We start from the raw sequence: 226666 nt of genomic DNA, 5'->3' as shown, positions 1-226666 counted from the left end.
TGCGCCTTCAACAGCTTGCCACGAAGCATGCTGCGAAGTCTGCGCGCGCGCATTGGTTCTGGGGCGAGTTCCCCAAGTATAAGCGTCAACTAATTGAGGTTGGCGTGGGCTCTTTTGTGGCAAATATCTTGGCCGTGTCAGTCGCGCTGTTTTCGCTTCAGGTGTATGACCGCGTCATTCCCCATCAGTCTACGGCAACGCTTTGGGTGCTTTTTGTTGGCGCTGGCTTGGCTCTTTTGATGGAAGCATTTCTAAAGATTGCACGGGCGCGACTGCTTGATTCAGCGGGCCGTCAGATTGAGCTTTCAGTTCAAAATGTGCTGATGCAGCGCGTTTTAGGTATGAAAGCCGGTAAGGGCGCCTCCCCTTCATCTCTTTACAATGCCATGCGCGAGTTCGGTTCTGTTCGCGAGTTTTTTACGGCCTCAACCATTGGCAGCCTGACGGATATTCCGTTTGTGTTTGTCTTTCTTGCGCTGGTTTGGTCGATCGCAGGTGACTTGGTTTGGGTCCTTGTTGCCGGTGGCGCGTTGATGGTGATCCCTGGGTTCTTCTTTCAGAAACGCATGATTAAGCTGACGCAAGAGACACAAGGCGCCAGCGCCAAGGCAAGCCGGTTATTGCACGAAGCGATTTACGAAGCGGACACCGTAAAAGCACAGCGCGGCGAAGAGCGTTTTCGCCGCGTCTGGACCGAGTTGATGACGCTTTCTAGCTTGAAATCGTCAGAGCAGCGCAAGCTGGCAAGTACGCTCACATTTTGGAGCCAAGGTGTACAACAAGCGACTTATGTAGCGGCGGTCGTGGTCGGCACGTATATGGTTTTTGCCGGACAGTTCACAGTTGGGTCCATCATCGCTGTTGGCATTCTCACAAGCCGTACACTTGCCCCCCTTACTCAATTTGCCGGTACTATGGCGCGTTGGACAAACGTCAAAGCCGCTCTGGATGGTCTTGATGACGTAGCTGATGCAGAGCAGGAACTTAACGAGGATAGAACATACCTTCGCCGTGAAATGATGGAGGGTACGTTTGAGTTGCGCGACCTAAAATTCCAGTACGATGTAGACGGCGCGCCAACACTTGATGTGGCTGCAGTGAAAATCCTGCCGGGACAGACTGTGGCGGTGTTAGGAAGCAACGGTTCTGGGAAGTCGACTTTGCTTAAGTTGATGTCAGGGCTCTATGCGCCCACTGACGGTCGGGTTCTTTTGGACGGTGTGGATATGAACCAAGTGCACCCCAAGGATATCCGTCGCAACGTGGGTTACCTGTCTCAGGATGTGCGGCTTTTCACAGGGACACTGCGTGATAACCTGAACTTGAACATGCTTGAGCGTGACGATGACCGCTTAATGCAGGCGCTTGAGTTTGCGGGACTTGGTGAACATGTCAAAAACCACCCCAAGGGTTTGGATCTGGTGATCCACGATGGGGGTGAGGGCCTTTCGATTGGCCAGCGTCAGTCCATCGGATGGGCGCGGATTTGGCTGCAGGATCCCAAGATTGTGCTGCTCGACGAGCCGACAGCCGCGCTTGATCAAGGACTTGAGGGTGCACTTGTTGAACGGCTGAAGGGCTGGCTTACTGGGCGCACCGCGATCATTGCCACACACAGGGTTCCGATCCTTGCGCTTACAGAGCGGACTTTGATTTTGCAGCACGGTCGCCTCACGGTTGATGGGCCGCGCGAAAAAGTTCTTAACCACCTTGCCCAAACCAAAAAGAAGGTAAGCTGATGGCAACTATTGACGCAGAGTTGAACGAAACAATGCGTGGGCCAAGCATTATCATCTGGCTCGTTGCCGCGACATTGGCGGTGTTCATTGGCTGGGCCGCGTTTGCATGGATTGATGAGATTGTGCGCGCCGATGGTGAGGTCGTCAGCAGTTCGCGCCCTCAGATCATTCAGAACCTTGAAGGCGGCATCCTGTCAGAGATGCTGGTTAGCCAAGGCGATACGGTTCAGCCGGGGCAAGTGCTTGCCACACTTTATGCTACGCGGTTTCAAACGGCGGTCGATGATCTGCAAGAACAGATTGACGCGCTTGAGGTTCGCCGTCTGCGCCTTGAGGCAGAAGTTGCTGGCGCGTTTGATTTTGATGTTGCTGCTGATCTTGCTGCGCGGCAGCCTGAGATGGTCGCCTCCGAGCAAGCGCTCTTGAACGCCAGGCAAAGTGATTACGTCAGCCGAACCCAAGGCGCGCGGAACGTGTTAGCGCAGGCCGCTAAGGAACGTGAGCTACTTGAAAATTTGCTTGAACGTAAAATCGTCTCTTTGATTGAAGTTACCCGCGCCCGCAAAGCCCACGGTGACGCCGAGATCAAATACAATGAAATCGTAACGCAAGCTGAGCTGGAGCGCGCTGGGCAGTATTCAGATACATTGAAAGAAATTGCGACGTTGCGGCAAAACTTGAAAGTTGCCCAAGATCAACTCGAACGAACGATTATTAAGTCCCCAATGCGTGGCGTGGTGAATAACCTCAGCATTACGACGATCGATGGCGTTGTGCGGCCTGGCGAGGAGATATTTCAGATCATCCCACTTGATGAAGAGTAGTTCGTTGAGGCGCGCGTGCGGCCCGAGGACATCGCCAACATCAAGCGGGGGCAAGACGCGACCATAAAGCTTTCTGCCTATGATTACACGATCTATGGAAGTCTGAAGGGGCAGGTTCAGTTTATCTCGGCGGACACGTTTAAGGATGACAGAAAGCCAGACGGTGATCCGCATTACAAAGTGACGCTTCAGGTTGATCTTGCTAATCTGAACGACCGGCAAGCATACATTGAGATCCGGCCCGGGATGCAGGCGCAAGTAGAGCTTCATACGGGCGAAAAGACTGTGCTGCGGTATCTCATGAAGCCTTTGTATAAATCGCGGGAGGCGTTTCGCGAGCCATAGGCCGTATTCAGTAATGTCTTTGTGATAGTAGCGTTTTGCAGTAAATGTGCCGAAAGACAGTGAAAAACTGAGGGCAGGTATTGATGCAGCGGCGAACACTTCTCCTTGGACTTATGGGCCTTGGGCTTGCGGGATGCGGTCTTATGGGCGCGCCTAAAGCCTACCGCGGTCCTAAGGTTACGCAGATTACGGTGTCAAAATCACGCCGCAAAATGTGGCTGATGCATAATAAGCGCGTTCTGCGCCGCTATAATATTGGTCTTGGGTTTGCGCCTGAAGGCCATAAAAAGGCCGAAGGTGATGGCCGGACACCTGAGGGGACGTACAGCATCGACCGCCGCAATCCCAATAGCGCGTATCATCTGTCTCTGGGTATTTCATATCCGAATGCAAACGACGTGGCTGTCGCCAAGGCAGCAGGCGTTGAACCGGGTGGGGATATTTTCATCCATGGTCGCGGCCCACGCTTTCAACGGGCGCGAGGGGATTGGACGTGGGGATGCATAGCCGTAACAGATCGTGAGATGACGGAAATCTACTCAATGGTCCAAACTGGAACGCCAATTGTGATTTTACCCTAAGGGCAGCGGCTCTTGGGGTGTTGCGGTAGCCTCACCTAAAACCAACGTCCACCAGATTTTGCCATTTGGTTCCTGAAACCACGCAAAACCCATTTCAGTTGCATCGGTGTTCAGAATAACACGGCGTGTGCCTTCTTCTTCCATCCATGCGGCCAATGTCTCTAGCTCGGTCTCATAAGTTTCCGAGATTGCCTCACCTATGAATGCACCAGAGTATCCAGCGCGTGCGACGCGGTCTAATGGGGACGACCCGTCAGAGCCAAAGTGCCATGGTCGGTTTTGCACCGACATATCGCGCGCATGCGTGGCTGCTGCCGCCGTCAACTCAGCGCTCAGCTCAATTGGTCCTGCCCCGGACGCTTGGCGCAGTGCATTTACTGAATCCAGCGTGCGGAATTGGATTTTGGCAGTATCGCGTTCGCGGATTTGATATAGCTTTGGCCGAGGCTTTCCATCGATTGCCAGCTGTCCTGACGTAATCGGGGTACAAGCCGCTAATGAAAGCGCAACTGTCAGCGAAAGAAGAATGGGACGGATCATATCAATTAAACCTCAAACCTTTCCCAACCTGTAAACCAACACCGTTGTAGATCAAACCCAGATTGGAAAAATCGTGGCGATCTAACGCTTGTTTGATTTGCTAGTGCGGCTTTCAGGCAATAATTACGTCTCAAATGGTTTTACCAGGAGCGATATTGATGAGCGACACTTTTAAATTGAGCCGCCGCGCGTTTGTCGGCGCCGCCGCCACGTCATTGGCCAGCCCAGCACTTGCCTTGGATGAGGAAATTGAGGTTGAGCGCGACATCTCCGAAGTTGTTCGTCGCAATATCTCAAGTTTTCGTGCGCTTGAGTGGCAGCCTTACTTTAGCAATCTCAAGAATGGCGCCGTGCTTGTAGATGTGACGTCTCGTGCACTGCATTATTGGTCCGAGGACGAGAGTGTTTATAAACTCTACCCTACCAGTGTGCCGCTTTCAGATGATTTGACCCGTCTAGGGCGTACGCGGATCACGCAAAAAGTAGATGGCCCAAGCTGGCGTCCGACCCCTTCGATGAAAGAGCGTAACCCCGAATGGCCCGACTTCATTGGTCCCGGTCCGGACAATCCGCTCGGGACCCATGCGCTGTACCTGAGTTGGACATATTACCGTATCCACGGCACCCATGACACGCGCAAGATTGGGCGCCGGTCATCAAACGGTTGCATTGGTCTTTATAATGAACACGTCCAAGAACTGTTTGATTTGACCAAAGTGGGTACTCAGGTTTTGCTCATTTGAAGATAAGTTTTTATAAAGTCTTAAATAATGGCGGTCTGCAGGCCGCCGTTTTTTATTGTCCAATTTCCGCCACAAACTGATCACTCAATTGCCTAGTTGCGCTGAAGCTGCGTTAACCCTGTGCGGTTAGCTTCCCGCTAGGGTAATAGGTGGGTGAGTTTTATGTTGAACTTGAGTTTTCAGGTTCGCCACGTTTGGGGCGAGCCAAATGAAGATATGCGGCCGCGTGATTTGGCAGTCTTTGCCAATCAGGCAGGTACATATCTGGGCGTTTTTGGCTTTCAAAATGATTGGTACGAGACTGTCTCGCTTGATGGCGGTGGCTTTGACATTGATGCGGCGCCCATTGCAGCCCTTGCGCCGGACATCACGTTAAATTTTGGTACACGATCATTTACCGCAAGCGGTGCGCCAATCAGTTGGGCTTTTAGCGGCCTGAACAGCGCCGACCTGTCTCATGCAAATTACGCGGTCAATTATACTGTCAGCCAAAACGGAAGCGGCCTATCGCTGCTTGCTGGGGGGTATGGGGTCAGCGGTCTGCATCAGTTTTCTGTGGGCGATGATACCACAACTGCTACGAGCGACGATAATGTTGCCAGCGATCATGCATATGGCAGCAATATCTCAAGCATTGTTGAATTTACCCTTGATGGTCGTGATTTTATCCTCACGGGGTCTGCGTCTGGCGGTGTGATCTTACTGGAAAGAACCGTGTCTGGGGACATTGGCGTTATCGATAGCCTCGGCGCGGTTGAGGGGCTTGGATTTGGCGCCATTGTTGATGTTCAGGTGATTGAATTAGGCGAACAGCATATTGCACTTGTCACAACGGATCACGGCGCGCTGGCGACCCTTGGTGTTTCGACTAATACGCTGAACTTGCTCGATTTTGTGATTGATACGAGTGAGACACGCTTGAATAACGCCGCTGCTGTAGAGACTTTCTACCACGAAGGTCAGGCCTTCATTCTGGTGGGCGGCGCTGATGCGGGGATTTCATTGCTAAGCGTTATGAGTGACGGGCGGTTGCTGTCACTGGGTAAATTCGCGGATACGGTTGAGGCATCTCTTGGTACGATCAATGACATTGAAGTGATGAAAACGTCTAGCACGCTTCGTGTGTTTGTAAGTAGTGACACAATTAATGGCGTTGCGGAGCTTACGTTGCCCCTTTCTTTGCTACCGAATGCTACGCCGGTTATTGAGGGCACTATACAAGGAACTCCACAGAGTGACCTTCTTATCGCGGGTGATGAGCCGTCTGTCATTTACGGCAACGGTGGTGGTGATCTTTTTGTTGATGGTGCCTACAATGACGTTCTTTACGGCGGTGACGGTGCGGATCGGTTCATCCTAACATCTGACGGCCGCACAGATACGATCCGTAATTTCGATCTGATTGAGGATCGGCTTGATTTATCTGCTTGGGGGTCGATCTATTCGTTTGACCAGATGGAAGTGAAAGGCCGGTCAGACGGGTTTCGCCTTACCTACGGTTCAGAGGTTTTGGTTGTCGTTACTGGTGCGCGCGCGGGCGCCAATGACATTGTTCACATTCTGGATACAACTCTGTCTCGGCCCACGGTTAATCTGATCGAAGGCGGGTCTGGGGGCGGAAATCTGATCTTCTCCTCATCGACTGAAACGACAATCTTCGAGGCAAGCCAATCAAATGCAAGCTTTATTGGCGGCACGGGGTTGGATGTGATTAGTTTTGCTGGGCTTACGCAAGTGACCGTATCGCTCGACGATCCATCGCTTAACTCAGTCAACATTACAGGTCAGTCGTATCAAAGCATTGAAGGTGTGTTGGGGTCAGCAGGCGATGATATGATTTTGGGTGATAGCACCGCCAACAGCCTGTCGGGCGGTGATGGTCATGACATACTTTCTGGCGGTGGTGGTCGCGATATCCTCGAGGGCAATACGGGAAATGACAGCATTTTTGATACAAACGGTGGGGCGCAAATGCAGGGCGGTATCGGGAATGATTTTCTGCTCGCTTTAAGTGGTGCCAATCAGTTGATTGATGGTGACGTGGCAAGTCTTTCTGATAACGCGGATACGCTGCTTGGTGGTTACGGCAACGACACCCTTGAGGGCGGCGCGGGTGACGACATTCTGGTGGGTGATTTTGGTGCGTTTTTGTACTGGGGTGACGACACATTGGAAGGTGGCCGTGGCGATGACATTCTGAATGGTGGTTACGGTGCTGACGTATTTGTGTTCCGCCCAATGCATGGCAATGATGTGATTGGGCGTACTTCTCTCACGGATCAGGCCGTGGTGATTGGCGCAGATTTTGATGTGGGAATTGATCGCTTGGAATTGACTGGGTTTGACGGCATTTCGTCCCGCCAGTCAGCGCTTGATCAGTTCTATACCAACTCAAATGGTCATGCGGAATTCTCGCTTGAGGGCACTATGATTGAATTGTGGGGGGTTGGCCTTGATGCTTTGTCTGTTGGTGATTTGTGGGTGTGATTAGGCGTTTATTAAACCTGCTGTGATCTATGGCACCTATGTTTTTTAAGTTTGTGTGCAGGGCGGTAGTTGCCGCATTATTTATTGTGACATTAATTGCAAGCGGCGGTGGTGGTGGTGCAACGACGGGCGGTGGACCGGTTGTGGTTAATCCTCCTGTTGATCCACCGGACCCGCCTGACCCTACGCCCAATCCAGATGTGATTGTTTCTGTCGCAACCTTGGGTCTTGATAGCCTGTCTCTTGAAACTGCTCTGGGTCAAACGGAAGCGAATTTGACTAACAGAAGTCTGATCATTGATCAGATCAGCGTCGGCTTGATTGAAAACGCGTTGGGTTTGGGTCTGCAGCACGTTTTCCCCGTTTCGCCGGTTGGAGGGAATGTGAAGCTTGCTGTGCGGGCCTCTGCTAATTCTGCGGTTCTAATAGTTCCGACTGTTTATGAGGGCACTGCGATTGCTTAGGTCACAGACGGTACCGCAACTTACGCTGTCACAATGGACGCACGTACGACCTTACGTTTTATCGGTGGTGCTGGCCGCGCTGATGTCCTTGCCGATAGTGTCCGTACAGGTGGCGCTACAATCGGCCAATGGGGGGCGGCGAATTATAATCCTACGGGCGCAGAGATGATCGAAATCACAGATATTGAATTCAGCGGCCCCACTTTGGTGAACGGTACGCAAACAGATGCCTCGGCACTTGGATTTGGCACGTCGGGAGCCGGCAACATTCTTGCAGGCAGCACCCAAATTTCAGTCACTGCCGTTCTAGCGGGGCCTTTAGCTGACGAAATCGCGGGGGTAGGCGGTGCATCAGGCCCTCTGGGAGAGGTCCTGATCACTTGGTCAGGTGCGCAGCTAGACTAATCGCTGGCAGGCATGGCGTTCATACCCAGCCTTTCAGGTTGTCGTCGATTGTGTTGCAGAGCGCAGCAATGTGAGCATCATCATCATTAAGACACGGTATATAGAGGAAGTCGTGGCCACCGGCCTCTTCAAAACTCTCAAAAATTTCCTCGTTGATCTCTTCAAGAGTTTCAATGCAATCAGCTGAGAATGCAGGCGCACAAACCGCAATATTTGTTTTGCCCTTTTCCGCAAGCCGCGCGACTTCCTCGACGGTGTAAGGTTGAAGCCACTCTTCGGGTCCAAATTTAGACTGGAACGTTGTGATGATCTGCGTGTCATCCCAGCCCAAACGCTCTTTCAAAAGGCGCGTCGTTTTCTGACATTGGCAGTGATACGGATCACCCTCCATCAGGTACCGCTGAGGCACACCATGATAGCTACACACCAATATTTCGGGGCGCTTTTCGGCCTTGGCGTAGGCAGTCTCAATCGACTGGGCTAGCGCTTCAATATAATCCGGACGCTCATAATATGCGGGTACTGTGCGTACGGTTGGCTGCCATTTTTCTTTCATCAAAACGCGGAAGAATTCGTCATTTGCGGTGGCTGATGTTGCTCCGGCGTAGTGTGGATACAGCGGGAAAAACAAAATTTTCTGACATCCGGCTTCGATCATTGCGCGGACCTTGGATTTTGTAGACGGATTTCCGTAGCGCATACAAAAATCGACCATGACATCATCGCCATAGGTCTCTTGCATCTGCGCTTTTATCTTGGCGGTTTGTTTTTTTGTGATCGTCATCAAAGGGCTCTCGCCCTCGTCGTGGTTCCAGATCGATTTATACGCTTCGCCGCTAGAAAATGGACGCTTTGTTAAAATGATCAGTTGCAAAAGCGGCTGCCAAAGCCACGGGCTGTAATCAATGACGCGCCGATCGGACAGAAACTCGTTCAAATACCGGCGCATCGACCAGTAGTCGTAATTGTCCGGTGTGCCCAGATTGGCGACCAAAACTCCAATCTTAGCAGGCTTCACCTTTGGGTGATCGCTTGGTGCGTGAACGGGGCAGACAGCCTCGTCGCTCGTATTCGTTTTCGCGTCAAACATCATCTAAAGTCCGTGGGTATAAGTGCGTTAGATTGCCAGATAACTGGAAATCGCTTCAGGTCAATCTTTTGGGCCATCAGGAATACGCAGAGCATCTGTTAATTTCATCTTTGCCGATCCCGGTTTGAGGGGTTTTTGTTGGCTTGCATCGGGCACCCAACCGGCCAAGAAAATGATTTCGAATGTAGCGATCAGCCTTTCACCATCAGAGAAATTCTGGCGATAAACAGTCTCTAACGCGTCGAAAACGGATTTTGGCGTGGGCTTTTTGGTACGTGCGGTAAGCGCGTTACTTTCCCCCATTTTTCGCAGATCGATCATCAGGGCAGTCGTGTCGCTGTAACTCACAGGCAGCGTCAAAGTGTCCGCAACCGGAAGCGCCAAGCCCGCTCTTTGAAGCAGCGCACCGTAGTCGCGCACTTCACCCATAGGCACAACGCGTGGTGACAGCCCGCCCATTACTCTGCTTTCAGCCTCGGCGATAGCACTTCGTAACTCGTTTAGGGTCTGGCCACCAAAACAAGCGGCCAAAAATAATCCATCAGGCTTGAGCGCATTTCGACACTGCACAATTTGCCCGACAGGATCATTCGCCCAATGTAGATCCATTGCGTGAACGATCAGATCGTAGCCGTTGTCCGCAAATCGCAGTGTATCATCAGGGTGGATGACGTCCGCCCCCTCCACAATATGCGCCCATAGGTCTGGCCACGATGTAACCACAGCTGTTTTCGTAAACGACTTCTTAACCCCAAGCAGTCTTTCTGAAATTTCATCGAATGCTTCTTGTTGCAAAAACATTCCATCGGGGGTCCGACGGTTTTTGTGATGCAGGTGCAGGGTGTGCGTATCTGTAAGGGGCGGTTGTTGTGTCATGTTGCTCATGTAGTCAGGAAAGTTGTAATGCAAAACCCACTTCGGCTGATCTATCCTCATCATTGCCTAACTTGCGACACCTTGACCGGCGGGCCTGACGCGCTTTGTGGGGATTGTTGGGGTGAGGTTTCTTTTTTGAATGGCAGTGTTTGTGGAAAATGTGGCGCCCAAGTGATGAGCGAAGTCGATGGTATGCAGTGCGACGATTGCTTGCACGCACCAAGACCGTGGAGTGCTGGCCGGTCCGTGTTTCATTACAGCGGTTTTGGTCGCCGGATGGTGCTTGGCCTTAAACACGGTGATCGTCTTGATCTTGTTCGACCTGCTGCAAAATGGATGGCGCAGCATGCCAGGCCGCTTAGGCGTGATAATATGCTGGTCGTGCCAATACCGCTTCATTGGTCGCGTCTTTTTGGTCGGCGCTACAATCAGTCTGCTGAGCTGGCCCGCGGCCTATCGCAACAGTTGGGGTTGCAATACGGCCCAGATGTTTTGCAGCGGCCTCAACGGACACCGATGCTGGAGGGTAAAACCCGCGATGATCGACTAAACATTTTAAGCGGCGCGATAACGGTCAATCCAAAACGCGCCTTAAAGATCGCTCAGCGACCAATTTTGTTAGTAGATGACGTAATGACCACAGGCGCCACGCTCGCGGAGGCGGCAAACGCGCTGGCATCTTCACGTGCTGGCGAGGTGTTCGTCATCACACTGGCGCGCGCGGGAAAAGATACTTAACTATCTAGCAACTAAAAATTGGAGCGCCCTAAAATGAAAACTGTTGAACTTTATACGTCACCCCTGTGTGGCTTTTGCCATTCTGCCAAGCGGCTTCTCAGCCAGAAGGGCGTAAGCTTTTCAGAGATTAATATTTTGGCTCAGCCTGACCGCAAGGGTGAAATGATCAAGCGCGCCAATGGCGGGCGTACTGTACCGCAGATCTTCATTGGCGATATCCATGTGGGTGGATGTGACGACCTGTTTGCATTGGATCGTGCAGGCAAGTTGGATAAATTGCTGGCGTGAAGGCAGCCCTTCTACAACTCAACTCCGGTGATTGTCCTGCAGAAAATCTTGTACGGACAACGGCGCTTATCGAAGAAGCGGCGGCATCCGGTGCGGAGTTTATTGCAACACCTGAGGTGACGAATTGTGTTTCCGTAAGTCGTGCGCGGCAAATGGAAGTTCTGCACGTTGAAGCAGACGATATTACGCTGACAAAGCTTCGTGATTTGGCTGCAACCCTTGGGGTTAATTTGTTGATTGGGTCTTTGGCCCTCAAAACAAAGGATGCTGATGGTCGGTTTGCCAACAGGTCTTTTTTGATTGATCGCTCGGGGAATATTACTGCGCGGTATGACAAAATTCATATGTTTGACGTCACGTTGTCAGAGGCTGAATACTATCAGGAATCGCGCGGTTACAGACCTGGTTCTTCTGCGGTCTTAGGGCGTATAGACGGTCTGAATATTGGCATGACAATTTGTTATGACGTTCGGTTTCCGCATCTTTATCGCGCTTTGGCACAGGGTGGTGCGGAGGTGCTTATGGTGCCGTCTGCGTTTGCCGTCGCCACAGGCAAGGCGCATTGGGAGACGTTGCTTCGCGCCCGTGCAATTGAGACAGGTTGTTATGTTCTGGCGCCTGCGCAGTGGGGCGCGCACGAGGGCCGCGAAACATACGGGCACTCTTTGGCACTTGATCCTTGGGGAAACGTGCTTAGCGACTTTGGCGAGGGCGTTGGTGTCAGCTATATTGAAATTGACAAAAATCAGGTATTAAAAGCCCGTAAGCGTGTTCCTGCATGGGGGCACAACCAACCTTTCGAAGGGCCCTAATGCCGGTTACTACGTCTGATACCCTTGGCGCGGCGCTTGTCGTTGAGCTTCTGGCGATTGATCAGTTGTTGCGTAGTCGTGTCACCAAGGCGCTGCCCCATGGGATGGAAATTTCTCATTTAACAGTGCTGAATTATCTTGCTGCAAGCACGGGGGAGCGCACGCCAGCACAGCTCGCCGCCCGTTTTCGACTTACCCGCGGGGCTATGACCAACACGATTAACAAACTTGATCTGATGGGTTTTGTCCACGTCCGCCCCGATTGGGACGATGCGCGGCGTAAGCTGGTTTCCATTAGCGGCGCTGGGCGGGCGGCGCGTGATGAAGCGGTGCGTAAAATTACGCCGCTGGTAAACCAGATGGTCGAAGATATCGGGCATGACAAGATAAGCCGTACCCTGCCAATTCTACGCGAGATGCGCCAAAAGCTGGCGGACGATTAGGTCGGTTTTGTGGATGCTGTCACGTAGTTCACGCTAAGGTCTTTTTCAGAAATCGACCAACTCCACGAGATTGGGTTGAAGACAAAGCCCTTACGGTCGACGGGTGTCATTCCTGAGGTGGTCAGCAATTCGAACAACTCGTCAGGCGTGATGAATTTTGACCACTCATGAGTACCCTTTGGCAGCCAGCGCATGATGTGCTCTGCGCCGATGATCGCCATTAAATAGCTTTTGGGATTGCGATTGAGCGTTGAGCAAATTTGCAACCCGCCGGGTTTTAGCAACTGTTGGCATGCTGTTAGATATGCTAGTGGGTCTGCTACGTGCTCGACCACTTCCATATTGAGAACCACGTCAAACTGCTCGCCTGCTTCGGCCATGGCTTCTGCGGTTGTGAAGCGGTAATCGATATCCAGTCCAGATTGTTCTGCATGGACTTTTGCTACGGGAATGTTTCTCTCGGCAGCATCTGCCCCAACAATGGTGGCGCCAAGGCGCGCCATCGGCTCGCACAGCAAACCGCCGCCACAGCCGATATCAAGAATGCGGAGCCCTTCAAAAGGCGCGTCTTTGGCAAGATCACGGCCAAACTCAGCAGCAATTTGTCTTGTGATGTAATCAAGACGGCACGGATTAAGCATATGAAGGGGCTTGAATTTACCGTTTACGTCCCACCATTCTGCCGCCATTGCCTCGAATTTTGCGATTTCTGCGGGATCGACGGTTGTTTGTGCGTTGGTCATGATGTGTCCCTATGACAAAAAAACATGGCGCACCGGATGTTTCGGCGCTCTTTTGGGTTATATAGGTCATTCATGGACAGAAACGCATCCCCCCGCCGCGCCTTGTCGCACCTTTATCCGGCGCTTGCACCGTTCGATCAACGGATGCTGGACGTTGGCGACGGCCATTCTGTCTATATGGAGCAGTGCGGAAACCCCGATGGCATACCTGTCGTTGTGTTGCACGGCGGTCCGGGTGGTGGATGTAGTCCGACGATGCGGCGGTACTTTGATCCCGCACAATACCGAATTATTTTATTCGATCAGCGAGGGTGTGGGCGATCAAGACCTCACGCCAGCGTCGACGATAATACAACGTGGCACTTGGTGCGCGATATTGAGCTTATTCGTGAAACTTTGGGTATTGAGCGTTGGGTGGTGTTCGGCGGTAGCTGGGGTGCGACGCTGTCATTGATTTACGCGCAAGCACATCCTGATCGCGCAAAGGCACTTATTTTGCGCGGTGTGTTTTTGATGACCCGCGCTGAACTTGATTGGTTTTACGGTGGCGGCGCTGCGATGTTCTTCCCTGATCTGTGGGCCCCCTTTGAGAACCTTGTTCCGGAAGAAGAGCGGGCAGACATGATTGGTGCGTATCACAAGCGCCTCTTTTCGGGCAATCACGCCACCGAGGTGCGCTATGCGCGCGCTTGGGCTGCTTGGGAAAATGCATTGGCCAGCATCATGAACGAGGGTGCCGGTGGTGACGCACCAGCTGAATATGCCCGTGCTTTCTCACGGCTCGAAAATCACTACTTCATGAACGCGGGTTTTTTGGGCGAGAACCATCAAATTCTTGATAACATGGACAAGCTGCGCGGTATTCCGGCGATAATCGTACAAGGTAGATATGATATGATTTGCCCGCCGACGTCGGCCTATAAGTTGGCCCAAAACTGGCCTGAGGCAGAGCTTAAGCTGATTGCGCGCGCAGGACACGCACTTTCAGAGGCGGGCATCAGCGAAGAATTGGTGCGCACGATGGACCGTTTGGCGACCAGACTGGCCTAGGCGCGGGCGTTAAGCCTTTACACGATTTCTATTTTCCTTAACTTGGTCACTCGGGGGCGTGTACGCTCGTCATTGTTGGAGACCAGTTTGGGAAGCGTTTCAAAGATTATATTACAGCGACTTGGCCTTGGTCTTGTGACGCTGTTCGTTGTCTCAATTGTCATTTTTACCGCAGTTAACTTACTCCCTGGCGATTTTGCTCAAAGCATTTTGGGTCAGGGTGCGACCAAAGACGCCGTTGAGGCGATCCGCAAAGACTTAGGTTTGGATCAGCCGTTTTTTGCCCGTTATCTTGATTGGCTGTCCGGTGCAGTACGCGGTGATCTGGGCACAAGCTTTGCCGCCGCTAATTTCAGCAGCTTTGTTGGTAGCGACGCAGGATCAGGCCTTGGTACAGTCGCTCAAACTATTGCTCCGCGTTTCGAAAACACGATGTTTTTGGCAGGTGTGACAGCGATGATTGCTGTGCCGCTGGCGGTTTTTCTGGGCGTTCTTGCCGCGCTCTACCGCGAGACTATTTTTGATCGGGCGGCCAACATTTTCACGCTGTCCAGCATCTCTAGCCCCGAGTTTTTCTTGGCATATGTGTTGATCTTGGTTCTTGCAGTGTTGAACCCGATCCTTCCGTCCCTTTCGAACATCTTTGATGGGATGAGCTTTTCTGAGCGTCTTGAGCGCACGTTGTTGCCCGCGCTTACGCTTACTCTGATTGTTACGGCCCATATGATGCGGATGACGCGCGCCGCCATTATCAATTTGCTGGCCTCGCCTTACATCGAGATGGCGCGCCTTAAGGGCATCAGCCCGATGCGTGTAATCGTCAAGCACGCGCTTCCCAATGCACTTGCGCCGATTATCAATGTGATCGCGCTTAACCTTGCCTATCTCATTACTGGCGTCGTCGTCGTCGAGACTGTTTTTGTCTATCCGGGTATTGGCCAGCTGTTCGTCGATAGTGTGAAGTTGCGTGACATACCTGTTGTGCAGGCGTGCTGTCTGATTTTCGCAGGGGCATATATTCTGCTTAACCTCGCGGCTGACATTATGTCGATCTTATCCAACCCACGTCTGAGGCATCCAAAATGAGCGGTTTCGTGACTGTGGTTCTGTTTTTTGTTGGCATGGCGGTTTTCGCATGGGCTTTCCGTTCGGTTGCGCGTGCGTTGAAGCCAGATGAGCCTGTGTTTCGCGATATGCCCTATGCAACCGCGTTCGGCTATATTTTTGGTTTGGTTGCTATCATGGGCGCGATTTGGCTTTATGCGTTGTCGCGTGATGCTGATCCGTTGGTTGCCAATAAGTACTTCTTTGCTGGCAAAGCGATGGAGGCCTTTGTGCTATTTACCATTGCCGCGTGGCTATTCCGCGTCGTTGGGCGCAGCATCGGCACCAATGGATCGCGTAAGTTGTTCCGTCAGATGCCATTGACCGCGTCTTTCGGCATCTTGATGATCATCCTTTATTCAATAGCTGCAATTTTTGCGGGGGTCATTGCGCCATACGGTCAGGACGAAATCATTCAGGGTGTCGCGGCTAATATTGTACCGGGCGGCAACCCTGCCATTGGAGGTAACCCAGAATTTCCCCTTGGTACGGATCAGTTGGGTCGCGATTTGTTGAGCCGTTTGATCTATGGTGCGCAGAACACAGTTGGCATCGCATTCGTCACCACGCTTCTGGCGTTTTTCCTTGGAGGCTCGCTTGGTTTTCTGGCAGCTGTTCTTGGCGGATGGTTTGATCAAATCATGTCCCGTGCGGTTGACGTTTTGATGGCAATTCCATCGCTTATTTTTGCGCTGCTCTTGATGACCATCGCGGCCGTTTGGGCGCCGCGTTTGGGTATACCGCTGACATTGTTCATGGTTGTAATCATCGCCGTCATCGATAGCACGCGGGTGTACCGCTTGGCGCGCGCGGTTGGCTATAACATCGTCGTTATGGATTACATCGAGGCCGCAAAATTGCGCGGTGAGGGCATGGGCTACCTGATCTTCAAAGAGATTTTGCCTAACGCCACTGCGCCTCTTTTGGCCGAATTTGGTCTGCGGTTTTGTTTCGTGTTTCTTACCATTGCATCGCTGTCGTTTCTTGGCGTCGGAATTCAGCCACCCCTTGCTGACTGGGGCACGATGGTTCGTGATTTGGCGCAGTTCATTAACTTTGCCGCCTTTGCGCCACAGGTAGCAGCAGCACCCCTCTTGGCGGCTGGTGCAATTGCGTTGCTAACGGTTGCTGTGAATTTTGTGGTGGACTGGATGCTTCACAGATCGTCGGGACTGAAGTCATGAGTAATCTTTTAACGATCAACGATATTTACATCGAAGGCCGCAGTGATGAGGTGTGGTCGCCCATTATCAATGGTGTGAACCTAAGCCTTAAGCGTGGCGAAGTTCTTGGTTTAATTGGTGAAAGTGGGGCGGGTAAATCCACGCTTGGACTTGCTGCAATGGGGTATACTCGTGATGGGTGCCGCATTTCGTCTGGTTCTGTTAATTTTGATGGTATCGATCTGGTCTCAGCATCCGCCGATGTAAAACGTGGGTTACTCGGTAAGCGCATCGCCTATGTTGCACAGTCTGCTGCCGCCAGCTTTAACCCTGCGCATAAGATCATTGATCAGCACACTGAGGCACCTACCCAGCATGGCGTGATGGTGCGTGCAGAAAGTTCAGAAGATGCGATGCAGCTTTACGAGCGTTTGCGCCTTCCCAACCCTCATGAAATTGGTTTTCGCTATCCGCATCAGGTTTCAGGCGGTCAGTTGCAGCGGGCAATGACAGCCATGGCCATGGCCTGCCGCCCTGATTTGATCATTTTTGACGAGCCAACAACTGCGCTTGATGTAACTACGCAGATTGAGGTCTTGGCGGCCATTCGCAAGATCGTTGAGGATTTTGACACCGCCGCGATTTATATCACGCACGACTTGGCAGTCGTCGCGCAGATGGCAGATCGGGTTAAGGTTTTGCTGCGCGGCGATGAGATTGAAACCGCAGATACGCGCCAAATGCTGGCCAATCCACAAGAAGACTACACGAAATCGCTTTGGGCCGTCCGCAGTTTTGAGCGCCCCGCAAAGCCCGCTGTTCATACCGGCGCAACGCCTGTTGTCTCGGTCCGTGGCGTCACGGCGGCGTACGGCAAGGTTGATGTTTTGAGCGACGTTAGTTTCGACATGCACGCTGGTCGGACAGTGGCCGTGGTGGGCGAATCTGGCTCGGGTAAATCAACAGCGGCGCGATGTATTACCGGCCTGCTGGCTCCACGACAGGGTCATGTTGAGTTTGATGGTGCGCAACTGCCCGCTTCATATAAGCAGCGTGATAAGATGCAGCTGCGCCAAGCTCAGATGATTTATCAAATGGCTGATACGGCGCTTAATCCGCGCAAAACGATCGCAGAAATCATTGGTCGTCCTGTGCAGTTTTACATGGGCCTGACTGGCCGTGCAAAAACCAAACGTGTGGATGAGTTGCTGACGCAGATCGAATTGGAGCCATCACAGTATCGTGACCGCTTACCGTCCGAGCTGTCTGGCGGTCAAAAACAGCGCGTCGGAATTGCCCGTGCGCTTGCGGCTGAGCCAAAATTCATCATCTGTGATGAGGTCACAAGTGCGCTGGATCAATTGGTTGCCGAGGGTATTTTGCGATTACTTGCTGATCTGCAAGATACGCTTGGCTTGACTTACATGTTCATTACGCATGATCTTGCTACTGTGAAATCTATTGCTGATGAAGTTGTTGTTATGAAGGATGGCCGTGTTGTGGAGCAGGGGCCCAAGGCAGAGATGTTCCAGCCGCCGCATCACCCATACACGGATTTGCTGCTGTCATCTGTGCCCGAAATGGACCCTGATTGGCTGACCAATCTGCTTGAGGAACGCGGCATGGAAAACATTGGTGATGCAGCCGTCGGTAAAATGTAGGCGATCTAATGAAGCTAAGTGAGAGCGGGCCGAACCCGCCTATGAAAACTCGATAAACTGTTCAACGAAGGGAAAAGAATATGTCAGGACTAAGTAGACGCGGACTTCTAAAGACGGGTGTTGCCGCAAGTATGCTGGCCGCCACAGGTGTGCCCGCGCGTGCCGAAGCGAAAAAGGGTGGCACGCTGCGCCTTGGGATTGCGGGTGCCAACACATCTGACAGTTGGGACGCGCGTACGCATTCTGACAGCTTTATGATCATGCTGGCGTACGGCGCTGTATTCGATTGCCTTACCGAGATAGGTGCGGACGGCCAGTTGAAAGGTGAGCTTGCCGAGAGCTGGGACGCGTCAGCAGATGCCAAGGTTTGGAACTTCAAGCTGCGCAAAGGTGTGACGTTTCACAACGGCAAAGCGTTTGGCGCCGATGATGTGATCGAATCGTTGAACATGCACGTGGCTGAGGGCGCGAAATCTGCGGCTCAGCCGATTGTTTCTGCGATCACGAACATGGAAAAGATCAACGATCACGAGATCGTCTTTACCCTGGAAGCTGGTAACGCGGACTTCCCGTTCCTGCTGTCTGACTATCACATCGTGATGTATCCAGCCGGTCAGGTCGAAGAAGCGATCGCCAAGGGTATCGGGACCGGTATGTACAAAGTCGAGAGCTTTGACCCCGGTGTTCGCGCATTGTTGAGCCGTGTTGATAGCCACTACAAAGATGGCAGCGCAGGTTGGTTTGACAGCGTCGAAGCGGTTGCGATTAACGATGCCTCTGCACGTATGAATGCGTTGATGACGGGTCAGGTGGATGCGGTGAACCGCGTTGATTTCAAGACAGAGCCACTTTTGCGCGCCAATCCAACGGTCAATATTTTTGAGGTGACCGGTAACCAGCACTATACGTTCCCGATGCTGACCAACCTGTCACCCTTTGATAACGTGAAGGTCCGTCAGGCGCTTAAGCATTCGATCAACCGTCAAGAGATGGTCGATAAGATTTTGCTTGGCCACGGCCGTGTTGCAAATGACCACCCGATTGGGCCTGCCAACCAATACTTTAACGATGACATCGCGCAAAACACATACGATCCTGACAAAGCGAAAAGCCTTATTAAAGAGGCTGGCCTTGATGGTTTAACTGTTCAGCTTTCTGCCGCAAACGCAGCGTTTGCCGGCGCGGTTGATGCGGCACAGCTCTATCAAGCTTCTGCTAAAGCGGCGGGTATCAACATTGATGTGATCCAAGAGCCTGATGATGGATATTGGTCAAACGTCTGGATGAAAAAGGCATGGTGTGCCTGCTACTGGTCCGGTCGCTCAACCGAGGACTGGATGTTCTCAACTGCATACGAAGCTGGCGTGCCTTGGTGGGACAGCAAGTGGGACAACAGCCGCTTCCAAGAGTTGCTCCTGACGGCGCGTGCCGAGCTTGATAGCGATAAGCGTCGCGATATGTACGGCGAAATGCAGCAGATTATGTCTGTTGATGGTGCGACTGTTATCCCGATGTATGCAAACTACGTCGATGCGCACAGCACTAAACTGACCAACTCTGGCACCATTGGTAACGTTTTCCAGATGGATAGCTCGCGTCTGGTCGAGCGTTGGTGGTTTGCGTAGCGCGCGTATCCCTAAACTAACAATTGCGCCCCGCCGTTTGGTGGGGCGTTTTTGTTTGGGGTATCGCTAAATTAGGCACCACACCATTTCGCTTGCAGTTTAGTGCCTTTGTGCCTATACGCGTTTCAACAGCGGCGTGTTGGGGTCCAAACCTAGCACCCACCGAAGCGATACAACGGGCCGTGCGCCCGTTTTTTTGTGCCCACAGTTAGGGCGATGAAAGTATACGAACCAATGAACGACCTGATTGCAAAAGCAGCGATTGATCGCCGACTTGCCGAGATCATTACACCTGTCATCGAAGACTTGGGGTATGAGCTGGTGCGCGTGCGATTGATGAGCGGCAAGCAGACAACGTTGCAGATCATGGCGCAAAAGCCTGATGGCACCATTGAGGTGGATGACTGCGCCAAGATCAGCACCGAAGTAAGCGCGACCCTTGATGTTGAGGATCCTATTCTGGACGCCTACGCGCTTGAAGTTTCCAGCCCTGGTATTGACCGCCCACTGACGCGTTTGAAAGATTTTGCGCTTTGGGAGGGCTACGAGGTCCGGATCGAAACTGATGAACTGATTGACGGACGCCGCCGCTTTAAGGGTGAGCTTGCGGGCGTTGAAGGTGATGAGGTTTTGATCACCATTGAAGAAGGCACGATCGGGCTCAAGTTCGACTGGCTGTCTGATGCAAAACTTATTTTGACTGACGATCTTATCCGCGAGGTCCTGAAGGGCCGCAAAGACGCGGGTCACATTGATGAGACACAATTCGATGAGGTTGAAACCATCATCGACGGTGAAGAAGAAGGAAACGTATAAATGGCTATTACCTCAGCGAACCAGCTTGAGCTTTTGCAAACCGCAGAGGCTGTTGCCCGCGAGAAAATGATTGATCCTGCGCTCGTCATCGAAGCCATGGAAGAGTCCCTCGCACGTGCGGCAAAGTCACGTTACGGCGCCGAAATGGACATTCGTGTCAGCATCGACCGCAAGACAGGCCGTGCGACATTCACTCGTGTCCGCACAGTTGTTGAGGAAGCAGAGCTTGAGAACTATCAAGCTGAGTTCACAGTTGAGCAAGCCAAGCAGTACATGGAAAACCCTGAGGTCGGCCAACAGCTGATCGAAGAAGTACCCCCTGTTGAAATGGGCCGTATCGCGGCACAATCCGCCAAGCAGGTTATTTTGCAGAAGGTTCGCGAAGCTGAGCGTGACCGCCAGTACGAAGAATTCAAAGACCGCGCAGGTACAATCATCAACGCGCTTGTTAAGCGTGAGGAGTACGGCAACGTCATCGTTGATGTGGGCAGTGGCGAAGCGGTTCTGCGCCGCAATGAGAAGATTGGCCGTGAAAGCTATCGCCCGAACGACCGCATTCGTTGCTACATCAAGGACGTTCGTCGCGAACAGCGTGGCCCGCAGATTTTCCTTAGCCGTACTGCGCCCGAGTTCATGGCAGAGCTGTTCAAGATGGAAGTCCCTGAAATCTACGACGGCATCATTGAGATCAAGGCAGTTGCCCGTGATCCCGGTTCGCGTGCCAAGATTGCAGTGATTTCATATGATGGCTCAATTGATCCGGTTGGTGCCTGTGTCGGTATGCGTGGCAGCCGTGTCCAAGCAGTTGTGAACGAGCTTCAGGGCGAGAAAATCGACATCATCCCATGGAACGACGATCAGCCAACGTTCCTCGTGAACGCGCTTCAGCCCGCTGAGGTGACTAAAGTGGTTCTTGACGAGGAAGCCGAGCGTATCGAGGTTGTTGTGCCGGATGAGCAGCTTTCACTGGCAATTGGCCGCCGTGGTCAAAACGTCCGCCTCGCGTCACAACTGACACACCTGGATATTGATATTCTGACCGAAGCACAGGAATCCGAGCGTCGTCAGGCGGAATTTGCTGAGCGCACTGCGCTGTTCATGGAAACACTGGACGTCGACGAATTTTTCGCACAATTGCTTGTCTCTGAGGGCTTCACATCACTTGAAGAAGTTGCCTACGTCGAAGTTGATGAACTTCTGGTTATTGACGGTGTGGACGAAGCAACCGCGTCCGAGCTTCAGGCACGTGCACGTGACAACATCGAAGCGGCCAATAAAAAGGCGCTTGAGAATGCAATCGCTTTGGGTGCTGAAGATAGCTTGATCTCGTTTGATGGTCTGACGCCACAAATGGTTGAAGCGCTTGCAAATGATGACGTTAAAACTCTTGAGGATTTCGCAACTTGCGCCGATTGGGAACTTGCTGGCGGCTGGACAACTGTGAACGGTGAGCGCTCAAAAGATGACGGTACGCTTGAGCCGTTTGATGTGAGCTTGCAGGAAGCCCAAGACATGATCATGACAGCACGCGTGATGTTGGGTTGGGTTGATCCGACCGAGCTTGAAACTGATGAAGTTGAGGGCGAAGGCGACGCAGCTGAAATGGAGGCCGAGGTCTGATCGCAGGCCTCGGGAACCCTTGAACATGACGCGCGGTGGTGCTGATAAAGACCGGTCTAACGGCCCTGAACGTAAGTGCATTGCGACAGGTGACGTGCAGCCAAAAGGCGGTTTGATCCGTTTTGTGGTAGGGCCGGATAATCACATTTACCCTGATGTGATGGAAAAATTGCCAGGACGCGGTATATACGTGTCAGCAGCCAAAGAAGCTTTGGAGCTTGCCCAGAAGAAGGGTTTGTTCAGCAAAGCCGCCAAAGCAAAGGTGGTTGCGCCTGATGATCTGATCGCTGTTGTGGATCATGCGTTGGTTGCGCGTTTTGGGAACTTGATGGCGCTTTCTCGCAAAGCAGGCCACGCAGTTGTCGGATTTGAGAAAGTAAAAGACTGGCTCGTGAAGGAGTATGCAGAGGTTCTGTTACAAGCAAGCGATGGTTCCGAGCGGGGCAAGTCAAAGTTGAGTACGCCACACTATGGTCGATTTATCGGCTGTTTGACGGCAAATGAATTGGGTTTGGCATTTGGGCGAGAAAGTGTGATACACGGCGCACTCGCATCTGGTGGGCTCACCGATGGTATCGTTGAGACCGCAGCCAAACTGGAAGCGATACGTGAATGGAACGGCGTGAAGGCACGTCGGAAAGGAAAAGCACTCGATGAGTGAAGACGACGGTAAAAAGACATTGGGCGTTCGCCGCGGCGGACCTGGTAACGTAAAGCAGAGCTTTAGTCACGGACGTACGAAGAACGTCGTGGTGGAGACTAAGCGCAAGCGCGTAATGGTGCCCAAGCCGGGTGGTGGCTCACAGCCTAAACCTGGTGCAGGTCTTGTTGCGGGCGATCCATCGAAGCGTCCGGCAGGTATTTCCGACGCGGAAATGGAACGCCGTATGAAGGCTTTGCAGCAGGCGAAAGCCCGCGAAGCCGAAGATGCTGCGAAGCGAGAAGCTGAAGAGAAGGCCCGCGCGGAAAGCCGTGCCCGCCGCCGCGAAGAAGCCGAAGCCAAAGATCGCGAAGAGCGTGCTCGTGAAGAAGCGCTGAAAGCGAAAAAAGATGAGGATGCACGCAAGGTTCGTGAAGCTGAAGAAGCTGCAAAACGAGCGGCTGCGCCTGCTGAAGCACCTGCTGCACCGGCTGCGCCACGCGGTCCCGGCAAGCTGACTGCTGCTCCTCGTCGTGAAGCGGATAACGACCGTGACAACAAACGCAATAAAAACCGCGGTAACGACGATGGTCGCCGCAGCGGCAAGCTTACCCTGAACCAAGCCCTTTCGGGTGGTGAAGGTGGGCGTCAGCGTTCAATGGCGGCGATGAAGCGTAAGCAAGAACGCCAACGTCAGAAAGCTATGGGCGGCGCAGTTGAGCGCGAAAAGGTTGTACGTGACGTACAGCTCCCCGAAGTTATCGTGGTGTCTGAACTCGCAAACCGTATGGCCGAGCGCGTTGCAGATGTTGTGAAGTCTTTGATGACGAATGGCATCATGGCGACGCAAACCCAGACGATTGATGCGGATACTGCCGAACTCATCATCGAGGAATTTGGCCACAAAGTGGTTCGGGTTTCCGATTCTGATGTGGAAGATGTCATAACTGAGATCGAAGATGCGCCTGAAAACCTTGAGGCACGTCCACCGGTCATTACTGTGATGGGACACGTTGACCACGGTAAAACTTCGTTGCTTGATGCAATCCGGAATGCGCGCGTTGTTGCGGGCGAGGCCGGTGGCATCACCCAGCACATCGGTGCGTATCAGGTCGAGCAAAATGGCAAGCAATTGACCTTCCTCGACACACCCGGTCACGCGGCGTTTACGTCAATGCGTGCACGTGGTGCGCAGGTAACAGATATCGTTATCTTGGTGGTCGCTGCGGATGACGCGGTTATGCCGCAAACGATCGAAGCTATTAACCACGCGAAAGCCGCCAATGTTCCGATGATTGTGGCGATCAACAAGATCGACCGCCCTGCTGCAAACGCTGACAAAGTTCGGACTGATTTGCTTCAGCACGAAGTGATCGTCGAAAAAATGTCTGGCGAAGTGCAAGATGTTGAAGTGTCTGCCATCAACGGCACTGGTCTTGATCAGTTGCTTGAGGCGATTAGCCTTCAGTCTGAGCTTCTTGAGCTGAAAGCCAACCCCAACCGTGCTGCGCGCGGTGCTGTGATCGAGGCTCAGCTTGATGTTGGTCGCGGTCCCGTTGCGACGGTTCTGGTTGAGACTGGTACCCTTAAGCAAGGCGACATTTTTGTTGTTGGCGAGCAATGGGGTAAAGTCCGGGCGTTGGTTAACGACCAAGGTGAGCGGGTTAAAGAAGCAGGACCATCAGTTCCTGTTGAGGTTCTGGGTCTTAACGGCACACCCGAAGCTGGTGACGTGCTGAACGTGACTGAAACCGAAGCGCAGGCCCGTGAAATTGCGGAATATCGTGCTCAGGCGGCGAAAGACAAACGTGCGGCCGCTGGTGCTGCAACGACGCTTGAGCAGTTGATGGCAAATGCCAAAGCAGACGAGTCCATGACTGAGCTGCCAATTGTTGTAAAAGCTGACGTTCAGGGTTCTGCCGAAGCGATCAGCCAAGCGATGGACAAAATCGGCAACGAAGAAGTTCGTGTTCGTGTGCTTCACTCTGGCGTTGGTGCGATCACTGAATCTGACATCGGCCTTGCCGAAGCGTCTGGCGCGCCTGTATTTGGTTTTAACGTCCGTGCAAATGCTACCGCACGTAACGTGGCGAACCAAAAGGGTGTTGAGATCCGTTATTACTCGGTCATCTATGATCTGGTAGATGACGTCAAAGCAGCCGCAAGTGGTCTGCTGTCTGCGGAAATCAAAGAGAACTTCATTGGCTATGCGAACATCAAGGACGTCTTCAAGGTGTCTAACGTGGGTAAAGTGGCCGGGTGTCTGGTGACCGAGGGCGTTGCCCGTCGTTCTGCTGGCGTACGTTTGCTGCGTGACAACGTGGTGATCCATGAAGGCACATTGAAGACATTGAAGCGCTTCAAGGACGAGGTTCCCGAAGTTCAATCAGGTCAAGAGTGTGGTATGGCGTTCGAGAACTACGACGACATCCGTGCCAACGATGTGATCGAAATCTTTGAGCGCGAAGAAGTTGAGCGCACGCTTTCTTGATTGGAAGTAGCATCGGTTCCGACCGGTAATTTGAAATAACAGAGGGCGCCCTATTGGCGCCCTTTTTTCATTTCAGCGGTTTGTAGGGGGCAGCACATACTGATTAAACCGGAAAACCCTCAAAGGTTTTGTCACCAACTCTGATGAGTAGCTTACCGTTTTCAAGAGCCTTAATCAGGATCCCTTGTACAGACACGCCACTTCCAATCTGAACTGTTCTAAGCATTTTCGGGTTCCACATACGACCAACTCCAGCATCTTAACCAAATGGTAACCAAGAAATCTTGCTATCTTGAGGCCGAAGATCGGTGTCGAAAGTACGAACCTAAAGCCAATCACGCAAAATGGGGATGAGCGGAATATCTGCGGCAGGCATTGGATAATTGCTTAGTTCGTTCGCTTTCACCCATTTTAGGGCTTGGTTTTCGCGTGACTGGGGCGTGCCGTTCCATTTTCGACAAGCAAACAGCGGCATCAAAAGATGGAATTTTTCGTATGAGTGCGACGCGAAGGTAAGTGGGGCAAGGCAGCTCTCCCATGTATCAATGCCAAGCTCTTCGTTTAACTCCCGCACCAAAGCCGCCTCTGGTGTTTCGCCCGTTTCGACTTTCCCGCCCGGAAATTCCCACAGGCCTGCCATGGATTTACCTTCTGGGCGCTGGCCAAGCAAAACGCGACCATCGACGTCAATCAAGGCTACAGCAGAGACAAGTACCGTCTTCATGAGCGATAATCTGCATTGATTGTGATGTACCCGTGGGTCAAATCACATGTCCACACGGTTGCATCGGATGTTCCCACGCCAAGGTCCACGTTTATTACAATGTCTTGCTTTTTCATCACTGCTGCACCTTGTTCTTCCGCGTAGCTTGGGCTGACCCAACCATTCTCGGCTACACGGATGTCACCAAAGCTGATTGAAAGGGTGTCTCGGTCTGCCTTTGCACCAGATTTACCCACAGCTGCAACAATACGGCCCCAGTTTGGATCTTCACCCGCGATCGCCGTTTTGACGAGGGGCGAATTCGCGATTGAGAGCGCACAACGCTTTGCATCCGGCTCACTGTCGGCGCCGGTCACGTTCACTGTCACAAATTTGGTGGCGCCTTCGCCATCACGTACGACTTGATGAGCGAGGTCCAGCATTAATGTCTCAAGTGCCTGCGCAAAGTCGGCGTTACCAGTCACGTCAACGTTCGATGCGCCCGTCGCGGCCATTATGAGTGTGTCGGAAGTAGATGTGTCGCTGTCTACAGTGATGCAGTTGAAGGTCCTGTCGTTAATTGCGGACACCATCTGTTGTAGGTCTGGCTGTGCGATCTTTGCATCGGTGAAGATATAAACCAGCATCGTGGCCATATCGGGCGCAATCATGCCGGACCCTTTGGCGATGCCGGTGATCGATACTGTTTTCCCGTCAATATCAATCTGTGCGCCTGCCGCTTTGGGGAACGTGTCCGTCGTCATTATCGCTTCGGCGGCACCCTTCAGCTTGCCCGGTGAGAGCCCTTCTTTCAGCTCAGAAAGCTTGGCTGTAATCTTCTCAAATGGCAGGGCTTCACCGATCACGCCAGTTGACGATGAGAACACCCGTTGAGGGGCAATCCCGAGTGTATCGGCGACCGCTGTGCAAATATTCGTCACCGCTTCAGCACCGTCTGATCCTGTAAACGCGTTGGCGTTTCCGGAGTTTACGATAATTGCTGCCTCGCCTGAGGGGTCGCCACCCAGTTTAGCCTGACAGTCCAGCACCGGTGCTGCGCGGGTTGCGGACGTTGTGAAAACCCCTGCGATTGATGTGCCGGCTTGAAGATGTGTAAGCATCACATCTTTACGGCCTGAATAGCGCACGCCAGCTTCGACAGTCGCAAAGCGGACGCCCGAGATCATCGGAACAACGGGAAAACTAGCTGGGGCGAGGGGCGATATAGTCATTTATTCAGACAACAGTTCGTAGTTAGAAATGATTGATGGGTCGATTGCAGAAAGGTCTGCCGGAGTGATGTCAGCGCCCTCAAGAAGATCGGCGACATAGCTATCAACGGCTTCACGTTGCAGTCGTTGTGACAGGTCTGCACGCACTTCATCAAGGCTGGGGGCGGATGCGATGCGGTCTTGTTTTAACAAAATCACGTGCCAGCCAAATTGGGTTTCGACCGGTTGTGAAACTTCGCCGACAGACAGCGCAACGACCGCCTCCTCAAACGGGGCAACCATAGCGCCGGTTCCAAACCAGCCCAAATCCCCACCATTCGGACCAGACGGGCCAGTTGATTTTTCTTTGGCTAGTTCTGCAAAGTCAGCACCATTTGATAGCTGCTCAACCAATGCGGTTGCTTCGTCTTGGGTCTCCACCAAAATATGCGCGGCGTTGTACTCTTTGCCCAAATCAGCATCAGCGTATTGCGCTTCATACGCCGCCTTAAGCGCGTCTTCTGCGACAGCATCGGATGACAGGACGTCAATCACTTCACCTGCCAGCAGCGAGCGTCGTTCGTTTTGCAAAGTAGTCGTAACGCGTGCGGGTGTGTCTTCAAGAGATTGGGCGAGAAGCTCTTGTTGTGTTAGTTGATCGATGATGCCCTGAAACAGGACCTCTGGCGGTAAATCACGATATTGTTGCGGCAAGCGCGCGTGCGATGCGATGACGTGGCCAAGTGTAATGTCGGTGCCATTGACCGAGGTAATCACTGTTGAGGCATCTTGGGCCTGCAAGGACGCGGCGGCAAAAGTACTCAACAAAGCTGCGCCAATAAAATTAAGGGATTTTACCATTTCGTGATCCTTTTGTGGCCCCATGGGTGGTGCCGTTGACACTAACATAGGCGGCCCTTACATCCTTTACAGCACTTACGCCTTCGAGGTTTGAGACTGCCTGTTAAGCTCTTATGTATGGCTGCAGGTCGGGACGGGCAACCACCCGTCTTATGACATTTTTATTGGGGCCATCGGCCAAGGAAGACACATGTTGGGTTTAGGCACCATCGCCAAGAAGGTTTTTGGCACTCCGAACGATCGTAAAGTTAAATCGACGCGTCCACTTGTTGAGAAAATCAATGCGCTCGAGCCTGATTTCCAAGCGCTTACCGATGAGCAACTAATTGAAAAGACGAATGAGTTTCGCGAGCGTATTGCTGGCGGCGAAAGTCTCGATAGTCTTCTGCCTGAAGCCTTTGCCAACTGTCGTGAGGGCGCGCGCCGTGCGCTTGGATTGCGGGCGTTTGATACGCAATTGATGGGCGGTATTTTCCTGCATCAAGGCAACATCGCTGAAATGAAGACCGGTGAGGGCAAAACCCTCGTTGCGACTTTCCCCGCTTATCTGAACGGGCTTAGCGGCAAGGGCGTGCACATCGTGACGGTCAACGATTATCTGGCCAAACGTGATGCGGAATGGATGTCTAAGGTTTATGGCGCGTTGGGTTTGAGCACGGGTGTTGTCTATCCACAGCAGCCAGAGGCCGAGAAGAAGCAAGCCTACGCCGCCGACATCACATATGCGACCAACAATGAGCTTGGGTTTGATTACCTTCGTGACAATATGCGTTCTGAGCTGGACCAGATGGGACAGCGAGGCCACAATTTTGCGATCGTCGATGAGGTCGACTCAATCTTGATTGATGAGGCGCGCACGCCGCTGATTATCTCTGGCCCTGCGCAGGATCGGTCTGAACTGTATAAAGTCGTGAACACGATCATCCCCGAGCTAAGCGAGGAACACTTCACGATTGATGAGAAAACCCGCAACGTTACGTATTCTGAAGAAGGTAACGAGTGGCTTGAGCAACGCCTGCGTGAAGGTGGTCTGCTTGATGCTGAGCAAACTCTGTATGATCCCGAAAGCGTAACGTTGGTGCATCATGTGAACCAAGCGCTTTCAGCACATAAACTCTTTACCAAAGACAAAGACTACATTGTGCGCGACGGCGAAGTTATCCTCATTGATGAACACACGGGCCGTATGATGCCGGGTCGCCGTATGTCAGATGGTTTGCACCAAGCGATTGAGGCGAAAGAAGGCGTGGCTATTCAGCCTGAAAACGTCACACTCGCGTCTGTCACGTTCCAAAACTATTTCCGTCTGTATTCCAAGTTGGGCGGTATGACTGGTACTGCTAAAACTGAAGAAGAAGAGTTTGGTGAAATTTACAAGCTGGGCGTTGTCGAAGTGCCGACAAACCGTCCCATCCAGCGTGTGGACGAGCATGATCAAGTTTTCCGCACATCTGACGAGAAATACAAAGCTGTTGTTGATGCGCTGAAGGCTGCAAACGCAAACGGTCAGCCTGTATTGGTCGGGACAACCTCAATCGAAAAATCAGAATATATCAGTCAAGTACTGACTGCCGAAGGTATTGAGCACAACGTACTAAATGCGCTCCAGCACGAGCAAGAAGCGCAGATCATCGCAAAGGCTGGTCGCCTTCGCGCGGTAACACTTGCTACAAACATGGCGGGTCGCGGAACAGATATTCAGCTTGGCGGCAACGTCGATATGCAGGTCATGGAAGCGCTGGCTGAGAAACCTGACGCTGATCCAGAAGCGTTACGCGCGGAAATCGAAGCTTCGGTGGCGGATGAAAAGGCGAAGGTTCTTGCGGCCGGTGGTCTTTATGTTCTGGCAACCGAACGTCACGAAAGCCGTCGGATTGATAACCAGTTGCGTGGGCGTTCCGGACGTCAGGGGGATCCGGGTCGCTCGTCGTTTTTCCTGTCGCTTGAAGATGACCTGATGCGCATCTTTGGTTCTGAGCGTCTTGAGGCAGTTCTGTCTCGCCTTGGTATGGCTGAAGGTGAGGCGATTGTGCACCCTTGGGTCAATAAATCACTCGAGAAAGCGCAGGCGAAAGTTGAAGGTCGCAACTTTGATATTCGTAAGCAGCTGCTTAAGTTCGATGACGTAATGAACGATCAGCGTAAGGTGATCTTCAACCAGCGTCTTGAAATCATGCAAAGCCGTGACGTGTCTGAAATTACAAAAGACATGCGCGATCAGGTGATTGAAGATTTGGTCGATGAGTTCATGCCGCCAAAAACCTATGCAGACCAATGGGATACGCAAACCATGCAGGCACAGGCGATTGAGCGTCTTGGGCTTGATTTGCCGATCGTGGATTGGGCAGACGAAGAAGGTGTCGACGACGAGGTTATCCTTGAGCGTATTGAGGAAGCCGCCGATGCAATGATGGCCGAAAAGTCGGAGCAGTTCGGTGAAGACAGCATGCGGAGCATTGAAAAGCAGCTTCTCTTGAATACCATCGATACAAAATGGCGTGAGCACCTGATCGCTCTTGAGCATTTGCGCTCTGTTGTGGGGTTCCGTGGATACGCGCAGCGTGATCCGTTGAACGAATATAAGACCGACAGTTTTCAGTTATTTGAGGCTTTGCTCGATGGTCTTCGTGGCGATGTAACCCAGAAGCTGGCTCAAATCCGCCCTCTAACTGAGGAAGAGCAGCAAGCGATGATGGCGCAGATGGCCGCACAGCAGGCACAGCTACAAGCGCCGGCTGATGCTGTCCCTGCGTCCGATAATGGAAACGCGGTTGATGGCTTTGTAGAAAGTGACCCTACGACTTGGGGTAATCCATCACGCAACGATAGTTGTCCTTGTGGTTCTGGTAAGAAGTTCAAGCACTGTCACGGGCGCGTTTAATGGCTGGTCTGTATAGTGCCTGAGTTTTGCGGTCAGAGGTAGCCGTCTGAGCGCATGCTCACCTCGCGCGATTTGCCGATGATTAAGTGATCATGAAGTGTCAGCCCAAGTGATTGGGCAGCGCTTTCCATGGTGAGTGTCATTGATATGTCAGATTTTGACGGCGTTGGATCGCCTGACGGATGATTATGCACAAGAATAAGGGCGCTCGCGTTCAATTCGAGAGCTCGCCGCATAACTTCTCTGGGGTAGACAGGCACATGGTCGACGGTGCCGCGGCCAAGTTCCTCATCGGCAATCAGTACATTTTTACGGTCCAAGAAAAGACAGCGGAACACTTCAGTATCACCATGTGACATGGCGGTGTGACAGTAGTTTATCAGCGCGTCCCAACTGGACAGCACATCTTTTTGCATCACTCGGGCGCGCGCCATTCGGTGTGACGTGGCTTCCAGAATTTTCAGATCGGTAATGACCAAATCACCCACACCGCGGACTTTGGCTAAATGCTCAGGGCGGGCAGAAATCACGCCATTGATATCCGAGAATGTATCAATTAACCGCCGCGCAACTGGTTTCACATCACATTTTGGAAGTGACCGAAACAAAACTAACTCGAGTAATTCGTAGTCGGGCATTCCGCGCGCGCCACCTTCGGCGAAACGGTGATGAAGACGTTGCCGATGATCTTTGACGTAACTTAGCTCCCCGCCTTTTGGGCCGGTAAAGAGAAGTTCTTGGCCCTCGAACAAAGGCATTTGGTTTTCAGAAAACTGATCTGGCGCACTCATGACACTTCATGAATGCGCCGATTCTCTAAAAAATCAGTTAACCCTTCATCGTTTCCCAAAAGCTTTTGACGCTTGAGAAGAAACTTGATGATTGTGGGTTGTTGTCTTCGCTAAGTTTTTCGAACTCGCGCAGAAGCTCTTTCTGCTTAGATGTAAGGTTCACAGGCGTTTCAACGGCCATTTCGATGAACATATCGCCCGCTCCGCCACCGCGAAGCCCGGGCATACCTTTGCCGCGCAAACGCATTTGGCGCCCCGATTGGCTGCCGCCCGGGATTTTCACTCGTGACCGTCCGCCATCAATCGTAGGCACCTCAATGTCGCCACCAAGAGCGGCAGACGTCATTGAAACAGGCACGCGGCAGAACAGGCTTTGCCCGTCACGCTCAAATATTTCATGCTCTGCGACTTCGATGAAAATATAAAGATCACCTGTCGGTCCACCGCGCATTCCGGCTTCGCCTTCGCCAGCAAGGCGGATACGGGTGCCGGTTTCAACACCAGCAGGAATGTTTACAGAAAGGGAACGTTCTTTTTCGGTCCGGCCGGCCCCGCCACATGCTTTGCACGGATTCTTGATGATCTGGCCAATACCGGAGCAGGTAGGACAGGTGCGTTCTACGGTAAAGAAGCCCTGTTGCGCACGGACTTTACCCATACCCGAACACGTTGGACAGGTCGCGGGTTCGGCCCCACCGTCTGCGCCAGTGCCAGTACATGTATCACAGTTAACAGATGTTGGGACGTTGATGGTTTTCTGGCTGCCGGCAAATGCTTCTTCAAGGGTGACGCGCAAGTTATAGCGCAAATCCGAGCCGCGGCTGGCGCGTGTACGACCGCCACCACCGCGCTGTCCGCCCATGAAGTCACCAAACAGATCATCAAACACATCGGAAAAGGCGCTTGAGAAGTCACCGTTCCCTCCACCAAAACCGCCACCTTGTCGGCCGCCACCCATGCCGCCTTCAAAAGCTGCGTGGCCGTAACGGTCGTAAGCAGCTTTTTTCTCTGCGTCTTTCAGCACTTCGTAGGCTTCGTTCGCTTCTTTGAACATTGCCTCGGCGTTTGGATTATCAGCATTACGGTCTGGGTGTAGTTCTTTCGCTTTGGTGCGATAGCCCTTTTTAATCTCATCAGCGGATGCGCCTTTTGAGACCCCTAGAATTTCATAATAGTCACGTTTTGCCATGGGTGGTCTCCCCCTTTGGAACGTAAAAGCCAGCCCACCCGTCTTACAGGGATGCGGGCTGGCTTCATTGGTTCCTTAGCGCGGATTAGGCGCGTTTGTCGTCGTCCAGATCTTCGAAGTCAGCGTCTACGATGTCATCATCAACACCGGCGTTGCCATCTTCTGGTGCGGCTTCCTCACCAGCGGCTTCTTCTTGCGCTGATTTATAGATTGCTTCACCAAGTTTCATCGCAGCTTCAGTTACGTTCTGGATGCCGCCTTTGATCTTACCGGCGTCTTCTGTTTCCAGATCATCTTTGAGTGCGGCAATTGCCAACTCAATCGCTTCGATCGTTGTTGGGTCCACTTTGTCCGCGTGCTCTTCCATGGACTTTTCAGTCGAGTGGACGAGGCTCTCGGCTTGGTTCTTGGCTTCCACCAATTCTTTACGATCTTTATCTGCTTCGGCGTTATCCTCAGCATCTTTGACCATTTTTTCGATATCTTCATCAGACAAGCCACCAGAAGCCTGGATCGTGATCTTCTGCTCTTTACCAGTGCCTTTGTCAGCCGCGCCTACAGACACGATGCCGTTGGCGTCGATGTCGAAGGTCACTTCGATTTGTGGCATGCCGCGTGGTGCGGGTGGAATATCCTCGAGGTTGAACTGACCGAGGATTTTGTTGTCCGCAGCCATCTCACGCTCACCTTGGAATACGCGGATTGTCACGGCATTCTGGTTGTCTTCAGCGGTCGAGAAGGTTTGTGACTTTTTAGTTGGGATCGTTGTGTTGCGGTCGATAAGACGTGTGAACACACCACCAAGGGTCTCAATACCAAGCGAAAGCGGCGTTACGTCAAGCAGAACGACGTCTTTCACGTCACCTTGCAGAACACCGGCTTGAATTGCTGCACCCATGGCAACAACTTCATCTGGGTTCACGCCTTTGTTTGGCTCTTTACCGAAGAATTTTGTCACTTCTTCGATGACCTTTGGCATACGTGTCATACCACCAACAAGGACGACTTCGTCGATGTCACCAACAGACAAACCTGCGTCTTTCAGGGCCGCTTGGCATGGCTTGATTGACGCTTTGATCAGGTCACCAACAAGGCTTTCCAGCTTCGCGCGTGTCAGTTTAACAACCAAGTGAAGCGGCTGGCCTGTTTTGCTGTCCATTGAGATGAAGGGCTGGTTGATTTCAGTCTGGCTTGCAGAAGAAAGCTCAATCTTTGCTTTCTCAGCGGCTTCTTTCAAACGCTGAAGCGCCATCTTGTCTTGGGTCAGGTCGACGCCATTCGCTTTTTTGAACTCATCCGCGAGGTGGTTCACGATGCGCATGTCAAAGTCTTCACCACCAAGGAACGTATCACCGTTGGTTGATTTCACTTCGAACAAACCGTCATCAATCTCAAGGATCGTTACGTCGAATGTACCGCCACCGAGGTCATAAACCGCAATGGTTTGTGTCTCTTTTTTATCCAAGCCATAGGCCAAGGCTGCTGCTGTTGGCTCGTTGATGATACGTAGAACTTCGAGACCAGCGATTTTGCCGGCGTCTTTTGTTGCCTGACGTTGTGCATCGTTGAAGTACGCAGGAACGGTAATGACCGCCTGTGTTACATCTTCGCCGAGGTACGATTCAGCGGTTTCTTTCATCTTTTGCAGAATGAACGCTGAAATCTGTGAAGGGCTGTATTTTTCGTCTTGGGCTTGGACCCAAGCGTCGCCGTTGCCGCCATTGATAACAGCGAAGGGCATGTTCTTTTTGTCTTTTGCCAGATGCTCATCATCGGCGCGACGGCCGATAAGACGCTTAACACCGAAAACAGTGTTCTCTGGGTTTGTGACTGCTTGGCGTTTTGCAGGCTGGCCTACAAGACGCTCGTCGTCTGTAAATGCAACGATTGATGGGGTCGTGCGCGCGCCTTCCGCATTCTCAATAACACGGGGCTGCGAACCATCCATGATGGCGACGCAGGAGTTTGTTGTCCCAAGGTCAATACCAATAACTTTAGCCATGAATTGTCATCCTCTTTTTCCGGCGATGTCGTGAGGCGCGGACCCTATGTCCGGCATCCAAGCCTCAATCCCAAGGTGAAGGGCGTCCACAGAGGGACAACCCAGTTCGCAGCGTATATAGGGAGGGGTGTAGGGCGCTGCAAGCGGCGCGCATTGGATAAATGCACCGAAATTTGAAGGAAAGTGATAATGCGACCCAATTTAAGCATTCGGGGCTTTCATATCTATAAAACTGCATTGGATATTGGCGCACAGCGGCAGTTGGTCGATGCAGTCCGGGACATTGTTAAGGCGGCACCACTGATGAGGCCACAAACACCATCCGGTCGCCAGATGTCTGTCAGAATGACTTCGGCGGGACGTGTTGGGTGGACAGCAACTGCTTCGGGTTATCAGTATGCAACGCGTCATCCTTCTGGCGTGGCTTGGCCCGCCATTCCGCGCAAAATCCTTGATGTGTGGAGCAGCGTCACGTGCGACGCGCCGTTGCCTGACAGTTGCTTGATCAATTTTTATGATGAAGCAGCCCGCATGGGGTTGCACCGCGATCATGATGAGGCTGATTTTCAGTGGCCCGTTGTTTCCATCTCGCTCGGGGATGAGGGCTTGCTGCGTGTAGGCGGCCTTGAGCGTGGCGGCACTACGGAAAGCATTTGGCTGCAATCAGGGGATGTTGTTGTGATGGGCGGACAGGCCCGTCTTGCCTATCACGGTATTGACCGCATCAAAGGTGGTTCATCACGACTTTTGCCCAACGGCGGCCGGCTTAACCTGACGCTCCGTGTTGCAACTTAGGCCTACTTATTGTCGCGCGCTCCAACTGACGGAGGCGTGTTTGCGGGTATAGAACTCGCCCATCAGACCAATCATTAGGAATATGACCGTGATAAGGGTCGCATATTCCCAATCTGTGTAGCGCGGGTTGTAGTTCACAAACACAAAGCCACGGGCTTGGTCGATTGTGTGAAAGAGTGGGTTCCAATCGAACATCGCCAACATAAAGCTTGGCAACGTATTGGCTACGAACATCTTGCCTGAGGCGATCATGTTGGCACGGCTGTACACTTGGGTGAAGATGCCAACAACAGCCGGCATCCATGGTTTGAGCGCCAATAGAACCATTCCAATTGCAACGCCGCTGGCCCAAGACAAAAGCAGCATGCCAAGCGCGCTCATTGGGTCTTCGATGACGACTGGTGTGAAGATAACGTGATAGCCAAACAAAACCAAAAATAGCGATAGCAACTGAATATAAAGAGAGCCTAGCGCAGAGGAGCATATGGCGATTGCTGTGGTCATGGGGGCATGCTTCATCATTGCTGATGCCGGACCTTCTGAACTGACAACTGCGCTAAGGGCTTTGGTATGGCACAGGAACAAAAAGATACCCGACATGATGTACAGCAAGAAATCACCGCGCAATGTTGCGCCGCGCAGGCCTAGTACGGAAAACATAACGTAGAATGCCGCGACAAAGATGATTGTCTGCAGCATGTTGGTAAGCAACGCCAAGAAGGCATTGCCATGACTTTTACGGACGTCACGGACGATCCCATGGTAGATTAACTCAAGTAGACCAACGGCTTTTCGGCGCCCGGTAGGCCGTGCTTCAAAACTAAACATTTACTATCCTGCTCAACGCGCGACCCATTGGTTTCACAGAAATCTTGCTGTTTCATTACCAGAGTCGCATAAGCCTTACGCAAGACCATACGCTTTTTCGCTAATTTATCAACGATTTCGACATCGGGAGTAACAGTTTTGGATTTCACAAAGATGGAAGCGGTGTTCCGCGAGTTGGCTTTGCGCGCTGGTGACGTGATTATGGAAATCTATGAAGCGGATGATTTTGATGTCAAAACCAAGTCAGACGATAGCCCTGTAACGGCTGCTGATGAGGCCGCGGATGCGCTTATATCTGCGGGTTTGCGAGCCGCTTTTCCTGATGTGCTTTTGGTGACAGAGGAGCAGTCTGCCTCCCATACGCAAACGGCGGATACGTTTATCATTGTTGACCCCCTTGATGGCACGAAAGAGTTCATCAACCGGCGTGGTGATTTTACAGTGAACATAGCGTTTGTTGAAAACGGCGTGCCGACACGTGGCGTTGTTTACGCGCCTGCCCGTGAGCGGTTGTTTTACACAAATGCATCGGGTGAAAGTGTTGAAGAGGCGGGACCTTTTGCAAAAGATAAAGTGGGTCCGCAGGCGAAGATCGCTGTGTCATCCCCCGATAATGCAGCCCTGCTTGTTGTTGCCTCAAAGTCTCACCGCGATCAGGCGACAGATGATTACATCAATAAATATTCGGTTAGCGATATGAAAAGCGCAGGATCGTCGCTGAAGTTTTGTCTGATTGCGACGGGTGAGGCTGATATCTACCCGCGCTTGGGTCGCACGATGGAGTGGGATACGGCAGCGGGTCATGCGGTACTGAACGGTGCAGGTGGTGCGGTTATTCGCTTTGACGATCATACGCCGCTCAAATACGGCAAAAGTGAGTATGCAAACCCGTTCTTTATTGCCCACGCACCGGGCGTTGATCTTAAGCGAGGCTAGATATGTCTGTTCTCATCATAATTCCTGCTCGGTTCGCCAGCACACGCTACCCTGGCAAGCCACTTGTTGAACTGACCGGCGCTGACGGCACAAAGCGCAGTTTGATTGAGCGGTCTTGGCGGGCAGCGATGGCCGTGAAGGGTGCGGATAAAGTTGTTGTCGCTACGGATGACGACCGTATTCGACGAGCGGCAGAGAGTTTCGGTGCCGAGGTCGTGATGACGTCAGAGAGCTGCGCCAATGGTACAGAGCGTTGCGCACAAGCCTATGCGAACCTTCGTGCGGACCACGATATCGTGGTGAATCTACAAGGTGACGCGCCGCTCACGCCGCCTTGGTTTGTTGAGGCATTGATCGATGGGCTGAAAAATACGCCAGCCGCAGATGTGGCCACGCCGGTTTTGCGGTGTGATGGCGAGACGCTGAACAGCCTTTTGAACGACCGTAAGCATGGTCGCGTTGGCGGGACAACGGCTGTGTTCGGCGCGGATAATAATGCGCTTTATTTCAGCAAAGAAGTCATCCCGTTCGTCGCACAAAACTTTGACGCACAGGATCCCACGCCTGTGTTTCATCACGTTGGTGTCTATGCGTATCGGCCCGCGGCGTTGATGGCCTATCCTACATGGGATGCTGGTCCGCTGGAAGGGCTTGAGGGTCTTGAGCAGCTTCGGTTCTTGGAGCGTGCACGCCCCATGATGTGTGTTGAGGTTGAGGCCCGTGGCGCAAAGTTCTGGGAGCTAAATAATCCTGAAGACGTACCTTTGATTGAGAAGATGCTGCGCGATATAGGCCAAGCTTGATTACAATGGCATAGCTGTGTTTAGTCTCCCTACTGCCGTGGAAATGTATTTTGGTCCATATATTTGCCTTACTGGTGACATATTCGGGCAAGAAGCCTGTGCCTAAATACTGCGTAAGGTTCGACAAATGCGAAAAAAGGTAACAAAAGCTATTTTCCCCGTGGCAGGTTTGGGTACGCGGTTTTTGCCTGCAACCAAATCAGTGCCAAAAGAGATTATGACACTGGTTGACCGCCCGCTGATCCAATACGCCATCGATGAAGCACGTGCGGCAGGCATTAAAGAATTCATCTTTGTCACGTCTCGCGGCAAAGGGGCGCTTGAGGATTACTTTGATCATGCCCCAACCCTTGAACAAGAACTTCGCAAAAAGGGCAAAGACGAGCTTCTAGAGGTCTTGAAAAATACCAACATGGACAGTGGGGCAATCGCCTACATTCGCCAACATAAGGCTCTTGGTTTGGGGCATGCGGTGTGGTGCGCGCGTAGACTTATCGCGAATGAGCCTTTTGCGGTTATTTTACCTGATGATGTTATTGCGGCCGATAAGCCCTGTCTTCAACAGATGGTAGAGGCGTACGAGGAAACAGGCGGCTCGATGGTGGCTGCGATGGAGGTCCCCAAAGAGAAATCAAGCAGCTACGGCATGCTTGATATCCAAGGAGATCTTGGGGCGATGGTGTCGGTCAAAGGTATGGTTGAGAAGCCTTCCGTTGAGGACGCGCCGTCGAACTTAGCTGTGATCGGTCGTTACATCCTTTCGCCAAAAGTACTGCAAAACCTCAGCCAGCTCAAATCTGGCGCGGGCGGTGAAATACAGCTGACTGATGCGATCGCGAAAGAGATTGAAAACGAGCGGGGCGTTTATGGATACCGCTTCCAAGGCCAGCGGTTTGATTGCGGATCAAAAGCGGGCTTTCTGCAGGCGACTGTCTCGTTTGGTTTGGGTCGCGATGAGCTTTTGGACTATCTTCAGCAGATGGTTGGCCACCAACAAGCCGCACAGTGATTTGGTGTAGCTGACGTTTCGGGTCTTGGCATGCTAGCGCGTCTCATTGATTCTTATAAATTGCGGTGGAAACGCCGCCGGTATTTGTTGCGCGCATTGCGCAAGCGGAATCAACTCTCGCTGGCAAGCGACAAGACTGCTAATATCATTCCGAGCAGTGTTTTGTGCTTTGTGTGTGTGCGCAATGAAGGCACGCGCCTGCCATACTTTTTTGAACACTACCGCAGATTAGGCGTGCAGCACTTTTTGGTGGTAGATAACGGCTCAACGGACGGCACCTCTGAACTGCTTCACGGCGCACCTGATGTGTCTGTTTGGCGTACCAATCACAGCTATCGGCTGTCGCGGTTTGGGATGGATTGGCTGACGTGGTTGATGATTGTTTACGGACATGATCGGTGGTGCCTGACGGTAGATGCTGATGAGTTGCTCGTATACGATCAGAGTACTACTCTAGATCTCAGGGCGCTGTCTAAAGTGCTTGATGCGGCGGGTGAGACGTCTTTTGGGGCACTCATGTTGGACATGTATCCTAAAGGGCCACTTGGGCGGCAGACATATAAAGCGGGTGATTATCCGATCGATGTTTTAGGCTGGTTTGACCCTGATGGGTACGACTTCAAAACACAAAAACGGATGAACAATCTTTGGGTGCAGGGCGGGCCACGGGCACGTCAGTTTTTCGCCCAAGAATTCCGCCGCGCGCCGACGCTTAACAAGATCCCTTTTGTGAAGTGGAGCCGACGTTTTGTGTATGTCAACTCAACGCATTCGCTGCTGCCAAAGCGCTTGAACGATGTGCAGAACTATCAGGGAAGTGAAAGGCCATCTGGCGTTCTACTTCATACGAAATTTCTGCCCGAAATTGTTGATAAATCTTCCGAGGAAAAGCAGCGTGACGAGCACTTCAATAATTCCGCTCTCTATGATGAGTATTATGACGCCCTAAGTGCGAACCCTGACTTGTGGCACGAAGGTGCTGCCCGCTATGAGGGTCCGCAGCAGTTGATTGATTTGGGACTTATGTATCCGATCAAATGGGGCGCGTAGGCGGCGAATTTATTTACGAAAACGCAATTTTTGGCCTATAGTTGCGATGTACGAAAACCGGCGGTGATCGGTTGGGGATTTATGAGGTTTGGCTTTGGGTATTTGGAGCTCATACAGGATGAGGCTGCAGAGGAAGCGCTTGCGCATCCGTGCGCGGCGCAAATCCCGTGAGTTGCGAATGGTTGCCAATAATACTGCTCAAATCCCTCGTGATGGCATCGTTCTGTTCTCTACCCTTCGCAACGAAAAGCGCCGTTTGCCATATTTTTTGGAGTACTACCGTGCCCAGGGTGTCGATCACTTTGTGATTGTTGATAACGACAGCGATGATGGTGGCCGTGAGTATCTTGCGCAGCAGCTCGATGTCTCGGTTTGGACGACACAACATAGCTATAAATCGGCACGCTTTGGGATGGATTGGCTGAACTATCTACTCTCGAAATATGGTGCGGGTAAGTGGTGTTTGACCGTTGATTGTGATGAATTCTTTGTCTTTCCGTTCAGCGACACGCGCCCCATTCGGGCGCTGACTGATTGGCTTGATACATCTTCGATACGGTCATTCAGCGCATTGCTTTTGGATATGTATCCAAAGGGGCCAATAGGTCAGTCCTGCTATGTAGAGGGTCAGGACCCCCTTGAGGTGCTCAATTGGTTTGACGCGGGCAATTACACGATTTCGCGCAATAACCGATACGGCAATTTATGGATTCAAGGTGGGCCGCGCATGCGGATGTTCTTCGCCGATGACCCAATTCGTGCGCCGGCGCTCAACAAAACCCCGCTCGTCAAGTGGCGTAAAGGCTACACCTATGTCAGTTCAACACACATGCTGTTGCCCCGCGGTTTGAACCTCACCTACGATGCAAATGGCGGTGAGAAGGCTACGGGTATTCTACTGCACGCCAAGTTTCTTGATACGTTTGGTGCCAAAGCGGCTGAAGAACTGAACCGCAAACAGCATTACGCGGCCAGTCATGAGTATAAATCCTACGCTGCGCAGCTGAAGGATGACCCCGATCTTTGGTGCAGGTGGTCAGAGAGTTACATTAACTGGCGGCAGCTCGAAATTTTGGGCCTCATGTCTAAAGGAAATTGGGCATGAGCGTTGGGGTCATCATGCTCGTTCATGCGGCACTGGACCGTGCTGAACAGGTTGTGCGTCATTGGGTGGCCGGTGGTTGTCCAGTGGTTGTCCATGTTGACAAAGCCGTGTCGCAGGCGGAATTCACTGCGTTTCGCGGGCGGCTTTCAGATTTGCCTGAGGTGAGCTTTTCTGCACGACGTAAATGTCATTGGGGCACATGGTCATTGGTTGGCGCAACACAAACGGCAGCAGAGCAAATCCTACGTGAGCATCCACAGGTCGAGCATATTTTTCTGGCATCTGGGTCATGTTTGCCCCTGCGGCCTGTGCGCGATTTATGCGCCTATTTAAAAGCGCGCCCCAAAATAGATTTCATCGAAAGCGCCACGACCCAAGACGTTCCTTGGACAATTGGTGGGCTGGATGCTGAGCGCTTTACGTTGCGGTTCCCATTTTCTTGGAAGCACCAACGAAAGTTATTTGATGGGTATGTCCGACTGCAGCGTCGCATCAGATTTAAACGTAAAATACCCACGGGGTTACAGCCGCATATGGGGTCGCAGTGGTGGTGCCTGACCCGCAGCACGCTGTCGGCCATTTTGAATGATCCCATGCGCCAAACGTATGATCGATATTTCAAGCGTGTTTGGATACCGGACGAGAGTTACTTTCAAACGCTTGCGAGGATCCATTCCGAACGAATTGAGAGCCGCTCGCTCACGTTGTCCAAGTTCGATTTTCAGGGTAAGCCCCATATCTTTTACGACGATCATTTACAGCTTTTGCGCCGTTCTGATTGCTTTGTAGCGCGTAAAATTTGGCCCCAAGCGAATATACTTTACGACACGTTTCTTCAAAAGAATGAGGGTACTGTTCCACAAACCGAGCCTGCTCCAGCCAAGATTGACCGGATATTTGCCAAGGCGGTTGAGCGTCGGGTACGCGGCCGCAATGGGTTGTATATGCAAGGGCGATTCCCCCATGCAGGTGTCGAAGGCGCAATGACTGCGGCGCCCTATTCTGTCTTTTGTGGTTTTAATGACGTTTTTGAAGGCTTTTTGGATTGGCTCCCAAGGGCAACGCCAGTTCGTGTCCATGGGCATTTATTCGCTCGGGACAAAGTGCATTTTGCGGGCGGTGAGCCAAGTTTTACTGGGGCTTTGTCGGACAGCGCCGCAGTTCGCGACTATGCTCCACGTGATTTTCTGACTTCACTTATCTGGAACACGCGCGGCGAACGGCAGTGTTTTCAGTTTGGACCTGCAGACGTGCAAGACCTCAACTGGAAATTGGCGCTTGATCCGAATGCACAGATTTCTGTGATTTCTGGCGCGTGGGCTGTGCCGCTCTTTCACTCAACGCGCCCTTTCGCGGAGGTCCGTGTTGAGGCTGCACGCCTACAGCGCGTTGAAAATAAGTTCTTAGAGATTTTGAAAACGCCTTACGTAAAAGCAAAGGTCCGGGCGTGGGCATTGGCTGACTTCATTGAGGCGCCCATGGATGCGTTACAAGATATTGTTGATGAAATGGGGCAAAAGCCACCTCGGCGCCTGACAGAAGTGCCCAAGATGGTTGATCTTACTGGTTTTGGGCAGTTTCTGCAGAGCCTGAAAAACGAAGTGATGCATCCGTATTTGATGGGTGATTTTCCCCTTTCAAGCGTTGAGGCAGCACCCGTGCCAGAGCCCCGCCGACCTTATTTGGTGAGATAGATGACAGGCCGTTTTGATAGCTTTGTAATGTTTGCCGAGATGCGCACGGGGTCCAATCTTTTGGAAACCCACCTAAACGCGATGGAAGGCGTTACATGTCATGGCGAGGCGTTTAATCCTGCATTTATCGGTTATCCCAACCGAGATGATATTTTGGGGATCAGCAAAAAACAGCGCGAACAAAAACCGGATCTTCTTGTTCAGGCGATCCGAAACGCCGATGGCCTCAATGGATTTCGGTATTTTCATGAACACGATCCGCGCATCTTAGCTGATATCATCGCGGATGAACGGTGCGCCAAGATCATTTTGACGCGCAATCCGCTTGATAGCTTTGTGTCCCTTCAAATCGCGCGTGCGACCAATCAATGGAAACTAACCCACGAGACGCGGCGCAAAACCAGCCAGATCGAATTTCAGCCGCGCAAATACGCTAAATTCTTGGCTGATCTTCAGGCATTTCAGCAAGACCTGCGGGGGGCACTTCAGCGGGCGGGCCAAACATCATTCTTTGTGGACTATGATGATCTTAACTCACTTGATGTGCTGAATGGGATCGCGGCTTATCTTGGTGCGCCCACACTTAGCGCGTTGTCGAGCGAGTTGAAGCGGCAAAACCCTGCGCCGCTGTCCTCAAAGGTTTCAAACTATGCAGAGATGCGAGCAGCGCTTGGGAAGGTGGAGCAGATTGATGAGCAAGACATTGCATCAACTGAACCTGCCCGAAACGCGGCAGTTCCAAGTTACATTGCTGCCGCTGAAACGGGGCTTCTATATCATCCTATTCCTGGTGGCCCGATGGCTAAAGTTGCGCACTGGCTTGCTCAGGTAGACGGCGTAGCGACCGCTGATTTGTTGACGGATTTTTCGCAAAAGACTGTCCGGCGGTGGAAGCGGAACCGGACCCCTAACAGGACTTTTACCGTTGTTTGCCATCCTGTTGAGCGGGCCCATAGAGTGTTCTGTGAAAGAATCCTCAACGTGGATGAGGCCAGTTTTCCTGTGATTAGGCAAAATCTGATCGAAAACTACGACATTACTCTACCCAAAGATGGACGCCGCTCTTCTGGATATGGTCCTAATGAGCACCGAGTAGGTTTCTTAAAGTTTTTGGAGTTCATTAAGGCAAACCTTGAAGGCAAAACGAGTATCCGCGTTGATCCAAACTGGGCAAGTCAATCAAGTATTCTTCACGGATTTAGCACGTTTATGAGCCCTGATATGGTTATCCGAGAGGCTGAACTTTCTGACGGGCTTGCTTATCTTTCGGCGCAGGTCAAAAGCACGTGTCCGGCCTTAACGCAGCCTGACACGAGTGCTGAGTTTGAATTGGCAGAAATCTACGATGCTGAAGTCGAACGCGCGTGCCGCGAAGCGTACCAGCGCGATTACATGGCGTTCGGTTTCTCAGCTTGGAAAAACTAGGCTGCTTTTGAGATATTCTGAGCAGTCAAAACTGCATACAGCGTTGATGGGTCGCTATTTGCGCGAAGTTTCTCGCAGACCGCTTCATCGCGCAATGTCCGCGATACCAGAGCCAGCGCTTTGAGGTGCGAAACACCGCTGTCGCGGGGTGCAAACAACGCAAACACAAGATCAACAGGCTGGCGATCGACTGCCCCAAAATCTACGGGGCGCTCAAGGCGCAGAAATACACCTTTTACGGTGTCGATATCATCAAGCCGCGCGTGAGGTAGGGCAACACCGTGCCCTACTCCCGTTGGCCCAAGCGCTTCGCGCTCCATAAGGGCCTCAATCAATCGCGCACCTTGAAGGTCGTAGCACGCATTCGCGATGTCACCCACATCGTGCAGCAGTCGTTTTTTACTGCTGACGTTGCCCAAGACGCGGACGGCGTTTGGTGTAAGGATATCACTTAGGTTCATTGTACTACTCTTTTCGGCTGATGCGCCGATGCCCTGTTACGTTTTGGGCTCGATCCACCCAATGTTACCATCGTCGCGCTTGTAGACGACCCCAAACGCACTGTTACTCTCGTTCCGGAAAATCACCACCGGCGCTCCGGAAATCTCCATCTGCATAACCGCTTCACCGACTGACATTGTTGAAACTTTAGTTTCAACCTCGGCAATAATCATAGGCTGCAACGTTTCCGGTTCACTGTCGTCAACGCCCTCACTTGCCGCGAGGATATAAGAGGAAGCCCCCAATTGTTCAACCGGTTCTTTCCGCTTGCTATGGTGGTCCTTTAGGCGCCGTTTGTAGCGCCGCAACTGCTTTTCCATTTTCTCGGCACATTCATCGAATGCCGCATAGATTTCGGTCGCATGAGCCTTTGCTTGCGCGGTCAGCCCGGTTGAAAGATGGATGGTCGCTTCACAGACGTGTTCATGACCGCTTTTTGAAAAAACCACATTGGCGTCCGTCGGTCGTTCTGCGTATTTCTCAACGATGTCATTAAGTTCGTTTTTGACATGTGTTTGAAGTGCGTCGCCGATGTCGATTTGCTTGCCAGTGATTTGATAGCGCATGAAGTCTCCAGTGTTATTTGAACCGTTTCCGCCCAACATGGCCTGACGCATGAATGTAAAGAAATGGTAACTTTTGGCTGAATGAAAGGGCGCGGTGACAACCGAGTATCAGGCTAAAAAAGATGGGTCTGGCCACTTTCATTAGCTTCATTTGGCGCTGGATCAGTGCGATCTGTCAAGTGAGATTGCGCGCTGGTTATGAAATGCGAAAATTTTGGCCGAGGTAAACTTGCTTCACTTTCTCATCCGCTACGACCTCTGCTGCGGTGCCACTCATCAAGATTGTTCCGCTGTGCATGATGTAAGCACGATCAACAATTTCGAGAGTTTCCCGCACGTTGTGATCCGTGATTAAAACGCCAAGACCGCGTGTTTTGAGATCTGAAACGAGGGTGCGAATTTCGCCCACCGCAATAGGATCTACGCCAGCAAATGGCTCATCCAGCAGCACATATTTGGGATCAGCGGCAAGGCAGCGGGCAATTTCAACGCGGCGCCGCTCGCCACCCGAAAGTGCAAGTGCCGAGGCGCGGCGTAAATGTTCAATCGAGAATTCGGATAATAATTCATCAAGCCGTTTGCGTCGAATAGCGCGATCCGGCTCAGAAATTTCGAGGATTGCTCCGATGTTGTCTTCAACGCTCATTCCACGAAAAATGGACATTTCTTGTGGAAGGTAGCCGATACCCAGTTTGGCGCGGCGATACATTGGCAGGGTCGTTACGTCGCGGCCATCAATCGTCACTTGGCCACCTTCGGGCGTGACGAGGCCTGCAATTGAGTAAAAGCAGGTTGATTTGCCGCACCCGTTTGACCCCAGCAGAGCCACAACTTCACCACGCGCCAGTGTCATGGATAGGTCTCGAATGACGGTCCGCTTACGGTAGCTTTTACGTAGGTTGCTGACCCGTAGTCCCGCGGACCCTTCGGTTACTTTGAGATCTGGCATCAGTCCTGCCCAGTGTTGAGGATTGTTTTCACGCGACCGTTCATACGTGCCGTACCAGTTGCAAGGTCAAGTGTCATACTTTCAGACGTCAACGCATTTGGACCTTGGGTTACAAGGACGTTTCCACTCATTACGACTTCGTTATTTGCAATTGAATAGTCGGCGCGCTCTGCTTCTGCTGCGTCCTCACCATTCACTAGCGTTACACCGCCGGTCGCTTCTAGCCGCTCAATTTTTTGGTCACCCTCCGCATAGACAACCAAAACACGGCCTGCGGCAAGGCGCATCACACCTTGGCCAATCACGACATTACCATCAAAAACGGCTGTGCCGTTTTCTTGATTAACGCTGAGCTGGTCGGCAGTAATCTCAAGTGCCGCATCTGGGTTGTTAGCAATTTTGCCAAACGCAACTTGTTGCGCTGTCGCTGAAACGCAGAAGGAAACAGAAAGAAAAGCGGCAATGATAAAGCGCAAAAACATAGGGTGCTCTCCAAAAGTCATGGCTGGTATATCACTCGGACGCCGTTTTGGAAAACCAGAACATGGACGCCGCGGTTTTGCTGTATCAAGGTCATCTGACCGGCTGTGATCTGGCCAAGCGATGAGGTGGCTTCCACAGGCCCATCGGTTACCAGCGTAGCTGTCTCAAGCGATGTTGTTACGGCGTCAGTTCGTACCATCACACCAGTTGAAGTATTTACCTCAACACCTCCTGAAAGCCGCGCGGTTTGGGTTGGTCCGTCCACGCTTGCTTGCGGCGCCGTCAGAGAGATGGTCGTACCACCTTTGAGATCAATCCGCGCTGAAATACCTTCAGACGTGATGCTGTCGGGCTTGTCTGGACTTGGTGCGGCAAGTTTAGCTTTAAATTCAATAGCATCACCGTCAGCAGTGACCCCTGAATGTGTGGGTGCCGAAATGCGTTGATCCGCGACAATCTCATCTATCTCGACTTTGGCATAGGGGATGGTGCTTTGGACATCCGTGGCGGGTCGTGCGACCAAAAACAGCAGCGACAGCAAAACAAGGCCGACAATTGGCAGGATGATTTTCAGCCAAACAACCAGTCGCGAATATCTGTTGTCTGCCCGAAGCATCCTACCCCAGTCCGGCGCGTAAACAGTCATGGATGTGCAGAATACCACAAGGTTGTGCTAGTCCTTTTGGGTCAACAACGAACAGACATGTGATCTTGCGTTCATTCATTTGCCCAACCGCTTCTTCGGCAAGTGCATCTGGTGAGATGGTTTTTGGTCCGGCAGTCATCACGTCACCTGCGGTCAGGTCAAGAAGCCCATCCATGTGTCTGCGTAGGTCACCGTCCGTAATGATGCCCTTAAGCGTGCCGCTGTCATCGGTCACACCCACCACGCCAAAGCCTTTTTGACTTATCGTAATGAGTACGTCCTGCATTGAGGTATTTGCCGTAGTCAGCGGCACCGCATCGCCCGAGTGCATCAGGTCGCCGACTTTTGAAAGCAGTGCGCCGAGTTTCCCGCCGGGGTGAAAATCGCGGAAGTTGGCAGGCGTAAATTGACGGTGCTTCATCAGAACGACCGCAAGCGCATCACCAAGCGCTAGGGTCATGGTTGTGGAAATAGTGGGAACAACGCCGGTACCGCAGGCCTCGCCGAGTTGAGGTAAGACCAAAGCAACATCCGACTGTGTCAGTAGGGTGCTGTCAGCGCGGCTCGCCATGCCGATTAGCGGAATATTGAAGCGCCTTGTGTGTGCAATCACATCGGCCAGTTCAGGAGTCTCACCCGAGTTTGACAAAAGCAACACAACATCACCCTTCGCCATCATACCTAGGTCACCGTGGCTGGCCTCGGCGGGGTGTACGAACTGTGCGGGGGTGCCGGTACTTGCCAGCGTGGCCGCTATCTTGCGCGCAATATGACCAGATTTCCCCATCCCGCACAAAATGACCCGACCTGTCGCGGCAAGCATCAACTTTGCTGCAGCCTCAAAACTATCCCCAAGCTGATTGGCGAGTGTCTCAAGGGCCTCGGCTTCGGCACGGATGACATCTTGGCCAAGGCTTTTGAAATCAGTCATATTTAGGATCCGCTCAAATCAGGAGTGCGCGAAAATATCGCTGTCAGGCCAACCAGCCAAATCAAGTTGCGCACGGGTCGGCAGGAAGTCAAAGCACCGTTGTGCAAGCTCCATGCGGCCTTCGCGCTCAAGGCGGATGTTTAGCTCATCACGCAAGCGGTGCAGGTAAAGCACGTCACTTGCAGCATATTCCAGCTGTGCGTCAGTAAGTTTTTCGGCACCCCAGTCACTGGATTGTTGCTGCTTGCTAATGTCCACGCTCAACAGTTCTTGCAGCAGGTTCTTCAGGCCGTGCCGGTCGGTGTATGTGCGAATGAGGCGACTAGCGATTTTTGTGCAGTAAACCGGCGCAGTTAGGGCGCCAAAGGCATTATCCATAGCTGCGATGTCAAACCGGCCATAGTGAAACAGCTTGAGCACGTTTGGATCGGTCAGCATGCGGCACAAATTTGGTGCCTCGGTTTGGCCCTTTGCTACCTGTACTAAATGTGCGTTTCCATCGCCGCCTGACATCTGGATAACACACAGACGATCGCGGTGCGGATGTAGGCCCATCGTTTCACAGTCAATCGCGACGACTGGACCCAAATCCAAGTCATCAGGGAGGTCATTTTGGTAGAGTGTGTTTGTCATATCCGGCCCTGCAATAGTGTTGCCCGTTGGCATATGCGCTTTGAGCGCTCAAGGAAAGAGCAGAGGCATCTGAGGTGTCTATGTGCGTGGATTACCGCGTGGCTTACCTTTTCGTTTAGACGTGCCAAGCAGTTCATGTAGGCGCGCCTCAAATCGAGTAAGTATTGAGTTCTTTTCCCAACGCGTGAGCGCAATTAAACGCGCCTTTTTGCCCATCTCGGCGCGTAATTCTTTGTCGTTCAAAAACTGTTCGATTGCGCGGGCAAATTTCGGCGGGTCACCAGGCGGCGTGGCAATGCCTACGCCCTTGATCTCATCCGCGAGGCCGGTGCCACGTGCCGCAGTGGCGACAATAGGGCGTTCTGACGCAAACATGTTAGTCAGTTTTGATGGTAGCAACAGGTCAGCTGCATCTGCGATTTGGGGCATCAGATGAATATTTGCGATGCTCAGCAGGTCGGACAGACGCTCGTGCGGTTGTAGGTCAATAAACCTGACGTTCGGCAGCCCTAACGCTTTGCGCTTGAGATCTGTCAGTGCAGGACCATTCCCGCAGATCAAGAACGTAAGGTCAGTGCGATGCGACAGCAGTTTCGCAGCCTCAACTATGATCCCGATACCTTGTTTGTTGCCTATATTACCCGAGTAGAGCGCGACGTATTCTGTGCTGATCCGAATTTCCTTTTTGAATGACTGCGACGGCTCTTGTGGCTTTATTCGGCTGGTATCGGCCCAGTTTCTCAACTCATATGTTTTGTCGGGTGTAACCCCCTTTTGGTGGAGCTTCAGGAGCATTTTCGGTGAAATCGTAGTAACCAAGTTAAAGCGCTTCAGGCAGCACTTTTCAAAACGAAGTGCTGCGCGTCCGAGTAGCGTCTCCGGATCGATGAGTTTGGTCGCAAAGGCCGCCTCGACCTCAAAGTCCTGAACATGCAAGTGTGATCGCGCCCCTGAAACCTTCGCGAAGGCCAAAGCGAATGGTGCGCTCATCAGCGAGGGCGCGACGACTGTAACCAAATCGAACCGCTTCGTTAGACTGTACCAAATCAAGATCGGCAAAATTGCAAAGGCAAAGGACGTATGATGAATGATGCGCCTGATGCCCGTCGGGTTCCGCGGCACGTAATGAGGACAGTGGGTCACATCAATTTTGCCATGATCGCGTTTTGTGTAGCGAAATTTGCTCCACCCACGGTGAACTGCCCAATTGGGAAAGTAAGGCTGTCCGCAAAGAACGGTGACCTCATGATCTAGCTCGGCCAAATACTCACACATTTGCGTTGTATATAGGCCCGTAGACATCGCCTCAGGAGCAAAGTTTATGCCTATAACAAGGTGTCTCACGCTGGATATCGATGAAAACTGGCAAACATAATTAACTCACAATTAGAGGATGTGAGTTAGCCTCTGAATTGGTTAATTATTGGTTACTCTATCTGAGAGGAAAACTGGTGCCCAGGAGAGGACTCGAACCTCCACGTCCATACGGACACTAGCACCTGAAGCTAGCGCGTCTACCATTCCGCCACCTGGGCAGGTGTCGTGGAGTGGCGTTTAGGCGGTGGGGGGGGCGCTGTCAATAACACAACCGCTTGGCCGCGGCGAAATGCGGCTTGTCTGAATTGGCGTTGGGCGTTACATCGCTAGGCAGCCAAAGAATACAGGATTATTATTATGTCTAAGCTGGTCACAATCTACGGCGGCTCTGGTTTTGTTGGGCGCTATGTTGCTCGGCGGATGGCCAAAGAGGGATGGCGCGTGCGGGTCGCTGTGCGTAATCCGAACGAGGCGATTTTTGTAAAGCCGTATGGTGTGGTTGGTCAGGTTGAGCCTGTGTTGTGCAACATCCGCGATGATGCGTCAGTTGCATTGGTGATGCAGGGCGCTGATGCTGTTGTGAATTGCGTGGGCATTTTGGCCGAGAGCGGCAAGAACAAGTTTGACGCAGTGCAGCACGAAGGCGCCGAGCGTATTGCGCGTCTGGCAGCTAAAGCTGGTATTGAGCGCATGGTTTTGGTTTCCGCAATCGGTGCGGATGAGAAAAGCGATAGCCAGTATGCAGTGAGCAAAGCATTGGGTGAGCAGGGCGTTTTGGCGCATATGCCAAATGCGATGATCGTGCGTCCATCAATTGTCTTTGGTCCAGAAGATGAGTTCTTTAATCGGTTCGCGGCGATGTCGCGCATGGGTCCCATTCTTCCAGTCGTCGGTGCGGCCACAAAGTTCCAACCAGTTTACGTCGATGACGTTGCTCAGGCTGTTGTTCTGGGTGTTTTGGGTAAAGCGAGTGGCGGCGTGTATGAATTGGGTGGACCAGAGGTACATACATTCAAAGACTTGATGGGTGAGATGCTTAGTGTGATCCGCCGTCGCAAGCTTGTCGTGAACATCCCATTTCCTGTTGCAAATGTAATGGCATTTGGTTTTTCTGTCGCGAAGGTGCTGTCCTTGGGTCTTGTTGCTCCGGCAATTACTGCGGATCAGGTGCGTAACTTGCGTCGTGATAACGTTGTATCAGCTGATGCAAAGACTTTTGCGGATCTGGGTATTGCGCCCACAGCTTTGGAGTCAGTTCTGCCAGAATACCTGTGGCGTTTCCGTCCGTCCGGGCAGTATGACGCAATCAAGGAAAGCGCAAAGAACCTCAAGGCTTAGGTGTACGCAATCACCAGAAGTACTGCGCCAAGTGCGATTCTGTAGATAACATAAGGGGTGAAGCTGACAGATTTCAGCAGCTTCATCATCAAACTTAGCGCAACTAATGCTGCGCCAAACGACAGAGCTACGACTATCAATATGTCGCGCCAAAGGGTTGCGCTCGACTGTGCATTCAAACTCAAGACTAACAGCGTTGCAGACGCAATGATTGTCGGGATCGACATGAGCATTGCAAGTTTTGCCGCGTCTGAGCGTGTGTAGCCAAGGGCGCGTGCGCCGCTTATCGTCGCGCCAGACCGTGACACGCCGGGGATCAACGCGATTGCTTGCCAGAGACCCATGATAACAGCGTCTTTTCTTGTCCAATCTGGTGTATTTTTGATGCTTGGACATTTAGTGTCAAAATACCAAAGCACGATTCCGAAAATAATCATCGTCCAGCCGATGACGGTAATATTGCGTAGTGCATCATTGTAGCCTGACATTTTGAGCGCAAATCCCGCAATGACTACAGGAATGGTCGCAATGATCAGTAACTGGGCGAGGCGCTCGCCTTGAGTCGTGCCATGGCCGGTCAGCGCTTTGGGTAGCCCAATTGCTGCACTGCGAACATCTGCCCAAAAAAATGCGATTACGGCAAAGAGAGTGCCAAAATGCGCTGCAACATCAATAACTTGCCCCTGATCTTCTGCACCAGTTAAGCTTGGCAATAAGATAAGATGGCCGCTTGATGATACAGGTAGAAATTCTGTGATGCCCTGTATGAGTGCAATAATGACGAGATAATATAGCGGCATTGATGCCCTCTCTGACTTAGCGATGCTAAAGCTTAACTCATTGTAATTACTGGGCAACATACTTATTTATGTCCGATTCGGACTTATATATATTGATAAATTAGCGAAAATAAGTCCAAAACACCTAAATAATGATAAGTAGGTAAGTATTACTGCCTTTTATATTCATGCGCCCTAGAGTAAAGCAGCATTCTGGATTGATTTAGGGAGAGTTCTCATGGCTGGTCAAAAGATGCTAAAGTTCACGAAAGTAGAGCGTGATATGCCAGAGAAACGCGGCGCGTCTGAGCGTCGTGAAGATTTCAACGAGATCTACGCAGAATTCGCAACGCGCAAAGCTGAAGAGCAGGCCTCACGATGCTCGCAGTGTGGTGTTCCGTATTGCCAGTCGCATTGCCCTTTGCACAACAACATTCCTGACTGGTTGCGCCTAACCGCTGAAGGCCGCCTGCAAGAAGCATATGAAGTCAGCCAAGCTACGAATACATTCCCAGAAATCTGTGGCCGCATTTGCCCCCAAGACCGCTTGTGTGAAGGCAACTGCGTCATTGAACAGTCTGGCCACGGTACCGTGACCATCGGCGCGGTCGAAAAATACATCACGGACACTGCTTGGGAGAATGGATGGGTCAAACCTATCCAGCCCCGCCAAGAACGCACAGAATCAGTCGGCATTATCGGTGCCGGCCCTGGTGGTTTGGCCGCAGCAGACGTGCTCCGCCGTCAGGGCATTCAGGTCACGATCTATGATCGCTATGACCGCGCAGGTGGTCTGCTGACCTACGGTATCCCCGGCTTTAAGCTTGAAAAAGACATTGTAACGCGCCGCAACGAGCAGCTTGAGGCCGCAGGTGTTGAGTTTGTACTTAACTGTAACGTTGGTGAGGACATCACCTTTGATGCAATCCGTGGCAAGCACGATGCAGTTTTGATCGCTACTGGTGTTTACAAGACCCGTGACCTCAAAGCGCCAGGCGTTGGGGTTGATGGTATTGTGAATGCGATTGATTTCCTTACGGCGTCTAACCGTAAGTCGTTCGGCGATGACGTTCCAGAATTTGACGATGGTACGTTGAATGCAGACGGCAAAAAGATCGTGGTTATTGGTGGTGGTGACACGGCTATGGACTGCGTCCGTACGTCTATTCGCCAAGGCGCCGAAAGCGTGAAGCTGCTGTATCGCCGTGACCGTGCGAATATGCCGGGCTCACAGCGTGAGGTTCAAAACGCTGAAGAAGAAGGTGTCGAGTTTGTTTGGCTGTCTGCGCCTAAAGCGTTTGTGGGTGACGACCACGTTGAAGGCGTGAAGGTTAGCAAAATGCGTCTTGGTGCACCTGATGCGTCTGGCCGTCAAAGCCCCGAAGAAATTGAGGGGGCAGATTATGTTGAGGAAGCGGACCTTGTTATTAAGGCGCTTGGGTTTGAACCTGAAGAGCTTCCTAAGCTTTGGAACACAGACGGTCTTGAAGTGACCCGCTGGGGAACAATCAAAGCAGACTTTACTACGGGCAAAACCAGCCTCGATGGTGTGTTTGCGGTCGGCGATATTGTTCGTGGGGCCAGCCTTGTTGTTTGGGCAATCAAGGATGGTCGCGATGCAGCCGAGGCGATGCTGAGCTATCTCGATAGCAACCTTACCGTGGCCGCCGAGTAAGCCAGTCATCTGCCTTAAATGGCATCACAGATTTAAACGGGTAGACGGACCAAATTAATCGGTCGCACCCGAATTCAGATTTAGGGCCCCGTGCCTTTCAAGGAGAAACGCAATGACCAATTTTGATCAAGCTTGGGTAAAGGCAGAAGAAGAAAAGCGCGCGTGGATGGAGCAGAATGGCCTCTATTCCGCTGAGGATGAGCATTCCTCATGTGGCGTTGGCCTTGTGGTTTCTGTTGACGGCACACGCTCGCGGGCAGTGGTCGAAGCGGGTATTACTGCGTTGAAGGCGATCTGGCACCGTGGTGCTGTAGATGCGGACGGCAAAACTGGCGATGGCGCCGGTATCCACGTCCAAATTCCAGTGCCCTTCTTTTATGATCAGATTGAACGCACGGGCCATGAGCCGCGCCGCAATGAGTTGGTCGCTGTCGGTCAGGTGTTTCTGCCGCGTACTGACTTTGGCGCCCAAGAAACCTGCCGGACAATTGTCGAAGCAGAAGTGCTTCGTATGGGTTACTATATCTACGGCTGGCGCCACGTACCCGTGGATGTGTCCTGCTTGGGTGAGAAAGCTAACGCGACGCGCCCTGAGATTGAGCAGATTATCATTTCAAATTCCAAAGGTGTGGATGAAGAAACATTTGAGCGTGAGCTTTATGTGATCCGTCGCCGTATCGAAAAAGCTTCCGTCGCGGCGGGCGTGAAAGACCTCTATCTGGCATCTCTGTCGTGTCGTTCGATCATCTATAAAGGCATGATGTTGGCTGAGCAGGTCGCTGAGTTCTATCCAGATTTGATGGATGAGCGTTTTGAAAGTGCCTTTGCGATTTATCACCAGCGGTACTCGACTAACACGTTCCCACAGTGGTGGCTGGCCCAACCGTTCCGCATGTTGGCCCACAACGGCGAGATCAACACGCTGAAGGGTAACCTTAACTGGATGAAGTCCCACGAAATTCGTATGGCCTCTGGCGCGTTTGGTGACATGGCAGAAGACATCAAGCCAATCGTCGCAAGCGGATCGTCTGACTCTGCGGCGTTGGATGCGGTTTTCGAAGTGCTTGTGCGTGCGGGCCGTTCTGCGCCGATGGCGAAGACGATGTTGGTGCCCGAAAGCTGGTCCAAGCAGGCGATTGAGTTGCCACAATCTTGGCGCGATATGTACTCATACTGCAACTCTGTGATGGAGCCATGGGATGGTCCTGCAGCGCTTGCGATGACGGATGGCCGTTGGGTCTGTGCTGGCCTTGACCGTAATGGCCTTCGCCCAATGCGCTATGTTGTAACGGGTGATGGACTGCTGATTGCGGGCTCTGAAGCAGGCATGGTTCCTGTGAACGAAGCAAATGTCGTTGAAAAAGGCGCGCTTGGTCCTGGCCAAATGATTGCGGTGGATATGCAAGATGGCCGTCTTTTCCACGATCAAGAGATGAAAGATGCGCTGGCCTCCGAGTTGCCGTTTGGCGAGTGGGTTGGAAAGATCAACGACCTTGAACCGAAGCTTGCGGGTGTAACAGAAGCACCCATGTTTGAAGGTGCTGAACTGCGCCAGCGTCAGATCGCGGCTGGCTACACAGTTGAAGAACTTGAGCAAATTCTGGCGCCAATGGCCGAGGACGGTAAAGAGGCAATTGCTTCGATGGGTGATGACACCCCATCTGCAGTTCTTAGTGAGAAATACCGCCCGCTTAGCCACTTCTTCCGCCAAGCGTTTAGCCAAGTTACCAACCCACCAATTGACAGCCTTCGCGAATACCGCGTGATGAGCCTGAAAACACGGTTCGGTAATCTAAAGAATGTGCTGGACCAAGACAGTAGCCAGACCGAGATTTTGGTACTGGATAGCCCGTTTGTCGGAAACGCTCAGTGGGAAGAGTTGAAGCAAAACTTCAACGCTAATTTGGTTGAGATTGACTGTACCTTTGAAAAAGGTGGCCGCAATCTGACCGACGGTTTGGCCCGCATACGTGCAGAAGCCGAAGACGCAGTGCGGTCTGGCGCAGGGCACCTTGTTCTGACTGACGAAAATGTATCTGGCGACCGTGTTGCCATGCCAATGATTTTGGCGACAAGTGCAATCCATTCGTGGCTGACGCGCAAAGGACTGCGCACGTTCACGTCGCTCAACGTTCGGTCTGCGGAATGCATTGATCCGCATTACTTCGCTGTTTTGATTGGATGTGGCGCAACGACCGTCAACGCCTATCTGGCAGAAGACAGCCTGAATGACCGTATCCAAAAAGGCCTGCTGGAATGCACTTTGACCGAGGCTGTTGCGCGCTATCGTAGCGCGATTGATCAGGGTTTGTTGAAGATCATGGCCAAGATGGGGATCTCTGTGATTTCCAGCTACCGTGGTGGGCTTAACTTTGAAGCAGTTGGCTTGTCGCGTGCTATGGTCGCCGAGTATTTCCCCGGCATGCAGAGCCGTATTTCGGGCATCGGTCTAATCGGCATTCAACGCAAAGCCGAAGCAGTCCACGGTCAGGCTTTCCAAGCGGATAACGTAATGCCGATTGGTGGCTTTTATAAGTCGCGCCGTTCTGGTGAAACGCATGCGTGGGAAGCGCAGAGCATGCATATGATGCAGGCTGCATGTAACCGCAGCAGCTATGAATTGTGGCGCCAGTATTCCGCAAAGATGCGAAGCAACCCGCCAATTCACCTTCGTGATTTGCTCGACATCAAGCCGATGGGTAAAGCAATTCCGATCGAAGAGGTCGAAAGTATTACGTCGATCCGCAAACGCTTTGTAACACCGGGCATGTCTTTGGGCGCGCTTAGCCCCGAGGCGCACAAGACGCTGAACGTTGCGATGAACCGCATTGGTGCAAAGTCTGACAGCGGCGAGGGTGGCGAAGATCCAGCACACTTCGTGCCTGAGGCAAATGGCGACAACCCATCTGCTAAAATTAAGCAGGTCGCGTCTGGTCGTTTTGGTGTGACAGCTGAGTATCTCAACCACTGTGAAGAGCTTGAGATCAAAGTCGCACAAGGCGCAAAGCCAGGCGAAGGTGGCCAGCTTCCTGGTATGAAGGTTACGGATTTGATTGCGCGGTTGCGGCATTCAACCAAGGGCGTAACCCTTATTTCACCTCCGCCACACCACGATATTTACTCGATCGAGGATTTGGCGCAGTTGATCTACGATCTGAAACAAATCAACCCGCGCTGTAAGGTGACCGTGAAGCTGGTTGCATCCAGTGGGGTTGGTACAATCGCGGCTGGTGTTGCGAAGGCAAAAGCGGACGTGATCTTGATCTCGGGTCATAATGGCGGCACCGGCGCGTCACCCGCGACATCCATCAAATATGCAGGCCTACCATGGGAGATGGGCCTGACCGAAGCGCATCAGGTTCTCTCTATGAACAACTTGCGTGAACGCGTTACGCTGCGGACTGATGGTGGTTTGCGTACAGGTCGTGACATTGTGATGGCGGCGATGTTGGGTGCCGAAGAATATGGCATCGGCACCGCTGCATTGATCGCGATGGGCTGCATCATGGTGCGCCAATGTCAGTCAAACACCTGTCCCGTTGGTGTGTGTACCCAAGACGAAGCACTGCGTGACAAGTTCACGGGTAATGCTGACAAGGTGGTAAACCTTATCACGTTCTACGCCACAGAAGTGCGTGAGTTGCTGGCAAGCATTGGTGCCCGCAGCATGGATGACATCATTGGCCGCGCTGACCTGCTCGCTCAGGTGAGCCGTGGCTCTGCGCATCTTGATGACCTCGATCTGAACCCACTTTTGATCACGGTCGATGGGGCGGAGAAGGTTGTTTACGATCGCTCCAAGCCACGTAACGCTGTGCCAGAAACGCTTGATGCGCAAATCGTTCAAGACGCAGCACGCTTCCTGAATGATGGTGAGAAGATGCAGCTTCAATACGCGGTACAGAACACGCTACGTACAATTGGCACGCGGACATCAAGCCACATTGTAAAGAATTTCGGTATGCGCAATTCCCTGCAACCCGATCACCTGACTGTCAAATTGACAGGTTCCGCAGGGCAATCTTTGGGGGCGTTTGCGGCCCCAGGGCTTAAGATTGAAGTTTCTGGCGATGCAAACGACTACGTTGGAAAAGGCCTGTCTGGCGGCACGATTGTGGTCCGTCCTCCAATGGCAAGCCCGTTGAAAGCGGATCAGAATACAATCATTGGGAACACTGTTTTGTACGGTGCGACGGATGGGTATCTCTTTGCTGCAGGTCGTGCGGGTGAGCGTTTTGGCGTTCGTAACTCTGGCGCGAAAGTGGTTATTGAGGGGTGTGGTGCCTGCGGTTGTGAATACATGACTGGAGGCGTTGCTGTAATCCTTGGGAATATTGGCGCTAACTTTGGCGCGGGTATGACTGGCGGCATGGCGTACATCTACGATCCAGAGCAAACGGCCCAAAGCATGATGAACATGGAAACTCTGGTCACGTGCCCTGTCACGATGGAGCATTGGGAAGTACAGCTTAAGGGTCTCATCGAGCGCCACTTGGAAGAAACAGGCAGCCGTAAAGCGGCTGAGATCTTGCAAAACTGGGATATGGAGCGGTCAAACTTCTTACAGGTATGCTCAACAGAAATGTTGGCTCATTTGCCTGTTCCGCTTGGTATCGAAGAAGCGTCCGTCCCAGCAGAATAAGCCGTTGCAGAGGCATGAGTGCGCTGGCATGATTGCAGCATGGTGAAAAAAACCAAGAATAAGAAAACGGCATCCGCTGAAAGGGTGCCGTTTTTTATGCGGCCCATGTTGTTCATTCGGCGCTGGTTGCTGCGAATAGTTCTGGCAGTTGCCGCGCTCCTTGTGTTGTGGATCGCGGCCTATTCTTTGATCAATCCACCGACGACACCCTATATTATGTCCGAAGGTTTACGCTTGGGCGGCGTAACGCGTGAGTGGAAGCCTATTGAAAAAATTGCGCCAGTGATGGCACGCGCTGTGGTAGCAGCTGAGGATGCTGATTTTTGTTTGCATTGGGGGCTTGATTTGGACGCAATTGTTGAAGCTGCCGAAGATGGCAACCGCGGTGGATCAACCATCAGTCAACAGGTCGTCAAGAACGCGTTTCTTTGGCATGGGCGTTCTTATCCCCGCAAAGGGCTTGAGGCCCTTATGACGCCGGTGATGGAGTTGTTCTGGTCAAAGCGCCGCATCTTAGAAGTTTATATGAACATTGCTGAATTTGATGAAGGCGTCTTTGGCGTTGAAGCTGCGGCTTTGCACTATTTTCAAGTCTCATCATCGGAGTTAACGCGCCTCCAAGCTTCACGCCTTGCAGCGATATTGCCAGCCCCCAAAAGCCGGTCTGCTAGCCGTCCGACTGATTTTGTACGTGCGCGCACGCGGTCTATTTTGTCAGGCGAGGCTACAATTAAGGCGGATGGCCGCGCAGCGTGCTTCGAGAGTTGAACGCAACAGCGGCTTAGGGCATGACAGTATAAACAATTAATCGAGCCAATTATGAACCGTCTTTATCATGTTCCGCTTTCACCTTTTTGCCGCAAAGTTCGCCTGAGCCTTGCTGAAAAAAAGATCGAAGTTGAGTTGGTTGAAGAGCGCTATTGGGAAGGCGATTCCGAGTTTTTGCGCCGTAATCCTGCTGCTAAAGTTCCAATCCTGAAATTAGATGGTCGTCTGATGAGCGAAAGCGCAGCGATTTGTGAGTACCTCGAAGAAAAGCATCCCACGCCGCCGCTTTTGCCTGCATCGCCGGAGTTGCGTTTTGAAGTGCGCCGGCTTGTTTCTTGGTTTGATGACAAGTTTCATCACGAAGTTACGACCAAACTTTTGTATGAGCGCGTGAACAAAAAAGTGCAGAAGACCGGCTACCCAGACAGCGCCAACATCAAATCGGGTGCGCGTGCGATTAAGTATCACCTCGACTATATGACATGGCTTTTGGATCAGCGTCGCTGGCTCGCTGGTGACCAAATGACTTTAGCTGATTTTGCCGCTGCCGCGCACCTGTCATCCCTTGATTACATCAGTGATGTGGACTGGAACCGATCGGCGAACGTGAAAGACTGGTACGCAAAAATTAAGTCTCGCCCTGCGTTTCGTTCAATTCTGGCCGATCAGGTTTCTGGCTTTCCGCAGCCTGCGCATTATTCCAATTTGGATTTTTAAATGTCCTTGAAAGCCCGCCTTTGGGACGTGGCGCAGGACGCCGGTTTTGCCAAAATGGGGGTGTGCAAACCTGACGCCGCGCCGGAAACGGCGCAACGGTTATCCGCTTTTGTGGAGGCGGGATATCACGGTCAGATGAGTTGGATGGCAGAGCGTATGAACTGGCGCGGCAGCCCGCAAGACCTGTGGCCCGAATGCAGATCTGTTATTATGTTGGCGGAAATGTACACGCCTGAACACGATCCACGCACAGTTTTGAGCAGGCCAGAGCTGGGCGCAATTAGTGTCTATGCGCAGAATAAAGACTATCATGATGTTGCTAAAAAGCGGCTTAAGAAGGTGGGGCGCTGGCTGGTAGAGCAGGGCGACATTCAGATTAAAGTCTTCGTTGATACGGCACCAGTTATGGAAAAGCCGCTGGCGCAAGCGGCGGGCTTAGGTTGGCAGGGTAAGCATACAAATCTGTTGGCGCGCGATCTTGGAAACTGGTTTTTTCTGGGGGCGATTTTCACGACGGCAGAGCTTGAGCCGGACGAAGCGCAAACTGATAATTGCGGATCGTGTACAGCATGCCTTGATGCATGCCCCACAGATGCGTTCCCCGCGCCGTTTCAATTGGATGCGCGGCGCTGCATTTCATACCTTACAATTGAGCACAAAGGCCCTGTTGCGCCTGAACTGCGTGAGAAGATGGGTAACCATATTTACGGTTGTGATGATTGTCTGGCTGCGTGCCCATGGAATAAATTTGCTGTCGCTGCGACCGAAATGAAATACGCGGCCCGCGAGGAGTTAAAAGCCCCCAAACTGGCTGCGTTAGTGTCTTTTGATGATGCGTCGTTTCGCGCACGTTTTTCTGGCTCACCAATCAAGCGGATTGGCCGAGATCGGTTCACCCGCAATGTCCTTTACGCGATTGGAAATTCAGGAAAGCCTGAGTTGAAGTCTCATGCGCAAGCTTTGCTCAATGACAATGATCCGGTTGTTCGGGACGCTGCAGAATGGGCAGTTGGGCGGCTATCATGACCGACACCATCAAAGGCATTTCACTGAAAATTTTGGCCGTGTCGCTGTTTACTGTGCTGATGAGCATCATCAAAGCGACCGCAGATGAGGTCCCAACCGGCGAGGCCGTTTTCTTCCGGTCCGTTTTCACCCTTCCTGTGCTGTTTGCTTTTTTGTGGTGGAGCGGCAATTTATCTACAGGGCTGAAAACAGAGCGTCCGATTGGTCATGTTCTGCGTGGTTTGGCCGGCAGTACTTCAATGGGGCTAAGGTTTTTCTGTCTCGGTATTCTGGCATTTCCAGACGTCACAGCGCTTAGCTTTACCACACCTCTTGTTCTAACTGTTTTTGCGGCCCTCTTTTTAGGGGAGACCGTAGGCAAGTTCCGTATCTCTATGGTTTGTCTTGGTTTTGCGGGTGTGCTGATCATTTTGTGGGACCAGCTTAGTTTTGACACCAGTGAAAGGATGAAGACCATCGCCGTTGGTTTGATGCTGGTCAGCGCTTCGATGGCGGCATTGGCGCAGATGTTTGTGCGCAAGATGGTAGCTACAGAAAGTTCAACAGCGATTGTGTTCTACTTCATGTTGACCACCTCGGTTCTGTCGTTGTTAACGCTGCCTTTTGGTTGGGTTGTGCCCCCACTTGAAACGACGTTGTTGCTTATTTTGGGCGGTATCATCGGTGGGGTGGGGCAATTGTGTCTGACGCAGTCTTACCGGTTCGCGCCAGCGTCTGTGGTGGCGCCCTTTGATTATACTGCGATGCTGCTTGCCATTGGCATTGGGTATGCTTGGTTCAACGAAGTGCCGACTTTGGGTGTTATTTCGGGTGCTGCGTTGATCGTGCTTGCTGGTGTTGTGATCGTGCTTCGCGAGCGTCATTTGGGGATCAAGCTGGCCGCAGAACGGCAGGTTCGCTTCAAATAGCTGATACGAAAAAAGGCCACCGCGTTTCAGCGATGACCTTATTGTTTTAGTACCTAAAGGGCAGTTTAGCGACTGTTTAGGCGCGTACCAGCTTTTCATAATCGCTGGCGATTTCTTTGACCAAAGCACCCACTTCAAAGTTGTAGTCACCGATTGTGCCGACTGGTGTGACTTCTGCAGCTGTGCCGGTCAGCCAGCATTGCTCAAAGCCTTCAAGCTCTTCTGGCATGATGATCCGCTCGTTCACGGTAATGCCTTTTTCTTTCAGCATCTGGATCACTGTTTGGCGGGTGATCCCGTTTAGGAACGCATCAGCGATTGGTGTGTGAACCTCGCCGTCTTTTACGAAGAAAATGTTGGCGCCGGTCGCTTCGGCCACGTACCCGCGGTAATCAAACATCATCGCGTCCGAGCAGCCTTTTGCTTCGGCGGCATGCTTGGACATGGTTGCAATCATGTAAAGACCCGCAGCCTTGGCTTGGGACGGTGCTGTTTCAGGGCTTGGGCGCTTCCATTTTGCGATGTCCAGTTTTGCGCCTTTATTTTTGGCGTCGCCGTAGTAGTTGCCCCATTCCCAAACCGCGACAGCCAGGTGCACAGGGTTGCGCGCAGCTGCGACGCCCATATCTTCACCGGATCCGCGCCACGCAACAGGACGCACATACGCATCTGTTAGGCCGTTTGCATCAAGTGCGGCTTGTTTGGCAGCTTCGATTTCTTCAACAGTATAGGGGATTTCGAAGTCGATAAGCTGACCAGAACGGATCAGTCGCTCGGAGTGTTCTTTAGACTTGAAGATTTTACCCGAGTAGCAGCGCTCGCCCTCAAACACAGAGGAGGCGTAGTGCATGGCATGGGTCAAAATGTGGACATTTGCGTCCCGCCATTCGACCAATTTGCCGTCCATCCAGATTTTTCCATCACGGTCATCATAGCCAGCCATTTTCAGCCTCCATTTGCTAATGTTGCTCAAATTAAGACCGAAACGGTCATAAAGTTGCGTAAATTATAGGCTTGGCTAGCAATCGATTCTTGGAATGTCAACAACACTGACGTATTGTCGCAACTAAGGAGGACAGAAATATGCGAGATAACCGGAACGAAATGCGTGGCCCGAACCTGCTGTTTTTGACGGATGAACAGCTTCGCAAAGGCATTGAGGCAATGTTCTTTGCCTATCGTGGGTTTACCGCAGATCCGGATCGTGTGTTGTCTGAAAAAGGATATGGCCGCGCGCATCACCGCGCAGTTCACTTTATCCACCGCTCGCCCGGGACGACTGTTAACAACCTGTTGGGGATTTTGGGCGTAACAAAACAATCGCTGAACCGTGTCTTGCGTAGTTTGATCGATGATGGTCTTGTCGAAAGTAAGGTTGGAACCCAAGATAAACGTGAGCGTCATTTGTATCTGACGCCTGCTGGTCACGCCTTGGAGGCAGAGCTGTCGGAGGTGCAAACGGCGCGGGTGCGCAGTGCGTACCGCGCGGCCGGTCCAGAGGCAGTGCAAGGGTTTCGAATGGTGTTAGAGGCGATGATGGACACAGAAATGCGCCGGTGTTTTGATAAGTTGAAAGAGACTGAGTAATGGAAAACGAAGCCCACCTGCTGATTGTTGATGATGACGAGCGTATTCGTGGGCTGCTCCAAAAGTTTCTGATGAAGAACGGCTTTTTGGTCAGTGCGGCCCGTGATGCCGCACACGCGCGCCGTGTGTTGGCGGGGCTTGAGTTTGATCTGATCGTGCTGGACATCATGATGCCGGGGGAAGATGGCATTAGTCTCACACGGAATTTGCGCGAGACGCTGCAGACGCCAATTCTATTGCTGACAGCCAAAGGCGAAACGGACGACCGCATCGCGGGTCTTGAAGCTGGCGCGGATGACTACTTGGCAAAGCCGTTTGAGCCTAAAGAACTATTGCTGCGGATAAACGCGATCTTACGTCGGATGCCCTCGGATACGATGTCGGATAGCTTGCCAAAAGTGTTGCACCTTGGACCTTGCCGTTATGACATTGACCGCACCGAGTTGCGCCGTGGCGATGAGGTGGTTCGCTTAACCGCAACCGAGGTTCAGTTGATGAAAATCTTTAGCGCCCAGCCTTCTGAGCCGATCAGCCGTATCAAACTGGTCGAAGATCTTGGTCGTGACAGTGGCAAAGACGGGGGCAAGGCCCAAGAGCGCGCGGTTGACGTGCAAATCACGCGTTTGCGTCGCAAGATTGAGGCCGATCCAAAACAGCCGCGGTATCTACAAACTGTGCGCGGTGCCGGTTACATGTTGGCACCAGACTAACATACGCCCATTCGAAACACCAAAAAATGGAGGAGCGATCATGGCCACAGCATTGATCACCCACCCCGAATGCCTTGAGCATGTCACGCCTCCGGGCCACCCCGAACAAGTTGCGCGGCTTGATGCGGTGCTGAGTGCGCTGGATGGTCTTGATTTGGTGCGGGTGCCTGCTCCGTTTGCGGCCGATGACGATTTGTTGCGCGCACATCCCAAATCGCATGTCACTGCCATTCGACAATCTGCACCTGATAGCGGCTGGACCTCTCTTGATGCGGACACGCATATGTCGGTCGGCTCGCTTGGCGCGGCGCTGCGGGCTGCGGGTGCAAATGTTAAGGCTGTTGATATGGTCTTGGGGGGCGATGTGCAAAATGTATTCGCCGCGGTCCGCCCACCTGGTCACCATGCTGAACGCGAAACACCAATGGGGTTTTGTCTGTTTGGTTCGGTCGCCATTGCTGCGAAACATGCGCTTGACCATCACGGCCTAAGTCGTGTGGCAATTGTTGATTTTGATGTGCATCACGGCAACGGCACACAGGACTTGGTCGAGAGTGATCCGCGCATTCTATTCTGCTCAACCCACCAAATGCCGCTTTACCCAGGTACGGGTCATGCCCATGAAACGGGCGCCTACAATAACGTCTTGAACGTCCCACTTCCGGGCGGCGCCGGCTCTGCCATTTTCAAGCAGGCCATCACGGAACAAGTCCTGCCGATGCTAAAGCGCTTTAATCCCGAGTTGTTGTTAATTTCAGCGGGTTTTGACGCACACAGTGCTGATCCGCTTGCTGGTATGGATCTATCTGAGGATGATTTTGCATGGGTGACGCATCAGCTGTGCGATATCGCAGATGAATATTGTGGTGGGCGGGTGGTCTCGACCCTCGAGGGCGGTTATGATCTTGATGCCTTGGCCACGTCGGCGAAGGCACATGTTGAAGTCTTAATGGAGCGCGGACAATGAGCGAGACACCAGTAGCAGAGATGAGCTTCGAGCAGGCAATTGCCGAATTGGAGCGTGTGGTGACCCAATTGGACAGCGGCTCGGTTGAGCTTGAGGCATCCATCGCGCTGTATGAGCGCGGAGCAAAACTAAAAGAACATTGTGAAGCGAAGCTGAATGCCGCTGAAGAAAAAGTGGCCAAGCTTACGTTAAGTGCAGATGGCGCTGCTGTTGGCACAACTCCTCTGGACGCTGAATAAATGAGCTTTCAGGCTGCGCTAGGCGATGCGGCAAAAGTATCCGAGGCTTGTATCGCCGATGTGTTAAAGGGCTGCGCAAGCGCTATCGCGGAGCCGATGATCTATGCGACACGTGGTGGCAAAGCATTGCGCGCCTTTTTGGTCTTGGAAAGCGCGCGCCTTCATGGAATTGGTCCTAATGAGGCGAGAAACGCTGCAGCAGCGATTGAATGTTTGCATGCGTATTCTTTGGTGCATGATGATTTACCCTGCATGGATGATGATGATTTACGCCGAGGGAACCCGACCGTTCATGTGAAGTGGGATGAGGCGACAGCTGTTTTGACTGGTGACGCTTTGCAGACTTTGGCGTTTGAGTTGATTGCCCAGACTGAGTGCAGCTTACAAGCGCGATTGGATTTGTCCCTAAGCCTCGCACGTGCCAGTGGAATTAAAGGGATGGTCGGTGGGCAGGCTGCAGACATTGCCGCCGAGACGGCACAAATTCCGCTGACCTTGGATCAGATCATTGCATTGCAAAAAGGCAAAACTGGCGCGCTGATTGAATGGTCTGCGATGGCTGGTGCGGTCATGTCAGAGGCCCCAACAGATGCCTTGCAAACCTACGGGGATCGACTTGGCCTCGCGTTTCAGATCGCTGATGATGTGTTGGATGTCACAGGTGATGCGGCGACGGTTGGTAAGGCTGTTGGCAAAGATCAAAGCGCAGGCAAAGCGACATTCGTCTCATTGCTGGGCCTTGAGGGGGCAAAAGCCCGCGCATCTAATCTGGTTGATGAAGCCTGCGACGCCCTTGCGGGTTTCGGCGATGATGCCGATACGCTAAAGCAAGCGGCACGTTTTGTGATTACTCGCGGCCATTAAGGATAACGATCATGTCTGACAGACCACACACACCGGTTTTGGACCGCGTTAGCACACCTGCAGATATGAAAAGCCTTAGCGATGCAGAACTGCACCAGCTTGCTGATGATGTCCGGTCTGAGGTGATTAGCGCAGTATCGGTCACGGGTGGTCACCTTGGTGCCGGCCTTGGTGTTGTTGAGTTGACGGTGGCGCTTCACGCTGTTTTTGACACCCCGAAAGATAAGATCATCTGGGATGTTGGTCATCAATGCTACCCCCACAAAGTTTTGACTGGACGTCGTGACCGTATCCGTACGTTGCGCCAAAAAGACGGGCTGAGCGGTTTCACAAAGCGCAGTGAATCCCCGTTTGACCCATTCGGTGCGGCCCACAGTTCCACGTCTATTTCTGCTGCACTTGGCTTTGCGGTCGCTCGTGATTTAGGGGGCGCCCCGCCCGAAGGAAATGGCGATGCAATTGCTGTCATTGGTGACGGATCCATGTCAGCGGGCATGGCATTTGAAGCGATGAACAATGCGGGCCATCTGAAGAAACGCATGATCGTTGTATTGAACGACAACGAGATGTCGATTGCGCCGCCTGTTGGCGCACTATCTTCGTACCTAAGCCAGCTTTATGCCGGCGCGCCGTTTCAAGAATTTAAGTCCGCCGCAAAAGGTGCAGTAAGTTTGCTGCCGGAACCTTTCCGCGAAGGGGCGAAGCGCGCGAAAGATATGCTGAAACACATGACTGTGGGCGGCACATTGTTTGAACAGTTGGGCTTTTCCTATGTTGGCCCGATTGATGGTCACGACCTTGATCAGCTTTTGCCAGTGTTGCGCACTGTCCATGACCGCGCGACTGGCCCAATCTTGATCCACTGCATTACGAAAAAAGGTAAAGGCTATGCTCCTGCTGAGCAGGCGCGTGACAAAGGACACGGTGTCTCCAAGTTCAACGTTGTGACAGGCGAGCAGAAAAAGGCACCCAGCAATGCGCCAAGCTATACCAAGGTTTTCGCACAAACCCTTCTCGATGAAGCCAGCCGTGACGATAAAGTTTGCGCCATAACCGCCGCGATGCCCGATGGGACTGGGTTGAACTTATTTGCAGAACGCTACCCAAGCCGGTGCTTTGATGTGGGCATTGCCGAGCAACACGGGGTTACGTTTTCAGCGGCTCTCGCGGCGGGCGGCATGAAGCCGTTTTGCGCGATGTATTCAACGTTCCTACAGCGCGGTTATGATCAGGTCGTTCATGATGTGGCCATTCAGCGCCTACCTGTTCGTTTTGCGATTGATCGCGCAGGGCTTGTGGGCGCGGATGGGGCGACGCACGCGGGCGCGTTTGATGTTGCTTACCTCAGCAATCTGCCTGACTTTGTCGTTATGGCGGCTGCTGATGAGGCAGAGTTGGTGCATATGGTTGCCACAGCTGCGGCTTATGATGACGGCCCTATCGCTTTCCGTTTTCCGCGGGGCGAGGGTGTTGGGGTTGAGCTTCCTGAACGCGGCGAAGCGCTTGAAATTGGTAAGGGTCGCATGATCCGTGAGGGCGCACGCGTTGCCATTTTGTCTTTCGGGACCCGCTTGGCGGAAGTAGAGGCTGCCTGTGAAGCGCTGGCGGCGCGTGGCATAACCCCAACCGTCGCCGACGCCCGTTTTGCAAAGCCACTTGATCGCACCTTGATCTTGGATTTGGCGGAACAGCACGAGGCTTTGCTTACCATCGAAGAAGGTGCTGTTGGTGGTTTCGGATCACACGTTGCGCAGCTTTTGGCGGATGAGGCTGTTTTTGACACTGGTCTGAAGTTCCGTTCCATGGTGTTGCCCGATACGTTTATCGATCAGTCCAGCCCCGAGGATATGTACGCGATGGCGGGTCTTAATGCAGCAGACATTGAGGCAAAAGTTCTCGATGTTCTTGGGATTACAAAGCTTGATAGCAAACGCGCTTAGCGTTTGCTTAATTGCTCTTCGATTGACTTTAACCGCTCAAGAACTTCATCGCGGTAGGCGTCTGTGACAGCGTTCGTTTCTTCTGCGTGCGCTTCTTGCATCGAGTTCACAACTAGACCTACGATTAAGTTTACCACGGCGAATGTGGTGACCATGATGAATGGCACGAAAAAGAGCCACGCATAGGGGTAGACCTCCATCACGGGGCGCACGATGCCCATGGACCAGCTTTCCAGCGTCATGATTTGAAACAGTGAATATAGCGACAGCCATAAGCTGCCGAACCATTCCGGAAACGCAGAGGCGAATAGCTTGGTCGCCATAACTGCGCTGATGTAGAAGATCAGCGCCATCAACAAAAAGACACTGCCCATGCCGGGTAGTGCGTTCACAAAACCTTCGACGACCCGTCGCAACGATGGAGCCACTGTGATGACGCGCAGCACTCGCAAGATCCGCATGGCCCGCAAAACGCTAAGCCCTTGCGCGGCTGGGACAAGGGAAATGCTTACAATAATGAAGTCGAACCAGTTCCAGCCCGACCGAAAAAATCGGCCGCGATAGGCTACTAGCTTTGCCAGCAACTCAATTACGAATACGGCTAAACACGCGCTATCGAGCGTTGTGATCAGCGTCCCATAGTTTTGCATCAGCCCGTTTGACGTTTCCATTCCCAACAAGATTGCGTTGAAAATGATAATGCCCATGATGATGTTGCGTGTCAGTGGGCGCTCAAGAAATACAGTCAACTGGTGCATGATTATGGTCCTTTGGTTGGACGTGATATGTGTGCTTATGCGGCGCTTACAATGGTTGCGCAGCACTGTCCTGCTCTAACTTTAACAGCGCCCGTAGGCCGGTTTTGTAATCTGGGTATTTCAGTTTAACGCCCAACTCCGTTTTGATCCGCTCGTTTGAGACCTTCTTAGACTCTGCGTAAAAGCTGCGCGCCATCGGAGTCATTTCTGCTGTCTCGTAGTCGATTGCGGGTGGAACTGGTGCGCCAAGCAATTGCGCTGCGTATTCAATAACGTCTTCGGGGGGTGCAGGATCATTGTCGCAAAGGTTGTACACCGCACCAATGTTCGGACGCGTGATTGATGCCCATAACACCTGCGCAATATCCTCTACGTGAATTCTGCTGAACACCTGACCTTGTTTGATGATCCGCCGCGCGGTTCCGTTGCGGACCTTGGCAAAAGGGCCACGACCGGGCCCATAAATGCCGGCCAGCCTAAAGATATGAAGCGGTAGGCTAGGGATGCTTTGCCACTCTGCCTCGGCACTCACACGCAGTTGCCCGCGTTTTGTGGCGGGCGTCAGTGCCGTAGTTTCATCCACCCAATCCCCTTGATGGTCGCCATAAACCCCTGTGGTCGATAAGTAACCTGCCCACTCAAGGCGTGGTGCCAGCGCCTTAATCTCGTCTTTAAGGGTGTTCAAAACCGGATCGCCCTGCGCAGATGGGCCCGCACTGATCAGCAGGTGTGTCGCCTCTTTCAAAGCGGTATCAAGTGCCTCGCCGGGCCATATGATTGGCTTGATCCCCGCAGCCCGCAAAACTTCTGCTTTTTCTTCGGTGCGGGTGGTGCCGTAAACGGTCCAGTCATTGGGCAAAATTCGACTTAGGGCGCGCGCGGAAAATCCATGGCCAAATGAAAGTAGGGTCGGCATGTGAAAACTCCTTGATCCACCGCAATGGTCCGAAAGTGAGCAGGACAGGGCACGTTAAGCGACGCGCGAAAATCTGGTTGATGTTGCTAAGTTCGGGTGCAACGATTTGCACGGTATAACAAATGAGAACAGGCGGACCAGTGATGATTGACCCTACCAGAATGCTACCGGTATGTTCGCCCGAACAAGGTGCGCCGCAGCACTTTACAAATGCGGCTGAGGCGGTGGTCCGACTTAGGGCGCTTTATGATGAAGCAGTGGAGTTTCTGTGCGCCCATTTCGAAGCCAGTCTGACTGGTGAAAGCCCCACCCAACGGTTCCGCGCCTTCTACCCAGAAATCAGACTGCATTCGACAAGCTTCGCGCAGGCGGACAGTCGCCTGTCGTTTGGTCACGTACCAAGTCCAGGTATCTACGCTACGACAGTGACGCGGCCTGATTTGTTTGCTAGCTACCTTGAACAGCAGATCGATCTTTTGCTGACCAATCACGGCGGCGAGGTTGAAATTGGAACGTCCCAAACGCCGATGCCCGTCCATTTTGCTGTCGCTAACAAAGGTGGGCTGAATGTCCCCCAAGACGGGGCGGTCAAGTTTACTCTGCGCGATGTTTTTGATGTTCCAGATTTGTCGACAACCAACGATGACATCGTAAACGGCCTTGGCTTTACTTATGAAGATGGGGCAATGCCCCTTGCGCCGTTCACTGCGCAACGGGTGGATTATTCGCTGGCTCGGCTTTCCCATTACACGGCTACGGACCCCGGTCATTTTCAGAACCATGTCCTGTTTACGAACTATCAGTTTTACGTCGAGGAGTTTGAAGCCTACGCCCGCGAAATGCTGCGCGATCCTGCAAGTGGCTATACCGCATTTGTTGGTCCCGGTAATGACGTGATTACGGACCCCGATACGGCCTGCACACCGCCTGCGAAGCTGCCGCAGATGCCAACGTACCATCTTAAGCGTGCCGGTGGCGGTGGGATTACTTTGGTCAATATTGGGGTGGGTCCGTCCAATGCAAAGACTGCCACGGATCATATCGCAGTGCTGCGCCCGCATGCGTGGCTAATGGTTGGTCACTGTGCGGGTTTGCGAAATTCCCAAGCCTTGGGCGACTTTGTGCTGGCCCATGCGTATCTGCGCGAAGACAAAGTGCTGGATGATGATTTGCCTGTTTGGGTGCCCATTCCACCGCTGGCCGAAATTCAGATCGCGCTGGAAAAAGCAGTAGCGCAGGTCACGAAGCTTGAAGGCTATGACCTAAAACAAATCATGCGCACAGGAACGGTTGCCAGCCTTGATAACCGTAACTGGGAACTGCGCGATCAAGAAGGTCCCGTTCAGCGCCTTTCGCAGTCGCGGGCAGTCGCGCTTGATATGGAAAGTGCAACAATTGCCGCCAACGGTTTCCGCTTCCGTGTGCCGTATGGGACGCTGCTGTGCGTTTCGGATAAACCGCTGCACGGGGAGTTGAAATTGCCGGGAATGGCCTCTGATTTCTACACAACTCAGGTTGCACGGCACCTCATGATTGGTATTCGCGCGATGGAATACTTGCGCGATATGCCTCTTGAACGCATCCATTCACGCAAGCTCCGGAGCTTTGAAGAGACCGCATTCTTGTAAAATAGGCGAAAAAAGGCGGTTTTTTGCGGTTTTTCCAATCACAAAGAGTTGTGTGGGGACACTATATACCGTTAGATTACGCCCATGAGGCCCAAAATCGGGCGGAATGAGGAGACCTGTAAAATGGCGAAACCAATGACAAAGACCCAACTCGTAGCAGCACTTGCTGAGGAAATGGGCGTAGACAAGAAATCTGCTGGCGGCGCGCTTGAAGCGGTTGTTTCGCTTATTACACGCGAAGTAAGTGCTGGTGGCGCTGTGACACTTCCAGGCGTTGGCAAAATCTATTGCCGCGAGCGTCCAGAGCGTATGGTGCGCAACCCTGCCACTGGCGAAATGCTGAAAAAAGATGCGGATAAAGTTGTCAAAATGACAATCGCTAAAGCGCTGAAAGACAGCGTTAACGGCTAAGTCGACCACAGACTTTATCGTGAATAGAGGGGTCGCCATGATGCGGCCCCTTTTTAGTTTCGGCCCTATTGCATCAGGAGTGTAGTAGCGTGGATCTACGTTCGGTTTTTCTGGGGCTGTCTTTTGCTCTGATGTGGTCGTCGGCGTTTGCATCTGCACGCATCATCGTTCTTGAGGCGCCGCCCCTCATGACGCTGTCGTTGCGTTTCTTCATTTCCGGAACGGTTGCTGTTGGCATTGCATTGCTACTCAAACAAAGCTGGCGGCTGACTAAGGCGCAGTGGCGCGCGATTGTTGTTTTTGGATTATGCCAAAATGCCCTGTATTTGGGTCTGAATTTTATCGCAATGCAAACGGTTCAAGCGTCTATTGCCGCGATCATCGCGTCTACCATGCCTCTTTTGGTCGCTTTGGTTGGGTGGGTATTTTTGCGCCAGCGTCTGCCTATTGTTGCGCTGCTTGGCTTGGTCACGGGCCTGGTCGGTGTTCTGGTCATCATGGTGCCACGGCTGCACGGCGGGCTTGATCCGTGGGGTGTTTTGCTGTGTGTGCTGGGTGTGGCGTCCCTGACGGTTGCAACACTATCGGTCCGTAACGCGGTTTCCAGTGGGCAGGTCCTGATGATTGTGGGGCTTCAGATGCTTGTAGGCTCTGCCGCGCTTACGGTGCCTGCGCTACTTTTTGAAACGTGGAATGTCACGATCACCCCGCTTCTTGCCAGCGCATTTGTTTACACGACCCTTGTGCCCGGTTTGGCGGCGACGGTAATTTGGTTCGTCTTGGTCAGCCGGATTGGTGCTGTGCGCGCCGCGACTTTCCATTTTCTTAACCCGTTTTTTGGTGTCGCATTGGCAGCAGTTTTGCTGGGAGAACAGATAGGGTTGATCGACGTTCTTGGCGTTGCCATTATCGCTGCAGGAATTTTTGCTGTGCAGGTGTCAAAGCAAACTAAGTAGAGGGTTACGAGTATGAAAGTTTCGTGGGTGGCGTTGGGTTTGTGTTTGGCCGCATCCGTGGTGCAGGCGCGGGGTCTTGAATATCAGCCTCGCCTGGACCGAGATAAGCTGTCGCAAGGCGCAACGGTGTTACTCGATTTTCGGACCGATTGGTGTATCGCTTGTGCGCGGCATGCGTCCATCATTGATATGCTCAAAGAGAAAAATCCAGCTTTACGCGCGGCGATCACCTACATTGTTGTGGACTACGATACTTACGGTGAATCGGGCATGGCTGAGAAACGGCAGGTAACACAAAACGGCACACTTTTGCTGTTGCGTGGAAGCCGCGAGCTTGGCCGCGTTGAGGGCGCAGTTATGAACGACAGCGCCATTAAGGAACTGCTGGAACTGTCTCTTGATTAGCTTGCCTTAACCGATTGTGCCGCGATTGCCGCCGGTTTGGCCACGGTGCAGCAGCATATGATCCAGCATCACACATGCCATCATGGCTTCGCCGACAGGAACCGCACGGATGCCAACACATGGGTCGTGACGGCCCTTGGTGATGATCTCGGTTTCTTCACCGGCTTTTGTAATTGTTTTGCGCGGTGACAAGATGGAGGAAGTCGGCTTAACGGCGAAACGTACCACGACATCTTGACCCGTGCTGATACCACCAAGGATACCACCGGCGTGATTGCTTGAATACTCTGGGCCGTTCAGGCCCATGAAAATCTCGTCTGCATTGTCGCGTCCGGTAAGCGCGGCGGCAGCCATCCCCTCACCAATTTCAACGCCTTTGACTGCGTTGATCGACATCATTGCAGCGGCCAAATCTGTATCAAGTTTGCCGTAAACAGGCGCACCAACGCCAGCGGGAACATTGCGTGCAACCACTTCAATGATTGCTCCGACGCTGTTGTGATCGTCTTTACGCAACCATGTTAGATAGTCTTCCCACTCTTTTGCTGCATCCGCATCAGGGCACCAAAAGTCGTTTTGCCCAATCGCATCCCAGTCAAACTTTGCGCGATCGATTTTCTTCTCGCCCATCTGAACCATGTAGCCCGTCACAGACATATCAGGGGCCATCGCCTTAATCGCCTCACGCGCGACACCACCCGCAGCAACTCGTGACGCGGTCTCACGCGCACTTGATCGGCCACCCCCACGGTAATCGCGGATGCCGTATTTTTGCCAATAGGTAATATCTGCATGGCCGGGGCGGAACTTTTCAACGATATCGCCATAATCGCGCGACCGTTGATCCGTGTTGCGGATCATCAGCTGGATTGGCGTACCGGTTGTTTGGCCCTCGAAAACGCCAGATAGAATTTCTACTGCGTCCGGTTCTTGGCGTTGTGTGGTGTTTTTGTTTTGGCCGGGTTTGCGCTTGTCCAACCAATGTTGAAGCATTTCCGGCGTTACGGGCACTTGGGGTGGGCAGCCGTCAACAGTAGCACCCAAGGCAGGGCCGTGGCTCTCGCCCCAAGTTGTCACGCGGAACAAATGTCCAAAGCTGTTCATGCTCATCGGTGGTGCACTCCCCTTTTGAGATTGCATAAAGCGCGGGCGGCTCGGCCTCAAGTGTCGCCCAAAGAAAAACGCCCCATCACGGTGGACGGGGCGTTAAATTCGTAAAACCTAATTGATAGGCTTATGCAGATTTTTTGCCCTTTGCTGCCGCCCACAAACGCTTGTTTGTGAGGTAAAGCAGGACTGAAAGCACAGACAAGAAGATCAAGCCGGTAAGACCTGCTTGCTTGCGCGCCATCATTTTAGGCTCAGCTGTCCACATCAAGAACGCAGACACGTCCTGAGCGATGTCTTCCAACTCGGTTGATGCATCTTCGTCCGCGAATTCAACATCATCACCGTAAAGAGGGGGCGCCATTGAAATCCAGCCACCTGGGAAGGCAGTGTTTTCATAAAGGATGGTACCCGCTTCTTCTTTTTCTTCGCCGGTGTAGCCAGCCAAGAGAGACGCAATGTACTCTGGTCCACCCATGCCATTGATAAGCTGGCTGATGCCTGTACCCGCAGGGCCATGGAAGCCAGCGCGCGCTTTTGCCATCAAGGACAAGTCAGGTGCGTTAGCCAGTGCGGATGCTGGGAATTTGTCGGCAGGCGTCGCAGAACGGAAATCATCGATAGCGGCATCAAAGACTTCATATTCGTCGGCGTACGCAAACACCTGATCTTCAGGAAGCGCAGGACCACCGTCGTCAGACAAGTTACGGAAAGAGACGTATTTCAAACCGTGACAAGCTGCGCAGATTTCAGTGTAAACCTGAAGGCCACGCTGAAGTTGGTTCTGGTCAAACGAGCCTGTCAGACCTTCAAATGAAAACGCATAGTTTTCAATTTTTGCGTCTGATCCACCAGCAGCAAGCGCGCCGCCGGCCGAAAGGCCGAGGGCAACTGCTGTGGTAAGGGCGAGTTTCTTCAACATTGGGTAGTCCTTTCTCACTCGGCTGGTGTGGCTACTGCATCTGCAGCGCCATCTTTTTTGCCGTAGTGGGCATTGAAGTCGTCTTCGATTGTCGTTGGCGGTGTCATCGGTTTCTCGATGATGCCAAGCAACGGCAGAATGACGAGGAAGTAAGCGAACCAGTAGGTCGACGCGATAAGCGAGATGACATCATATGGGAATTCAGCAGGGCGTGCGCCCACCCACATCAGCACGAAGAAGTCGACAACCAGAAGGCCAAACCACCATTTGAACATTGGGCGGTAGCGGCCAGAGCGGACTGATGATGTGTCCAACCATGGTGCCAATGCCATCACAGCGATCGCACCAAACATGGCCAGAACACCGAAGAACTTCGCATCAACAATGCCAAATGTTACGAAATCAGCCAACTGCACAACCCATACTTCCGCTGTGAAGGCGCGTAGGATTGCGTAGAATGGCAAGAAGTACCACTCGGGAACGATGTGCGCAGGTGTGACCAGCGCGTTCGCTTCAATGTAGTTGTCTGGGTGGCCAAGGTAGTTGGGCATGAAGCCAACGACTGCCATGAATACAACCAGCACGATTGCCAGTGCGAACAAGTCTTTGATCACAAAGTATGGCCAGAAGGGGAGTGTGTCCCGCTCTGCTTCTTCTTTGGATGTGCGACGTACTTCAACACCAGTTGGGTTGTTGTTGCCAGTTGTGTGGAACGCCCAAATGTGAACGATCACCAGACCGGCAATGATAAACGGCATGAGGTAGTGCAGGCTGAAGAAGCGGTTCAGCGCAGGCTGACCAACAGCGGATGCACCAAGCAACCATGTTTGGATGCTTTCACCAACGAACGGGATCGCACCGAACAGGCCAGTGATAACCGCCGTACCGTGGAACGACATTTGGCCCCAAGGAAGAACGTAACCCATGAATGCTGTACCCATCATCAACAGGTAGATCAGCATGCCGATGATCCATGTAACCTCACGTGGCGCTTTGTACGAGCCATAGTATAGGCCACGGAAAATGTGGGCATATACAGCGACAAAAAACAGCGATGCACCGTTCATGTGGAAATAGCGGATCATGTGGCCGCCGTTCACGTCACGCATGATGTGCTCAACAGAGGCAAACGCCATATCAACGTGCGGTACATAGTGCATAACCAGCACGATGCCGGTGATGATTTGAAGTGCCAGAGTAAACGTCAGAACGATACCCCAGATCCACATCCAGTTAAGGTTCTTTGGTGTGGGAAGCATCAGCGTGTCATAAAGCAGGCCTACAACGGGAAGGCGCTTGTGCAGCCATTTCTGGCCGTCTGACTTTGGTTCATAGTGGTCGTGTGGAATTCCAGACATATGGTATCTCCCTTAACCGAGTTGGATTGTTGTTTCGTCGACAAACGATGCCGTTGGAACAGGCAAGTTGCGTGGCGCTGGACCCTTACGGATACGGCCTGCGGTGTCATAGTGTGAACCGTGGCATGGGCAGAACCAGCCGTTGAACTCACCAGCACCGTCGCCAAGAGGCACACAACCAAGGTGGGTACAAACGCCCATCATGACCAACCACTCGCCGTTTTCATCAAGAGCACGGTTTTCATCGGACGCATCCGCATCTGCAGCGAGGTTTGCGTTGTCAGCGTTCGCATCCGGCAGGGCACCAAGATCAACCGCGCGTGCTTCGGCGATTTCTTCTGGGTTGCGGCGGCGGATAAACACAGGCTTACCTTGCCAAAGAACTGTGATTTGCGTGCCAGGCTCAACATCGGCCACATCCACGCGGATGGATGCCAATGCCAAAACGTCAGCACTTGGGTTCATCTGGTTGACCAATGGCCAAACGGCAGCGCCGGTAACCACAGCACCTGCGCCAGCGGTGGCGTAGTAGATGAAGTCGCGGCGGGTGCCTTGCGTATTTTCTGCGTGAGACACGATCGTGTTCTCCCCTTGTTTCCGTTAGGCGGATCGGCCGAATGGGTCGATCAAATATGAACAGGCCACAGGGAATCCTGCAGCCGCTATCGACACGCTATTTAGAACGCAGATTGCAATCCGTCCAGCACACATTGAAGTCTGCCCGCCAAACTGCTCCAGTATGTCGCACAAACATACCTGTTTTTTGCATGTGTTTACGGATTTGAAGGGAAATAGACGGGCTCTGAAGGGCTTAGCTCGTCCCACCGCTCGTATTTGTTCATGATCGATTGAAACAGGGGCGACGCCAAAAAATCACCAAGCCATTTTTGAACGCGTGGGTAGGGCTGCTCGGCGAACCATGTCGCGTCAGTGTTCGCAAATTGCCGGATGAACGGCAGAATAGCGTAATCCACCAGCGATGCTGTATCACCGCCAAGCCAGGGTCCTGACAGGCGCGCCTCAAGCGTTGCAATAAATGCGCAGCCTTTCTCGCGCTCGGCGTTTGGGTCGGTACCCGGAAAGCGTGTTGCGTATTTCGTGCGATCAAGGGCCGATTTGAATGGCCCGTCATTGAGCGCGATTAACTCGGCATCCTTGTCTGACAGTGCACCAAGCGGATGATCCGCCAAGGCCCACTTCATTATATCAAGGCTTTCCTCAATCACCTCATCGCCAATCACCAAAACGGGAACTGTGCCTTTGGGGGATGCAGCAAGCATTGCCGCCGGCTTATCGCGTAAAATGATTTCGCGCAGCTCAACGCGGGTTTGCGACAGTGTAATCGCCAAGCGTGCGCGCATCGCGTAGGGGCAGCGCCTGAATGAATAAAGTATAGGTGTCATGCGACCAGATGTGTTGCCGTGTGCCCTGCGATCACTGCCTTCACGACCTGGCTTTCTGGCTGATCTGTCTCAAAATGCACTTCGGTGAATTGCTCCGTGCGTCCCATCCGTGGGTTTTCCATCAGCACGTTGTGGGTCTGGCCCACTTGCCGAGCCAAATGCGCGTTGACCTGCGCATCGCCAGCGGCCCGCAGCCGCGCCGCACGGTCTTTGATTGCGCCACCTTGCACCGCAGGCATGCGCGCAGCAGGCGTGCCGGGGCGTGGTGAATAGGGAAAGACGTGCAGCCACGTCAAATCACATTCCTCAACCAGCTTCAAAGAATTCTCAAACATCTCTTCGGTCTCGGTCGGAAAGCCTGCAATGATGTCGGCGCCAAAAGTCATATCGGGGCGTAGCTTGCGCGCTTCTTGGCAGAACGCAATCGCGTCACCACGCAGGTGCCGCCGCTTCATCCGCTTGAGGATCAGATCATCCCCCGCCTGCAGCGAAAGATGCAGATGTGGCATCAGACGCGGCTGTGTTGCGATGGCTTCCATCAAGGCCTCGTCGACCTCAATACTATCGATGCTTGAAATACGTAAACGGGGCAGGTCAGGCACCAATTTCAAAATGCGCATCACCAAGTCACCCAGTTTGGGTGCCATCGGTAAATCTGCACCCCATGAGGTCAGATCAACTCCAGTCAGAACGACCTCGTTATATCCGCGCCCCACAAGCCGCTTGATCTGCTCAACCACCACGCCTGCGGCAACGGATCGTGAATTGCCGCGACCGTAAGGGATGATGCAAAATGTGCAGCGGTGATCGCATCCGTTCTGGACCTGCACATAGGCGCGGCTGCGTGTTCCAAAACCATCAATCAAATGACCAGCGGTTTCCGTAACAGACATAATGTCGTCAACTTGAACGGGCTCAACCTTACCGACAAAGTCCGCCGCAAGCCCTGACCATGTGCCAGCGTCCATTTTCTCGGTGTTGCCGATAACTGCGTCGACTTCATCCATTTGGGCGAAACTGTCGGGGTCAATTTGTGCGGCACAACCGGTCACGATAACCTTGGCGTCGGGGTTTTCACGACGCAGCTTACGAATGTCTTTGCGCGCTTTGCGCACAGCCTCGGCGGTCACAGCACAGGTGTTGATGATGACTGCATCATTTAGGCCAGCACCTTGGGCCAGCTCTTTCATCGCCTCGGTCTCATAGGCGTTCAGGCGGCATCCGTGGTTTGAGAAAACAGGTGCGCTCATAAGCCCGCCAACCAACCGGCTGTCAGAACACCGTCAAAAACATGGGCGGTCGGGCCTGTCATCCACACGCCATCATCACGCCAGTCAATCACTAACGTGCCACCATCTAGATCAATTCGCACTTTGCGTCCGGTCAATCCGCGGCGATGCGCAGCAACAGCCGTGGCGCAGGAAGACGAACCAGAGGCAAGCGTGATACCTGCGCCGCGTTCCCATACGCGCATCCGCAGATGGTCAGGACCCACAACATGGGCGACTTGGACGTTGGTGCGTTCGGGGTAAAGCGGATTGTGCTCGTGCTTGTGACCGAAAGAAGCCAGATCAATTGCCTCGGCATCATCCACAAAGAAAGTGCAATGCGGGTTGCCCATGCCAGTTGCCGCAGGGCTGCCATCAATCGGAAGCGACAAGGTATCGAGTGGCTCGGCAAGCGGCACGTCGTGCCATTCAAGTTGCGGCTGGCCCATGTTGATCCATGTTTCACCGTCAACCATCACCGCCCGAAGTGCGCCGCGGTCCGTTTGAAGCGCAAGCTCTGTCACCCCCGTCATTGCCATTTCGCGCGCAGCGATGCAGCGGGTAGCATTTCCACACGCCCCCGATGTAGATCCGTCCGAGTTGTAAAATGTCAGACGCAGCCCGTCCTCGATGACGGCCAGTTGGTCGAATCCCACGCCGCGATTCCTGTCAGCGATGGCCGCAACCAGCTTTGCAGACACCACAGGACCACCATTACGACTGTCGATTACGACAAAATCGTTTCCGGCACCGTGCATTTTCATAAAATTGACGGGCATATGATCAGTATTTTTGGTCATTTGAGCGGATATAGGGATTTCATAATAAAAGGGAAAGAGATTCTGAAAAAACGGGGTTGACCCCATCGGAGTGTCTTTCTAGATAAGCGCCTTGTGTGGGCCCTTAGCTCAGCTGGTAGAGCGGCTGACTTTTAATCAGTAGGTCACAGGTTCGAACCCTGTAGGGCTCACCATTTTCTCTCTTTTCTACCATGAGAGTGATGCGTGAACACGCGAGGCACCGGACACCGCCGCAAGGCATTCCACTTCTTCACATAATGCTGCTACCACTGTTTCAAACAACCTTTGGATCACAGCTTTATGACCGTTCGCTTCTTCTCTGACAAAACGCGTCCCATTCATATGGGGCCATACCCTTCAGAGCTTTTGGCGCGGGGCGAGCAGCCGATGTTGCGTGGTGTTCCAAAGCAAACCCAACTGACGTTCACGTCTGATAAGCCGCATTCTGTCATCAATGCCATGCGCGAACATCAAGCAATGCTAGATGCCATCCGGGACGGGCTGATCAACCGCGGGCAAAGCGATATCCCATCGGATATTCAAGAGCGTGCGGATCACCTTAAGGCTTTTGGCTTTTTCAACGATGCAGCCGCTGTCGGTATTTGCCGCATCACGGATACGGACCGCCTTGTGGCGCCGTTCCGCAACCCTGACATCGACCGCTTGGCCCATGACCTGCAAACGCGGCAAACCAAATCGCTGGCATCGGGCATTGATATGATCATGGCCGATCTGAAAGACTCGGTCCAAGCGCCTGTAACCTCAATCGATGATCACACCCACGCCATTGTCTTTTTGTACGAAAATCCGCGGGATATTTTGCCGGATGAAATTGGCACAGAATGGATCGAGGGCGCCTATGCCCACCGCGCGGCTTTGCTGGCGGCTGAGTCTGCGACTGTCATTGCCAATTACTTACGCGTTTTGGGGCAGTCGGCGCGCGCGCATACGGCCAGCACAAGTGATGTGGACCTTGGCCGTCTTTCGGTCAGCGCGGGCCTGACAACTGTCGAAAATGGTGCGCTGACACATCCTTACGTTGGCACGCGATTTGGTCTGGCTGTTGTGACAACCTCGCTTGATCTTGCGGTTGATCGCCCGCTTGTCCCTTTGGCCGAGCAACCCAAAAGTGCGTTTGGCATCCGTTGGAAGCTTGGCACAAAATCAGCGAAAAATGCGTTGAACGCGGCGCCTTTTGCCAAGCGGCGCTTTGTAGATGGGGCACATCCGTTCGAGACACTGAAGCGTGTAGATGATCCTACAACTTACATTGACGAAGCGCGGGTGGCACGCGTTCCAAAGCGCACAGATATGTTTGCGCGTGCGCAGTTCGGCGATATGGGTAAGCCGCTGCAAAAGGCCTCTACGGGTGGCTTGTATGTGCGAAAATCGGCTCCGTCGTCGGCGCAGCGCCGTGCGCTTGGGGCGTTTGTTCTGTTGCAAGACGGTGTGCCAGCGGCTGAAAAAGCGCAGCTAAGCCCGACTGAGGCCGCCAATTTGGTAAAAGCCACCAGCTACTTTTTGGGCGTCGACGCTGTTGGCATTTCGCGCTGCCCTGATTGGACGTGGTATTCGCACGATGCAACGGGTGCACCGATCACGCCTACCCACGATCAGGCAATTTCGACGATTGTTGATCAGGGCTATCCGTCGATGGAGGGGTCGTCGGGGGATGATTGGATTGCGGTCGCGCAATCCATGCGCGCATATTTGCGGTTCTCTTTGCTGGGCGGTGTGTTGGCCAAACAAATCCGTAATCTTGGGTATTCCGCCAAGGCCCACACGGTGATGGACGGTGAGGTATTGCAGCCGCCGCTGTTGCTTTTGGCAGGGTTGGGCGAGGTCAGCCGCATTGGTGAAGTCATCCTTAACCCCTTTTTGGGGCCGCGGCTGAAATCTGGTGTGGTGACCACGGACCTGCCGCTTAGTCACGACAAGCCGATTGATTTCGGGCTGCAGAACTTTTGTAACGCGTGCAACAAATGTGCGCGCGAGTGTCCAAGCGGGGCGATCACCGCGGGACCAAAACTGATGTTCAACGGCTATGAGATTTGGAAATCTGATAGCCAGAAATGCACAACATACCGCGTTACAACACCGGGTGGCGCGATGTGTGGTCGCTGTATGAAAACTTGCCCGTGGAACCTTGAGGGGGTCTTCAAGGAAAAGCCCTTTCGGTGGGCTGCGATGAATGTGCCAAAAGCAGCACCGTTACTAGCAAAGCTTGATGATGCGGTTGGTAATGGCGGTTTGAACAGCGTCAAAAAGTGGTGGTGGGATCTCGAAATTACTGAGGACGGCGGCTACCGCCCGACAGATAAACCTGTCAATGCGCGCGATCTGCAAAAGGATCTTGATCTGAAATACGAAGACCAAACCCTTGCGGTTTATCCGGCCAACCTTGCGCCGCACCCCTATCCGTATCCTTTTGAGATGGACCGAGAAGCCGGGATTAAAGCCTACCGCGATATGATCACCGCAGACGCCTATAAGGCCAAGCTGGCGGGCGGCGAAGTGGCCGAGGTTGCGCACACCTACACCGCCGATGGGGACAGCCCTGTGATTGAGATGCGCATCTCAAAAGTCGAAAAGATGACGGCCGATATTGCGAAATATGAATTCACTGCCGCAGACGGCTCGCCCCTTCCTGCGTGGCAGGCGGGTGCGCATTTGGACGTGTTGGTATCCCCAGAATATCTTCGCCAGTATTCCATGTCTGGTAATCCCGCTGACAGGAGCACCTATCAAATTGGTGTGCTGCGCGAGGATGATGGCCGCGGGGGATCTAAGTTGATGCACCGCATTTTTGAGGAAGGCCGAAGGGTCTTTGTATCGCCCCCCATCAACCACTTTGCCCTTGAGCAGACAGAACATACCACGCTTTTGTTTGGTGGCGGGATTGGCATCACGCCGATGATCGCAATGGCCCATGAATTACACGCCGAAGGCCGCCCGTTTGCGTTGCACTATTCTGGCCGCACGCGCGCTTCGATGGCGTATCTGGATGATCTGGTAAATGTGCCATGGGCCAGCCATGTACAACTACACATCACTGACGAAGGTACGCGGGTTAATCTGGATGAAAGCATCCCCGCCTATGAACGAGGTATGCACATCTATACCTGCGGCAGTGAGGCTTACATGAAGTCTGTCATTCAATCTGCTGCGGCGCTGGGCTTTCCGGAAGAAGCGCGACATTTGGAGTATTTCAGTGTGCCAGAGCAGCCTGATTACGTGAATGAGCCGTTTGCCATTAAGCTAAATGACGGCCGCACGCTTGCGGTGCCCAAAGATAAAACGGCGGCGGATGTTCTTAATGAAAACGGTATCCGTGTGGATGTGAAATGCTTGGATGGGATTTGTGGCGTGTGTAAATGCGGTGTGAAAAGCGGTCATGTTGAGCACCGTGATTTTGTGCTGTCAAAAGCACAGCGCGCAGACACAATTATTTTGTGCCAGTCGCGCGCTGCTGAAAAAGATGGGGTGCTAGAGATTGACCTTTAGATCAATCCTGCGCGGCCATGCCCGCTTCGGCCTCAATTTGCTTGCGTGATTTACGCTCGCGCTCGGTTGCGGACTTTAGCTGACCACATGCTGCCATGATGTCTTCGCCCCGCGGTTTGCGCACTGGGCTTGAGTAGCCTGCGTTGTAAACAATATCTGCGAACGCACGAATGCGGTTGTTCGACGAGCGTTCATAAGGTGCGCCTGGCCATTCGTTGAACGGGATCAAGTTGATCTTGGCGGGGATGCCCCCGATCAATTTTACCAAGCGATGCGCATCTTCGTCACTGTCGTTCACACCCTTGAGCATCACATATTCAAACGTAATCCGCTCAGAGTTGCTTGCCTTTGGATAGGCGCGCAACGCATCCAAAAGCGCTTCGATGTTCCACCGCTTGTTGATCGGTACAAGGGTATCACGGATGGGGTCTGTGGTGGCGTGGAAAGACACCGCCAGCTGACAGCCGATTTCTTGGGCGGTGCGGGCAATCTCTGGGACCACGCCGCTGGTCGACAAAGTGATGCGGCGGCGTGACAGCTGGATGCCCTCTGGGTCCATCGCAATCTTCATCGCGTCGCGGACGTTCTCAAAGTTATAAAGCGGCTCACCCATGCCCATCAGCACGATGTTCGACAGCAATCGCCCTTCAACGTGCTTTTCACCCGGTGTTGGCCATTCTTCCAGATCGTCCCGCGCCATCATAACTTGGCCGATAATTTCGCCAGCGGTCAGGTTGCGGACAAGCTTTTGCGTACCCGTGTGACAGAATGAACACGTCAGCGTGCAGCCAACCTGCGAGCTGATGCACAAGGTGCCGCGATCGGTTTCGGGGATATAAACTACCTCAACTTCGTGGCCGCCTGCGATACGTACCAACCACTTGCGGGTGCCGTCGCTGCTTACTTGTTTTGATACAACTTCGGGGATCTCAATTATGAAATTCTCTGCAAGTTCGGCACGGTATGCTTTGGACAGGTTTGTCATCGCATCAAAGTCGCGCACCCCCCATTGATAGAGCCACTGCCAAATCTGGCCTGCTCGCATTTTGGCCTGCTTCTCGGGCGCACCCGCTGCGATTAGCGCTTCGCGCAACGCAGGGCGTGTCAGTCCGATCAGGTTAACCGGCCCGTCCACTTGCTTGCGCGGGATCGTCAATACATCTTGCGTAACGGGTGCATTGGCCATGCTGGGGAATCTCCGAATTGGAATATGACGCATCTCATACGTCACTGCCTGTCAAAACGCAAAAGGACCAGTGCGCGCACCAGTCCTTTGTTTCAAAGCCCACATGGGCGATTATGGGATCAGCCTGCGCAGCGCTTTGCGGCGTCATCAACTGCGGCGGTGTAGCCAGACAGGCTGAAGGTGTCTTTGGTGATCGTGCCGCGTGATGAGCGGGCCGTAAGCGTTGCAGTTGCGCCGCGCTTCATGGCTGTCACGATCTTAGCGTCATCCTCGGGTGTTGCGGGCCACGCCCACTCGCCGTCAGTGAACAGATCAAATGAAGCAGAACCGATCTCCATGGAAACAGTCGATCCGTTTGCGAAAGGATAACCGCCCGTGAAGGTCAGCTGGTTTTTTACAGACGCGCCGGGGCGGAAGAATGTGAACAACAAGATGTCACCGCGGCGCACCGCAACGACGCGGCCATCTTTGGTGTTTACTGTTTCTTTAGGGGCCGAGACTGCCCAACATTCAGTCGGGTTGCTTTCAACAAAGACGCTCCAGTCCGTTTTGGCCGCCACTTGGTTACTCGATTCCTGCGCAAAACTCGCTGTAACCGAAAGGGCCAGTACCGCGCATGCAGTCGTCAATTTCGAAATCATGTTCACAGCCTCCAAGCTGTTCTGCCTGTGGATCCACCGCTGCGGCCCAGATTTTTCTTGGGTCATCGCAATTGGCGGGTTTTCAACTCGATGGTGCAACATTAGCCTGAAACCAGCCAATGGGAAAACCCCTTGCGCCCAGCATTTACGCGGAAAACCGCCCCAAAAAGGTCTTAACTGATGGCTCCTCACCCCATGATCGCGCTTTGGCGCAACGATTTGCTCGAAAGCCTGCACACGGGGCATGCGGTGGTTTGCGACGAAAAAGGCGATATCGTGCAGGCATGGGGCGATCCGGATGCGGTGATATTCCCGCGTTCTTCATGCAAAATGATCCAAGCACTTCCGCTTTTGGAAAGCGGTGCAGCGGATCATCTGACCACTGAACAACGCGCACTTTTATGTGCCAGCCACAATGGTGCGGCCATCCATGTGGAGCGTGTTCAGGCATGGCTGTCCGAAATGGATTTGGGCGATGAAGATTTGCGTTGCGGCCAACAACACCCCGCCGACAAACCAGAGGCCGCGCGCCTGATCAAAACAGATGCAAGCCCGTGCCAAGTGCACAACAATTGCTCTGGTAAACACGCGGGGTTCTTGCTGTTGAATAAACATCTGCGCGGGGATGCGGATTACGAGTTGCTTGATCATCCTGTGCAGCAGGCTTGCAAAGGTGCGTTTGAAGAAGTGACGGAAGTTGCCTCCCCTACTTTTGGGATCGATGGGTGCTCTGCGCCTAACTTTGCCACCACGATGCACGGTCTTGCGCGCGGCATGGCGACATTTGCATCTGCGACCGAAGGCAATAGCCGTGGTCGCGCTATAGTCTCGCTGCGCGAGGCGATGGCTCTGCATCCCGAATTAATCGCGGGTAAGGGGCGCGCCTGTACTGAATTGATGCGCGCCATGGGCGGCAAAGTAATGATTAAAACGGGTGCAGAAGGCGTGTTTATTGCCATTATCCCCGAGGCCAAGATGGGCATTGCAGTGAAAGCAACCTGTGGCACAACCCGCGCCGCAGAGGCGATGATAGCGACCTTACTTATCCACCTTGGTCACCTTGATCCCGCACATCCTGCTGCGCTGCGCCGTATCGGGGGTGACATTACGAACTGGCGTGGCACCAAAACAGGTGAGTTGCGCACAGTTGACGGGTTCCCCATTTAATAGTGGCGCTGAAAATTCATCAATGACTGGCAAACTGACCGATGCGCGAAAGCCTCGCCATGTCAGACGCGGTGATAGGGGCTGCCTGCCAAAATTGATGCGGCGCGGTAAAGTTGTTCGCACAGCATCACCCGTGCCAGCATATGGGGCCAAACCATCGCGCCAAAGCTAAGCTTTGTTTCAGCACTTGCGTGCATTTCGGGCAGCAACCCATCGGCACCGCCGATGATAAAGGCAATGTCTTGCGCTCCTTGATCGCGCCAGCCCGATAGCTTTTCGGCAAACTGGGGCGAGCTCATCACTTTGCCGCGCTCATCCAGAACACAGCACATGGCCCCTTTGGGCAACGCACGCGACAGCAACTCATGCTCGGCCTGTTGACCGGCACCTTTTGCATCGACTTCGGTGATGGTGATCGGTCCAAGCCCCATGTTGCGCCCTGTTTTGTCAAAGCGGTCAACATAGTCTTGGATCATGTCGCGTTCAGGGCCAGCACGCAGCCGGCCCACAACGCATAGATGCACGCGCGTCATCGGGCGGTGCTATTCGGCGGATGGATCGTGTGTGGACGGACCTGTTGGCATGCCGCGTTCTGCTTGTTCTTCTGGGCTAAGCCACATCTTTTCAAGCTGGTAGAACTCGCGCACTTCGGGGCGGAACACATGCACAATGATGTCACCAGTGTCGACCAACACCCAATCGCCTGCGCTTTTGCCTTCCAGCTTGGCGTTGCGACGGTGAGCAGCTTTTACGTCGGTCACAAGGTTCTGCGCGATCGCAGCAACCTGACGGCTTGAACGCCCCGAGCAGATGATCATGTAATCACCCATCTCAGACATGCCGCGCAGATCAATTTGCACAACGTCTTCGGCCTTCATGTCATCGAGGGATTTAAGGATAGTCACCAGCAGCGCATCGCTTTTGGCGGTATCGGGTTTAGTGCTCATCGGGGCACCTGCACCTGCGGCACCCGTATGGGCCGCATCTGTAGAAAGAGACAGAACATTGTCCTCCTTTATACGCGTCGCCAAAGCCCCGACGCTGGGCCTGCTATCAGAGTAGCATCGGGCCTGCTAAATCTCAATAATCAGGATGTAAACACAAACGTGACGGTCTGTCGCCTAGTCAAGCGCATTGGTGCTTAACTGTGACCCTTCTATCATCTTTACCTCCCTTTGCGGGAACGGAATAGAGATATCATTGGCTTTGAAGGTGTCCCACAGGGCCAAAAAGACTTGTCTGCGCACGTTTGTCAGCCCGCCTGTGGGGTCTTAGATCCAAAACCGCAGGATATAATCAACGGACGAATCCCCAAAACCAACAATATGACAGACCGGTGCACGCGGGCTGCTAAGGACGCGGTCCACGCTCTTGGCAGCTTCAATCGCAAGGGTGCGGACGTTGTGAGGGTCATCGTGATAGGCGGTGCCAAAATAAATATCGAGACGCACATAATCATTTGAGTAAGACCAGTTCACCACTTGGCCGGTGATCAGATCCTCATTCGGGATGAGGTATTCCTTGCCGTTGCGTGTCATGACGCTGACGTACCGCGCGCCAAGGCTGTTGATCCAGCCAAATGTGTCGCCAAGGCTAATCACATCGCATGGTTTGATGGACTTATCCAGCAAGATGATCACGCCGGACACAAGGTTCGAGACTACTCTTTGAAGCCCAAAGCCAGGCCCCACACCAATGGCACCAGATAGCACTGCGAGCCCGGTCAGATCAATTCCAACTGCCCGCATCCCAATGAAAAACGCCGCACCGTACAGGGCAACCTGCGTGGCCTTTACCACCAACACCCGCATTGAGGGCGACATTTCCTCGTTGCTGTTTACCCGCGTTGTGGTCGTTCGGGTTAGAAAGCGCGCGCCAACAAAAAGCAGCGCCAACAGGGTCAGACCCTGCAAAATCTGCCAGACGCTGATGGTGCTTTCGCCAAGGCCAATGCGCGCGCTTTCCAGCATCTGTTGGATCTCGCTATCCAGCCCGACGATGCGCAAAGTGATCCACGTCCAAGCCGCCCAATTCACCACGCGCCGCAAGAGGTTGTTGTTAATAAGCCGTGTGGCAAACGCCACGATCAGCCAAGCCGTGGCAAGGTTGGCAACAATAACCAACAGGTAATATTTTGATGGAAAGCGGTAGAGATCCTGCATGATCGCCACAGCGCCGTAGGCAAGGGGCACAAACATGATGCCGCGCAGACGGTTCTGGATCACCAAAAACACCTTAATTGCCAATTGGGAATACCCTGCTTGCCGCGCACCCACGCCTGCATTCGGGGCTTAATCAGCCGCCGCAATACTTCGGCAATAATCAGCAGAACAACAACAACTGCGATCTGCACAAGACTTGAGGGGCGCAGCAGCCCTTGGGCGAAAATTTCGGCTTGGCGCAAAATGCCCGTCGCGGTGTCTGTTATGACTTCGATCGTTGCGGGTTGAAACGGGTCAGAGGCGGCAGTTGCCGTCTCGGGGCCTGGACCCCAATCGCTCCGTGTCTCACCAATATGTCCTGCCATGGGGGTGAGTTTGCGCCACGCATACAGATATCTCAAGCCTAACTTCTTGCGAGAAGGGCCGATTCTCTGTATCTGATCGCTATGGAACAACGATACATCATGGAAGATCGAGCCCGCCTGCGCGAACGCTTTTACGGCGCATCCATGACTGTGCTTGCGCGACTACACTAGGCGCCAGCCCTCAATTTTCTATCCACCTTCTATTCTTTACACATTTATTACGGGAGAGGACCAACATGTCCCCCAAAACACTTTACGATAAAATCTGGGATGCCCACGTGGCCCATGAAGCCGAAGACGGCACGTGCCTTTTGTACATCGATCGCCACTTGGTGCACGAAGTAACGTCACCCCAAGCGTTCGAAGGTCTGCGCATGACCGGCCGCACTGTGCGCGCACCGGAAAAGACAATCGCTGTTCCGGATCACAACGTGCCAACAACGCCGGGCCGCGATGATCCCAAAAACATGACCGAAGACAGCGCCATTCAAGTGGCCGCGTTGGACAGCAACGCCAAAGAATTCGGCATCCACTACTATCCCGTGTCTGACGTGCGCCAAGGTATCGTGCATATTGTCGGCCCCGAGCAAGGCTGGACCCTGCCGGGTATGACTGTTGTGTGCGGCGACAGCCACACGGCCACCCACGGCGCATTTGGTGCGCTGGCCCACGGCATCGGTACATCCGAGGTTGAGCACGTTCTGGCGACACAAACGTTGATCCAGAAAAAGTCAAAGAACCTTAAGGTTGAGATCACAGGCAAACTGCGCCCGGGCGTAACTGCAAAAGACATCACCCTGACTGTCATCGGCAAAACCGGTACGGCAGGTGGCACTGGCTACGTGATTGAGTATTGCGGCGAAGCGATCCGCGATCTGTCTATGGAAGGCCGCATGACGGTTTGCAACATGGCCATCGAAGGCGGTGCGCGTGCGGGTATCATAGCCCCTGATGAGAAAACATTCGAGTACTGCAAAGGTCGCCCCAACGCCCCAACAGGCGCTGACTGGGATGCCGCGGTTGCGTGGTGGAAAACGCTTTATTCCGACGATGACGCGCATTGGGACATGGTTGTGACCATCGCAGCAGAAGACATCGCACCGGTTGTCACATGGGGCACATCCCCCGAAGACGTGCTGCCAATCACCGCAGATGTTCCAGCGGCGGCTGATTTCCAAGGCGGCAAAGTTGATGCAGCGCAACGCTCGCTTGATTACATGGGCCTGACCTCAGGAACACCGCTGACTGACGTTGAGATTGACACAGTCTTCATCGGGTCATGCACCAACGGCCGTATCGAAGATTTACGCGCAGCGGCGGAAATCCTCAAAGGCAAAAAGATCAAAGACGGTATGCGCGCAATGGTCGTGCCCGGTTCCGGCCTTGTGCGTGCACAAGCCGAAGAAGAAGGCCTTGCGGACATCTTCAAAGAAGCCGGTTTCGAATGGCGCCTTGCGGGCTGTTCTATGTGCCTTGCGATGAACCCCGACCAACTCGCCCCCGGCGAGCGCTGTGCGGCAACGTCCAACCGTAACTTCGAAGGCCGTCAGGGTCGCGGTGGTCGTACGCACTTGATGTCACCTGCCATGGCGGCGGCGGCTGCTGTAACCGGCAAGCTGACTGACGTTCGGGATTTTAGCTAAGTCTTTCGCCCGCTGCTCGCCGCAAAATGCGCAGCAGCGTGCCACATAAATTTCTGTCTCACGAAGGAGACCATTATGGATAAATTCGAAACCCTTACAGGGATCGCCGCGCCGCTTCCTTTGATCAATATCGACACTGATATGATCATCCCGAAGCAATTTTTGAAAACTATCAAACGTTCGGGCCTTGGTGTGAACCTGTTCGACGAGATGCGTTATGATGACGGTGGCGCGGAAATCCCGACGTTCGTTCTGAACCAAGATGCCTACCGGAACGCCGAGATTTTGGTCGCTGGCGATAACTTTGGCTGCGGCTCTTCGCGCGAGCACGCGCCGTGGGCGCTGAAAGACTTCGGTGTGAAGTCTGTTATCTCAACCAGCTTTGCAGACATCTTCTTCAACAACTGCTTCAAGAACGGCATCCTGCCAATCGTGCTGCCCCAAGAGGCGGTTGATGTGTTGATGAAAGACGCGGAGAAAGGCTCGAACGCGCGCATGATCATCGATCTCGAAGCGCAAACCGTCACGTCGTCCGACGGCGAAGCGTTCTCTTTCGAAGTTGATGCGTTCAAAAAGCACTGCCTGATGAACGGTCTTGATGACATTGGCCTGACCATGGAAAAGGCCGCCTCCATCGACACATTCGAGGCCGAGCTGTCCAAAAGCCGTCCTTGGGTCTAACGCCCTTAGGCTTTCAGATTATGCGCCCATCCAGTGGTTTCTGGGTGGGCGTTTTTCGTTTTGGGCCGCGGGTTTGGGCAAGTTTGCGTAAATAGCTGACCGTTGCTGTTCATCTTGGCTTAACGGACTTGTGCCTCCTTTTTTGCCTCTCGCAACATCTTGTGCCTTGTTTTTACGGATTTCCAAACGTGGTGCAAACCCGCACTACTTCCTTCCTAAAGTAGTATCAAAATCAGACATCACAGATGCAAAACAGTTGTTTGGATTTTTGAATATGGGCATATCTTGATCATTAACTAGATGCCCAAGCGCAGGTTTTCGAGCAAAAGGGCGCGTAAATAAGCGTGTGTATACTTGGTTTATGCATAACGAGTTTGAGGTTTTGGTGATGTTTTCCCGTTTTGCTGGCGCAGCTATTCGCGCCTTTTGTGTCATCCTGCTTATCGCGTTGCCATCAGTGATGTTGCCCGCAACCATCGCTGGTGGGTTGGAAATTGTATCCTTCATCGCCATCGCTGCCGCCATTCTGACGTTCATCGAATATAAATCGGACTATCCCTCGCTTATTGAGTTCCGCTTTGCACCGCCTTTTAATCGGATTCGTTTCGGTTCTCTGTTTTTTACCGTTTTGGTTCTGTCGATTATTTGTAGTGGGAAGTACGACGCCACGCCCGTAACCGAATTTACCGCCGCCATCGGCCAGCGGATTGGCGCATCGATTGATTTTCCGTTCTCGCCCGTGCGTCTGGTGGTGGGCATGCTTCCTGTGGACAGCCCCGCCGAGATTGTCACTGCCGTGCGCACCGCCGCAGGCATCAGCTATCTGACCTCGCTGCTATCGCTGGCGGTATTTTTGGCCGCGCTTCGTTTGTCCCGTTGGCCGAGTAATTCGGGCACGTTCAACGTGTGGATTAACCTGCCTATGTTCGATCCAACCGCCGGTGGTGATGTGGTGCGCCGCCTCAACAAGGATGCGCGTTTTAACATTATGTTAGTGTTTCTGCTGCCATTCATCATCCCTGTGGTGGTTCAGCTTGCGGCTGATTTCTTTGGCCCGATGGCAATGACCAATCCGCAGACCTTGATATGGACGATGGCAGCGTGGGCATTTTTACCGGCATCTTTGTTTATGCGTGGCATCGCGACGAGCCGTGTGGCCGATATGATCGCCGACCAACGCCGCCGCACCTATGCCGCAGAAGTCGCCGAGGCGGACGACTTTCTGGTGGCCTAGGCCTCAGCGGCTTTGCGAAACCAATCCTGACGGCGCTTTGTATCTGGGTAACAGTTTGCGCGAGCTTGGCGATGTCTCAGACCCTGCGCGTTGCAACCTATCAAACAGAACTTCAGGCCCGTGGTCCCGCGCTTTTGCTCCGCGATATCAAACGCGAAACTGATGAAGTCATGGCCCGCGTCGCGCTGATCAAACAGGCAAATCCGGATGTTTTGATCTTGCAGGGCATTGATTGGGATTATGACGCCCGCGCGCTTACCGCGCTGAACGCCCATCTTGGTTTTGATCATATGTTTACCAGCTTGCCTAACGCGGGCATGGCTACGGGGCTTGATATGGACGGCGACAGTAAGCTGTGCCAACCCCGCGACGCCCAAGGGGACGGACGCTTTGCGGGCCACGGCGGTGTTGCAGTGCTTTCAAAACGCCCGATCGCTGGGCCAGTGATCGATCTGTCTGATCTGTTATGGCGCGACTTGCCTGATGCTGATTTGCCAACTTACCCCGATGGCGCCCCTTTTCCGTCTGCGCGCGCCCAAGCGGCGCAACGGCTGTCATCTCAAGTGCATTGGATCGTGCCGTTTGATGGCTTTACCCTAGCTACTTTTGAGGCAACGCCACCCATTTTTGATGGGGACGAAGACCGCAACGGCAAACGCAACGCAGATGAGATCCGCCTTTGGGCGCATCTATTGGATGGTCGCCTTGATACCGCCTTGGCCGAGCGTGGTGCGCCAAGCGGGTCCGCAAGCATGTCTCAGCCCTTCATTCTTGCGGGGCTCTTTAATCTTGATCCGGCGCAGGACCCACTGATGGGGCAAATGTTTGCGCGCGCTGATCTGCAGGATGCAGCACCAACCGGCCACACAGCTGAATTTCGAAACGCCTACCGCCTACGGCTTAGTTATGTTCTGGCCTCGCCCGATATTACACCGCGCAGCAGCGGTGTTTTATGGCCGCCTGCTGGCATGGGGCGGCACGGTTTGGTCTGGGCGGACGTTACCCTGAGGCCCTGATTTCTTGACCATTGGGGGCGAACGGGCTACCCGCTAAGCAACCAATTTTAAGAAGGACTTGTTGCAATGGCGAACCCCTCCCTTTTGATCCTGCCCGGTGACGGCATTGGCCCCGAAGTCATGGCCGAGGTTGAGCGCGTTATCGCGTGGTTCGGCGATAAGCGCGACCTGTCGTTTGACGTTGAAACCGACCTTGTCGGTGGCGCGGCTTATGATGCTCACGGCACGCCTTTGCACGATGACACGATGGCCAAAGCACATGCCGCGGACGCCGTTTTGCTCGGTGCCGTTGGTGGCCCTGCCTATGATGATCTGGACTTCTCCGTGAAGCCCGAGCGCGGCCTGCTGCGCCTGCGCAAAGAGATGGATCTGTTCTCAAACCTGCGCCCGGCACAGTGTTTTGACGCATTGGCTGACTTCTCAAGCCTGAAGCGTGACATCGTATCTGGCCTCGACATCATGATCGTTCGTGAGCTGACATCAGGTTCATACTTCGGCGAGCCACGGGGCATCTTCGAAGAAGACGGCCAACGCGTAGGCATCAACACCCAGCGCTACACCGAAGCCGAGATTGACCGCGTTGCGCGCTCTGCGTTTGAGTTGGCTATGCGCCGTAACAAACGCGTTTGCTCTATGGAAAAAGCGAACGTGATGGAAAGTGGCATTTTGTGGCGTGAAGTCGTGACCAAAGTGCACGCTGAGTACCCCGAAGTTGGGTTAAGCCATATGTACGCAGACAATGGCGCAATGCAGTTGGTCCGCGCGCCTAAGCAGTTTGACGTGATCCTGACAGACAACCTGTTTGGTGATATTTTGTCTGACTGTGCTGCAATGCTGACTGGCTCGCTTGGCATGCTGCCTTCTGCATCTCTTGGGGCAATTGGCGAAAACGGTCGCCCCAAAGCGCTCTATGAGCCGGTACATGGTTCCGCACCTGACATCACAGGCCAAAGCAAAGCGAACCCAATCGCGTGTATTTTGTCCTTCGCGATGGCGCTGCGCTATTCGTTTGACCAAGGCGCTGAGGCTGCTCGCCTTGAAGCAGCGGTTGAAAAAGTGCTGGCCGATGGTGCGCGTACAGGTGATCTGATGGGCCCAGACGGTGGCACCCCAATCAGCACCATCCAGATGGGCGACGTTATCTTAGCCGCTTTGGACGCGTCCCTTTAAGGGCACGCTTCACAACAATTCACAGCGCCCGCCCTGATGCATCTTGTCACAGGGCGGGCGTTTGTTTTAGCCATGACTGAAACCAGTCAGGCCGCTTTTATGTCCAACAATACATCTGCCGCGCTTTATGCCCTTTTGGGTTTTGCTATTTTCTCGACCCATGATGTGATCGTGAAAGTACTGGGCGTAAGCTATCAGCCTTTCCAGATTTTGTTTTTCAGCGGGCTATTCGGCTTTCCGATGGTCATGATGATGCTGATGCGCGATCAGACCGAAGCCAACCTTATTCCGCGTCACCCATGGTGGACCGCCCTGCGCACGCTTGCCGCAGTCGCCACAGGCATCAGCGTGTTCTACGCCTTCTCTGTGCTGCCGTTGACCCAGACCTACGCCATTATTTTCGCAAGTCCGCTGATCATTACCGTGCTGTCTATTCCGATCTTGGGCGAGACTGTCGGCTGGCGGCGCTGGGTTGCGGTTGCGCTGGGCCTAAGCGGTGTTTTGGTGGTGCTGCGCCCGGGGGGGACCGAGCTGGGTCTTGGCCATGCCGCTGCGTTGACGGGTGCGTTTGGCGGGGCGCTGGCCTCCGTGATCGTGCGCAAAATTGGTAAGGACGAACGTACGATTGTTTTGATGTTGTACCCCATGATGGCCAACTTTGTGTTGATGGGCGTGGCCCTGCCGTTTGTCTATGTTCCCATGACCCTTCCTGATTTGGTCGGTACGCTCGCCATGTCTATCCTTGTGAACCTTGCGGGGCTTTGCATGATTGTGGCCTACAAAAAGGGGGACGCGGCAATCGTCGCGCCGATGCAGTATAGCCAAATCATTTGGGCGACCATTTTTGGCGTGCTGCTCTTTTCGGAATTCCCTGACGCGATGACCCTACTTGGTGCAGCGATCATCATTGCCAGTGGTTTGATGATTGTGTTCCGCGAGGGCACAAAAGACGCCTCTGAAACGACGCCGGTTCTGCGCACCCGTTCACGGTTTGAAACAGGTACGGCCGCCCGTCTTAGCCCCACGTTGCGCAAACGTGGGATTATCGATCAGAAGTGATTTCTGTTTGAAAGGCGGGTCGCAACAGGCTCGATGATCTAGCGATAGATCAGTACGGCGCCCACAGTCAAAAAGCCAAGCCCGACAAACTGCGATAGGCCGAGATAGCTGGGGGCGACCCCAAACATGCCGATCCGCGCGATCACAACTGCGCCGATCATCTGTCCGATGATTGCAGAGATCACCACGAAGAACACACCAATTTGCGGCACTGCCCATGTGAAGGCCCACACAAAGCATACCCCCAACAAACCACCGCTTAACAGATAAAGCGGCTGCACTTTGATTGCGGCAAGGCTGCCTTGTGCGCCGCCCGCAAACCACAAGATGATCAGCGCGACTAAGCCAACAGCAAATGAAATGGCTGAGCCAAGAACAAAGCTGCCGATGTTTTGTGAAAGTTTGGCGTTAAGTGGCCCTTGAAGGGCAACCATCACACCGACCACAAGCATTAGGCCGATGATCAAGAAAAAGCTGAGATCTTTGTCCATTTGGATGCCCCTTGTAAAACGTCCGTCAAATTCCGCCGTGATAAATCACCATCGCGTGGCAAATGACAGCCCTTAACGCGGTGTTGCGTTTGGATAGAAAGGCTGGGTGCCCGCAACGGTGAACGCTGCGATGGCGCTCTGTCCTCCATCTTGGGTTAACCAATCAGCAAAGCGTTGGGCCTCGGCCACTTTAACGTGGGGGTGGCGCGCGGGGTTTACCACGATCACGCCGTATTGGTTGAACATCGGGGGATCGCCCTCAACCAGCACGTCGTGGTCTGCTTTGTTGCCGAAGGCCAGCCACGTGGCGCGGTCGCTTAGCACATACGCCCCCATGGCGATGCCGGTGTTCAGGGTCGCGCCCATGCCGCTGCCCGTTTCGCGGTACCACGTGCCCGAGGCATCTGTTGGGTCAAGCGCGCCCCACATCCGCATCTCGGCTTTGTGGGTGCCGCTGTCGTCACCGCGGCTGGCAAAGGGTGCTTTTTGGGCGGCGATACGGGCCAGCGCCTTAGCCGCGCTGCGTGTTCCGCGAATGCCCGCAGGGTCGTCTTTTGGGCCGATCAGCACGAAATCATTATACATCACATCGCGGCGCGGCAGGCCGTAACCCGCATCCACAAAGGCCTGCTCTGCGGCTTTGGCGTGCACCAGCAAAACATCTCCGTCACCGTTTTGGGCATTGCGCAACGCCTGCCCTGTGCCAACGGCCACGACGCGGACTTCAATACCGGTTGCGGCCTCAAATACCGGTAAAATCGCATCAAACAGTCCAGAGTTTTGTGTGGATGTGGTGGATTGTACCACGATGAATTGCTCAGCTTTTGCGCCCGTCGGCATCACCGACACAGACAGTGCCAACGCAAAAATCAGACCTGCGCATTTAGTCCACATAAAGCTCTCCATCCAGCCACGCTTTCATGGGGCGTGATTGTGGTTCAGTCAAAAGGCGCGCTGCGGGACCGGCCTCGGCTAGGCGGCCGCTTTGCAGGAACGCCACATCTTGGGCAAGGCGTTTCGCCTGTCCTTGGTCGTGGGTGACCATCACCACCGTGGTGCCTTGGGTCTGCACATCTTGCACCAATGTTTCGACAGCCCGCGTCGCTGATGGATCAAGATTGGCTGTCGGCTCATCAAGCATCAGCATACGCGGCGCACCAATGGTGGCGCGCACAATCGCCAGCTTTTGTTGCTCACCACCGGACAAAAGCCGTGCGGGGCGTGTTGCCATATCCTGAAGGCCTGCCTTGGTCAGCAGCGCCTCTACTTGGGCGGCGCGCGCGTGGCGGGGCACGCCCTTCACCTTCAATGCAAAACGCAAATTACCCGCAACAGAGCGGCGCATCATCACGGGGCGCTGAAACACCATGGCTTGGGCCGCGCGGGCAGGGGCATCAAGGCTGCGCCCGTTCCAGATGACATCGCCAGATGTGGGCGCGATCAGCCCGTGGATCAACCGCAGCAACAGGCTTTTGCCCGCACCATTGGGCCCCAAAATTGTAGTGATGCGCCCCTCGCGCAGACGAAGCGAGACGTCATCCACAAAGCGCGTGCCATCGGCGCGGTAGGTAAGCCCGCGTGTTTCAAGAAGGGTGCCGCCGAAATCAGCGCGGATGATATTTGCGGGCTCACGCATAAGCAGCCCTCACAGAGGCAGAGCGCAGTGTCATCACGGCTGCATTCACCAGAAGTGCGATCAACAACAGCACAATCCCAAGGGCCAGCGCCAGCTCAAGATTGCCCTTGCTGGTTTCAAGCGCGATCGAGGTGGTCATGACGCGGGTGACGTGGTTGATGTTGCCACCCACAATCATAACTGCGCCCACTTCGGCCACCGCACGGCCAAAACCCGCAAGCGCCACAGGCACCAACGCCAGCCGCGCATCCCACATCAGCGCCCCAATGCGTGCCAGCCGTCCAACACCCATCGAGCGGAACTGCTCGCGGTATTCGCGGTGCATATCCGACGTCACTTGCACCGTTAGGGCCGCAACAATCGGCGTGATCAGAATGGTCTGCGCAATAATCATGGCAGCAGGGGTGTAAAGCAGGCCCAGCACCCCAAGCGGGCCACTTGCTGACAACAGCAGATACACTACCAACCCCACGACCACAGGCGGCAGGCCCATCAGCGCGTTCAGAAAGATGATAACGCCGCCGCGTCCGGCAAACTGTGTGCCGCCCACAACCGCGCCCAATGGCAGGCCAATCGCACAGGCAATGGCGGTCGCACTTAGGGTGACATAAAGCGACAGCCCCACAACACCGCGCAGCACCGGATCCCCTTGGGCGATCAGAGCAAAGGCGCGCAGCAGTATGTCGGCAAATGTTTCCATCCCTTGTCTCTACCAAACCTGCTGGGCTACTCCAAAGCTAAGAAACGCCATAAATCCGATAGGAGCCGACATGCTGCCCACTGCCTTGCCCCCGATCGACACACCAACGTCGCCCATTGGAAACGTGCCGCGTGGGGCGTGTGATGCGCATATTCATATGGTGGGCGATGATATGCCCTTGTGGGATGGCCGTGTTGAGGACCCCGCTGCCGGCAGTCTTGATGAGTATGTCACGCGCTACCGCCACCATATGGATGTGCTGGGCATGGAGCGTTGCGTGATCGTGCACTCCATTCTTTACGGGGCGAACAATGATGTGACCAAGGCTGCTGTTTCGGCGATGGGTGATGCGGCGCGGGGGATTGGGCTTGTCACGGATGCGGCGACTGAGGCGGATCTGGATGATCTGCGCGACGCGGGTATCGTGGGCGTGCGGCTGAACTATGTGCACGGCGGTGTGTTGTCGTGGGACGGCGTGAAGCGGATCGCGCCGATGCTTGCGGCGCGCGGGATGCACGTGCAGATGCTGATGAACACCCACAAACACATGCAAGAACTGGCGGACGATGTGCGCGCCATGCCAGTGCCCGTATGTTTTGACCACATCGGTTGGCCTGATCTAAGCCTTGGCACCCAGCAAGAAGGCTTTGAGACACTGCGCCAATTGGTGTCCGATGGGGCCTGTCACGTGAAGCTAAGCGCCCCTTACAGGTTTTGCGATGCGCCGTATGAAGCGGCTAGCAGCTTTATCGAAACACTGGCGCGCGCCAACCCTGACGCCTGCGTTTGGGGCAGCGATTGGCCCCACATTATGCTGGCGGATGCGAAACTGCCGGATGCGGGCGTCTTGTTGAACCACTTCATGGGGATCGTTACGGATGAGGATACCCGCCGCCGCATTTTGGTCGATACACCTGCACGGCTTTACGGCTTTTGACGCTCGCCCTCTTGGGGGGTCACATCATAGGGCGCGGCAAGGTCCCAGACATGATCGGGGATCATGTTCTTCATCTTTGCAGGCTCTTCGCGGCGCAGGTGCAGCACGGTTTCAACTGCTTTCATCTCAAGCCTCGCGCGGGCAAATTCGATGCCGCGCGGTCCGATACGGGGCATGAGCCAGCCCACAATCGGGCGCAACCAATTGGGCATTTTGCGCAGGGGAAGCCCGCCCGCCGCGCGCGCAGTATTGTCGCGAAAACCGGCCACGGCACCGGCGCGTTTGCCCTTATCGGCGGGGGCTGAAAGTTTGACCTCTGGGCGGATCGCCTCAAGGGCGCGGGCGCCACGATCATTGCGCACGATCACCCATTGCTCACCGGTGCCGCCCATGTAGCCCACGGTGATATCAGCCAGCGTGTTGGTGTAATCCACGCAGGTACGACAGGTCAGCGGAAAGAAGTCGGGCGATAAATCAGACAGCGGCAACTGCAGGAACGGAATGTTTTGCGAGCGGCCATCCTCAAAGCGCAGCTCAACGTGATAATCGGCGCGAAACTCAAGATATGTGATCGTCTCGGGTTTGTCGGACAGACGCGCCAGAAAGTCATGGAAATTGGCGGTGGTGGTGTTGTCGGAACACGGTGTTCCGATCACGGTGATGGCCTCAAAGCCAAGCTGTTCTTCGATGCGGCGCAGGGCATACACCTGACAGGGGATGCCGATCATCGCCAGCCGTTTAAGGCCCATTTCGGCGGCGGGTTCCAGCATCGCCAGCAGCGGCGCGTAGCCCATCCGCATCCCGCGGGCTTGGGCCATATCGGCCGCCTCAGTAATAATCGCGGGCACGGGTTTCCACGGATCATCAGCGTCCGGCACCATACAAATCACGCCGTCCACACTGCCGTCTTCCAGCATCTTTTCAGCCAGCCGCGTGGTCAGCCCTGTCCATTGCGCCCCCTCGCGCGCGGGGGTCAAAGCGGCACGGTACATGGCTTGGAACGGACCAAAGAAAACCTCGTCCCCCGTTGCGCGCCGTGTGCGCCCTTGCACGGCGGTTTCCATCGCGGGGTAGTCCGGTTTGATGAACTGGCACGCGGTGCCGCAGGACTTGGCGATCCCCATGCGCGAGACGCCGCAATCTGTGCAAAGGCCACGGGGTTCAGCAGGGCCGGCGGAGGGGGTCAGGACTGTCATGGTGTGATGTATGGCATAGGCGCGCTGCGCCGCAAAGTTGATTGCAGACTTGCGCGGCTGCCCGTTGCATGGCAGCGGTACGCCCGAGGATAATTTGAACCGGAGCACCCCCATGAAAGCTGGCATCGCCGCATTGATCTTTGCCTATGTGTTGTCGCAATTCTACCGCGCGTTTTTGGCGGTTCTGACAGGTGTTCTGGGCCGCGATATTGGCGCCACGCCTGATGACCTGGCGGCGGCTTCGGGCCTGTGGTTTTTGACATTTGCGGTGATGCAAATTCCCGTGGGCTGGGCGCTTGATACAATCGGGCCGCGCAAAACAGCGCCTGCGTTGTTGATGATCGGTGCGCTTGGGGCGGTGGTTTTTGCGATGGCCACCACGGTGCTGCACATCAAATTGGCGATGGTTTTGATTGGTATCGGGTGTTCAGCGGTGTTGATGGCGGGGTATTTCATCTTTGCTAAAATCTATGCACCGGCCGTGTTTGCCACCCTTGCGGGCGTGATGATCGGGATCGGGAGTTTGGGCAATTTGTTGTCAGCGGCACCAACAGCTTGGGCGGTTGAGGCCTTTGGCTGGCGCGCCACATTGGTGGGGCTTGCGGCACTTACGGCTGCCACGGCTGTGGTGATGTTTGCCCTGATCCGCGACCCTGCGCGTGAGGTGGACGCGCCCAAAGACGGCTCTGTTCTGACGCTTTTGCGGATGCCCGCGCTTTGGCTAATTTTCCCGCTGATGTTTGTGAATTATGCCGCCGCCGCAGGGATCAGGGGGCTTTGGATTGGGCCGTATTTCGATGATCTGCACGGCGCGCTTCCGGCGTTTATTGGTACAGCGGGCCTTGTAATGGGGCTTGCTATGGTGGCAGGCACATTCCTTTACGCACCGGCAGACCGCATTTTTGGCACGCGCAAATGGGTCATTATTATCGGCAACAGCATCGGTGTGCTGTGTCTGGCGTTTCTGGCGATTAATCCGGTGCCACAAATTTGGACTGCGGTGATCTTGCTTGCTGTGATTGGCATGGCCGGATCCGGATTTCCGGTGATTACCGCCCACGCACGCAGCTTTTTCCCGTCCCATCTGACGGGGCGCGGTGTGACGTTGTTGAACTTGTTCGGGATTGGCGGCGTTGGCATTTTTCAGATGCTCACAGGGCGCATCTACGACAGTTTTGGCGCGCAGGGTGCGTATCCGGTGATCTTTGGTTTGTTCGCTGTGACCATTACCATCGGGTTGGTGATTTACGCTTTTTCTGACGACCGCACGGATTAGGCCGGAACAGCACGCACACTGCATAGCGTCTTTGGTCACAACGGGACGGATGTGAGGAGGGGGGTATGCATCGCGCAGCGCCCCTGTTACATCGCGCCTAACCCCGACTGAGGACACATAAAGATGCTGGCGTATTACATAACGAATTTTCGCAACGATTGGTTTGGCAACATCCGCAATGATTTACTTGCGGGCCTTGTGGTGGCGCTTGCGCTGATCCCAGAGGCGATTGCGTTTTCGATCATTGCGGGCGTTGATCCCAAGGTCGGTCTTTATGCTTCGTTCAGCATTGCGGTAATTACCGCGATCACAGGCGGCCGCCCCGGTATGATCAGTGCTGCCACCGCCGCGACCGCTGTTTTGATGGTGACGTTGGTGCGTGATCACGGTCTGGAATATCTGTTGGCGACCACGGTTCTGGCGGGTCTGATCCAGATTGGTGCGGGTGTGCTGAAGCTGGGCAGTGTGATGCGCTTTGTTTCCAAATCCGTGATGACAGGTTTTGTAAATGCGCTGGCGATCCTTATTTTCCTTGCGCAATTGCCGGAACTGAACCCCGCCACAGGGGGTGTGAACACGCTAACCTATGTGATGACGGCGGCGGGTTTGGCGATTATTTATCTGTTCCCATACGTGACCACAGCCATTCCATCGCCGCTGGTGACGATTGTTGTGCTGACATCGCTTGCGATGTTCATGGGGCTTGATGTGCGTGTTGTGGGCGACATGGGCGAGTTGCCCGATACCCTTCCGATCTTCTTGTTGCCCGACATTCCGCTGACGTTTGAGACGCTGCAGATCATCTTCCCTGTGGCGCTTGCCATTGCGGTTGTGGGTCTGCTGGAAAGCTTGATGACTGCGTCCTTGGTTGATGATCTGACGGATACAAATTCTGACAAAAACATCGAATGTATCGGCCAAGGTTTGGCCAACACGGCCACTGGTTTCATCGGCGGCATGGCCGGTTGTGCGATGATTGGTCAGTCGATGATTAACGTGAAATCCGGTGGGCGCGGGCGTTTGTCATGCTTTGCAGCGGGTGTTTTCTTGCTGTTCTTGATTGTTGTGCTGGGCGATATCGTGAAGCAAATCCCGATGCCTGCCTTGGTGGCGATCATGATCATGGTGTCGATCGGCACGTTCAGCTGGTCCTCGCTGAAAGACCTGCGTGAGCACCCGATGTCATCGTCTATCGTGATGTTGGCCACTGTTGCGGTCACTGTCTATTCGCACAACTTGGCCATTGGTGTTCTGACGGGTGTGTTGTTGTCGGGCATTTTCTTTGCTGGCAAAATTGCGCAAATCTTTCGGGTGCGCAGTGTGTTGTCTGATGACGGGCGTCACCGCACCTACACTGTTGAGGGTCAGATTTTCTTTGCCTCGTCTGATCAGTTCACCAAGTCGTTTGATTTTGGCGAAGCGCTTGAGCGTGTTACGATTGATGTAAGCAACGCGCATATTTGGGATATTTCGTCTGTGGCGGCCTTTGATATGGTTGTGATGAAGTTCCGCCGTGACGGGGCCGAGGTGGATGTGATTGGCCTGAATGAGGCGTCAGAAACCATCGTTGATAAACTGGGTGTCGCTGACAAACCGGGCGCGCTTGAAGATATGATTGGACACTAACATGGCTGATACGTTGGAAAAGATTGTCGCGCTTGTTGATGGCTCTGAGTATTCGCACAGCGTGTGTGATCATGCGGCTTGGGTCGCTAGCAAAATTGGCGGCCATGTTGTTGTGGCGCATATTTTGGGACGTCGCGAAGCTAAGGCGGATCGTTCGGGTAACATTGGACTTGGCGCACGTACCAAGTTGATGGAGGACCTTGCGGCCCTTGATGAAGAACGCGCCAAACTGAACCAAGTGCGGGGCCGTGCCATTTTGGAAGATGCCGAGGCGCGCATCGCGGCTGCGGGCGTTTCGGTCAGCACGGTTTTGCGCCAAGGTGATCTGCTGGCTGAGCTTGCGACATTGGCGGCGGATGCTGAGTTGGTCGTGATCGGTAAGCGCGGCGAGGCGGCAGATTTTGCCAAGCTGCATCTTGGTTCCAACGTTGAGCGCGTCGTGCGTTCTTGCGAAAAGCCGATCCTTGTTACATCACGCGCGTTCAAGCCGGTTGAAAGCTTTGCGCTTGCGTTTGATGGGGGCGCGTCTTCGTTGAAAGCGGTGGATCATGTGGCGAACGCAAAGCTATTCCAAGGCTTGCCGGGCCAAGTTGTAACAGTTGGCACCCAAACCGCCGAGGCCAAGCAAAAGCTGGACGGTGCTGCGGCGCTGTTGTCCGGCGCGGGCCTTGAGGTCACTGCGTCTTTTGTGGACGGACAACCCGAGACAGCGATTGCCGGTCTGGTGGGCGATGACGGTGCGGATATGTTGGTGATGGGTGCTTATGGGCACAGCCGCGTGCGCAGTTTGATCATCGGCTCCACCACCACCGAAATGGTGCGTTCGGCCCATGTGCCGCTGTTGTTGTTCCGCTAAATCCTGACCGAGAAACGCCAATTGGCCCATGTCCCGTTTTGGGGCATCGGCTGTCGGTAGCGTTGCTGCGTCATCGCTCAATTATTATGTAAGGGAAGTGTCCGTTAAAGAAGGCGGCGCCGCCCAATATGCTGTGTCCTTGCGCGGTGGATTTTACCCCTCGCGCAGTCCATTGGACGACACGTCAGATCAGGTGGAAAGCCTGCTGCGTGTCAGTAGCTTGTGGGTGCATCAGCGTGTCAAACCAATGCGGGGACGTCCTTGCGCATAGGTTTATCCAAAACGTGTTAACCAAGTTTTAGGTCAAAGAGCGGTGAGGCGGGTTTTTAGCAACGCGCCGCACCGAATTTCTTGTAGGGATCAGCAGTTATGCTGCGGGTTTGCGACGGCGACGCGGCTTGCCGCCACCTGCACCACCACCGGGGCCGCCATTGCCGCCACCAGCACCACCAGATGGTTTGCCGAAGCGACGTGGCTTGCCGCCCGCCTTGGGAGCACCACCACCACCGCCGCCACCGCGACGACGGCCACCGCCGCCACCACCGCGCTTGGGGGGATCTTCTTCCATAGGCTCACGGCCACCCGCAACAGGAATGGTGAACTTCATGACTTTCTGGATCTGGCGTAGGTAGCCAATTTCTTGGGCTGAGACCAAAGCAATTGCTTCACCTTGCGCACCCGCACGTGCCGTACGGCCAATGCGGTGCACGTAGTTTTCGGCCACCTCGGGCAGCTCGAAGTTATAGACATAGCGCACATCCGGAATGTCGATGCCGCGTGCAGCAACGTCCGTTGCAACCAAGACAGTGGCTTCGGCTTTTTTGAAAGCATTCAGGGCGCGGTCGCGTTGGTTTTGCGATTTGTTGCCGTGGATCGACACTGCTTCATACCCTTGGGCGACCAAGAATTTCATCAGCTTTTCGCAGCCGTGTTTGGTGCGGCCAAAGACAATCGCTTGATCGCCTTTGTGCTCTGACAGCAGCTCAACCAGCTTGTCAGCTTTGTAGGCTTGGGGTTCGTACCAAAGCGATTGCTTGATTTTATCGGCGGCTTTGCCCGGTGCGCTGACCTGGATTTTCTTGGGGTTGTTCAGGAACGCGCCCGCAAGCTCTTCCATCTGTTTCGACATCGTGGCCGAGAACAACATGGTTTGACGCGGTGTGCCCAACAACGGTGCAATTTTGCGCAGCGCATGGATAAAGCCCATATCGAGCATCTGATCCGCTTCATCGAGTACCAGCATTTTGGCGCTGTCCAGATAAACGGCCTTGCGGTCAACAAGGTCCATCAAACGGCCCGGTGTCGCCACCAGAATATCTGTGCCCCGTTGCAGCAGGTTGATCTGTTTGTTGATCGATTGCCCACCAACGACCGAGTTCACTTTAAGCGGTGTGCCCGCCACATAGATTTTCAGGTTGTCGCAAATCTGGTTCACCAACTCGCGGGTTGGGGCCAGCACGAGGGCCTTGACTGTTTTGGGCATCGGCTTGCCGATTTGGTCCATCAGCAGTTCTGCCATCGGTAGGCCAAAAGCAGCAGTTTTGCCCGTACCCGTTTGGGCAAGGCCCATCACGTCGGTGCCTTGAAGCACAAGTGGAATAGCCTGCGCCTGAATTGGCGTGGCTTTATCAAAGCCGGCATCGGCAATGTTTTTCATAAGCTTGGGGTTAAGCCCTAGCATGGTAAAGTCGGTCACAAGATGACCCTTTCACAAAAGCGAAAACGCCCAGACCATATGGCCAAGGGGTGCAACGCACAGGGCGACGAATTGCTGATCTGGAGCCTCATGGCCCAGACCGAATGGCCGCGTCTGAACCCTGCGTGAGGGGATCATGGGGTAAGGCGTCAAAGGGGGGCTTTGCCCACCTGCTCACGCGGCAGGACTTTAACGGTTGGCCCGCATATGGGCGCTCAATGGTCACATGTCAACGATTATTGAGCCAGCGCACTTTCCATATGCTGCAATACAGAGTAAGGCCGCCAAGTCCTTTTTTTCTGGAGAAACAACAATGGGCTATAATATCGTCGTCGTTGGCGCCACTGGTAACGTGGGCCGTGAAATGTTGAACATTTTGGCGGAGCGTCAGTTCCCCGTAGCAAAGATTACCGTGCTTGCCAGCCGCAAGTCACTGGGCACGGAAGTAAGCTTTGGCGACAAAACCCTGAAGACCGAAGACCTGGACACCTTCGACTTCACGGGAAGCGACATTGCTCTGTTCGCTGTTGGCTCTGATGCCACCAAGCAATATGCGCCCAAAGCGGCTGCTGCAGGGTGTGTTGTTATCGATAACTCATCGCTTTACCGCTATGATCCGGACATCCCTTTGATCGTGCCGGAAGTGAACCCCCAAGCCGTGCACGGCTATGCAAAGAAGAACATCATCGCCAACCCCAACTGCTCAACCGCGCAGATGGTTGTGGCCCTTAAGCCGCTTCATGATCGCGCCAAGATCAAGCGCGTTGTGGTCAGCACGTACCAGTCGGTTTCTGGTGCAGGCAAAGGCGGCATTGATGAGCTGTGGGATCAGACCAAGTCGATCTACAACCCCACTGATGACAAGCCAGCACGGCAGTTTACCAAACAGATCGCCTTCAACGTGATCCCGCACATCGACAAGTTCCTTGATAGCGGCGACACCAAAGAAGAGTGGAAGATGGTTGCCGAGACTAAGAAGATTGTCGACAGCAGCATCAAAGTCACCGCGACTTGCGTCCGTGTGCCTGTGTTCGTTGGTCACTCTGAAGCGCTGAACATCGAGTTTGAAGACTTCCTTGATGAAGACGAAGCACGCGACATCCTGCGCGAAGCGCCGGGCATCATGGTGATCGATAAGCGCGAAGACGGCGGTTATGTCACACCGATCGAATGTGTGGGTGATTTCGCAACATTCATCAGCCGCGTGCGCCAAGATACAACTGTTGAGAACGGTCTGAACATGTGGTGCGTTTCTGACAACTTGCGCAAAGGTGCTGCGTTGAACGCGGTACAGATCGCCGAGTTGTTGGGCCGTGAGGTTCTGAAAAAGGGCTAAGCCGCTCTTCACGTTTGAAATGCAAAACGCGCGCCGCTTACATACATAGCGGCGCGCGTTTTCTTTTTTGCAGCGTTCTTTTGTAAGTGGCTTAGAAGCGCTCGGCGCGTAGCACGTCACAGTCGCTGACAGTGACAACGCCCATGTGGCGGTCGACCACTTTGAACGCAGCCGTCAGCAGGTCATCAAGACGTTCGGGGCGGATGATGCATACCACTTGGCGCATGCCAGAGCGGCCCAACTGACCATCCGCAGTCCACCCACCGGAGCGGCCAGAACCACCAAGTACGGGCAGGATCGAATAGCCCTGCACACCAGCGCCATCCAACGCGGCGGTCAAGCGGCGCTCCATTGGTTCTTCGATGATAATTGCAACGCGTTTTGCTTTGTGGGTTTCCATTAAGCTGCTCCAGAAAACATTGTGGCCAGTGCCAGATACAAGGGAATACCAACCGTAAGGTTGAAGGGGAATGTGACGCCAAGTGATAGCGTCAGGTAAATTGCCGGATCCGCCTCAGGCACCGCAACCCGCATGGCTGCAGGCACCGCGATGTAGCTGGCAGACGCGCAGAGCACCATCAACAAGACTATACCACCCAGTGACAGCCCAATTGCAGCACCCATCGCAAGGCCGATAACGCTTGAGGCCAGTGGCATCACGATGCCGAACGCAAGCAGGCCAAATGTGATCGTGCCTTTGGCTTGGCGCAAGCCGCGTCCCGCAACCAGACCCATGTCCAGCAAGAACAGGCACAGCACACCTTTGAACGGTGCCACGATAAACGGCCCAATTTCGTCCAGCCCTTTTTGACCTGTTGCCATGCCGATAAAGAATGAACCGACCAACAAAACGATTGAGCCGTTCAGCAAGATTTCGCGCCACAGGCCCGCGTCCATGCGTGCCCCGCCTGAGCCCCGTGAGATCAGCCAAAGAGCAGACAAGATCGCAGGTGCTTCCATAACGGCGGCAACCGCAACCATGTAGCCTTCTGATGTGATGCCGCTGCTTTCAAGCACGGAGGTGCCGGCCACAAAAGTCACGATGCTGATCGATCCATAGTGCCCCGCCACCGCAGCGGCGTTCACGGTGTCTAACTTGGTAAGCGTGCGCAATAGGGCGAATGCCAACAATGGTAGCAGGGCCGATAAAACCAATCCCGCCATAAGTGTCATGATGAGAGTTGAGTCTAGGCCATTTTTGGTGACCGCAACGCCGCCCTTAAAGCCGATAGCAAAAAGTAGATATATTGACAGGCCCTTGGCCACAGCTTCTGGGATGGTCAATTCTGATCGTGCGAGGGCTGCGAAAAGTCCGAGTGCGAATGACAGAATAATCGGTGACAACAGATTATTCAGCGCGAGCGAAAGTACATTTTCCATTTAAAGCCCTTCTGGTCCAACACGTGTAAAGCCTTGGCCCGGCACAAACGATTCCAGTCGCCCTTCAGCGATGTCCGTCCAAAGGCCGTGCAGGCTTAGCCCGCCTGCTTTCACAGCGTCAAGAACAAACGGAAAGCCCTGTAGGTTCTCAAGACTGATTTCAACGGCCTTCTTCTCGAGGGCCTCTTGGCGGGCATCTGCGTCCTCGATGTGTTTCACATCTTCATAGCCCGAGCGGATGATATCGAGCCATCTACCAAGGAAGCTGGTTTTTTCCTCAAGGGCGGGGGCGTTGCCGCTACACATTTGTTCACAGCCGGAAATGCCACCGCAATCGGAATGCCCGACCACAATCAGATGTGCCACTTTGAGATGTGTCACAGCGTATTCAACCGCCGCAGAAGTGCCGTGCGGATCGCCGTCTGGTTCGTACGGGGGCACAAGGTTGGCAATGTTGCGGTGGATGAAAAACTCACCAGGGTCTGCACCGAAAAGCGACGTGACCTGCACGCGACTGTCACAGCATGAGATCACCATCGCGCGTGGATGCTGCCCCACTTCGGCAAGGCGTCGGTGCCAGACTTCGTTGTCGGCATATATAGTCGCCTTCCAGCCAACGAAACGTTGGACAAGATATTGGGGTAGGGGTTTAGACAGGGGCATCAGGGTTCTCCGCTGCGATATTCTGGAACCGTGATACTTAAAATCTAAGACTTATTCGAGTTATATTTGCGTCTAGGTTTTCGGTGGTCGAAACGATTTGGATACCATTTGCTGGCAGTAACCTGAGTACTCAGGCGGGGGTGTGAGACGTAAATTAGGGTGAAATGGTGGAAAAGATAACAAGATTAGACATGCGCGATCGCGCAACCTTGGACCGTGACTGTTTGGCACAGCTTTATGCCGAGCTTGGGCAGCAAGGGGCCGAAGGGGTCGTGTGCCGCGCGCTTGAGGAATTGGCAGCCCGCGTGGCCCGTGCCCATCAGCACATGCTTGATGGTGAACATGCTGCATTGATGAAAACCGCCAAAAGCAACGTCAGCATCGCTGAGCAAATTGGCCTTCTTGAACTGTCTACGGCGTGCCTTGCTGTGGTTGACGCAGCGGGGGGCGGGGACGGTGTGGCGATTGTGGCCACAGTGACCCGAATGCAGCGCGTGGCCGAGGCATCATTATCCGCAGTCTGGGAAATGCAGGACGTGTCGTTCTGAAGGCGCTGCGCGACTGCTGACACAGACCTGGCACGCATTATACTGGGCGCATAGAAGGTACAGAATAGGCGGCTAGGTGCACGCGTGCCCTTGCGGGTGCGCGGCACTAGGGTAGGCTGGCCAGAATTGCACAGCTATCTCAAAAGGATATTCCCATGTCGCCTAGTTTTTCTGCCGCCACCGATGATGCGATTGCGCTTTATGTTGTTGAGGTCGATCAGTTGGCCGAGTGGATGCAGGGCCTGTCCGAGACTGAGCAATCATGGGCGAAGGCCCAAGGGTTTAGTGCGGCTTATGGGCAGGTGATTACGTTCCCAAGCGCGCTGGGCGGTGTGGCATCTGCGGCAGTGGGTGCAGGGACAAAAGCGGATCGTGCGCGCAACCGGTTTTTGTCTGGTGCGTTGCCGTTTGCCTTGCCCGAGGGTGTCTATGCATTAGCCAGCGCACTGGAAGGCCAAGCGGCAGAAACCTTTGCCCTTGGTTGGTTGTTGGGCAGCTACCGGTTTACGCGGTACGCGGATGGGGCGCAGGCCCGTGCGCAGCTTGTTGCGCCAGCGGGTGTTGAAGCCGCCCGCGTTGAGGCAATTGCCGCGGGTGAATGTTTGACCCGCGATCTGATCAACACGCCAACGGCGGACATGGGGCCCGAACACCTTGAAGCGGCAGCGCGCGAATTGGCCCAAACACATGGCGCGTCGATCAATGTCACCACGGGTTATGCGCTGATTGAGCAGAACTTTCCGATGATCCATGCGGTTGGCCGCGCCAGCGCAAGTGCGCCGCGTTTGATCGATATGAAGTGGGGCGATGCAGGACCAAAGCTGACGCTTGTGGGTAAGGGAGTATGCTTTGATACGGGCGGGCTGAACATTAAGCTCGGCGGCAGTATGGGGTTGATGAAAAAGGATATGGGCGGCAGTGCGACAGTGCTGGGCCTTGCGCATATGATCATGGCAACGGGCCTAAAGGTGCAGCTTCGGGTGCTGATCCCTGCGGTTGAAAACAGCATCAGCGGTAACGCGTTCCGCCCGCAAGACATTCTGACCGCACGCAACGGGTTGACTGTTGAGATTAACAACACTGATGCAGAAGGCCGCTTGGTATTGGCCGATGCGCTTGCTTTCGCCGATGAAGACAACCCCGATATGATTATTTCTATGGCAACGCTGACGGGGGCTGCACGTGTCGCGGTTGGTCCTGACTTGGCGCCGTTCTTTACGGATGACGACAGTGTTGCGCAGACCCTTAGCCAAGCAGGTAGCCACGTTGATGATCCGGTTTGGCGCATGCCGTTCTGGGATCCTTACGAGGCGATGATCGAACCGGGGATCGCAGATCTGGATAACGCCCCAAAGGGTGGGTTTGCGGGTGCGATTACGGCGGCATTATTCCTGCGCCGGTTCGTTGAAAATGCGCCCTATAGCCACTTTGATATCTACGGCTGGCAGCCCTCTGCGGCCCCTGCGCGGCCCAAAGGTGGTGTTGGCCAAGGCGCGCGCGCCCTTCTTGAGGCGCTTCCTAAAATTTTGGGGCTGTAAGCGGTGTTGTGCGTTAATGCCCCTGTGGCCGATCTGCTGCGGAGCCCTGATGGGCGGCGGGACCGACAGCTGTTGATGGGCGATGAGGTGAGATCATTGCAAAGCGGCGACGGGTTTCATTACGTGCAATCGGTTAAAGACAGCTACATCGGTTATGTCGACGACGGGCTGATTTCGGAGCAGAACGCGCCTACGCATATGGTGGCAAGCCGCGCGACCCATGTCTATAGCACCGAAAGTTTTAAATCATCCGAGCGGCACGCGTTAAGTTTTGGCGCACGGGTGCAGGTTGTGGATGAGCGCAAGAAGTTCTTTGAAACATCTGTTGGCTTTATCCCTAAAAAGCACCTTCGCCCCATTGAGCAGCGCTTTAGCGACCCCGTTACAATTGCACAGATTTTCTTTGGGACGCCTTACCTTTGGGGCGGTAATTCGAGTTCTGGGATTGATTGTTCAGGGCTTGTTCAAGCGGCACTTCTGGCGTGCGGTGAGGCATGTGCGGGCGACAGCGGTGATCAAGAACAAATGATCGGCGCGCAGATAGCGTTAGACGCGCCTTATCTGCGTGGGGATCTGTTGTTCTGGAAAGGGCACGTTGCCATGATGGTCGATGCCGAGACACTGATCCACGCGAATGCGCACCACATGGCAACAGTTTACGAAAGCGTCGCAGCAGCTATCACGCGAATTGAGGTCCAAGGGGATGGGCCTGTCACAACGCGTCGCAGGCTTTGATTGCTCAGGTCACCGCGCGGATTAGTTTACGTTCAAGAACGTGCAAAACGGGCTTAAGCTCATGGCCGCGTTTCAGGATTTGCCCATCCATTCCAATAACGGAATACATCCCTTGCTTCAGACGTAGCTTGGGGCGCTTTTCAATACGGTAAAGCGGTTGCTCTGCGGTGCGTTTGAACACTGAAAAAATGGCAACATCGCGCATGGCAGAAATGCCGTAGTCGCGCCATTCACCGGCCGCGACCATGCGCCCATAGAGCGACAAGATCATGTTAAGCTCGAGGCGGTGAAACATCACGTCTTGCTCGGTGACGCGGGTGATGGGTGTTGCTGAAGTCATGCCCAACAGTTGCGTCGATGGGGCGGAAAATCAAGGCGGTCACAACAATGTCTCGCTGTGTTCTTTGTCTCGCCCCTTTGTGCCCAGAAGCTACTGCCCGTGCGGCGTAAACGCGTGCGTGCATGGCAATGGTCCGAGCCCCCACTTTATCCATTGCCAAAGCCCACGCGTTTACGTCGACAACTCTGGTTATCAGCGCCCTACCTATATGTTTTAGTTAGCCCGTAACAACCTATTGCGCATTGCATTGGGCCGCTTGGCAGGCCTAGTGTCAGGGCGAATAAGCAATGATCGGAGAGTTGGATTATGCGTACGCGTGCTGCGGTAGCGACCCAAGCGGGCAAGCCCTTGGAAGTGATGGAAGTAAACTTGGCGGGCCCACGGTCCGGTGAGGTTGTGGTTGAAATCAAGGCCACTGGCATTTGTCACACAGATGAATTTACTCTGTCTGGTGCCGATCCAGAGGGGCTGTTCCCCGCGATTTTGGGCCACGAAGGTGCGGGCGTTGTTGTGGACGTGGGTCCTGATGTGACGTCGCTTAAGAAAGGCGATCACGTGATCCCGCTTTACACGCCCGAATGCCGGACGTGCGAATATTGCCTCAACCCCAAGACCAACTTGTGCCAGTCTATTCGCAGCACCCAAGGTCAGGGCCTTATGCCCGATGGAACCAGTCGTTTTACAACGCTCGATGGTGATCCGATTTTGCACTATATGGGCTGTTCGACCTTCGCTAACCACACGGTTGTGCCTGAAATTGCACTGGCCAAAGTACGCAAAGACGCGCCGTTCGATAAGATTTGCTACATTGGTTGCGGCGTCACAACGGGCATCGGGGCGGTCATTAACACGGCCAAGGCCGAGATTGGCAGCCGCGCGATTGTCTTTGGGTTGGGCGGCATTGGCCTGAACGTGATCCAAGGGCTACGTCTTGCAGGTGCGGATCAGATTGTGGGCGTTGATATCAACCCCAGCAAAGTTGAGATGGCCACGCGTTTTGGGATGACTGACTTTGTGAACCCCAAAGAAGTCGATGGTGACTTGGTGGCTTATCTTGTGGCGCTGACCAAGGGCGGCGCGGACTATACGTTTGATGCAACGGGCAACGTGGACGTAATGCGTACGGCATTGGAATCTGCGCACAAAGGATGGGGCGAGAGCATCATCATCGGTGTCGCACCCGCCGGTGCAGAAATCAGCACCCGTCCGTTCCAATTGGTGACAGGCCGGTCATGGCGCGGTACGGCCTTTGGCGGCGCACGCGGTCGTACAGATGTGCCGCAGATCGTTGATTGGTACATGGACGGCAAGATCGAGATCGATCCAATGATCACGCACACAATGGGACTTGATGACATTAACCACGGGTTTGACCTGATGCATCAGGGCAAGTCGATCCGTTCGGTTGTGGTGTACTAAGCGCTGCGTTTACGCGCCGTAGCGTGACAAAAACAGATCGACCGCGGCAGTTGCAATGCGGTCGATCTCGTCTTCGGTAAACCCGTCTTGGATGCCGAATATCAGTTTTTCGTGCAGGTCCGCTTTGCACAGTTGCGGTAGTTGGTCCGCGGCCATGTCAATGTCGTCAATCACCAGATCGCCCTTGGCAATCGCCGCGTTGAGATACGTGATCAACCGCTTGCGCGCTTCCATTGGACCGTTGAGATAAAACGCGCGTCCCAGTTCGGGAAAGCGACTGCTTTCAGCGACGGCAATGCGAAAGACATTCACGCCGAAATCCGAATAAAAGAACCGCATCATGGATTTACACGCTTTGCGCAGCACATCACGCGGCGGCAGCGTCATGTTGATTTCATCGAGTGCTGCGTCTGCTTGGCGGGTGCATTCGGTCCGCGCAACTTCCATGAACAGAACGCGCTTGTCGGTGAAGTAGCTGTATAGAGTAGCCTTGGAGACTTTGGCTTCGCGGGCGATGTCGTCCACGCTGGCGCCGTCAAAGCCATCGCGCATGAACACACGTGTTGCGCCGTCGATCACTTGATCAAACTTGCGACCCTTTTTGATGACCGGCAGTTCGGCGTTCATGAAACCCACCCAAGCGATAAATTCAGAAGCTAATACATAAACTGGTTCGTTTAGTTTGTCCAAGCAGACATTTGGGTGAACGCTGCTCTTCCCCGCTCGGTCGTTGCGTGCTAGCGATTTGATATGGTGGATATATTTCTGAAAACTTTACCCTTTTTCGCGTTGATCGCGCTTGGGTATGGCGCGGCGCGGCGGGGGTTCTTTCCGCCTGAGGCCACGGGATATCTGACCAAGTTCGTCTTTTACTTCGCTCTATCGGCCATGCTGTTCCGCTTTTCAGCCAACCTTAGCCTTGCGGAAGTCATCGATTGGCCGCTCGTGTGGGCATATCTTCTGGGCTCGCTCGCGGTCTATTTGTTGGCAACTGTTGTGGCCTTGGTGCGCAAGCGTGGCATCCTTGAAGGGGCGGTTGAGGCGCAATGCGCCGTTATCGGCAATGTTGGTTTCTTGGGTATTCCAATGCTGATTTTGCTGTTGGGAGAACGTTCTGTTGGGCCTGTGATGCTGGTGTTGGCGGTTGATCTAATTGTGTTTGGATCGCTGATCGTCATTTTGATCACAGGTGCGCGTGATGGGCGGATGTCGCTTGGAATTTTGCGCAGTATTGCGATTGGTCTTGTGAAAAACCCGATGATTGTGTCCATCGTTTTGGGGCTGTGCTGGTCGGCAACGGATCAGCCTCTTCCCGCGCCCGTGAACGAATTTCTGGGCATCTTGGGGGCAGCGGCCACGCCTGGCGCGCTCTTTGCGATTGGGGCATCCTTGGCGGATAAATCTGCCGAACGGATCAGTGTCGCGGGTTGGTTAACTTTCTGTAAACTTGTCCTGCACCCCGTCGCGGTAGGCGCGCTTGCCCTGTTTGTCTTTGCGGTCGATCCGTATTCGGCAGCTGTGATGATCGCGACAGCGGCGCTTCCGGTGGCGGGCAATGTGTACATCATCGCGCGGCATTATGATGTTGCACCATCGCGGGCTTCGGCCAGTATTTTTGTCTCAACCGTGGTTTCCGTGGTCAGCCTTTCAGTGGTGATCGCGTGGGTTACGAAAACTCTTTTGTGAGGAATTGCCGTGTTAAAACTGATCTCTGAAAACCGTGCATTCGATGGCGTGCAACGTGTGTATTCACACCGCTCTGAGGCGTGTGATTGCGACATGACATTTGGGCTTTACCTGCCTGCAGAGGCTGCGTTTGGCCCTGTGCCTTTGTTGACATATTTGTCGGGTCTGACATGCACCCATGCCAACGTGATGGAGAAATCTGGTGCGCAAAGATGGGCCGCTGAGGAAGGCATTGCGGTGCTTTTCCCTGATACGTCGCCCCGCGGCGAGGGCGTGCCAGATGACGAGGCATATGACCTTGGCCAAGGGGCGGGCTTTTACGTGAATGCGCAAAACGCACCGTGGTCGTCGCACTTCAAGATGTGGGACTATATCACCAAGGATTTGCACGGCGCTTTGGCTGAACTGCCTGTTGATCTTGAGCGTCAGAGCATCACGGGTCACTCCATGGGAGGACACGGCGCGTTGACCTTGGCGATGCATATGCCCGAGCGTTACCGCGCTGTCTCGGCGTTTGCACCCATTGCTAACCCAACCCAAAGCGACTGGGGCACAAAGCAGCTTGGTGCATATTTGCCGCAAACCGAATGGGCCAATCACGATGCCAGCTTACTGATGGCTGACCGTGGATTTGCCGGTCCTGTGTTGATTGACCAAGGCACCGAAGATCAGTTTCTTGATTTACTACGCCCCGAAAGCCTTGCCCACGCGATGACAGCGCGCCGCCAAGCAGGCGAATTTCGGATGCAGAAAGGGTACGATCACAGTTATTACTTTGTATCGACGTTTATGGCCGATCACATCGCCTTTCACGCAGAGGCGTTGCACGGGTGATTTACGTTGATGCAGATGCCTGTCCCGTCAAAGCCGAGGCAGAGCGCGTGGCCACGCGGCACGGGCTTACCCTTTTTGTGGTAAGCAATGGCGGACTGCGCCCATCGCAGAACCCGTTGGTTGAAAATATCATCGTGCCTGACGGACCGGATGTTGCGGATATGTGGATCGCAGATCGCGCCAAAGCCGGTGACGTGGTGATCACCGGTGACATTCCGCTGGCCGCGAAATGCGTAGAGGCAGGGGCCCGCGTAATTAAGCATAACGGCGAAATTCTGGACGCGCGCAATATCGGACAGGTTTTGGCGACGCGGGATCTGATGCAGGATTTGCGTAGTGCGGACCCGTTTCGCCAAGGGGGCGGACGACCGTTTTCCAAGGCTGACAGATCGCGATTTTTAGACGGGCTTGAGCGCGTGGTGCGCTTTGCCAAATCAGACGCAGAAAAAGGAACAGCACCATGAGTGTTCAGGCAGTGGTTTTTGACATCGGCAACGTGCTTCTTGAATGGCATCCGGAACGCTTTTTCGACAGTGTAATTGGTCAGGAGCGCCGTGAAGAGATGTTTGCAGAAGTAGATTTGCACGGGATGAACGACCGTGTTGATCGCGGCGAAGGCTTTCGCGATGTGATCTATGCGCAGGCGGAACAAACGCCGCAGTGGCGTGATGAAATCCGTATTTGGCATGATCGCTGGATTGAGATGGCCGCGCCGGCTATTGAGCATTCTGTCCGCTTGCAAACCGCATTGCGTGCCAAAGGTGTTCCAGTTTTCTCGCTGACCAACTTTGGCATCGAGAGCTTTGCTTACGCGCAGACGCATTATCCGTTTTTGACAAACTTTGATCGCCAATACGTCAGCGGTCACATGCGCTGCATCAAGCCGGAACCGCAGATTTATCAGATGATGGAAGATGACTGTGGTGTGGCGCCTGAAGGGTTGCTCTTTACGGATGACCGCGCTGATAACATCGCAATGGCGGCTTCACGCGGGTGGCAAACGCATCTGTTTGAAGGCCCGCAAGGATGGGCTGATCGTTTGGTGGCCGAAGGCTTGTTGAGCGCAGATGAGGCCGCTTAGACAAGCGGCCCTAGCTTGCCACGGCAGCTGGTAACGGACGCTCTTTGATGGGCAGATGCACGATTGCGCTGAACGCACCCACACCCACGCCGACCCACCAGACCATGTTATAATCGCCATAGATGTCGTACATTTTACCGCCCAGCCAAACGCCAAGAAAGCTGCCCAATTGGTGGCTGAAAAAGACGATGCCATAGAGCGTGCCCATGTAGCGCAGGCCGTAAATATGCGCGACAAGGCCGCTGGTCAGGGGCACCGTGGCCAGCCACAATGAGCCCATCGCAAGCGAGAACATGATCACTGTTGTGGGCGTGATCGGCATCAGGATAAACACGGCCGCCACGAGTGTCCGGCCCGTATAGATGCCCGCCAGTAGGTATTTCTTTGAGTAACGTTTGCCTGCCCAACCGGCCAAAAGGGTGCCCGCAATGTTGGCTGCACCGATCAGCGCGATGGCCATGGCGCCCAGTGCGCTGGTGGTGGTGATGCCCATGTTATGCAGGACGCCGCCCGCCAAAATGGGGCCGCACATTTCGGTAATCATTGCGGGGAAGTGCGCGGTGATGAAGGCAAGCTGATAGCCGCAGGAAAAGAACCCAAGAAAGATGAGCGAATAGGAAGGGTCTTTGAAGGCCTTAATCAGAATTTGGCCCATCGACTCTTCCAACTCGGCTTTGCTGGCGGGGGCGGTCGTGTTCATCAAAGGTAGGCACAACAGCGTGCTGATAATCAGACCAGCAAAGACGATAAAGACCATTTGCCATGACATGATTGTCAAAAGCGCCTCTGCGACGGGGGCCCCAAAGATTTGGCCTGCGCTACCGGCTGCGGTGGCGATGGCAAGCGCCATAGAGCGGTTCTCATCACTCGCGGCACGCCCAACAACAGCCAGAATGACGCTGAAACCTGTCCCTGCGATGCCAAAGCCCACCAGCCATGCATAGGCTTGGTGGCCCAAAGGCGTGATGGCCTGTGATGACAACAAAAGGCCAATTGCATAGGTTAGCGCGCCCAAAATAATGGCTTTGCGATCTGTCAGCTTTTCAGCGATGGCACCAAAGATCGGCTGGCCAATGCCCCACGCAAGGTTCTGAATGGCGATCGCAAGCGAGAACTCTGTGCGCAGCCAGCCGAATTCTTCTGCGATGGGAATTTGGAACACGCCAAAACTTGCCCGGATCGCAAAGCTGACTATGATAATGATGCAGCCCGCAACGAGGACCGGCGTAATGAGGGGCGCGCTTGATGTTTTCATCCCGCTTAGATGGCGCAGGTTCAATGACCGGTCAATTCTTATTGTGCATATGTCATTGACCGTTAGCGTTTTCGTCCATCGCACCGTTGATGTCTGCCAACGCGGTGCTGAGAACTGTGGCCCATTCACCGATGATGGGGATGAAATCAATCTGGCTAAGCAAATAAACAAGCACAGAAACCAGCAGCGTGGCCCCAATGACGGATCCTAAACCAAAGGCCAGTCCGCGCGCAAAATTGAAGGCCAGCATCTTGGGCACAGAGTTGTGCATCGTCACAAAGCGGTGGCCGTTCAGTTTAGCGACCTCTGCGGCCAGTTTTTTGATGTCTTGATCCATCTCGAAATCATGCGTCTTTTTCTGGTATTTGTAAAACTGAACGACTAGGCAAACGTTATGGTTCCATCCGAGATTTATACCGCCCGCGTCGCCGCCGGAGAGCTGAAGCCAGATGATGCGCAAACTGCTGTGCTGCCGGAATTTGACCGCATTGCGAACGAGCTGGCAAAGCCCGTAAAGCGCGGCTTTTTCCGCCGTGCCCCTGATCCGATACAGGGCCTCTATCTGTGGGGTGGTGTTGGGCGTGGCAAGTCGATGCTGATGGATTTGTTTGTCAGCGGGCTAAGCGTACCGGCGCGGCGGGTCCATTTTCACGCCTTCATGCAAGAAATCCACGAGGCTATTCACGAAGCACGTGCGCGCGGTGTTGATGACCCTATCAAGCCTGTGGCGGATGCCATTTCTGACAGTGTGCGGTGTTTGGCGTTTGATGAAATGCAAATTACGGACATCACCGATGCGATGATTGTTGGGCGTCTGTTTGAGCAACTTTTCGCGGCGGGTGTGGTTGTTGTGACCACCTCAAACCGTGTGCCGGATGATCTGTATAAACACGGGCTGAACCGTGATTTGTTTGTGCCGTTCATCGGGCTTTTGAAAGATAAAATGGTGGTGCATGAATTGGCGTCACCTACGGATTACCGCCAAGACCGCCTTGCGGGGTCGGATGTTTATTTTACCCCCGTTGATCAAAAGGCGCGCGCTGCAATGGATGCAGCTTGGGCCGCACTTGCGGACGGTGACGGCGCACCGCTTACGTTGCGCGTGAAGGGCCATGATCTGCTGATACCGCGTTTTCATAACGGTGTGGCGCGGGCCAAGTTTTTTGATCTGTGCGGCAAGCACCTTGGGGCGGCGGATTATTTGATGTTGGCAGAGACTGCGAAGGTTTTGCTGTTGGATGATGTGCCACGATTGGGGCGGTCAAATTTCAACGAAGCCAAGCGGTTTGTGACGTTGATTGATGCGCTTTATGAGGCGGGCACGCGTCTGATTTGCTCGGCTGCGGCGGCGCCTGAGTTGCTGTATGTTGAGGGCGAGGGGACTTTTGAGTTTGAGCGCACCTCAAGCCGATTGCGCGAAATGCAATCTGCGGACTGGGGTCTGTAGACGGTCTGTAAACCCTGCTGAGCAAAAAAAGGGGCCCCGAAGGACCCCTTGTAAGTTTTGCTCAATGGCTTGGAGATGCCTGCTTTTTTTATACGTTTGGGATGCGCAACTTTTGCCCGATGAAAATACGATCGGGCGTTGTGAGCTTGTCACGGTTGGCATCGAAGATTGTTTGGTAATCGGTCGTGGAGCCGTAAAACTTCAGCGCGATATAGGCCAAGCTATCACCTGAGGCGACGGTATAGACGCGGTTGCCATTTTCAACGCGCGCAATGGGGCGCGAGGCTTCGGCTGCGCGGCGTTGCAATTCGGCGGCGGCGGCTGTTTCACCTTTGGCGACCAATGCTTTTTGCACAACGTTGAACAATACGGCCGTTGGATCAACTTCGCCGCCGGTTGTGCCAAGCTCTTTGGGCAGCACTAAAACCCCGTTAGACACAGCCGCAGAGATCAGGTTTTGCGCGTCTGTTACCGCGCTTGGCGCGTTGGTTGAGTTAAACTTGAGGCGGTTATTCTCATCTTCGTCAATTGAGTAGAGGCCCGCCACGATGCCTTCTTCCAGCATGCGCAGTTTGTTGGCGTTCAGGATATCCACGGCCTCTTGGACTTTGCGGGCTTTTTCTTCCGCAATGGCTTCGGCTGTTTGTACAGGCGCGGGGCTAAGCGATGCGTTGACTGCCGATTGTACGTTCAAGCTGTTGAGTGTCTCGCTTGTGTTGCGTGTGACTTCTGGAGTCAGCGGCAACCCCGATGATGCGGATGCGACTTGTGCCGTGATCGTTGGTTCGCTGGTCATTTTAACGACCTGATACGTCAGCGCACCACCAACAACGAAAGAGAAACCGCTGATAGCAAGCACAAGGGGAAGCGTCTTTTTGGAGGTACTGGTCATGGGCTCAACTTTCACGATGGTGTCTCCTGAGTGGTCAGGCCGAGAGCTGTCCAGACTTGCATGCCGCCTCGGTAATATTTGACTTTTTCTGCTGGGTATCCGCTGTCCAAAAGGGTGCTGATAAGCCGTTGCGCGTCTGTGGTCCCCGGACCTGCGTCAAAGATCACCAGCTCAACTGCGCCGCTGAAGTTGGACACGCCTGCGGCTGTTTTGGCGCCAAGCGCGCGCAAGATATCAACGCGGTAGGGGTTGTCGGCGGCCATTGTGGGCACCGGCACGCTGACAGATGCAGGAATAAAGCCAACTGCGCGTTGTTCAGGCATGCGGGCATCAAGGATAAGCCCTGATCCCGTTGCAACCTGTTCGGTCATGAAGCTCATCACGTCCAACTCACCGATGGTGGTGACACCTTCGGCTGCGGACATAGGTGATAAGCAACTGCCCTCACATGACAGACTTGGTCGCGCGAAGGCGACCAGTTTGTTCACGTTGACCTGAGCGGCGCGCGTGATGGTGAAAGCCTCGCCGTTAAAGCGAAACGAGGTTTCATTTCCGGCTTGTTGTGCTTGGGCAACCAAAGTGGACGCCGACAAAATACCAACTAAAGCCCCTGAAAATAGGCTACGAATCATTAACAAGTCCCCCAGCAGGACAATACTCACCCACATGTTGTGGCGTGGGGCTGGCAGGCCCATGAATATCGCTACTGCCTCCACATATAGAGACAGAACGAATCAGTAGTCAAAGGATTTTCGAATCACTCTTTTGATTTTTCTGTGGTGGCTGGTGTGGTGTCAGCCTCAGCCGTTGCTGCGCAGAATGGCCCCAGCAAGGTATAGTGATCCGCAGATCAAGATGCGTGCATCCGGTTCGGAGGCGGTTATGTTCTCAATCGCTGTTTGCACATTGGGTGCAATTTTTGACTTGAAACCAACACGTTGCGCTGCATCAGCAGTAGTTTGTGCAGGCAGGGTGTTTACTTCATCGGGAATGTCGACTGCGGTCAGGCTTTGGGCAACTGTCGCCAGTGGGGCGAGGTATCCATCGATGTCCTTTGTGTTCAACATACCGCAAATCAGATGCGTTGAACGGTTCGGCAGTGTCTTGATTAGGTCGGCCATCGCGCGGCCCGCGGCAGGGTTGTGCCCACCATCAAGCCAAAGTTCCGCGCTCCCTGCAGCCTCTACCAGCGGACCAGTTTTGAGGCGCTGCATCCGCGCGGGCCAGCTTACGTTTTCCATTGCTGCGGCGCAGGCATCTTCACCAAAACCAAGGTGGCGAAGCGCCATTAATGCGGCACCTGCGTTCTGCACTTGGTGTGCGCCGGGCAGGGCGGGCATTGGCAGGTCGAGCAGTCCGTTGTCATCTTGGAAAATGAGGCGGCCACGTTCGGTGGTGACGTGCCAGTGTTGGCCGTGTACCAGCATGGGCGCGCCAAGGCTGTTTGCCTTAGCCTCAATCACATCAAGGGCCTCATCATGCTGAGGGCCAACAATAACAGGCACGCCGCGCTTGATGATGCCTGCTTTTTCACCTGCGATGGCACCCAAAGTGTCCCCAAGAAATTGCTGATGATCCAAGTCAACGGGCGTGATGATCGACAGCGCGGGATCCATCACATTGGTTGCATCAAGCCGCCCACCAAGGCCAACTTCAAGCAACGTATAATCTGCTTTTGTGCGTGAAAAAGCCAGCAGGGCCGCAACAGTCGTGATCTCGAAATAGGTGATATTCGCGCCGTTGTTGGCGGTGTAGCAATTGTCCAGAACTTGGGTCAGGGCGTCTTCTGTGATCAGCTCGCCCGCAAGGCGGATGCGTTCGTGAAAACGTGCCAGATGCGGTGATGTGTAGGCGTGTACGGATTTACCTGCGCCCTCAAGCCCCGCGCGGATCATCGCTTGGGTCGAGCCTTTGCCGTTGGTGCCAGCCAGATGAATGACAGGCGGCATGCGGTTTTGCGGATTATCAAGCGCGCTCAACAGCGCCCAAACACGGTCCAGTGTCAGATCAATGATCTTGGGGTGCAGCGCCATCATCCGTTGCAGGATGACGTCCGATGTATCGGCTGTCATTTCGCGTCTGTGATTTCTGGTTGTTCCGCAGGGGCAGGCAGATCGCCGTGGATTGCGGGTTTGTCTTTCATCATCATGCGGATGATGGTCACCAGTTCCGACTTTAGCTTTGAGCGGTGTGTCACGCGGTCAAGCATGCCATGCTCAAGCAGATATTCGGCCCGCTGAAAGCCTTCGGGCAGTTTTTCGCGGATGGTTTGCTCAATCACGCGGGGTCCGGCAAAGCAAATCAGGGCGTTTGGTTCGGCAATATGCACATCGCCCAGCATGGCGTATGAGGCGGTCACACCACCAGTCGTTGGGTGGGTCAGCACAACGATGTAGGGCAGGTTTGCTTCTTTGAGCATTTCAACCGCCACGGTTGTGCGCGGCATTTGCATCAAAGACAAAATGCCTTCCTGCATCCGTGCGCCACCCGCGGCAGAGAATAGGACGAGGGGGCGCTTTAGCTTTACGGCGCGTTCGGCAGCCGCGATAATTGCGTTGCCCACATACATACCCATTGAGCCAGCCATGAACGAGAAATCCTGACAGGCGGCAACGATAGGTGTCCGCAGGATTTCACCCTCTGCAACCAGCATCGCTTCTTTTTCGCCCGTTGATTTGACGGCAGCCTTCATGCGGTCGGGATAGCGCTTCTGGTCCTTAAACCCGAGCGGGTCAGCAAGTGGTTCAGGCACCGCTACGTCCAGATATACGCCACCGTCGAACAACGCTTGGAAGCGGTCGCGCGCGGTGATCGCCATGTGGTGATCGCATTGCGTGCAGACGTTCAGATTTTCCGTCAGCTCACGGTGAAACAGCATGGTGCCGCATTCAGAGCATTTCTGCCAAAGGTTCTCGGGAACCTCACGGCGTGAAAAGATGGAATTAATCGTCGGACGGACGTAATTGGAAATCCAGTTCATAGAAAGCCCCTGCTACCTTCATTTCCCAGATAAGCCCGTGGATCAGGAAATGCAATCAGGCGCGTATCGCCCAACGGGCAGTGGCCCACGCAAGGCCCATCGCGACCAGATCAAGCCAGATATAGCTCATCAATTCAGGGTCATCAGCGCGGTAGGGAAGGGTGAAAAGCGCAAGTCCTGACAAAACGCCAGGAAGGCCAACAACAAGAAGCGCGCTGAGGTTGTTGAGCAAATGCAGGGCGATCGCAGGGGCAAGGGTGCCAGAGCGAGCCGTCAAATCAGCAGCGATTACACCAAATAGCACGGCCCACAGCGTAATCACCCATGCGTTGCCGCCATTTGTTGCGGGGTCATGATGCAGCAGGCCGAACGCAATCGAAGGCAGTAGCATCCAGATGATCGGGCTTTTGAAACGTGCGGCAAGCTGGCTTTGCAAGTAGCCCCGAAAGACCAGTTCCTCTGCGCTGACCTGAACCAGCGTCAGCGCGATGGCTGGGATCAAGAAAGCGGCCCATTTTAGTACTGGATACTGCTGGTTTAGCTCGCTCAATATGTCCCAAGGTGGCATGAACATCAGCGCGACCATCAAGATGAACAAAAAGCCCACGCTTCGTTTGAAGTGTCTTTGGAACATTTCCTGGTGCCCCAAAACGCTGACAAAGCTGCGGCCATGCAGCTTAAGTGCGGCCCATGTGCCCAAAATCATAAAAGAGAAGGTACTGAGCAACAGCATCATGCCGAATGGTGTGGTGCCATTCATGGTGTTGAGCAGGACCGTCTGTGACGGGCTAAGAAACGTCATAACCGCAAAAAATGCTGAAATTCCAGCGAAGTAGATGGCCCCGATAAGGATTGTGCCCAATGCGATGCGCCAAATTTGTGGCTGTGGGCGGGCGGGGGCGATCATGGCTTCGAAAAACGGGTATGACATTTAGACACCTTTGATGCGTTCACACTTGTGGATCACTTAGCCCTGCCTTATCCAGTTTTCCAATGAATTTAGGGAGTTGAGCAATGACGAAGGTCGACAAATCCAAGCTGCCAAGCCGCTATGTGACAGAGGGGCCATCGCGCGCGCCTCACCGGTCGTATTATTATGCGATGGGCCTGACAGAAGAAGAGATCGCACAACCGCTGGTTGGTGTTGCGACCTGCTGGAACGAAGCAGCGCCGTGCAACATCTCATTGAACCGTCAGGCGCAGGCCGTGAAGCTGGGCGTGAAGTCCGCCATGGGTACACCGCGCGAGTTCACAACCATTACTGTCACCGACGGTATTGCGATGGGCCACGAAGGCATGCGTTCTTCTCTGGCGTCACGCGAGGCAATTGCGGACACGGTTGAATTGACGATGCGCGGCCACTGCTATGACGCGATTGTTGGTCTTGCGGGCTGTGACAAATCCTTGCCCGGCATGATGATGGCGATGGTGCGTTTGAACACGCCGTCTGTCTTTATTTACGGCGGTTCGATCCTTCCGGGTCGCCTTGAAGGTAAAGACGTTACAGTTCAGGACGTATTCGAAGCCGTGGGTCAGCACCAAGCGGGCAACATGAGTGACGAAGCACTGCGCACGCTTGAGCGCGTTGCATGCCCGTCTGCTGGTGCCTGTGGCGGTCAGTTCACAGCGAACACCATGGCGTGTGTGTCTGAGGCGATTGGCCTTGCGCTGCCAAACTCGGCTGGTGCGCCTGCGCCCTACGAGAGCCGTGACCAATACGGCGTTGCTTCTGGTGAAGCCGTGATGCGTTTGATCGAAAAGAATATCCGTGCGCGTGATATCGTGACGCTGGAAAGCTTGCAAAACGCTGCGCGCGTTGTGGCCTGTACCGGTGGGTCAACCAACGCGGGCCTGCACTTGCCAGCAATTGCCCACGAAGCGGGTATTGATTTCGACCTTGATGATGTCTGCGAAATTTTCCGTGATACGCCTTACTTCGTCGATCTTAAGCCCGGCGGTCAATATGTTGCGAAAGACCTTTATGAGGCTGGTGGTGTACCAGTGGTCATGAAGGAGCTGCGCAAAGCAGGTCTGATGCATGAAGACTGCATGACCGTTACTGGCTACTCAATCGGCGAAGAGTTGGACAAGGTGTCGCTGGAAGCAGACGGTCGCGTGATCTACCCGATTGAAACACCGATCACCAAAACCGGTGGTGTTGTGGGCCTTAAGGGCAACCTCGCGCCAGAAGGTGCTATCGTGAAAGTTGCGGGCATGGGTGAGGAAGAGCAGTCGTTCACCGGTCCCGCGCGTGTGTTTGAATGCGAAGAAGACGCATTTGAGGCCGTAAAGCAGCGCGCTTACGAAGAGGGTGAAGTACTTGTCATCCGCAACGAAGGCCCTGCTGGTGGTCCGGGGATGCGCGAAATGCTGTCCACGACTGCGGCGCTTTCTGGTCAGGGTATGGGTAAGAAAGTTGCTCTTATCACTGATGGTCGTTTCTCAGGCGCGACACGTGGTTTCTGCGTGGGTCACGTTGGTCCAGAGGCGGCACATGGTGGCCCGATTGGTATGCTGAAAGATGGTGATATGATTACCATCAACGCCATCAACGGCGAATTGTCTGTCGATTTGACGGATGATGAGCTGGCCGCACGTCGCGCGGAATGGGCAGGTCCGAAAGAAACTTTGTACGCCAGTGGCGCTCTTTATAAGTACGCACAGCTTGTTGGCTCAACACGGCTCGGGGCGGTTACGCACCCAGGGGCCAAAGCGGAGCGTCATGTATACATGGATCTCTAAAGCCATTGTCGGGCTGCTGGTGATTTCACTGGCAGCCTGCGCCTCGCTTGAGGGGGCGTTGCCAAGTTTCTCTGGGTTGTCCCTAGCCGGATCAAAGACAGAGCGCGTTGGCCCCCTCAAGATTGTACTCCCTGCGGATTACTGCCCTGATACCTCAAGCAGTAAAGACCGGTTTAGCGTAGTGTTGCCCTGTAAGGCATTGAGTAACGAGGTTGATGATTGGCCCAGTTATATCGCCGTGTTCACAACGTCAGTGGGCGAGAAAGCTCCACCTTATGGTTTGGGTCGTGCCAGTGCCATTGAGGCCGCGTTGCGCTCACCCGAAGGACGTACGGCGATAAGCCGGTCGGGTAATCCGCGCAGTGTTGATGTGTTGGGTATCTGGCCCCAGTCTGAGGCGCTTTACGTGCGCATCAAAGACACAAGCACCACTCCGTTTGGCCGCGGCTACACGGAGCATTGGCGCGCCTTGAGCGTTGTAGGCGGGCAATCGGTGGTCGTGACTGTTGGGGGCTATGGCAAAAACCAATTGTCCGAACCTGATGGATTGCGCGTTTTGCAGCGTTTCGTAAAGCGTATGAAAGACGCCAACCCGTAAGGGCCAGACCAGTTTTAGGCGGTAAAAGAAATTCGCGTAGCGGGCTTCGCGCTTGGTGGGATTTCGTTTACGGTTTTCGGGTAATCAGTGATCAGTTCATTTTGGGAATAACTAGTGAAACTATCGGCCTCACTTTGGAATGCAGCATTAAACCGCCGTGTCTTGCGCAAATGGCGCAAGGCGGCTGTGTATGCGGCAGATGCCCCGTTGTCTGCACTGCGCGCGCAACGGCAGACTGCGCGTGAGTTGAAACGCCATTTGGATCAGTTCGCGTTTGTGGCGGATGGCCGGTTGGCGCTTCCGTTGATTGGCGCGCAGGCCATGCAAGTCCCCCCCGATAGTGATTGGTCATGGCGCCCAGAAATATGGCGCGGCCCACAGGCGCGTAGCGGCATTGCAGCAGTGCAAAATAAAACCCGTTTTGGCAATGAAGCGACGATTTTCCATGACTGCGTCACTTCAGAACTGGCCGTTCGGCAGTTGCGAAACCAGCGTGCAACGGATTTGTCGCCCTACGGGTTGCGCCTGGATGTATTTCACTTTGATGGCAGCTTTTTGTCTGTGGTGATTGATCTGCCCAAAGCCAGCGTTGATGGCCTAAGGCGGCGGCATATCATCCGGATGGATGCCAAAGTTGAGATGGAGAAACCGCTTGAGATATTCGCGCGGCTCAACATCAAGCATGGGCCAAACACGGATCAGATTGTACGCGAGCTGCCCTTGAACGGCTCTGACATATTCGTCGAATTTGATCTGGCATACACCAAGATGAACGAAAAGCGGGTGGAGAGAATGTGGGTCGATCTCATTTTCGAAGACCCTCAAATGAACGAAATTGTTGTGCGCGACCTGACGTTCAGCCGCCAACCGCGCGCTGAGTTTTGATCGGGTGAGGGACGGAGTATTTTGACATGTCGAAAATGAAACTTACCAAAACCCGTTTGCAAGGCGCCGTGTGGGAAGGGCTTTTGTGGGCCGATGATGCAGAGCCAGTCGTTGAGGTAATGTATATGCAGCGTCCAATTAAGGACGTGCAGTTGCAGTCCACGCAAACGGCGGGCGAATATGCGTTGCGTATTTCACTACCCCATCAAATGATGTCGGACGGCGTACATACAGCACTGATTACAGATGGTGCTGCTGGCAATATTCTAGAACGGATAACTGTCATGGCAGGCGATGCCTTGGCCGAGGATATTCGCGCGGAAATGGATTTGCTGCGTGCGGAGTTAGATTTGTTGAAACAGGCGTTTCGCCGCCACTGCGTGGAAACGCAGTAGCACCGCAGGGTGGCACATTGCCCCTAACGCCACGTCGGGGGTGACAGGCGGGGCTGCGAATGTATGGTTGACCTGCACGTAAAGAGAGGCATCTGTACTATGAGCACCTATCCGCATTTGTTGGCTCCGCTTGATCTGGGTTTTACCACGCTGAAAAACCGCGTGCTGATGGGGTCGATGCATACGGGCCTTGAAGAAACCAAAGATTGGAACCGCGTTGCGGAGTTTTACGCAGAGCGTGCGCGTGGCGAAGTTGGGTTGATGGTGACTGGCGGCATGGCGCCCAACCGCGAAGGCGGTGTGTTTCCCGGTGCAGCGGGCCTTTTCAATGATGGTGACATCGCCAATCACAAGATCGTCACAGACCGCGTGCATGATGCGGGTGGTAAAATTGCGATGCAAATTCTGCATGCAGGTCGTTATGCCTATTCGCCTGAATGCGTTGGCCCGTCGGCGGTGAAGTCGCCCATTTCGCCTTTTGTGCCCAAAGAGCTGGACGCAGAGGGTATCGAAAAACAGATCAGTGATATCGTGACCGCTGCAACGCGCGCACGCCAAGCGGGGTATGACGGCGTTGAGATCATGGGGTCGGAGGGGTATTTTCTGAACCAGTTCTTGGTCACGCATACTAATCGCCGCACAGATGAATGGGGCGGCAGTTATGAAAACCGCATGCGCCTGCCCGTTGAAGTGGTACGCCGTACTCGTGAGGCCGTTGGACCTGATTTCATTTTGATCTACCGGCTGTCGATGATTGATCTCATCCCCAACGGCTCAACATGGGATGAAGTTGTGATGCTGGCCAAAGCCGTTGAAGCGGCAGGTGCCACCATCTTGAATACAGGCATCGGCTGGCACGAAGCACGTATCCCTACCATTGCCACGTCTGTTCCGCGCGCAGCTTTCAGTTGGGTTACTGAAAAGCTGATGGGCAGTGTCCAAATTCCTGTCATTACGTCAAACCGGATTAATACGCCCGATGTTGCCGAAGGTATCCTTGAACGGGGCGCCGCCAATATGGTCAGCATGGCCCGTCCGTTTCTGGCTGACAGCCAATTTGTCCGCAAAGCGATGGAAGGAAAGCCTGAGCAGATCGCGCCTTGCATTGGTTGTAATCAGGCGTGCCTTGATCACACGTTTAGCGGCAAGTTGAGTAGCTGTCTGGTGAACCCACGCGCCTGTTATGAGACCGAGCTACCGATGAAGCCGGCGGAGGTTGCTGAACGTGTTGCCGTTGTTGGGGCAGGACCTGCGGGGATGTCTGCTGCGATTACTGCAGCTCAGCGTGGTCACGAGGTGACGCTTTTTGATGCGCAAAGCGAGGTGGGTGGGCAGCTTAACATGGCCAAGCAAGTGCCGGGCAAAGAAGAGTTCTGGGGGCTTGTGGATTGGTACCGTGCCATGCTTGCACACACTGGCGTGCATGTGCGTCTGGGTGCGCAGGTGGACGCATCGGCGCTGTCTGATTTCGACCATATTATTGTTGCAACAGGCGTGACGCCCCGTGATCCGCATATCGCCGGACAAGACGCGCCAAACGTTGTGAGCTATGTGGATGTGTTGCGAGGTGGGGCGGTAGTTGGCGATAGGGTCGCCATCATCGGCGCGGGCGGTATCGGGTTTGATGTGGCTGAAACGCTTGCCCATGATGGGACGTCGTCGACGGTCGATCTGGAAGCATGGAAAGCAGAGTGGGGGGTTGGTGATCCATCGCAGACCCGCGGCGGGCTTGCCCCGACAGGTCCGGCGCCAAAAGCGAGTGCGCGTGAAATAACTCTGTTGCAGCGCAAAGCAGAAAAAGTTGGCAAACGGCTTGGCAAAACGACCGGCTGGATCCACCGCGCGGCGCTCAAGATGAAGGGCGTGAAGATGATTGCGGGTGTGAATTATGAGCAGATCACGTCCGAAGGCTTGCACATAAGTTACGGTGCTGATCGCACCAAGCCCGAGGTTTTGGCCGTTGACACGATTGTGTTGTGCGCCGGTCAGTTGCCAGAACGAAGCTTGGCGGATCAACTGATGGCCATGGGCAAGCAGTGCCACGTGATTGGTGGCGCGGACGTGGCTGCAGAGCTGGATGCCAAGCGCGCCATCGATCAAGGCACCCGATTGGCAATGACCCTGTAAGAACACGCTACTGTTTCCCGCCTTGAAACGGTGTTGTAATTACCGCGCTATTGTCGGGTTACTGTCCCAATTCGGCCTGATTTCGATCCCATACCCAACCCCAACGAAATGATTGTTGAGGTTGATCGCATGGATCGTCTTACTGAAATGGAAGCCTTTGCCACGGTTGTGGATCAGGGCGGTTTTACAGATGCCGCCAAGAAAATGGGCATTTCAAAGTCTGCGGTCTCAAAGCATGTCTCATCGCTGGAGGCGCGCCTTGGCGCGCGTTTGCTCAACAGAACGACACGCCGCGTCAGTCCTACGGAAATCGGGCTTGCCTATTATGATCGTGCGCGCCGTGTGTTGAATGACGCTGGCGAGGCAGATTCGATGGTGACGTCGATGCAATCGGCCCCTTCTGGCTTGTTGCGCATCAGTGTCGCGACGGATTTTGGGGTGAACCACCTGTCACCGGTCCTTGGGGATTTCCTGTCCGAGTTTCCCGATATCACCGTCAACATGGTGTTGAACAATCGCTACGTTGAGTTGATTTCCGAGGGTTTTGATATGGCCGTCCGGATCGGAGAGCTTGAAGACAGCACGTTACGCGCGCGTAAGCTGACCGAAACGTCAAAGCGGATGATCGCGTCACCGCAATATCTGGCCAAGCACGGTCGGCCCACCAAGATTGATGATTTGAACGACCATAAGTTGCTGCACTACTCTAACCAAGCCTCGGGAAATGTATGGAAGTTGACCGCGCCTTCGGGTGAAAAGCGCCAAGTTCGTACGGCAGGGTGGCTTACGGTCAATGATGGGCAATCGCTTTTAAATGCCGCGATTAGTGGACTTGGCATCGCATATTTGCCCAGCTTTTTGTACGCTGAAGCAGAAGCGGCTGGCTTGGTTGAAGAAGCAATTCCGGACCTTCCGGGTGAAACGCAGGGTATTTACGCAGTTTACCCGCCGGGTCGGTTTACCCAACCAAAAGTGCGCGCTTTCATTGATTTTCTGGCCCATGCGTTTGCCGAAAAAGGCCCAAACCAGTGGTAGGTAGCACAGTTATTTGTGGCGCTACTGGGTTGATGTCACGATAACTTCCACGCGCCTGTTGGCTTCACGACCTTGTGCCGTCAGGTTCGAGGCGACCGGACTAAGATATCCCATGCCCTGCGCGTCCATTTGTGCCCGTGGTACGTTAAAATCGGATACCAATGTTTCCAACACAGCCTCGGCGCGCTTTTTGGATAGCGCGATGTTGCCGTTCAACGCCCCTTGGCTGTCCGTGTGCCCAACAAGCGCAATTTGCTGATTAGGGTGCGCGCGTAGATAGTCGGCCAGGGCCCCAAGCACGGGCGCGCGCGGGTCCGTCAACGTGGCAGAGCCTGTCATAAACGACAGCCCGTGCAGTTCCGCAAACCCATGAATTTTCAATCGCTGCGCAAGGGGTGCGGTGGTTTTGCCTAAGCTGGCGGTGGCTGGATTTCCCGTGACCGTATTTGCTGTGGCCTCGGTCTCGATCAACTCATCTTTGCTGACTTGTGCAATTTGGATGAAGGCCGTCGATTGGGCCGCACTTGCCAGTATCGTCACGCCCATATCGTCGTTGCGAAGGCTCACAAAACGGTAGCTGCCTAAGTCAACGAACATCGCGGGCGGGGAGATTACATCAAGTGCAAAGCGAAAATCAAAGCCGCCACATTGGGCTGCGCTGCATTCAAATATGGTACTGAACCCTTGCTCTGCCAGTTGCTCAACCAACGGTGTTGTCATTTGTTTAGGTGTCAGCCCTGAGGCATCAATGCGCCAAGCACGCGTAGTTACTGTTCCCTCAATAATCGGTCCACTTGGGTCACTGGCGTCCTTTATTGGTGCATCAACCAGCCTGAGTGCGCTATCTGCTGCAGTGTTTTGTGCGGTCTGAACAGCATTCGAGGGGACTGACAGTGTTGCAGCGCTGGCAAGTGTGGGCAGTAGAAATAGGATAAGAAAAACTCGGTAAATCATACGGTCCCTCGGATGCGGTAATGGTACCCCACGGCTTTTTCAAAGCCCATGTTTTGGTAAAGAGCATTTGCGCCTGTGTTTGCGGTTGTTACCAGTACGGCCAAGTGGCGCGCTCCGTTTTCGGCAGCCCAATATGCGGCGTGCTTCAAGATGTCTGTGGCAACGTTGGTGCGGCGTGCGTGGGTCAGTACCTCGAGGGCGTGCAGCATGGCCAACTCCCCATCTATTGCTGCAAATGCGACACCGGCTGCGCGGTCGTCGGCGCGGCACAAAAACCCTGCCTTGGTTGTCTTAACCCGTTCCATTGACGCGATGCGTTCTGGTCCAATGCCGCCAGTCGCCCAAACTTCTGCCATCACGGCCAGTTCTGGCCATCCAGTAAAAACCCGCGTTGGGCCTGATGCTTGGGCGATTTTTTCAACGTTGATCACGTAGGCCGTGACAGGATCTTTGACCGCATAGCCGCGGTTCTCAAGGGCTGTGTCTAGCGCGCTTTGGTCCCCGCGCACCATAAACAATGGGCGGTCAGGTATGTCATCCGGTACGCCACCACTGGTTAACTCTAACGTAGTCGCGTTCAACCGGCTTCCAGCACCAACCGCTTTACGGTGCACCCATGGCCCGTCACTTGTGATTGTTTCAGAGGGCCAAGTTACATCAATGGCAGCATAAAGCGCGTCAGAATTCATTCGGCAAAAAGGGTTTCTAGTTGGCTTAGTGCCGTTTCCAACCGTGCCTCATCCGTGCCGCGCATCACAATATTTGCGCCAAATTTTCCGTCCTTCTGGAACGGATATGAGCCAATGGATAGGTCAGAGAACTCGGCTGCAAGCGCGCCTAGTGGTCCCGCAATGTCACCTTCGCCGCGATCAATGCGCAACGTGCGCGACATAAGCGGCGCGCCACCTGTTAATGTGGGCAAGACGGTCGCGACCATTGCTTGAAATACGGATGGAACACCGGCCATGACGTGGACATTTTGGACGGTGAAGCCCGGCGCTACAGAAACCGGATTATCAATCAAGGTTGCGCTGTCTGGAATGCGGGCCATGCGGAGGCGCGCTTCGTTTAACTCGGAGCCCGTTTTCGCGTAATGCGCGGCCAGCAGAGCGCGGGCATCATCGCGCACATCAATATGGTCATCGAACGCGGCTGCGATGCAATCTGCTGTGATATCGTCGTGGGTTGGGCCAATACCGCCGCTGGTAAAGACTGTGTCGTAGGCTGCTGAAAGTGCCTTTACCGCACTGATAATTGCGGGTGCATCATCGCTTACAACGCGCACTTCGCGCAGATCAATGCCAGCTTCCGTTAGTTGGCCGGCAAGGTGGTGCATGTTGGCATCACGCGTGCGACCTGACAAAATTTCATCGCCGATCACTAGCATGGCTGCAGTTGGATTGCTCATGTCGCGTGGTTCCTTATCATGTGTTTTGCAATTCTATAGGCCAGCCATCATGCGCTTTCAAACCCAACTGATCCCCGCAACGCTTATCCGGCGGTATAACCGCTTTTTATCGGACATGCGGCTCGAAAATGGGGAGGTCGTTCGTGCCCACTGTCCCAATCCCGGGGCCATGACTGGCCTGAAGGATGAGGGGGCGATCTGTTGGCTTGAGCCGAATGATGATCCCAAGAAAAAGCTGAAATATGGCTGGCGGCTTGTGGAGGTTGAAGGGCAGTGCGTGAACATCGACACCTCGCTGCCCAATCGCATTGTTCAGGAGGCGCTTGAGGCGCGGTTGATTGACGAATTGCTGCCTTATGATGCTGTGTTGCCAGAGCAAAAATACAGTGAAAACAGCCGCATTGATTTCCTGCTACGTGGGCCCGCAGGTGATACTTATGTCGAGGTGAAAAGCGTCACCATGAAGCGCGGACGCTGTGCGGTGTTTCCAGACAGTGTAACCACCCGCGGCGCCAAACATCTGGCTGATCTAGAGCAGATGGTGAAAAGTGGGCACCGTGCGGTTATGTTGTATTTGGTAAGCCGGATGGATTGTGAAGAATTTGGGTTGGCGGGTGATATTGATCCCAAATATGCCCGCACTTTTGATGCCGCTCGGGAGGCTGGCGTTGAGGTGCTTTGCTTTGGAACGCATATTTCGCCTACGGACATTGTTCTTGGCAAAGCGCTGCCCATCGACAAATCACCGCAAGCGACCTAGAACCCCTTCGAATTGATGAAAAGGCCCAGTTGATGAACGATCCAAAGCATACGCGTGTGACCAAAGACGGCATCCACATTTACCATCCCGATGACCACGCGGGCATGCATGTGGCCGGTAAATTGGCGGCCGAGATTTTGGACGCAATGGTGGATCACGTTTTCGTCGGTCAAACCACGGGCGAGATTGACCGGATCATCACGCAGATGGTTGAAGACGCAGGCGCAATTTCAGCGACCATCGGGTATCGTGGGTATCAACACGCTAGCTGTATCAGCGTAAACCATGTGGTTTGCCACGGCATCCCTGGTGATAAAAAGCTGAAAGACGGTGACATCCTGAACATCGATGTGACGGTCATTGTAGATGGTTGGTATGGTGACACGAGCCGGATGTATGTGGCAGGCAAACTGCCCCGCAAGGCTGAACGTTTGATCCAAGTGACCCATGATGCGTTGATGTTGGGGATTGAGGCGGCAAAGCCCGGTAACACCTTTGGGGATATTGGCTACGCGATCCAAAGTTATGTGGAGGCGCAGCGTATGTCTGTGGTTCGTGACTTTTGTGGGCACGGCCTTGGACGCGTGTTTCACGCCCCGCCCAATGTGCTGCACTATGGCCGTGAAGGGCGCGGTGCTGTGCTTGAAGAAGGGATGTTCTTCACCATTGAACCGATGGTAAACTTAGGCCGCCCTGAGACTAAAGTGCTTGCTGATGATTGGACCGCCGTTACGCGGGATAAATCGTTGTCAGCGCAGTTTGAACATTCAATCGGGATCACGGCGGATGGCGCGGATATCTTCACGCAAAGCCCAAAATCGCTCTTCCACCCAACCTATAGCTAGGGCGCGTCCAAGAGCGTAATCCAAGTTGCGCCGAATTGGCGTTGGTCGCGAAGCTTGAACCCATCAGGCGGCGCAATGGGGCAGTTGTCTTCACATACGATGAGCGCGTCTTCTTCAATATGTGCCGCGATGTGGCGCAAAGTTTTCCCCACAAGATCTTTGCCGTAGGGCGGATCCAAAAAGACCAGTGAAGCTTCAAAACCAACGGGTAAAATGACACGCGTTGCATCTTGGCTGATCACTTTGGCGGCCGCCTCACAGCGTTCAATATTCTGGGACAAAAGCTTTTGGGCAGCGCGCCCGTCATCCACGAACAGACACTCTTTCGCGCCGCGCGACAGCGCCTCAAGACCAAGGGCGCCAGTGCCTGCGAACAGATCTAGCACGATGTGGTTTTCAAAATCGATGTGGTTGTTCAAGATATTGAACAACGTCTCGCGAACGCGGTCGGTAGTTGGCCTAAGATGCTTGGCGGCGTCCCCTTTGCCAACTTCAGCCAAGCGAATGCCACGGTTTTTACCGCCGATAATCCTCATGCGCGCAGCAGGTCTTTCAACTCTGTTTCAGGATTACGTACGACATCAGCGGCTGGTGATTTACCGGCCTCAATCAGTCTTTTGGCGACCATGAACGCCCGTGGGTCATTCATTGCGTCAACGGCCAAGAGCGTGTCTCCGGCATAGTACCAGTGGCTAAGACCGCCGTCTGTATCGCGGACTGCGATCTGGTCAAAGCCGGTGTTCAGACCCGCAATCTGTAGTTTGATGTCATATTGATCGGACCAAAACCATGGCTTTGGGTCATAGGTTTTCTGAGCGCCCAGAATGTTTTCAGCAACCAATTCGGCCTGATCAATGGCGTTTTGAACGCTTTCAAGGCGCATCTGCGCATCTCGCCATGGAAAACTTGCGCAATCACCTGCGGCCCAGATGTTGGGCACAGAAGTCTGGCCAAATGTGTCCGTCCAAATGCCGTTCTCAATTTTGAGGCCTGCGTCTTTTGCCAGACTATCAGCGGGTGCAATACCGACGCCAACGATGACAAAATCCACATCCAAGGTGCTTCCGTCCGTCAGCTTAGCGCCGCTCACGTGCCCCTCACCAATCAGATGATCAAGGCCCACACCTTCGCGCAAATCCACACCGTTTTCTTTGTGTAGCGCGCGGAAATAAGCAGATGTTTCGGCGCAGGCAACACGCTGCAAAATACGTTCGTTCATTTCGACTAGCGTAATCTGAAGCCCTTTTTTCGCGGCGACTGCAGCGGCTTCAAGCCCGATGTAGCCCCCACCAACGATCAACACATGGCCGCCTTTATTGATAGGATCGGCCATCGCGTCCACGTCCGCCAGATCACGCACGGTGAATACCCCATCAAGCGCACCGCCGATTTGTGCGGGAAGTTTGCGCGGGGTTGAACCTGTTGCAAAGACCAATTGGTCGTAGGCAATCACTTCGCCTGCCAAATGGACTTCGCGGCTTGCGGTATCAATCCGCTCAACACGTGCATTGAGGCGCAGCGTGATGTTTTGCTCGTCATAGTAATCAGCGGGCCGCAGGTAGAGACGCTCTTGGGTCATGTCGCCAAGCAGGTAAGCTTTTGAAAGCGGGGGTCTTTGATATGGGGGCACGGGCTCTTCGCCAATCAGGGTGACTTGGCCTTCAAATTTCAGCATCCGCAATTTGGCAACCAGTGACGCGCCTGCCTGTCCTGCGCCAATTACAACGATATGTTCCATTTCTTTTGCGCCCCCGCTGGCCGAACCATTCTTTGCGGCTATAGTTAAGCCAGTTATATCAATCAATGAAGCGAGATAATTCATGACCATTTCAGTTGGCGATACCCTTCCGGAAGCCACGTTTGTTCGTTTGGGTGAAAACGGCCCAGAAGAGGTGACAACAGCGACCCTGACAGCAGGTCGCAAAGTTGTCTTTTTCGCGGTGCCCGGCGCCTACACGCCGACGTGCCACTCTGCGCACGTGCCCAGCTTTATCCGTACAAAAGCGCAATTTGATGCAAAAGGCGTTGATGAAATCATCTGTGTGTCCGTAAACGACCCATTCGTGATGAAGGCATGGGGCGAGACAACGGGTGCCGCTGATGCAGGCCTTACAATGTTGTCTGATGCAGAATCAACTTTCACCAAGGCATTGGGAATGGATTTTGACGCCCCACCCGCAGGCCTTTTGGCGCGCTCAAAGCGCTACGCGATGTTGGTGGAAGATGGTAAAGTTGTCATCCTGAACGCTGAAGCCTCGCCCGGTGAAAGTGAAATTTCTGCGGGCGAAGGCTTGCTGGATTCGATGGCTTAATCGCTGACGTTGACGATGGTGCGGGTTGGGAACGGAATATCGATCTTGCCCGCATCAAGCGCTTCTTTTACAGCGCGTTTCATATCTGCTTGGTAGGCGAAGTATTCATCAGCCGAGCACCAGACGCGGACCAAAAAGTCTACGCTGCTGTCCCCAAGATTGTTTACCTGAATGAACGGCTCCGGATCGCGGAATGAACGCGGATCGGCCATGATTGTATCGGTGATGATCCGCTGCGCATCCGCCAGATTTGCGCCGTACCCCACGCCAAATGTCCACTCTGCCCGACGTGTGTTGTTGGCCGAGTAGTTGTGGATGGTGTTTCCCCACACTTCTGCGTTGGGAATGATGACTTTGACATTGCTCATGTCAGCCAGCTCAATGAAGTTGAGGTTGATCGCCTTGATTGTACCCATGACGTTGTTGACCGCAACGAAATCGCCAAGTTTGACGGGCCGAAAAAAGATAATCATCACGCCAGCGGCCACATTGGACAGCGTGCCTTGAAGCGCCAGGCCAATCGCCAGACCGGCTGCACCAACAACCGCAACAATTGACGTGGTTTGAATGCCCACGGTGTTGAGTAAAAACAGCAGTGTGAAGCCCAGAATGACATAGCGGGCAATGTTACTCAGGAAATCGAACAAGGTCGCATCAAGGCGCGCGTGGACTTCAGACAGGCGTTTGATCCGCTTTTGCGCCGCCCCTGAAATCATGAAGCCGAGCACAAGGATGACGACCGCTGACACGGTTGTGCCAAGGACCGAGACAAGGAAATCAAGCGTAAGGTAATCGGCGACTGAATTGCCGTTATAGATTTCGGTCTGCAAAATTTTCGTCAGGTATTCCATTTTAGCCTTTCGCGAGCGCGTCCATTTTTTGCGCCAGTTTGACGTCTAGGTGGGACAGTCCGTTTATGTCGTGGGTCGTTAAAGTAACATCAACGGTCTTGTACACATTTGACCATTCAGGGTGATGGTTCAACTTCTCGGCCCAGATAGCGGTTTTCGTCATGAACGCAAAGGCCTCAACGAAGTTCGCGAATTGAAACGATTTGTTCACCGCATCGCGTGTCTGATCGTGTGCCCATCCTGCGTCTTGTAGGGTTTGTAAATCTTCGCGTGGAATTGGGGTGCTCATTCTTGCTCCTCATGCTGGGATTTCTTGAACGGCCCGTAGGCCGTCATGATTTCAATCTCATCATCGACTGCGGCACGCTCGGCTTGAAGATAATCACCGATTGCTGTGCTGAAACTTTCATCGGCAATCCAGTGCAGGCTGTTGGTAGTGACAGGCATGTAGCCGCGCGCCAGTTTATGCGATCCCTGCGCGCCTGCCTCAACGCGGCTCAGGCCGTGTTTGATCGCGTAGTCGATCGCTTGATAATAACAGACTTCAAAATGCAGACAGGGGTGGTCTTCAATACAGCCCCAGTACCGGCCATACAGAACATCGCGACCGATAAAGTTAAGCGCGCCGGCAACGTATTGGCCATCACGCTCCGCAAGTACCAAAAGCATGTCATCGCGCAGATGCTGTTGGGCATGATCGAAAAATGCGCGGGTAAGGTAGGGCGTGCCCCATTTGCGCGCGCCCGTGTCTTGGTAGAAAATCCAAAAGGCGTCCCAATGCTCTGGTTGGATTTGATCCCCTGTCAGACAGTGGATTTCACCGCCAAAGCTTTGGGCTTTCTCGCGTTCTTTGCGGATGTTTTTGCGCTTGCGGCTTGAGAGGCTGTTGAGAAAACCGTCAAAGTCCGCGTAGCCGTTGTTGAGCCAATGGAATTGTTGGCTTGAGCGCTCCAAAAGCCCCAACTCTGCGCCGAAAGCGCGCTCATCATCTGTGCAAAATGTAATGTGCAGGCTGCTGAAACTGTTACTTCCCGCCACCTGCACAGCGCCCTGCATTAGGGCCGAGCGTGCAACTTCTTCACGTCCGTATTTGACCAAAAAGCGGCGGCCTGTCGCGGGCGTGTGTGGCACGGCGATCTGTAGTTTGGGATAATATCTGCCGCCTGCGCGTTCAAAGGCATGCGCCCAGTTGTGGTCGAAGATGTACTCACCTTGGCTATGGGATTTGCCGTACATCGGCGCCACACCGATTGTTTCGCCGCCTTCAAGTGCGTGCAAATAGTGCGGTTGCCAACCGGTGCCTGTTCCGACAGATCCGCTATCTTCAAGCGCCTTAAGAAAGCGGTAAGTCGTAAACGGATCATCGGGGCGCTTTTGGCCAGGGGTGGCGCAAGCGTCCCATTCTGCTTGGCCAATCTCGGCAATTTGGCTGACGATACGTACTTCAATTTCTGGGGCTTTGTTCATGGTTTTGAGGTGGTGCCCGTTCAATTGGCGTCAAGCGAGGTATTGTTCAAATGTGATGTTATCGGCAATTTTTCGTGCGGTGATTTCTTGCCGGGCCGATTTAACCGTCCAGCATAAAATCGCAGCACCTTCGGATTTCAGTTTAGCCACACGAGGGCGGTCCAAGTCGTCTACTTCGTGGCTGATGAAACAACATTTCGCGCGGTCATAATCAGGGATGTCACGAAGGGACGCACAAATGCTTTCGGGCAGGCCCCATTTTTCAGGAACGAACGAGCTGGTTGTGATGCCCCGAGGGATTTCTGGCATAAGATCGGCCATGTGCAAAACAGAATGGGGATTGAACGACATCATCGCGATCGGTCCCGAATAGCCGTGCGCAGCATTCGCTGTTGCCCGTTCTAAAGCACCTACGTTTGGCCCCATTTGGCCGTCTTGGTCCTTCAGCTCAACCAACAGCGCAACACGTCCGTCAACCAATTCAAGAACTTCGGCAAATGTTGGAATGCCCTCATCCCCGCCGCGCAGCGTTATTTCACCAAGTGCTTGTGCGGAATGGATACTGATTGGTCCGTTGCCGTGCGCGAGGCGGTCCAAGCCGTAGTCATGAAAAACCATGGCTTGGTTGTCGGCGCTGAGCTGTAGGTCAATCTCAATTCTGTAGCCTTTCTCGATGGCCGCACGAATAGCGGCGCGGCTGTTTTCGGGCCGCCCGTCCGTTACATCATGCAACGCACGGTGCGCTATGGGCCGATCAAAAAAGGAACGTTGCAGCGTCATTTGATCTGAAAAATGCCTTCAATTTCTACGGCTACATTGAGCGGCAGAGCGCCCGCTGAAACCGCGCTGCGTGAATGACGGCCGATGTCACCAAGTGCTTCTACCAGAAAGTCAGAGCATCCATTGATGACTTGTGGTTGTTCGGTGAAATCAGGGGTTGAGTTCACAAAGCCTGTTAATTTGACCACGCGCACAAGGCGGTCCAAATCACCGCCACAGGCTGCTTTAACCTGAGACAAAAGTGCAATTGCACAGGTGCGGGCGGCGGCAGCGCCTGCTTCGACGCTGAGGTCATCGCCAACTTTACCTGTGATCAAGCCTTCGTCATCACGGCTGATTTGGCCCGACACAAACAACATGTCGCCGACTTGAACGAATGGCACATAATTGGCTGCGGGCGCAGGTGCGTCTGCAAGGGTTACGCCAAAGTCCGTTAGCTTTTTCTCAATATTGCTCATCTCAAAGTCCTGTTCTGGTAATCTATACGTTTGATCAAACGCTAGCCCTGCGCGCGGGCATGGGCAATTACAATTAGGGGGCTTTGCCAAAACAAAGTGCCGCGATGCTGATTAAGTTTGGATATGTGAGGCTGTCGCGCAATTATCACATTTATATGTCGGTCCCACGTCGATACTGGGAATTTCGTGGTTTTACGTTATTTGGTAAGTTCAATGAATGGGGGCGTGATATGCGGTTTGCGAAAATCCTAAAAAATACAGTTCTGCGTTGTTTTGCGCTTTGCGCAATTGGGGCGCTGGCGGCGTGTTCAGTCCCGCAAACACCTGTGGAAATTCATGACCCGTTTGAAAAAACGAACCGCAAAATCCATGGGTTTAACAAAAGCGTCGACCGCGCCCTGTTCCGTCCGATCTCAAATGGATACGGGACGATTGTGCCACAAACCGTACGGACGGGCGTTGGTAATTTTGCAGCGAATCTTTCATTGCCTTCCCAGTTTGTGAACACGCTTTTGCAAGGCGACATTGACGGCGCCGCGCGCAATTTCTTCAGATTTGCAATGAACACGACATTGGGGCTTGGCGGTTTGCTGGATCCGGCAACCGAGGCGGGGCTTGAGCAAGAGCGCGCAGATTTTGGCGAAACACTTGCCACATGGGGCGCCCCCGAGGGTGCTTATATTGAGTTGCCGTTGCTTGGCGCCTCAACCCAACGTGAAACGCTTGGTAAGGTGGTTGATCTGTTTACGAACCCGCTCAGCTACGATCTAGACTCGCCCGAAAATCTTGTGCCGCCTGTTGCCGGTGGTTTGGCGCGTCTCGGTGATCGCTACACATTTTCTGGTGTGATTGATCAGGTGCTTTATGAGAGCGCCGATAGTTACGCCCAAGCGCGCAGCATCTATTTGCAAAGTCGCCGTTTTGAGTTGGGCACGCCCGTCGCGAGCCCCGAAAGTACAACCGAGGATACGTATGATGACCTGTTCAACTAGTTTTTCACGCCGCACATTTGTCACAGCTGGTATTGCTGCTTTTGCGGGTGCTGCATTGTCCACGCCTGCGCTGGCATTGACCACTGCGCAGGCCGAGCGCCTTATCCAGAGCGTCGTGGCGGATATCAATAAGGTTATTAACTCGGGCCGTTCAGAAAACGCTATGATCCGCGAATTTGCGGGTATTTTTGAGCGCTACGCTGATGTCGAGCGGATCGCACGCTTTACCTTGGGCGCTGATGCACGTGCTGCATCGTCGGGTCAAATCCGTGCGTATAACAAAGCATTTGCTGGATATATCTCGCGTAAATATGGCCGCCGCTTCCGTGAGTTCATCGGTGGTGAGATCACAGTGAAATCTGCAAAATCAGTGAAAAGCTTTGTTGAGGTTCGCGCCGAGGCACTGTTAAGCGGCGAACGACCGTTTGATGTGACCTTCCGTGTGAACGACAATGGCCTTTTTGCGGATATGTTGATTGAGGGTATCAGCCTTGCGCGGACAGAAAAGACAGAAATCGGTGCGCTTCTGGATCGTCGCAACGGTAATCTGGATCAGCTGACGCGCGACCTTTCTTCCTTGTAGGTTGAGTGGGCTAAGTTGGACGGGCTTAATTGCCCCCCAGAAGTCCTCGCAGAACGTCGATCAAGATATTTTCAGCAGTTGCCTCAAACCCATCGCTGTTTTGGGATGAAGGCTGCTGCGGGATGGTGCGATTAAGCTCTGAACCGCGGGGCGGGTTGCTCCATGGTGCGCCACCTGATGGCTGCATCGGCAAGGGAACAGCCGGCAGATCTTCAAGAATACGGCGCATGGTCTCATGCCAGATCTCGGCGGGTAGGCCGCTACCCGTCACGCCACTAAGTGGTGTGTTGTCATCGTACCCCATCCAAACGCCAGCCACGTAATCACCGGAAAACCCGATGAACCACGCGTCGCGCGCGGCTTGCGTGGTGCCCGTTTTGCCCGCAATTTCCCGGCCTTCGATGCGTGCGCGGCGTCCGGTGCCTGCTTCGACTGTTTGATACATCATCCACGTGAGTTGCTGTGCGGCTTCACGGCTGATCACGCGGTCCTCAATACCGCCAGTTTGCGTCATCAGCGGTGTGTCGTCACCCAAAACGCGCAACTCGATCAGGCCGTAGGGTGTCACTGACGAGCCGCCATTTAGAATACCCGCATAGGCGCCGGTCATTTCAATAAGCGTGCTTTCAGACGCACCAAGCGCCAGCGCCGGACCCGCAGCAAGATCGCTCTGAATACCAAAGCCCTGCGCAATTTCGCGGACACGTTCACGGCCCAAGCCTTCGGAAATGCGCACGGCAGGAATGTTGAGGGAATCCTTAAAGGCTTCGGTTAGGGTAACTTGGCCTTTGAATTCTTTGGCGTAGTTCTTGGGGCACCATTCGCCCGACCCGGGGATGTCGATGCACAGGGGCTCATCCAAAACGACGTCTTCAGGGGTGTATCCGCGATCAAGTGCCGTTGCGTAGACGAACGGCTTAAAGGTTGACCCAGCTTGGCGCTTTGCTTGGGTGGCGCGGTTGAATGCGCCTGTGCCGTTTGTGGCGCGTCCACCCACCATCGCACGTACCGCGCCGTCTGCAGACATAACGACTATGGCTGCTTGCGCCTTTGAGCCTTCGCGGACCTTTTCCTCGAATATATATTGCAGCGCTTCTTCTGCGGCGGTCTGCATCCGTTGATCAAGCGTGGTACGTATGATGACGTCTTCCGTGGTAGAGCGCGTGAAGAATTCAGGCCCGCTATCCATGACCCAATCTGCAAAATATCCCCCCGATTTGCGCTTGGCCGCCTGTGAAAGTTCTGCCGGTGTTGCGCGCGCCAGCGAGGCCTCGATTGGGGTGAGGTACTTTTGCTGTTCCATTAAACCAATCACAAGGTTCGCGCGATCTTGGCTGCGTTGCAGGTTGTTCGTGGGCGCAAGTGTTGAGGGGGCCTTTAGGAGTCCTGCCAACATGGCTGCTTCGGCTGGGTTCACCATTGCGGCGGACTTGCTGAAATAGCGCTGTGCGGCGGCTTCAAACCCGCGGCTACCTGCACCCAGATAGGCGCGGTTCAAATAGACCGTCAGAATATCATCCTTGGTGTATTTGATCTCCATGCCAAGGGCGAAGACCGCTTCTTTAACTTTGCGCCAAAGCGTGGTGCGGCGGCAATCTGCTTCGTAGGCGGTCTCGGATTTCCATTTATTAGGATCAAAAGGCACGCCAAGGCACAACAGTTTAGCGGTTTGCTGCGTAATCGTTGAGCCGCCGTTACCAGACAGTGGACCACGCCCTTCGCGTAAGTTGATCCGCACAGCGGACGCGATTCCGCGTGGTGATACACCGACATGACGATAGAACCGCTTGTCCTCTGTGGCGACGACGGCGTTTTTGAGGTGTGCTGATACTGTGGTGGCCGTAACCATGCCGCCGAACTGATCCCCGCGCCACGCAAAGGTTCTGCCGTCACGATCTGACATGGTCACAGAACCGCGGGCGCGTCCGTCAACAAGCTGCTCCATATCGGGTAGTGTTGCAGCGTAATAACTGGCGCTCCCTACGATCAGTAAGGTGATCACTGCCCCGGTGCGCCAGATAAAAGACCAGATTGTCCATAGCGCCCATTTAATCAGACGCTTAAGCCAGCCAAAAAGGCCAGCCTGTTTTTTGGGAGCGGCTTTAGGTTTTGCTTTGCGCTTTACAGCTTTCTTGGCCGCAGGTTTTGCGGGCTTCGAATAGCGTTTGTCCGCCACAAGAGGCTTGCGGGGTTTATTTGAGGGTGCCATCTGCTCTGCCCGTTTTGACGGTGTTTTCCCAATTGTATCGGGTTTTATCGGTCTTGTTTAGCTGGTGATTCTTATTTTCAGCTTTTCTAATCGCCTATTTTTTAGACAATTGCGCCTAAATGTTCAAAATTTAGGCAGTAAGTCACGCTGCGGCGCAGCAGATATCCGCCGATCTCTTGTTTGAAGGGGGCGCTAGGTGTCCGCTCAGGTCATCCAAAGAGCGCTGTCTTAGCGGTCTGAGTAGAAGATCAACAAGGGGATGCACGTGAAACTGATTATTGCAGCAATCAAACCGTTCAAGCTTGAGGAGGTCCGCGAGGCGCTGACATCCATTGGCGTGCGCGGAATGATGGTGACAGAAATTAAAGGGTTCGGATCGCAATCTGGCCACACGGAAATCTATCGTGGCGCGGAATACGCAGTGAACTTTGTACCGAAGGTAAAGCTGGAGATCGCGGTCGCGGCATCCATGGTCGATCAGGTTGTTGAAACCATCGCGACCACAGCGAAGACCGACAAAATCGGTGATGGCAAAATCTTCGTTCTGGATCTGGACAGCGCGCTGCGCGTCCGTACCGGCGAAACTAACGATGACGCGCTTTAAGGCGCCAACTAAGGGACATATGGACCGATGAAATTTATGAAATCACTCCCCCTTGCTGCAGCCGCGATTGCGCTGCCGAGCATGGGTTTTGCACAGGACGCTGCGCCGGGCTTTGACGAAATCGGCCCCTACATCATGACAACGCTGCTGTTTTTGGTTGGCGGCTTTTTGGTTTTCTGGATGGCCGCTGGCTTTGCGATGCTGGAAGCGGGTTTGGTGCGTTCGAAAAACGTTACCACGCAGCTTACCAAAAACATCGCTCTGTTTTCACTTGCAGGCATCATGTATTGGGCCGTTGGCTTTAACCTGATGTACCCAGGTGAATGGATCATCGAAGGTTGGCTTGGTGGCTTTAGCCCCACATCGCTTGAGCCAGTTGGCCTAGGCGCTGCTGATGCATCATTGGATTACGCATCTGTTGCCTCTGACTTCTTCTTCCAACTGATGTTCTGTGCGACAACTGCTTCTATCGTTTCAGGCACATTGGCCGAGCGCGTAAAACTGTGGCCTTTCTTGATCTTTGTTGTTGTCCTGACCGGCTTCATCTATCCGATCGAAGCAAGCTGGCAGTGGGGCGGCGGCTGGTTGTCCGAGATGGGTTTCTCTGACTTTGCTGGCTCAACTTTGGTGCACGCAGCTGGTGGTTTCGCCGCACTCGCAGGTGCCTTGGTTCTTGGTGCGCGGATTGGGAAATACAAAGACGGCCGTGTTGTGCCAATGCCAGGTTCTAACCTTGCGCTTGCCACTTTGGGTACATTTATCCTGTGGTTGGGTTGGTTCGGCTTTAACGGTGGCTCACAGCTTGCTGCGGGTACAGTTGGCGACATCACTGACGTTGGTCGTATCTTTGCAAACACAAACATGGCAGCGTCTGCCGGTGCGGTTGCAGCCCTGTTGCTGACACAAGCTCTCTACAAAAAGCCTGACCTGACAATGGTTCTAAACGGTGCGCTTGCTGGTCTGGTGTCTATCACTGCTGGTCCGCTTGACCCAACATTGTTCGGTGCACTTTGGATTGGTGCTGTTGGTGGTGTGATCGTTGTGGTTGCTGTTCCAATGCTCGACAAACTGAAGATTGACGATGTCGTTGGTGCCATTCCGGTCCACTTGATCGCAGGTTTCTGGGGCACAATGGTTGTGCCGGTTTACACAGCTGACACGTCATTCGTGACACAGTTCATCGGCTTTGCAGCAATCGGTATCTTCGTCTTCGTCGTAAGCTTGATTGCCTTCACATTGATGAAGGGTGTGATCGGCATCCGTGTCAGCGAAGAAGCAGAAATCAACGGCTTGGACGTGACCGAGTTGGGAATGGAAGCATACCCTGAGTTCTCGAAAGGCTAACACCTTCCCGTTGGTATTTTCGAAAAACTTGCCCCCCGCAGCAATGTGGGGGGCCTTTTCTATTTATACGCCTGCTTCAACCAACGCGCGTGCCAGAACAGGGACGGTTGACGCGCTTAGTCCGGCAATGTTCACGCGGCTGTCGCCAACCATGTAAATGCCGTGATCTTGGCGCAGCTTTTCGACTTGCTCTGGGGTGGCACCAATACGGCTGAACATCCCGCGGTGCGTTGCGATGAAATCAAACCGGTCCGAGTTAGTCAGACGTTTCATCTCATCAGCTAACTGTTGCCGTAGGCCCAGCATATTGAGGCGGACTTCTTCAAGCTCACTCGCCCATTCTGCGCGCAGCGTTTCGTCCTGCAAAATCATCGTCACCAGCCGTGCGCCATGATCCGGTGGAAAACTAAAGTTCTGACGGTTCAAAAACGCAAGCGTGTCTTGAGCCGTTTTTTTCACTGCGGCGTCTTGGCTGATGGCCATCAGCACACCTGTCCGCTCGCGGTAGATGCCAAAATTCTTTGAACAGCTTGCAGCAATCAGGGTTTGCGGCATCTGTTGAACCACTGTGCGGGTCGCTGCGGCGTCTTCTTCAAGCCCGTCACCAAAGCCCTGATATGCGATATCGATAAACGGGATCAGCCCATGATCTTGCATCAAATCAATAACGCGCTGCCATTCAGGAGCAGTCAGGTTCGCACCGGTCGGGTTGTGGCAGCACCCATGCAGCAGAACAACGTCACCGGCTTTTGCACCTGTTAAATCGGCAAGCATGCCCTCAATGTCTGTTCCGCGTGTTTGCGCATCAAAGTAGCGGTACTCTTTGGTGGGTATGCCAAGGTAGCTAAGAATAGAGGGGTGGTTTGGCCACGTGGGGTTTGAAATCCAGACCGTCGCATCGGGGTTCGCATGGCGGATTAACTCAAAGCCCTGACGGATGGCGCCCGTACCACCGGGGGTGGCGGCGGCCGCTACCTGATCAAGGTTTGTGCCATCTCCCAAAACCAAACGGGCCATAGCCGCGCTGAACTCTGGATCACCGGCAAGCCCAACGTATGTTTTGGTGTCTTGCTCCTCCCAAAGGCGGTGCTCGGCTGATTTAATGGCCCGCATGATGGGTGTGTGTCCCGTGGCGTCCTTATAAACCCCTACACCAAGATCAATTTTGGTGTCGCGTGGATCAGCGCGGTATGCCGCCATGAGTGCGAGGATTTTATCACCCGCTTGGGGTTGGAGGTTCTCAAGCATCTGCCGGTCCTGTTGCAATTGGAAGATCGCCGTACATGCCCCACTCTGACCAGCTGCCATCATAAACTGCGGCATCGGTTTTGCCGATTTGGTAGAGAGCAAGCGCAAGGACGCAGGCAGTTACGCCGGAGCCACACGTGGTGATAATCGGCTTGGACAAATCTGCGCCAGCGGCGTCAAAAATCGCCTGAAGATCAGCTTTGGGTTTCATTGTTTTATCATCGTTCAGAAGGGTCGAGAACGGCACATTTTGCGAATTGGGAATGTGGCCTGCACGCATGCCTTCACGGGGTTCTGGGGCTGTGCCCTCAAACCGCGGTGCGGGACGCGCATCGATGATTGTGTGATCTTCCAGCTTGGCGGCACGGGCAACTTGGGTGACGTCCTTAATGAGGTGGTCTTGGCGTTTCACGATCATGTGGCGGTCACGAATTGTCGCGGGCTTGGCGTCAACGGGGCGACCCTCTGCTTGCCATTTAGGCAGCCCGCCATCCAATACAGCGACGTTTTCAAAACCCATCAGGCGGAATGTCCACCAAACACGCGCCGCGCTAAACAGGCCCGCACCATCATAGACCACCACCTGATGCCCGTCGCCTACGCCAATCGCGCGCATGCGGGACATAAATTTCTCAACTGGTGGTACGGTGTGCGGCAGTGCCGAACGAAGATCAGCGACTTCATCAATATCAAAGAATCGTGCCCCTTTGATATGTGCTGCGTCAAATTCAGACCGTGGGTCACGACCCGCGTCAGGCAGATACCAAGATGCATCCAGAATGCGCAGATCAGGGTCCTTGATGTGCTCGGCGAGCCAATCAGTGGACACGAGTGATTTTATATCATTTTCCATGAGGTCAGCTTTCCAGATGTTGCGGGGCACAGGTAGTCTGCGCAGCGACATAACGCAAGAATGCGCCAAGTAAACTGTAAATTCTCAAACGGTAAGTTACTGGCTGCCTTGCTTCAAAAGGCGTTGTTTCTGACGCCCCCAATCGCGCTTGGCAGAGGTATCACGCTTGTCGTGGTTCTTCTTACCTTTGGCGAGGCCGATCTTCATTTTGACCAGCCCTTTGTGATTGAAATAAACAACCAGCGGCACAATCGTCATGCCCTTACGGCTTACATCTTGCCACAACCGAGCAATTTCTTTGCGCGACGCCAGAAGCTTGCGACGGCGACGCTCAATGTGGCCCCAAGTTTTTGCTTGGGCATAAAGGCTGATGTAGGAGTTCACGATCCACATCTCGCCGTCTTCGACAGTCACATAGCTTTCGGCAATGTTGGCCGACCCCGTACGAAGGGATTTCACCTCGGACCCCATCAACATCATGCCAACTTCAAGATCGCTCTCGATAGCATAATCAAATCGCGCGCGGCGGTTCTCGGCGATAACTTTATAATTGGGGTCTGTCTTTGGTTTGGCCATGGGGCAGACCTAAGCGCAGCAATGCCGCTTGGCAAGGTTCGTCATGGCGCGGGGCCTCATTCATCATCAAGTAAAATACGGGCTGCGTTGCCTTGGGCATCATCAAATTGGTCAGACTTCACGGCCCATAAAAAAGCAGCAAGGCCGAGCCCACCCAAGATTAGGGAAATCGGAATGAGGACAACTAATACGTTCATTTGACGGACCTCATGCGTTGCGAATTGAGCAAAACTGTAATGGAGGAAACTGACATTGCCAGCGCCGCCGCAAGGGGGGTCGCCGCTCCTGCAAGGGCGATGGGGATTGCGATCATGTTGTAGGCCGCCGCAATTGCGAAGTTCTGTTTGGATAGGTCTTGGGTCGCCTTGGCAACGCGCAAAACCATGGGCAGCGCGGTGAAGTTGTCTTTCAAAATGACCACATCAGATGCGCTGCGCGATGCCTCAAGCGCCAAGGCCGGCGCGATTGATGCATGTGCTGACGCCAATGCGGCGGTGTCATTCAGCCCGTCACCCACCATGAGAACACGTTTACCCTCCGCCTCCAGCGCGCTGATCCGCTCAAGCTTATCAGTGGGACGCGCGTTTGCAGTGATCTTCAGTCCGATCCGTTTGGCAAAGCTTTGTGCAGGCTCGGTCGCGTCGCCGGTGACAACTTCTGCAGGTAAGCACAATTCCGATAGGGCCTCACGCACACCGGTGCGAAGGGTTTCGGGTGCTTCAAACTGAATTGGGCTTGCATCACCGATGCGCATGCCCAACCCCGCAAATGACGCACCAAGCCATTGACCCCGTCCAAGTTGAACCTCCTGACCAAGATACCGCCCCTGAACACCTTGGCCGACAACTTCTGTGATATCCTCCAACGGGGCGGGCGATTGCGTTTGCAATTGCTCAACCAATGCACGCGACATTGGGTGGTGCGAGACTTGTGCCAACCCAAGCGCGACCGCGCGCTCTGTCTTTGTAAGATTTTCTGGCACGTGGACGGCAGGTTTCGTCAAAGTCCCTGTTTTGTCGAACACAACGTAATTCACCTCGGCCAGTCGTTCGAGGGCAGTGGCGTGTTTGACCAGAAAGCCCGCGTTGAAGAGCCTGCTGATGGCGGCAGTTGTGACTGCTGGAACTGCTAAACCAAGGGCGCAGGGGCAGGTAATGATCAGCACCGCAATCGCGATATTGAGGGCATGACGTACGTCGCCGCCGATTACCCACCATGCTAAAAACGCGACCAATGCCAACAAATGAACGGCCGGTGCATAGATCGCGGCTGCACGGTCGGCCAGCGCGGTATAGCCGTTGCGCCCGCTCTCTGCCAATTCCACCAGTTCTGCCATCCGGCGCAGAGTTGTGTCTTCACCAACGGCAGTTGCGCGAATTTGCAGCGGTCCTGCAAGGTTCACTTCACCTGCTTGAATCTCTGATCCTTGGTTCAAGTGCACGGCCGCACTTTCGCCTGTCAGAAACGACCGATCCATCAATGCAGCTTCGCTCAACAGAACGCCGTCTACTGGGACGCGGGTGCCTGCGGGGACAGCGATAATGTCATCAACGGCCACTTCTGACAGTTGGACCGTCTGCGCAACACCGTTCCGAATACGGTCAGCCGTATGGCTTTCAAGCGCAGTCAGTTCTTTGGCCGCAGAACGTGCTGCAGAGCGGGTCTGATGGTCAAGATAACGACCAATTAGCAAAAAGAAGGTCAGTGACACAGCTGCATCAAAGTAGGCGTGTTCCCCACCATTCAAGGTTTCAAACAGCGACATTCCAGCAGCCAATATGATGGCCAGAGAGATTGGCACATCCATGTTCAAACCACCTTTACGCAAGGCACTCAGAGCATTTTGAAAGAACGGTTGGGCGGAATAGGCGACGGTTGGCAGGGCGATCGCAGCCGAGATCAGGTGGAAGAAATCGCGCGTTGCGTCAGAAGCACCTGACCAGACAGCCACGGACAAGAGCATCACGTTCATCATGGCAAAGCCCGCGACGGCCATACGGATTAACAGGTTGCGGCCTGCTTTATCCGTTGTGTTTGCAAGTGTCGCAGCATCCAGAGGATATATCTCAAACCCGAGCGATTTTACGGCGGATATGATGGCGTCTGATTGTACCGGACCAGTTACTGTAAGGCGCTTTAGAGACAGATTTACACGAACTGACTGCACGCCGTTTTGGCTGACTAGTCCGCGTTCAATCTTTCCGATACAGGCGGTACAGTGAATTGTTGGCAACGAAAATTGCATCGCATCAGGTGCATTGCTTGCCGCAAATTCTGCGGGACCCGTTGCGCCGATGCAGGCAGGGCAGGCGGCTGTCATTTCGGGGTCTCTACGATGATGCGTTGTTGAAATAGGGTGCCGTCTTCTGCGCGGGCCTTCAGGCGCAAGTTCCAGTTGCCCGCACCCGCCACCACTTTGGCGCGAAAGGACGTGCCGTCGTGTACGAACTGTGGCGTTTGATCTGCGGCAACAGATGTGGCGCAGCCAAAGATGGCTTGTTCAATACGCGGTGCAATGGGATTGCCGTCTTGCACAATGGTCAAGATTAACTCGTCGTTTTGTACTTTGGCGGCGACAGACCAGCCCAAAGAAAGTTGCGCTGCCCTGTCTTGGTTGAAGGACTGACTGGCAACGTAAGAGTTTTTCACCTCAAGACCTGGGAAGGTGCGCACTGCGTTGAACGCCAGCGTCAGGTTGACGGAGATGATAATCCCGAAGGCCGTGGCGAAAACGGCAAAGACGTGCCAGCCCTTGATCGTGAAAGCCGTGGCTGTGTTTGGGCGTACTTGGGTCATTGTGAAACCTTTCCGTTAAACGTGGTGTCGCGGTAGGCGCGTTCGGTGCTTGAGATGTCCTCTACCCAGATGCGGACGGGCGTGTTTGCAACACGTGCGGCAGGGTCTGTGGCGCGCGCAGTCAGGTAGACACGTTTGAGCTGTGTGGCATTGGCGGGCACATCAAAAGTTAGGCGACCATTAGTTCCGTCAACGTCAATGCGTAGAATTTCATCGCTCGAAAGGCTTAGGTGAAACTGGCGTGGCTCACCTAATTTGTTGCGCAGGCGCACTTCGTAAACGTTGCGGATAGCCCCATCAGACTGAACGATGAATGTCGGATTACGCACGGGGCTGACGGTTAATTCAATGTCTGTGCGCACGAACAAAGCGTACACAAGACCCACACCAATCAGAGACCAAAGCGCCGTATAGAGTATGGTTCTGGGGCGAAATACGTGCTTCCAAATTGCTTTGGGCGGCTTGCCAGCGCGCTCTGCTGTTTCATCTGATAGAGCCAGATAATCAATTAATCCGCGCGGCTTTCCGATTTTGTCCATGATGTCATCACAAGCATCAATACACAGCCCGCAGGTGATGCATTCCATTTGTTGGCCGTCGCGAATATCAATTCCCATGGGACAAACATTGACGCAGGCCATGCAATCAATGCAGTCTCCGGCGCCTTCGACGCGCTGTTTGCCGCGCGGCTCACCACGCCAATCGCGGTAGCCGATTGTTAGGGTATCGGGGTCCATCATTGCGGCTTGAATGCGCGGCCAAGGGCACATGTAGATGCAGACTTGCTCGCGCATGAAACCGCCAAAAACAAACGTTGTGGCAGTCAGAACTGCGATCGTCCCATAAGCAACTGGATGTGCTGAAAGCGTTGCCAGCTGGTTCAGCAGGGTCGGCGCATCGGCAAAATAGAACACCCACGCGCCACCTGTTGCCACTGCGATCAGAAGCCAAACAATCCACTTGGTGATCCGCAGACGCCATTTTTTCAGTGTCCACTTGGCATTATAGAGCCTAACGCGGGCATTTCTGTCGCCCTCAATCCAGCGCTCGACTAGAATGAACAGGTCAGTCCACACGGTCTGTGGGCAGGTATAGCCGCACCACACGCGACCAAGCGCCGAGGTGAACAAAAACAGCCCCAGACCGGCCATGATGAGCAGCCCTGCCACAAAGTAAAACTCGTGTGACCAAATTTCGATCCAAAAGAAGTAAAACCGCCGGTGTGCCATGTCGATAAGCACTGCTTGGTCCGGTAGGCTTGGCCCGCGGTCCCAGCGTATCCACGGCGTCAGGTAGTAAATCCCCAAGGTGACGGCCATGATCCACCACTTAAGGTTTCGGAATTTGCCTGACACGCGCCGGGGAAAAACTGGTTCTTGGGCGGCATAAAGGGGAGGGTTTTCTGACATGTGTTTGTTCCTGTTCGCAGGATGAACATAGACGCTGAAGGGGTGCGCTGACCTTGATCTGGGTCAAACATATGCAAAATTGTGAGGGTAAAGGATGTGCCCCGAAGCGGCAGCGTTTTGCGAACAGGGCCGCTTCGAGGTGTGAAAGAGGCCATCGGGAGGAGGCCTCTTTCTATCCGTCTTATTCGCCGCCGCCGAGGGCGTGGACATAGACAGAAACTGCGCGCACATCGGCCTCAGACAGACGTTGCCCCCATGCGGGCATTTGACCGAAACGTGCGTTGCGAACCGAGTGTTCAAGGGCGCTACGATCACCGCCGTAAAGCCAAATTGCATCAGCCAGATTTGGTGCGCCAATGTCGCGATTACCTAGTGCGGCGTCTCCGTGGCAAGCCGAGCAGTTCTCTTCAAAGATTGCTGCTCCCTGATCTGTAATGCTTGCATCGTGATCAGGGGATGAGAGGCTGATCACATGCTCAACGACTGCTGCAATTTCGGCGTCCTCGAGGATTTCATCAAAGGCGGGCATCTCAGACCAGCGCGCATCGTCATCCGTTTCGTTTCGAATGCCGTGGGCAACTGTTGCCGCGATGTTTGTGATGTCGCCGCCCCAGAGCCAGTCATCATCAAGAAGGTTCGGATAGCCAACTGCGCCCGCAGCACCCGAGCCGTGACACTGGCTACAATTGGCGCGGAAGACAGCGCCACCCCGAGACACTGCATAGCGGTGCAGGTCATCACTTGGGGGCAAGGTCTCTAGATCAGCCGCAACAAGTTGAGCCACAAGGTCTTCGTTCTTGGCCTCATGCTCAGCGATTTGTGTGGCGACTTCGCCGCGCGTTGAGTAGCCAAGCATGCCTTCGGTCGCACCGCTGATCATGGGCCACGCGGGATAGGCGATGGTATATGCAATGCCCCAGATAATAGTGGCATAAAGGGTCCAGAGCCACCAACGCGGTAGCGGGTTGTTCAGTTCTGAAATGCCGTCCCAGCTGTGACCCGTTGTCTCAACGCCGGTCGCATCATCTACTTTTTTATCAGACATCGAATTGTCCTTTCGCGTTCAAAGCAGCGGCGTTGCATTTGCACGTTTCACATGTCCCAGAGCAGGTTTTGGCGCTGTCATCGTTGCGAAACGGGATCATGCTTGCCTCTGTGCGGGCGCTGCGTTGGCTTGGCAAAAATGCCCAGATGCCTGTTCCGATAAAGAAAACAAACATGGCCAAAAGAACCCAGCTGTCAGCAATTTGGCGGAGCAGTGAATAGGTATCCATTGTGGACCTCCTTTGATTAGCGGCTTGCGTCGGGGGTGAATGTTGAGAAGTCGACCATGGTGCCCAAGACTTGGAGATATGCGATGAGGGCATCCATTTCGGTCAACTCTGGCTGGCCATCAAAGTTCGACACCACGACACCGGGATAGCGATCTTCTAGGCCGTCATAGTCACTGTCGGGGTCAGCTTGATTGCGCAGATCAACAACTGCCGCCTCAATTTGCTGATCCGAGTAGGGAACCCCCACAAACTGGTGGGTTCGTAAGGTTGCCTCGGTCTGGTTTGTTTGAAGATCAGCCGACGCCAAGAAGGCGTATTTCGGCATGATGCTCTCGGGAACAACTGATTGCGGGTCTTTGAGGTGATCCACATGCCAAGCATCTGAGTATCTACCACCAACGCGTGCCAGATCAGGACCGGTGCGTTTTGACCCCCACTGAAACGGGTGATCGTATTGCGATTCGGCCGCCAGTGAATAATGCCCATAGCGTTCGACTTCATCGCGCATCGGACGGATCATTTGGCTGTGGCAGGTATAGCACCCCTCGCGGATATAGATGTCCCGACCCGCCAGCTCGAGCGGCGTATAGGGGCGCACGCCTTCTACATCCTCAATTGTGTTTTCGAGCCAAAAGAGCGGTGCAATCTCGACCATGCCACCGACAGTCACCACCAAAAGAGATGCTGTCAAAAGCAGGGTTGGAGAACGCTCGAGGATTGCGTGTTTATCAAGAAAAGCCATTGAACGACCTCCTTATTCTGCGGGTGAAAGATTGAGTGCGCCGGGGACATTGGCCACCGCGGGTTTCGCCCCGCGGATGGTCATCCACATGTTCCAGACCATGACCAATGCGCCAGCCAGGAACAGAACCCCGCCCAAACCACGGACCACATACATCGGGAACTTCGCGCTTACGGTGTCTGCAAAGGAATTCACGAGGAACCCTTGGTCATCGACCTCGCGCCACATCAGGCCTTCCATGATGCCAGTGACCCACATTGACGCGGCATAAAGAACGATACCCAACGTGGCCAACCAGAAGTGCCAGCTGATCGCGCTGACGGAATACATCTGCTGACGGCCCCAAAGTTTTGGAGTGAGGAAGTAGATGCAGGCAAAAGTGATCATGCCGTTCCAGCCAAGTGCGCCAGAATGAACGTGGCCGATTGTCCAGTCTGTGTAATGTGAGAGCGAGTTCACGGCGCGGATCGACATCATTGGCCCTTCGAAGGTGGACATGCCGTAAAAGCCCAGTGACAGCACAAACATACGCAGAATTGGATCAGTACGAAGTTTGTCCCACGCCCCTTGAAGCGTCATCAGACCATTAATCATGCCGCCCCATGAGGGCATCCAAAGGATGATCGAGAACACCATGCCCAAGGTCGATGCCCAGTCTGGCAACGCGGTGTAGTGCAGGTGGTGCGGGCCTGCCCAGATGTACAAAAAGATCAGCGCCCAGAAGTGAATGATAGAAAGCTTATAGCTGTAAACCGGCCGGCCTGCTTGCTTGGGAACGAAGTAGTACATCATGCCCAAGAAGCCCGCTGTCAGGAAGAAGCCAACGGCATTGTGGCCGTACCACCACTGGGTCATCGCGTCTTGTACGCCCGAAAAGACTTGGACGGACTTCGATCCCCAGATGCTGATAGGAATGGACAGGTTGTTGACCACGTGAAGCATTGCCACAGTGATTATAAAGCTTAGGAAAAACCAGTTGGCCACATAGATGTGCTTCTCGCGGCGTTTGAAAATTGTTCCAAGGAACACGGCCAGATACGTCAGCCAAACGATGGTCAACCAAAGGTCTACATACCATTCGGGCTCGGCGTATTCTTTACTTTGTGTACCACCCAAAAGGTAGCCGGTTGCGGCCATCACGATGAACAACTGATAGCCCCAAAAGACAAACCACGCGGTGTTGCCACCCCAAAGCCGTGTGCCCGATGTCCGCTGCACGACATACAACGACGTGGCGATCAGGGCGTTGCCGCCAAAGGCGAAAATTACGGCAGATGTGTGCAATGGGCGCAGACGGCCAAAGTTTGTGAACGGCTGGCCCCAGTCAAAGTTTAGGGCAGGGAACGCAAGCTGGAAGGCGATAAACGTGCCGACCAAAAAGCCAGCAATGCCCCAAAACGCCGTGGCAATGACGCCCGCACGGATGACCCCGTCAAAATATGCGCCTTCCGGTGCAATTTTCTGTGGCTCGTCTGATGTGCGTAGCACCCAAACAAGCATTCCAAAAGCCACCACCATGATGATCACGGCATGCAGCTTATACGCCAGATCATAGCCGTTACTTGCCGCAACAGCGGCAATGAATGTGATGAGGCCCAAGATTATGATTTTGAAGTAATCCATGAAACGCCCTCGTAATTCCAAAGCACCTTTGTGATGCCTTTGTTCGCGAGGTCGTTTTATGAAGATGCGGTGCGGTCGGTCCTTGATCTACATCAAGAGTCTCCGCAATCTTTGGAATATGTTTAAAAAATAATTCCGCCGTCAGAGTCGTCGCCAGTTGCTTCGTGCAAGGCGGATAGGTCCTCGACCACAAGGTGTTTGCGATCATTAAAACTGAGGACACCGTCTTTCTTGAGGCTGTTTAATTGACGGCTGACTGTCTCAAGAGTGAGGCCAAGAAAGTTCGCAATTTGGTCACGCGTCATGGGCAGCGATACACTGGCGGTGCCGTTGTCTTCGGGCAACTGTGAGCGGCGGACAAGCATCTCAACAAAAGTTGCGATTTTTTCGCGCGCAGTTTTGCGACCGAGCAACAGCATCCAATCGCGGGCAACGTCGAGCTCATCAAGTGCCAGTTCCATCAGGCGTTGTGCCACATGGGGCGTTGTCTCGACCAGTTGCTCAAACGGCTCTTTGTTGAAGCAACACAAAGTGACATCTGTTGTCGCTGTGACATCAAATTCAATCTCGTCGCGCCCGGGTCTGCCAATGAAATCCGACGCTAGCAAAAGACCCACCATTTGGGTGCGACCGTCTTCTAATGTCTTTGAAAGAGATGCGACGCCTTGCACCAGAGATGCAACATACTCTAGCTTCTCACCGCGCCACAAAATAGTCTCACCCGCTTTGAAAGTGCGGTAGGATTTCATGCCTTCAAGCGTCAAAAGCTCATCCGTATCGCATTTTGCACATACGGCGCGATGGCGGATCGGGCATTCACTACATCTCACTGCGTTATCGACAGAAAAGTTCATTACGGTTGATCTATATCAAGGACTGTTGGCTGAAGGTATTTAATACCAAAGCACATGGAAAAGATAGCACTTCTCAACAAATACGGGCTGTTCGACGCGAAAGTTCCGCGCTACACAAGCTACCCTCCAGCCAATCATTTTGAAAACGGCGTTGGGCCTCGGCATCAAGACAGTTGGTTGCGCGCCGTTCCAGATGGGGCGGAAATTTCTGTTTATGTCCACATCCCATTCTGCAAAAGGCTGTGTTGGTTTTGTGCATGCCGAACCCAAGGGACAAGAACGCTGCGCCCCGTTGATGCCTATGTAGAGGTGCTGAAAGCCGAGATCACAAAGGTGCGCTCGAAGTTACCGAAGGGTGTGAAGATGGCACGTCTTCACCTTGGGGGCGGGACGCCAACTATATTATCCGCAAACACTATGCGCGATTTTCTTGGTAGTATTTTTGGCGCGTTTGAGCGTACGGCGACGCATGAGTTTTCCGTAGAAATTGATCCTACCGAGGCATCAACTGAATTGCTGGATACGCTGGTCGAATTCGGCCTTAACCGCGCCAGTATCGGCGTGCAGGACTTTGCCGAGCACGTACAAGACGCCATTGGCCGGCCCCAGAATTTTGAACAAACGGCCCGTGTGGTGACACATCTGCGGGCCGCGGGCGTGCCGAGCATCAACATGGACTTGCTCTATGGATTGCCCACACAAACGCATCAGAGCTTTCATGCGACGATCAACCAAGTTTTGAAAATGCGTCCCGATAGGCTGGCTATTTATGGCTATGCGCATGTGCCTTGGATGTCGAAGCGGCAAGTGATGATCAATGAAGCAGATTTGCCAAAGCCAATTACTCGCTTTGAGCTGGCCGAGATTGCACAGCGCCGGTTTGTCGATGCAGGCTACGGTATGATTGGAATTGATCACTTTGCCCTTGCGACCGATAGCCTTTTTGACGCCGACGCGCGCGGGCAACTTCGCCGTAACTTTCAGGGCTACACAGATGATACCGCGGACACTTTGATCGGGTTTGGCGCTTCAGCCATTTCTAAATTTCGCGAGGGCTTCATTCAAAACGCGCCGTCAACTTCTGCCTACCAAGAGAGAATAGCTGACACCGGCTTTGCTGGTCATAAAGGCTACGTGATGTCTGACCATGATCTGCTGGTCGCGCAAATGGTTGAGGACCTAATGTGCCGTTTTGCGATTGATGATAAAAAGCTGATGGCTGCTTTTCCGGATCAAGAGACAGTGATCCGTCAAACGGTTGTCAGCCTGATGAACGAATTTCAGGACCTGCTGTTCATTGGTAAGGAGGGCTTGATGTTGCGGCATCAGGCATATGCGTTGGTCCGTATCATCGCCAAACGAATTGATGATTTTACGTCTGTCGGCGAAAGCCATTCCGCTGCTGTTTGAATGCGGAACTTGGTCAAAATAAAAAGGCCGCCTCCAAAACTGGAAGTGGCCCTTTCAAATGTTTTGTGAGGTGACGCTTAGAGCAGCCCTGCAAATTCCATCGCAGATTTAATTGCGTCTTTTGTCTCTTGGCTCAGTTCAACCAGTGGTGAGCGTACTTCTTCCGTGCACAGCCCCAGCAATGACATGCCGTATTTTGCGCCACAGGTGCCTGGTTCCATGAAGATCGCCTTGTGAAGCGGCATAAGCACATCAAGCTGCTCTAGAGCCGTTGCGTAATCGCCCCGCAAAGTAGCGTTCTGGAAGTCTGCGCACAGTTTTGGTGCAACGTTTGCAGTCACTGAAATGCAGCCAACGCCGCCATGTGCGTTAAACCCAAGGGCTGTAGCGTCCTCGCCGGAAAGTTGCACAAAATCTGTACCGCAAGTCATGCGGGTCAAAGGTACGCGCGACAAATCACCTGTCGCATCTTTTACGCCGACAATCATCTCATGCTTGGCCAGCTCACCCATTGTTTCGGGGCTCATGTCCACAACAGAACGGCCAGGGATGTTATAAATGATGATCGGCAAACTGCAGTCCGCAGCGGCTGTGAAGTGCGCGATCAGACCGCGTTGTGTGGGCTTGTTGTAATAGGGCGTCACGACCAGCGCCGCATTTGCTCCGGCGTCTTTGGCGGCTTGCACAAGGCGCACGGTCTCAGATGTGTTGTTGCTACCGGCACCTGCAATAATGGGCGCGCGACCGGCTGTGTGATCAATGACGGTCTGCACAACTAAATCATGCTCAGAGTGGCTCAGAGTAGGCGACTCGCCAGTTGTGCCGACGGGTACAAACCCGTGTGTGCCGTTGTCCAAATGCCAATCAACCAGCTTTTTCAGCGCGGCAAGATCCACTTGGCCGTTCTGAAACGGCGTGATGAGTGCGGGAAGAGACCCTTTGAACATAACACGCTCCTATTGGTTGAATGGCGCAGATGCGCGCCTTTGGTGTATCCCGCGTGAATGCCAAGGATGTGTGATGATGTCTAGAGGGGCTCTTGGTTTGCGCGCTTTGACCGGAAGATTGTGAACAGCCCTGCGCCCACAATAATGATGCTACCAATCACAACGTTCATCTCGAGAACCTCACCGAAAATGGTGATACCGATGCCCGTTACGAAGACCATGTGCAAAAAGTTAAACGGGGCCAACGCACTAGCTTCGGCCAATGTGTAGGCCTTGATCAAGAGTGCATGCCCAACAAGGCTGGTCAGGCTTAATGTGCCCATCCAAAGCATATCACTTGGTGACATTGGCTCAATGAACCAAATTCCAATTGCTGTCGTAATTAATGCCCCAAAAACGCCTGTGTAGAAGATACTGGTCTCGGCGCTGTCTTGTCTGGCGACAAGGCGGGTCAGAAGGGAATAAACGGCAAACATAACCGAAGACAAAAGAGCCAGCAGCGCCGCAGGGGCAAACACACCATAGCCCGGTTGTAGGATGACAAGAATACCGATGAAGCCGATGAAAATGGCAACCCACCTGCGCCAGCCAACAGCTTCGCCAAGCATTGGGCCTGACAGGGCAGCCACGATAAGCGGGAAGGCCGAAAAGATGACAATCGTCTCAATTAGACCAATGAGCGTAAACGCCAAAATCCCAACGCAAACCTCAAGCGCCAGCAATAGGCCACGGCTAATCTGTAACCAAGGCTGATTTGTTTGCGCTGCCTTTTTGATCCCGCCGCGGCGCAGGGCCAACATCAGAACAAACGCCGCAAAGACCCAGTAGCGGATCATCACCACCATCCACACGTTATAAGTGCCTGCAAGGTGCCGTGAGATGCCGTCTTGGATCGCAAAAATTGCGAGTGCCAGCACCATAATGGCGATGCCTGTGCGGGTGGTGTCGATCATCGTTTCCCCACGCTCATGTGACGTTTCCGGCCAAAGCCGCTTATCCGCTCAACAGTAAAGCCAGCGTCTGACAGCTTTTGGCGCACATGACCTGCGGCGGTGTATGTGGCGAATGTACCGCCTCGCTTTGTGTGATCGCCGACAGCGGTCATTAGATCAGCGCTCCAAAGCTCGGGGTTTTTGGCGGGGGAAAAACCGTCCAGAAACCACGCATCCGCTTGCCCTTGCCAGTTGGGAACTGTTTCACGGGCGTCGCCTTTTATGATGGTTAACTGAATGTCAGAAGGAAGCGCTTTGCCAGCCAAAAACTCCAGCAGATGTTCTGTAAGGGGGGCAAGCTCTGTAAATGGTGCAAGTGCTGCGCGGGTATCTTCGATCGATAAAGGGAATGCCTCAAAGGAAGTGAAGTGTAGCGTGCCTTTGCACGCTGATTTGCGCCATGCGTCCCATGTCGCCAGAAACGACAGACCGGTGCCAAAACCAAGTTCGGCAATGTGGAAACCGTCAGTGAGGCGCTCGGTCAGCTGATTGCCGTCGTGAAAAACAAAGCGGGTTTCTGCAAGCCCATCTTGCAGCGAATAATACGGATCATCAAAGCGGCGCGCGATTGGCGTGCCGTCTTGCCATTCAAGATCGCCGTGCGACTGGTCCATGGGGTTACCTTAAGCTAGATGTGATAGCAGTGGCGCAGGAGCAAAGATTTGGCAACGTTTGATGTAACAGTTCGGGGTGCGGGGGTGTTCGGGCTTAGCGTGGCGTTTTGTTGTGCCAAGCGCGGCGCAAAGGTGCGTGTGATTGACCCTAACGGCGTCGCGGCGGGTGCTAGTGGCGGTGTTGTTGGTGCGCTAGCGCCCCATGCGCCGGACAAATGGAATTCCAAAAAGCAGTTTCAGTTCGAAAGCCTGCATGAGGCGGAAAGCTTTTGGCAGCTTGTTGAGAAAACGGCGGATGCGAAAACTGGCTACGCCCGCACAGGCCGCTTGCAACCCCTATTGGATGAGCGCGCAGTGCATTTGGCCCGCGAAAGGGCTGTGTCAGCGCAAGACCTTTGGGGTGATGGATATACATGGAAAGTCGTTGGAGCGGCGGGTGATTGGGTGCCACAATCACCTACTGGGCTGCTGATCCAAGATACTTTGACGGCACGCATCCACCCGCGTGCGGCGACCCAAGCATTGGCCAAAGCGGTTGTTGCCTTAGGCGGGCAGATTGCCTCCGAAGGTCCGGATGAAGGTAAAGTTGTGCTGGCAACGGGGGTCCGCGGTCTGCAGCAAATGTCTGAGCAATTGGCCAAGCCTGTGGGTAATGGCGTGAAAGGGCAGGCTGCGGTGCTTGATTTTGATGCCTCTGACCGGCCCCAACTTTTTGCAGATGGGCTTCATATCGTGCCCCATTGGAACGGTACCGTAGCGATCGGTTCCACGTCCGAGCGGCTTTATGAGCACACCGACGTGGATGATCAATTGGACGATGTGATTGCGCGTGCGAAGTCTTTGTTTCCTGTCTTGGCTTACGCATCGGTGATTGAGCGCTGGGCTGGCTTGCGGCCCCGTGCCAAATCGCGCGCGCCTATGCTGGGGGCTTACGGTGACGTATATGTTGCCAACGGCGGGTTCAAAATTGGCTTTGGCATGGCGTCCCGGGTGGGTGAAACTATGGCCGCGCTGGTTTTGGACGGCGTTGATGAAATTCCAGATGCGTTTCGGGTGGAGGCCTCATTGTAATGCGTGTTGAAGCACTTGATCATCTTGTCCTGACGGTTGCGGATGTTGCTGCAACTGTTCGCTTTTACGAGGATGCGTTGGGCATGCAGCCCGTACGGTTTGACGCAGCGGATGGCACATCCCGTTGGGCGCTGATGTTTGGGGTGCAAAAGATCAACCTGCACCAAGCGGGCGCGGAGTTTGCACCCCATGCAGACAACCCCAAGTCAGGGTCAGCTGATCTGTGTTTCTTAAGCGATCAGGCGGTGTCTACATGGGTGCAATGGTTCGAAAAGCACCACGTCGAAATTGTTGATGGCCCTGTTGAGCGCACAGGCGCGCAAACCAAGTTACTATCGGTTTATGTACGTGATCCCGATGGCAACTTGATTGAGGTTTCAAACGCCATTTAGCTTGGGCGCAGCTTTGCCATTAGCTTCTCAATACCTGCTACTGTACGCTCGTTTGTTAGGTGCCCGTTTTCGTCGAACGCGTCGGAACTGTTGGCAAGCATCACTTCGGGTCCGCTGATGACGTGGGCCATGAACGGGTTCATCGCGAGGCGTAGGTTTGATTGGGCCCGCTCCCCGCCCGCGCGGCCTGCTGCTGCTGATAAAATTACAACTGGCTTATCTTGCCATACGCTGCCTTCCGTACGGCTCACCCAGTCCAATGCGTTTTTCAACACACCTGAGATGCCTTTGTTATACTCAGGTGTTTAAATGATCACTGCATCTGCTGCTTTGATTTGATCCGCGAGCGCCTGAACCGAGGCAGGAATGCCCTCAGCGGCCTCTAGATCACCATCGTAAAGTGGCAGGTTCAAATCAGCCTCGACATAGGTGCTAGCGCCGCCAATGCGTGCAGCTTCACGAATGAGTTTACGGTTGGTGGCCTCTTTACGCAGGCTTCCAGAAATGCCGAGTACATGCATTGGCTTGTCCTTTTGTTGACACGCGTGTCAGGTAAGGCAAATCAGTGACAGAGCAAGGGCAGTGATCATGCAGCATGGTGGAAAAATCTTGGCAGCGCAGCTTGCAAAGATGGGTGTTAAGCGGGTTTTCCAAGTTCCGGGCGAAAGCTTTTTGGCGGCTCTAGATGGCTTGCTTGATCACGATATTGAAGTTGTTACCTGCCGTCATGAAGGTGCTGCGGCGATGATGGCTGAGGCACATGCAAAACTAACGGGCCAAGTTGGGGTGTGCTTTGTGACCCGTGGTCCCGGTGCTTGTAATGCCTCTGCGGGAATTCATATCGCGCGCCAAGACAGCAGCCCTGTGGTGATGTTTGTCGGTCAAATTGCGCGATCCGATCGTGGGCGCGAGGCGTTTCAAGAAGTTGACTACCGCCAGATGTTTGGTGATTTGGCGAAGTGGGTTGAGGAGGTTGATCAGACCGAACGCTTGCCCGAGTTTATCCAACGCGCTTTTCAAACGGCATTGTCAGGGCGGCCTGGTCCGGTTGTGTTGGCGTTGCCCGAAGATATGCTGAGCGCGGCCTGCAACGATGTACCCCTGCGTGAGGGTGCCGTGCTGCATCAAGCGTCTGATCTAGCAGAACCAGCGAAAACAATCATGGAGAGGATCGAACGTGCGCAGCGTCCTCTTATTGTTGTGGGTGGCCCGCATTGGTCCGCAGACGCGGCACAGAGTTTGCGTGAGTTTGCCGAGGCTAACAACATTCCCGTGGCCGCAGGGTTTCGTCGGCAGGATTACATCGACAATCAAAGCTTTGCGTATGCCGGTGATTTGAACGTGGGCCTGAACCCCAAGTTGGCAGCGTGCTTCAAAAAAGCTGATTTGATCATCGCGCTTGGTAGTCGGTTGGGCGACATCGAAACGCAGGGCTATTCCCTGATGGCAGACCAAAAAGCGTTGGTTCATATCCATGCGGGTACTGAAGAAATTGGCCGTGTTTGGCCGACAGAGTTTGGTGTCGTGGCCCGTGCTGATGAGATGATCGAGGCGCTGCATAAGTGCACCCCCCTTCAACGCCAGCCTGATTGGATGGCCGAGTGTCGCGCAGCATATGATGCATGGCTACAGCCCACGGAAAGCCCCGGAGATGCGAAGCAGGAAAACATTATCGGCTGGCTGTCGGAGAACCTGCCCAAGGACGCGATTGTCACGAACGGCGCGGGGAACTACGCCGCGTGGTTGCACCGTTATTTCAGCTACAAGAGCTACGGCACACAGCTTGCGCCAACTAGCGGCAGCATGGGGTATGGCTTTCCTGCGGCGATTGCAGCCAAACTTGAGCACCCTGCCAAAACGGTTGTTTGTTTAGCGGGCGACGGCTGTTTTCAAATGACGCTTAACGAAATGTCGACAGCGATGCAGCACGGTGCGTCCGTAATTGTGATTGTTATGAATAACCGGCGCTACGGCACCATCCGTATGCACCAAGAAAAGACATATCCTGCGCGCGTGAGCGGAACTGATATGGCGACCCCTGATTTTGCTGCTCTTGCCCGCGCCTATGGGGGTCACGGCGAGACGGTGCAAAATGACGGTCAATTCGCAGAAGCGTTCAAGCGCGCTGAAGCCAGTGGCAATGTTTCAATCATCGAAGTGCAGCTTGATGATGACGTGCTTTCAACGGGTCAATCGCTCAGCGCGACCCGTGCTTTAGCCTTGAAAGGGTAAAAACGCCTCAACCGCTGCAGTGGCAATAACGATGGTTTGGCCCGTTGCAGGGTTTGCACTGTTGTGTCCGCCTTTCACGCCCTTAACCGTTGCTTTGCCGCGCGGAAGTTTTGCGGTTAGCGCGTCAAGATCAAGCTTGTCGGGCTCTGCCACACCAACGGTGACTTGCACGTGCATCATGTCGTGGGAAATACCCAAAGCCTCGAACATCGGGATAGATGAATGGCGCAGGGCATCTTCAATCGCACGCGCTGCGGCTTTTGTGTAATCCATACCGTAAAGGTCATTGCCCATGCCCATTTCAATGATGAAACGTTGATCAATACTCATGCGGTGCCCTTCAGGTCGAGAGACACATGAATGACCGCGTGGGCCATGATGGTCGGGTTGCCGCCTGCGGCCTCTGGGCGGGGAATATCAAGGCCGCCGTGGTGTGTCGTTATGTTGATTTGGCCGTATGGGAACACGGATTTCAGACGCTCTGTGTCCACTGTATCTGGTGCTTGGCAGACAATCTCGACATCGATGATCATATCCTCTTTGTCTTTGCCAAAGAGCTCCGCAAGGTTGATCGAGTTGTGCCACAGTGCGTCTTTCAGGGCTTTTTCAGAGGCGGCTGTGTAGTCTAGCCGGCGCAAGGAGCTGCCCATGCCAAATTCAGTCAACAAACGATGCTTCATGAGTGCCCCCAGCTTTGCCTAAAACTCAACGCCAATTTGCGCCTTGATACCCGAGCGGAACGGATGCTTGATCAACTCCATCTCAGTGACCAGATCGGCGTGTTCGATGAGCTCGTCTTTGGCATTGCGGCCTGTCAGAACGACGTGGGTCATATGGGGTTTGTGATCGCGCAAGAAGGCTACGACCTCGTTCACGTCAAGGTAATCATAGCGCAACGCGATGTTGATCTCGTCGAGCAGCACCATTTTGTTTGCGTCGTCCAAGATCAGCTCTTTTGCCTTGGCCCACGCCGCCTGCGCCATTTCTGTGTCGCGTGACCGGTCTTGGGTTTCCCAAGTGAAGCCCTCGCCCATGGTATGAAACGCACAAGTATCGGAGAATTTGGATAGGATCAGATCGCGCTCACCTGTGGACATGCCACCTTTAATGAACTGCACAACAGCGCACTGCATATCATGCGCGATACACCGGAAGATCATGCCAAAGGCCGAGGAAGATTTACCCTTACCTTTGCCAGTGTGAACAATAACAAGGCCCTTTTCATCGGTTTTAGTCGCCATGATTTTATCACGAGCAACTTTCTTCTTGGCCATTTTCATTGCGTGGCGATCATCATCCATGTCCGGCTCCTATCCACTTGGTGTGTTGTGTCGATCTAAGAGGGAAATACGCAGGAGGGCAATGGGCGTTAGGGCTTTGTTAAGGGATATTGCCGATTAGTGAAGACGTAGCGAGTTAAGGAGATTTGCGATGCGTCTGTTTTGGTGTGCCGTTTTGGTATTGGCGGGATGTGATATGGGTGGGCCTGCGTTCATCGGGCTGGAGCCGATGCGCATTTCTGTTGGCGGAAGCGATTTTACGGTTCGTCAACGAAACGACCGCGCAGAGGTCATTCGCACCAATATGGAGTGGGCACCGGACGCGGGTGCGGTTGCTGATAAAATGTTGATCGCTATCCAGCAAACTACTGGATGCACCGTTCGCAAGGGCACGCTTAGCGGCGATCAGGCAAAGGCTGTTGCGCGCCTAAAATGCGTGGATGACGGAACCTACGCGATCAAGCGGCGCTAGCGTTTGTAGGCATCAATGCGCGCTCGGGCCGAGTTTGAGCGGGGGACCCACAATCGACGGTCAATCGCCTCTTGAAGGCGATCGGCGATGTCGCGCAACGCGGGGTCATTGTGTTCCGCAATGAAATCACGGGTATCATCATCGGCCAGAAACGCCTCTTCCACGAGGTCAAAGTGGTGCTGCTTTACAGCGCCTGTCGTAGCGGCAAATGCAAACAGATAATCCACTGTTGCAGCAATTTCGAAAGCGCCTTTGTAGCCATGCCGCTTAACCCCATTGATCCATTTGGGGTTCACCACACGTGACCTGACAACACGGCCAATCTCATCATCAAGGGTTCTGATTAACGGGCGTTCAGGGCGCGAGTGATCGTTGTGATAAACTAGTGGGTCTTTGCCCTGTAGCGATGCCACAGCCGCCGCAGCGCCACCTTCAAATTGATAGTAGTCGTCGCTGTCCAGAATATCATGCTCGCGGTTGTCTTGGTTTTGCACAATCGCATCTACTTGTGACAACCGCGCGCTTAGGCCGTCGCGGTCACGCGCGCCTTCAAGGTTCGCGCCGTAAGCGTAGCTACCCCACTCAAGATAGGCATTACCCAGATCGGCTTTGTCGTTCCAAAGACGCTCATCAATCATGGCTTGCAGGCCAGCACCGTAAGCGCCGGGTTTGCTGCCATAAACGCGCGGCCCTTTGTTTAGCGCGGCATGGTTGTCCGGTTCATCCAGTTCTTGAATTGCGCGTGAAGCGCTGTCCACCAGCGCGATTTGTTGTGGAAACGCATCACGGAAAAAGCCCGAGACACGCAATGTCACGTCAACCCGTGGCCGGCCCAGAACGCTGTGTGGGATAACTTCAAAACCTGTGACGCGGCGCGATGCCATATCCCACTTGGGTTTAACCCCCATCAGGGCCAGCGCTTGTGCAATATCGTCCCCACCCGTGCGCATATTGGCTGTGCCCCAAGCGGTCAGTAGCAACGCACGGGGCCAGTCACCGTTGTCCTGAAGATGCTTTTCGATCAGCAGGTTTGCCGACTTCCACCCAAGGGTCCACGCGGTTTGTGTTGGGATCGCGCGGCTGTCGACGGAATAAAAATTGCGGCCCGTTGGCAGTGTGTCCAAGCGACCACGGGTAGGGGCACCTGATGGGCCTGCGGGGACGGCCAGACCGTTCAATCCGGTGAGCAGTGCGTTTGTTTCTGCGAGGCCACAGGCTGCAACGGTTGGGCGTACCACTTGGGCGATATGATCCATAACCAACGCGCTTTCTGGGCCCGGGGCGTGCGCAGTTTCATCCAGTAATTTGATGGCGAATTCTTCAAGGCGCTCAACCGTGTCGCCTGCCGTGCGCCACGTGCCGCCGCCAAGTGCGTCCGGCTTGGGACCTGCCCACGGCGTGGACATTTCGCAATTCAAGGGATTAAATCCAAGCTCAAAGTCACGGGCAAGTGCGCCAATCAACGACGCATCCACACCTTCACCGCTGCCGCGTGCCACACGGGTTAGCGCAATCGTTAGATCACGCTCTTGGGTATCTGTGGGGGAGGTGCCGAAAATATGCAGGCCGTCGCGAATTTGTGCCTCTTTCAGCTCGCAAAGATAGGCGTCCAGTTTTGCAAGATCAGTATCTTCATCGGCCCCGTTCATGCCGACATCACGGTCAATTCCTGTTGCTGCGGTCAGGGATAAAATCTCGCGGCGCAGATGGGTGATCCGGCGCGGATCAACACCAGCGGCTTCGTAATATTCATCCACGAGTGCCTCAAGATCTTTGAGCGGCCCGTAGGTTTCAGCGCGCGTTAGCGGCGGGGTGAGGTGATCAAGGATAACAGCCTGTGCGCGGCGTTTTGCTTGGGTGCCTTCGCCGGGGTCGTTGACGATGAACGGGTAAAGGTGTGGCGTGGGACCAAAGACGACCTCGGGCCAACACGTTTGGGAAAGCGCTACTGCTTTACCTGGAAGCCACTCGAGGTTACCGTGTTTGCCCATGTGCACAATTGCATCGGTATCCCAATGGTGGCGAAGCCAGATATAAAACGCGAGATAGTTGTGCGGTGGGATCAGATCAGGTGAGTGGTATGTTTCCTCAGGATCGATGTTGTAGCCACGTGCAGGCTGGACGCCGACCACGGCATTACCAAACTCAAAGATCGATAGTTTGAAGCCGTCTTCTTGTGCCTGCGGCGCGGATATTTTTGAACAAAAGAAGGGATCGTCTGTTGGCGCCCCCCATTTGTCGTTCATCTTTTGTTTGATGTCATAAGGCAGCGCATTGAAGTGTTGTTCATAGATGCTGAGCGGAAGATGCACGCCGCCAGTTGTCTGTGCACGGTCCGTCAGCCAGTTGGTGGGGCCCGCCATGATCATGTCCATCAGTGCCTTGGATGAAGCAGGGGGCGCAGTGTTGTAACCGTCACGTGCAAGTGCGCTAAGCGCATCAACTGTTGCAGCTGGCGTATCAAGGCCCACGCCATTTGCGAGACGGCCGTCTTTGTTAGGGTAGTTCGCCAGAACGAGCGCCACTTTTCTGTTTGCTTTGCGGGTGTGCCGCAGCTTTGCCCAGTTCGCTGCCAGCTGTGTGACGAAATCAATTCGGTCACCTACGGCTTGATACGTTGCGATGGGACATTGGGTTGCGTCGTCGAAATAGGCCTCGCCCTTGAACGATACAGCGCGGCTCAAGATGCGGCCGTCCACTTCTGGCAGGGCTACATTCATCGCGATGTCGCGTGCGGACAGTCCCGTCAAACCATCTGCCCATGCGTCTTGTGAACTTGCTGATAGCACGACTTGAAATACGGGTGCTTGATTGGCAGCAGCGCTGGTCAAAGGGTTTTGCGGTGTGTTTTGCTCATGCGGGCTGCCCACTGCAAAAGACGTACAGTTCAAAATGGTGGCTGGCGGCGCTTTGCAAAAAAGATGCTCAAGGGTGGCTTGGCTAACTGGATCCTTTAGGGACGCCACAAACACCGGCATTGGATTTAGCCCCGCCCGCAACAGTGATTTTACCAGACGGTTTATCGGGTTCAGCCCTGCGCCTTGGACAAGTGCACGGTAGAAAATGATTGGAACAGCTGGCGCGTTTTTGGTCCAGTTTTCTTGCAGGCTCGCCAGCGTGGCGGATTGCTCGCCCGGCCAATACAGTCCTGCGCGTAGCAATGGCGCGGCTGCTGCCGGTGATGTCCCGCGCCCAAGCATGGCATTGGTGTATTCCAGAAAACCAGTGGCGTTGGCCGGGCCGCCTTCTGTCAAATATGCCCAGAGTGCGTCGTAGTCTTCATCGCTTACGGTCGACAGATTGCGCAGCTCTGGATCAGGTTTGTCATCACCGGGCAACAACGCCAAAGGTATGTTGTTGTCATGGCAATTGGCGGCGTATTGCTCAACGCCGTAGCGCCAGTATCCTGTTCCCCCAAGCACCCGCGCAATTACCAGTTTTGAGCCTGATGTGCAGTCTTGGATGTGCAAATCAACGGACATCGGATGCATCAAATGCATCATGCTGGCCAGTCGTAGTGTAGGTGGAGACTGCATCTCGGCACGGGCGGCAGACAAGGCTGCCAACTCTGTGTCTGCTGCTGAAATGAACACAACATCCGCTGGCGTTTGGCCAAGGTCTACGGGTTCTTTCCCGTCATCAATTGAACCGGGTGTCGCGGCAAGAAGGTGCATTGAGTTTACTCTGGTTTATGAGAAATGGTGGTGATGTCAGCCAGCGTTTTGGTCATGAAAATACTTGTCGCGTTTTGGGTGTAATCCCCAAAAGGGCCGCATGTTTCAAAGCCGTGGCGTGCATAAAGGCGGTGCGCCGCGTGCAGAGCGTTGCCAGTTTCCAGCTTGAGTTCGGGCAGTTTGAGCGAGCGCGCGTGATCTTCTAGTGCGCGCAAAATAGCATCTGCGATTCCCTGACCACGGGCCTGCGGGTCAACGAACATAGACTTCAACTCACCGTAGTTTTCGCGCGCAGCTACTGCACCGGTCCCCCTAATGACTTGCCCACGCCGAGCCACAAAAAAGTGGATGTCCGGCGCGCATAGCTCATCAATGTTGAGGAATGCGTTGTCTTCGGGTGGAAACAGGCTTTCCATCAGACGATGGCTTTGCGTAAGCAGTGCCGTCGCCTGTGGGTCTTTTGGATCGCCTAGTTCTACGATGATCATGCGCGTAGGGCAGCATCGATTGCACTGCGGTCAAGGCCCGCTTGGCCAATCACAACAAGCCGCGTTTGACGCGGGGCCGTTCCAAAAGGCTGGTCGAAATACGTATCAACCCGTGGCCCAACCGCTTGCAACGTGAGGCGCATTGGTTTGCCTTCGACCGCAGCAAAACCTTTGAGGCGCAAAATGTCATGGGCTTGGATGACATCTGCGACTTGTGCGGCAAACGCCTTCGCATCACCAATTTCGCCTAAGGTGACAACAAAGGATTCAAAGGCATCATGGTCGTGATCGTGATGATGGTGATGCCCCTGATCATCGTCATGGGCGTGATCATGATCATCATGATGATGTTCGCCTTCTTCTGCGTGATGGTCATCATGGTGGTGATGGTGCACTTCAGCGCGCGCTTCCATATCACCCTCGGAACCAACACCTTGGCCAAGCAAAACGTCAACAGGCAGCGCGCCCATCGAGGCTTTGACAACCTGCACACCGCTTCGTGCTTCGGATTTCAGTTTGTCCGTAAGCGCAGTGGCCTCATCCGCGGTGAGAAGGTCAGATTTGTTCACCACAATCATGTCTGCACAGGCGATTTGATCCTCGAATAGTTCGGACAGGGGTGTCTCGTGATCAAGGTTATCGTCAAGTTTGCGTTGGGCATCCACCGCCGCAACTGAATGTGCAAAGCGTCCCTCTGTTACAGCTTTTCCATCCACTACTGTAACGACACCGTCGACGGTCACTTTGGTTGAAATGCCGGGCCAGTTGAAAGCGCGGACAAGCGGTTGTGGCAGCGCAAGCCCAGAGGTCTCAATCACGATATGATCAGGCGCGTTTTCACGCTCGAGCAGTTTTTCCATCGTCGGGATAAAATCATCCGCTACGGTGCAACAGATGCAGCCGTTTGACAGCTCCATGATATCATCTTCAGTACAGGTCTCGTCGCCGCAGCCCTTAAGAATGTCACCATCCACACCAAGATCGCCAAATTCGTTGATGATCAACGCGATGCGCTTGCCTTGTGCGTTTTGCAGCATGTGGCGGATCAGTGTTGTTTTGCCTGCGCCCAGAAAACCGGTGACGACAGTAGCAGGAATTTTCGCAGCCATAATGGCCTCCATGTCAAAAAGATGCGCCGGCAACCCGTGGGGGCCACCGGCGTCAAAACCGTTCAATTGCTGTTCGCAAATGAGAGTGCTTAGGCGGCGTTGTAGAGGCGCGGTGTCACAAAACCTGTGCCATCAAGGCCCTTCATGCGCTTGGCTGCTGCAAGCACCGCAAGGTCAGCAACTGGCTCAATGAGCAACACCAGCATGTACGCCGCGCCAAATGACGCCACTGCTGCGAGGTTCTCTGCGCCAAAACCTTGGCCGTAGATTGCCCAGAAAGCCACCCAAGCAACAACGCCACCTTGGTACGCGCCAGAAAGCTTCAGCGCCTGGCCGTATGACAGGTCAACGTAAGCTGTGTTTGGCGCAATGATCTTTTTCGCCATGTGGTGGATCGCAAAGAGTGGCACCAGAAGTGTTGTCGCGTTGACTGTGATCATGCCCAGGTCAGTTGGTGCAAAGAACAAGCCTTGGATCAACAGGCCAAGTGCCAGCCCGATCGCCGCAGGGCCTGTGCCCAAGATCAGCAGGATTGTCGTGCCGAGGATGAAGTGAACTTCTGATACGCCAACAGCGAAGTGGGGCAGAACTTCGAAAAAGATGAAAACAGCGATCGTTGCGATCAAGCTGCGTGCCACAAGCGACAAAGCACCTTTTTGAACAAGCGCTTCCCACGCCATTTTCGCGCCGTATCCGGCAGCACCCGCGAAGGTTGCGTAGCTTAGGGCCATTTTTGCGCCACTGACGACGCCTGGTTCGATATGCATAACTATTCTCCTTTGCCTGTCACACCCGACAGGGGTTTGCATTTCTGCACGGCTGGTCTCCTGGCTTGCGGGTCAACACGTACCGTCGCCTTCCCAGTTTCCCAGTGGCTTAATGACGGACGCTCACCGCTTACAGTCGCGGGGGCGGCTGCGGTTTTGGACCCCGAATTGGGTTGGCCCGTCCCGCATTCCCATTTGATCCCCGACGCTTTGCGTCTGATCGGGGAACCATGCCGGTGTGTTGTGACTGTTCTGACGCGTTCAAGCAAGGGAGATTCCGACCTACCACGCCCCAAGAACGGCAGGATGCGCTCTGATTTATGTACGGTTTTGCAATATATTTAGAAGATTTTGCGCAATATATTGTGGATAAGTGGGCGGTTTGGGGCAGATACGGTGGTGTGACGTTGACAGGTAGGCGGCGTGGGCGTTCCACTATGGGCGTGAATGGAATCACCCAAAGGACATGCCTTGCGCTTTTCACGACTCAGATTGAACGGCTTCAAAAGCTTTGTGGACCCAACAGACCTGGTCATTGCTGATGGGCTGACTGGCGTTGTCGGGCCAAACGGTTGTGGCAAGTCCAACCTGCTTGAGGCGTTGCGTTGGGTCATGGGGGAAAACCGGCCAACCGCGATGCGCGGCGGCGGTATGGAAGATGTGATTTTTGCGGGGGCTTCAACGCGGCCCGCACGCAACTTTGCCGAAGTCAGTTTGATCATTGATAATGCCGAACGTCTTGCGCCTGCGGGCTTCAATGACGCAGATCAGCTTGAGGTCGTGCGCCGGATCACGCGGGACGTCGGCTCAGCCTACAAGGCAAATACAAAAGACGTTCGTGCGCGCGACGTGCAGATGCTGTTCGCGGATGCAAGCACGGGCGCACATTCACCTGCGCTGGTGCGGCAGGGGCAAATTTCAGAGTTGATCAACGCCAAACCAAAGGCGCGTCGCCGTATTCTTGAAGAAGCGGCAGGTATTAGTGGCCTGTATCAACGCCGTCATGAAGCAGAACTCAAACTGCGCGGGGCGGAAACCAACCTAAGCCGCGTCGATGATGTGATTGAACAACTTGCGGCCCAGTTAGGTCAGTTAGCCCGCCAAACACGACAGGCGGCGCGCTACCGCGAGATCAATTCGGGTTTACGTCTTGCAGAGGGGCTTTTGCTCTACCGGCGTTGGAAAGAAGCGGACGAGGCCCGTGCTGCAGCAGATGAACATCTAAAGGCGCAAACTGTGCTTGCTGCCCAAGCGGAAACAGCGGCGCGCGCTGCCGCAAAAACGCGGCAAGCTGCTGATGAAGCTTTGCCACCATTGCGCGAAGAAGAGGCGATCGCCGCCGCGGTGTTGCAGCGTCTTGAAGTTGGCCGCGATGCGCTTTCTGAACAAGAAACCCGTGCCGCCGAGTTGATTGAGACCCTGACCAGCCGCATTTCACAGTTGACCCGCGATATTGAGCGCGAAACCGGCCTGAACAAAGATGCTGATGAGACGATTGCGCGCCTTGAATGGGAAGCGCAGGAAATCGCCAAAGCTTCTGAGGGGCATGACGCGCGTTTAGCAGAAGCCAAAACAGCGGCTTCTGAAGCGGCGCAAATCCTGCAAGACCGCGAAGCTGCTTTAAGTGAGATGACCGAGGATGTGGCGCGCCTCGCTGCCCGCCATCAATCTGCGAACCGTATCCTTGATGACAGCCGTAAGACGCTTGATAAAAATGAGGCGGAGGCCGAAAAATCACGTGACGCAATGCGCGCCGCCAAGCAGGCGCAAGCAACCGCCAAGGCCGAGTTTGAAGTGGCTGAGCGTGAAGCATCCGAGGCGGCTGAAACAGTACAAAGTGCTGATGCGGCATTGATCGAGGCGGAAGCCGCGCGGACCGAGACCCAATCGCTGGAGGCGGATGCACGTGCGGCGCTGTCTGAGGCGGATGGTGAAGTCAGCGCGCTGCGTGCCGAAGTGAACGCACTTAGTAAATTGGTTGATCGTGACACCGCTGAGGGCGGTCAGTTGATGGATGTTCTGTCCGTTGGCGCAGGGTTTGAAAAAGCGCTTGGTGCCGCGCTCGCGGATGATTTGAAGGCACCGCTTGTGTCAAACAATGACCCCTCTGGATGGGCTGTTTTGCCTGCGTATGACAGCACTCAGACATTGCCGGATGGCGTGACACCGTTGTCTGCGCATGTGGACGCACCTGATGTGTTGGCGCGTCGTTTGTCACAGATTGGATTGGTTGAAGCGGATCGGGGAAATGCCGCGCAGGTTAATTTGGCGCCCGGCCAGCGGTTGGTTTCGGTTGAAGGTGATCTGTGGCGTTGGGACGGGTTTCGCGCCAGTGCTGAAGACGCGCCGTCTGCCGCCGCTTTGCGTCTGCAACAGCTCAACCGTCTTGAGGCGCTGAAGAAAGAAATGAACGAGGCTGAGGCCCGCGCCGACGGTGCACGCGATGCCCACACCCTTTTGCAAACGCGCTTGCGCGAGTTGACCGTGGCGGACCAAGCAGCGCGTCAGGCGCGCCGCGATGCGGATCAATTGCTATCAAATGCGGGCCGAAAAGTGTCACGTGCCGAAGCGGATCAATCGATCGCCCAAAGCAAGCTTGAGACACTAGATTTGGCAGTTAAACGCTTTGAGGATGAGGCAACGGCCGCGCGTGCCCGCTTAGCAGAGGCTGAAAAAAGCGTAGCAGAACTGGGGGACTTGGACGCAGCACGCGGTGCTGTTGAAGACGTCAAGATGACAGTGGAAGCGGAGCGGATGACCATGATGGCCAAGCGTTCTGCGTCCGATGAAGTGCGCCGTGAAGGCGAGGCCCGCGTACGCCGTTCCCAAGACATAGCCAAGGAGAGTAGCAGCTGGAAAAGTCGGCTGGAAACAGCAGAGAAGCGCTCGTCTGAACTTGCTGAACGCCGCGAAACCTCAGAGCAGGAGTTGCAAAAAGCGCAAGCTGCCCCTGCTGAACTTGCTGCAAAGCGTGAGACGTTGTTGTCCGAGATTACAACCGCCGAGACACGCCGCCGAGCCGCCGCTGACGCACTGGCCGAAGCTGATACGGCGCAGCGCGCGGCGGTAAACGCAGAACGTGACGCGGAACGTGCGGCCTCAGAAGCGCGCGAAGCACGCGCACGTTCCGAGGCGTTGGCGGATGCTGCGAAAGAAGCGGTCGGTGTGGCCGCCGAACGTATTCAAGATGAGATGGAAGTAACGCCGCAAACCTTGCTGGAAAAGCTTGAGGTAGATGCAGATCAGATGCCCCCGTCAGAGCAGATCGAGGCAGAGGTTAACCGGTTAAAGCGTCAACGGGACGCCTTGGGTGCCGTGAATTTGCGCGCCGAGGAAGATAGTAAAGAAGTCCAAGTTGAGCACGATGCACTTGTGGCTGAGAAGCAGGACTTGGAAGCAGCCATTCGTGAATTGCGTACTGGTATTGCAAGCCTGAACAAAGAAGGCCGCGAGAGGCTTTTGACAGCTTTTGAGCAAGTGAACGATAATTTTGGCATGCTCTTTACGCACTTGTTTGGCGGTGGTGAGGCCCGTCTTGTTTTGGTGGAAAGTGATGACCCGCTGGAAGCCGGCCTTGAGATTATGTGCCAGCCCCCAGGCAAAAAGCTGTCGACCCTGTCGCTGCTTTCTGGTGGTGAGCAGACGTTGACTGCGCTCGCACTTATCTTTGCGGTATTCTTGGCCAACCCTGCGCCTATCTGCGTGCTCGATGAGGTTGATGCCCCCCTTGATGATGCCAACGTGACGCGCTTTTGCGATATGCTTGATGAGATGACTCGCCGCACAAACACGCGGTTTTTGACGATCACGCACCACGCGGTGACGATGTCACGGATGGATCGCCTGTTTGGGGTCACAATGGCTGAACAAGGCGTGAGCCAGTTGGTCAGTGTCGATTTGAAAAAAGCCGAAGCGATGGTTGCCTGAGCGGAATTCTAAAGGCGATCAAGTAGCTCAGGTGTTGGCCATGCGTCCGCAGGCATGCCAAGCTTTTGTTGCACATCTTGAACGGCCGCGCGGGTGCCCGCGCCTAAGATGCCGTCGATTTTCCCAACGTCGTATCCACGGGCCGCTAGTTTGTTTTGAAGCGCTTTCATGCGGTCACCATCAAGGCCCGCGTCAGGGTTTCCGGCATCATAAACCGGCGCGCCGGATAGCCGTGTTGCGAAATAGGCGGCGGCGGTCACGTAGACAAAACTCTGGTTCCACTCGAACAAAACTTTGAAGTTTGGATAGGCCAAAAACACAGGCCCGTTACGACCTTGGGGTGCAATCAATGATGCTTTCAGCCGGCTGTTGCCCAGTGATCCGCTGCGCGCCGTGATGCCGCGCTTTTGCCAATCCGCAACGGTCAGTTCTTTGTCCGTACCGCTGAGCGACCAATCAAAACCTGCAGGTGCGCTCACTTCATGCAGCCAAGGCTGGTTCGCTTTCCACCCCAAGTCTGCCAAAAGTTTTGCGCCAGACATCAGCGCATCAGGCGCAGAGGTTTTAAGGCTGACACGTCCATCACCATCCGCGTCAACGCCGTTGCGTAAGATGTCCTCGGGCAGCATCTGAACCATGCCAATTTCGCCAGCCCAAGCGCCCGTTGTTGTGCTTGGGTCCATGCCGTCCCGTTCGTAAAGCTCAATCGCGGCAAGAACCTGCGGGCGGAAAAGGTCTGGACGGCGGCAATCATGGGCAAGCGTCACAAGGGCATCGCGTGTGTTGTAGTTGCCTTGAACCGCGCCAAAATCCGTCTCAAACGCCCAGAATGCCAGCAAAATACCACGCGGCACGCCAAATTGACGCTCAGCGCGATCAAACGTGCTGGCCCACTTTTTGGCGTTTGCGGCCCCTGCGTTGATGCGATTGCTGCTGATGAGCGCGCGTGAAAAGTCGATGAATGGCTTTTGAAAAACCCCTTGGCTTCTGTCGGCTTTCAAGACGGAGGCGCTTTGTTGGGTGCCGTCAAAGAATGTGTTGACGGTCCTTCGGCTATGACCTTTGGCGCGTGCCTCGGTCTTTAGATCAGCGATAAAGGCGTTGAACGACCCGCCGCATGGCGTTTGTGCTGCCACTGTAAGGGGCGCGAGGCAGGTAAGGGACGTGACAAAGGCGATGCGGAGAAGGGCGTTCATGCTTAACTCATTCCTAACCATAGCAATAGTGACAAGGCGAGGGCAGCTGCCCATGCGCTCCATAATACTGCTACAGCTTGCTCAATATCGCGGGGCGCTGCAACCTTTCTTGCGGCGGCGTTGACCCACGGAAAGTCTGTAAGCTGACCCTCATAAGTGCGTGGACCCGATAGGGCGATGTCGAGGCGAAGGGCCATTGCGGCCTCGGGCCAGCCTGCGTTTGGCGAGCGGTGCAAGCGGGCGTCGGGACCAATTTTGGTGATCTGCATTGGCGCAATTAACAACGCGGTTAGCCGCGCCGGAATGAAATTTAGCACATCATCAAGGCGCGCTGCGGCCCAGCCAAATGCCTCGTGGCGGGGCGTGCGATAGCCGATCATGCTATCTGCGGTGTTCGTAATCTTATAGATCAGCAAGCCCGGAAGACCTGCGACAGCAAACCAAAACGCTGGGGCAATAACGCCGTCGCTTAGGTTTTCTGCCGCACTTTCAATGGCCGCACGGCCAACGGCGTTCTCATCCATCTGGCCTGTGTCGCGGCCAACAATCATCGCGACTTCTGCGCGGCCTTCCTCAAGTCCTGTGCGCAGACCTTTTGCGACGGCCAGCACGTGATCAACCAGTGACCTTTGGGCCAAAAGAATTGCTGTAATAATAACCTGAATTGGCCAGCCAAGGGTGCTGAGCAGCAATCCAAGAATGCCCATCGCACAACAAAAGGCAATCATCATGAGCGCACCTTTGATGCGCTTGTGCTCGCCGTTGTTGAAGCGCTCGTCGCCCCAACCGATCAGCCGACCCATCAACACGGCGGGGTGGGGTAGTCGCGACCAAAGCCATTTCGGTTCACCGAAAATCGCATCAAGGATCATCGCAAGAGACAAAATCATAAGGCGGCCTCAAGTTGTTGCCATTGATCAGGAGCAGGTAGGCCAAGGCGCAGCCAATCGTCCGCGTAAGGGAAAACGCGCGACCAGACATGGCCCTTTGCCAAGCGCGTTTGCCAGCTTTGCGCGTCATCGACTTGGTACAGCCGAAACAGGTCCGTGCCGCCTACTACTTTGGCGTTATGTCGGGTCATCAGATCATCAAGGCGGCGTGCATCTGCAGCCAGACGCTGACGGGTTGCCGTGGCCCAGTCATGATCAGACAGTGCACGCGCACCCAGTGTGAGTGTTGGTCCCGCAATGGCCCAAGGGCCTAGCTGTTCGCTCAGCCCAGCAAGGGTTTCGGGGTGGCCAATGGCAAACCCAAGCCGCGCGCCTGCAAGCCCCCAAAACTTGCCAAAGCTTTTTAGAACGATCGTATTCTCATCTGCAGTACGGTGCACCATGCTATCACTCGGGCACACATCGCCAAAGCTTTCATCAATGATCGTAAGGCGTGCAGCAGCGTTCGGAAGGCCCATGTCACCGTCTGGATTATTGGGCCGTACCAACACGTGAACATCGCCCGCATCGGCGCGGACATCCCAGCCGTGATGGCGAAACGCAGCGGCGTGTTCGTTGTAGGTGCGGTTCTGAATTTGTGCGCCGCTTAGCCCCTTCAGGGCCGGCAACATCGGCATCTGCGCAATGATTGCTGATGCACCACCTGCGGGAATAATCGCCGCATTGTCTGGCACGTTCCAAAAATCCCGCGCGGCGTTGATCAACGCATCGAGGGCTGCTTGGTCGGGCAGGGCAGTCCAGCTATCCGCGGCGATGTCTTTTACTGGATAAGCAACAGGGTTGATGCCCGTGCTTAGATCAAGCCAGCTATCACGCGTACCGCTAAATGTTGCCACTGCCGCATCAAGCCCGCCCCCATGATCGCGGGCGTTGCTCATGCTTGGTCTGACTTGGGAAGCGGTTGGTGGCGCGTTACAAAATGCCCCTTGATGGCCTGTGGCCACTCGCGGAATGGTACCTGCCCGGTTTCGCTGGCGGCGTGTTTTTGCGCATATTCCACGATACCCGCGGCAGCTTCTTCAGAGGGGTCAAAATTGCCAAGTGTGTAGGCCAGTTTACCCTCGCCCTGAATTGCCACATTGCACGCACGGGTACAGCCCATCAGGCACGAGACGCGGCGTGTTTTCACATCGCCATTCGCTTCGGCTTCGATCAAGGCAGCAAGTTGTTCGCCGTGGGTTTGCGCGTCGGTAGCAGCGTCCCAATCGTCATGCTTGCACGTATCACAAATGGTAATCCAAGTGGTCATGATCTTTGCCTTTTCCGCTGTCAGTTTTTGCTGCGCAGACACAACCGTAATTGCCTTAGCACTGCAAGGCGAATTGGTTGGTAAAGAATAGTTTACCGCTTTGACCAACAAACTTAGCCGTTGGCTGGCAAACTGTGTTATGAACGCAAGATGAACAGAACGATTGTTGATTCTGTTTGGGTGTTTTTGGGTTGTGAGTTTATGCCGGTTTTGGTGGTTGAGAATAATAGTGATCTAGCAAAGATCTGGGCCAGCCATTTACGGCGGATGGGGCCATGGGTCGATATTGCAGCAACTGTTGACGAGGCAACTGATGCTTTGATCAAGAAAGACTACCGCGTTGTTGTGCTGGACTTAGACCTGCCCGACGGCAGCGCACTTGGGTTAGCCGACATCATCAGCTACCGCCATCCGATGTGTAAGGTTGTGCTGGTGACCAAAAGCACGTTCTTCTCGGATGGCAGTGTTTTTCGCAACGTGCCCAATGCATGCGGGTTTCTGAGTAAAGGAACGAACCCGCATGATTTAGCGGCTTTGGTCACCCATCATATGCCTGATCAGACATAAGTTGGCTGGCCGAATGGTCAGCCGCGTCCGTGGGGCTCCAAAAAGTCCAGATCAGGGTTAATCGGCAAAATGCGGCTCGGGTTAATGGTGTCGTGGCTGTAGTGGTAGTGACGGATGATGTGCGCCATGCCAACCGTGCCAGCAACGCCCTCAATCTGATACAAATCGCGCGTGTAGGCCCACAGATTGGGGTAGTCGATGATGCGCTTTTTGTTACACTTGAAGTGCAAGTGATACACCGGATCAAACCGAACAAGCGTGGTGAAGAGGCGCCAATCTGCTTCGGTTATTTTGTCACCCATCAGGTAGCGGCTTTTGCTCAACCGCTCTTCCAGCCACTCTAAACTTTCAAAAAGTGGGATAACACCTGCCTCATATGCATCTTGTGATGTGGCAAAACCCGCTTTGTAGACGCCGTTGTTGACGGTGTTGTAGATGCGGTCGTTTACCTCTTCGATGTCATCGCGCATTTCTTCTGGCCAATAGTCGGCTGTGTTGCCAGTGATGTCATTGAATGCTGAATTGAACATACGAATAATTTCAGCGCTTTCGTTGCTCACAATTGTGTTGCGCTCTTTGTCCCACAAAATCGGCACTGTCACACGGCCCGAAACTTTTGGATCGGCGCGCAGGTAAATGTCACGAGCAAACGGTAGATCAAAAAGCGTGTCGCCTGTTGCGCCATCGTCGTCCTTCTCAAACGTCCAGCCGTCGCTGAGCATGTCTGGGTGCACCACTGAAACAGTGATGTGATCCGTTAGGTCTTTGAGTTGGCGAAAGATCAGGGTGCGGTGCGCCCAAGGGCAAGCAAGCGATACATAAAGGTGATAGCGCCCACTTTCGGCCTTAAAGCCATCGGTGCCTGATGGCCCCGCGCTGCCGTCTGCAGTGATCCAGTTGCGGAACGCAGCCGTGGTGCGTTTGAACGCGCCACCTGTGGATTTTGTATCGTACCAAACGTCGTGCCAAACACCGTCAACCAACTGACCCATTGTGAAATTCCCTTCGCATTAATCGTTGCAGCAACCCTAACGTTGCGCAGATGCACAACAAACCCCGACGCGCGCGCAACTACTGCGCATATCTGCACAGGTCGTAAACGGGCGCTGGCCTGCCTTTTATCCGTTTGCACACAGGCCTGCGCGCCGATACACCTGTCAAAGACGACGCCCAAGTGGGGCCAGACCGAAGGTATGCAATGATCGACCCAGACAGGGGATTAACGCGTGTATCGTCAAGGTTCCGCACGGCTGCCTGAATGTGCGGGAGATGACCCTATGAAACACCTGATTGCCATCCTAAGTGTGCTGCCTCTTTTTGCGGCACCTGCAAATGCGCACGTCGGCCACTGGGCTGATGTGGCGGGGCATGATCACTGGGTTGCGGCAGGCGCGCTTGGCGCTGCAGCGGCTGCGGCACTTTGGGGGTGGCGCAAGGGCAAAAAGGACGAGGCAGAGGCCGAAGAGGCAGATGCGGTTGAGCCCGCCACCGAGGAGGAACCCGCATGAGCAATGATGCAACGCCAAAAATCGGTGTGATGATCTGTGGACACGGGTCACGCTCGCAGTCTGCGGTGGATGAATTTGCAACCCTCGCGGATAAACTGCCCGCTTTTTTGCCGCCTGAATGGCAGACAGAATACGGGTATCTTGAATTCGCCAATCCGGTCATTCGTGATGGTCTTGATAAGTTGCGCGCAGGTGGGTGCGAGAAAATCCTCGCGGTGCCCGGCATGTTGTTTGCCGCGATGCACGCGAAAAACGATATCCCGACTGTTCTGAATACATATGCCGCTAAGCACGGTGTTGACGTCAGTTATGGCCGTGAATTGGGCGTTGACCCCAAGATGATTGCCGCTGCTGCGGGACGTATCCAGGAAGCGGTTGATGAAGCTAACAAGTCCGAGTTTGTGGAAAACCACGATACCTGCTTGGTAGTGATTGGCCGTGGCGCGTCTGATCCTGATGCAAATGGTAACGTGGCAAAGATTGCGCGGATGCTGCACGAGGGTATCGGTTTCGGCTGGGTTGAAGTTGGCTATTCAGGTGTGACGTTCCCGCTGGTTGAGCCTTGTCTGCAACACGCTGCCAAGCTTGGATACAAGCGGATCATCGTCTTCCCGTATTTCTTATTCTCAGGCATTTTGATCGACCGAATTTACGGCTTCACGGATCAGGTTGCTGCCGATCATCCTGATATCAGCTTTGTCAAAGCGGGCTATCTTGGGGATCACCCCAAAGTGCTTGAAACATTTGCGGAGCGTGTGCGCGAACAGATGGGGGCAAACCCGCCGCCCAACTGTGGTACATGCGCGTATCGGACCCAAGTTCTTGCCCCTGATGGCCAAGCGCCGATCACCATCCCCGCGTCCGAGCGTGCGAGCCACCCTGCGTTTTCCGACACACCGCCACCGACATGTGTGTTGTGCAAATACCGTACTCAGGTGTTGGGTTTTGAAGCTGAGGTTGGCGCCATTCAAGACAGCCATCACCACCACGTCGAAGGGCAAGGTGCGTCTGCGCCGGGTTCAAACGTGGCTGATTGTAAGCTTTGCGACACGTTCTGCACGGGCATGTGCCGTCTTGAGATGCAGGACAACCATCACCACCATCATCATGGTGACCACAGTCATGGTCATGATCATGCGGGGCACGATCACGATCATCATCACCACGATCATGATCATGCGCACCCTGAATATCCTCATGCAAAACACCCGCATGGGCCCGAAAGCGCGCGCAAAGCCCGTTAAGGGCCGCGCAGATAGGCCTCTCCATGCGTCCATATGAAAAAGTCCCCTCGGCGATCTATGCCCAGTCTTTCGCCACGGTCCGCTCCGAGGCGAACCTTGCGCGCTTTGATGACGGGTTGCAGTCGCTTGTCATCCGTTTGATCCACGCGTGCGGAATGGTTGAAATTGCTGATCGTATCGCCTTTTCTGGTGGTGCCTATGAGGCTGGCGCTAATGCGTTGCGCGCCGGTGCGCCCGTGCTGTGTGATTGTGAGATGGTCGCTAGCGGGATCATTCGCCGTTACCTGCCCGCAAACAATGACGTGATCTGCACCCTGAACAACGCGGAAACCCCTGACCACGCCAAGGCCATCGAAAACACCCGCTCAGCGGCGGCTGTTGATGCGTGGTTGCCCCATCTTGAGGGAGCTGTCGTGGCGATTGGCAATGCGCCCACGGCCCTTTTCCGACTTTTGGAACATTTGGACGCTGGAGCACCAAAGCCCGCGATCATTCTGGGTTTTCCTGTGGGTTTTGTGGGCGCGGCCGAATCCAAAGCCGAGTTGGCAGCGAATGCGCGCGGATGTGACTTCGTGGCTTTGCGCGGCCGTCGTGGCGGGTCGGCAATTGCGTCTGCGGCAGTAAATGCGCTGTCTGCGGGTCTGCCGGAGATTGCAAAGTGAGTGTTGATCGATCTTCAAAAACTGAGGTGCGGTTTGGCTCATGAGTAACGCGGCACCATGGTTGCATATCGTCGGGATTGGCGAAGATGGTATGGACGGGCTGACCCCCGCAACGCGCGCAGTGATTGAGGCCGCAGACGTCATCATTGGCGGTGAACGTCATCACAGCTTAACCCCAGATGTATCAGCGCAACGCATCGCGTGGCCAAGCCCGTTTGATGCGTTGATTGAAACGCTTGAGGCGCACAAAGGCCAACGTGTTGTTGTGTTGGCCACGGGTGATCCACTTTGGTTTTCTGTGGGTGCGCGGATTGGGCGGTCTATCCCGTCTGAGCAAATCACTTACCATCCGCAGCTGAGTGCGTTTCAACTTGCCTCGGCGCGGATGGGCTGGTCGCTTGCGGATGTTGAGACCCTGACGGTCCATGGCCGGCCCGTTAGCCAAATGGTGGCGTTTATTCAGCCCGACCAGCGGTTGATCGTTTTGACAACGGGCGCTGAAACACCGGCGCAGATCGCAGAGTTTTTGTCGTCGCGCGGGTTTGGCCAGTCAAAAATGACGGTGCTTGCGGCCATGGGCGGCGAAAACGAGAAACGTTTTGATGGCACTGCTGACGATTGGAACCACGAAGTGCCTGCGTTCAACACGCTTTGTGTCGAATGCATTGCGGCACCAGATGCGGCTTTGTTGCCGCGTGTGCCTGGCTTGGCAGATGAGCTGTTCCAATCAGATGGAACCATGACCAAACAAGAAGTGCGTGCGGCAACAGTGGCAAAGCTGATGCCTATGCGCGGCGCACTGCTGTGGGATATCGGCACCGGGTGCGGCTCTGTCGCGATCGAGTGGATGCGCGCGGCGCGCTATGCCCGAGCCATTGGTATTGAGCCACGCGCAGATCGGCGTGCAATGGCCGCGCAAAACGCACTTGCACTGGGCGTCCCGAAACTTGAGCTGATTGAGGGTAAAGTCCCAGACATGCTTGACGGTCTTGAGGCACCTGACGCAATTTTCATCGGCGGTGGTCTGAGCGAAGAGACTTTCAACATTGCTTGGGAAAACCTGCGCCCCCTCGGGCGGTTAGTGGCAAATGCAGTGACACTTGAATCAGAGGCGCTGTTAATCGCGCTGCATCAAAAACACGGCGGTCAGTTGGCGAAGCTACAGATCAGCCGTGCTGAGCCGGTTGGCGCGTATCACGGCTGGCGACCGTCCATGCCTGTGACCCAATGGAGCCTTATCAAAAGATGACTGGAACTCTTCATGGCGTAGGCGTTGGCCCCGGTGATCCGGAGTTGATGACGCTGAAAGCAGATCGTTTGATCCGTGCTGCCAAAGTAATTGCCTACCCAACATTGGCTGGCGCGCACAGTTTTGCCCGCTCTATTGCGGCGGGCTCAATCGCTGAGGGCGCAACAGAAATTGTGATGGACGTGCCAATGACCGTTGCGCGCCAACCTGCACAAGACGCCTATGATGCGGGCGCTGCGCAAATTGAAGACGCCCTTCGCAGCGGTCTTGATGTTGTGTGTCTGTGTGAGGGTGACCCGTTCTTTTACGGCTCTTTCATGTATCTTTACGCGCGTTTGTCGGGCGAGTTCACCTGTCAGGTCGTGCCAGGCGTTACGTCCATGACGGCAAGTGCTGCGATGACAGGCATGCCGCTTGCGGCGCGCAACGAGGTCCTCACGGTCATTCCCGGCCCCCTTGAAGAAGCAGCCCTTGAGGCGCGCATTGCCGGATCTGACAGTCTGGTCATCATGAAGGTTGGTCGCCATCTGCCAAAAATTTGCGCGGTGATTGAACGTCTCGGCCTGTTGGACCAAGCCACTTATATTGAGCGCGCAACGCTACCTGCGCAGGTCACGCTGCCTCTCGCACAAGCGCCCGAAAAAGCGCCCTATTTTTCTATGATCCTTATTACGAAAGGGGCCGATCCATGGCTCTAACTTCCCCTAAGTCGCCTGTTGTGTTGGCGCTGTCTGCATCTGGTGAGGCCACAGCGCACCGTGTTGCCAAGGCGATTGGCGCACAGGTGCATGGCCGCGAGGGTCGTGTCGCGAAGGCTGACGTGTTCTTTGCGAATGCACTTGACCATGCGCGCGATTTATTTGCGGCAGGCACGCCGATTGTGGGTGTTTGTGCCAGCGGAATCTTGATCCGCGGTGTGGCGCCTTTGTTGGGCGACAAAACATCAGAGCCGCCGGTTGTGTCCGTTTCTGATGATGGGGCTGTTGTTGTGCCTTTGCTTGGTGGGCACCGCGGTGCCAACCGGATTGCGCGCGAAATTTCAGCGGCTCTTGGGGCGACAGCTGCAGTGACGACCGCAGGTGATGTGTCGCTTGGTGTGTCGCTTGATGAACCGCCAGTTGGTTGGCGCTTGGCAAACCCCGAAGATGCAAAAGCCGCTATGGCAGGTCTGCTTGCGGGCGGGGGCGCTACTATTTCCGGAGACGCAGCCGCTGATGCAACGTGGCTTGCTGATTTGCCCAAAGGGGACGGCCTTCGTATTTCCTGCACAACCGCTGACGTAAAAGGTGGGCCAGATCATTTGGTGTTTCACCCCCAATTGTTTGCATTGGGTGTGGGTTGCGCGCGCAATGCTGACCCTGCGGAATTGGCTGAGCTGGTTTCTCAAACACTTGCGGATGCGGGCATTGCAGCCGGTGCGATCCACTCTGTTAGCTCGCTTGATTTGAAGGGGGATGAGCCGGCGATGAACCAGCTTGCAGCACAGCTTGGTGTGCCCTTCCGCGTGTTTGATGCGGCAACCCTTGAAGCTGAGACACCTCGGTTGGCTAACCCGTCTAATGTGGTTTTTGCCGAAGTCGGGTGCCACGGCGTTTCAGAAGGCGCAGCCCTTGCGCAAGCGGGGCCAGATGCCACTTTGCGTGTAGAAAAGCGTAAAACAGCTAACGCCACATGCGCTGTGGCAGAACTGGCGCAACCGCTGACTGAGATGCGTGGCCGCTCACGCGGGCGTTTGTCGATTGTGGGTATTGGACCGGGGCAAGCCACTTGGCGCACCCCTGAGGTCAGCCGTCTCGTGGCCGACGCGGAAGAGCTGGTTGGCTATGGTCTTTACATTGATTTGCTGGGTCCGTTGGCGGCCGGTAAAGCGCGCTCTGACTTCCCGTTGGGGGGTGAGGAAGATCGCTGTCGCTATGCGCTGGAACAAGCCGCGAAGGGGCTGAATGTTGCGCTGGTCTGTTCGGGCGATGCGGGCATTTACGCCATGGGCGCGCTGGTGTTTGAATTGCTGGACCGCGACGCAGATGCGCTTGGGGTGAGTGATGCGGCCAAACGTGTTGATGTGGTCTGCTCGCCCGGTGTGTCGGCTTTGCAGGGTGCGGCAGCGCGTGCCGGTGCACCCCTTGGGCATGATTTCTGCGCGATTAGCCTGTCAGATTTGCTGACCCCGCGCGAAGATATCGTGAAGCGTTTGCATGCGGCGGCTGAGGGCGATTTTGTGATTGCATTCTACAACCCCGTTTCAATGCGCCGCCGCACTTTGTTGGCCGAAGCCCGTGACATTTTGCTTAAGCACCGCCCGGCCACAACGCCAGTGATGCTGGCATCGTCTTTGGGTCGCCCAGAAGAACATATTCGCTACCGCAATCTTGCTGATCTGGAGGTAGATGAGGTGGACATGCTGACAGTTGTCTTGGTCGGTTCAAGCCATTCAAAACTCGCCCAATTGGGTGAAGGTCCGCGCATGTACACGCCGCGAGGTTACGCACGCAAAATCGATGGAGATCTGTCATGACCGTTTATTTTATTGGGGCAGGTCCCGGTGATCCCGATCTGTTGACCCTGAAGGCGCAGCGTATCATCAGCCGGTGCCCTGTGTGCCTTTATGCCGGTTCTTTGGTGCCCGAAGCCGTTGTGGGTGAAGCACCTGCGGATGCCCGCGTTATGGACACTGCTCCAATGACCCTTGAGGACACGCACGCTGAAATTCTGACAGCGCATAAAGCGGGTCAAGATGTGGCGCGCGTTCATTCTGGTGATCCGTCGCTTTACGGCGCAATCGCAGAACAAATCCGGTTGTTGCGTCGTGACGGTATTGATTATGAGATCATCCCCGGTGTGCCTGCATACGCGGCGGCGGCGGCGGCTCTTGGACAAGAACTGACCATCCCTGAGATTGGTCAATCTATCGTGCTGACGCGGATGTCGATGAAATCAACATCGATGCCAGCAGGTGAAACGCTCGAGAATTTTGCCAAAACGGGTACAACTCTTGCGATCCATTTGGCAATTCGTAACCTACGCGAAATTGAGCGCCAGTTGATCCCATACTACGGTGAAGATTGCCCTGTGGTTGTTGCTTACCGCGCCAGTTGGCCGGATCAGTTGTTTATCCGTGGCACGCTGTCAGACATCCGTGAAAAAGTCCGTGCTGCAAAAATCACGCGCACTGCGTTGATCATGGTGGGCCCCGTGTTGGGCGAGGTCAAAGACTTTAAAGACAGCGCGCTTTACGATCCAGCCACACCGCATGTGCTGCGCCCGAAGGTCAAAACCTGATCGGGCGCACTGCGCGTCATTTTCTACTGAAGGTCGCTGAACGCGCGCTGCATCCGTGCGACTGCGTCATGCACCGTGCTGCGCGGACAAGCGATGTTGAAGCGTAAGAAATTCTCGCCGCCCTTACCAAAAGTAGGTCCATGATTGGCAGCAATCTTTGCCACGTCTTGGGTCCGTTTGGTGAACTCCTCGCGGGTCATTCCCGTGCCTGAAAAATCTACCCAAGCCAGATATGTGCTTTCAAGGGGCATGGATTTTAGCCCCGGAATTGCGTTGATGCCCTCGTCGAAAATACGGGCGTTCTCGGCAATATAGGCACAAACTTCATCGACCCATTTCGCCCCCTCCGGTGAGTAGGCGGCAGTCGCCATAAACAGGCCAAAGCTGTTTGCTGAAATACCAAGTGCGGCCATGCGCGCGGCAAATTTTGCGCGTAACGAGGCATCTTCAATGATTACATTGCCCGAGTGGGATCCTGCGATGTTGAAGGTCTTTGTTGTCGCCGTCATCATAACCGTGCGCGCGACAGTATCTGTTTCATGGGCGATGTGTTGATAGGGGATGTGCTGGGCGTCTGGTGACAAAATAAGATCGTGGTGAATTTCGTCGCTGACCACGATCAAGTCGTGACGTTTGGCGAAATGCGCGATGTCTGTCAGCTCTTGATGCGTCCAGACCCGTCCGCTGGGATTATGCGGTGAGCAGAGCATCATCATGGTTTCGCGCCCCGTCATCGCCCCCTCAAATGCGTCGAAATCAAGGGTGTATTTCCCATCCGTTTGGGTCAATTCAAGTTCGGTTACTGTCCGCCCTGCGGCTTTGATGACGCGGGCAAAGGCGTGGTAGACGGGGGTGAACAGAACCACCGCATCGCCTTCGTTTGTAAAGGCATCCACACACATGGCGGTACCGTTGACCAACCCGTGGGTCGTGAAAATCCACTCGGGTTGTACGTCCCAGCCGTGGCGATTTTTCATCCACCATTGAATGGCGGCTGTATATTTACTGTCATCCCCGAAATAGCCGTATACCTCGTGGTCACGCATATTCTGGATGGCGTCTTGGATGCACTGGGGCGCCGCAAAATCCATGTCTGCCACCCACATCGAAAGGCCTTCATCAGCAGAAACGCCATAGATGCTTTCCATCATGTCCCACTTCACTGAATGGGTGCCGCGGCGGTCGATGATTTCGTCAAAGCTCATGGGGGTCTCTCCGGATTACATATAACACTGGCAGTGTTAGCCGCGCCCACCGTGATTGTATTGCCTGCGGGGTGATTGCAAGCAAAGCGGCGATGTCTTATGTGCCGCACATGAGCATTTTACCCATCCTGATCCATCCTGATCCCCGTCTTAAGAAAGTGGCAGAGCCAATTGAGGCCGTCACTGATAAGCTGCGCAAGCTCGCCGATGATATGCTTGAGACGATGTATGACGCCCCGGGCATTGGCCTTGCTGCCAACCAAATTGGTGTGCTGCAGCGGATTATTGTTCTGGATTGCGTCAAAGAAGAGGGTGAAGAACCGCGGCCGCTGGTAATGATGAACCCCGAAGTGATCGCCGAAAGCGATGATGTTGGTGTCTACGACGAAGGCTGCTTGTCGATCCCCGAGCAATACGCCGAAGTTGAGCGCCCTGCGGTTGTGACTGTGCGTTGGCTTGGTCTTGACGGGCAGACCCACGAAGAAGAATTTGACGGTCTATGGGCAACTTGTGTTCAGCACGAGATTGATCACTTGGACGGCAAGCTGTTCATCGATTACCTGCGCCCCCTCAAACGGCAAATGATTACCCGTAAGATGCAAAAGCTTAAGCGCGAATTGGCGCGGGGGTAGAGACCAGACATGGCGCAGATCCGTCCGTTTGTTATGTGGCCTGACCGCCGCTTGCTGACCAAAGCCGCCGCTGTTGAGGCTGTAACCGATCAGACCCGCCGCATCTGGGACGACATGATCGAGACAATGGACGCAATGCCCGGCGTTGGTCTTGCGGGGCCACAAATTGGTGTGATGCAGGCCCTCGCCGTTGTTGATGCGAGTGACAAACGTGGCCAAGCGATTTGCATGGCAAACCCGCGTATTGTTGCAGCCAGTGGCGTGCTGCGTGAGCACGAAGAGGCCAGTCCGAATTTGCCTTTTGTAAGTGCCGTGGTGAAGCGCCCGCGCGCTGTGACAGTTGCATATCTTGACCGCGACGGCGTGGCGCAAGAGCGTGACTTGGTCGATGTGTGGGCCACATCTGTTCAGCACCAGATTGATCACCTTGCAGGCAGGCTCTTTATTCACCGCTTGTCACGGCCCAAGCGCGATATGCTGATCAAGAAGTCGCTCAAAGCTCAAAAGGGGTAAGCCATGCGTATTGTATTTATGGGCACGCCAGACTTTTCTGTGCCTATTCTGGATGCGTTGGTAGATGCAGGACACGAGATTGCAGCCGTTTATTGTCAGCCGCCTCGTCCCGCGGGGCGCGGTAAAAAAGACCGCCCCACACCGGTTCACGCACGGGCCGACGCCTTGGGATTGCCTGTTTATCATCCCGTAAGCCTTCGCACGCCCGAGGCCCAAGCCGAGTTTGCAGCGCATCAGGCAGAGGTTGCCGTGGTGGTTGCCTACGGTTTGATCCTGCCGCAGGCCGTGCTGGATGCGCCTGAAAAAGGATGTCTGAACATCCACGCGAGTCTGCTGCCCCGTTGGCGGGGTGCTGCCCCAATTCACCGCGCGATTATGGCCGGTGATGCGCAGACCGGTGTGTGCATTATGCAGATGGAAGCGGGGCTTGATACAGGGCCTGTGTTGTCGCGGCACGAGACACCTATTGCTGCTGGTGAAACGACTGGCGCGCTGCACGATCGTTTATCAGACATCGGTGCGCAGGCCATCGTAAGTGCGCTCGCTCAACTTGATGATTTAATCCCGACGCCACAGCCCGAGGATGGCGTGACCTACGCCCATAAAATCGACAAAGCAGAGGCGGAGATTGATTGGTCCAAAACCGCGATCGAGATTGATCGCCAAATCCGTGGCCTATCGCCGTTTCCCGGTGCGTGGACCATGGCGGATGGTGTGCGTGTGAAGCTGTTGGAAAGCCGTGTTGCTGATGACGCTCGCGATACCGCGCAAGCCGGTCAGGTGCTTGGGGGCTTTACAGTTGCCTGCGGTGAGGGGGCCGTACAGATCGGTCGGGCGCAAAGGGCTGGCAAGTCAGCGCAAGATGTGGATGAGTTCTTACGAGGGAAGCCGCTTCCCTCGTCATTAGGGAGCTAGTATGGCGTTTTTTGCCTTTTTCGGGTCTTTGTTTATTGCGTGTGTCGTTGGGTATATCGCCGAAAAGTCAGGCTTTACGCACAACGGCTATGTGCCTTCTATCATCATTTGTATCGGCGGGACGGTGGCATTTTTCATGCTGCGGGTCATGTTTGGTGTCAGCTTCGGCAGCCCGGGCGTGAATGCGATTGTTTCAAGCATTGGCGCGCTGGTGATTGTCCCGTGGCATTGGCGTAGGTAATACTTGGCCAAAGTTTAGCTGCGCTGCTTGAACGGCTCCATGCCTGCGCGGGCAAGCTCATCTGCGCGCTCGTTTTCAGGGTGCCCTGCGTGGCCTTTGACCCACTCCCAAGTCACTGAATGCCGGGCGGCTGCTTCATCAAGGCGCTGCCACAGTTCGACATTTTTCACGGGCTTTTTCGCGGCAGTTTTCCAGCCGCGACGTTTCCAACCGTGTATCCATTCGGTGATGCCACCCTTCACATAGGCACTGTCCGTGACCACCGTGACCACGGCGGGCCGCTCTAGCGCTTCAAGTGAATGAATGGCTGCTAAAAGCTCCATGCGGTTGTTGGTGGTCTGCGCTTCACCACCCTTCAACTCGCGTTCTTTCAGCACCGTGTCACCGTCTTTGGCGATAAGGATCGCCCCCCATCCGCCAGGGCCAGGGTTTCCGCTGCACGCGCCGTCCGTATATGCATAGATTTGGGCCATATCAGCGCGTTGCTCTTAGGATGATGAAGGGATCTTCTGTGCCTGCTAGCCCGACTTCCCGACCCTGTCGAGACGCGATTGGCGTAAAGCCTGTGCTGTGCAGGTGGTCAGTCAATTCGGTAGGGGTAAAGAACGTGTAAAGCCGCCCCAATGTGTCGCGCTTGCTGCCTGTGCCTGTTTTAAGGCCAAGATGCAGCAAGCCACCATTCTTTAGTGCCGCGTGAATGGCCTTAAGGTGGCGCCGGAAATCTTGGCGTGGGGCGTGCAACAAACTGAAGTTCGCCCAGACACCATCAAAGGTTTGTTGGTATTCAAGCGCATCAAACGTTTTCTGCTCGGCCTCAATCCCGTGTAATCGACGCGCCAATGCCACCATTTCAGCACTGGCATCCCATGCGGTAACACACAGGCCTGCGCGCTGCATCATTGCGGCGGAATGTGCCGGCCCACATCCCAGATCAAGAACGTCCCCGCCGTCCGGCAGCGCGTCAATAAACGCCTGCAGATCAGCATCGGGCGCAGTGTTGGAAAAATGCTCAGCGTAGGCCGTCGCACGTGCATCGTAGGTGGCGATCGTTTCAGGGTCGCTCACGCGTAAACTCCGACTGCAAGGCAGCCTACAACCAGTGCGGTCAGTAATCCGCGCAAGTTCATCCACCAGCTTGGTGCCAACCCAAGCCGCCAAAAGAACCAGTCAAGCAATAGCAACCCAAGGAACCCGAAGATTAGGGATGTCGCCGCAGACGTAGGCCCGCCACCGGTCATGAAAAATGCCCAAAGCGCTGGAATGACCGAAAGGGCGTATCCCGCCGTTGCCATGCGTCCTGTTGTTTTGGCCGCAAATCCCCAAAGCACGCCCGACATGAATGACAAGATGACTGAGCCATAGAAAAGCTGCACGTAAGGCCCAACAAAGCGTGGGCCTAAGTTGACGCTGCCCCAAATTTGCAGATCGGCGTTCACGGTTGTCAGCGCACCCCAAGCAAACGGGATCACACCAGCCAAACCAAGCAACAGGGCAGAACGCGGGATTTGCATCATGCAGGTTCTCGCAACACGCGCGGCACTTTGAATTCAACGTTTTCTTCTGCCGTGACAACTTGCTCAACGGTCACATCAAAGCGTGATTTGAACGCATCAATGACCTCGTTGATCAGCACTTCCGGGGCTGATGCACCTGCGGTGATGCCAATGCTCTTAATCCCTTCAAGTGCGCGCCAATCAATGTTTTCAGCGCGCATCACAAGTTGGGAATAGGTGCAGCCCGCTTTGCGACCAACCTCAACAAGGCGCTGACTGTTCGAGGAATTGGGCGCACCCACCACCAACATTGCATCGCATTTCGGCGCCATAGCTTTGACGGCCTCTTGGCGGTTAGTCGTGGCATAACAGATGTCTTCTTTATGTGGTCCAACAATGTTGGGAAAACGTGTGTTCAGCGCCTTAACGATGTCTTTGGTATCATCGACCGATAGGGTCGTTTGGGTCACGAAGGCAAGCTGATCGGGGTCGCGTACGTCGATGCGGGCCACGTCGTCGACAGTCTCAACCAGTATCACCTCACCGTCGGGTAGCTGTCCCATGGTGCCTACTGTTTCGGGGTGTCCGGCGTGACCGATCATGACCATTTGCAATCCGTTGTCTGCATGGCGCTGTGCTTCGATATGCACTTTGCTCACCAGTGGGCAGGTTGCATCCACATACACCATTTCACGGGCTGCGGCGGCGGCAGGCACTGACTTTGGCACTCCGTGAGCTGAGAAAATGACCGGCCTGTCATCTGGGCATTCATCCAGTTCTTCAACAAAAACCGCGCCTTGCTCGCGCAGGGTGTCGACAACAAACTTGTTGTGAACGATCTCGTGGCGAACATAGACAGGTGCGCCCCATTTCTCGATCGCCATTTCGACGATCTTAATGGCGCGGTCCACGCCGGCGCAAAAGCCGCGTGGGGCTGCAAGGTATAAAGTAAGCGGCGCTTTGGTCATGAAGGTCTCCAACGATTGCCCAGAAACTATGCGTTTTGCGGTGGTGGCGTCTAGGGGCGGATTGAAAATGCTGCTGTGGTGTGCGTTAGAAGAGACAAGAATTGTTAAGGGGCCGTCACTGTGGCGACACAAACCAAAACCGAGCCGACCGTGTGTTTGATTGCCATGGGCAGCAACATGCAGACCGAGGCTGAAACCAGCCGCATGATTATCGAACGCGCAGCGGTCGAAGTGGCGCGCGTTTTGGGTCCAGTGCAACAAAGCGGTCTTTACGCAGCGCCTTGCTTTCCGGCGGGGGCGGGCCCTGATTATGTCAACGCCGCGCTGGCGCTTTTCACTGATTTGCCAGCAGCCTCTCTGCTGAAGGCGTTGCATAAAATAGAAGCCGATTTTGGCCGCCAGCGTGTGCAGCGGTGGGGCCAGCGGACGCTTGATCTTGATCTGTTGGCGCTTGGAACACAGGTTGCCCCTGATCTGGCGACATTTGATCACTGGCAAAACCTGCCGCTTGAAACCCAGAAACTACGCGCGCCGGACCAATTGATCTTGCCGCACCCACGTTTGCACGAGCGGGCGTTTGTCCTTGTGCCGCTCGCGGACGTTGCGCCAACATGGTGCCACCCTGTGGTGGGGCAAACGGTGACAGAGATGCTTGCGCGCTGTTCTGTAGAAGACACCGCAGAGGTGTCGCTGATCTGCTCTGGCGAAGAATGGCGCATTTGAGCTAGTTTTCAGTTGCAAATAAAGGGAATCTGCCCTAGTTGCCTATTCTTCATGGATTTTTCTCAATTTGGAGGGCTGCCTGATGGCGCGCGTTACCGTAGAAGATTGCGTTGATAAGGTTCCGAACCGTTTCGATTTGGTTATGCTGGCTGCACATCGCGCCCGCGAAATCTCGAGCGGGGCGCCCATCACTGTGGACCGTGACAACGACAAAAACCCTGTCGTTTCTCTGCGTGAGATTGCTGATGAGACACAGCAAGCGGATGATCTTCGCGAGCGTCTGATCGAGAGCAACCAGAACCAGATCGAAGTCGACGAAGCAGAAGATGATGATATGGCGCTTCTGATGGGTCAGGAAACTGACAAACCGGCAGAAAACGATATGGCGGAAGAAGACCTTCTGCGCGCCATGTTGATGGAAGCTCAAGATCAAAAGTAAGGGCTTAGCTGCTAGATGATCCCAGTCGATGACCTGATCGCGCTGGTCCGCAGCTATAATCCACATACGAACGAAGATGTGCTGCGCAGGGCTTACGATTACGGCCTGCGCATGCACGAAGGTCAGTTCCGCCATTCAGGTGAACCCTATTTTTCGCACCCTGTATCTGTTGCCGCCATTTTGACTGAGCAGCGTCTTGATGACGCCACGCTCGTCACGGCGCTTTTGCATGACACTATCGAAGACACGGATGCCTCTTATACGGAGGTCAGCAAGCTCTTCTCTGGGGAGGTGGCGGATTTGGTGGACGGTGTCACCAAGCTGACCAATATTCAGCTGACCAGCACCGAGACAAAGCAGGCCGAGAATTTCCGCAAATTGTTCATGGCGATGTCCAAAGACTTCCGCGTGATCCTCGTGAAGCTTGCTGACCGTCTCCATAATATGCGCACGATCAAATCCATGCGCCCCGAAAAGCAGGCCCAAAAAGCCCGCGAAACCATGGACATTTATGCGCCTCTTGCGGGCCGTATGGGTATGCAATGGATGCGCGAAGAGCTTGAAGATCTGGCCTTCAAAGTGCTGAACCCCGAAGGCCGCGCCAGCATTATCCGCCGCTTTATTCGCCTGCAAAAAGAAACTGGCGATGTGATCCATCAGATCACCGGTGATATGCGCATCGAGTTGAAGAAAGAAGGCATCGAGGCTGATGTTTTTGGGCGCGCGAAAAAGCCGTTCTCGATCTGGCGCAAGATGCAGGAAAAAGACCAAGGGTTTAGCCGCCTGTCTGACATCTATGGCTTTCGAATTGTCTGTGCGTCCGAGGCTGAGTGCTATCAAATTCTGGGCATCATCCACCGTCGCTGGCGCTCTATTCCCGGACGTTTCAAAGACTACATCAGCCAGCCCAAATCTAACGGTTATCGCAGCTTGCACACCACTGTTTCTGGACGTGATGGTAAGCGCGTTGAGGTGCAAATTCGCACCCACCAAATGCACGATGTGGCCGAAGATGGCGTGGCCGCTCACTGGTCTTACCGCGACGGTGTGCGCTCAAATAACCCCTTCGCCGTTGACCCGGCAAAATGGGTTGCGGGTCTGAAAGAGCGTTTTGAGCAGGCCGAGGATCACGATGAGTTCCTTGAGGCCGTAAAGCTGGAAATGTATTCCGATCAGGTGTTTTGCTTCACTCCAAAGGGCGACGTGTTCAAATTGCCGCGCGGTGCGACCCCGATTGATTTTGCCTATGCAATCCACACAAGGATTGGCAGCGCCTGTGTCGGCGCCAAAATTGATGGCCTGCGCGTGCCGCTGTGGACCCGCCTCAAAAACGGTCAATCCGTTGAGATCATCACGGCCGAGGGCCAAAAACCTGAAGCCACATGGATGGAAATTGCGCAAACCGGCAAGGCGCGCTCTGCCATTCGCCGTGCGTTGCGCGAAGAAGACACAGAGCGCTACATCAAGCTTGGCCAAGAACTTGCGCGCGTTGGGTTTGAACACATCGGCAAGCAAGCAACGGATAAAGCATTGACCACAGCCGCTAAAACCATGGGGCTCGGCGGACGCGATACATTGCTTGCGCAGCTTGGTGCCGCGCAGATCACCGCGCGCGATGTCATTCAGGTATTGTTCCCTGAGTTGGCCACAAAAACGGGTGAAATTGTCGAAGGCAACCGTGCTGTTGTTGGCTTGCGTGCGGATCAAACGTTCCGGCGTGCGGGCTGCTGTGCACCGCTTCCGGGTGAGCGGATTGTGGGCATAACCACCCTTGGTGAGGGTGTTACGATTCACGCGATTGACTGTAACACGCTTACCCAACTGACCGATGACGACAGTGATCGCTGGGTTGATCTGCATTGGCACGAGGGGCCGCATGCTGCGATTTACGGTGCAACAATTGAGCTGACCATCGCCAATGATGCGGGTGTTTTGGGCCGTCTATGTACGCTTATCGGCGAGCGCGGCGCAAATATTTCAAACATCACATTTGAGGAACGCACCCCTGATTTTTACCGTTTGATCATTGATGTTGAGCTAAGAGACGTCAGTCACATGCACGCGGTTTGCACCGCACTTGAGGCAGACACCAGCGTTGCGCACATCGCACGGATGCGCGGTGATAACGTGCCGCGTAAGGTCGGCAAAGGGACAGGGGCCAGCAACACGGTCCATTAAGGCAAATCCCATAACGCGAACTGGGGTCTGTTATTAGTAGGTGGGTTGAGTAAAGTCGCACCAAACATATGTGCTGAACATCGGCCAGCAACGAAGGACATATTTTGATTTTCAAACGCCGCGATAAACGGTCTTGGCTGAGCACTGCGCGCGAGTTCTTGTGGCCCCGCGGCGGTTGGGCGCGCGCGTTTCATTATGTAAAACACCGTTTGCGCCGTTTGCCCGATGAGCCGGAAACAATTGCCCGCGGTATTTGGGCGGGCGTATTCACGGCCTTCACGCCGTTCTACGGGTTGCACTTCTTGATCGCGGCAGGCCTTGCCAAGGCCATGCGCGGCAACATTCTGGCGGCATTGCTGGGTACGTTTTTTGGCAATCCGCTTACCTATATCCCCATTGGGGCTGCGTCCTTAGGGACAGGGCATTTCTTGCTCGGTACTGGCACTGTCATCGATGTTGAACGCTCACTGGGCGGTAAATTTGCCGATGCGTTTCTTGATCTTGCGCACAATTTTACGGCTCTGTTTTCGGACCGCGTTGCGGACTGGCATGGGCTTCACGTCTTTTTTGCAGAAGTGTTTTATCCCTATCTTGTGGGTGGTATCTTTCCTGGCGTGATCTGTGCCTACGCCTGTTATTTTCTTAGCGTGCCAGTCATTCGGGCTTATAAGAACCGCCGCAAGGGTATGCTGAAAAAGAAACTTGCCGAAATCCGCGAGAAAGCAGCACAGAAGGCTGCGGCCAAAAAAGTTGAAGGTCAGCCTCACGATCCGTGACTCTTTCGCTTCGCCCCTTGCACCGTCACGGGTTTCTCCTAATGTCCACATCACACGATGTGCAGAGGGATCAGCGAGATGACACAGGAACTACGCCTTGGGGTGAACATTGATCACGTTGCGACTGTTCGCAATGCCCGTGGTGGTACTGTGCCTGATCCTGTGCGTGCGGCGATTGTCGCCCAAGAGGCGGGCGCCGACGGCATTACCGCACACCTGCGCGAAGATCGCCGCCACATTGGTGACGCGGATATCGAAGCATTGATGGAGGCGCTTACGGTGCCGCTTAACTTTGAGATGGCCGCCACTGATGAGATGCAGCAAATCGCGCTACGCCATAAACCCCATGCGGTGTGTATTGTGCCCGAAAAGCGCGAAGAACGCACAACCGAAGGTGGCCTTGAAGTAGCCCGCGAGGAAAACCGCCTTGCCCATTATATCGCGCCGCTGCGCGAAGCTGGCTCGCGCGTTTCAATCTTTATTGCCGCTGATCCGCGCCAAATTGATGCGGCGCACCGGATTGGTGCAGAGGTGATTGAGCTGCACACGGGTGCCTATTGTGACGCTTTTGCCGAAGGTGATTTGCTGACCCGTGACGCGGAACTGGCCAAGCTGACTGACATGGCCAGTTACGCGCATAGCCTCGGGCTTGAGGTCCACGCAGGCCACGGTCTGACCTATGGCTGCGTCAGCCCCATCGCCGCATTGCCCGAGGTCAAAGAACTTAACATCGGTCATTTCCTTATTGGCGAGGCAATCTTCCGCGGTTTGCCCGATGCGATGGCTGAAATGCGCCGCCTGATGGATGTCGCGCGCACACTGTGAAGACCGGCGACACATATTTCGCCCATTGGGAGTGCGGCGCATGATCCTTGGGATTGGCACGGATTTGGCGAACATAGAGCGTATTCAAGGCACGCTTGATCGGTTTGGCGACAGGTTCAAAAACCGCGTCTTTACGGATGAAGAAAAACGCAAATCTGAAAGCCGCAAAGATATTGCTGGCACCTACGCCAAACGGTGGGCCGCCAAAGAAGCGTGTTCCAAGGCACTTGGTACGGGATTGGCCATGGGGATTGCGTGGAAAGACATGTCCGTGAGCAATCTGCGCACAGGCCAGCCCGTGATGCATGTGACGGGGTGGGCCAAAGATCGCCTCGCCGCAATGACGCCCGACGGGCATGAAGCGATTGTTCATGTAACCTTAACTGATGACCATCCATGGGCACAGGCTTTCGTTGTGATTGAGGCGCGGCCCGTTTCCGCCCGCGGATAAGCTGCAAACCTTGACAGTCGTGCCCTCGCGGCCCATCTAGCCCCAACTCATTTTTACAGATCGGACCTCTTTTATGGCCAAAAAAGACACAGCCAAAGATAGCATCGGCGAGACCATCAAGACCGTTGTCTATGCTTTGCTGATTGCGGGCGTCTTTCGCACCCTGTTCTTTCAGCCGTTCTGGATCCCGTCAGGCTCTATGAAAGACACGCTGCTGGTCGGTGATTTTCTGTTCGTGAACAAGATGGCCTATGGGTATTCACAGTATTCCTGTCCATTTTCTGCCTGCCCCATTCCAGATCGCATCTTTGGTTCTGAACCCGAGCGCGGTGATATTGTGGTGTTCCGCCACCCTGTGAACAACTCTGATTTCATCAAGCGCGTTGTGGGGATGCCGGGCGACCGCATTCAAATGAAAAACGCGGTGCTGCACATCAACGACACCCCCGTGGGCATTGAAGCCGCTGGTGAGTTTGTTGAGGTGTTCGAAGCCCAAGGTCCGCAAAAACGATTGCCCGCTTGCAAGGGGTCGGTTGGTCTTGGCGCGGATTGCATTAAAGACAAATATATCGAAACTCTGCCTGATGGTTCGTCACATTCAATCTTGGATGTGCGCGTCAGCAGCGCCGATAACACACCCGTCTACACAGTGCCTGAAGGCAACTATTTCTTCATGGGCGACAACCGCGATAACTCATCTGACAGCCGCTTTCCGCAGTCACTTGGGGGCGTTGGTTTTGTTCCCGCCAAGTATCTCATCGGTCGCGCCGACCGCGTTATCTTCAGCTCACAAGGTCGCTCTATGTTGTTCTTTTGGACATGGCGCGCGGACCGTTTCTTTAAGAAGTTGCAATGAAGCTAAGCGCAGATCTGAAAGCATTCCAAACCCGTTTGGGATACGCCTTTGAACGGCCCGACCTTTTGGTGCGGGCCGTTACCCATTCGTCCATGTCCACGCCAAACCGCGATGACAACCAGCGGCTCGAGTTTCTGGGCGACCGTGTTTTGGGCCTTGTGATGGCTGAAGCCCTTCTTGATGCAGATCGTGCCGCCGCCGAAGGCAAACTTGCGCCGCGCTTCAACGCGCTTGTGCGCAAAGAAACCTGTGCCGCCGTGGCCCGTGACATTGATGTGGGTGCAGTGCTGAAATTGGGCCGCTCCGAAATGCTGTCTGGTGGACGCCGCAAAGAGGCCCTTCTGGGTGATGCAATGGAAGCGGTAATTGCCGCGATTTACCGTGATGGTGGTTTCGAAGCCGCACGCAGCACTATTTTGCGCCTTTGGGGCAAGCGGGTCGAAACCGTTGAGGCCGATGCCCGCGATGCCAAGACAACGCTGCAAGAACACGCGCAAAGCCTTAAGCAGAACCCACCCAGTTACCGTGAAGTATCACGTAGTGGCCCTGATCACGCGCCGGTCTTCACAATCGAAGTACAGCTGGCCAGCGGCGAGGCCGCGACGGCCACCGCAGGCAACAAACGCAACGCCGAACAAGCCGCCGCGAAGGCGCTTTTGGAAAAGGTAAAACCATGACAACACGCGCCGGATTTGTGGCCCTCATCGGAGAGCCCAACGCAGGGAAATCCACGCTTCTCAACCGCATGGTTGGCGCGAAAGTGTCCATCGTGACCCACAAAGTACAAACCACCCGCGCCCGTATTCGCGGTGTTGCCATGTCAGGCGACAGCCAAATTGTGTTCGTGGACACCCCCGGTATTTTCCGCCCGCGCCGCCGCCTTGACCGCGCGATGGTTACAGCCGCGTGGGGTGGGGCTGCGGATGCGGACATTGTTGTTCTTATGATCGAAGCTCACCGTGGCATCACGGACGGGGTTCGCCAGATCATCGAAAGCTTGTCAGAGCGCGAGGGTACACAACGCGTTGCCCTTGCCATCAACAAGATCGACCGTGTTCAAGCGGATGTTCTGCTGGGGCTGACCAAAGAGTTGAACGCATTGTTTGCCTTTGAAGAAACTTTCCTCATCAGTGCCGAAAAAGGCCACGGTACTGACACGCTGAAATCATGGCTTGCGGGTGTCGTGCCGGAGGGTCCGTACTTGTACCCCGAAGATCAGATCGCTGACCTGCCCATGCGTATGATTGCAGCCGAAGTGACCCGCGAAAAACTGACCCTTCGCTTGCACCAAGAGCTGCCTTACCAAATGACCGTAGAGACGGAAAAATGGGAAGAACGCGAAGATGGTTCGGTACGCATTGATCAGCTGATCTATGTGATGCGCGATGGCCACAAAGGCATCGTCTTGGGCAACCGCGGCGAGACGATCAAAGCGCTTGGCAAAGCGGCACGTGAAGAGCTGACAGAATTCGTTGGCCGCAAAGTGCACCTCTTTTTGCAAGTAAAAGTGCGTCCAAACTGGCTTGAAGAATCCGAGCGCTATTCCGAAATGGGGCTTGATTTCAAAGACGGCGCTCTATGAGTTTGGCCCGTCTCACCGCAGATGTGTGGGTGGGGGCGTATCTGACGCGACTGCGCCTGATGGATATTCCCGCGTTTGTGGTGGCCAAAGGTGATCTGACCGCAGGGGCGATTTTGATCAAGATGAATACCCTTGATGGTAAGGCCACGGCCTACCAACGCAGCTTTGACATTATGACGGGTGACCGCAATTGGGTCATTCTGGCCGAGGGCGACGAACGTGATGTGGATGCTTCACTAAGCAAACAGCGTGGCTTTGATCCTGACCTTTGGGTGATTGAGGTCGAAGACCGGCAAGGCCGCCATTTGCTGGATGAGCCGGGTCTAAGCGAATGATCACGTGGCGTGACGAGGGCGTTTTGCTATCGGTGCGCCGCCACGCAGAAAGTGCTGCGATCATTGAAGTGTTTACCGCCGAACACGGTCTGGCTTCAGGTGTGGTACGCGGCGCGTCTAGCCGGAAAATGACGCCGGTGTTGCAAGCTGGCGCGCAACTTGACGTCACTTGGAAAGCACGTTTGGCCGAACACCTTGGGGCCTTCACCGTTGAGCCACAGCGCAGCCGCGCGGCCATTGCCATGAACAACCGCTTTGCGTTGGCGGGGCTCACGGCGGTCACGTCTTTGCTGGCGTTTTCATTGGCGGAAGGGGAGGGGGACGCCGAGTTTTACGCGCGCTCCACGGCTCTTCTTGATTTGCTGGGGCAAGATGATGTGTGGCCGCTGGCTTATCTTCAGTGGGAAATGATGCTGCTTGAAACAGCGGGCTACGGGCTTGATCTAAGCGCTTGCGCTGTGACCGGTGCGCAAGAAGGTTTGGCCTTTGTCAGCCCCAAAACGGGGCGGGCTGTGACAGCAAAAGGAGCAGGCGAATACGCCTCCAAATTGCTGCCACTGCCACCTGTTCTGTTGGGCGAAGGCGACGCCAGCACAACCGAAATTTGCGAAGCACTAAAAGTAACGGGGCATTTCCTGGAAACCCAATTGGCGAAAAACCTAGGGGGCAAGCCTGTCCCTGCTGCACGCGCCCGCCTGATGGATGCACTGCGCCGCGTAGCCCAAACAGAGGCATCGCCTTAGCGCGCTTCCAGTACCATCTGCGCTGTGGTTTCACCGTCGGTGATGGCCGTCAAAATCATCGTGCCTCCCAGAACATCTGCAGTATTTACCGCGCTCAAGGTCTCAAAGAACGTAGTTTCCTGCGCCAAGTCAGGGCAGGCGCGCTTTGTCGCCGCGATGGGACCAAGTTCAATCCAAGGGTAAGGCGCCATCTGGCGTGCGGTGAATGTGTTGCACGGCGCCGTACCTGTCACGGTTCCCGCTGCGGCAAAGCTGATCGTTGCGGCCGCGTCAAAAGCTGCGCCGTTTATTTCGCTCACACGCCAAACGCGGTCACCGGCACCATAAGCCGTAATGGTTTCGTTAGCAGCACAGGCCGCAAGTGAGGCACAAAGAACGAAGGGCAGACGGTTTTCATGCAGGCACCTTACTGCTGACACATTGGGCGGCAAGTGCCGGCAGTTCATATCCTTGTGTGCGCCGCAAACGTAAAAGCCCCCGCACATTGGCAGGGGCTTTGCATGTCAGATGTGTTTGGCTAAGCGGCCTATCCCAAAAGGCGGCGCGCAATAACCTGTGCCTGAATTTCTGCAGCGCCCTCAAAGATGTTGAGGATGCGTGCATCACACAGGATTCGGCTGATTTTGTACTCAAGCGCAAAACCGTTGCCGCCGTGGACCTGCAACGCGTTGTCGGCCGCAGCCCACGCAACCCGCGCGCCCAAAAGTTTCGCCATCCCCGCCTCAAGATCACAGCGGCGGCCTTCGTCTTTCTCATTGGCTGAGAAATACGTCAGCTGGCGGGCGACCATGGTTTCAACGGCCATCATTGCCAATTTGCTGGAAACGCGTGGGAAGTTGATCAACGCCTTGCCGAACTGTTTACGGTCCAGCGCGTATTGCATCCCGACGTCCAGCGCAGATGCAGCCACACCAACGGCCCGCGCTGCGGTCTGGATGCGTGCACTTTCGAATGTCTCCATCAAGTGCTTGAAGCCCATACCTTCGGTGCCGCCCAAAAGGTTCTCGCCTTTGACGTGGAAGTTATCGAACGCCAGTTCGTATTCTTTCATGCCGCGGTAGCCCAGCACTTCGATCTCGCCGCCGGTCATGCCTTCGGTCGGGAAGGGGTTTTCCTCGGTGCCGGGGGTTTTCTCGGCGATGAACATAGACAACCCTTTATAGTTGGTTGTCTCGGGGTCCGTGCGCGCAAGGAGGGTCATGATCTGTGTGCGGGTGGCGTGGGTGATCCACGTCTTGTTGCCGGTCACCGCGTAGTCACCGTTATCATCTTTGACCGCACGTGTGCGCAGCGCACCAAGGTCAGAGCCTGTGTTCGGCTCGGTGAAGACGGCTGTGGGCAACGTCTCAGCGCTTGCCAAACGGGGCAGCCACTTTTGCTTTTGCTCTTCTGTGCCGCCGCAAATGATCAATTCGGCTGCGATTTCAGAACGGGTGCCAAGGCTGCCAACGCCGATATAGCCGCGCGAAAGCTCCTCGGAGACCACGCACATAGACGCTTTGGACAGGCCAAACCCGCCGTATTCTTCGGGAATGGTCAGGCCGAACACACCCATCTCGGCCAGCTCTTCGATGATCTCCATAGGGATCAACTCGTCTTTGAGGTGCCATTCGTGGGCAAAGGGCTCAACCTTCTCAACCGCATAGCGGCGGAATTGCTCGCGGATCATCTCCAGCTCTTCATCCAGCCCAGAGGCACCAACGGTGATGTTGGCGGATTGCTCCTGCATCAGTTCCACAAGGCGGCTGCGTGCGGCTTGGGTGTTGCCGCTCTGGGTCAGCTTCATCACCGCAGGCGTCATCAGCGCGCCCATTTGCTCTTGGGTCATGCCGATGTCTTGCAGGCGCAGGATCTCGCCTTGGTTCATCGGGATGCCACCGTAGATTTGCCACAGGTATTCACCAAAGGCGATCTGATGAAGCAACTGTTCGGTCTCACCAAATGTGCCGGATGCTTGCAAACCCTCGGCCCAGTTCTGCATTTGGCGCAGGGCCTCTACATATGTGGCCAACCACGCCAGCCCATGCGCCGCCGTCTGGTTTTGCTCAATCAACGCACCGCTGATGCGATCGCCGTCCGTGACTGTGGCACGAAGGCATTCTTTCGCGGTCTCCAGCACTTTTTCGCAGGGCGCGATAGCATCCGCCGTCAGTGCCAAAAGATCAGGCAGAACAGTAGCTTGCGTGAGGGTCATATCTTGTCCGTCATGGGCCATGAGAAGCATCCTTTTCAAAACTGAGTTTCTGCATACGCACTTTGCACTCGCAGCGCAATAATAATTCGCAAAAATTACACCTTGCGCACAAATGTGTCGCGGTGGATTGGCGCCTTACAGGGCAGTGTTGGCAGTGAATTTGCCTGCTGTTGTTTGCCGCGCAATCCGATAAAGCTGCCCCTATGACAATTCTATTTGAACAACCCGCGCTTATTATCTTCGCTTTTGTGATGATCGGCCTGCTTGCGGGATTTGTCAAAGGTGCCGTGGGGTTTGCGATGCCGATGATTATGGTTTCGGGCCTTGGCACGCTGTTGTCGCCCGAATTGGCAATTGCCACGCTGATCCTGCCAACGGTTGCCTCCAATTTGTTGCAGGCTTTCCGCACTGGTATTCGCGCGGCCTACGAATCGGCCAAGAAGCACCGGCTTTATTTGTTGATCTGTTTGTCGATGATCCTTGTGACTGCACAGCTTGTGACATCGCTTGAACGGTGGGTGCTTTATCTGATTTTGGGCATCCCTGTGACGTTCTTTGCCACGTTGCAACTGATCGGCTGGCGCCCGTCCATCAACCCGGGCAACCGCCGCCCGGTTGAGATTGGCGTAGCGCTTTTTGCAGGCTCGCTTGGGGGGCTATCGGGCACATGGGGGCCGCCTACGGTACTTTATCTGACCGCACTCGATATCGCCAAGCGTGAGAACTTGCGCGTGCAGGGCGTGATTTACGGCGCGGGTTCTGTGGTGCTTTTATCGGCCCACCTGAAGTCCGGCATCTTCAATGCGCAAACATGGTCGCTTTCGGCACTGATGTTGGTGCCTGCGGGCATTGGCTTGCTGTCGGGCATGGCGGTGCAATCAAAACTGGATCAAGCCAAGTTCCGCAAAATTACCCTGATTGTTTTGATTGTGGCGGGGCTTAACCTGATCCGTCGCGGGGTTCTGGGTTAGCCCTGATTGCATGCGGCCCCGCCCGCTTGGGGCAGGGCCACAGCACTATGAGTTAGCCGATTGCGGCTGCTTTTACGTCTTCATCAATGAACGGCACGTACTGCTCAAAGTTGGCGGCAAACATATCCACCAGTTTTTGCGCTTGCGCGTCATAGGCGGCTTTGTCGGCCCATGTGCTGCGCGGATCCAACAGGCCCGCGTCCACGCCAGCCACAGTAACGGGCACGTCAAAGCCAAAGTTCGGATCCTTGCGGAAAGTCCCTTCGTTGAGTGAGCCATCAAGCGCTGCAGTCAACAGTGCGCGGGTTGCTTTGATGGGCATCCGCGACCCTGTGCCATATGCGCCACCGGTCCAGCCGGTGTTTACCAGCCAGCACGTCGCGCCGTGGCTTGCAATCTTTTCGCGCAGCAAATTGCCGTAGGCTTCTGGGCGGCGGGGCATGAAGGGTGCGCCAAAGCACGTTGAGAACGTGGGCTCGGGCTCGGTCACGCCGCGCTCTGTGCCGGCTACTTTTGACGTGAAGCCGGACAAGAAGTGGTACATCGCTTGGGCCGGTGTCAGGCGCGCAATCGGAGGCAGCACACCAAAGGCGTCACAGGTCAGCATAATGATGTTTTTTGGGTGTCCACCAAGGGCCGTTTCGGACGCGTTCGAGATATACTCAAGCGGGTACGCGCAGCGCATGTTGGCCGTCAGGCTGTCATCGTCGAAATCCAGTTCTTTGGTTTCGGGATCAAACACCATGTTCTCGATGACTGTGCCAAACTTAGATGTGGTCGCGTAAATCTCTGGCTCTGCTTCGGCGGACAAATTAATGGTCTTGGCGTAGCAGCCGCCCTCAAAGTTGAACGTACCGCGGTCGGACCAGCCATGCTCATCATCGCCGATCAACACGCGGTTGGGATCGGCAGACAATGTGGTCTTGCCTGTGCCTGACAAGCCAAAGAACACGGCCGTATCGACAGGGTTGCCTTTGGCGTGGTTGGCCGAGCAGTGCATCGGCATAATTCCTTTTTCGGGCAGCAAGTAGTTCAGCAATGTGAACACAGATTTTTTGTTCTCGCCCGCGTATTCCGTGCCGCCAATCAAGATGATTTTACGGTCGAAGTTCATCGCAATCACGGTCTCACTGCGGCAATCGTGCTTGGCCGGGTCCGCTTTGAATGAGGGGCAGTTGATTACGGTGAAGTCGGGCACAAAGCTGTCCAACTCGGCGCGCTCGGGGCGGCGCAGCATGTGGCGGATGAACAACCCGTGCCATGCAAGCTCGGTCACCATGCGCACATCAAGGCGCTGTGCGGGATCCGATCCGCCAAACAAATCTTGCACGTGGTAATCGCGGCCCTTCATGTGGGCCAGCATATCGTCATAAAGCGCGTCAAAGCCCGCTTCGGACATTTCGGCGTTATTCTCCCACCAAATACTATCGGCAACAGAGGCTGTGCGCACAACGTGCTTGTCCTTGGGCGACCGGCCCGTGAACTTGCCGGTGCTTACCAAAAAGGCGCCACCTTTGCCCAAAGTACCCTCGTTATTCTTGAGGGCTGTTTCGATTAACGCTGGTTCCAACAAATTGTAATAGACTTGCCCAAGCCCCGTGATGCCTTGTGCGTCGAGGGTGTGGTTTGGGTTGACCCGTCCAAGTGTCATTTGAAGTCTCCAAGAGTTGGCGCTGGTATTTGCGCGGGATACAAGGCGCTTAACATGACGTTTCCAGAGTTGAACAGGACGCATTTGCCCTGTTAGCGCCACCAATTTGGGTTTAGCGCAAACACTGTTTCTCATCTGCGACGTTTATCATCATTTAAGGAAGTGATGCGCTTACTCAGCCCGCACCTGTCAGCCCCGTTTGCGAGATATCAGTTGATTCGCAGGGCAAAAACGGTGATGTTGCCTATAAAAAGTAGGCAATAACGATTAAAATTGAGGATGAGTAGTATGTCCAAGATCGCTTTGGTCGACGACGATCGGAATATTCTGACGTCTGTCTCCATGACGCTCGAAGCTGAAGGCTTTGACGTTCAAACATATAACGACGGGCAAGCCGCCCTAGATGCGTTCAACAAACAGATGCCTGATATGGCTGTGCTCGACATTAAAATGCCGCGCATGGACGGGATGGATTTGTTGCAGCGCTTGCGCCAAAAAAGCGCGATGCCCGTCATTTTCCTGACGTCCAAGGACGACGAGATTGACGAGGTTCTGGGCCTGCGGATGGGGGCAGATGATTACGTCAAAAAGCCCTTCAGTCAGCGCCTTTTGGTAGAGCGTATTCGCGCCCTATTGCGCCGGCAGGATGCGCTTGACGGGATTGAGATTGCCGAAACCGAAGAAACCAAAATCATGGTTCGCGGTGAGTTGAGCATGGACCCGCTGCGCCATGCGGTCTCATGGAAGGGCAATGATGTCTCGCTCACTGTGACCGAGTTTTTGTTGCTGCAAGCCTTGGCGCAACGCCCCGGGTTTGTGAAATCGCGCGATCAGTTGATGGACGTAGCCTACGACGAGCAAGTCTACGTGGACGACCGCACCATCGACAGTCACATCAAACGCCTGCGCAAAAAGATGCGTACCGCCGACAGTGATTTCGCCGCGATCGAGACGCTTTACGGCATCGGTTACCGCTACAACGAAGAATAGAGCGCCCGCGTTGAGCAACGTTGACATTCATTCCTTGAAGTCAGTGCGCGAGGCCAGCATCGCCTTGGGTGAAGACTTCGTGGCCCCCAAAGAGGGGGTCGACACGGAGCTGCGCGCGCGCCGTGACAGGCGGGGTTTGTCTGCGCTGACCAGCTCGCCTTTGGTGCGCAAAATCATCACTTTCAACTTGTTGGGCCTGATGATTTTGGTGGCGGGGCTGCTTTACCTCAATACCTCGCGTGACAGCTTGGCCTTTCAACGCGCTGCCTCTTTGTTGACAGAAGTTGAGTTGATCGCAGACGTGTTTGAGGCACAGGTGCCCGCAGGTACGCCTGTAAACTTGGCAACTGCTGACGGTGTCAACGCGCCCAAAACATTGGCCGAGCTTGATCTGCGCGGCCAGTCGGATGTTTTCGTTTTTGACCCATCAGCGGTTCTTGTGGCGCAGTCGCTGGGCGCGGAACGCGGCAACAGCGCGGCTCTTGGCAACCCTGCAGACGGCGGGACGTTCATCACGGATATGCTGGCGGGCGCATGGCGCGGTATCGCGCGGGTGATCGGCGGCGCGCCTGCTGGTGCGGATACGGTGACCTCCCAAGACCTTGTGCGGCAATTGTTGGGCCAAACGCTTGCGGGGCAAACCGTGGTCGTGCCCGCCATTGATGCAAGCGGGCAAACCATTTTCACCGTCGCCACGCCGATCCTGCAAAACGGCGCGGTCATCGGCGCCATTGGCATGGCAAGTGCGGCGGGCGAGATTGACCAGCTTGTAAAAAGCGAGCGTGAAAATCTGTTGCAGATGTTTTTGATCGCCATTTTTGTCAGTGTCGGTCTTAGTTTTGTGTTGGCGTCGGCCATCGCGAATCCGCTGTCTGATCTGGCGGCAGCTGCTGAAATTGGGCGCGACAAAAGTTCGTCCAAACGTGCCCCGTCGCGGGTGCGCATCCCCGATTTAACCGCCCGCCCGGATGAGATTGGCCGTTTGTCTGGCGCGCTGCGCGGCATGGTCGGCGCGCTTTATGACCGGATTGAGGCGAATGAACAGTTCGCCGCTGATGTTGCCCATGAAATCAAAAATCCGCTGGCCTCTTTGCGCTCTGCCGTGGGCACAATGCGCGTGGCCAAGCGCGATGATCAACGCGAGCGCCTGCTTGAGGTGATCGAACATGACGTGCAGCGCCTTGATCGGCTGGTCAGTGACATTTCCAACGCATCCCGCTTGGACAGTGAGTTGGTCAAAGAAACAGAAGAGCCGTTCGATCTTTTGAACATGCTTTCGAACCTGTCTGATTATCTGGGCCAAAGCGCGTCTGACAAAGGGGTGGAGTTGGTCTCGGACCTGCCACCGGGACCCATCATGATCGACGGTCTTGAGGGGCGCTTGGCGCAGGTTTTCGTCAATCTTATCACCAACGCCGTGTCCTTTTGTGAGGAGGGCGATGCTATCCGCGTTTGGGTCCGCCGCCGTGATAATCGCGTGTTGATTGTTGTCGAAGACACAGGCCCCGGCATTCCCGATCAGGCGCTGAGCAAAGTGTTTAAACGCTTTTATTCTGAACGCCCCGAACAGCAGTTTGGCAATAACTCGGGTCTGGGCTTGGCAATCTCCAAGCAAATCGTTGAGGCCCACGGCGGTGTCATCTGGGCCGAAAATATCCGCCCGACTGATGCGGATGTCACCTCTGATCCTCTTGGTGCGCGCTTTGTGGTGGGCTTGCCGATTTAGCCGCGCGTTTTTCTTCAATTTGAACAGATGGCGTGCTATGGGCTGGGTATGGACCTTATCCACGCCACCACTGTTGCTGTTGATGGACGCGCGCTCATGATTATGGGTGCCGCGGGGCGTGGTAAGTCGGCCCTTGGGCTGCGAATGATGGCGCTTGGGGCCCAATTGGTGGCTGATGATCAAACGGCCTTGCACAATGTTGATGGCGCCCTGATGGCCACTGCGGCCCCTAATATTTCTGGCCTGATTGAGGCGCGCGGTATCGGTGTGTTGCGCGCAAATCCTGTGGCGCAAGCGCAGGTCATGGCCGTGGTCGATCTGGATCAGGCACCACCACCAGATGCTAAAGCGCCCACGCGGTTGCCCGCACCAAGCTATACCGAATTTTTGGGGCTAAAGTGCCGTGCCCTTCCTGCGGTGGTCGCGAATTATGCACCGGCGGCCTATCTGCAATTTCTCAAATGCGGGATTGCCGATGATGTCTGAGCCAAGTGCAACGCCTACCCAAACGCCAATTGCGGAAAATGCTGATGACACCGTGCCGGTAGTCTTGGTGATGGGGCCTTCAGGAGCGGGGCGCGCGACCGCAATCGCGGCATTGGAAGATTTAGGTTTTGAGGCAATCGACAACATGCCGCTGTCGTTGATCCCGCGCCTTTTGGATGGACCGCCTGTGTCGCGTCGCATGGCTTTGGGTCTTGATGTGCGCAACCGTGACTTTTCCGTTGATGCGGTTTTTGCGCTGATGAAGCGGGTTCAATGCGAGGTGGTCTATCTGGATGCCCGCGAAGATGTGCTGGTCCAACGGTATTCTGAGACCCGTCGCCGCCACCCGCTTGCGCCGCAAGACGCGCCGTTGCTTGGTATCCGCGCCGAGGTTGCGTTGCTTGCCCCTATTCGTGAGCGCGCTGATTATATCTTTGATACCTCGACGTTAACCGCCCAAGAATTGATCACAACGCTTGGCGGTTCCTTCGCCACAGGTGGTGCTGCGAATTTGGCGATCACGGTGCAATCCTTTGCCTACAAACGTGGGCTGCCCCAAGGGGTTGATCTGGTGTTTGATTGCCGCTTTTTGCGCAACCCCCATTGGGAGCCCGCTTTGCGTGAAAACACTGGCCTTGATGTGCCGGTGCAAGATTACGTCATGGCCGACCCGCTTTTTGATCCGTTCTTTGATCACCTGACTGGTATGTTGCGCACGCTGTTTCCTGCGTTCAAGGCGTCGGGCAAGACACATCTTACGGTGGCGCTTGGCTGCACGGGCGGACAGCACCGTTCCGTCACAGTTGCACAAATGCTGGCCAAAGCCCTTGCGCAACAAGGCTGGGAAATGTCAGTTAGGCATCGCGAATTAGACCGACACCGCAGCGCCTCGCTGCCCCTCAAAGGAACATCCACTTGATTGGCATTGTGATCGTTGCACATGGTGGATTGGCTCGCGAATATTTGCGCGCGGTTGAACATGTGGTCGGTCAGCAAGCGGGAATTGTCACTGTTGAGATCAGTTACGAGCACGACCGCATCGCCAAAGAGGCCGAGATTTGCACCGCCGCCAACACAGTGGATACAGGCGACGGCGTCGTTGTTGTCACTGACATGTTCGGCGGCTCGCCTTCCAACCTTAGTTTGGCCGCGTGCAACCCCGCAAACCGCATGATCCTTTATGGCGCCAATTTGCCGCTTTTGATCAAGCTCGCGAAAACCCGCAGCTTACCGCTGAAGGCCGCCGTTTTGGGCGCCCGTGATGCTGGCCGCAAATATATGGACGCCCGAACCGTGGGCCAAACCGGATACGAGTTATGACCCAAACCATTTCCAAAACCTTCGAGATCATTAACCAAAAGGGCCTTCATGCCCGCGCCTCTGCGAAATTTGTCGAGGTGGTCGAGCAACACTCCGCAAGCGTTGAGGTCAGTAAAGACGGGCTTAGTGCCACAGGTGACAGCATAATGGGGCTTTTGATGTTGGCAGCATCGAAAGGAAGTTTTATCAATGTTGAAATTTCGGGCGCTGATGCAGATGCGGCGGCGCAAGCCTTGGAAGCACTGATCGCTGATAAGTTCGGCGAAGAATTCTAGTGGTTGCGGGGGCTGCCAAAAAGGATCGTTTCAGTGGTTGATCGCCTTGAAGAAAGACCCCCAGCCCAAGGCGCGCCCGCAGACGTGGTGCCCTATGACAAGCGTCGCTTGTCTTATGCCAACACATTTACCAATCCGTTCAAAGCCAACGTAATCCACGTGATGGAGTGGATGACGGGCAAAATTCCACTGCTCTATCTTATCCGCCGGTTCGAGCGTGAGGGCGCAGCCTATGGTCAGGCGTTTTGGAAACAAGCGCTCCGCCACATGGGCATCACCCTTGAAACGCCCGCCGAGCAAATTGCCAACATTCCTGCCACTGGGCCCGTTGTGGTGGTGGCCAACCACCCGCACGGTTTGGTCGACGGGATGATTTTGGCGGAATTGATCGGCCGCGTGCGCACAGATTATAAAATCCTGACGCGGTCGCTGTTGACGGGCGTTGATGAGATCGAAGAATTCATGATCCCCGTGCCCTTTCCGCATGAGGAAGACAGCCTGCAAAAAAGCCTTGATATGCGCAAGCAAGCGATGGCGCATTTGTCTGGTGGTGGTGTGATTGTGCTGTTCCCGTCCGGCGTTGTGTCATGTTCACAGACGTTCTTTGGCCCCGCCGTTGAGGCAGAGTGGAACCCCTTTACGGCCAAGATGATTCAACGTTCAAAAGCCGCCGTGGTGCCGATTTACTTTCCCGGGCAAAACAGCCGGATGTATCAAATTGCCAATAAAATCTCGCCCACTTTGCGGCAGGGCCTGTTGATCCACGAGGTGGTTCACGCGCTTAATAAACCGCAAAGCCCTGTGGTGGGCGCACCATTTGATCCGGCAGAAATTCAGAAGTGGTCTGCCAACCCGCGCGGCTTTATGGCGTGGCTTCGTGAGAAAACACTGGCCCTTAAGGCAGACTAATCAGCGGGTCGGAACGGGTGTTTCGCCGCGGTAATCATAAAATCCGCGTTTTGTTTTGCGTCCCAGCCATCCCGCTTCCACATATTTTGTCAGCAGCGGGCAGGGCCGGTATTTCGTATCTGCCAGCCCGTCGTGCAGAACGTTCATGATGGACAGGCAGGTATCAAGGCCAATGAAATCGGCCAACTCAAGCGGACCCATCGGGTGATTTGCGCCTAGCTTCAGGGACGTGTCGATAGACGTGACCGAACCGACGCCCTCGTACAGTGTATAGATCGCCTCGTTGATCATCGGCATCAGGATGCGGTTGACGATGAATGCGGGAAAATCTTCTGCGGTGGCGGATGTTTTGCCAAGACGCTCAACAACGGCGTGGCAGGTTTTAAATGTCTCTTCGTCAGTGGCGATGCCGCGGATCAGCTCAACCAGCTGCATAACGGGCACAGGGTTCATGAAATGGAAACCCATGAACTTTTCGGGCCGGTCTGTGCGGCTTGCAAGGCGCGTGATCGAAATAGACGACGTGTTTGAGGTCAGAATTGTCTCAGGTTTCAGGTGCGGTTGCAGCGCCTTGAAGATCTCGTTCTTCACGTCTTCTTTTTCAGTGGCGGCTTCAATGATCAGATCGCTTTGCCCAAGTTCGCCCAGATCAAGCGTCGTGCTAATGCGCCCCAAAGCTGCGTCGCGGTTCTCGGCTGTCATCGTGCCTTTTGCAACTTGGCGGTCCATGTTTTTGGCAATCAACGCCTGCGCCGCCGCAAGGGCATCTGCGCTCACATCATTCAGCCGCACATGATACCCGGCGCTTGCAAAAACATGGGCGATCCCATTGCCCATTTGCCCCGCGCCGATAACGCCAACCTGCTCAATATCCATAACGGATCCTCTGATGCTGTTTGCGTTAACTGTGTCGTGAGCAGCCTGTGCGCGCAACCCCGTGATTGAGACAGTTTTCAACAAATTGGCAGGTTAGCAGTTTGGAAAGACCTTTGTGAGAATCGTGTCTTTGGGTGAAATTGTGAGAGGTGGCGTAATGACCATTCAATCAACGGGGCAGACCGCCCTTGAGTACATGCCGTGCAGGTATGGCCGCTCGAAGCTGGTGTTTCGCGGACCACGCAAGCGGCTTGAGACGGATTATGTGGCGTTTCTGGGCGGCACAGAGACATACGGCAAATTCATGCCCCAACCGTTTCCGAATTTGGTCGAGCAAAGCCTTAATGTTCAATGCGTGAATTTTGGTTGTGTGAATGCGGGCCCCGATGTGTTTCTGGGTGATCCCTTCGTACCGGGCGCCTGTTCCAAGGCCCGTGTGACGGTGCTTGAGGTGATGGGCGCTGCGAACCTGTCGAACCGGTTCTATTCGGTGCACCCACGGCGCAACGACCGCTTTTTGAAGCCATCAATGCTGATGCAGACCATTTTTCGCGGTACGGATTTTACGGAGTTCACTTTTACGCGGCACCTTTTGTCGACGCTGCAGTCCGAGGCACCTGAGAAATACGAGATTGTTGTGGATGAGTTGCGGCAAGCGTGGCTTGCGCGGATGCGCTCGCTTTTGGCCAAGATTGATGGAAAAGTCATTCTGCTTTGGGTGAAGCCACCAATGACGGCACAGGTTGGCCCGCTGGGTGGGGACCCGCTTTTTGTGGACCGCACCATGATGGAGCAAATCGGCCAAAGCGTGACAGGCATCGTTGAGGTGGACTTGCCATCCCATGATGCGGCACTTCGCCTGGAAGGGATGAGCTACACCGAGATGGACCAGCCCGCCGCAACCGAGTTGTGGGGCGCACCGGCGCATCAACTTGTGGCGGCCGACGTCACAGAGGCGCTGACCAAAATGGTGTAAGGCGGGTCTTTTGTGCGGTGGACGTGTGCAAGTCGCGTTTAGAGCGCGGCTAACTCATCCGTGATGGCTTGCGCTGCCGCGCGTGGGTTTTCGGCTTGCCAGATGGGACGGCCCACTACGATGTGGTTTGCGCCGTCGCGAATGGCTGATGCCGGTGTCGCAACGCGCTTTTGGTCCCCAAGGGCCGCGCCGGTCGGGCGCACGCCGGGGGTGACGATCAGTTTGTCGTCTGCAATTGGCAGCGCGCGGATCAATGCCGCCTCTTGAGGGGATGCGATCACACCGTCTGCGCCAGCTTCAAGCGCACGGCCCGCACGTTCAGTCACCAGATCAGGGATCAGACCGTCTTTGATCAAACAGTCGTCCAAGTCACCACGATCAAGCGAGGTCAAAATAGTAACCGCGAGGATTTTTGTGTTCGAACCTGCAGCGCCTTGTTTTGCGGCGTTAACCACTTGTGGATCACCGTGAACAGTCAGGAAATCCAGATCAAAATGCGCCAAGCCGCGCACGGCTGCCTCAACAGTCGCGCCGATGTCGAACAGTTTCATGTCCAGAAAGATGCGTTTGCCGCGTTCTGCCTTCAACTCGTTAGCAAGGCCAAGCCCGCCACCAGTCAACATGCCCAACCCGATTTTATAGAATGATACCGCGTCACCCAGCTCATCGGCCAGTTTCAGGCCTGCCAAAGCGTTCGGCACATCCATCGCAACAATCAATCTATCGTCGGCCATCGGTGCGGCTCCTTTTGGTACGTATGTTTTGTTGTGGCGGGGGTAGTTGCTTTGGGGGCGCGATGCAAGCGAGCGGGTGTGCCGAAAACGGCATCTGGCCTTGCCGCGCGGTGGGGCTTTGCGCGGATTTTAGGCATTCCGTCACTTGAACGCGGGCATCATTCGCCCCATCTAAGCTGCATAAGGTCCCACACCGATGTATGCCGCAAAGGCGGGTGCGAAATTTACGTGGGATGCTGCAAAAGGAGAGACCCATGGACTTAGAAAAGTTCACTGAACGCGCACGCGGTTTCGTGCAAGCGGCACAAACAATTGCTGCACGTGAAAGCCACCAACGGCTGACCCCCGAACATTTGCTGAAGGCGATGATGGATGATGATCAGGGCTTTGCCGCCAATCTGATCAGCGCCTCTGGCGGCGATGCCCCTGCGGTTGCGCGTGCGGCTGATCTGGCTGTGTCAAAGCTGCCCAAAGTGACGGGCGACGCGAGCGCTGTGTACCTTGATAGTGCCACAACCCGCGTGCTGGCTGAGGCAGAGAACCTCGCCAAGAAAGCCAAAGACAGTTTTGTGCCCGTTGAGCGCGTTTTGATGGCGCTGGCCATGGTGCGCTCTGGCGCGAAAACCGCGATGGAGGCCGGCAAGGTCACTGCGCAAAAGCTTAACAGTGCGATCAATGACGTACGCAAAGGGCGCACAGCGGATACCGCAAGCGCCGAAGACGCCTATGAGGCGCTGCGCAAATACACCTCTGATTTGACAGAGGCCGCCCGTCAGGGGCGCATTGATCCGATCATTGGACGTGATGATGAGATCCGCCGCGCGATGCAGGTATTGTCACGCCGCACAAAGAATAACCCCGTTCTGATTGGTGAACCTGGCGTGGGCAAAACCGCCATCGCCGAAGGGTTGGCCCTGCGTATCATCAACGGTGATGTGCCCGAAAGCCTGCGCAACAAACGCCTTTTATCGCTTGATATGGGGGCGCTGATTGCGGGTGCGAAATACCGTGGTGAATTTGAAGAACGTCTGAAATCAATCCTGTCCGAGGTGACGGCCGCGGCTGGTGAAGTGGTTTTGTTCATCGATGAAATGCACACCCTTGTGGGGGCGGGCAAAGCGGACGGTGCGATGGATGCGTCGAACTTGCTCAAGCCCGCGTTGGCGCGTGGTGAATTGCACTGTGTGGGTGCGACCACCCTTGATGAGTACCGCAAACACGTAGAAAAAGACGCAGCTCTTGCGCGGCGTTTCCAGCCGGTGTCGGTGAACGAGCCCACGGTTGAGGACACCATCAGCATCCTGCGCGGCATCAAAGAGAAGTATGAGTTGCACCACGGTGTGCGTATTTCAGACAGCGCCCTTGTTGCGGCCTCTACTTTGTCGCACCGCTACATTACGGACCGATTTTTGCCCGACAAAGCGATTGACCTGATGGACGAGGCGGCCAGCCGGCTGCGCATGGAAGTTGACAGCAAGCCAGAGGAGCTTGACGCGCTGGACCGTCAGATTTTGCAGATGCAGATCGAGGCCGAGGCGTTGCGCTTGGAAGACGATCAGGCGTCCAAGGATCGTCTTGCCACACTCGAGCGCGACTTGGCCGAGGTGCAGGAACGTGCCACACAAATGACGACCGCATGGCAGGCGGAGCGTGACAAGCTGGAAGGCGCGCGGGTCCTTAAAGAAAAGCTCGACCGTGCGCGCGCCGAGTTGGACATCGCCAAGCGTGAGGGCAATTTGGCCAAGGCAGGTGAGTTGTCGTATGGCGTGATCCCGCAGCTTGAGAAAGACCTGGCCGAGGCGGAAACCGCAGGGGATGACGTGGTGGTCGAAGAGGCCGTGCGCCCCGAACAGATCGCCCAAGTGGTTGAGCGTTGGACCGGTATCCCCACCTCAAAAATGCTTGAGGGTGACCGCGAAAAACTGCTTCGGATGGAAGCGGCGCTGGGAAACAGGGTCATTGGTCAGCACGCGGCGGTTAAGGCGTTGTCTAATGCAGTGCGCCGTGCGCGCGCGGGGCTCAATGATGAAAACCGCCCCCTTGGTTCGTTCCTCTTTCTGGGGCCAACCGGTGTGGGCAAGACCGAATTAACCAAAGCAGTTGCGGAGTTCTTGTTTGACGATGACAGCGCAATGGTCCGCATCGATATGTCTGAGTTCATGGAAAAACACGCGGTTGCCCGTTTGATTGGGGCGCCTCCTGGGTACGTTGGCTATGACGAAGGTGGTGTGTTGACCGAGGCCGTGCGACGCAAGCCTTATCAGGTCGTGCTGTTTGACGAGGTTGAGAAAGCGCACCCAGATGTGTTCAACGTGTTGTTGCAGGTTCTGGACGATGGTCAGTTGACCGACGGACAGGGGCGCACAGTCGATTTCAAGCAAACGCTGATTATTCTGACCAGCAACCTGGGTTCTCAGGCGCTGAGCGAATTGCCGGAAGGTGCTGACGCATCTACGGCCAAACGTGATGTAATGGCGGCGGTGCGTGGTCATTTCCGTCCCGAGTTTCTGAACCGTTTGGATGAGACTGTGATCTTTGACCGTCTGGCCCGCGAAGACATGGACGGGATCGTCGATATTCAGATGGCGCGGCTGCTGAAACGCTTGGCGGCGCGTAAGATCAATCTTGAGTTGGACGCGGCGGCCAAACAATGGCTTGCCGACGAGGGGTATGACCCCGTGTTTGGCGCGCGGCCTTTGAAGCGTGTGATCCAGCGTGCATTGCAAGACCAACTGGCTGAGATGCTGTTGTCTGGGGATGTCGTAGACGGCAGCACCGTTCACATCAGCGCGGGACCGAGTGGCCTTTTGGTGGGCGACCGGATCAGTGCCTCTACCCGCGAAGCGCCCGAGGATGCAGTGGTTCATTAACCCGCTGTTCAGGGCCGCGTGGGTTTGACAGCGCGACAGCACAAAGAGCCGCCTCAGCCGAAACGCTGGGGCGGTTTTTGTTTGGATGTGAACCTATCAGTAACGAGTGAGAGAGATTGGCGGCCGCCAAAGATGAGGGTGCAAGAAGGGCGTGCCAAGCCCCCGAAATCCGGTGCGGTGGATCGGTTCGGTGCCCTTTTCGCGGTGTCGAATAGATTTCGACCGGGGCTTTGAACCATATGCTTTCTCAAATTGCGCGCTTGGGGAGTGTCGCGCAAAACGGCTAACGCGATCTTACCGCAGCGGGCGGGCCTGATGGGCGGGGCGCAACGCCAAGGCCCGCTCACGTCCGCGTTATGCGGTTTCCTTTTGGGCGGGCTTTGCGGTTTAGTGGGCGCAAGGTGATTTGCTTAAAGGGGTGCGGAGATGTTCAGCTTTATGGGGGCGGCGGGGTACGCGCTGCAATTCTTGGCGCTGTTGTTTGTGACGGTGATTGGTTTTGTTGTTGCGCTGGCTCTTGTGTTGTTCGTGCGCGATCGTTGGCAGACCGAGGATGCGGTGCGGCGCAACTATCCGGTGATCGGGCGGTTTCGTGCGCTTTTCAGCACATTGGGTGAGTTCTTCCGGCAGTATTTCTTTGCGATGGACCGCGAGGAGCTGCCCTTTAACCGTGCGCAGCGCGACTGGATCAAGCATTCATCTGAGGGCAAAAGTAACACGGTCGCCTTTGGCTCAACCCGCAACATTTCAGAAGTCGGCACGCCCATCTTTGTGAACGCTGCGTTCCCGCCCGTTGATGACCAATTCGCAAGCTCGGAACCGATGATCATTGGCCAAGGGGCGGCAACGCCTTTTGTGGCGCGATCCATCTTTAATCTATCTGGGATGAGCTACGGCGCCATTTCCAAGCCGGCGGTTCTGGCGCTGTCAAAAGGGGCGGCTAAGGCGGGCATTTGGATGAACACTGGCGAAGGTGCGCTGGCCCCTGAACATCTGGCGGGTGGTGCGGATATTGTGTTTCAGATCGGCACGGCCAAATACGGCGTGCGCACCAAGGATGGTAAGCTAAGCGATGACCGGCTGCGCGCAGTCGCCGCTCATCAGACTGTACGGATGTTCGAGATCAAGCTGGCCCAAGGGGCAAAGCCCGGTAAGGGCGGCATACTTCCCGCCGCCAAAGTGAACGACGAGATTGCTCACATTCGCGGGATTGAACCGCATCAAGACAGCATCAGCCCGAACCGCCATGAAGAAGTAGATGACTGGTACGATCTGCTGGACATGATTGCCCATGTGCGCGCCGTGACCGGCAAGCCTGTTGGGATCAAGACTGTGGTCGGCTCGCCCGACGCACTTGAGGAATTCTTTGTGGCTATTCTTGAGCGCGGGATGGATAGCGCACCGGATTTCATCACCCTTGATGGGGGCGAGGGCGGCACGGGAGCCTCTCCGATGCCGTTGATGGATTTGGTGGGGATGCCAATTCGTGAGGCACTACCCCTAATTAGTGCGCTACGTGATCGCATGGGCCTTAAGGAACGCATCCGCTTGGTGGCCAGTGGTAAGTTGGTGAACCCCGGTGATGTGGCGTGGGCTTTGGCGGCAGGGGCGGACTTTGTGACGTCTGCGCGCGGCTTCATGTTTAGCCTTGGCTGCATCCAGTCGCTGAAGTGCAACAAGAATACCTGCCCCACTGGCATCACCACTCATGATCCGCGTTTTCAAAAGGGGCTAGTGGTTGAGCAAAAGTTCGAGAAGGTCGCGGCCTATGCGCGGTCCATCGTTCATGAAGTGGAAACCATTGCTCATTCTGTTGGTGTGGCCGAGCCGCGCCTGATGCGGCGGTCACATGTGCGGATCGTACAACCAGATGGCAGCAGCAAGCGGCTAAGCACGATTTACCCCGCCCGCGATGAAGGGCAGACTGCGCCGCATCCATAGAAACAAGATATCTAGGCGCGAAGGCGCGGTGCTCTATACCTATATATAGAGAGAGCACATGACGCGGGCGGCTTTGTGACAGGGTCTCACCAATGCGTGAGGGGGGCTTTGCGCAGTGTGGCGCGCCTCGTAAGTATAAAGAGCTGGCGGGCGCATGATGCGCGTGGCTCAAACAGATGAAGGACGCGGCTCATGGCCTATGGTTGGAAGAACAAGTTAACGGCGGCTGATGTGACACCGGAAGCGGCGTTCTGGAACCGGCGTCAGATTATGGCTGGCATGGCCGCTGCCGGTGTGGCGGGCAGTATCGCAGGGTCCGCCTTCGCTGCGCAGGATGCGTTGGTGCCCAACAGCTTTGAGGACATCACCAGCTACAACAACTTTTACGAGTTCGGCACCGGCAAGGGCGACCCCGCCGCCAACGCAGGTAGCCTGACCACGGACCCGTGGGAAATCACGGTTGATGGGCTGGTCGATAACCCCGGTACATATTCTGTGGCCGAGTTGCTGGATGGTCTGGATATAGAGGAACGTATTTACCGTTTCCGCTGTGTTGAAGCATGGGCGATGGTTGTGCCGTGGAACGGTGTTGAGCTGCGCGATATTCTGCAAAAGGCAGGGGTGCAGTCAGATGCCAAGTACGTAGCTTTTGAAACGTTGTACCGCCCCGAGGAAATGCCCGGTCAGCGCCTGCCGTCTATTCCGTGGCCGTATGTTGAAGGGCTGCGCCTTGATGAGGCGATGCATCCGCTGACGCTGATGGCGACGGGTATCTATGGCAAGCCTATGCCCAACCAGAATGGTGCGCCGATCCGTTTGGTGGTGCCGTGGAAGTATGGGTTCAAATCTATCAAGTCGATCGTGAAGATCACCCTGACGGACCGCGAGCCGCCCACAAGCTGGAACACGATCAACGCACGGGAGTACGGTTTTTACAGTAACGTGAACCCGGACGTAGATCACCCGCGTTGGTCGCAGGCATCGCACCGCGTCATTGGCGGCGGTCTGTTTCAAAAGCGCGAGCCTACTTTGATGTTCAATGGCTACGAAGAAGAAGTTGCGTCGCTTTATGCGGGCATGGACCTTCGTAAGGACTTCTAGCCTAGCATGATTGTTGACCGTCTGAATGGCTGGGCGCGCAAGCTGCCTGTGTGGTGTGTGTATACTGTGTACCTGCTGCCGATGCCGTACTTCTTCTATCTTGGTCTGACGGGCGGCTTGGGTGCCGAGCCGATTAAGGCGCTTGAACATGAATACGGTGAGATTGCGTTGCAGTTGGTCATCATCGGATTGGCGATTACACCGCTGCGCCGTTTCACGGGTATCAACCTTATCAAGTTTCGCCGCGCTATCGGTCTTGTGACGTTTGCATATGTATTGGCGCACCTGCTGGTATGGCTGGTGCTTGATGTTCAGATCCTAAGTCAGATCTGGGCGGATATTCTAAAGCGCACGTATATTACTGTTGGTATGGCCGCGTTCGTATTGATGCTGCCACTTGCGCTTACATCTAACAATTGGGCTGTGCGGCGCATGGGGGCAAACTGGCGGACGCTTCATAAATTGACCTATGGGGCCGCGATTCTGGGCGGGGCGCATTTTATTTGGCTCGTAAAAGGGATTCAGATCGAACCACTGGCCTATATGGCGGTGATTTTGCTGCTTTTGGGGCTGCGATTGATTCCTAAACGGCAGAATCGCAAATCAGTGGCCGCCTGATTCACGCGATTCACGGCTTTTGGGACCGATTATTCGTGTTTGACCGGCTTAGGTCTGTGGATAACTCCGCTGTCCAAAGTATTGGCGCTAACGGGAGGGTAATTTGATTACCCAAACCCCTGGGTAAACTAGCAACATTCTTAAGCAAGCATCTGTAAACAGACGAAAAAACAGAAAAATGCACAAAAAACGTATATGCTTTCAAAAAGGGGGTTGCGTGTTTTGTTTGTTAGACCTAAACCCCACTTCACCGGCGGCGCAGAGATGCAGCGCGGGTCGCCAGAGGGGCTAGGGAGACGCTGAGAGGCTGACTTGGTTCTGAGGTTAGAGAAGAAATTAGAGGTATTTGAGGCGGGGCGCGCCGTATGATTTAGGGCGCATCTGGTCTCTTTTGTTCCTCACGTTGTTTGAAATTGCTGGTATTTGAAGAGATATGTGGGCGGTTTGGTTCATTCGATGGATCAACGTCTGTATATCGCGCTAATAGGCTTCGGCCGATGATTTAGTGTCAGCTTCACTGTTTGATGTGGTCTTTTGTTACTTTTGTAACTTAAGCACATGAAACAGATGACTGTCCCATTTGAACAATGGGACGATGTGCAGAGGTTCGACGTCAAGGATACGCAGTAATGCGTTTCAACTTGAGAGTTTGATCCTGGCTCAGAACGAACGCTGGCGGCACGCCTAACACATGCAAGTCGAGCGCTCACTTCGGTGGGAGCGGCGGACGGGTTAGTAACGCGTGGGAACATACCCTTTACTACGGAATAGCCTTTGGAAACGAAGAGTAATACCGTATACGCCCTACGGGGGAAAGATTTATCGGTAAAGGATTGGCCCGCGTTAGATTAGATAGTTGGTGGGGTAACGGCCTACCAAGTCTACGATCTATAGCTGGTTTGAGAGGATGATCAGCAACACTGGGACTGAGACACGGCCCAGACTCCTACGGGAGGCAGCAGTGGGGAATCTTAGACAATGGGGGAAACCCTGATCTAGCGATGCCGCGTGTGTGACGAAGGCCTTAGGGTCGTAAAGCACTTTCGCCAGAGATGATAATGACAGTATCTGGTAAAGAAACCCCG

Annotated in this window: 223 protein-coding genes, 2 tRNA genes, 1 rRNA gene, 4 pseudogenes and 1 riboswitch (1 of these 231 cut by a window edge); of the genes and pseudogenes, 127 read left to right on the top strand and 103 right to left on the bottom strand. The window is 54.5% G+C overall.

The window, feature by feature from the left end; translation table 11 throughout:
- From NIG5292_RS05750 to NIG5292_RS05740, 3 genes and pseudogenes are all read left to right on the top strand, one after another.
- A protein-coding gene (locus NIG5292_RS05750; protein ID WP_048598536.1) for an ATP-binding cassette domain-containing protein crosses the window boundary here: on the top strand, positions 1-1739 show its 3' portion. 511 nt of this gene lie to the left of the window's left edge; 1739 of the gene's 2250 nt are visible here — the last part of the coding sequence; its start codon lies off the left edge, out of view; its stop codon occupies positions 1737-1739.
- Positions 1739-2908: pseudogene (locus NIG5292_RS05745) on the top strand (beta-barrel domain-containing protein). Before NIG5292_RS05750 ends, NIG5292_RS05745 begins: the two are co-directional and overlap by 1 nt.
- A gap of 83 nt (positions 2909-2991) precedes the next feature.
- Complete coding sequence (locus NIG5292_RS05740) at positions 2992-3489, top strand: L,D-transpeptidase family protein (protein ID WP_048598535.1); 498 nt, start codon at positions 2992-2994, stop codon at positions 3487-3489.
- Here NIG5292_RS05740 and dalA read toward each other — a convergent pair.
- Positions 3481-4029 (bottom strand): divisome-associated lipoprotein DalA, encoded by a 549-nt coding sequence (gene dalA / locus NIG5292_RS05735; protein ID WP_048598534.1) that lies wholly within the window; start codon positions 4027-4029, stop codon positions 3481-3483. The genes NIG5292_RS05740 and dalA overlap by 9 nt on opposite strands.
- A 158-nt stretch (positions 4030-4187) precedes the next feature.
- On the opposite strand from dalA, the gene NIG5292_RS05730 reads away from it, so the two are divergent.
- The 4 genes from NIG5292_RS05730 (at position 4188) to NIG5292_RS05715 (ending at position 8128) form a co-directional block, all read left to right on the top strand.
- Positions 4188-4772 carry a L,D-transpeptidase gene (locus NIG5292_RS05730; RefSeq protein WP_048598533.1) on the top strand — a complete coding sequence of 195 codons (585 nt, stop codon included), beginning with the start codon at positions 4188-4190 and terminating at the stop codon, positions 4770-4772.
- Between the two features lie 162 nt (positions 4773-4934).
- Positions 4935-7259: a calcium-binding protein gene (locus NIG5292_RS05725; protein WP_048598532.1), complete on the top strand. Its 2325-nt coding sequence runs from the start codon at positions 4935-4937 to the stop codon at positions 7257-7259.
- An 86-nt stretch (positions 7260-7345) separates the two neighbouring features.
- On the top strand, positions 7346-7723 hold the full coding sequence (locus NIG5292_RS05720) for a hypothetical protein (protein WP_143081915.1): 378 nt from the start codon (positions 7346-7348) through the stop codon (positions 7721-7723).
- 33 nt (positions 7724-7756) lie between these two features.
- Positions 7757-8128: a hypothetical protein gene (locus NIG5292_RS05715; RefSeq protein ID WP_048598530.1), complete on the top strand. Its 372-nt coding sequence runs from the start codon at positions 7757-7759 to the stop codon at positions 8126-8128.
- A 19-nt stretch (positions 8129-8147) separates the two neighbouring features.
- Here the strand turns inward: NIG5292_RS05715 and hemH are convergent, their stop codons facing one another.
- Positions 8148-9218, bottom strand: coding sequence for a ferrochelatase (gene hemH, locus NIG5292_RS05710; RefSeq protein ID WP_048598791.1), 1071 nt, complete (start codon positions 9216-9218; stop codon positions 8148-8150).
- A gap of 60 nt (positions 9219-9278) precedes the next feature.
- Positions 9279-10157, bottom strand: a complete 879-nt coding sequence (locus tag NIG5292_RS05705) for a methyltransferase domain-containing protein (RefSeq protein ID WP_306372341.1) — start codon at positions 10155-10157, stop codon at positions 9279-9281.
- Here NIG5292_RS05705 and NIG5292_RS15120 point away from each other — a divergent pair.
- The 5 genes and pseudogenes from NIG5292_RS15120 to NIG5292_RS05685 form a co-directional block, all read left to right on the top strand.
- Positions 10122-10247: pseudogene (locus tag NIG5292_RS15120) on the top strand (double zinc ribbon domain-containing protein); the annotation flags it as partial. The gene NIG5292_RS05705 and the pseudogene NIG5292_RS15120 overlap by 36 nt on opposite strands.
- Positions 10248-10268: 21 nt before the next feature.
- Entirely contained in the window at positions 10269-10832 is a 564-nt protein-coding gene (locus NIG5292_RS05700) for a ComF family protein (protein WP_233488189.1), read from the top strand.
- A gap of 33 nt (positions 10833-10865) precedes the next feature.
- Positions 10866-11120: a glutaredoxin 3 gene (grxC, locus tag NIG5292_RS05695; RefSeq protein WP_048598527.1), complete on the top strand. Its 255-nt coding sequence runs from the start codon at positions 10866-10868 to the stop codon at positions 11118-11120.
- Complete coding sequence (locus NIG5292_RS05690) at positions 11117-11932, top strand: carbon-nitrogen hydrolase family protein (RefSeq protein ID WP_048598526.1); 816 nt, start codon at positions 11117-11119, stop codon at positions 11930-11932. Before grxC ends, NIG5292_RS05690 begins: the two co-directional genes overlap by 4 nt.
- Positions 11932-12375, top strand: coding sequence for a MarR family winged helix-turn-helix transcriptional regulator (locus NIG5292_RS05685; protein ID WP_048598525.1), 444 nt, complete (start codon positions 11932-11934; stop codon positions 12373-12375). Before NIG5292_RS05690 ends, NIG5292_RS05685 begins: the two co-directional genes overlap by 1 nt.
- On the opposite strand, the gene ubiG is transcribed toward NIG5292_RS05685, so the two are convergent.
- Positions 12372-13118 (bottom strand): bifunctional 2-polyprenyl-6-hydroxyphenol methylase/3-demethylubiquinol 3-O-methyltransferase UbiG, encoded by a 747-nt coding sequence (gene ubiG, locus NIG5292_RS05680; RefSeq protein ID WP_048598524.1) that lies wholly within the window; start codon positions 13116-13118, stop codon positions 12372-12374. The two genes, NIG5292_RS05685 and ubiG, sit on opposite strands and share 4 nt — an antisense overlap.
- A gap of 72 nt (positions 13119-13190) precedes the next feature.
- On the opposite strand from ubiG, the gene pip reads away from it, so the two are divergent.
- The 9 genes from pip to infB all read left to right on the top strand — a co-directional run bounded on the left by pip (position 13191) and on the right by infB (position 25288).
- The gene (gene pip / locus NIG5292_RS05675) at positions 13191-14168 is read left to right on the top strand and encodes a prolyl aminopeptidase (protein WP_048598523.1); all 978 of its coding nucleotides are present in this window, start codon (positions 13191-13193) and stop codon (positions 14166-14168) included.
- Positions 14169-14255: 87 nt separating this feature from the next.
- On the top strand, positions 14256-15254 hold the full coding sequence (locus NIG5292_RS05670; RefSeq protein WP_048598522.1) for an ABC transporter permease: 999 nt from the start codon (positions 14256-14258) through the stop codon (positions 15252-15254).
- Positions 15251-16456, top strand: a complete 1206-nt coding sequence (locus NIG5292_RS05665; RefSeq protein WP_082136635.1) for an ABC transporter permease — start codon at positions 15251-15253, stop codon at positions 16454-16456. The genes NIG5292_RS05670 and NIG5292_RS05665 overlap by 4 nt, the downstream gene beginning before the upstream one ends.
- Positions 16453-18096 (top strand): ABC transporter ATP-binding protein, encoded by a 1644-nt coding sequence (locus tag NIG5292_RS05660; protein WP_048598521.1) that lies wholly within the window; start codon positions 16453-16455, stop codon positions 18094-18096. The genes NIG5292_RS05665 and NIG5292_RS05660 overlap by 4 nt, the downstream gene beginning before the upstream one ends.
- An 80-nt stretch (positions 18097-18176) precedes the next feature.
- Positions 18177-19721 carry an ABC transporter substrate-binding protein gene (locus tag NIG5292_RS05655; RefSeq protein ID WP_048598520.1) on the top strand — a complete coding sequence of 515 codons (1545 nt, stop codon included), beginning with the start codon at positions 18177-18179 and terminating at the stop codon, positions 19719-19721.
- Positions 19722-19955: 234 nt separating this feature from the next.
- Positions 19956-20537 (top strand): ribosome maturation factor RimP, encoded by a 582-nt coding sequence (rimP, locus tag NIG5292_RS05650; protein WP_048598789.1) that lies wholly within the window; start codon positions 19956-19958, stop codon positions 20535-20537.
- Positions 20538-22157 (top strand): transcription termination factor NusA, encoded by a 1620-nt coding sequence (gene nusA, locus NIG5292_RS05645; RefSeq protein ID WP_048598519.1) that lies wholly within the window; start codon positions 20538-20540, stop codon positions 22155-22157.
- 25 nt (positions 22158-22182) lie between these two features.
- Positions 22183-22818 carry an RNA-binding protein gene (locus NIG5292_RS05640; RefSeq protein ID WP_048598788.1) on the top strand — a complete coding sequence of 212 codons (636 nt, stop codon included), beginning with the start codon at positions 22183-22185 and terminating at the stop codon, positions 22816-22818.
- Positions 22811-25288 (top strand): translation initiation factor IF-2, encoded by a 2478-nt coding sequence (gene infB, locus NIG5292_RS05635; protein WP_048598518.1) that lies wholly within the window; start codon positions 22811-22813, stop codon positions 25286-25288. The genes NIG5292_RS05640 and infB overlap by 8 nt, the downstream gene beginning before the upstream one ends.
- Before the next feature lie 325 nt (positions 25289-25613).
- On the opposite strand, the gene mutT is transcribed toward infB, so the two are convergent.
- Genes mutT through NIG5292_RS05615 form a run of 3 tightly spaced genes read right to left on the bottom strand, consistent with a single transcriptional unit; the run spans position 25614 to position 28063 of the window.
- Complete coding sequence (mutT, locus tag NIG5292_RS05625) at positions 25614-26012, bottom strand: 8-oxo-dGTP diphosphatase MutT (RefSeq protein WP_048598517.1); 399 nt, start codon at positions 26010-26012, stop codon at positions 25614-25616.
- The gene (gene argJ, locus NIG5292_RS05620) at positions 26009-27223 is read right to left on the bottom strand and encodes a bifunctional glutamate N-acetyltransferase/amino-acid acetyltransferase ArgJ (RefSeq protein ID WP_048598516.1); all 1215 of its coding nucleotides are present in this window, start codon (positions 27221-27223) and stop codon (positions 26009-26011) included. The genes mutT and argJ overlap by 4 nt, the downstream gene beginning before the upstream one ends.
- Positions 27224-28063, bottom strand: coding sequence for a peptidylprolyl isomerase (locus NIG5292_RS05615; protein ID WP_048598786.1), 840 nt, complete (start codon positions 28061-28063; stop codon positions 27224-27226).
- A 190-nt stretch (positions 28064-28253) separates the two neighbouring features.
- Between NIG5292_RS05615 and secA the strand changes: the two genes are divergently transcribed.
- A complete protein-coding gene (gene secA / locus NIG5292_RS05610; RefSeq protein WP_048598515.1) occupies positions 28254-30944 on the top strand; it encodes a preprotein translocase subunit SecA in 2691 nt (896 codons plus the stop codon).
- 32 nt (positions 30945-30976) lie between these two features.
- Here the strand turns inward: secA and radC are convergent, their stop codons facing one another.
- The 3 genes from radC to dnaK form a co-directional block, all read right to left on the bottom strand.
- Positions 30977-31735 (bottom strand): RadC family protein, encoded by a 759-nt coding sequence (gene radC, locus NIG5292_RS05605; RefSeq protein ID WP_048598514.1) that lies wholly within the window; start codon positions 31733-31735, stop codon positions 30977-30979.
- A gap of 37 nt (positions 31736-31772) precedes the next feature.
- Positions 31773-32924, bottom strand: coding sequence for a molecular chaperone DnaJ (dnaJ, locus tag NIG5292_RS05600; RefSeq protein WP_048598513.1), 1152 nt, complete (start codon positions 32922-32924; stop codon positions 31773-31775).
- 85 nt (positions 32925-33009) lie between these two features.
- The gene (gene dnaK, locus NIG5292_RS05595; protein WP_048598512.1) at positions 33010-34926 is read right to left on the bottom strand and encodes a molecular chaperone DnaK; all 1917 of its coding nucleotides are present in this window, start codon (positions 34924-34926) and stop codon (positions 33010-33012) included.
- A 189-nt stretch (positions 34927-35115) separates the two neighbouring features.
- On the opposite strand from dnaK, the gene NIG5292_RS05590 reads away from it, so the two are divergent.
- The gene (locus tag NIG5292_RS05590; RefSeq protein ID WP_048598511.1) at positions 35116-35721 is read left to right on the top strand and encodes an alpha-ketoglutarate-dependent dioxygenase AlkB family protein; all 606 of its coding nucleotides are present in this window, start codon (positions 35116-35118) and stop codon (positions 35719-35721) included.
- Positions 35722-35727: 6 nt separating this feature from the next.
- Here NIG5292_RS05590 and NIG5292_RS05585 read toward each other — a convergent pair whose 3' ends face one another.
- The gene (locus tag NIG5292_RS05585) at positions 35728-36549 is read right to left on the bottom strand and encodes an ABC transporter permease (RefSeq protein ID WP_048598510.1); all 822 of its coding nucleotides are present in this window, start codon (positions 36547-36549) and stop codon (positions 35728-35730) included.
- 153 nt (positions 36550-36702) lie between these two features.
- Between NIG5292_RS05585 and cysQ the strand changes: the two genes are divergently transcribed.
- The 7 genes from cysQ to NIG5292_RS05550 all read left to right on the top strand — a co-directional run bounded on the left by cysQ (position 36703) and on the right by NIG5292_RS05550 (position 44571).
- Positions 36703-37485, top strand: a complete 783-nt coding sequence (cysQ, locus tag NIG5292_RS05580; RefSeq protein WP_048598509.1) for a 3'(2'),5'-bisphosphate nucleotidase CysQ — start codon at positions 36703-36705, stop codon at positions 37483-37485.
- Between the two features lie 2 nt (positions 37486-37487).
- On the top strand, positions 37488-38288 hold the full coding sequence (locus NIG5292_RS05575) for a 3-deoxy-manno-octulosonate cytidylyltransferase (protein ID WP_048598508.1): 801 nt from the start codon (positions 37488-37490) through the stop codon (positions 38286-38288).
- Between the two features lie 127 nt (positions 38289-38415).
- The gene (gene galU / locus NIG5292_RS05570) at positions 38416-39297 is read left to right on the top strand and encodes a UTP--glucose-1-phosphate uridylyltransferase GalU (RefSeq protein ID WP_048598507.1); all 882 of its coding nucleotides are present in this window, start codon (positions 38416-38418) and stop codon (positions 39295-39297) included.
- Between the two features lie 60 nt (positions 39298-39357).
- Positions 39358-40347, top strand: coding sequence for a glycosyltransferase family 2 protein (locus NIG5292_RS05565; RefSeq protein WP_233488178.1), 990 nt, complete (start codon positions 39358-39360; stop codon positions 40345-40347).
- Between the two features lie 118 nt (positions 40348-40465).
- Positions 40466-41452, top strand: a complete 987-nt coding sequence (locus NIG5292_RS05560) for a glycosyltransferase family 2 protein (protein WP_177193404.1) — start codon at positions 40466-40468, stop codon at positions 41450-41452.
- On the top strand, positions 41449-43146 hold the full coding sequence (locus tag NIG5292_RS05555) for a DUF5927 domain-containing protein (RefSeq protein WP_048598504.1): 1698 nt from the start codon (positions 41449-41451) through the stop codon (positions 43144-43146). The genes NIG5292_RS05560 and NIG5292_RS05555 overlap by 4 nt, the downstream gene beginning before the upstream one ends.
- A complete protein-coding gene (locus NIG5292_RS05550; protein ID WP_048598503.1) occupies positions 43147-44571 on the top strand; it encodes a hypothetical protein in 1425 nt (474 codons plus the stop codon).
- On the opposite strand, the gene NIG5292_RS05545 is transcribed toward NIG5292_RS05550, so the two are convergent.
- From NIG5292_RS05545 to NIG5292_RS05505, 9 genes are all read right to left on the bottom strand, one after another.
- The gene (locus NIG5292_RS05545; protein ID WP_048598502.1) at positions 44568-45032 is read right to left on the bottom strand and encodes a PTS sugar transporter subunit IIA; all 465 of its coding nucleotides are present in this window, start codon (positions 45030-45032) and stop codon (positions 44568-44570) included. The genes NIG5292_RS05550 and NIG5292_RS05545 overlap by 4 nt on opposite strands.
- Before the next feature lie 36 nt (positions 45033-45068).
- Entirely contained in the window at positions 45069-45638 is a 570-nt protein-coding gene (hpf, locus tag NIG5292_RS05540) for a ribosome hibernation-promoting factor, HPF/YfiA family (protein ID WP_048598785.1), read from the bottom strand.
- 196 nt (positions 45639-45834) lie between these two features.
- The gene (gene lptB, locus NIG5292_RS05535) at positions 45835-46587 is read right to left on the bottom strand and encodes an LPS export ABC transporter ATP-binding protein (RefSeq protein ID WP_048598501.1); all 753 of its coding nucleotides are present in this window, start codon (positions 46585-46587) and stop codon (positions 45835-45837) included.
- Positions 46587-47069 carry a lipopolysaccharide transport periplasmic protein LptA gene (lptA, locus tag NIG5292_RS05530; protein WP_143081916.1) on the bottom strand — a complete coding sequence of 161 codons (483 nt, stop codon included), beginning with the start codon at positions 47067-47069 and terminating at the stop codon, positions 46587-46589. The genes lptB and lptA overlap by 1 nt, the downstream gene beginning before the upstream one ends.
- A 17-nt stretch (positions 47070-47086) precedes the next feature.
- The gene (gene lptC, locus NIG5292_RS05525) at positions 47087-47686 is read right to left on the bottom strand and encodes an LPS export ABC transporter periplasmic protein LptC (protein ID WP_048598499.1); all 600 of its coding nucleotides are present in this window, start codon (positions 47684-47686) and stop codon (positions 47087-47089) included.
- Position 47687: 1 nt separating this feature from the next.
- The gene (locus NIG5292_RS05520) at positions 47688-48647 is read right to left on the bottom strand and encodes a KpsF/GutQ family sugar-phosphate isomerase (RefSeq protein WP_048598498.1); all 960 of its coding nucleotides are present in this window, start codon (positions 48645-48647) and stop codon (positions 47688-47690) included.
- 18 nt (positions 48648-48665) lie between these two features.
- Positions 48666-49280: a ribonuclease D gene (locus NIG5292_RS05515; protein WP_048598784.1), complete on the bottom strand. Its 615-nt coding sequence runs from the start codon at positions 49278-49280 to the stop codon at positions 48666-48668.
- A 78-nt stretch (positions 49281-49358) separates the two neighbouring features.
- Positions 49359-50624 (bottom strand): WcaI family glycosyltransferase, encoded by a 1266-nt coding sequence (locus tag NIG5292_RS05510; RefSeq protein WP_074841999.1) that lies wholly within the window; start codon positions 50622-50624, stop codon positions 49359-49361.
- A 105-nt stretch (positions 50625-50729) separates the two neighbouring features.
- A tRNA-Leu gene (locus NIG5292_RS05505) sits at positions 50730-50815 on the bottom strand.
- Positions 50816-50954: 139 nt separating this feature from the next.
- Between NIG5292_RS05505 and NIG5292_RS05500 the strand changes: the two genes are divergently transcribed.
- Positions 50955-51935 carry a complex I NDUFA9 subunit family protein gene (locus NIG5292_RS05500; RefSeq protein ID WP_048598496.1) on the top strand — a complete coding sequence of 327 codons (981 nt, stop codon included), beginning with the start codon at positions 50955-50957 and terminating at the stop codon, positions 51933-51935.
- Here NIG5292_RS05500 and NIG5292_RS05495 read toward each other — a convergent pair.
- On the bottom strand, positions 51932-52735 hold the full coding sequence (locus NIG5292_RS05495; protein WP_048598495.1) for an undecaprenyl-diphosphate phosphatase: 804 nt from the start codon (positions 52733-52735) through the stop codon (positions 51932-51934). The genes NIG5292_RS05500 and NIG5292_RS05495 overlap by 4 nt on opposite strands.
- 217 nt (positions 52736-52952) lie before the next feature.
- Here NIG5292_RS05495 and NIG5292_RS05490 point away from each other — a divergent pair, with 217 nt between their 5' ends.
- From NIG5292_RS05490 to NIG5292_RS05465, 6 genes are all read left to right on the top strand, one after another.
- Positions 52953-54389, top strand: coding sequence for an NAD(P)-dependent oxidoreductase (locus tag NIG5292_RS05490; RefSeq protein ID WP_048598494.1), 1437 nt, complete (start codon positions 52953-52955; stop codon positions 54387-54389).
- A 112-nt stretch (positions 54390-54501) separates the two neighbouring features.
- Positions 54502-59031: a glutamate synthase large subunit gene (gltB, locus tag NIG5292_RS05485; RefSeq protein WP_048598493.1), complete on the top strand. Its 4530-nt coding sequence runs from the start codon at positions 54502-54504 to the stop codon at positions 59029-59031.
- Between the two features lie 39 nt (positions 59032-59070).
- Positions 59071-59799: a monofunctional biosynthetic peptidoglycan transglycosylase gene (mtgA, locus tag NIG5292_RS05480; protein ID WP_048598492.1), complete on the top strand. Its 729-nt coding sequence runs from the start codon at positions 59071-59073 to the stop codon at positions 59797-59799.
- A gap of 51 nt (positions 59800-59850) precedes the next feature.
- A complete protein-coding gene (fzlA, locus tag NIG5292_RS05475) occupies positions 59851-60516 on the top strand; it encodes an FtsZ-binding protein FzlA (protein WP_048598491.1) in 666 nt (221 codons plus the stop codon).
- Positions 60517-61542 (top strand): tRNA epoxyqueuosine(34) reductase QueG, encoded by a 1026-nt coding sequence (queG, locus tag NIG5292_RS05470; RefSeq protein ID WP_048598490.1) that lies wholly within the window; start codon positions 60517-60519, stop codon positions 61540-61542.
- Positions 61539-62450, top strand: a complete 912-nt coding sequence (locus NIG5292_RS05465; protein WP_048598489.1) for a DMT family transporter — start codon at positions 61539-61541, stop codon at positions 62448-62450. The genes queG and NIG5292_RS05465 overlap by 4 nt, the downstream gene beginning before the upstream one ends.
- A 76-nt stretch (positions 62451-62526) precedes the next feature.
- Here the strand turns inward: NIG5292_RS05465 and NIG5292_RS05460 are convergent, their stop codons facing one another.
- Positions 62527-63393 (bottom strand): branched-chain amino acid aminotransferase, encoded by an 867-nt coding sequence (locus NIG5292_RS05460; protein WP_048598488.1) that lies wholly within the window; start codon positions 63391-63393, stop codon positions 62527-62529.
- A 140-nt stretch (positions 63394-63533) separates the two neighbouring features.
- Between NIG5292_RS05460 and NIG5292_RS05455 the strand changes: the two genes are divergently transcribed.
- From NIG5292_RS05455 to dxs, 6 genes are read left to right on the top strand one after another with little or no spacing between them, the layout of a single operon-like run.
- Complete coding sequence (locus NIG5292_RS05455; RefSeq protein WP_048598487.1) at positions 63534-64037, top strand: MarR family winged helix-turn-helix transcriptional regulator; 504 nt, start codon at positions 63534-63536, stop codon at positions 64035-64037.
- Positions 64037-64747, top strand: coding sequence for a response regulator (locus tag NIG5292_RS05450; protein WP_048598486.1), 711 nt, complete (start codon positions 64037-64039; stop codon positions 64745-64747). Before NIG5292_RS05455 ends, NIG5292_RS05450 begins: the two co-directional genes overlap by 1 nt.
- A 40-nt stretch (positions 64748-64787) precedes the next feature.
- Positions 64788-65714 (top strand): histone deacetylase family protein, encoded by a 927-nt coding sequence (locus NIG5292_RS05445; protein WP_048598485.1) that lies wholly within the window; start codon positions 64788-64790, stop codon positions 65712-65714.
- On the top strand, positions 65711-65953 hold the full coding sequence (locus tag NIG5292_RS05440; RefSeq protein ID WP_048598484.1) for an exodeoxyribonuclease VII small subunit: 243 nt from the start codon (positions 65711-65713) through the stop codon (positions 65951-65953). Before NIG5292_RS05445 ends, NIG5292_RS05440 begins: the two co-directional genes overlap by 4 nt.
- The gene (locus NIG5292_RS05435) at positions 65954-66817 is read left to right on the top strand and encodes a polyprenyl synthetase family protein (protein WP_048598483.1); all 864 of its coding nucleotides are present in this window, start codon (positions 65954-65956) and stop codon (positions 66815-66817) included.
- Between the two features lie 11 nt (positions 66818-66828).
- Positions 66829-68757, top strand: a complete 1929-nt coding sequence (gene dxs, locus NIG5292_RS05430; RefSeq protein WP_048598482.1) for a 1-deoxy-D-xylulose-5-phosphate synthase — start codon at positions 66829-66831, stop codon at positions 68755-68757.
- Here the strand turns inward: dxs and NIG5292_RS05425 are convergent.
- Both NIG5292_RS05425 and NIG5292_RS05420 read right to left on the bottom strand, forming a co-directional pair.
- Positions 68754-69515, bottom strand: coding sequence for an ion transporter (locus NIG5292_RS05425; RefSeq protein ID WP_048598481.1), 762 nt, complete (start codon positions 69513-69515; stop codon positions 68754-68756). The two genes, dxs and NIG5292_RS05425, sit on opposite strands and share 4 nt — an antisense overlap.
- A 46-nt stretch (positions 69516-69561) precedes the next feature.
- A complete protein-coding gene (locus NIG5292_RS05420; RefSeq protein ID WP_048598480.1) occupies positions 69562-70431 on the bottom strand; it encodes an SDR family oxidoreductase in 870 nt (289 codons plus the stop codon).
- A gap of 161 nt (positions 70432-70592) precedes the next feature.
- Between NIG5292_RS05420 and NIG5292_RS05415 the strand changes: the two genes are divergently transcribed.
- The 4 genes from NIG5292_RS05415 to NIG5292_RS05400 all read left to right on the top strand — a co-directional run bounded on the left by NIG5292_RS05415 (position 70593) and on the right by NIG5292_RS05400 (position 73831).
- Positions 70593-72059 (top strand): AMP nucleosidase, encoded by a 1467-nt coding sequence (locus NIG5292_RS05415; RefSeq protein WP_143081921.1) that lies wholly within the window; start codon positions 70593-70595, stop codon positions 72057-72059.
- 123 nt (positions 72060-72182) lie between these two features.
- The gene (locus NIG5292_RS05410; protein ID WP_048598478.1) at positions 72183-72470 is read left to right on the top strand and encodes an HU family DNA-binding protein; all 288 of its coding nucleotides are present in this window, start codon (positions 72183-72185) and stop codon (positions 72468-72470) included.
- A gap of 89 nt (positions 72471-72559) precedes the next feature.
- Positions 72560-73426: a DMT family transporter gene (locus tag NIG5292_RS05405; RefSeq protein ID WP_048598477.1), complete on the top strand. Its 867-nt coding sequence runs from the start codon at positions 72560-72562 to the stop codon at positions 73424-73426.
- Between the two features lie 12 nt (positions 73427-73438).
- Positions 73439-73831: a thioredoxin domain-containing protein gene (locus NIG5292_RS05400; RefSeq protein ID WP_048598476.1), complete on the top strand. Its 393-nt coding sequence runs from the start codon at positions 73439-73441 to the stop codon at positions 73829-73831.
- Between the two features lie 6 nt (positions 73832-73837).
- Here NIG5292_RS05400 and aroC read toward each other — a convergent pair whose 3' ends face one another.
- The 7 genes from aroC to dapF all read right to left on the bottom strand — a co-directional run bounded on the left by aroC (position 73838) and on the right by dapF (position 80689).
- Complete coding sequence (aroC, locus tag NIG5292_RS05395) at positions 73838-74941, bottom strand: chorismate synthase (RefSeq protein ID WP_048598475.1); 1104 nt, start codon at positions 74939-74941, stop codon at positions 73838-73840.
- Positions 74942-75065: 124 nt separating this feature from the next.
- Positions 75066-75860 (bottom strand): cytochrome c1, encoded by a 795-nt coding sequence (locus NIG5292_RS05390; protein WP_048598474.1) that lies wholly within the window; start codon positions 75858-75860, stop codon positions 75066-75068.
- A gap of 14 nt (positions 75861-75874) precedes the next feature.
- Positions 75875-77218 (bottom strand): cytochrome b, encoded by a 1344-nt coding sequence (locus NIG5292_RS05385; protein WP_048598473.1) that lies wholly within the window; start codon positions 77216-77218, stop codon positions 75875-75877.
- A 12-nt stretch (positions 77219-77230) separates the two neighbouring features.
- The gene (gene petA, locus NIG5292_RS05380) at positions 77231-77794 is read right to left on the bottom strand and encodes a ubiquinol-cytochrome c reductase iron-sulfur subunit (RefSeq protein ID WP_048598472.1); all 564 of its coding nucleotides are present in this window, start codon (positions 77792-77794) and stop codon (positions 77231-77233) included.
- A gap of 197 nt (positions 77795-77991) precedes the next feature.
- Positions 77992-78621, bottom strand: coding sequence for a glutathione S-transferase (locus NIG5292_RS05375; RefSeq protein WP_048598471.1), 630 nt, complete (start codon positions 78619-78621; stop codon positions 77992-77994).
- A complete protein-coding gene (mtaB, locus tag NIG5292_RS05370; protein ID WP_048598470.1) occupies positions 78618-79871 on the bottom strand; it encodes a tRNA (N(6)-L-threonylcarbamoyladenosine(37)-C(2))-methylthiotransferase MtaB in 1254 nt (417 codons plus the stop codon). The genes NIG5292_RS05375 and mtaB overlap by 4 nt, the downstream gene beginning before the upstream one ends.
- Positions 79868-80689, bottom strand: coding sequence for a diaminopimelate epimerase (gene dapF, locus NIG5292_RS05365; RefSeq protein ID WP_048598783.1), 822 nt, complete (start codon positions 80687-80689; stop codon positions 79868-79870). Before dapF ends, mtaB begins: the two co-directional genes overlap by 4 nt.
- A gap of 97 nt (positions 80690-80786) precedes the next feature.
- Between dapF and NIG5292_RS05360 the strand changes: the two genes are divergently transcribed.
- Together NIG5292_RS05360 and NIG5292_RS05355 are read left to right on the top strand one after the other, a co-directional pair.
- Positions 80787-80862 (top strand) — tRNA-Lys (locus tag NIG5292_RS05360).
- 127 nt (positions 80863-80989) lie between these two features.
- Complete coding sequence (locus NIG5292_RS05355) at positions 80990-84193, top strand: 2Fe-2S iron-sulfur cluster-binding protein (RefSeq protein WP_048598469.1); 3204 nt, start codon at positions 80990-80992, stop codon at positions 84191-84193.
- 1 nt (position 84194) lies between these two features.
- Here the strand turns inward: NIG5292_RS05355 and rlmN are convergent, their stop codons facing one another.
- The gene (rlmN, locus tag NIG5292_RS05350; protein WP_048598468.1) at positions 84195-85379 is read right to left on the bottom strand and encodes a dual-specificity RNA methyltransferase RlmN; all 1185 of its coding nucleotides are present in this window, start codon (positions 85377-85379) and stop codon (positions 84195-84197) included.
- Positions 85380-85498: 119 nt separating this feature from the next.
- Complete coding sequence (locus NIG5292_RS05345) at positions 85499-86020, bottom strand: invasion associated locus B family protein (RefSeq protein WP_048598782.1); 522 nt, start codon at positions 86018-86020, stop codon at positions 85499-85501.
- Positions 86021-86197: 177 nt separating this feature from the next.
- On the opposite strand from NIG5292_RS05345, the gene NIG5292_RS05340 reads away from it, so the two are divergent.
- Positions 86198-87187 (top strand): asparaginase, encoded by a 990-nt coding sequence (locus NIG5292_RS05340; RefSeq protein ID WP_370726483.1) that lies wholly within the window; start codon positions 86198-86200, stop codon positions 87185-87187.
- Between the two features lie 62 nt (positions 87188-87249).
- On the opposite strand, the gene rlmH is transcribed toward NIG5292_RS05340, so the two are convergent.
- The 3 genes and pseudogenes from rlmH to NIG5292_RS05325 form a co-directional block, all read right to left on the bottom strand.
- Positions 87250-87720, bottom strand: a complete 471-nt coding sequence (gene rlmH, locus NIG5292_RS05335) for a 23S rRNA (pseudouridine(1915)-N(3))-methyltransferase RlmH (RefSeq protein WP_048598466.1) — start codon at positions 87718-87720, stop codon at positions 87250-87252.
- 9 nt (positions 87721-87729) lie between these two features.
- A complete protein-coding gene (rsfS, locus tag NIG5292_RS05330; protein WP_048598465.1) occupies positions 87730-88134 on the bottom strand; it encodes a ribosome silencing factor in 405 nt (134 codons plus the stop codon).
- A gap of 174 nt (positions 88135-88308) precedes the next feature.
- Positions 88309-89714: pseudogene (locus NIG5292_RS05325) on the bottom strand (mechanosensitive ion channel family protein).
- A gap of 236 nt (positions 89715-89950) precedes the next feature.
- Between NIG5292_RS05325 and leuC the strand changes: the two are divergent.
- The 6 genes from leuC to NIG5292_RS05295 all read left to right on the top strand — a co-directional run bounded on the left by leuC (position 89951) and on the right by NIG5292_RS05295 (position 96517).
- A complete protein-coding gene (leuC, locus tag NIG5292_RS05320; protein ID WP_048598464.1) occupies positions 89951-91357 on the top strand; it encodes a 3-isopropylmalate dehydratase large subunit in 1407 nt (468 codons plus the stop codon).
- A gap of 75 nt (positions 91358-91432) precedes the next feature.
- The gene (leuD, locus tag NIG5292_RS05315) at positions 91433-92038 is read left to right on the top strand and encodes a 3-isopropylmalate dehydratase small subunit (RefSeq protein WP_048598463.1); all 606 of its coding nucleotides are present in this window, start codon (positions 91433-91435) and stop codon (positions 92036-92038) included.
- A 388-nt stretch (positions 92039-92426) separates the two neighbouring features.
- Positions 92427-93272 carry a hypothetical protein gene (locus tag NIG5292_RS05310; RefSeq protein WP_048598781.1) on the top strand — a complete coding sequence of 282 codons (846 nt, stop codon included), beginning with the start codon at positions 92427-92429 and terminating at the stop codon, positions 93270-93272.
- A gap of 71 nt (positions 93273-93343) precedes the next feature.
- The gene (locus NIG5292_RS05305) at positions 93344-94288 is read left to right on the top strand and encodes an endonuclease/exonuclease/phosphatase family protein (RefSeq protein WP_048598462.1); all 945 of its coding nucleotides are present in this window, start codon (positions 93344-93346) and stop codon (positions 94286-94288) included.
- 66 nt (positions 94289-94354) lie between these two features.
- Positions 94355-95458, top strand: coding sequence for a 3-isopropylmalate dehydrogenase (gene leuB, locus NIG5292_RS05300; protein ID WP_048598461.1), 1104 nt, complete (start codon positions 94355-94357; stop codon positions 95456-95458).
- Positions 95459-95557: 99 nt separating this feature from the next.
- A complete protein-coding gene (locus NIG5292_RS05295; protein ID WP_048598780.1) occupies positions 95558-96517 on the top strand; it encodes a DMT family transporter in 960 nt (319 codons plus the stop codon).
- 38 nt (positions 96518-96555) lie between these two features.
- Here NIG5292_RS05295 and NIG5292_RS05290 read toward each other — a convergent pair whose 3' ends face one another.
- The 4 genes from NIG5292_RS05290 to NIG5292_RS05275 all read right to left on the bottom strand — a co-directional run bounded on the left by NIG5292_RS05290 (position 96556) and on the right by NIG5292_RS05275 (position 99344).
- Complete coding sequence (locus NIG5292_RS05290; protein ID WP_048598460.1) at positions 96556-97008, bottom strand: DMT family transporter; 453 nt, start codon at positions 97006-97008, stop codon at positions 96556-96558.
- A 72-nt stretch (positions 97009-97080) separates the two neighbouring features.
- Entirely contained in the window at positions 97081-97902 is an 822-nt protein-coding gene (locus NIG5292_RS05285; protein ID WP_053084840.1) for an ABC transporter substrate-binding protein, read from the bottom strand.
- Positions 97892-98644, bottom strand: coding sequence for an ATP-binding cassette domain-containing protein (locus NIG5292_RS05280; RefSeq protein WP_082136633.1), 753 nt, complete (start codon positions 98642-98644; stop codon positions 97892-97894). The genes NIG5292_RS05285 and NIG5292_RS05280 overlap by 11 nt, the downstream gene beginning before the upstream one ends.
- Complete coding sequence (locus tag NIG5292_RS05275; protein WP_048598459.1) at positions 98637-99344, bottom strand: ABC transporter permease; 708 nt, start codon at positions 99342-99344, stop codon at positions 98637-98639. The genes NIG5292_RS05280 and NIG5292_RS05275 overlap by 8 nt, the downstream gene beginning before the upstream one ends.
- A gap of 70 nt (positions 99345-99414) precedes the next feature.
- Between NIG5292_RS05275 and NIG5292_RS05270 the strand changes: the two genes are divergently transcribed.
- Positions 99415-100281 carry an amidohydrolase family protein gene (locus tag NIG5292_RS05270; RefSeq protein WP_048598458.1) on the top strand — a complete coding sequence of 289 codons (867 nt, stop codon included), beginning with the start codon at positions 99415-99417 and terminating at the stop codon, positions 100279-100281.
- Here NIG5292_RS05270 and NIG5292_RS05265 read toward each other — a convergent pair.
- Entirely contained in the window at positions 100269-101477 is a 1209-nt protein-coding gene (locus tag NIG5292_RS05265) for a Coenzyme F420 hydrogenase/dehydrogenase, beta subunit C-terminal domain (RefSeq protein WP_048598777.1), read from the bottom strand. The two genes, NIG5292_RS05270 and NIG5292_RS05265, sit on opposite strands and share 13 nt — an antisense overlap.
- 112 nt (positions 101478-101589) lie before the next feature.
- Here NIG5292_RS05265 and NIG5292_RS05260 point away from each other — a divergent pair, with 112 nt between their 5' ends.
- From NIG5292_RS05260 to NIG5292_RS05250, 3 genes are all read left to right on the top strand, one after another.
- Complete coding sequence (locus NIG5292_RS05260; RefSeq protein ID WP_048598457.1) at positions 101590-102753, top strand: MFS transporter; 1164 nt, start codon at positions 101590-101592, stop codon at positions 102751-102753.
- A 123-nt stretch (positions 102754-102876) separates the two neighbouring features.
- The gene (locus tag NIG5292_RS05255; RefSeq protein WP_048598456.1) at positions 102877-104379 is read left to right on the top strand and encodes a SulP family inorganic anion transporter; all 1503 of its coding nucleotides are present in this window, start codon (positions 102877-102879) and stop codon (positions 104377-104379) included.
- Between the two features lies 1 nt (position 104380).
- The gene (locus NIG5292_RS05250; RefSeq protein ID WP_048598455.1) at positions 104381-105235 is read left to right on the top strand and encodes a universal stress protein; all 855 of its coding nucleotides are present in this window, start codon (positions 104381-104383) and stop codon (positions 105233-105235) included.
- Between the two features lie 367 nt (positions 105236-105602).
- On the opposite strand, the gene NIG5292_RS05240 is transcribed toward NIG5292_RS05250, so the two are convergent.
- Positions 105603-106931, bottom strand: coding sequence for a DEAD/DEAH box helicase (locus tag NIG5292_RS05240; protein WP_048598453.1), 1329 nt, complete (start codon positions 106929-106931; stop codon positions 105603-105605).
- A gap of 3 nt (positions 106932-106934) precedes the next feature.
- Between NIG5292_RS05240 and NIG5292_RS15265 the strand changes: the two genes are divergently transcribed.
- Together NIG5292_RS15265 and NIG5292_RS05235 are read left to right on the top strand one after the other, a co-directional pair.
- Positions 106935-107060 (top strand): hypothetical protein, encoded by a 126-nt coding sequence (locus NIG5292_RS15265; protein WP_267884460.1) that lies wholly within the window; start codon positions 106935-106937, stop codon positions 107058-107060.
- 184 nt (positions 107061-107244) lie between these two features.
- Positions 107245-108267, top strand: coding sequence for an aspartate-semialdehyde dehydrogenase (locus NIG5292_RS05235; protein ID WP_048598452.1), 1023 nt, complete (start codon positions 107245-107247; stop codon positions 108265-108267).
- Between the two features lie 91 nt (positions 108268-108358).
- On the opposite strand, the gene NIG5292_RS05230 is transcribed toward NIG5292_RS05235, so the two are convergent.
- Genes NIG5292_RS05230 through NIG5292_RS05220 form a run of 3 tightly spaced genes read right to left on the bottom strand, consistent with a single transcriptional unit; the run spans position 108359 to position 110310 of the window.
- Entirely contained in the window at positions 108359-108667 is a 309-nt protein-coding gene (locus NIG5292_RS05230; RefSeq protein ID WP_048598451.1) for a P-II family nitrogen regulator, read from the bottom strand.
- On the bottom strand, positions 108667-109647 hold the full coding sequence (locus NIG5292_RS05225) for a sodium-dependent bicarbonate transport family permease (RefSeq protein ID WP_048598450.1): 981 nt from the start codon (positions 109645-109647) through the stop codon (positions 108667-108669). Before NIG5292_RS05225 ends, NIG5292_RS05230 begins: the two co-directional genes overlap by 1 nt.
- The gene (locus NIG5292_RS05220) at positions 109648-110310 is read right to left on the bottom strand and encodes a carbonic anhydrase (protein WP_048598449.1); all 663 of its coding nucleotides are present in this window, start codon (positions 110308-110310) and stop codon (positions 109648-109650) included.
- A 191-nt stretch (positions 110311-110501) separates the two neighbouring features.
- Between NIG5292_RS05220 and NIG5292_RS05215 the strand changes: the two genes are divergently transcribed.
- The 3 genes from NIG5292_RS05215 (at position 110502) to NIG5292_RS05205 (ending at position 113131) form a co-directional block, all read left to right on the top strand.
- A complete protein-coding gene (locus tag NIG5292_RS05215; protein WP_048598448.1) occupies positions 110502-110858 on the top strand; it encodes a hypothetical protein in 357 nt (118 codons plus the stop codon).
- A gap of 155 nt (positions 110859-111013) precedes the next feature.
- Positions 111014-112396, top strand: a complete 1383-nt coding sequence (locus NIG5292_RS05210) for a leucyl aminopeptidase family protein (RefSeq protein ID WP_048598447.1) — start codon at positions 111014-111016, stop codon at positions 112394-112396.
- Between the two features lie 3 nt (positions 112397-112399).
- Complete coding sequence (locus NIG5292_RS05205) at positions 112400-113131, top strand: C40 family peptidase (protein ID WP_048598446.1); 732 nt, start codon at positions 112400-112402, stop codon at positions 113129-113131.
- A 4-nt stretch (positions 113132-113135) separates the two neighbouring features.
- On the opposite strand, the gene NIG5292_RS05200 is transcribed toward NIG5292_RS05205, so the two are convergent.
- On the bottom strand, positions 113136-113471 hold the full coding sequence (locus NIG5292_RS05200; protein WP_048598445.1) for a DUF2794 domain-containing protein: 336 nt from the start codon (positions 113469-113471) through the stop codon (positions 113136-113138).
- A 306-nt stretch (positions 113472-113777) separates the two neighbouring features.
- On the opposite strand from NIG5292_RS05200, the gene NIG5292_RS05195 reads away from it, so the two are divergent.
- A complete protein-coding gene (locus NIG5292_RS05195; protein WP_048598444.1) occupies positions 113778-114890 on the top strand; it encodes an S-(hydroxymethyl)glutathione dehydrogenase/class III alcohol dehydrogenase in 1113 nt (370 codons plus the stop codon).
- A gap of 9 nt (positions 114891-114899) precedes the next feature.
- Here NIG5292_RS05195 and NIG5292_RS05190 read toward each other — a convergent pair whose 3' ends face one another.
- The gene (locus NIG5292_RS05190; RefSeq protein ID WP_048598443.1) at positions 114900-115517 is read right to left on the bottom strand and encodes a TetR/AcrR family transcriptional regulator; all 618 of its coding nucleotides are present in this window, start codon (positions 115515-115517) and stop codon (positions 114900-114902) included.
- A 123-nt stretch (positions 115518-115640) separates the two neighbouring features.
- Between NIG5292_RS05190 and NIG5292_RS05185 the strand changes: the two genes are divergently transcribed.
- From NIG5292_RS05185 to NIG5292_RS05170, 4 genes are read left to right on the top strand one after another with little or no spacing between them, the layout of a single operon-like run.
- On the top strand, positions 115641-116576 hold the full coding sequence (locus tag NIG5292_RS05185) for an AEC family transporter (protein WP_048598442.1): 936 nt from the start codon (positions 115641-115643) through the stop codon (positions 116574-116576).
- 9 nt (positions 116577-116585) lie between these two features.
- A complete protein-coding gene (fghA, locus tag NIG5292_RS05180; RefSeq protein ID WP_048598441.1) occupies positions 116586-117410 on the top strand; it encodes an S-formylglutathione hydrolase in 825 nt (274 codons plus the stop codon).
- The gene (locus NIG5292_RS05175) at positions 117407-117874 is read left to right on the top strand and encodes a YaiI/YqxD family protein (protein ID WP_048598440.1); all 468 of its coding nucleotides are present in this window, start codon (positions 117407-117409) and stop codon (positions 117872-117874) included. The genes fghA and NIG5292_RS05175 overlap by 4 nt, the downstream gene beginning before the upstream one ends.
- Positions 117871-118491: an HAD family hydrolase gene (locus NIG5292_RS05170; protein WP_048598439.1), complete on the top strand. Its 621-nt coding sequence runs from the start codon at positions 117871-117873 to the stop codon at positions 118489-118491. Before NIG5292_RS05175 ends, NIG5292_RS05170 begins: the two co-directional genes overlap by 4 nt.
- Before the next feature lie 10 nt (positions 118492-118501).
- Here NIG5292_RS05170 and NIG5292_RS05165 read toward each other — a convergent pair whose 3' ends face one another.
- Complete coding sequence (locus tag NIG5292_RS05165) at positions 118502-119746, bottom strand: MFS transporter (protein WP_048598438.1); 1245 nt, start codon at positions 119744-119746, stop codon at positions 118502-118504.
- Between the two features lie 52 nt (positions 119747-119798).
- A complete protein-coding gene (locus tag NIG5292_RS05160) occupies positions 119799-120083 on the bottom strand; it encodes a DUF5665 domain-containing protein (protein WP_048598437.1) in 285 nt (94 codons plus the stop codon).
- Positions 120084-120140: 57 nt separating this feature from the next.
- Here NIG5292_RS05160 and zapE point away from each other — a divergent pair, with 57 nt between their 5' ends.
- A complete protein-coding gene (zapE, locus tag NIG5292_RS05155; protein WP_048598436.1) occupies positions 120141-121193 on the top strand; it encodes a cell division protein ZapE in 1053 nt (350 codons plus the stop codon).
- A gap of 88 nt (positions 121194-121281) precedes the next feature.
- Here zapE and NIG5292_RS15030 read toward each other — a convergent pair whose 3' ends face one another.
- From NIG5292_RS15030 to NIG5292_RS05130, 5 genes are all read right to left on the bottom strand, one after another.
- Complete coding sequence (locus tag NIG5292_RS15030) at positions 121282-122100, bottom strand: LysM peptidoglycan-binding domain-containing protein (protein WP_053084839.1); 819 nt, start codon at positions 122098-122100, stop codon at positions 121282-121284.
- Positions 122097-122717, bottom strand: coding sequence for a rhodanese-like domain-containing protein (locus tag NIG5292_RS05145; protein WP_074842018.1), 621 nt, complete (start codon positions 122715-122717; stop codon positions 122097-122099). The genes NIG5292_RS15030 and NIG5292_RS05145 overlap by 4 nt, the downstream gene beginning before the upstream one ends.
- A 168-nt stretch (positions 122718-122885) precedes the next feature.
- Positions 122886-124157, bottom strand: a complete 1272-nt coding sequence (locus NIG5292_RS05140) for a bifunctional folylpolyglutamate synthase/dihydrofolate synthase (protein WP_048598434.1) — start codon at positions 124155-124157, stop codon at positions 122886-122888.
- Positions 124154-125065, bottom strand: coding sequence for an acetyl-CoA carboxylase, carboxyltransferase subunit beta (gene accD, locus NIG5292_RS05135; protein ID WP_048598433.1), 912 nt, complete (start codon positions 125063-125065; stop codon positions 124154-124156). Before accD ends, NIG5292_RS05140 begins: the two co-directional genes overlap by 4 nt.
- 55 nt (positions 125066-125120) lie before the next feature.
- Positions 125121-125996, bottom strand: coding sequence for a CPBP family intramembrane glutamic endopeptidase (locus NIG5292_RS05130; protein ID WP_048598432.1), 876 nt, complete (start codon positions 125994-125996; stop codon positions 125121-125123).
- 83 nt (positions 125997-126079) lie between these two features.
- Here NIG5292_RS05130 and ilvD point away from each other — a divergent pair, with 83 nt between their 5' ends.
- From ilvD to NIG5292_RS05100, 6 genes are all read left to right on the top strand, one after another.
- On the top strand, positions 126080-127807 hold the full coding sequence (gene ilvD / locus NIG5292_RS05125; protein ID WP_048598431.1) for a dihydroxy-acid dehydratase: 1728 nt from the start codon (positions 126080-126082) through the stop codon (positions 127805-127807).
- Positions 127788-128405: a hypothetical protein gene (locus tag NIG5292_RS05120; RefSeq protein WP_048598430.1), complete on the top strand. Its 618-nt coding sequence runs from the start codon at positions 127788-127790 to the stop codon at positions 128403-128405. Before ilvD ends, NIG5292_RS05120 begins: the two co-directional genes overlap by 20 nt.
- Positions 128406-128519: 114 nt before the next feature.
- Positions 128520-129290, top strand: a complete 771-nt coding sequence (locus tag NIG5292_RS05115) for a DUF6478 family protein (RefSeq protein ID WP_048598429.1) — start codon at positions 128520-128522, stop codon at positions 129288-129290.
- A 26-nt stretch (positions 129291-129316) separates the two neighbouring features.
- Positions 129317-129685 carry a hypothetical protein gene (locus NIG5292_RS05110; RefSeq protein ID WP_048598428.1) on the top strand — a complete coding sequence of 123 codons (369 nt, stop codon included), beginning with the start codon at positions 129317-129319 and terminating at the stop codon, positions 129683-129685.
- Positions 129686-129784: 99 nt separating this feature from the next.
- Complete coding sequence (locus NIG5292_RS05105) at positions 129785-131812, top strand: NADPH-dependent 2,4-dienoyl-CoA reductase (protein WP_048598427.1); 2028 nt, start codon at positions 129785-129787, stop codon at positions 131810-131812.
- Between the two features lie 129 nt (positions 131813-131941).
- A complete protein-coding gene (locus NIG5292_RS05100; protein WP_048598775.1) occupies positions 131942-132847 on the top strand; it encodes a LysR family transcriptional regulator in 906 nt (301 codons plus the stop codon).
- Positions 132848-132868: 21 nt separating this feature from the next.
- On the opposite strand, the gene NIG5292_RS05095 is transcribed toward NIG5292_RS05100, so the two are convergent.
- Genes NIG5292_RS05095 through NIG5292_RS05085 form a run of 3 tightly spaced genes read right to left on the bottom strand, consistent with a single transcriptional unit; the run spans position 132869 to position 135209 of the window.
- Positions 132869-133801 carry an OmpA family protein gene (locus tag NIG5292_RS05095; protein ID WP_048598426.1) on the bottom strand — a complete coding sequence of 311 codons (933 nt, stop codon included), beginning with the start codon at positions 133799-133801 and terminating at the stop codon, positions 132869-132871.
- The gene (locus tag NIG5292_RS05090; RefSeq protein WP_053084838.1) at positions 133798-134490 is read right to left on the bottom strand and encodes a GNAT family N-acetyltransferase; all 693 of its coding nucleotides are present in this window, start codon (positions 134488-134490) and stop codon (positions 133798-133800) included. The genes NIG5292_RS05095 and NIG5292_RS05090 overlap by 4 nt, the downstream gene beginning before the upstream one ends.
- Complete coding sequence (locus tag NIG5292_RS05085) at positions 134487-135209, bottom strand: competence/damage-inducible protein A (RefSeq protein WP_048598425.1); 723 nt, start codon at positions 135207-135209, stop codon at positions 134487-134489. The genes NIG5292_RS05090 and NIG5292_RS05085 overlap by 4 nt, the downstream gene beginning before the upstream one ends.
- A gap of 49 nt (positions 135210-135258) precedes the next feature.
- On the opposite strand from NIG5292_RS05085, the gene sfsA reads away from it, so the two are divergent.
- Both sfsA and map read left to right on the top strand, forming a co-directional pair.
- A complete protein-coding gene (gene sfsA, locus NIG5292_RS05080; RefSeq protein ID WP_048598424.1) occupies positions 135259-135969 on the top strand; it encodes a DNA/RNA nuclease SfsA in 711 nt (236 codons plus the stop codon).
- A gap of 32 nt (positions 135970-136001) precedes the next feature.
- A complete protein-coding gene (gene map, locus NIG5292_RS05075; RefSeq protein WP_048598423.1) occupies positions 136002-136814 on the top strand; it encodes a type I methionyl aminopeptidase in 813 nt (270 codons plus the stop codon).
- Here map and rsmD read toward each other — a convergent pair.
- Both rsmD and NIG5292_RS05065 read right to left on the bottom strand, forming a co-directional pair.
- Positions 136811-137350, bottom strand: a complete 540-nt coding sequence (rsmD, locus tag NIG5292_RS05070) for a 16S rRNA (guanine(966)-N(2))-methyltransferase RsmD (protein ID WP_048598422.1) — start codon at positions 137348-137350, stop codon at positions 136811-136813. The genes map and rsmD overlap by 4 nt on opposite strands.
- Complete coding sequence (locus NIG5292_RS05065) at positions 137347-138552, bottom strand: NAD(P)/FAD-dependent oxidoreductase (RefSeq protein ID WP_048598773.1); 1206 nt, start codon at positions 138550-138552, stop codon at positions 137347-137349. The genes rsmD and NIG5292_RS05065 overlap by 4 nt, the downstream gene beginning before the upstream one ends.
- Positions 138553-138634: 82 nt before the next feature.
- Here NIG5292_RS05065 and NIG5292_RS05060 point away from each other — a divergent pair, with 82 nt between their 5' ends.
- Positions 138635-139126, top strand: coding sequence for a peroxiredoxin (locus NIG5292_RS05060; RefSeq protein WP_048598421.1), 492 nt, complete (start codon positions 138635-138637; stop codon positions 139124-139126).
- On the opposite strand, the gene NIG5292_RS05055 is transcribed toward NIG5292_RS05060, so the two are convergent.
- Genes NIG5292_RS05055 through NIG5292_RS05035 form a run of 5 tightly spaced genes read right to left on the bottom strand, consistent with a single transcriptional unit; the run spans position 139123 to position 142682 of the window.
- Positions 139123-139977 (bottom strand): mechanosensitive ion channel family protein, encoded by an 855-nt coding sequence (locus NIG5292_RS05055; RefSeq protein WP_048598420.1) that lies wholly within the window; start codon positions 139975-139977, stop codon positions 139123-139125. The two genes, NIG5292_RS05060 and NIG5292_RS05055, sit on opposite strands and share 4 nt — an antisense overlap.
- Before the next feature lies 1 nt (position 139978).
- A complete protein-coding gene (locus tag NIG5292_RS05050) occupies positions 139979-140266 on the bottom strand; it encodes a 4a-hydroxytetrahydrobiopterin dehydratase (RefSeq protein ID WP_048598419.1) in 288 nt (95 codons plus the stop codon).
- Positions 140263-141444, bottom strand: a complete 1182-nt coding sequence (locus NIG5292_RS05045; RefSeq protein WP_048598418.1) for a GNAT family N-acetyltransferase — start codon at positions 141442-141444, stop codon at positions 140263-140265. Before NIG5292_RS05045 ends, NIG5292_RS05050 begins: the two co-directional genes overlap by 4 nt.
- A 30-nt stretch (positions 141445-141474) precedes the next feature.
- Entirely contained in the window at positions 141475-142224 is a 750-nt protein-coding gene (locus tag NIG5292_RS05040; protein ID WP_048598417.1) for a glycerophosphodiester phosphodiesterase family protein, read from the bottom strand.
- Positions 142221-142682, bottom strand: a complete 462-nt coding sequence (locus NIG5292_RS05035) for a RidA family protein (RefSeq protein WP_048598416.1) — start codon at positions 142680-142682, stop codon at positions 142221-142223. The genes NIG5292_RS05040 and NIG5292_RS05035 overlap by 4 nt, the downstream gene beginning before the upstream one ends.
- A gap of 230 nt (positions 142683-142912) precedes the next feature.
- Here NIG5292_RS05035 and NIG5292_RS05030 point away from each other — a divergent pair, with 230 nt between their 5' ends.
- Both NIG5292_RS05030 and NIG5292_RS05025 read left to right on the top strand, forming a co-directional pair.
- Positions 142913-143674, top strand: a complete 762-nt coding sequence (locus NIG5292_RS05030; protein ID WP_074842003.1) for an MlaA family lipoprotein — start codon at positions 142913-142915, stop codon at positions 143672-143674.
- Positions 143658-144257 (top strand): MlaC/ttg2D family ABC transporter substrate-binding protein, encoded by a 600-nt coding sequence (locus NIG5292_RS05025; protein WP_048598771.1) that lies wholly within the window; start codon positions 143658-143660, stop codon positions 144255-144257. Before NIG5292_RS05030 ends, NIG5292_RS05025 begins: the two co-directional genes overlap by 17 nt.
- 25 nt (positions 144258-144282) lie before the next feature.
- Here the strand turns inward: NIG5292_RS05025 and NIG5292_RS05020 are convergent, their stop codons facing one another.
- Positions 144283-146466 (bottom strand): transglycosylase domain-containing protein, encoded by a 2184-nt coding sequence (locus tag NIG5292_RS05020; protein WP_048598415.1) that lies wholly within the window; start codon positions 146464-146466, stop codon positions 144283-144285.
- Positions 146467-146731: 265 nt separating this feature from the next.
- Between NIG5292_RS05020 and NIG5292_RS05015 the strand changes: the two genes are divergently transcribed.
- Both NIG5292_RS05015 and amt read left to right on the top strand, forming a co-directional pair.
- Entirely contained in the window at positions 146732-147070 is a 339-nt protein-coding gene (locus tag NIG5292_RS05015; RefSeq protein WP_048598770.1) for a P-II family nitrogen regulator, read from the top strand.
- A gap of 27 nt (positions 147071-147097) precedes the next feature.
- The gene (amt, locus tag NIG5292_RS05010; protein WP_177193405.1) at positions 147098-148414 is read left to right on the top strand and encodes an ammonium transporter AmtB; all 1317 of its coding nucleotides are present in this window, start codon (positions 147098-147100) and stop codon (positions 148412-148414) included.
- A gap of 63 nt (positions 148415-148477) precedes the next feature.
- Here amt and NIG5292_RS05005 read toward each other — a convergent pair whose 3' ends face one another.
- The 12 genes from NIG5292_RS05005 to fnrL form a co-directional block, all read right to left on the bottom strand.
- The gene (locus tag NIG5292_RS05005) at positions 148478-149662 is read right to left on the bottom strand and encodes an amino acid aminotransferase (protein WP_048598414.1); all 1185 of its coding nucleotides are present in this window, start codon (positions 149660-149662) and stop codon (positions 148478-148480) included.
- Positions 149655-150515 (bottom strand): 3-mercaptopyruvate sulfurtransferase, encoded by an 861-nt coding sequence (gene sseA, locus NIG5292_RS05000; RefSeq protein ID WP_048598768.1) that lies wholly within the window; start codon positions 150513-150515, stop codon positions 149655-149657. The genes NIG5292_RS05005 and sseA overlap by 8 nt, the downstream gene beginning before the upstream one ends.
- 96 nt (positions 150516-150611) lie before the next feature.
- Positions 150612-151091: an SsrA-binding protein SmpB gene (gene smpB, locus NIG5292_RS04995; RefSeq protein WP_048598413.1), complete on the bottom strand. Its 480-nt coding sequence runs from the start codon at positions 151089-151091 to the stop codon at positions 150612-150614.
- A gap of 56 nt (positions 151092-151147) precedes the next feature.
- Positions 151148-151288, bottom strand: a complete 141-nt coding sequence (gene ccoS / locus NIG5292_RS04990; protein ID WP_048598412.1) for a cbb3-type cytochrome oxidase assembly protein CcoS — start codon at positions 151286-151288, stop codon at positions 151148-151150.
- A complete protein-coding gene (locus NIG5292_RS04985) occupies positions 151285-153411 on the bottom strand; it encodes a heavy metal translocating P-type ATPase (protein ID WP_048598411.1) in 2127 nt (708 codons plus the stop codon). The genes ccoS and NIG5292_RS04985 overlap by 4 nt, the downstream gene beginning before the upstream one ends.
- On the bottom strand, positions 153408-153887 hold the full coding sequence (locus tag NIG5292_RS04980) for a FixH family protein (RefSeq protein ID WP_048598410.1): 480 nt from the start codon (positions 153885-153887) through the stop codon (positions 153408-153410). The genes NIG5292_RS04985 and NIG5292_RS04980 overlap by 4 nt, the downstream gene beginning before the upstream one ends.
- Positions 153884-155296 (bottom strand): cytochrome c oxidase accessory protein CcoG, encoded by a 1413-nt coding sequence (gene ccoG, locus NIG5292_RS04975; protein ID WP_048598409.1) that lies wholly within the window; start codon positions 155294-155296, stop codon positions 153884-153886. Before ccoG ends, NIG5292_RS04980 begins: the two co-directional genes overlap by 4 nt.
- A 181-nt stretch (positions 155297-155477) precedes the next feature.
- Positions 155478-156341, bottom strand: a complete 864-nt coding sequence (ccoP, locus tag NIG5292_RS04970) for a cytochrome-c oxidase, cbb3-type subunit III (RefSeq protein WP_048598408.1) — start codon at positions 156339-156341, stop codon at positions 155478-155480.
- A complete protein-coding gene (locus tag NIG5292_RS04965) occupies positions 156334-156570 on the bottom strand; it encodes a CcoQ/FixQ family Cbb3-type cytochrome c oxidase assembly chaperone (RefSeq protein ID WP_048598407.1) in 237 nt (78 codons plus the stop codon). The genes ccoP and NIG5292_RS04965 overlap by 8 nt, the downstream gene beginning before the upstream one ends.
- Positions 156571-156586: 16 nt before the next feature.
- On the bottom strand, positions 156587-157312 hold the full coding sequence (gene ccoO, locus NIG5292_RS04960; RefSeq protein ID WP_048598406.1) for a cytochrome-c oxidase, cbb3-type subunit II: 726 nt from the start codon (positions 157310-157312) through the stop codon (positions 156587-156589).
- 12 nt (positions 157313-157324) lie between these two features.
- Positions 157325-158935, bottom strand: a complete 1611-nt coding sequence (gene ccoN / locus NIG5292_RS04955) for a cytochrome-c oxidase, cbb3-type subunit I (RefSeq protein WP_048598405.1) — start codon at positions 158933-158935, stop codon at positions 157325-157327.
- Between the two features lie 122 nt (positions 158936-159057).
- Entirely contained in the window at positions 159058-159789 is a 732-nt protein-coding gene (gene fnrL / locus NIG5292_RS04950) for a transcriptional regulator FnrL (protein WP_048598404.1), read from the bottom strand.
- 54 nt (positions 159790-159843) lie between these two features.
- On the opposite strand from fnrL, the gene hemN reads away from it, so the two are divergent.
- The gene (hemN, locus tag NIG5292_RS04945) at positions 159844-161199 is read left to right on the top strand and encodes an oxygen-independent coproporphyrinogen III oxidase (RefSeq protein WP_048598403.1); all 1356 of its coding nucleotides are present in this window, start codon (positions 159844-159846) and stop codon (positions 161197-161199) included.
- Between the two features lie 77 nt (positions 161200-161276).
- Here the strand turns inward: hemN and dapA are convergent, their stop codons facing one another.
- The 3 genes from dapA to mnmC2 form a co-directional block, all read right to left on the bottom strand.
- Positions 161277-162146: a 4-hydroxy-tetrahydrodipicolinate synthase gene (gene dapA / locus NIG5292_RS04940; protein WP_048598402.1), complete on the bottom strand. Its 870-nt coding sequence runs from the start codon at positions 162144-162146 to the stop codon at positions 161277-161279.
- 80 nt (positions 162147-162226) lie between these two features.
- The gene (locus NIG5292_RS04935; RefSeq protein ID WP_048598401.1) at positions 162227-163099 is read right to left on the bottom strand and encodes a DMT family transporter; all 873 of its coding nucleotides are present in this window, start codon (positions 163097-163099) and stop codon (positions 162227-162229) included.
- On the bottom strand, positions 163096-163752 hold the full coding sequence (gene mnmC2, locus NIG5292_RS04930) for a tRNA (5-methylaminomethyl-2-thiouridine)(34)-methyltransferase MnmC2 (RefSeq protein ID WP_048598400.1): 657 nt from the start codon (positions 163750-163752) through the stop codon (positions 163096-163098). Before mnmC2 ends, NIG5292_RS04935 begins: the two co-directional genes overlap by 4 nt.
- Positions 163753-163800: 48 nt before the next feature.
- Between mnmC2 and NIG5292_RS04925 the strand changes: the two genes are divergently transcribed.
- Together NIG5292_RS04925 and NIG5292_RS04920 are read left to right on the top strand one after the other, a co-directional pair.
- On the top strand, positions 163801-164823 hold the full coding sequence (locus tag NIG5292_RS04925; protein WP_048598399.1) for an NAD(P)/FAD-dependent oxidoreductase: 1023 nt from the start codon (positions 163801-163803) through the stop codon (positions 164821-164823).
- Positions 164823-165215, top strand: a complete 393-nt coding sequence (locus NIG5292_RS04920) for a VOC family protein (protein WP_048598398.1) — start codon at positions 164823-164825, stop codon at positions 165213-165215. Before NIG5292_RS04925 ends, NIG5292_RS04920 begins: the two co-directional genes overlap by 1 nt.
- Here the strand turns inward: NIG5292_RS04920 and NIG5292_RS04915 are convergent.
- Positions 165212-165736: pseudogene (locus NIG5292_RS04915) on the bottom strand (NADPH-dependent FMN reductase). The gene NIG5292_RS04920 and the pseudogene NIG5292_RS04915 overlap by 4 nt on opposite strands.
- 67 nt (positions 165737-165803) lie before the next feature.
- Between NIG5292_RS04915 and NIG5292_RS04910 the strand changes: the two are divergent.
- On the top strand, positions 165804-167447 hold the full coding sequence (locus NIG5292_RS04910) for a thiamine pyrophosphate-dependent enzyme (protein ID WP_048598397.1): 1644 nt from the start codon (positions 165804-165806) through the stop codon (positions 167445-167447).
- Here the strand turns inward: NIG5292_RS04910 and NIG5292_RS04905 are convergent.
- The 3 genes from NIG5292_RS04905 to cobO are packed head-to-tail and all read right to left on the bottom strand — an operon-like array spanning position 167430 to position 168748.
- A complete protein-coding gene (locus NIG5292_RS04905; RefSeq protein ID WP_048598396.1) occupies positions 167430-167777 on the bottom strand; it encodes a Lin0512 family protein in 348 nt (115 codons plus the stop codon). The genes NIG5292_RS04910 and NIG5292_RS04905 overlap by 18 nt on opposite strands.
- Positions 167774-168127: a Lin0512 family protein gene (locus NIG5292_RS04900; RefSeq protein ID WP_048598395.1), complete on the bottom strand. Its 354-nt coding sequence runs from the start codon at positions 168125-168127 to the stop codon at positions 167774-167776. The genes NIG5292_RS04905 and NIG5292_RS04900 overlap by 4 nt, the downstream gene beginning before the upstream one ends.
- Before the next feature lie 18 nt (positions 168128-168145).
- A complete protein-coding gene (gene cobO / locus NIG5292_RS04895) occupies positions 168146-168748 on the bottom strand; it encodes a cob(I)yrinic acid a,c-diamide adenosyltransferase (protein WP_048598394.1) in 603 nt (200 codons plus the stop codon).
- Between the two features lie 130 nt (positions 168749-168878).
- Between cobO and NIG5292_RS04890 the strand changes: the two genes are divergently transcribed.
- Entirely contained in the window at positions 168879-169199 is a 321-nt protein-coding gene (locus NIG5292_RS04890) for a hypothetical protein (RefSeq protein ID WP_048598393.1), read from the top strand.
- Here the strand turns inward: NIG5292_RS04890 and cobN are convergent.
- The 4 genes from cobN to NIG5292_RS04870 form a co-directional block, all read right to left on the bottom strand.
- Complete coding sequence (cobN, locus tag NIG5292_RS04885) at positions 169196-172873, bottom strand: cobaltochelatase subunit CobN (RefSeq protein WP_048598392.1); 3678 nt, start codon at positions 172871-172873, stop codon at positions 169196-169198. The two genes, NIG5292_RS04890 and cobN, sit on opposite strands and share 4 nt — an antisense overlap.
- A 5-nt stretch (positions 172874-172878) precedes the next feature.
- Complete coding sequence (locus tag NIG5292_RS04880; RefSeq protein WP_048598391.1) at positions 172879-173361, bottom strand: GNAT family N-acetyltransferase; 483 nt, start codon at positions 173359-173361, stop codon at positions 172879-172881.
- On the bottom strand, positions 173358-174470 hold the full coding sequence (gene cobW / locus NIG5292_RS04875) for a cobalamin biosynthesis protein CobW (RefSeq protein ID WP_048598767.1): 1113 nt from the start codon (positions 174468-174470) through the stop codon (positions 173358-173360). Before cobW ends, NIG5292_RS04880 begins: the two co-directional genes overlap by 4 nt.
- 89 nt (positions 174471-174559) lie before the next feature.
- On the bottom strand, positions 174560-175237 hold the full coding sequence (locus tag NIG5292_RS04870) for an energy-coupling factor ABC transporter permease (protein ID WP_048598390.1): 678 nt from the start codon (positions 175235-175237) through the stop codon (positions 174560-174562).
- Positions 175238-175270: 33 nt separating this feature from the next.
- Positions 175271-175485: riboswitch (cobalamin riboswitch) on the bottom strand.
- A 223-nt stretch (positions 175486-175708) separates the two neighbouring features.
- Between NIG5292_RS04870 and smc the strand changes: the two genes are divergently transcribed.
- Positions 175709-179164 (top strand): chromosome segregation protein SMC, encoded by a 3456-nt coding sequence (gene smc / locus NIG5292_RS04865; protein WP_048598766.1) that lies wholly within the window; start codon positions 175709-175711, stop codon positions 179162-179164.
- Between the two features lie 8 nt (positions 179165-179172).
- On the opposite strand, the gene NIG5292_RS04860 is transcribed toward smc, so the two are convergent.
- The 4 genes from NIG5292_RS04860 to NIG5292_RS04845 are packed head-to-tail and all read right to left on the bottom strand — an operon-like array spanning position 179173 to position 182559.
- Positions 179173-180360, bottom strand: coding sequence for a lytic murein transglycosylase (locus NIG5292_RS04860; RefSeq protein WP_048598389.1), 1188 nt, complete (start codon positions 180358-180360; stop codon positions 179173-179175).
- Positions 180361-180362: 2 nt separating this feature from the next.
- Positions 180363-181250, bottom strand: coding sequence for an adenosylcobinamide-phosphate synthase CbiB (gene cbiB / locus NIG5292_RS04855; RefSeq protein WP_048598388.1), 888 nt, complete (start codon positions 181248-181250; stop codon positions 180363-180365).
- The gene (locus tag NIG5292_RS04850; protein WP_048598387.1) at positions 181247-182188 is read right to left on the bottom strand and encodes a threonine-phosphate decarboxylase; all 942 of its coding nucleotides are present in this window, start codon (positions 182186-182188) and stop codon (positions 181247-181249) included. The genes cbiB and NIG5292_RS04850 overlap by 4 nt, the downstream gene beginning before the upstream one ends.
- The gene (locus NIG5292_RS04845; RefSeq protein WP_048598765.1) at positions 182185-182559 is read right to left on the bottom strand and encodes a DUF1636 family protein; all 375 of its coding nucleotides are present in this window, start codon (positions 182557-182559) and stop codon (positions 182185-182187) included. The genes NIG5292_RS04850 and NIG5292_RS04845 overlap by 4 nt, the downstream gene beginning before the upstream one ends.
- A gap of 150 nt (positions 182560-182709) precedes the next feature.
- On the opposite strand from NIG5292_RS04845, the gene NIG5292_RS04840 reads away from it, so the two are divergent.
- On the top strand, positions 182710-183126 hold the full coding sequence (locus NIG5292_RS04840) for a response regulator (RefSeq protein WP_233488176.1): 417 nt from the start codon (positions 182710-182712) through the stop codon (positions 183124-183126).
- 17 nt (positions 183127-183143) lie between these two features.
- On the opposite strand, the gene NIG5292_RS04835 is transcribed toward NIG5292_RS04840, so the two are convergent.
- Positions 183144-184118, bottom strand: coding sequence for a glutathione S-transferase family protein (locus NIG5292_RS04835; protein WP_048598386.1), 975 nt, complete (start codon positions 184116-184118; stop codon positions 183144-183146).
- 285 nt (positions 184119-184403) lie between these two features.
- On the opposite strand from NIG5292_RS04835, the gene NIG5292_RS04830 reads away from it, so the two are divergent.
- From NIG5292_RS04830 to cobM, 7 genes are read left to right on the top strand one after another with little or no spacing between them, the layout of a single operon-like run.
- Positions 184404-184634: a DUF6732 family protein gene (locus NIG5292_RS04830; RefSeq protein ID WP_048598385.1), complete on the top strand. Its 231-nt coding sequence runs from the start codon at positions 184404-184406 to the stop codon at positions 184632-184634.
- Positions 184631-185878, top strand: a complete 1248-nt coding sequence (locus tag NIG5292_RS04825; protein WP_048598384.1) for a sirohydrochlorin chelatase — start codon at positions 184631-184633, stop codon at positions 185876-185878. The genes NIG5292_RS04830 and NIG5292_RS04825 overlap by 4 nt, the downstream gene beginning before the upstream one ends.
- A gap of 23 nt (positions 185879-185901) precedes the next feature.
- Positions 185902-186540 (top strand): precorrin-8X methylmutase, encoded by a 639-nt coding sequence (locus tag NIG5292_RS04820; RefSeq protein ID WP_048598383.1) that lies wholly within the window; start codon positions 185902-185904, stop codon positions 186538-186540.
- 40 nt (positions 186541-186580) lie between these two features.
- Complete coding sequence (locus NIG5292_RS04815; RefSeq protein ID WP_048598382.1) at positions 186581-187789, top strand: bifunctional cobalt-precorrin-7 (C(5))-methyltransferase/cobalt-precorrin-6B (C(15))-methyltransferase; 1209 nt, start codon at positions 186581-186583, stop codon at positions 187787-187789.
- Positions 187786-188487 (top strand): precorrin-2 C(20)-methyltransferase, encoded by a 702-nt coding sequence (cobI, locus tag NIG5292_RS04810; protein ID WP_048598381.1) that lies wholly within the window; start codon positions 187786-187788, stop codon positions 188485-188487. Before NIG5292_RS04815 ends, cobI begins: the two co-directional genes overlap by 4 nt.
- Entirely contained in the window at positions 188478-190304 is a 1827-nt protein-coding gene (cobJ, locus tag NIG5292_RS04805) for a precorrin-3B C(17)-methyltransferase (protein ID WP_048598380.1), read from the top strand. The genes cobI and cobJ overlap by 10 nt, the downstream gene beginning before the upstream one ends.
- Positions 190301-191068, top strand: coding sequence for a precorrin-4 C(11)-methyltransferase (gene cobM / locus NIG5292_RS04800; protein WP_048598379.1), 768 nt, complete (start codon positions 190301-190303; stop codon positions 191066-191068). The genes cobJ and cobM overlap by 4 nt, the downstream gene beginning before the upstream one ends.
- A gap of 23 nt (positions 191069-191091) precedes the next feature.
- Here the strand turns inward: cobM and NIG5292_RS04795 are convergent, their stop codons facing one another.
- Positions 191092-192273, bottom strand: coding sequence for a MalY/PatB family protein (locus NIG5292_RS04795; RefSeq protein WP_048598378.1), 1182 nt, complete (start codon positions 192271-192273; stop codon positions 191092-191094).
- Positions 192274-192383: 110 nt separating this feature from the next.
- Here NIG5292_RS04795 and def (NIG5292_RS04790) point away from each other — a divergent pair, with 110 nt between their 5' ends.
- The 4 genes from def (NIG5292_RS04790) to NIG5292_RS04775 are packed head-to-tail and all read left to right on the top strand — an operon-like array spanning position 192384 to position 194574.
- Positions 192384-192905, top strand: coding sequence for a peptide deformylase (gene def, locus NIG5292_RS04790; protein ID WP_048598763.1), 522 nt, complete (start codon positions 192384-192386; stop codon positions 192903-192905).
- Between the two features lie 9 nt (positions 192906-192914).
- Complete coding sequence (gene def, locus NIG5292_RS04785) at positions 192915-193418, top strand: peptide deformylase (protein ID WP_048598377.1); 504 nt, start codon at positions 192915-192917, stop codon at positions 193416-193418.
- 3 nt (positions 193419-193421) lie between these two features.
- On the top strand, positions 193422-194333 hold the full coding sequence (fmt, locus tag NIG5292_RS04780; RefSeq protein ID WP_048598376.1) for a methionyl-tRNA formyltransferase: 912 nt from the start codon (positions 193422-193424) through the stop codon (positions 194331-194333).
- A gap of 1 nt (position 194334) precedes the next feature.
- Positions 194335-194574, top strand: coding sequence for a hypothetical protein (locus NIG5292_RS04775; protein WP_048598375.1), 240 nt, complete (start codon positions 194335-194337; stop codon positions 194572-194574).
- A 14-nt stretch (positions 194575-194588) separates the two neighbouring features.
- Here the strand turns inward: NIG5292_RS04775 and rnhA are convergent, their stop codons facing one another.
- Genes rnhA through ispH form a run of 4 tightly spaced genes read right to left on the bottom strand, consistent with a single transcriptional unit; the run spans position 194589 to position 197035 of the window.
- The gene (gene rnhA / locus NIG5292_RS04770) at positions 194589-195047 is read right to left on the bottom strand and encodes a ribonuclease HI (RefSeq protein ID WP_048598374.1); all 459 of its coding nucleotides are present in this window, start codon (positions 195045-195047) and stop codon (positions 194589-194591) included.
- Position 195048: 1 nt separating this feature from the next.
- Complete coding sequence (locus NIG5292_RS04765) at positions 195049-195639, bottom strand: class I SAM-dependent methyltransferase (RefSeq protein ID WP_048598373.1); 591 nt, start codon at positions 195637-195639, stop codon at positions 195049-195051.
- On the bottom strand, positions 195636-196088 hold the full coding sequence (locus NIG5292_RS04760) for a DUF3429 domain-containing protein (protein WP_048598372.1): 453 nt from the start codon (positions 196086-196088) through the stop codon (positions 195636-195638). The genes NIG5292_RS04765 and NIG5292_RS04760 overlap by 4 nt, the downstream gene beginning before the upstream one ends.
- Positions 196085-197035: a 4-hydroxy-3-methylbut-2-enyl diphosphate reductase gene (gene ispH, locus NIG5292_RS04755; RefSeq protein WP_048598371.1), complete on the bottom strand. Its 951-nt coding sequence runs from the start codon at positions 197033-197035 to the stop codon at positions 196085-196087. Before ispH ends, NIG5292_RS04760 begins: the two co-directional genes overlap by 4 nt.
- A 120-nt stretch (positions 197036-197155) precedes the next feature.
- Here ispH and folK point away from each other — a divergent pair, with 120 nt between their 5' ends.
- From folK to recO, 11 genes are all read left to right on the top strand, one after another.
- Positions 197156-197758, top strand: coding sequence for a 2-amino-4-hydroxy-6-hydroxymethyldihydropteridine diphosphokinase (gene folK, locus NIG5292_RS04750; protein ID WP_233488175.1), 603 nt, complete (start codon positions 197156-197158; stop codon positions 197756-197758).
- Positions 197759-197840: 82 nt separating this feature from the next.
- Positions 197841-198197, top strand: coding sequence for a DNA-directed RNA polymerase subunit omega (rpoZ, locus tag NIG5292_RS04745; protein WP_048598370.1), 357 nt, complete (start codon positions 197841-197843; stop codon positions 198195-198197).
- A 15-nt stretch (positions 198198-198212) separates the two neighbouring features.
- Positions 198213-200375 carry a RelA/SpoT family protein gene (locus tag NIG5292_RS04740; RefSeq protein ID WP_048598369.1) on the top strand — a complete coding sequence of 721 codons (2163 nt, stop codon included), beginning with the start codon at positions 198213-198215 and terminating at the stop codon, positions 200373-200375.
- A 104-nt stretch (positions 200376-200479) separates the two neighbouring features.
- A complete protein-coding gene (locus NIG5292_RS04735) occupies positions 200480-201151 on the top strand; it encodes a DUF2062 domain-containing protein (protein ID WP_048598368.1) in 672 nt (223 codons plus the stop codon).
- 78 nt (positions 201152-201229) lie between these two features.
- Entirely contained in the window at positions 201230-201976 is a 747-nt protein-coding gene (locus NIG5292_RS04730) for a pyridoxine 5'-phosphate synthase (RefSeq protein ID WP_048598367.1), read from the top strand.
- 40 nt (positions 201977-202016) lie between these two features.
- Positions 202017-202427, top strand: coding sequence for a holo-ACP synthase (gene acpS, locus NIG5292_RS04725; protein WP_048598366.1), 411 nt, complete (start codon positions 202017-202019; stop codon positions 202425-202427).
- Positions 202428-202500: 73 nt separating this feature from the next.
- Positions 202501-203283, top strand: a complete 783-nt coding sequence (gene lepB / locus NIG5292_RS04720) for a signal peptidase I (protein ID WP_048598365.1) — start codon at positions 202501-202503, stop codon at positions 203281-203283.
- Positions 203280-203960 carry a ribonuclease III gene (rnc, locus tag NIG5292_RS04715; protein ID WP_048598364.1) on the top strand — a complete coding sequence of 227 codons (681 nt, stop codon included), beginning with the start codon at positions 203280-203282 and terminating at the stop codon, positions 203958-203960. The genes lepB and rnc overlap by 4 nt, the downstream gene beginning before the upstream one ends.
- Positions 203957-204865: a GTPase Era gene (gene era, locus NIG5292_RS04710; RefSeq protein ID WP_048598363.1), complete on the top strand. Its 909-nt coding sequence runs from the start codon at positions 203957-203959 to the stop codon at positions 204863-204865. Before rnc ends, era begins: the two co-directional genes overlap by 4 nt.
- On the top strand, positions 204862-205200 hold the full coding sequence (locus NIG5292_RS04705) for a DUF1491 family protein (RefSeq protein WP_048598362.1): 339 nt from the start codon (positions 204862-204864) through the stop codon (positions 205198-205200). Before era ends, NIG5292_RS04705 begins: the two co-directional genes overlap by 4 nt.
- A complete protein-coding gene (recO, locus tag NIG5292_RS04700) occupies positions 205197-205943 on the top strand; it encodes a DNA repair protein RecO (RefSeq protein WP_048598361.1) in 747 nt (248 codons plus the stop codon). The genes NIG5292_RS04705 and recO overlap by 4 nt, the downstream gene beginning before the upstream one ends.
- Here the strand turns inward: recO and NIG5292_RS04695 are convergent.
- Together NIG5292_RS04695 and NIG5292_RS04690 are read right to left on the bottom strand one after the other, a co-directional pair.
- On the bottom strand, positions 205940-206389 hold the full coding sequence (locus NIG5292_RS04695; RefSeq protein ID WP_082136647.1) for an META domain-containing protein: 450 nt from the start codon (positions 206387-206389) through the stop codon (positions 205940-205942). The two genes, recO and NIG5292_RS04695, sit on opposite strands and share 4 nt — an antisense overlap.
- Before the next feature lie 80 nt (positions 206390-206469).
- The gene (locus NIG5292_RS04690; RefSeq protein WP_048598359.1) at positions 206470-208158 is read right to left on the bottom strand and encodes an acyl-CoA dehydrogenase family protein; all 1689 of its coding nucleotides are present in this window, start codon (positions 208156-208158) and stop codon (positions 206470-206472) included.
- Between the two features lie 182 nt (positions 208159-208340).
- Between NIG5292_RS04690 and NIG5292_RS04685 the strand changes: the two genes are divergently transcribed.
- The gene (locus NIG5292_RS04685; protein ID WP_048598358.1) at positions 208341-209108 is read left to right on the top strand and encodes a sulfite exporter TauE/SafE family protein; all 768 of its coding nucleotides are present in this window, start codon (positions 208341-208343) and stop codon (positions 209106-209108) included.
- A gap of 52 nt (positions 209109-209160) precedes the next feature.
- Here the strand turns inward: NIG5292_RS04685 and NIG5292_RS04680 are convergent, their stop codons facing one another.
- The gene (locus NIG5292_RS04680) at positions 209161-210759 is read right to left on the bottom strand and encodes a phosphoenolpyruvate carboxykinase (RefSeq protein ID WP_048598357.1); all 1599 of its coding nucleotides are present in this window, start codon (positions 210757-210759) and stop codon (positions 209161-209163) included.
- 288 nt (positions 210760-211047) lie between these two features.
- Between NIG5292_RS04680 and NIG5292_RS04675 the strand changes: the two genes are divergently transcribed.
- From NIG5292_RS04675 to NIG5292_RS04645, 7 genes are read left to right on the top strand one after another with little or no spacing between them, the layout of a single operon-like run.
- Positions 211048-211749 carry a response regulator transcription factor gene (locus NIG5292_RS04675; RefSeq protein WP_048598356.1) on the top strand — a complete coding sequence of 234 codons (702 nt, stop codon included), beginning with the start codon at positions 211048-211050 and terminating at the stop codon, positions 211747-211749.
- Between the two features lie 10 nt (positions 211750-211759).
- Complete coding sequence (locus NIG5292_RS04670) at positions 211760-213475, top strand: sensor histidine kinase (protein WP_048598355.1); 1716 nt, start codon at positions 211760-211762, stop codon at positions 213473-213475.
- Between the two features lie 48 nt (positions 213476-213523).
- Positions 213524-213961 (top strand): HPr kinase/phosphorylase, encoded by a 438-nt coding sequence (locus NIG5292_RS14470; protein ID WP_053084837.1) that lies wholly within the window; start codon positions 213524-213526, stop codon positions 213959-213961.
- The gene (gene rapZ, locus NIG5292_RS04660; protein WP_048598760.1) at positions 213954-214880 is read left to right on the top strand and encodes an RNase adapter RapZ; all 927 of its coding nucleotides are present in this window, start codon (positions 213954-213956) and stop codon (positions 214878-214880) included. Before NIG5292_RS14470 ends, rapZ begins: the two co-directional genes overlap by 8 nt.
- A complete protein-coding gene (locus NIG5292_RS04655) occupies positions 214877-215281 on the top strand; it encodes a PTS sugar transporter subunit IIA (protein WP_048598354.1) in 405 nt (134 codons plus the stop codon). Before rapZ ends, NIG5292_RS04655 begins: the two co-directional genes overlap by 4 nt.
- The gene (locus tag NIG5292_RS04650) at positions 215278-215556 is read left to right on the top strand and encodes an HPr family phosphocarrier protein (RefSeq protein WP_048598353.1); all 279 of its coding nucleotides are present in this window, start codon (positions 215278-215280) and stop codon (positions 215554-215556) included. Before NIG5292_RS04655 ends, NIG5292_RS04650 begins: the two co-directional genes overlap by 4 nt.
- 33 nt (positions 215557-215589) lie before the next feature.
- A complete protein-coding gene (locus NIG5292_RS04645; protein ID WP_048598352.1) occupies positions 215590-216465 on the top strand; it encodes a lysophospholipid acyltransferase family protein in 876 nt (291 codons plus the stop codon).
- On the opposite strand, the gene NIG5292_RS04640 is transcribed toward NIG5292_RS04645, so the two are convergent.
- Positions 216466-217341 carry a 3-hydroxybutyryl-CoA dehydrogenase gene (locus NIG5292_RS04640; RefSeq protein WP_048598351.1) on the bottom strand — a complete coding sequence of 292 codons (876 nt, stop codon included), beginning with the start codon at positions 217339-217341 and terminating at the stop codon, positions 216466-216468.
- A 157-nt stretch (positions 217342-217498) separates the two neighbouring features.
- On the opposite strand from NIG5292_RS04640, the gene NIG5292_RS04635 reads away from it, so the two are divergent.
- Positions 217499-218317, top strand: coding sequence for a DUF6473 family protein (locus tag NIG5292_RS04635; RefSeq protein WP_048598350.1), 819 nt, complete (start codon positions 217499-217501; stop codon positions 218315-218317).
- A gap of 38 nt (positions 218318-218355) precedes the next feature.
- Here NIG5292_RS04635 and pyrF read toward each other — a convergent pair whose 3' ends face one another.
- The gene (pyrF, locus tag NIG5292_RS04630) at positions 218356-219051 is read right to left on the bottom strand and encodes an orotidine-5'-phosphate decarboxylase (protein ID WP_048598349.1); all 696 of its coding nucleotides are present in this window, start codon (positions 219049-219051) and stop codon (positions 218356-218358) included.
- A gap of 254 nt (positions 219052-219305) precedes the next feature.
- Here pyrF and clpB point away from each other — a divergent pair, with 254 nt between their 5' ends.
- From clpB to NIG5292_RS04605, 5 genes are all read left to right on the top strand, one after another.
- Positions 219306-221921, top strand: a complete 2616-nt coding sequence (gene clpB, locus NIG5292_RS04625) for an ATP-dependent chaperone ClpB (RefSeq protein WP_048598348.1) — start codon at positions 219306-219308, stop codon at positions 221919-221921.
- Between the two features lie 426 nt (positions 221922-222347).
- A complete protein-coding gene (locus NIG5292_RS04620) occupies positions 222348-223862 on the top strand; it encodes an FMN-binding glutamate synthase family protein (protein ID WP_233488174.1) in 1515 nt (504 codons plus the stop codon).
- A 192-nt stretch (positions 223863-224054) separates the two neighbouring features.
- Positions 224055-224963 carry a protein-methionine-sulfoxide reductase catalytic subunit MsrP gene (gene msrP / locus NIG5292_RS04615; protein WP_048598347.1) on the top strand — a complete coding sequence of 303 codons (909 nt, stop codon included), beginning with the start codon at positions 224055-224057 and terminating at the stop codon, positions 224961-224963.
- Positions 224964-224969: 6 nt separating this feature from the next.
- Positions 224970-225581 carry a protein-methionine-sulfoxide reductase heme-binding subunit MsrQ gene (gene msrQ, locus NIG5292_RS04610; protein ID WP_048598346.1) on the top strand — a complete coding sequence of 204 codons (612 nt, stop codon included), beginning with the start codon at positions 224970-224972 and terminating at the stop codon, positions 225579-225581.
- Between the two features lie 637 nt (positions 225582-226218).
- Positions 226219-226666: ribosomal RNA gene (locus tag NIG5292_RS04605) — 16S ribosomal RNA — on the top strand; the annotation flags it as partial.

It is taken from the genome of Nereida ignava (assembly GCF_001049735.1).
Lineage (GTDB): Bacteria > Pseudomonadota > Alphaproteobacteria > Rhodobacterales > Rhodobacteraceae > Nereida > Nereida ignava.
The sequence above is the reverse complement of the archived record's forward strand: the minus strand, read 5'-3'. Positions and strand labels throughout refer to the sequence as shown.

What these genes read in the sequence shown, in the direction of transcription:
- NIG5292_RS05740 (WP_048598535.1), top strand. Translation starts at nt 2,992, where the DNA reads ATGCAGCGGCGAACACTTCTCCTTGGACTTATGGGCCTTGGGCTTGCG.
- dalA (WP_048598534.1), bottom strand. Translation starts at nt 4,029, where the DNA reads ATGATCCGTCCCATTCTTCTTTCGCTGACAGTTGCGCTTTCATTAGCG.
- NIG5292_RS05730 (WP_048598533.1), top strand. Translation starts at nt 4,188, where the DNA reads ATGAGCGACACTTTTAAATTGAGCCGCCGCGCGTTTGTCGGCGCCGCC.
- NIG5292_RS05725 (WP_048598532.1), top strand. Translation starts at nt 4,935, where the DNA reads ATGTTGAACTTGAGTTTTCAGGTTCGCCACGTTTGGGGCGAGCCAAAT.
- NIG5292_RS05715 (WP_048598530.1), top strand. Translation starts at nt 7,757, where the DNA reads ATGGACGCACGTACGACCTTACGTTTTATCGGTGGTGCTGGCCGCGCT.
- hemH (WP_048598791.1), bottom strand. Translation starts at nt 9,218, where the DNA reads ATGTTTGACGCGAAAACGAATACGAGCGACGAGGCTGTCTGCCCCGTT.
- NIG5292_RS05705 (WP_306372341.1), bottom strand. Translation starts at nt 10,157, where the DNA reads ATGATGAGGATAGATCAGCCGAAGTGGGTTTTGCATTACAACTTTCCT.
- NIG5292_RS05700 (WP_233488189.1), top strand. Translation starts at nt 10,269, where the DNA reads ATGAGCGAAGTCGATGGTATGCAGTGCGACGATTGCTTGCACGCACCA.
- grxC (WP_048598527.1), top strand. Translation starts at nt 10,866, where the DNA reads ATGAAAACTGTTGAACTTTATACGTCACCCCTGTGTGGCTTTTGCCAT.
- NIG5292_RS05685 (WP_048598525.1), top strand. Translation starts at nt 11,932, where the DNA reads ATGCCGGTTACTACGTCTGATACCCTTGGCGCGGCGCTTGTCGTTGAG.
- ubiG (WP_048598524.1), bottom strand. Translation starts at nt 13,118, where the DNA reads ATGACCAACGCACAAACAACCGTCGATCCCGCAGAAATCGCAAAATTC.
- pip (WP_048598523.1), top strand. Translation starts at nt 13,191, where the DNA reads ATGGACAGAAACGCATCCCCCCGCCGCGCCTTGTCGCACCTTTATCCG.
- NIG5292_RS05665 (WP_082136635.1), top strand. Translation starts at nt 15,251, where the DNA reads ATGAGCGGTTTCGTGACTGTGGTTCTGTTTTTTGTTGGCATGGCGGTT.
- NIG5292_RS05660 (WP_048598521.1), top strand. Translation starts at nt 16,453, where the DNA reads ATGAGTAATCTTTTAACGATCAACGATATTTACATCGAAGGCCGCAGT.
- NIG5292_RS05655 (WP_048598520.1), top strand. Translation starts at nt 18,177, where the DNA reads ATGTCAGGACTAAGTAGACGCGGACTTCTAAAGACGGGTGTTGCCGCA.
- rimP (WP_048598789.1), top strand. Translation starts at nt 19,956, where the DNA reads ATGAACGACCTGATTGCAAAAGCAGCGATTGATCGCCGACTTGCCGAG.
- nusA (WP_048598519.1), top strand. Translation starts at nt 20,538, where the DNA reads ATGGCTATTACCTCAGCGAACCAGCTTGAGCTTTTGCAAACCGCAGAG.
- NIG5292_RS05640 (WP_048598788.1), top strand. Translation starts at nt 22,183, where the DNA reads ATGACGCGCGGTGGTGCTGATAAAGACCGGTCTAACGGCCCTGAACGT.
- infB (WP_048598518.1), top strand. Translation starts at nt 22,811, where the DNA reads ATGAGTGAAGACGACGGTAAAAAGACATTGGGCGTTCGCCGCGGCGGA.
- mutT (WP_048598517.1), bottom strand. Translation starts at nt 26,012, where the DNA reads ATGAAGACGGTACTTGTCTCTGCTGTAGCCTTGATTGACGTCGATGGT.
- argJ (WP_048598516.1), bottom strand. Translation starts at nt 27,223, where the DNA reads ATGACTATATCGCCCCTCGCCCCAGCTAGTTTTCCCGTTGTTCCGATG.
- NIG5292_RS05615 (WP_048598786.1), bottom strand. Translation starts at nt 28,063, where the DNA reads ATGGTAAAATCCCTTAATTTTATTGGCGCAGCTTTGTTGAGTACTTTT.
- secA (WP_048598515.1), top strand. Translation starts at nt 28,254, where the DNA reads ATGTTGGGTTTAGGCACCATCGCCAAGAAGGTTTTTGGCACTCCGAAC.
- radC (WP_048598514.1), bottom strand. Translation starts at nt 31,735, where the DNA reads ATGAGTGCGCCAGATCAGTTTTCTGAAAACCAAATGCCTTTGTTCGAG.
- dnaJ (WP_048598513.1), bottom strand. Translation starts at nt 32,924, where the DNA reads ATGGCAAAACGTGACTATTATGAAATTCTAGGGGTCTCAAAAGGCGCA.
- dnaK (WP_048598512.1), bottom strand. Translation starts at nt 34,926, where the DNA reads ATGGCTAAAGTTATTGGTATTGACCTTGGGACAACAAACTCCTGCGTC.
- NIG5292_RS05590 (WP_048598511.1), top strand. Translation starts at nt 35,116, where the DNA reads ATGCGACCCAATTTAAGCATTCGGGGCTTTCATATCTATAAAACTGCA.
- NIG5292_RS05585 (WP_048598510.1), bottom strand. Translation starts at nt 36,549, where the DNA reads ATGTTTAGTTTTGAAGCACGGCCTACCGGGCGCCGAAAAGCCGTTGGT.
- cysQ (WP_048598509.1), top strand. Translation starts at nt 36,703, where the DNA reads ATGGAAGCGGTGTTCCGCGAGTTGGCTTTGCGCGCTGGTGACGTGATT.
- NIG5292_RS05575 (WP_048598508.1), top strand. Translation starts at nt 37,488, where the DNA reads ATGTCTGTTCTCATCATAATTCCTGCTCGGTTCGCCAGCACACGCTAC.
- galU (WP_048598507.1), top strand. Translation starts at nt 38,416, where the DNA reads ATGCGAAAAAAGGTAACAAAAGCTATTTTCCCCGTGGCAGGTTTGGGT.
- NIG5292_RS05560 (WP_177193404.1), top strand. Translation starts at nt 40,466, where the DNA reads ATGAGGCTGCAGAGGAAGCGCTTGCGCATCCGTGCGCGGCGCAAATCC.
- NIG5292_RS05555 (WP_048598504.1), top strand. Translation starts at nt 41,449, where the DNA reads ATGAGCGTTGGGGTCATCATGCTCGTTCATGCGGCACTGGACCGTGCT.
- NIG5292_RS05550 (WP_048598503.1), top strand. Translation starts at nt 43,147, where the DNA reads ATGACAGGCCGTTTTGATAGCTTTGTAATGTTTGCCGAGATGCGCACG.
- NIG5292_RS05545 (WP_048598502.1), bottom strand. Translation starts at nt 45,032, where the DNA reads ATGAACCTAAGTGATATCCTTACACCAAACGCCGTCCGCGTCTTGGGC.
- hpf (WP_048598785.1), bottom strand. Translation starts at nt 45,638, where the DNA reads ATGCGCTATCAAATCACTGGCAAGCAAATCGACATCGGCGACGCACTT.
- lptB (WP_048598501.1), bottom strand. Translation starts at nt 46,587, where the DNA reads ATGCCAGATCTCAAAGTAACCGAAGGGTCCGCGGGACTACGGGTCAGC.
- lptA (WP_143081916.1), bottom strand. Translation starts at nt 47,069, where the DNA reads ATGTTTTTGCGCTTTATCATTGCCGCTTTTCTTTCTGTTTCCTTCTGC.
- lptC (WP_048598499.1), bottom strand. Translation starts at nt 47,686, where the DNA reads ATGCTTCGGGCAGACAACAGATATTCGCGACTGGTTGTTTGGCTGAAA.
- NIG5292_RS05520 (WP_048598498.1), bottom strand. Translation starts at nt 48,647, where the DNA reads ATGACTGATTTCAAAAGCCTTGGCCAAGATGTCATCCGTGCCGAAGCC.
- NIG5292_RS05515 (WP_048598784.1), bottom strand. Translation starts at nt 49,280, where the DNA reads ATGACAAACACACTCTACCAAAATGACCTCCCTGATGACTTGGATTTG.
- NIG5292_RS05500 (WP_048598496.1), top strand. Translation starts at nt 50,955, where the DNA reads ATGTCTAAGCTGGTCACAATCTACGGCGGCTCTGGTTTTGTTGGGCGC.
- NIG5292_RS05495 (WP_048598495.1), bottom strand. Translation starts at nt 52,735, where the DNA reads ATGCCGCTATATTATCTCGTCATTATTGCACTCATACAGGGCATCACA.
- NIG5292_RS05490 (WP_048598494.1), top strand. Translation starts at nt 52,953, where the DNA reads ATGGCTGGTCAAAAGATGCTAAAGTTCACGAAAGTAGAGCGTGATATG.
- gltB (WP_048598493.1), top strand. Translation starts at nt 54,502, where the DNA reads ATGACCAATTTTGATCAAGCTTGGGTAAAGGCAGAAGAAGAAAAGCGC.
- mtgA (WP_048598492.1), top strand. Translation starts at nt 59,071, where the DNA reads ATGGTGAAAAAAACCAAGAATAAGAAAACGGCATCCGCTGAAAGGGTG.
- fzlA (WP_048598491.1), top strand. Translation starts at nt 59,851, where the DNA reads ATGAACCGTCTTTATCATGTTCCGCTTTCACCTTTTTGCCGCAAAGTT.
- queG (WP_048598490.1), top strand. Translation starts at nt 60,517, where the DNA reads ATGTCCTTGAAAGCCCGCCTTTGGGACGTGGCGCAGGACGCCGGTTTT.
- NIG5292_RS05465 (WP_048598489.1), top strand. Translation starts at nt 61,539, where the DNA reads ATGACCGACACCATCAAAGGCATTTCACTGAAAATTTTGGCCGTGTCG.
- NIG5292_RS05460 (WP_048598488.1), bottom strand. Translation starts at nt 63,393, where the DNA reads ATGGCTGGCTATGATGACCGTGATGGAAAAATCTGGATGGACGGCAAA.
- NIG5292_RS05455 (WP_048598487.1), top strand. Translation starts at nt 63,534, where the DNA reads ATGCGAGATAACCGGAACGAAATGCGTGGCCCGAACCTGCTGTTTTTG.
- NIG5292_RS05450 (WP_048598486.1), top strand. Translation starts at nt 64,037, where the DNA reads ATGGAAAACGAAGCCCACCTGCTGATTGTTGATGATGACGAGCGTATT.
- NIG5292_RS05445 (WP_048598485.1), top strand. Translation starts at nt 64,788, where the DNA reads ATGGCCACAGCATTGATCACCCACCCCGAATGCCTTGAGCATGTCACG.
- NIG5292_RS05440 (WP_048598484.1), top strand. Translation starts at nt 65,711, where the DNA reads ATGAGCGAGACACCAGTAGCAGAGATGAGCTTCGAGCAGGCAATTGCC.
- NIG5292_RS05435 (WP_048598483.1), top strand. Translation starts at nt 65,954, where the DNA reads ATGAGCTTTCAGGCTGCGCTAGGCGATGCGGCAAAAGTATCCGAGGCT.
- dxs (WP_048598482.1), top strand. Translation starts at nt 66,829, where the DNA reads ATGTCTGACAGACCACACACACCGGTTTTGGACCGCGTTAGCACACCT.
- NIG5292_RS05425 (WP_048598481.1), bottom strand. Translation starts at nt 69,515, where the DNA reads ATGCACCAGTTGACTGTATTTCTTGAGCGCCCACTGACACGCAACATC.
- NIG5292_RS05420 (WP_048598480.1), bottom strand. Translation starts at nt 70,431, where the DNA reads ATGCCGACCCTACTTTCATTTGGCCATGGATTTTCCGCGCGCGCCCTA.
- NIG5292_RS05415 (WP_143081921.1), top strand. Translation starts at nt 70,593, where the DNA reads ATGCTACCGGTATGTTCGCCCGAACAAGGTGCGCCGCAGCACTTTACA.
- NIG5292_RS05410 (WP_048598478.1), top strand. Translation starts at nt 72,183, where the DNA reads ATGGCGAAACCAATGACAAAGACCCAACTCGTAGCAGCACTTGCTGAG.
- NIG5292_RS05400 (WP_048598476.1), top strand. Translation starts at nt 73,439, where the DNA reads ATGAAAGTTTCGTGGGTGGCGTTGGGTTTGTGTTTGGCCGCATCCGTG.
- aroC (WP_048598475.1), bottom strand. Translation starts at nt 74,941, where the DNA reads ATGAGCATGAACAGCTTTGGACATTTGTTCCGCGTGACAACTTGGGGC.
- NIG5292_RS05390 (WP_048598474.1), bottom strand. Translation starts at nt 75,860, where the DNA reads ATGTTGAAGAAACTCGCCCTTACCACAGCAGTTGCCCTCGGCCTTTCG.
- NIG5292_RS05385 (WP_048598473.1), bottom strand. Translation starts at nt 77,218, where the DNA reads ATGTCTGGAATTCCACACGACCACTATGAACCAAAGTCAGACGGCCAG.
- NIG5292_RS05375 (WP_048598471.1), bottom strand. Translation starts at nt 78,621, where the DNA reads ATGACACCTATACTTTATTCATTCAGGCGCTGCCCCTACGCGATGCGC.
- mtaB (WP_048598470.1), bottom strand. Translation starts at nt 79,871, where the DNA reads ATGAGCGCACCTGTTTTCTCAAACCACGGATGCCGCCTGAACGCCTAT.
- dapF (WP_048598783.1), bottom strand. Translation starts at nt 80,689, where the DNA reads ATGACCAAAAATACTGATCATATGCCCGTCAATTTTATGAAAATGCAC.
- NIG5292_RS05355 (WP_048598469.1), top strand. Translation starts at nt 80,990, where the DNA reads ATGACCGTTCGCTTCTTCTCTGACAAAACGCGTCCCATTCATATGGGG.
- rlmN (WP_048598468.1), bottom strand. Translation starts at nt 85,379, where the DNA reads ATGGCCAATGCACCCGTTACGCAAGATGTATTGACGATCCCGCGCAAG.
- NIG5292_RS05345 (WP_048598782.1), bottom strand. Translation starts at nt 86,020, where the DNA reads ATGATTTCGAAATTGACGACTGCATGCGCGGTACTGGCCCTTTCGGTT.
- rlmH (WP_048598466.1), bottom strand. Translation starts at nt 87,720, where the DNA reads ATGACGCGCGTGCATCTATGCGTTGTGGGCCGGCTGCGTGCTGGCCCT.
- rsfS (WP_048598465.1), bottom strand. Translation starts at nt 88,134, where the DNA reads ATGAGCACTAAACCCGATACCGCCAAAAGCGATGCGCTGCTGGTGACT.
- leuC (WP_048598464.1), top strand. Translation starts at nt 89,951, where the DNA reads ATGTCCCCCAAAACACTTTACGATAAAATCTGGGATGCCCACGTGGCC.
- leuD (WP_048598463.1), top strand. Translation starts at nt 91,433, where the DNA reads ATGGATAAATTCGAAACCCTTACAGGGATCGCCGCGCCGCTTCCTTTG.
- NIG5292_RS05310 (WP_048598781.1), top strand. Translation starts at nt 92,427, where the DNA reads ATGTTTTCCCGTTTTGCTGGCGCAGCTATTCGCGCCTTTTGTGTCATC.
- NIG5292_RS05305 (WP_048598462.1), top strand. Translation starts at nt 93,344, where the DNA reads ATGTCTCAGACCCTGCGCGTTGCAACCTATCAAACAGAACTTCAGGCC.
- leuB (WP_048598461.1), top strand. Translation starts at nt 94,355, where the DNA reads ATGGCGAACCCCTCCCTTTTGATCCTGCCCGGTGACGGCATTGGCCCC.
- NIG5292_RS05295 (WP_048598780.1), top strand. Translation starts at nt 95,558, where the DNA reads ATGTCCAACAATACATCTGCCGCGCTTTATGCCCTTTTGGGTTTTGCT.
- NIG5292_RS05290 (WP_048598460.1), bottom strand. Translation starts at nt 97,008, where the DNA reads ATGGACAAAGATCTCAGCTTTTTCTTGATCATCGGCCTAATGCTTGTG.
- NIG5292_RS05285 (WP_053084840.1), bottom strand. Translation starts at nt 97,902, where the DNA reads ATGTGGACTAAATGCGCAGGTCTGATTTTTGCGTTGGCACTGTCTGTG.
- NIG5292_RS05280 (WP_082136633.1), bottom strand. Translation starts at nt 98,644, where the DNA reads ATGCGTGAGCCCGCAAATATCATCCGCGCTGATTTCGGCGGCACCCTT.
- NIG5292_RS05275 (WP_048598459.1), bottom strand. Translation starts at nt 99,344, where the DNA reads ATGGAAACATTTGCCGACATACTGCTGCGCGCCTTTGCTCTGATCGCC.
- NIG5292_RS05270 (WP_048598458.1), top strand. Translation starts at nt 99,415, where the DNA reads ATGCTGCCCACTGCCTTGCCCCCGATCGACACACCAACGTCGCCCATT.
- NIG5292_RS05265 (WP_048598777.1), bottom strand. Translation starts at nt 101,477, where the DNA reads ATGACAGTCCTGACCCCCTCCGCCGGCCCTGCTGAACCCCGTGGCCTT.
- NIG5292_RS05260 (WP_048598457.1), top strand. Translation starts at nt 101,590, where the DNA reads ATGAAAGCTGGCATCGCCGCATTGATCTTTGCCTATGTGTTGTCGCAA.
- NIG5292_RS05255 (WP_048598456.1), top strand. Translation starts at nt 102,877, where the DNA reads ATGCTGGCGTATTACATAACGAATTTTCGCAACGATTGGTTTGGCAAC.
- NIG5292_RS05250 (WP_048598455.1), top strand. Translation starts at nt 104,381, where the DNA reads ATGGCTGATACGTTGGAAAAGATTGTCGCGCTTGTTGATGGCTCTGAG.
- NIG5292_RS15265 (WP_267884460.1), top strand. Translation starts at nt 106,935, where the DNA reads ATGACCCTTTCACAAAAGCGAAAACGCCCAGACCATATGGCCAAGGGG.
- NIG5292_RS05235 (WP_048598452.1), top strand. Translation starts at nt 107,245, where the DNA reads ATGGGCTATAATATCGTCGTCGTTGGCGCCACTGGTAACGTGGGCCGT.
- NIG5292_RS05230 (WP_048598451.1), bottom strand. Translation starts at nt 108,667, where the DNA reads ATGGAAACCCACAAAGCAAAACGCGTTGCAATTATCATCGAAGAACCA.
- NIG5292_RS05225 (WP_048598450.1), bottom strand. Translation starts at nt 109,647, where the DNA reads ATGGAAAATGTACTTTCGCTCGCGCTGAATAATCTGTTGTCACCGATT.
- NIG5292_RS05220 (WP_048598449.1), bottom strand. Translation starts at nt 110,310, where the DNA reads ATGCCCCTGTCTAAACCCCTACCCCAATATCTTGTCCAACGTTTCGTT.
- NIG5292_RS05215 (WP_048598448.1), top strand. Translation starts at nt 110,502, where the DNA reads ATGCGCGATCGCGCAACCTTGGACCGTGACTGTTTGGCACAGCTTTAT.
- NIG5292_RS05210 (WP_048598447.1), top strand. Translation starts at nt 111,014, where the DNA reads ATGTCGCCTAGTTTTTCTGCCGCCACCGATGATGCGATTGCGCTTTAT.
- NIG5292_RS05200 (WP_048598445.1), bottom strand. Translation starts at nt 113,471, where the DNA reads ATGACTTCAGCAACACCCATCACCCGCGTCACCGAGCAAGACGTGATG.
- NIG5292_RS05195 (WP_048598444.1), top strand. Translation starts at nt 113,778, where the DNA reads ATGCGTACGCGTGCTGCGGTAGCGACCCAAGCGGGCAAGCCCTTGGAA.
- NIG5292_RS05190 (WP_048598443.1), bottom strand. Translation starts at nt 115,517, where the DNA reads ATGAACGCCGAACTGCCGGTCATCAAAAAGGGTCGCAAGTTTGATCAA.
- NIG5292_RS05185 (WP_048598442.1), top strand. Translation starts at nt 115,641, where the DNA reads ATGGTGGATATATTTCTGAAAACTTTACCCTTTTTCGCGTTGATCGCG.
- NIG5292_RS05170 (WP_048598439.1), top strand. Translation starts at nt 117,871, where the DNA reads ATGAGTGTTCAGGCAGTGGTTTTTGACATCGGCAACGTGCTTCTTGAA.
- NIG5292_RS05165 (WP_048598438.1), bottom strand. Translation starts at nt 119,746, where the DNA reads ATGAAAACATCAAGCGCGCCCCTCATTACGCCGGTCCTCGTTGCGGGC.
- NIG5292_RS05160 (WP_048598437.1), bottom strand. Translation starts at nt 120,083, where the DNA reads ATGGATCAAGACATCAAAAAACTGGCCGCAGAGGTCGCTAAACTGAAC.
- zapE (WP_048598436.1), top strand. Translation starts at nt 120,141, where the DNA reads ATGGTTCCATCCGAGATTTATACCGCCCGCGTCGCCGCCGGAGAGCTG.
- NIG5292_RS05145 (WP_074842018.1), bottom strand. Translation starts at nt 122,717, where the DNA reads ATGATTCGTAGCCTATTTTCAGGGGCTTTAGTTGGTATTTTGTCGGCG.
- NIG5292_RS05140 (WP_048598434.1), bottom strand. Translation starts at nt 124,157, where the DNA reads ATGACAGCCGATACATCGGACGTCATCCTGCAACGGATGATGGCGCTG.
- accD (WP_048598433.1), bottom strand. Translation starts at nt 125,065, where the DNA reads ATGAACTGGATTTCCAATTACGTCCGTCCGACGATTAATTCCATCTTT.
- NIG5292_RS05130 (WP_048598432.1), bottom strand. Translation starts at nt 125,996, where the DNA reads ATGTCATACCCGTTTTTCGAAGCCATGATCGCCCCCGCCCGCCCACAG.
- ilvD (WP_048598431.1), top strand. Translation starts at nt 126,080, where the DNA reads ATGACGAAGGTCGACAAATCCAAGCTGCCAAGCCGCTATGTGACAGAG.
- NIG5292_RS05120 (WP_048598430.1), top strand. Translation starts at nt 127,788, where the DNA reads ATGTATACATGGATCTCTAAAGCCATTGTCGGGCTGCTGGTGATTTCA.
- NIG5292_RS05110 (WP_048598428.1), top strand. Translation starts at nt 129,317, where the DNA reads ATGTCGAAAATGAAACTTACCAAAACCCGTTTGCAAGGCGCCGTGTGG.
- NIG5292_RS05105 (WP_048598427.1), top strand. Translation starts at nt 129,785, where the DNA reads ATGAGCACCTATCCGCATTTGTTGGCTCCGCTTGATCTGGGTTTTACC.
- NIG5292_RS05100 (WP_048598775.1), top strand. Translation starts at nt 131,942, where the DNA reads ATGGATCGTCTTACTGAAATGGAAGCCTTTGCCACGGTTGTGGATCAG.
- NIG5292_RS05095 (WP_048598426.1), bottom strand. Translation starts at nt 133,801, where the DNA reads ATGATTTACCGAGTTTTTCTTATCCTATTTCTACTGCCCACACTTGCC.
- NIG5292_RS05090 (WP_053084838.1), bottom strand. Translation starts at nt 134,490, where the DNA reads ATGAATTCTGACGCGCTTTATGCTGCCATTGATGTAACTTGGCCCTCT.
- NIG5292_RS05085 (WP_048598425.1), bottom strand. Translation starts at nt 135,209, where the DNA reads ATGAGCAATCCAACTGCAGCCATGCTAGTGATCGGCGATGAAATTTTG.
- sfsA (WP_048598424.1), top strand. Translation starts at nt 135,259, where the DNA reads ATGCGCTTTCAAACCCAACTGATCCCCGCAACGCTTATCCGGCGGTAT.
- map (WP_048598423.1), top strand. Translation starts at nt 136,002, where the DNA reads ATGAACGATCCAAAGCATACGCGTGTGACCAAAGACGGCATCCACATT.
- rsmD (WP_048598422.1), bottom strand. Translation starts at nt 137,350, where the DNA reads ATGAGGATTATCGGCGGTAAAAACCGTGGCATTCGCTTGGCTGAAGTT.
- NIG5292_RS05065 (WP_048598773.1), bottom strand. Translation starts at nt 138,552, where the DNA reads ATGGAACATATCGTTGTAATTGGCGCAGGACAGGCAGGCGCGTCACTG.
- NIG5292_RS05060 (WP_048598421.1), top strand. Translation starts at nt 138,635, where the DNA reads ATGACCATTTCAGTTGGCGATACCCTTCCGGAAGCCACGTTTGTTCGT.
- NIG5292_RS05055 (WP_048598420.1), bottom strand. Translation starts at nt 139,977, where the DNA reads ATGGAATACCTGACGAAAATTTTGCAGACCGAAATCTATAACGGCAAT.
- NIG5292_RS05050 (WP_048598419.1), bottom strand. Translation starts at nt 140,266, where the DNA reads ATGAGCACCCCAATTCCACGCGAAGATTTACAAACCCTACAAGACGCA.
- NIG5292_RS05045 (WP_048598418.1), bottom strand. Translation starts at nt 141,444, where the DNA reads ATGAACAAAGCCCCAGAAATTGAAGTACGTATCGTCAGCCAAATTGCC.
- NIG5292_RS05040 (WP_048598417.1), bottom strand. Translation starts at nt 142,224, where the DNA reads ATGACGCTGCAACGTTCCTTTTTTGATCGGCCCATAGCGCACCGTGCG.
- NIG5292_RS05035 (WP_048598416.1), bottom strand. Translation starts at nt 142,682, where the DNA reads ATGAGCAATATTGAGAAAAAGCTAACGGACTTTGGCGTAACCCTTGCA.
- NIG5292_RS05030 (WP_074842003.1), top strand. Translation starts at nt 142,913, where the DNA reads ATGCGGTTTGCGAAAATCCTAAAAAATACAGTTCTGCGTTGTTTTGCG.
- NIG5292_RS05025 (WP_048598771.1), top strand. Translation starts at nt 143,658, where the DNA reads ATGACCTGTTCAACTAGTTTTTCACGCCGCACATTTGTCACAGCTGGT.
- NIG5292_RS05020 (WP_048598415.1), bottom strand. Translation starts at nt 146,466, where the DNA reads ATGGCACCCTCAAATAAACCCCGCAAGCCTCTTGTGGCGGACAAACGC.
- amt (WP_177193405.1), top strand. Translation starts at nt 147,098, where the DNA reads ATGAAATTTATGAAATCACTCCCCCTTGCTGCAGCCGCGATTGCGCTG.
- NIG5292_RS05005 (WP_048598414.1), bottom strand. Translation starts at nt 149,662, where the DNA reads ATGCTTGAGAACCTCCAACCCCAAGCGGGTGATAAAATCCTCGCACTC.
- sseA (WP_048598768.1), bottom strand. Translation starts at nt 150,515, where the DNA reads ATGGAAAATGATATAAAATCACTCGTGTCCACTGATTGGCTCGCCGAG.
- smpB (WP_048598413.1), bottom strand. Translation starts at nt 151,091, where the DNA reads ATGGCCAAACCAAAGACAGACCCCAATTATAAAGTTATCGCCGAGAAC.
- ccoS (WP_048598412.1), bottom strand. Translation starts at nt 151,288, where the DNA reads ATGAACGTATTAGTTGTCCTCATTCCGATTTCCCTAATCTTGGGTGGG.
- NIG5292_RS04985 (WP_048598411.1), bottom strand. Translation starts at nt 153,411, where the DNA reads ATGACAGCCGCCTGCCCTGCCTGCATCGGCGCAACGGGTCCCGCAGAA.
- NIG5292_RS04980 (WP_048598410.1), bottom strand. Translation starts at nt 153,887, where the DNA reads ATGACCCAAGTACGCCCAAACACAGCCACGGCTTTCACGATCAAGGGC.
- ccoG (WP_048598409.1), bottom strand. Translation starts at nt 155,296, where the DNA reads ATGTCAGAAAACCCTCCCCTTTATGCCGCCCAAGAACCAGTTTTTCCC.
- ccoP (WP_048598408.1), bottom strand. Translation starts at nt 156,341, where the DNA reads ATGTCTGATAAAAAAGTAGATGATGCGACCGGCGTTGAGACAACGGGT.
- NIG5292_RS04965 (WP_048598407.1), bottom strand. Translation starts at nt 156,570, where the DNA reads ATGGATACCTATTCACTGCTCCGCCAAATTGCTGACAGCTGGGTTCTT.
- ccoO (WP_048598406.1), bottom strand. Translation starts at nt 157,312, where the DNA reads ATGGCTTTTCTTGATAAACACGCAATCCTCGAGCGTTCTCCAACCCTG.
- ccoN (WP_048598405.1), bottom strand. Translation starts at nt 158,935, where the DNA reads ATGGATTACTTCAAAATCATAATCTTGGGCCTCATCACATTCATTGCC.
- fnrL (WP_048598404.1), bottom strand. Translation starts at nt 159,789, where the DNA reads ATGAACTTTTCTGTCGATAACGCAGTGAGATGTAGTGAATGCCCGATC.
- hemN (WP_048598403.1), top strand. Translation starts at nt 159,844, where the DNA reads ATGGAAAAGATAGCACTTCTCAACAAATACGGGCTGTTCGACGCGAAA.
- dapA (WP_048598402.1), bottom strand. Translation starts at nt 162,146, where the DNA reads ATGTTCAAAGGGTCTCTTCCCGCACTCATCACGCCGTTTCAGAACGGC.
- NIG5292_RS04935 (WP_048598401.1), bottom strand. Translation starts at nt 163,099, where the DNA reads ATGATCGACACCACCCGCACAGGCATCGCCATTATGGTGCTGGCACTC.
- mnmC2 (WP_048598400.1), bottom strand. Translation starts at nt 163,752, where the DNA reads ATGGACCAGTCGCACGGCGATCTTGAATGGCAAGACGGCACGCCAATC.
- NIG5292_RS04920 (WP_048598398.1), top strand. Translation starts at nt 164,823, where the DNA reads ATGCGTGTTGAAGCACTTGATCATCTTGTCCTGACGGTTGCGGATGTT.
- NIG5292_RS04910 (WP_048598397.1), top strand. Translation starts at nt 165,804, where the DNA reads ATGCAGCATGGTGGAAAAATCTTGGCAGCGCAGCTTGCAAAGATGGGT.
- NIG5292_RS04905 (WP_048598396.1), bottom strand. Translation starts at nt 167,777, where the DNA reads ATGAGTATTGATCAACGTTTCATCATTGAAATGGGCATGGGCAATGAC.
- NIG5292_RS04900 (WP_048598395.1), bottom strand. Translation starts at nt 168,127, where the DNA reads ATGAAGCATCGTTTGTTGACTGAATTTGGCATGGGCAGCTCCTTGCGC.
- cobO (WP_048598394.1), bottom strand. Translation starts at nt 168,748, where the DNA reads ATGGATGATGATCGCCACGCAATGAAAATGGCCAAGAAGAAAGTTGCT.
- NIG5292_RS04890 (WP_048598393.1), top strand. Translation starts at nt 168,879, where the DNA reads ATGCGTCTGTTTTGGTGTGCCGTTTTGGTATTGGCGGGATGTGATATG.
- cobN (WP_048598392.1), bottom strand. Translation starts at nt 172,873, where the DNA reads ATGCACCTTCTTGCCGCGACACCCGGTTCAATTGATGACGGGAAAGAA.
- NIG5292_RS04880 (WP_048598391.1), bottom strand. Translation starts at nt 173,361, where the DNA reads ATGATCATCGTAGAACTAGGCGATCCAAAAGACCCACAGGCGACGGCA.
- cobW (WP_048598767.1), bottom strand. Translation starts at nt 174,470, where the DNA reads ATGGCTGCGAAAATTCCTGCTACTGTCGTCACCGGTTTTCTGGGCGCA.
- NIG5292_RS04870 (WP_048598390.1), bottom strand. Translation starts at nt 175,237, where the DNA reads ATGCATATCGAACCAGGCGTCGTCAGTGGCGCAAAAATGGCCCTAAGC.
- NIG5292_RS04860 (WP_048598389.1), bottom strand. Translation starts at nt 180,360, where the DNA reads ATGAACGCCCTTCTCCGCATCGCCTTTGTCACGTCCCTTACCTGCCTC.
- cbiB (WP_048598388.1), bottom strand. Translation starts at nt 181,250, where the DNA reads ATGATTTTGTCTCTTGCGATGATCCTTGATGCGATTTTCGGTGAACCG.
- NIG5292_RS04850 (WP_048598387.1), bottom strand. Translation starts at nt 182,188, where the DNA reads ATGAGCAACGCCCGCGATCATGGGGGCGGGCTTGATGCGGCAGTGGCA.
- NIG5292_RS04845 (WP_048598765.1), bottom strand. Translation starts at nt 182,559, where the DNA reads ATGACCACTTGGATTACCATTTGTGATACGTGCAAGCATGACGATTGG.
- NIG5292_RS04840 (WP_233488176.1), top strand. Translation starts at nt 182,710, where the DNA reads ATGAACAGAACGATTGTTGATTCTGTTTGGGTGTTTTTGGGTTGTGAG.
- NIG5292_RS04835 (WP_048598386.1), bottom strand. Translation starts at nt 184,118, where the DNA reads ATGGGTCAGTTGGTTGACGGTGTTTGGCACGACGTTTGGTACGATACA.
- NIG5292_RS04830 (WP_048598385.1), top strand. Translation starts at nt 184,404, where the DNA reads ATGAAACACCTGATTGCCATCCTAAGTGTGCTGCCTCTTTTTGCGGCA.
- NIG5292_RS04825 (WP_048598384.1), top strand. Translation starts at nt 184,631, where the DNA reads ATGAGCAATGATGCAACGCCAAAAATCGGTGTGATGATCTGTGGACAC.
- NIG5292_RS04820 (WP_048598383.1), top strand. Translation starts at nt 185,902, where the DNA reads ATGCGTCCATATGAAAAAGTCCCCTCGGCGATCTATGCCCAGTCTTTC.
- NIG5292_RS04815 (WP_048598382.1), top strand. Translation starts at nt 186,581, where the DNA reads ATGAGTAACGCGGCACCATGGTTGCATATCGTCGGGATTGGCGAAGAT.
- cobI (WP_048598381.1), top strand. Translation starts at nt 187,786, where the DNA reads ATGACTGGAACTCTTCATGGCGTAGGCGTTGGCCCCGGTGATCCGGAG.
- cobJ (WP_048598380.1), top strand. Translation starts at nt 188,478, where the DNA reads ATGGCTCTAACTTCCCCTAAGTCGCCTGTTGTGTTGGCGCTGTCTGCA.
- cobM (WP_048598379.1), top strand. Translation starts at nt 190,301, where the DNA reads ATGACCGTTTATTTTATTGGGGCAGGTCCCGGTGATCCCGATCTGTTG.
- NIG5292_RS04795 (WP_048598378.1), bottom strand. Translation starts at nt 192,273, where the DNA reads ATGAGCTTTGACGAAATCATCGACCGCCGCGGCACCCATTCAGTGAAG.
- def (WP_048598763.1), top strand. Translation starts at nt 192,384, where the DNA reads ATGAGCATTTTACCCATCCTGATCCATCCTGATCCCCGTCTTAAGAAA.
- def (WP_048598377.1), top strand. Translation starts at nt 192,915, where the DNA reads ATGGCGCAGATCCGTCCGTTTGTTATGTGGCCTGACCGCCGCTTGCTG.
- fmt (WP_048598376.1), top strand. Translation starts at nt 193,422, where the DNA reads ATGCGTATTGTATTTATGGGCACGCCAGACTTTTCTGTGCCTATTCTG.
- NIG5292_RS04775 (WP_048598375.1), top strand. Translation starts at nt 194,335, where the DNA reads ATGGCGTTTTTTGCCTTTTTCGGGTCTTTGTTTATTGCGTGTGTCGTT.
- rnhA (WP_048598374.1), bottom strand. Translation starts at nt 195,047, where the DNA reads ATGGCCCAAATCTATGCATATACGGACGGCGCGTGCAGCGGAAACCCT.
- NIG5292_RS04760 (WP_048598372.1), bottom strand. Translation starts at nt 196,088, where the DNA reads ATGATGCAAATCCCGCGTTCTGCCCTGTTGCTTGGTTTGGCTGGTGTG.
- ispH (WP_048598371.1), bottom strand. Translation starts at nt 197,035, where the DNA reads ATGACCAAAGCGCCGCTTACTTTATACCTTGCAGCCCCACGCGGCTTT.
- rpoZ (WP_048598370.1), top strand. Translation starts at nt 197,841, where the DNA reads ATGGCGCGCGTTACCGTAGAAGATTGCGTTGATAAGGTTCCGAACCGT.
- NIG5292_RS04740 (WP_048598369.1), top strand. Translation starts at nt 198,213, where the DNA reads ATGATCCCAGTCGATGACCTGATCGCGCTGGTCCGCAGCTATAATCCA.
- NIG5292_RS04730 (WP_048598367.1), top strand. Translation starts at nt 201,230, where the DNA reads ATGACACAGGAACTACGCCTTGGGGTGAACATTGATCACGTTGCGACT.
- acpS (WP_048598366.1), top strand. Translation starts at nt 202,017, where the DNA reads ATGATCCTTGGGATTGGCACGGATTTGGCGAACATAGAGCGTATTCAA.
- lepB (WP_048598365.1), top strand. Translation starts at nt 202,501, where the DNA reads ATGGCCAAAAAAGACACAGCCAAAGATAGCATCGGCGAGACCATCAAG.
- rnc (WP_048598364.1), top strand. Translation starts at nt 203,280, where the DNA reads ATGAAGCTAAGCGCAGATCTGAAAGCATTCCAAACCCGTTTGGGATAC.
- era (WP_048598363.1), top strand. Translation starts at nt 203,957, where the DNA reads ATGACAACACGCGCCGGATTTGTGGCCCTCATCGGAGAGCCCAACGCA.
- NIG5292_RS04705 (WP_048598362.1), top strand. Translation starts at nt 204,862, where the DNA reads ATGAGTTTGGCCCGTCTCACCGCAGATGTGTGGGTGGGGGCGTATCTG.
- recO (WP_048598361.1), top strand. Translation starts at nt 205,197, where the DNA reads ATGATCACGTGGCGTGACGAGGGCGTTTTGCTATCGGTGCGCCGCCAC.
- NIG5292_RS04695 (WP_082136647.1), bottom strand. Translation starts at nt 206,389, where the DNA reads ATGAACTGCCGGCACTTGCCGCCCAATGTGTCAGCAGTAAGGTGCCTG.
- NIG5292_RS04690 (WP_048598359.1), bottom strand. Translation starts at nt 208,158, where the DNA reads ATGGCCCATGACGGACAAGATATGACCCTCACGCAAGCTACTGTTCTG.
- NIG5292_RS04685 (WP_048598358.1), top strand. Translation starts at nt 208,341, where the DNA reads ATGACAATTCTATTTGAACAACCCGCGCTTATTATCTTCGCTTTTGTG.
- NIG5292_RS04680 (WP_048598357.1), bottom strand. Translation starts at nt 210,759, where the DNA reads ATGACACTTGGACGGGTCAACCCAAACCACACCCTCGACGCACAAGGC.
- NIG5292_RS04675 (WP_048598356.1), top strand. Translation starts at nt 211,048, where the DNA reads ATGTCCAAGATCGCTTTGGTCGACGACGATCGGAATATTCTGACGTCT.
- NIG5292_RS14470 (WP_053084837.1), top strand. Translation starts at nt 213,524, where the DNA reads ATGGACCTTATCCACGCCACCACTGTTGCTGTTGATGGACGCGCGCTC.
- rapZ (WP_048598760.1), top strand. Translation starts at nt 213,954, where the DNA reads ATGTCTGAGCCAAGTGCAACGCCTACCCAAACGCCAATTGCGGAAAAT.
- NIG5292_RS04650 (WP_048598353.1), top strand. Translation starts at nt 215,278, where the DNA reads ATGACCCAAACCATTTCCAAAACCTTCGAGATCATTAACCAAAAGGGC.
- NIG5292_RS04640 (WP_048598351.1), bottom strand. Translation starts at nt 217,341, where the DNA reads ATGGATATTGAGCAGGTTGGCGTTATCGGCGCGGGGCAAATGGGCAAT.
- NIG5292_RS04635 (WP_048598350.1), top strand. Translation starts at nt 217,499, where the DNA reads ATGACCATTCAATCAACGGGGCAGACCGCCCTTGAGTACATGCCGTGC.
- pyrF (WP_048598349.1), bottom strand. Translation starts at nt 219,051, where the DNA reads ATGGCCGACGATAGATTGATTGTTGCGATGGATGTGCCGAACGCTTTG.
- clpB (WP_048598348.1), top strand. Translation starts at nt 219,306, where the DNA reads ATGGACTTAGAAAAGTTCACTGAACGCGCACGCGGTTTCGTGCAAGCG.
- NIG5292_RS04620 (WP_233488174.1), top strand. Translation starts at nt 222,348, where the DNA reads ATGTTCAGCTTTATGGGGGCGGCGGGGTACGCGCTGCAATTCTTGGCG.
- msrP (WP_048598347.1), top strand. Translation starts at nt 224,055, where the DNA reads ATGGCCTATGGTTGGAAGAACAAGTTAACGGCGGCTGATGTGACACCG.
- msrQ (WP_048598346.1), top strand. Translation starts at nt 224,970, where the DNA reads ATGATTGTTGACCGTCTGAATGGCTGGGCGCGCAAGCTGCCTGTGTGG.